The sequence below is a fragment of the Streptosporangium sp. H16 genome (assembly GCF_051918855.1).
Lineage (GTDB): Bacteria > Actinomycetota > Actinomycetes > Streptosporangiales > Streptosporangiaceae > Streptosporangium.
The window spans coordinates 1-230686 of the sequence record NZ_JBPXMD010000004.1; the positions used below are offsets into that span (position 1 = coordinate 1).

Annotated in this window: 195 protein-coding genes, 2 pseudogenes and 1 riboswitch (1 of these 198 cut by a window edge); of the genes and pseudogenes, 136 read left to right on the forward strand and 61 right to left on the reverse strand. The window is 71.1% G+C overall.

Translation table 11 applies throughout. The annotated features are described in order from the left end of the window. Positions 1 to 1063: 1063 nt before the first annotated feature. Positions 1064 to 2566: a hypothetical protein gene (locus ACTOQ2_RS08125; protein WP_440099088.1), complete on the reverse strand. Its 1503-nt coding sequence runs from the start codon at positions 2564 to 2566 to the stop codon at positions 1064 to 1066. Here ACTOQ2_RS08125 and ACTOQ2_RS08130 point away from each other — a divergent pair. Continuing rightward, on the forward strand, positions 2462 to 3655 hold the full coding sequence (locus ACTOQ2_RS08130; protein ID WP_440099089.1) for a hypothetical protein: 1194 nt from the start codon (positions 2462 to 2464) through the stop codon (positions 3653 to 3655). The two genes, ACTOQ2_RS08125 and ACTOQ2_RS08130, sit on opposite strands and share 105 nt — an antisense overlap. Positions 3656 to 3752: 97 nt before the next feature. Here ACTOQ2_RS08130 and ACTOQ2_RS08135 read toward each other — a convergent pair whose 3' ends face one another. After that, positions 3753 to 4691: an MBL fold metallo-hydrolase gene (locus tag ACTOQ2_RS08135; RefSeq protein WP_440099090.1), complete on the reverse strand. Its 939-nt coding sequence runs from the start codon at positions 4689 to 4691 to the stop codon at positions 3753 to 3755. A gap of 97 nt (positions 4692 to 4788) precedes the next feature. Here ACTOQ2_RS08135 and ACTOQ2_RS08140 point away from each other — a divergent pair, with 97 nt between their 5' ends. Then, the gene (locus ACTOQ2_RS08140) at positions 4789 to 5553 is read left to right on the forward strand and encodes a single-stranded DNA-binding protein (RefSeq protein WP_440099368.1); all 765 of its coding nucleotides are present in this window, start codon (positions 4789 to 4791) and stop codon (positions 5551 to 5553) included. 92 nt (positions 5554 to 5645) lie between these two features. Here ACTOQ2_RS08140 and ACTOQ2_RS08145 read toward each other — a convergent pair whose 3' ends face one another. Further along, positions 5646 to 7124 (reverse strand): DUF1015 family protein, encoded by a 1479-nt coding sequence (locus ACTOQ2_RS08145; protein WP_440099091.1) that lies wholly within the window; start codon positions 7122 to 7124, stop codon positions 5646 to 5648. Positions 7125 to 7241: 117 nt separating this feature from the next. Here ACTOQ2_RS08145 and ACTOQ2_RS08150 point away from each other — a divergent pair, with 117 nt between their 5' ends. Both ACTOQ2_RS08150 and ACTOQ2_RS08155 read left to right on the forward strand, forming a co-directional pair. Beyond that, complete coding sequence (locus tag ACTOQ2_RS08150; protein ID WP_440099092.1) at positions 7242 to 7673, forward strand: tetratricopeptide repeat protein; 432 nt, start codon at positions 7242 to 7244, stop codon at positions 7671 to 7673. A gap of 214 nt (positions 7674 to 7887) precedes the next feature. Continuing rightward, positions 7888 to 8907 carry an HAD-IIA family hydrolase gene (locus ACTOQ2_RS08155; RefSeq protein ID WP_440099093.1) on the forward strand — a complete coding sequence of 340 codons (1020 nt, stop codon included), beginning with the start codon at positions 7888 to 7890 and terminating at the stop codon, positions 8905 to 8907. A 310-nt stretch (positions 8908 to 9217) separates the two neighbouring features. Here the strand turns inward: ACTOQ2_RS08155 and ACTOQ2_RS08160 are convergent, their stop codons facing one another. Further along, complete coding sequence (locus tag ACTOQ2_RS08160) at positions 9218 to 9565, reverse strand: SCP2 sterol-binding domain-containing protein (RefSeq protein ID WP_440065991.1); 348 nt, start codon at positions 9563 to 9565, stop codon at positions 9218 to 9220. Between the two features lie 577 nt (positions 9566 to 10142). Between ACTOQ2_RS08160 and ACTOQ2_RS08165 the strand changes: the two genes are divergently transcribed. The 13 genes from ACTOQ2_RS08165 (at position 10143) to ACTOQ2_RS08225 (ending at position 24042) form a co-directional block, all read left to right on the forward strand. After that, positions 10143 to 10544, forward strand: coding sequence for a hypothetical protein (locus ACTOQ2_RS08165; RefSeq protein ID WP_440099094.1), 402 nt, complete (start codon positions 10143 to 10145; stop codon positions 10542 to 10544). Continuing rightward, positions 10541 to 11359 carry a TlyA family RNA methyltransferase gene (locus tag ACTOQ2_RS08170; protein ID WP_440099095.1) on the forward strand — a complete coding sequence of 273 codons (819 nt, stop codon included), beginning with the start codon at positions 10541 to 10543 and terminating at the stop codon, positions 11357 to 11359. Before ACTOQ2_RS08165 ends, ACTOQ2_RS08170 begins: the two co-directional genes overlap by 4 nt. A gap of 452 nt (positions 11360 to 11811) precedes the next feature. Next, positions 11812 to 12717 carry an NAD kinase gene (locus tag ACTOQ2_RS08175; protein ID WP_440099096.1) on the forward strand — a complete coding sequence of 302 codons (906 nt, stop codon included), beginning with the start codon at positions 11812 to 11814 and terminating at the stop codon, positions 12715 to 12717. Positions 12718 to 12807: 90 nt separating this feature from the next. Continuing rightward, positions 12808 to 14520 carry a DNA repair protein RecN gene (gene recN, locus ACTOQ2_RS08180; RefSeq protein WP_440065995.1) on the forward strand — a complete coding sequence of 571 codons (1713 nt, stop codon included), beginning with the start codon at positions 12808 to 12810 and terminating at the stop codon, positions 14518 to 14520. A gap of 185 nt (positions 14521 to 14705) precedes the next feature. Continuing rightward, positions 14706 to 15917: a putative cytokinetic ring protein SteA gene (steA, locus tag ACTOQ2_RS08185; protein WP_440065996.1), complete on the forward strand. Its 1212-nt coding sequence runs from the start codon at positions 14706 to 14708 to the stop codon at positions 15915 to 15917. Continuing rightward, entirely contained in the window at positions 15914 to 16900 is a 987-nt protein-coding gene (locus tag ACTOQ2_RS08190) for a copper transporter (protein WP_440099097.1), read from the forward strand. The genes steA and ACTOQ2_RS08190 overlap by 4 nt, the downstream gene beginning before the upstream one ends. A gap of 4 nt (positions 16901 to 16904) precedes the next feature. Continuing rightward, positions 16905 to 17783, forward strand: coding sequence for a hypothetical protein (locus ACTOQ2_RS08195; RefSeq protein ID WP_440099098.1), 879 nt, complete (start codon positions 16905 to 16907; stop codon positions 17781 to 17783). Next, positions 17780 to 19438, forward strand: coding sequence for a murein biosynthesis integral membrane protein MurJ (murJ, locus tag ACTOQ2_RS08200; RefSeq protein WP_440099099.1), 1659 nt, complete (start codon positions 17780 to 17782; stop codon positions 19436 to 19438). Before ACTOQ2_RS08195 ends, murJ begins: the two co-directional genes overlap by 4 nt. Then, positions 19431 to 20591 (forward strand): glycosyltransferase family 4 protein, encoded by a 1161-nt coding sequence (locus ACTOQ2_RS08205; protein ID WP_440099100.1) that lies wholly within the window; start codon positions 19431 to 19433, stop codon positions 20589 to 20591. The genes murJ and ACTOQ2_RS08205 overlap by 8 nt, the downstream gene beginning before the upstream one ends. Before the next feature lie 461 nt (positions 20592 to 21052). Continuing rightward, positions 21053 to 22042, forward strand: a complete 990-nt coding sequence (locus ACTOQ2_RS08210; protein ID WP_440099101.1) for a TerC family protein — start codon at positions 21053 to 21055, stop codon at positions 22040 to 22042. 127 nt (positions 22043 to 22169) lie between these two features. Further along, a complete protein-coding gene (locus ACTOQ2_RS08215; RefSeq protein ID WP_440099102.1) occupies positions 22170 to 22817 on the forward strand; it encodes a phosphatidylserine decarboxylase in 648 nt (215 codons plus the stop codon). Next, a complete protein-coding gene (gene pssA, locus ACTOQ2_RS08220) occupies positions 22804 to 23637 on the forward strand; it encodes a CDP-diacylglycerol--serine O-phosphatidyltransferase (protein ID WP_440099103.1) in 834 nt (277 codons plus the stop codon). The genes ACTOQ2_RS08215 and pssA overlap by 14 nt, the downstream gene beginning before the upstream one ends. Before the next feature lie 135 nt (positions 23638 to 23772). Beyond that, positions 23773 to 24042 carry a hypothetical protein gene (locus tag ACTOQ2_RS08225; protein ID WP_440066004.1) on the forward strand — a complete coding sequence of 90 codons (270 nt, stop codon included), beginning with the start codon at positions 23773 to 23775 and terminating at the stop codon, positions 24040 to 24042. A gap of 85 nt (positions 24043 to 24127) precedes the next feature. Here ACTOQ2_RS08225 and ACTOQ2_RS08230 read toward each other — a convergent pair whose 3' ends face one another. Next, on the reverse strand, positions 24128 to 24769 hold the full coding sequence (locus ACTOQ2_RS08230; RefSeq protein ID WP_440099104.1) for an MBL fold metallo-hydrolase: 642 nt from the start codon (positions 24767 to 24769) through the stop codon (positions 24128 to 24130). Between the two features lie 268 nt (positions 24770 to 25037). Between ACTOQ2_RS08230 and uvrA the strand changes: the two genes are divergently transcribed. The 7 genes from uvrA (at position 25038) to whiA (ending at position 34292) form a co-directional block, all read left to right on the forward strand. Further along, the gene (gene uvrA, locus ACTOQ2_RS08235; RefSeq protein WP_440099105.1) at positions 25038 to 27878 is read left to right on the forward strand and encodes an excinuclease ABC subunit UvrA; all 2841 of its coding nucleotides are present in this window, start codon (positions 25038 to 25040) and stop codon (positions 27876 to 27878) included. 90 nt (positions 27879 to 27968) lie between these two features. Continuing rightward, the gene (locus ACTOQ2_RS08240) at positions 27969 to 28394 is read left to right on the forward strand and encodes a Rieske (2Fe-2S) protein (protein ID WP_440099106.1); all 426 of its coding nucleotides are present in this window, start codon (positions 27969 to 27971) and stop codon (positions 28392 to 28394) included. A gap of 230 nt (positions 28395 to 28624) precedes the next feature. Then, positions 28625 to 29095 carry a Rieske (2Fe-2S) protein gene (locus ACTOQ2_RS08245; protein ID WP_440066008.1) on the forward strand — a complete coding sequence of 157 codons (471 nt, stop codon included), beginning with the start codon at positions 28625 to 28627 and terminating at the stop codon, positions 29093 to 29095. 363 nt (positions 29096 to 29458) lie between these two features. Next, positions 29459 to 31417, forward strand: a complete 1959-nt coding sequence (uvrC, locus tag ACTOQ2_RS08250; RefSeq protein WP_440099369.1) for an excinuclease ABC subunit UvrC — start codon at positions 29459 to 29461, stop codon at positions 31415 to 31417. After that, entirely contained in the window at positions 31414 to 32286 is an 873-nt protein-coding gene (gene rapZ, locus ACTOQ2_RS08255) for an RNase adapter RapZ (protein WP_440099107.1), read from the forward strand. Before uvrC ends, rapZ begins: the two co-directional genes overlap by 4 nt. Before the next feature lie 14 nt (positions 32287 to 32300). Then, positions 32301 to 33218, forward strand: coding sequence for a gluconeogenesis factor YvcK family protein (locus ACTOQ2_RS08260; protein WP_440085041.1), 918 nt, complete (start codon positions 32301 to 32303; stop codon positions 33216 to 33218). Between the two features lie 93 nt (positions 33219 to 33311). Further along, complete coding sequence (whiA, locus tag ACTOQ2_RS08265; protein WP_329079024.1) at positions 33312 to 34292, forward strand: DNA-binding protein WhiA; 981 nt, start codon at positions 33312 to 33314, stop codon at positions 34290 to 34292. Positions 34293 to 34329: 37 nt separating this feature from the next. Here whiA and ACTOQ2_RS08270 read toward each other — a convergent pair whose 3' ends face one another. Further along, positions 34330 to 34836 carry a hypothetical protein gene (locus ACTOQ2_RS08270; RefSeq protein WP_440099108.1) on the reverse strand — a complete coding sequence of 169 codons (507 nt, stop codon included), beginning with the start codon at positions 34834 to 34836 and terminating at the stop codon, positions 34330 to 34332. A 215-nt stretch (positions 34837 to 35051) separates the two neighbouring features. On the opposite strand from ACTOQ2_RS08270, the gene gap reads away from it, so the two are divergent. The 5 genes from gap to ACTOQ2_RS08295 all read left to right on the forward strand — a co-directional run bounded on the left by gap (position 35052) and on the right by ACTOQ2_RS08295 (position 38902). Beyond that, entirely contained in the window at positions 35052 to 36056 is a 1005-nt protein-coding gene (gap, locus tag ACTOQ2_RS08275) for a type I glyceraldehyde-3-phosphate dehydrogenase (RefSeq protein ID WP_362685673.1), read from the forward strand. Next, entirely contained in the window at positions 36056 to 37243 is a 1188-nt protein-coding gene (locus ACTOQ2_RS08280) for a phosphoglycerate kinase (protein ID WP_440099109.1), read from the forward strand. Before gap ends, ACTOQ2_RS08280 begins: the two co-directional genes overlap by 1 nt. An 81-nt stretch (positions 37244 to 37324) precedes the next feature. Beyond that, positions 37325 to 38110 (forward strand): triose-phosphate isomerase, encoded by a 786-nt coding sequence (gene tpiA / locus ACTOQ2_RS08285; protein ID WP_440099110.1) that lies wholly within the window; start codon positions 37325 to 37327, stop codon positions 38108 to 38110. Positions 38111 to 38243: 133 nt separating this feature from the next. Further along, positions 38244 to 38474 carry a preprotein translocase subunit SecG gene (gene secG, locus ACTOQ2_RS08290; RefSeq protein ID WP_030905020.1) on the forward strand — a complete coding sequence of 77 codons (231 nt, stop codon included), beginning with the start codon at positions 38244 to 38246 and terminating at the stop codon, positions 38472 to 38474. Positions 38475 to 38554: 80 nt separating this feature from the next. Further along, positions 38555 to 38902 (forward strand): RNA polymerase-binding protein RbpA, encoded by a 348-nt coding sequence (locus ACTOQ2_RS08295; protein ID WP_012892502.1) that lies wholly within the window; start codon positions 38555 to 38557, stop codon positions 38900 to 38902. A 146-nt stretch (positions 38903 to 39048) separates the two neighbouring features. Here the strand turns inward: ACTOQ2_RS08295 and ACTOQ2_RS08300 are convergent, their stop codons facing one another. Next, positions 39049 to 39555 carry an SPW repeat protein gene (locus ACTOQ2_RS08300; protein ID WP_440066013.1) on the reverse strand — a complete coding sequence of 169 codons (507 nt, stop codon included), beginning with the start codon at positions 39553 to 39555 and terminating at the stop codon, positions 39049 to 39051. A 359-nt stretch (positions 39556 to 39914) separates the two neighbouring features. Between ACTOQ2_RS08300 and ACTOQ2_RS08305 the strand changes: the two genes are divergently transcribed. Then, positions 39915 to 40157, forward strand: a complete 243-nt coding sequence (locus ACTOQ2_RS08305; protein ID WP_440066014.1) for a DUF6343 family protein — start codon at positions 39915 to 39917, stop codon at positions 40155 to 40157. A gap of 390 nt (positions 40158 to 40547) precedes the next feature. After that, entirely contained in the window at positions 40548 to 41825 is a 1278-nt protein-coding gene (locus ACTOQ2_RS08310; protein WP_440099111.1) for a serine hydrolase domain-containing protein, read from the forward strand. 112 nt (positions 41826 to 41937) lie between these two features. Here the strand turns inward: ACTOQ2_RS08310 and ACTOQ2_RS08315 are convergent, their stop codons facing one another. Continuing rightward, positions 41938 to 42753: a hypothetical protein gene (locus ACTOQ2_RS08315; RefSeq protein ID WP_440099112.1), complete on the reverse strand. Its 816-nt coding sequence runs from the start codon at positions 42751 to 42753 to the stop codon at positions 41938 to 41940. A gap of 420 nt (positions 42754 to 43173) precedes the next feature. On the opposite strand from ACTOQ2_RS08315, the gene ACTOQ2_RS08320 reads away from it, so the two are divergent. The 5 genes from ACTOQ2_RS08320 (at position 43174) to ACTOQ2_RS08340 (ending at position 53957) form a co-directional block, all read left to right on the forward strand. Next, positions 43174 to 43770 carry an EF-hand domain-containing protein gene (locus tag ACTOQ2_RS08320; protein WP_440099113.1) on the forward strand — a complete coding sequence of 199 codons (597 nt, stop codon included), beginning with the start codon at positions 43174 to 43176 and terminating at the stop codon, positions 43768 to 43770. 141 nt (positions 43771 to 43911) lie between these two features. Further along, a complete protein-coding gene (locus ACTOQ2_RS08325; RefSeq protein ID WP_440099114.1) occupies positions 43912 to 49611 on the forward strand; it encodes a type I polyketide synthase in 5700 nt (1899 codons plus the stop codon). Beyond that, positions 49608 to 51005 (forward strand): hypothetical protein, encoded by a 1398-nt coding sequence (locus ACTOQ2_RS08330; RefSeq protein WP_440099115.1) that lies wholly within the window; start codon positions 49608 to 49610, stop codon positions 51003 to 51005. The genes ACTOQ2_RS08325 and ACTOQ2_RS08330 overlap by 4 nt, the downstream gene beginning before the upstream one ends. Then, positions 51002 to 52645, forward strand: a complete 1644-nt coding sequence (locus tag ACTOQ2_RS08335; RefSeq protein ID WP_440099116.1) for an acyl-CoA reductase — start codon at positions 51002 to 51004, stop codon at positions 52643 to 52645. Before ACTOQ2_RS08330 ends, ACTOQ2_RS08335 begins: the two co-directional genes overlap by 4 nt. A 97-nt stretch (positions 52646 to 52742) precedes the next feature. Further along, complete coding sequence (locus ACTOQ2_RS08340) at positions 52743 to 53957, forward strand: cytochrome P450 (protein ID WP_440099117.1); 1215 nt, start codon at positions 52743 to 52745, stop codon at positions 53955 to 53957. A gap of 199 nt (positions 53958 to 54156) precedes the next feature. Here the strand turns inward: ACTOQ2_RS08340 and ACTOQ2_RS08345 are convergent, their stop codons facing one another. The 3 genes from ACTOQ2_RS08345 to ACTOQ2_RS08355 form a co-directional block, all read right to left on the reverse strand. Beyond that, positions 54157 to 54570, reverse strand: coding sequence for an Imm10 family immunity protein (locus tag ACTOQ2_RS08345; protein WP_440099118.1), 414 nt, complete (start codon positions 54568 to 54570; stop codon positions 54157 to 54159). A 60-nt stretch (positions 54571 to 54630) separates the two neighbouring features. Beyond that, entirely contained in the window at positions 54631 to 56244 is a 1614-nt protein-coding gene (locus ACTOQ2_RS08350) for an amidohydrolase (RefSeq protein WP_440099119.1), read from the reverse strand. A 178-nt stretch (positions 56245 to 56422) separates the two neighbouring features. Further along, positions 56423 to 57823, reverse strand: a complete 1401-nt coding sequence (locus tag ACTOQ2_RS08355; RefSeq protein WP_440099120.1) for an NAD(P)/FAD-dependent oxidoreductase — start codon at positions 57821 to 57823, stop codon at positions 56423 to 56425. A gap of 177 nt (positions 57824 to 58000) precedes the next feature. Between ACTOQ2_RS08355 and ACTOQ2_RS08360 the strand changes: the two genes are divergently transcribed. After that, positions 58001 to 59032, forward strand: a complete 1032-nt coding sequence (locus ACTOQ2_RS08360; protein ID WP_440099121.1) for a GNAT family N-acetyltransferase — start codon at positions 58001 to 58003, stop codon at positions 59030 to 59032. Positions 59033 to 59390: 358 nt separating this feature from the next. On the opposite strand, the pseudogene ACTOQ2_RS08365 reads toward ACTOQ2_RS08360, so the two are convergent. Then, positions 59391 to 59816: pseudogene (locus ACTOQ2_RS08365) on the reverse strand (Clp protease N-terminal domain-containing protein); the annotation flags it as partial. Between the two features lie 179 nt (positions 59817 to 59995). Between ACTOQ2_RS08365 and add the strand changes: the two are divergent. Continuing rightward, positions 59996 to 61030 (forward strand): adenosine deaminase, encoded by a 1035-nt coding sequence (add, locus tag ACTOQ2_RS08370; RefSeq protein WP_440099122.1) that lies wholly within the window; start codon positions 59996 to 59998, stop codon positions 61028 to 61030. A gap of 40 nt (positions 61031 to 61070) precedes the next feature. On the opposite strand, the gene ACTOQ2_RS08375 is transcribed toward add, so the two are convergent. From ACTOQ2_RS08375 to tkt, 11 genes and pseudogenes are all read right to left on the reverse strand, one after another. Next, positions 61071 to 61571, reverse strand: coding sequence for a hypothetical protein (locus ACTOQ2_RS08375; protein WP_440099123.1), 501 nt, complete (start codon positions 61569 to 61571; stop codon positions 61071 to 61073). Continuing rightward, positions 61568 to 62266 (reverse strand): SLATT domain-containing protein, encoded by a 699-nt coding sequence (locus ACTOQ2_RS08380; protein ID WP_440099124.1) that lies wholly within the window; start codon positions 62264 to 62266, stop codon positions 61568 to 61570. The genes ACTOQ2_RS08375 and ACTOQ2_RS08380 overlap by 4 nt, the downstream gene beginning before the upstream one ends. A 20-nt stretch (positions 62267 to 62286) precedes the next feature. Further along, a pseudogene (locus ACTOQ2_RS08385) lies at positions 62287 to 62505 on the reverse strand (SLATT domain-containing protein); the annotation flags it as partial. Positions 62506 to 62568: 63 nt separating this feature from the next. After that, positions 62569 to 63291 carry a metallophosphoesterase family protein gene (locus tag ACTOQ2_RS08390; protein ID WP_440099125.1) on the reverse strand — a complete coding sequence of 241 codons (723 nt, stop codon included), beginning with the start codon at positions 63289 to 63291 and terminating at the stop codon, positions 62569 to 62571. Positions 63292 to 63306: 15 nt separating this feature from the next. Continuing rightward, the gene (locus ACTOQ2_RS08395) at positions 63307 to 63804 is read right to left on the reverse strand and encodes a metallophosphoesterase (RefSeq protein WP_440099126.1); all 498 of its coding nucleotides are present in this window, start codon (positions 63802 to 63804) and stop codon (positions 63307 to 63309) included. A gap of 38 nt (positions 63805 to 63842) precedes the next feature. Then, positions 63843 to 64616: a 6-phosphogluconolactonase gene (gene pgl, locus ACTOQ2_RS08400; protein WP_440066028.1), complete on the reverse strand. Its 774-nt coding sequence runs from the start codon at positions 64614 to 64616 to the stop codon at positions 63843 to 63845. A 57-nt stretch (positions 64617 to 64673) separates the two neighbouring features. Next, positions 64674 to 65585, reverse strand: a complete 912-nt coding sequence (locus tag ACTOQ2_RS08405) for a glucose-6-phosphate dehydrogenase assembly protein OpcA (protein WP_440066029.1) — start codon at positions 65583 to 65585, stop codon at positions 64674 to 64676. Then, positions 65586 to 67292 carry a glucose-6-phosphate dehydrogenase gene (gene zwf / locus ACTOQ2_RS08410; protein ID WP_440099127.1) on the reverse strand — a complete coding sequence of 569 codons (1707 nt, stop codon included), beginning with the start codon at positions 67290 to 67292 and terminating at the stop codon, positions 65586 to 65588. 19 nt (positions 67293 to 67311) lie between these two features. Further along, positions 67312 to 68940, reverse strand: coding sequence for a glucose-6-phosphate isomerase (locus ACTOQ2_RS08415; RefSeq protein ID WP_440099128.1), 1629 nt, complete (start codon positions 68938 to 68940; stop codon positions 67312 to 67314). Between the two features lie 7 nt (positions 68941 to 68947). After that, complete coding sequence (tal, locus tag ACTOQ2_RS08420; protein WP_440099129.1) at positions 68948 to 70051, reverse strand: transaldolase; 1104 nt, start codon at positions 70049 to 70051, stop codon at positions 68948 to 68950. 2 nt (positions 70052 to 70053) lie between these two features. Further along, positions 70054 to 72087: a transketolase gene (gene tkt / locus ACTOQ2_RS08425; protein WP_440099370.1), complete on the reverse strand. Its 2034-nt coding sequence runs from the start codon at positions 72085 to 72087 to the stop codon at positions 70054 to 70056. 383 nt (positions 72088 to 72470) lie between these two features. Here tkt and ACTOQ2_RS08430 point away from each other — a divergent pair, with 383 nt between their 5' ends. Continuing rightward, positions 72471 to 73427 (forward strand): heme o synthase, encoded by a 957-nt coding sequence (locus tag ACTOQ2_RS08430; RefSeq protein ID WP_440066033.1) that lies wholly within the window; start codon positions 72471 to 72473, stop codon positions 73425 to 73427. 415 nt (positions 73428 to 73842) lie between these two features. After that, positions 73843 to 75120: a PrsW family intramembrane metalloprotease gene (locus ACTOQ2_RS08435; protein WP_440099130.1), complete on the forward strand. Its 1278-nt coding sequence runs from the start codon at positions 73843 to 73845 to the stop codon at positions 75118 to 75120. 17 nt (positions 75121 to 75137) lie between these two features. Here the strand turns inward: ACTOQ2_RS08435 and ACTOQ2_RS08440 are convergent, their stop codons facing one another. Both ACTOQ2_RS08440 and ACTOQ2_RS08445 read right to left on the reverse strand, forming a co-directional pair. Then, a complete protein-coding gene (locus ACTOQ2_RS08440; protein ID WP_440099131.1) occupies positions 75138 to 75818 on the reverse strand; it encodes a SanA/YdcF family protein in 681 nt (226 codons plus the stop codon). Positions 75819 to 75950: 132 nt separating this feature from the next. Further along, complete coding sequence (locus ACTOQ2_RS08445) at positions 75951 to 76973, reverse strand: COX15/CtaA family protein (RefSeq protein ID WP_440099132.1); 1023 nt, start codon at positions 76971 to 76973, stop codon at positions 75951 to 75953. 221 nt (positions 76974 to 77194) lie between these two features. Between ACTOQ2_RS08445 and ACTOQ2_RS08450 the strand changes: the two genes are divergently transcribed. From ACTOQ2_RS08450 to ACTOQ2_RS08500, 11 genes are all read left to right on the forward strand, one after another. After that, the gene (locus ACTOQ2_RS08450; RefSeq protein ID WP_440099133.1) at positions 77195 to 78457 is read left to right on the forward strand and encodes an NAD(P)/FAD-dependent oxidoreductase; all 1263 of its coding nucleotides are present in this window, start codon (positions 77195 to 77197) and stop codon (positions 78455 to 78457) included. 70 nt (positions 78458 to 78527) lie between these two features. Next, complete coding sequence (locus ACTOQ2_RS08455; RefSeq protein ID WP_440099134.1) at positions 78528 to 78824, forward strand: (2Fe-2S)-binding protein; 297 nt, start codon at positions 78528 to 78530, stop codon at positions 78822 to 78824. A 7-nt stretch (positions 78825 to 78831) separates the two neighbouring features. Further along, on the forward strand, positions 78832 to 80433 hold the full coding sequence (locus ACTOQ2_RS08460; protein WP_440099135.1) for an FAD-dependent oxidoreductase: 1602 nt from the start codon (positions 78832 to 78834) through the stop codon (positions 80431 to 80433). A 3-nt stretch (positions 80434 to 80436) separates the two neighbouring features. Further along, complete coding sequence (locus ACTOQ2_RS08465) at positions 80437 to 81330, forward strand: dihydrodipicolinate synthase family protein (RefSeq protein ID WP_440099136.1); 894 nt, start codon at positions 80437 to 80439, stop codon at positions 81328 to 81330. A gap of 34 nt (positions 81331 to 81364) precedes the next feature. Continuing rightward, positions 81365 to 82366 (forward strand): proline racemase family protein, encoded by a 1002-nt coding sequence (locus tag ACTOQ2_RS08470; protein ID WP_440099137.1) that lies wholly within the window; start codon positions 81365 to 81367, stop codon positions 82364 to 82366. Positions 82367 to 82638: 272 nt separating this feature from the next. Beyond that, positions 82639 to 83811 (forward strand): branched-chain amino acid ABC transporter substrate-binding protein, encoded by a 1173-nt coding sequence (locus ACTOQ2_RS08475; RefSeq protein WP_440084990.1) that lies wholly within the window; start codon positions 82639 to 82641, stop codon positions 83809 to 83811. Then, positions 83808 to 84701, forward strand: a complete 894-nt coding sequence (locus ACTOQ2_RS08480; RefSeq protein ID WP_440099138.1) for a branched-chain amino acid ABC transporter permease — start codon at positions 83808 to 83810, stop codon at positions 84699 to 84701. Before ACTOQ2_RS08475 ends, ACTOQ2_RS08480 begins: the two co-directional genes overlap by 4 nt. After that, a complete protein-coding gene (locus ACTOQ2_RS08485) occupies positions 84698 to 85711 on the forward strand; it encodes a branched-chain amino acid ABC transporter permease (RefSeq protein ID WP_440099139.1) in 1014 nt (337 codons plus the stop codon). Before ACTOQ2_RS08480 ends, ACTOQ2_RS08485 begins: the two co-directional genes overlap by 4 nt. Then, positions 85708 to 86655, forward strand: a complete 948-nt coding sequence (locus ACTOQ2_RS08490) for an ABC transporter ATP-binding protein (protein ID WP_440099140.1) — start codon at positions 85708 to 85710, stop codon at positions 86653 to 86655. Before ACTOQ2_RS08485 ends, ACTOQ2_RS08490 begins: the two co-directional genes overlap by 4 nt. Continuing rightward, complete coding sequence (locus ACTOQ2_RS08495; RefSeq protein WP_440099141.1) at positions 86648 to 87373, forward strand: ABC transporter ATP-binding protein; 726 nt, start codon at positions 86648 to 86650, stop codon at positions 87371 to 87373. The genes ACTOQ2_RS08490 and ACTOQ2_RS08495 overlap by 8 nt, the downstream gene beginning before the upstream one ends. A gap of 138 nt (positions 87374 to 87511) precedes the next feature. Further along, a complete protein-coding gene (locus ACTOQ2_RS08500) occupies positions 87512 to 88192 on the forward strand; it encodes a GntR family transcriptional regulator (RefSeq protein ID WP_362685797.1) in 681 nt (226 codons plus the stop codon). Positions 88193 to 88330: 138 nt separating this feature from the next. Here the strand turns inward: ACTOQ2_RS08500 and ACTOQ2_RS08505 are convergent, their stop codons facing one another. The 3 genes from ACTOQ2_RS08505 to ACTOQ2_RS08515 form a co-directional block, all read right to left on the reverse strand. Beyond that, positions 88331 to 89248, reverse strand: a complete 918-nt coding sequence (locus ACTOQ2_RS08505) for an EamA family transporter (protein WP_440066046.1) — start codon at positions 89246 to 89248, stop codon at positions 88331 to 88333. A gap of 167 nt (positions 89249 to 89415) precedes the next feature. Beyond that, positions 89416 to 90183, reverse strand: a complete 768-nt coding sequence (locus ACTOQ2_RS08510; protein WP_440066047.1) for an ABC transporter permease — start codon at positions 90181 to 90183, stop codon at positions 89416 to 89418. A 193-nt stretch (positions 90184 to 90376) separates the two neighbouring features. Next, complete coding sequence (locus ACTOQ2_RS08515) at positions 90377 to 91285, reverse strand: ABC transporter ATP-binding protein (protein ID WP_440099142.1); 909 nt, start codon at positions 91283 to 91285, stop codon at positions 90377 to 90379. A 243-nt stretch (positions 91286 to 91528) separates the two neighbouring features. Here ACTOQ2_RS08515 and ACTOQ2_RS08520 point away from each other — a divergent pair, with 243 nt between their 5' ends. The 11 genes from ACTOQ2_RS08520 to ACTOQ2_RS08570 all read left to right on the forward strand — a co-directional run bounded on the left by ACTOQ2_RS08520 (position 91529) and on the right by ACTOQ2_RS08570 (position 102850). Continuing rightward, a complete protein-coding gene (locus ACTOQ2_RS08520; RefSeq protein WP_440066049.1) occupies positions 91529 to 92761 on the forward strand; it encodes a multidrug effflux MFS transporter in 1233 nt (410 codons plus the stop codon). Between the two features lie 104 nt (positions 92762 to 92865). After that, positions 92866 to 93657, forward strand: coding sequence for a helix-turn-helix transcriptional regulator (locus ACTOQ2_RS08525; RefSeq protein WP_440099371.1), 792 nt, complete (start codon positions 92866 to 92868; stop codon positions 93655 to 93657). Next, positions 93654 to 95066 carry a Fe-S cluster assembly protein SufB gene (gene sufB / locus ACTOQ2_RS08530; protein WP_362836595.1) on the forward strand — a complete coding sequence of 471 codons (1413 nt, stop codon included), beginning with the start codon at positions 93654 to 93656 and terminating at the stop codon, positions 95064 to 95066. Before ACTOQ2_RS08525 ends, sufB begins: the two co-directional genes overlap by 4 nt. Then, entirely contained in the window at positions 95066 to 96187 is a 1122-nt protein-coding gene (gene sufD / locus ACTOQ2_RS08535) for a Fe-S cluster assembly protein SufD (protein ID WP_440099143.1), read from the forward strand. Before sufB ends, sufD begins: the two co-directional genes overlap by 1 nt. Further along, positions 96184 to 96501, forward strand: coding sequence for a Rieske (2Fe-2S) protein (locus tag ACTOQ2_RS08540; protein WP_362685816.1), 318 nt, complete (start codon positions 96184 to 96186; stop codon positions 96499 to 96501). Before sufD ends, ACTOQ2_RS08540 begins: the two co-directional genes overlap by 4 nt. Before the next feature lies 1 nt (position 96502). Then, the gene (gene sufC / locus ACTOQ2_RS08545) at positions 96503 to 97273 is read left to right on the forward strand and encodes a Fe-S cluster assembly ATPase SufC (RefSeq protein WP_440099144.1); all 771 of its coding nucleotides are present in this window, start codon (positions 96503 to 96505) and stop codon (positions 97271 to 97273) included. Beyond that, positions 97273 to 98532 carry a cysteine desulfurase gene (locus ACTOQ2_RS08550; RefSeq protein WP_440099145.1) on the forward strand — a complete coding sequence of 420 codons (1260 nt, stop codon included), beginning with the start codon at positions 97273 to 97275 and terminating at the stop codon, positions 98530 to 98532. The genes sufC and ACTOQ2_RS08550 overlap by 1 nt, the downstream gene beginning before the upstream one ends. A 118-nt stretch (positions 98533 to 98650) precedes the next feature. Then, positions 98651 to 99088: a Fe-S cluster assembly sulfur transfer protein SufU gene (gene sufU / locus ACTOQ2_RS08555; protein ID WP_362685821.1), complete on the forward strand. Its 438-nt coding sequence runs from the start codon at positions 98651 to 98653 to the stop codon at positions 99086 to 99088. Next, positions 99085 to 99498, forward strand: coding sequence for a metal-sulfur cluster assembly factor (locus ACTOQ2_RS08560; protein WP_440099146.1), 414 nt, complete (start codon positions 99085 to 99087; stop codon positions 99496 to 99498). The genes sufU and ACTOQ2_RS08560 overlap by 4 nt, the downstream gene beginning before the upstream one ends. Positions 99499 to 99864: 366 nt before the next feature. Beyond that, positions 99865 to 101583: a DEAD/DEAH box helicase gene (locus tag ACTOQ2_RS08565; protein ID WP_440099147.1), complete on the forward strand. Its 1719-nt coding sequence runs from the start codon at positions 99865 to 99867 to the stop codon at positions 101581 to 101583. Between the two features lie 571 nt (positions 101584 to 102154). Next, entirely contained in the window at positions 102155 to 102850 is a 696-nt protein-coding gene (locus ACTOQ2_RS08570; protein WP_440099148.1) for a hypothetical protein, read from the forward strand. Between the two features lie 25 nt (positions 102851 to 102875). On the opposite strand, the gene ACTOQ2_RS08575 is transcribed toward ACTOQ2_RS08570, so the two are convergent. Next, positions 102876 to 103910: a LacI family DNA-binding transcriptional regulator gene (locus tag ACTOQ2_RS08575; protein ID WP_440099149.1), complete on the reverse strand. Its 1035-nt coding sequence runs from the start codon at positions 103908 to 103910 to the stop codon at positions 102876 to 102878. A 181-nt stretch (positions 103911 to 104091) separates the two neighbouring features. On the opposite strand from ACTOQ2_RS08575, the gene ACTOQ2_RS08580 reads away from it, so the two are divergent. From ACTOQ2_RS08580 to hisG, 9 genes are all read left to right on the forward strand, one after another. Then, positions 104092 to 105882, forward strand: a complete 1791-nt coding sequence (locus ACTOQ2_RS08580) for an ABC transporter substrate-binding protein (protein WP_440099150.1) — start codon at positions 104092 to 104094, stop codon at positions 105880 to 105882. A 153-nt stretch (positions 105883 to 106035) separates the two neighbouring features. Further along, on the forward strand, positions 106036 to 107031 hold the full coding sequence (locus ACTOQ2_RS08585) for an ABC transporter permease (RefSeq protein ID WP_440099151.1): 996 nt from the start codon (positions 106036 to 106038) through the stop codon (positions 107029 to 107031). Continuing rightward, entirely contained in the window at positions 107028 to 107933 is a 906-nt protein-coding gene (locus ACTOQ2_RS08590; protein WP_440066060.1) for an ABC transporter permease, read from the forward strand. Before ACTOQ2_RS08585 ends, ACTOQ2_RS08590 begins: the two co-directional genes overlap by 4 nt. Further along, entirely contained in the window at positions 107934 to 108875 is a 942-nt protein-coding gene (locus tag ACTOQ2_RS08595; RefSeq protein ID WP_440099152.1) for an ABC transporter ATP-binding protein, read from the forward strand. It abuts the gene before it with no gap. Between the two features lie 18 nt (positions 108876 to 108893). After that, a complete protein-coding gene (locus ACTOQ2_RS08600; RefSeq protein WP_440066062.1) occupies positions 108894 to 109775 on the forward strand; it encodes an ABC transporter ATP-binding protein in 882 nt (293 codons plus the stop codon). Then, the gene (locus tag ACTOQ2_RS08605; protein ID WP_440099153.1) at positions 109772 to 112150 is read left to right on the forward strand and encodes a glycosyl hydrolase 2 galactose-binding domain-containing protein; all 2379 of its coding nucleotides are present in this window, start codon (positions 109772 to 109774) and stop codon (positions 112148 to 112150) included. Before ACTOQ2_RS08600 ends, ACTOQ2_RS08605 begins: the two co-directional genes overlap by 4 nt. A gap of 471 nt (positions 112151 to 112621) precedes the next feature. After that, positions 112622 to 114223, forward strand: coding sequence for an RNA-guided endonuclease IscB (iscB, locus tag ACTOQ2_RS08610; RefSeq protein ID WP_440099154.1), 1602 nt, complete (start codon positions 112622 to 112624; stop codon positions 114221 to 114223). Next, entirely contained in the window at positions 114220 to 114483 is a 264-nt protein-coding gene (locus tag ACTOQ2_RS08615) for a phosphoribosyl-ATP diphosphatase (RefSeq protein ID WP_012892448.1), read from the forward strand. Before iscB ends, ACTOQ2_RS08615 begins: the two co-directional genes overlap by 4 nt. 60 nt (positions 114484 to 114543) lie before the next feature. Further along, positions 114544 to 115389 (forward strand): ATP phosphoribosyltransferase, encoded by an 846-nt coding sequence (hisG, locus tag ACTOQ2_RS08620; RefSeq protein WP_440066064.1) that lies wholly within the window; start codon positions 114544 to 114546, stop codon positions 115387 to 115389. Between the two features lie 142 nt (positions 115390 to 115531). On the opposite strand, the gene ACTOQ2_RS08625 is transcribed toward hisG, so the two are convergent. The 3 genes from ACTOQ2_RS08625 to ACTOQ2_RS08635 all read right to left on the reverse strand — a co-directional run bounded on the left by ACTOQ2_RS08625 (position 115532) and on the right by ACTOQ2_RS08635 (position 119053). Beyond that, entirely contained in the window at positions 115532 to 116383 is an 852-nt protein-coding gene (locus ACTOQ2_RS08625; RefSeq protein WP_440099155.1) for a siderophore-interacting protein, read from the reverse strand. 49 nt (positions 116384 to 116432) lie between these two features. Beyond that, positions 116433 to 117770, reverse strand: a complete 1338-nt coding sequence (locus tag ACTOQ2_RS08630; protein WP_440099156.1) for an aminotransferase class V-fold PLP-dependent enzyme — start codon at positions 117768 to 117770, stop codon at positions 116433 to 116435. Positions 117771 to 117955: 185 nt separating this feature from the next. Beyond that, positions 117956 to 119053, reverse strand: a complete 1098-nt coding sequence (locus ACTOQ2_RS08635; RefSeq protein WP_440099157.1) for an EAL domain-containing protein — start codon at positions 119051 to 119053, stop codon at positions 117956 to 117958. Positions 119054 to 119184: 131 nt separating this feature from the next. Here ACTOQ2_RS08635 and ACTOQ2_RS08640 point away from each other — a divergent pair, with 131 nt between their 5' ends. The 6 genes from ACTOQ2_RS08640 to ACTOQ2_RS08665 all read left to right on the forward strand — a co-directional run bounded on the left by ACTOQ2_RS08640 (position 119185) and on the right by ACTOQ2_RS08665 (position 125497). Then, positions 119185 to 119841, forward strand: coding sequence for an acVLRF1 family peptidyl-tRNA hydrolase (locus tag ACTOQ2_RS08640; RefSeq protein ID WP_440099158.1), 657 nt, complete (start codon positions 119185 to 119187; stop codon positions 119839 to 119841). A gap of 337 nt (positions 119842 to 120178) precedes the next feature. After that, on the forward strand, positions 120179 to 121777 hold the full coding sequence (locus ACTOQ2_RS08645; RefSeq protein ID WP_362685863.1) for an ABC-F family ATP-binding cassette domain-containing protein: 1599 nt from the start codon (positions 120179 to 120181) through the stop codon (positions 121775 to 121777). Between the two features lie 114 nt (positions 121778 to 121891). Then, positions 121892 to 122107, forward strand: coding sequence for a helix-turn-helix domain-containing protein (locus tag ACTOQ2_RS08650; RefSeq protein WP_030904785.1), 216 nt, complete (start codon positions 121892 to 121894; stop codon positions 122105 to 122107). Between the two features lie 133 nt (positions 122108 to 122240). After that, complete coding sequence (locus tag ACTOQ2_RS08655; protein ID WP_440084964.1) at positions 122241 to 123044, forward strand: enoyl-CoA hydratase/isomerase family protein; 804 nt, start codon at positions 122241 to 122243, stop codon at positions 123042 to 123044. 161 nt (positions 123045 to 123205) lie between these two features. Next, positions 123206 to 125080, forward strand: a complete 1875-nt coding sequence (locus ACTOQ2_RS08660; RefSeq protein ID WP_440099159.1) for an ABC transporter ATP-binding protein — start codon at positions 123206 to 123208, stop codon at positions 125078 to 125080. A gap of 60 nt (positions 125081 to 125140) precedes the next feature. After that, positions 125141 to 125497, forward strand: coding sequence for a transposase (locus ACTOQ2_RS08665; RefSeq protein WP_440099160.1), 357 nt, complete (start codon positions 125141 to 125143; stop codon positions 125495 to 125497). A 67-nt stretch (positions 125498 to 125564) separates the two neighbouring features. On the opposite strand, the gene ACTOQ2_RS08670 is transcribed toward ACTOQ2_RS08665, so the two are convergent. Next, a complete protein-coding gene (locus ACTOQ2_RS08670; protein ID WP_440066072.1) occupies positions 125565 to 126455 on the reverse strand; it encodes a sulfotransferase family protein in 891 nt (296 codons plus the stop codon). Positions 126456 to 126485: 30 nt separating this feature from the next. On the opposite strand from ACTOQ2_RS08670, the gene ACTOQ2_RS08675 reads away from it, so the two are divergent. The 3 genes from ACTOQ2_RS08675 (at position 126486) to ACTOQ2_RS08685 (ending at position 131340) form a co-directional block, all read left to right on the forward strand. Beyond that, positions 126486 to 127421: a S66 peptidase family protein gene (locus ACTOQ2_RS08675; RefSeq protein WP_440099161.1), complete on the forward strand. Its 936-nt coding sequence runs from the start codon at positions 126486 to 126488 to the stop codon at positions 127419 to 127421. 39 nt (positions 127422 to 127460) lie between these two features. Further along, positions 127461 to 128390, forward strand: a complete 930-nt coding sequence (locus ACTOQ2_RS08680; protein WP_440099162.1) for a hypothetical protein — start codon at positions 127461 to 127463, stop codon at positions 128388 to 128390. A gap of 259 nt (positions 128391 to 128649) precedes the next feature. After that, positions 128650 to 131340, forward strand: a complete 2691-nt coding sequence (locus ACTOQ2_RS08685) for an Hsp70 family protein (RefSeq protein ID WP_440099163.1) — start codon at positions 128650 to 128652, stop codon at positions 131338 to 131340. A gap of 76 nt (positions 131341 to 131416) precedes the next feature. Here ACTOQ2_RS08685 and ACTOQ2_RS08690 read toward each other — a convergent pair whose 3' ends face one another. From ACTOQ2_RS08690 to yczE, 5 genes are all read right to left on the reverse strand, one after another. After that, positions 131417 to 133345: a dynamin family protein gene (locus ACTOQ2_RS08690; RefSeq protein WP_440099164.1), complete on the reverse strand. Its 1929-nt coding sequence runs from the start codon at positions 133343 to 133345 to the stop codon at positions 131417 to 131419. Between the two features lie 55 nt (positions 133346 to 133400). After that, positions 133401 to 135290 (reverse strand): dynamin family protein, encoded by a 1890-nt coding sequence (locus ACTOQ2_RS08695; protein WP_440099165.1) that lies wholly within the window; start codon positions 135288 to 135290, stop codon positions 133401 to 133403. 179 nt (positions 135291 to 135469) lie between these two features. Then, on the reverse strand, positions 135470 to 135724 hold the full coding sequence (locus ACTOQ2_RS08700; RefSeq protein ID WP_362685896.1) for a hypothetical protein: 255 nt from the start codon (positions 135722 to 135724) through the stop codon (positions 135470 to 135472). Between the two features lie 170 nt (positions 135725 to 135894). Next, positions 135895 to 137655: a glycoside hydrolase family 15 protein gene (locus ACTOQ2_RS08705; protein ID WP_440099166.1), complete on the reverse strand. Its 1761-nt coding sequence runs from the start codon at positions 137653 to 137655 to the stop codon at positions 135895 to 135897. 9 nt (positions 137656 to 137664) lie between these two features. Continuing rightward, complete coding sequence (gene yczE, locus ACTOQ2_RS08710; RefSeq protein WP_440099167.1) at positions 137665 to 138309, reverse strand: membrane protein YczE; 645 nt, start codon at positions 138307 to 138309, stop codon at positions 137665 to 137667. 75 nt (positions 138310 to 138384) lie between these two features. Here yczE and yczR point away from each other — a divergent pair, with 75 nt between their 5' ends. Continuing rightward, positions 138385 to 139821, forward strand: coding sequence for a MocR-like transcription factor YczR (yczR, locus tag ACTOQ2_RS08715; RefSeq protein WP_440099168.1), 1437 nt, complete (start codon positions 138385 to 138387; stop codon positions 139819 to 139821). A gap of 97 nt (positions 139822 to 139918) precedes the next feature. Here the strand turns inward: yczR and ACTOQ2_RS08720 are convergent, their stop codons facing one another. Both ACTOQ2_RS08720 and ACTOQ2_RS08725 read right to left on the reverse strand, forming a co-directional pair. Beyond that, positions 139919 to 140530: a trimeric intracellular cation channel family protein gene (locus tag ACTOQ2_RS08720; protein ID WP_440099169.1), complete on the reverse strand. Its 612-nt coding sequence runs from the start codon at positions 140528 to 140530 to the stop codon at positions 139919 to 139921. Positions 140531 to 140585: 55 nt separating this feature from the next. Then, on the reverse strand, positions 140586 to 142103 hold the full coding sequence (locus ACTOQ2_RS08725) for a peptide MFS transporter (protein ID WP_440099170.1): 1518 nt from the start codon (positions 142101 to 142103) through the stop codon (positions 140586 to 140588). Positions 142104 to 142283: 180 nt separating this feature from the next. Here ACTOQ2_RS08725 and ACTOQ2_RS08730 point away from each other — a divergent pair, with 180 nt between their 5' ends. The 6 genes from ACTOQ2_RS08730 (at position 142284) to ACTOQ2_RS08755 (ending at position 150755) form a co-directional block, all read left to right on the forward strand. Then, positions 142284 to 144119 (forward strand): AMP-dependent synthetase/ligase, encoded by a 1836-nt coding sequence (locus ACTOQ2_RS08730; protein WP_440099171.1) that lies wholly within the window; start codon positions 142284 to 142286, stop codon positions 144117 to 144119. A gap of 737 nt (positions 144120 to 144856) precedes the next feature. Then, on the forward strand, positions 144857 to 145849 hold the full coding sequence (locus ACTOQ2_RS08735) for an ABC transporter permease (protein ID WP_440099172.1): 993 nt from the start codon (positions 144857 to 144859) through the stop codon (positions 145847 to 145849). Continuing rightward, on the forward strand, positions 145846 to 146799 hold the full coding sequence (locus ACTOQ2_RS08740; protein ID WP_440099173.1) for a carbohydrate ABC transporter permease: 954 nt from the start codon (positions 145846 to 145848) through the stop codon (positions 146797 to 146799). The genes ACTOQ2_RS08735 and ACTOQ2_RS08740 overlap by 4 nt, the downstream gene beginning before the upstream one ends. An 86-nt stretch (positions 146800 to 146885) precedes the next feature. Then, on the forward strand, positions 146886 to 148535 hold the full coding sequence (locus tag ACTOQ2_RS08745; protein WP_440099174.1) for an ABC transporter substrate-binding protein: 1650 nt from the start codon (positions 146886 to 146888) through the stop codon (positions 148533 to 148535). 276 nt (positions 148536 to 148811) lie between these two features. Then, a complete protein-coding gene (locus ACTOQ2_RS08750; RefSeq protein ID WP_440099175.1) occupies positions 148812 to 149489 on the forward strand; it encodes a DUF624 domain-containing protein in 678 nt (225 codons plus the stop codon). Between the two features lie 405 nt (positions 149490 to 149894). After that, entirely contained in the window at positions 149895 to 150755 is an 861-nt protein-coding gene (locus ACTOQ2_RS08755) for a hypothetical protein (RefSeq protein WP_440099176.1), read from the forward strand. 110 nt (positions 150756 to 150865) lie between these two features. Here the strand turns inward: ACTOQ2_RS08755 and ACTOQ2_RS08760 are convergent, their stop codons facing one another. Genes ACTOQ2_RS08760 through ACTOQ2_RS08770 form a run of 3 tightly spaced genes read right to left on the reverse strand, consistent with a single transcriptional unit; the run spans position 150866 to position 153895 of the window. After that, entirely contained in the window at positions 150866 to 151879 is a 1014-nt protein-coding gene (locus tag ACTOQ2_RS08760; protein ID WP_440066090.1) for an NAD(P)/FAD-dependent oxidoreductase, read from the reverse strand. Next, positions 151876 to 152559 carry an isoprenylcysteine carboxyl methyltransferase family protein gene (locus tag ACTOQ2_RS08765; protein ID WP_440099177.1) on the reverse strand — a complete coding sequence of 228 codons (684 nt, stop codon included), beginning with the start codon at positions 152557 to 152559 and terminating at the stop codon, positions 151876 to 151878. The genes ACTOQ2_RS08760 and ACTOQ2_RS08765 overlap by 4 nt, the downstream gene beginning before the upstream one ends. Before the next feature lie 7 nt (positions 152560 to 152566). Continuing rightward, positions 152567 to 153895: a type III polyketide synthase gene (locus ACTOQ2_RS08770; RefSeq protein ID WP_440099178.1), complete on the reverse strand. Its 1329-nt coding sequence runs from the start codon at positions 153893 to 153895 to the stop codon at positions 152567 to 152569. A 340-nt stretch (positions 153896 to 154235) separates the two neighbouring features. Between ACTOQ2_RS08770 and ACTOQ2_RS08775 the strand changes: the two genes are divergently transcribed. Next, a complete protein-coding gene (locus ACTOQ2_RS08775; protein WP_440099179.1) occupies positions 154236 to 155015 on the forward strand; it encodes a UbiA family prenyltransferase in 780 nt (259 codons plus the stop codon). 15 nt (positions 155016 to 155030) lie between these two features. On the opposite strand, the gene ACTOQ2_RS08780 is transcribed toward ACTOQ2_RS08775, so the two are convergent. After that, positions 155031 to 156221, reverse strand: coding sequence for an FAD-dependent oxidoreductase (locus tag ACTOQ2_RS08780; RefSeq protein ID WP_440099180.1), 1191 nt, complete (start codon positions 156219 to 156221; stop codon positions 155031 to 155033). A 53-nt stretch (positions 156222 to 156274) separates the two neighbouring features. On the opposite strand from ACTOQ2_RS08780, the gene ACTOQ2_RS08785 reads away from it, so the two are divergent. The 4 genes from ACTOQ2_RS08785 (at position 156275) to ACTOQ2_RS08800 (ending at position 159124) form a co-directional block, all read left to right on the forward strand. Next, entirely contained in the window at positions 156275 to 156844 is a 570-nt protein-coding gene (locus ACTOQ2_RS08785; protein ID WP_440099181.1) for a PadR family transcriptional regulator, read from the forward strand. Positions 156845 to 157102: 258 nt separating this feature from the next. Beyond that, positions 157103 to 157834: a hypothetical protein gene (locus tag ACTOQ2_RS08790; protein ID WP_440099182.1), complete on the forward strand. Its 732-nt coding sequence runs from the start codon at positions 157103 to 157105 to the stop codon at positions 157832 to 157834. Positions 157835 to 157931: 97 nt separating this feature from the next. After that, positions 157932 to 158261 (forward strand): PadR family transcriptional regulator, encoded by a 330-nt coding sequence (locus ACTOQ2_RS08795; protein ID WP_440066097.1) that lies wholly within the window; start codon positions 157932 to 157934, stop codon positions 158259 to 158261. Further along, entirely contained in the window at positions 158261 to 159124 is an 864-nt protein-coding gene (locus ACTOQ2_RS08800; RefSeq protein WP_440099183.1) for a hypothetical protein, read from the forward strand. The genes ACTOQ2_RS08795 and ACTOQ2_RS08800 overlap by 1 nt, the downstream gene beginning before the upstream one ends. Positions 159125 to 159335: 211 nt before the next feature. On the opposite strand, the gene ACTOQ2_RS08805 is transcribed toward ACTOQ2_RS08800, so the two are convergent. Next, the gene (locus ACTOQ2_RS08805; protein WP_440099184.1) at positions 159336 to 162197 is read right to left on the reverse strand and encodes a helix-turn-helix transcriptional regulator; all 2862 of its coding nucleotides are present in this window, start codon (positions 162195 to 162197) and stop codon (positions 159336 to 159338) included. 971 nt (positions 162198 to 163168) lie between these two features. Here ACTOQ2_RS08805 and ACTOQ2_RS08810 point away from each other — a divergent pair. Next, positions 163169 to 164464, forward strand: a complete 1296-nt coding sequence (locus tag ACTOQ2_RS08810; RefSeq protein WP_440099185.1) for a sensor histidine kinase — start codon at positions 163169 to 163171, stop codon at positions 164462 to 164464. Then, a complete protein-coding gene (locus ACTOQ2_RS08815; RefSeq protein WP_440099186.1) occupies positions 164461 to 165828 on the forward strand; it encodes a sensor histidine kinase in 1368 nt (455 codons plus the stop codon). Before ACTOQ2_RS08810 ends, ACTOQ2_RS08815 begins: the two co-directional genes overlap by 4 nt. Before the next feature lie 75 nt (positions 165829 to 165903). Here ACTOQ2_RS08815 and ACTOQ2_RS08820 read toward each other — a convergent pair whose 3' ends face one another. Beyond that, on the reverse strand, positions 165904 to 167094 hold the full coding sequence (locus tag ACTOQ2_RS08820; protein WP_440099187.1) for an RtcB family protein: 1191 nt from the start codon (positions 167092 to 167094) through the stop codon (positions 165904 to 165906). A 313-nt stretch (positions 167095 to 167407) separates the two neighbouring features. Here ACTOQ2_RS08820 and moaA point away from each other — a divergent pair, with 313 nt between their 5' ends. The 3 genes from moaA to ACTOQ2_RS08835 are packed head-to-tail and all read left to right on the forward strand — an operon-like array spanning position 167408 to position 169416. Then, positions 167408 to 168397, forward strand: a complete 990-nt coding sequence (gene moaA / locus ACTOQ2_RS08825) for a GTP 3',8-cyclase MoaA (protein WP_440099188.1) — start codon at positions 167408 to 167410, stop codon at positions 168395 to 168397. A gap of 30 nt (positions 168398 to 168427) precedes the next feature. Then, positions 168428 to 169162: a molybdenum cofactor guanylyltransferase gene (gene mobA, locus ACTOQ2_RS08830; protein WP_440099189.1), complete on the forward strand. Its 735-nt coding sequence runs from the start codon at positions 168428 to 168430 to the stop codon at positions 169160 to 169162. Continuing rightward, positions 169159 to 169416: a DUF6457 domain-containing protein gene (locus tag ACTOQ2_RS08835; RefSeq protein ID WP_362685971.1), complete on the forward strand. Its 258-nt coding sequence runs from the start codon at positions 169159 to 169161 to the stop codon at positions 169414 to 169416. Before mobA ends, ACTOQ2_RS08835 begins: the two co-directional genes overlap by 4 nt. A 195-nt stretch (positions 169417 to 169611) precedes the next feature. Here the strand turns inward: ACTOQ2_RS08835 and ACTOQ2_RS08840 are convergent, their stop codons facing one another. Next, the gene (locus tag ACTOQ2_RS08840; RefSeq protein ID WP_440066105.1) at positions 169612 to 169923 is read right to left on the reverse strand and encodes a DUF3099 domain-containing protein; all 312 of its coding nucleotides are present in this window, start codon (positions 169921 to 169923) and stop codon (positions 169612 to 169614) included. 75 nt (positions 169924 to 169998) lie between these two features. Here ACTOQ2_RS08840 and ACTOQ2_RS08845 point away from each other — a divergent pair, with 75 nt between their 5' ends. Continuing rightward, entirely contained in the window at positions 169999 to 170211 is a 213-nt protein-coding gene (locus tag ACTOQ2_RS08845) for a dodecin (RefSeq protein WP_440066106.1), read from the forward strand. A gap of 38 nt (positions 170212 to 170249) precedes the next feature. Beyond that, positions 170250 to 171404: a carcinine hydrolase/isopenicillin-N N-acyltransferase family protein gene (locus tag ACTOQ2_RS08850; RefSeq protein ID WP_440099190.1), complete on the forward strand. Its 1155-nt coding sequence runs from the start codon at positions 170250 to 170252 to the stop codon at positions 171402 to 171404. A 22-nt stretch (positions 171405 to 171426) separates the two neighbouring features. Here the strand turns inward: ACTOQ2_RS08850 and ACTOQ2_RS08855 are convergent, their stop codons facing one another. Together ACTOQ2_RS08855 and ACTOQ2_RS08860 are read right to left on the reverse strand one after the other, a co-directional pair. Beyond that, complete coding sequence (locus tag ACTOQ2_RS08855) at positions 171427 to 172794, reverse strand: metallopeptidase TldD-related protein (protein WP_440099191.1); 1368 nt, start codon at positions 172792 to 172794, stop codon at positions 171427 to 171429. Positions 172795 to 172856: 62 nt separating this feature from the next. Continuing rightward, the gene (locus ACTOQ2_RS08860; protein WP_440099192.1) at positions 172857 to 174356 is read right to left on the reverse strand and encodes a TldD/PmbA family protein; all 1500 of its coding nucleotides are present in this window, start codon (positions 174354 to 174356) and stop codon (positions 172857 to 172859) included. Positions 174357 to 174432: 76 nt separating this feature from the next. On the opposite strand from ACTOQ2_RS08860, the gene ACTOQ2_RS08865 reads away from it, so the two are divergent. After that, a complete protein-coding gene (locus tag ACTOQ2_RS08865) occupies positions 174433 to 175137 on the forward strand; it encodes a beta-ketoacyl-ACP reductase (protein WP_440066110.1) in 705 nt (234 codons plus the stop codon). Between the two features lies 1 nt (position 175138). Then, positions 175139 to 175903: an enoyl-ACP reductase FabI gene (gene fabI / locus ACTOQ2_RS08870; protein ID WP_362685989.1), complete on the forward strand. Its 765-nt coding sequence runs from the start codon at positions 175139 to 175141 to the stop codon at positions 175901 to 175903. Between the two features lie 107 nt (positions 175904 to 176010). On the opposite strand, the gene ACTOQ2_RS08875 is transcribed toward fabI, so the two are convergent. Further along, positions 176011 to 177030 (reverse strand): hypothetical protein, encoded by a 1020-nt coding sequence (locus tag ACTOQ2_RS08875; protein WP_440099193.1) that lies wholly within the window; start codon positions 177028 to 177030, stop codon positions 176011 to 176013. Positions 177031 to 177296: 266 nt separating this feature from the next. After that, the gene (locus tag ACTOQ2_RS08880; RefSeq protein WP_440066112.1) at positions 177297 to 178241 is read right to left on the reverse strand and encodes an aldo/keto reductase; all 945 of its coding nucleotides are present in this window, start codon (positions 178239 to 178241) and stop codon (positions 177297 to 177299) included. A 65-nt stretch (positions 178242 to 178306) separates the two neighbouring features. Between ACTOQ2_RS08880 and ACTOQ2_RS08885 the strand changes: the two genes are divergently transcribed. The 5 genes from ACTOQ2_RS08885 (at position 178307) to mshC (ending at position 182567) form a co-directional block, all read left to right on the forward strand. Then, complete coding sequence (locus ACTOQ2_RS08885; protein ID WP_440099194.1) at positions 178307 to 179008, forward strand: histidine phosphatase family protein; 702 nt, start codon at positions 178307 to 178309, stop codon at positions 179006 to 179008. Positions 179009 to 179017: 9 nt separating this feature from the next. Continuing rightward, positions 179018 to 179593 (forward strand): DUF3090 domain-containing protein, encoded by a 576-nt coding sequence (locus ACTOQ2_RS08890; RefSeq protein ID WP_362685999.1) that lies wholly within the window; start codon positions 179018 to 179020, stop codon positions 179591 to 179593. After that, positions 179590 to 180351, forward strand: coding sequence for an SCO1664 family protein (locus tag ACTOQ2_RS08895; protein WP_440099195.1), 762 nt, complete (start codon positions 179590 to 179592; stop codon positions 180349 to 180351). The genes ACTOQ2_RS08890 and ACTOQ2_RS08895 overlap by 4 nt, the downstream gene beginning before the upstream one ends. 172 nt (positions 180352 to 180523) lie before the next feature. Beyond that, entirely contained in the window at positions 180524 to 181252 is a 729-nt protein-coding gene (locus ACTOQ2_RS08900; RefSeq protein WP_440099196.1) for an NRDE family protein, read from the forward strand. 91 nt (positions 181253 to 181343) lie between these two features. Beyond that, a complete protein-coding gene (gene mshC, locus ACTOQ2_RS08905) occupies positions 181344 to 182567 on the forward strand; it encodes a cysteine--1-D-myo-inosityl 2-amino-2-deoxy-alpha-D-glucopyranoside ligase (RefSeq protein WP_440099197.1) in 1224 nt (407 codons plus the stop codon). A 179-nt stretch (positions 182568 to 182746) separates the two neighbouring features. On the opposite strand, the gene ACTOQ2_RS08910 is transcribed toward mshC, so the two are convergent. Together ACTOQ2_RS08910 and def are read right to left on the reverse strand one after the other, a co-directional pair. After that, positions 182747 to 182950, reverse strand: a complete 204-nt coding sequence (locus ACTOQ2_RS08910; RefSeq protein ID WP_344903117.1) for a cold-shock protein — start codon at positions 182948 to 182950, stop codon at positions 182747 to 182749. 215 nt (positions 182951 to 183165) lie between these two features. After that, entirely contained in the window at positions 183166 to 183642 is a 477-nt protein-coding gene (gene def / locus ACTOQ2_RS08915) for a peptide deformylase (protein ID WP_440099198.1), read from the reverse strand. A 236-nt stretch (positions 183643 to 183878) separates the two neighbouring features. Between def and ACTOQ2_RS08920 the strand changes: the two genes are divergently transcribed. The 5 genes from ACTOQ2_RS08920 (at position 183879) to ACTOQ2_RS08940 (ending at position 190368) form a co-directional block, all read left to right on the forward strand. Continuing rightward, entirely contained in the window at positions 183879 to 185201 is a 1323-nt protein-coding gene (locus tag ACTOQ2_RS08920; protein WP_440066118.1) for an MFS transporter, read from the forward strand. A 235-nt stretch (positions 185202 to 185436) separates the two neighbouring features. Next, positions 185437 to 187884, forward strand: coding sequence for a nitrite reductase large subunit NirB (gene nirB / locus ACTOQ2_RS08925; RefSeq protein ID WP_440099199.1), 2448 nt, complete (start codon positions 185437 to 185439; stop codon positions 187882 to 187884). Between the two features lie 108 nt (positions 187885 to 187992). Continuing rightward, the gene (nirD, locus tag ACTOQ2_RS08930) at positions 187993 to 188346 is read left to right on the forward strand and encodes a nitrite reductase small subunit NirD (protein WP_440099200.1); all 354 of its coding nucleotides are present in this window, start codon (positions 187993 to 187995) and stop codon (positions 188344 to 188346) included. Between the two features lie 85 nt (positions 188347 to 188431). Further along, positions 188432 to 189601 (forward strand): uroporphyrinogen-III synthase, encoded by a 1170-nt coding sequence (locus ACTOQ2_RS08935; protein WP_440099201.1) that lies wholly within the window; start codon positions 188432 to 188434, stop codon positions 189599 to 189601. Next, positions 189598 to 190368, forward strand: a complete 771-nt coding sequence (locus ACTOQ2_RS08940; RefSeq protein WP_440099202.1) for a sirohydrochlorin chelatase — start codon at positions 189598 to 189600, stop codon at positions 190366 to 190368. The genes ACTOQ2_RS08935 and ACTOQ2_RS08940 overlap by 4 nt, the downstream gene beginning before the upstream one ends. Positions 190369 to 190381: 13 nt before the next feature. On the opposite strand, the gene ACTOQ2_RS08945 is transcribed toward ACTOQ2_RS08940, so the two are convergent. After that, positions 190382 to 191038, reverse strand: a complete 657-nt coding sequence (locus tag ACTOQ2_RS08945; RefSeq protein WP_440099203.1) for a hypothetical protein — start codon at positions 191036 to 191038, stop codon at positions 190382 to 190384. A 231-nt stretch (positions 191039 to 191269) separates the two neighbouring features. Further along, a complete protein-coding gene (locus ACTOQ2_RS08950) occupies positions 191270 to 192124 on the reverse strand; it encodes a PAC2 family protein (RefSeq protein WP_440099204.1) in 855 nt (284 codons plus the stop codon). Positions 192125 to 192598: 474 nt separating this feature from the next. Here ACTOQ2_RS08950 and metH point away from each other — a divergent pair, with 474 nt between their 5' ends. The 8 genes from metH (at position 192599) to ACTOQ2_RS08990 (ending at position 203750) form a co-directional block, all read left to right on the forward strand. Continuing rightward, a complete protein-coding gene (gene metH, locus ACTOQ2_RS08955) occupies positions 192599 to 196063 on the forward strand; it encodes a methionine synthase (RefSeq protein WP_440099205.1) in 3465 nt (1154 codons plus the stop codon). Between the two features lie 31 nt (positions 196064 to 196094). Then, positions 196095 to 196766, forward strand: coding sequence for an HAD family hydrolase (locus tag ACTOQ2_RS08960; RefSeq protein WP_440099206.1), 672 nt, complete (start codon positions 196095 to 196097; stop codon positions 196764 to 196766). Between the two features lie 120 nt (positions 196767 to 196886). Continuing rightward, positions 196887 to 197462 carry a cellulose synthase gene (locus ACTOQ2_RS08965; protein WP_440099207.1) on the forward strand — a complete coding sequence of 192 codons (576 nt, stop codon included), beginning with the start codon at positions 196887 to 196889 and terminating at the stop codon, positions 197460 to 197462. Between the two features lie 266 nt (positions 197463 to 197728). Continuing rightward, positions 197729 to 198730, forward strand: a complete 1002-nt coding sequence (locus ACTOQ2_RS08970; protein WP_440066128.1) for an ABC transporter permease — start codon at positions 197729 to 197731, stop codon at positions 198728 to 198730. Positions 198731 to 198774: 44 nt separating this feature from the next. Beyond that, entirely contained in the window at positions 198775 to 200538 is a 1764-nt protein-coding gene (locus tag ACTOQ2_RS08975; RefSeq protein ID WP_440099208.1) for an ABC transporter substrate-binding protein, read from the forward strand. A 91-nt stretch (positions 200539 to 200629) separates the two neighbouring features. Continuing rightward, positions 200630 to 201643: an ABC transporter permease gene (locus tag ACTOQ2_RS08980; protein WP_440066130.1), complete on the forward strand. Its 1014-nt coding sequence runs from the start codon at positions 200630 to 200632 to the stop codon at positions 201641 to 201643. After that, complete coding sequence (locus tag ACTOQ2_RS08985) at positions 201640 to 202677, forward strand: ABC transporter ATP-binding protein (RefSeq protein WP_440099209.1); 1038 nt, start codon at positions 201640 to 201642, stop codon at positions 202675 to 202677. The genes ACTOQ2_RS08980 and ACTOQ2_RS08985 overlap by 4 nt, the downstream gene beginning before the upstream one ends. Before the next feature lie 56 nt (positions 202678 to 202733). Next, the gene (locus ACTOQ2_RS08990; RefSeq protein WP_440099210.1) at positions 202734 to 203750 is read left to right on the forward strand and encodes an ABC transporter ATP-binding protein; all 1017 of its coding nucleotides are present in this window, start codon (positions 202734 to 202736) and stop codon (positions 203748 to 203750) included. A gap of 69 nt (positions 203751 to 203819) precedes the next feature. Here the strand turns inward: ACTOQ2_RS08990 and ACTOQ2_RS08995 are convergent, their stop codons facing one another. The 3 genes from ACTOQ2_RS08995 to ACTOQ2_RS09005 all read right to left on the reverse strand — a co-directional run bounded on the left by ACTOQ2_RS08995 (position 203820) and on the right by ACTOQ2_RS09005 (position 206842). Next, positions 203820 to 204503, reverse strand: a complete 684-nt coding sequence (locus tag ACTOQ2_RS08995) for a response regulator (RefSeq protein ID WP_440084903.1) — start codon at positions 204501 to 204503, stop codon at positions 203820 to 203822. Next, positions 204503 to 205768, reverse strand: a complete 1266-nt coding sequence (locus ACTOQ2_RS09000; protein WP_440099211.1) for a sensor histidine kinase — start codon at positions 205766 to 205768, stop codon at positions 204503 to 204505. The genes ACTOQ2_RS08995 and ACTOQ2_RS09000 overlap by 1 nt, the downstream gene beginning before the upstream one ends. A 195-nt stretch (positions 205769 to 205963) precedes the next feature. Then, the gene (locus ACTOQ2_RS09005; RefSeq protein ID WP_440099212.1) at positions 205964 to 206842 is read right to left on the reverse strand and encodes a RecB family exonuclease; all 879 of its coding nucleotides are present in this window, start codon (positions 206840 to 206842) and stop codon (positions 205964 to 205966) included. Positions 206843 to 207010: 168 nt separating this feature from the next. On the opposite strand from ACTOQ2_RS09005, the gene ACTOQ2_RS09010 reads away from it, so the two are divergent. From ACTOQ2_RS09010 to ACTOQ2_RS09025, 4 genes are all read left to right on the forward strand, one after another. After that, entirely contained in the window at positions 207011 to 208099 is a 1089-nt protein-coding gene (locus ACTOQ2_RS09010) for a site-2 protease family protein (protein WP_440099372.1), read from the forward strand. Between the two features lie 156 nt (positions 208100 to 208255). After that, positions 208256 to 209791 (forward strand): hypothetical protein, encoded by a 1536-nt coding sequence (locus tag ACTOQ2_RS09015; RefSeq protein WP_440099213.1) that lies wholly within the window; start codon positions 208256 to 208258, stop codon positions 209789 to 209791. A 12-nt stretch (positions 209792 to 209803) separates the two neighbouring features. Continuing rightward, positions 209804 to 210238 (forward strand): hypothetical protein, encoded by a 435-nt coding sequence (locus tag ACTOQ2_RS09020; protein ID WP_440066135.1) that lies wholly within the window; start codon positions 209804 to 209806, stop codon positions 210236 to 210238. Then, positions 210235 to 211686 (forward strand): FHA domain-containing protein, encoded by a 1452-nt coding sequence (locus ACTOQ2_RS09025; protein WP_440099214.1) that lies wholly within the window; start codon positions 210235 to 210237, stop codon positions 211684 to 211686. Before ACTOQ2_RS09020 ends, ACTOQ2_RS09025 begins: the two co-directional genes overlap by 4 nt. Positions 211687 to 211896: 210 nt before the next feature. Here the strand turns inward: ACTOQ2_RS09025 and ACTOQ2_RS09030 are convergent, their stop codons facing one another. Further along, positions 211897 to 213942, reverse strand: coding sequence for a cation:proton antiporter (locus ACTOQ2_RS09030; RefSeq protein ID WP_440099373.1), 2046 nt, complete (start codon positions 213940 to 213942; stop codon positions 211897 to 211899). 120 nt (positions 213943 to 214062) lie between these two features. Here ACTOQ2_RS09030 and ACTOQ2_RS09035 point away from each other — a divergent pair, with 120 nt between their 5' ends. Beyond that, positions 214063 to 214851 (forward strand): serine/threonine-protein kinase, encoded by a 789-nt coding sequence (locus tag ACTOQ2_RS09035; RefSeq protein ID WP_440099215.1) that lies wholly within the window; start codon positions 214063 to 214065, stop codon positions 214849 to 214851. 15 nt (positions 214852 to 214866) lie between these two features. Here ACTOQ2_RS09035 and ACTOQ2_RS09040 read toward each other — a convergent pair whose 3' ends face one another. Beyond that, positions 214867 to 215466: a TetR/AcrR family transcriptional regulator gene (locus ACTOQ2_RS09040; RefSeq protein ID WP_440066138.1), complete on the reverse strand. Its 600-nt coding sequence runs from the start codon at positions 215464 to 215466 to the stop codon at positions 214867 to 214869. Between the two features lie 81 nt (positions 215467 to 215547). On the opposite strand from ACTOQ2_RS09040, the gene ACTOQ2_RS09045 reads away from it, so the two are divergent. Further along, positions 215548 to 216480 carry a carbohydrate kinase family protein gene (locus tag ACTOQ2_RS09045; RefSeq protein WP_440099216.1) on the forward strand — a complete coding sequence of 311 codons (933 nt, stop codon included), beginning with the start codon at positions 215548 to 215550 and terminating at the stop codon, positions 216478 to 216480. A 100-nt stretch (positions 216481 to 216580) separates the two neighbouring features. Beyond that, positions 216581 to 217804 (forward strand): aminotransferase class III-fold pyridoxal phosphate-dependent enzyme, encoded by a 1224-nt coding sequence (locus tag ACTOQ2_RS09050; RefSeq protein WP_440099217.1) that lies wholly within the window; start codon positions 216581 to 216583, stop codon positions 217802 to 217804. A gap of 59 nt (positions 217805 to 217863) precedes the next feature. Here ACTOQ2_RS09050 and ACTOQ2_RS09055 read toward each other — a convergent pair whose 3' ends face one another. Further along, positions 217864 to 218955, reverse strand: coding sequence for a GNAT family N-acetyltransferase (locus tag ACTOQ2_RS09055; RefSeq protein ID WP_440099218.1), 1092 nt, complete (start codon positions 218953 to 218955; stop codon positions 217864 to 217866). Positions 218956 to 219209: 254 nt separating this feature from the next. On the opposite strand from ACTOQ2_RS09055, the gene ACTOQ2_RS09060 reads away from it, so the two are divergent. The 10 genes from ACTOQ2_RS09060 to ACTOQ2_RS09105 form a co-directional block, all read left to right on the forward strand. After that, on the forward strand, positions 219210 to 220088 hold the full coding sequence (locus ACTOQ2_RS09060; RefSeq protein ID WP_440099219.1) for a tRNA (adenine-N1)-methyltransferase: 879 nt from the start codon (positions 219210 to 219212) through the stop codon (positions 220086 to 220088). 205 nt (positions 220089 to 220293) lie between these two features. After that, positions 220294 to 222057, forward strand: a complete 1764-nt coding sequence (gene arc / locus ACTOQ2_RS09065; RefSeq protein ID WP_440066145.1) for a proteasome ATPase — start codon at positions 220294 to 220296, stop codon at positions 222055 to 222057. 252 nt (positions 222058 to 222309) lie between these two features. Further along, positions 222310 to 223467 carry an acyltransferase family protein gene (locus tag ACTOQ2_RS09070; RefSeq protein WP_440099220.1) on the forward strand — a complete coding sequence of 386 codons (1158 nt, stop codon included), beginning with the start codon at positions 222310 to 222312 and terminating at the stop codon, positions 223465 to 223467. Positions 223468 to 223554: 87 nt separating this feature from the next. Then, positions 223555 to 225072 carry a depupylase/deamidase Dop gene (gene dop / locus ACTOQ2_RS09075; RefSeq protein ID WP_362686098.1) on the forward strand — a complete coding sequence of 506 codons (1518 nt, stop codon included), beginning with the start codon at positions 223555 to 223557 and terminating at the stop codon, positions 225070 to 225072. Between the two features lie 153 nt (positions 225073 to 225225). After that, positions 225226 to 225359: riboswitch (adenosylcobalamin (AdoCbl) riboswitch) on the forward strand. A gap of 16 nt (positions 225360 to 225375) precedes the next feature. Beyond that, complete coding sequence (locus tag ACTOQ2_RS09080) at positions 225376 to 225570, forward strand: CbtB domain-containing protein (RefSeq protein WP_440099221.1); 195 nt, start codon at positions 225376 to 225378, stop codon at positions 225568 to 225570. Between the two features lie 7 nt (positions 225571 to 225577). Next, positions 225578 to 226318: a CbtA family protein gene (locus ACTOQ2_RS09085; protein ID WP_440099222.1), complete on the forward strand. Its 741-nt coding sequence runs from the start codon at positions 225578 to 225580 to the stop codon at positions 226316 to 226318. Next, complete coding sequence (locus ACTOQ2_RS09090) at positions 226315 to 226878, forward strand: histidine phosphatase family protein (protein ID WP_440084888.1); 564 nt, start codon at positions 226315 to 226317, stop codon at positions 226876 to 226878. The genes ACTOQ2_RS09085 and ACTOQ2_RS09090 overlap by 4 nt, the downstream gene beginning before the upstream one ends. A gap of 56 nt (positions 226879 to 226934) precedes the next feature. Then, positions 226935 to 229247: a magnesium chelatase subunit D family protein gene (locus ACTOQ2_RS09095; protein ID WP_440099223.1), complete on the forward strand. Its 2313-nt coding sequence runs from the start codon at positions 226935 to 226937 to the stop codon at positions 229245 to 229247. 152 nt (positions 229248 to 229399) lie between these two features. Then, positions 229400 to 230002 (forward strand): cob(I)yrinic acid a,c-diamide adenosyltransferase, encoded by a 603-nt coding sequence (gene cobO, locus ACTOQ2_RS09100; protein WP_440099224.1) that lies wholly within the window; start codon positions 229400 to 229402, stop codon positions 230000 to 230002. Beyond that, positions 229996 to 230686, forward strand: the 5' portion of a protein-coding gene (locus ACTOQ2_RS09105; RefSeq protein ID WP_440099225.1) for a cobyrinate a,c-diamide synthase. Its footprint extends 632 nt past the window's final position; the window shows 691 of its 1323 coding nt (coding positions 1–691); its start codon is at positions 229996 to 229998; the stop codon falls past the right edge of the window. The genes cobO and ACTOQ2_RS09105 overlap by 7 nt, the downstream gene beginning before the upstream one ends.

The window sequence follows — 230686 nt, forward strand, 5'->3', positions numbered from 1 at the left end:
GACGGTGTGGGAGAGTAGGTCACCGCCGGACAATCTTTTGAGGGCCTCCACCGTTGGTGGGGGCCCTTAGTCATGTCTCGGCCCTTTTTTCCGGGGCTGTTCCGGGACCCTGCCCGCGACCCTTCCAGAACCTTTTCCGGGACCTGCCCGACACCCGTTCCAGGACCGTTCCGGGGCCTGCTCGGGGCTCTCTTCGGGGCCTTCCAAGCAGGAAACTCCCGAGGCCTCCCGGCTTTCTCCGAGGTCCTTTGATTTCCGCAAGGCTTACTCGAGACGCTTGGTTTCTCGGGATTCCTGTGTTTTCCAGGGAGTTTCGGGAGTCCGGGCCTCCCTGGTTTCAAGGTTTCCGGTATGCGCGGGAGGGGCCTCCGCCACAGGCGGAGGCCCCTCCCGCGTTGTGAAGGCGTTCTCTGAGCGATTTTCGGCTCTGTCTCGACTCTCATGGCAGTGCGGCGACCGTCGGGTCAGACGGTTCCCTGGTTCTCTCGAAAACCGCTCACAAAGGCTCCGCTGCTGTGGCCATGATCATTTGTGGGTGTCGAGGGAAGGGCGTGTGGACTTTCAGGGGCTTGCTAGGCTGGACAGGCCGGGCCACCCCACCTGCGGGTGGCCTTCGTCGCGCCAGACCACGATAGGGCGGGGCAGCGATAGCGAACGGGGCGCACCCCGCGGCCGGAGACCGCCCGCACAGCGAATCGTCCCATCCGATCGAAGAGACGGGACGCGCTCGCAGAGTGAGCCAACGAATGGACCAGAAGTGAACAGTGACAACGGGCCTGAGGGCGCCGGCCGACGCGAAGAGGGCGAAAACCGCGGATCTGGTGGCCAGGGAGGCCACCGTAGCGATCGCGCAGGTGGTGACAGGGGACGTCCGGGCGACGGTCCCCGATATGGTGAGCGCCGAGAGGGGCGCCCGAGTGGTTCTTACGGCTCTCGTGATCGTGGCGACCGGCCGTCATACAACCGTGACGACCGTGGTTCGGGCCGCCCTGCGTTCAACCGCGACGACCGTCCGCGTCCTGCTTTCAACCGGGACGACCGTCCGAGTGGCGGGCAGAGGCCCTCAGGGCCGCGTGGCGAGGGCCAGCGTCCTTATGGTGACCGCGACCAGTCCCGCGGTGGTTCTTACGGCTCTCGTGACCGTGGGGACCGGCCGTCTTACAACCGTGACGACCGTGGTTCCGGCCGCCCCCCGTCCAACCGCGACGACAGTGGTGAGCGCAGGCCGTTCAATCGGGACGATCGTTCCAGCGGTGGGTATCGCGGTGATCGTCCTTCGTTCAACCGTGACGACCGTGGTTCGGGTCGTCCGCCGTTCAACCGTGATGACCGTCCCGGCGGGGGGCGTCCGCCGTTCAATCGCGATGATCGCGGTGGTGAGCGTCGTTCGTACGGTGACCGTGACCAGTCGCGCGGTCAGTATGGTTCGCGTCCCGACAGTGGTGAGCGCAGGCCGTTCAACCGTGACGACCGTCCTGGTGGAGGTCGTCCGCCGTTCAATCGCGATGACCGTCCCGGTGGCGGCTATCGCGGTGATCGCGGTGATCGTCCTTCGTTCAACCGTGACGACCGTGGTTCGGGTCGTCCGCCGTTCAACCGTGATGACCGTCCCGGCGGGGGGCGTCCGCCGTTCAATCGCGATGATCGCGGTGGTGAGCGTCGTTCGTACGGTGACCGTGACCAGTCGCGCGGTCAGTATGGTTCGCGTCCCGACAGTGGTGAGCGCAGGCCGTTCAACCGTGACGACCGTCCTGGTGGAGGTCGTCCGCCGTTCAATCGCGATGACCGTCCCGGTGGCGGCTATCGCGGCGACCGCGGTGATCGTCCTTCGTTCAACCGTGACGATCGCGGTGGTGACCGTCCGGCGTTCAACCGCGATGACCGTGGTGAGCGCAGGCCGTTCAACCGTGACGACCGTCCCGGCGGGGGGCGTCCGCCGTTCAATCGCGATGACCGTCCCGGTGGCGGCTATCGCGGCGACCGCGGTGATCGTCCTTCGTTCAACCGTGACAGTCGTGGTGGAGATCGTCCGCCGTTCAACCGTGACGATCGTGGTTCGGGTCGTCCGCCGTTCAATCGCGATGACCGCGGTGATCGTCCCTCGTTCAATCGTGATGATCGCGGTGGTGAGCGTCGTTCGTACGGTGACCGCGACCAGACCCGTAGTCGTTATGGTTCGCGCCCGGATGGTGAGCGCAGGCCGTTCAACCGCGATGACCGTCCCGGTGGTGGCTACCGCGGCGACCGTCCCGGCTTCAACCGTGACGATCGCGGTGGTGACCGTCCGGCGTTCAACCGCGATGACCGTGGTGAGCGCAGGCCGTTCAACCGTGACGACCGTCCCGGTGGAGGGCGTCCCTTCGGGAACCGTGACCGCGACGGTGAGGGCTCCCGCACCCGCTACGGCCGGGATGACCGGTCCGGTGGCCGCGACGAGGCTCCCAGCGGCCAGCGTGAGGAGTTGCCGGAGCTCGCCCCGGACATCACCGCGGAGGAGCTCGACAAGGAGATCCGCGAGGAACTGCGTTCCCTTCCCCTCGACCTCGCGGAGCTGATCTCCCGCCACCTGGTGGCGGCCGAGAGGGCCCTTGGCGAGGACGACGCGGAGCGGGCGTACGAGCACACGAAGGTCGCACGTCGCTTCGCGGCCAGGATCGGGGTGATCCGCGAAGCCGTCGGCATAGCGGCCTACCGCGCCGGCCACTTCTCCGAGGCGCTCAGCGATCTGCGCGCGGCTCGCCGGATGACGGGTTCCGACTCGTTCCTGCCGATCATGGCGGACTGCGAGCGTGGCCTTGGCCGTCCCGAGCGCGCCCTTGATCTGGTCCGCTCCAAGGAGGCCGAGCGGCTCGACCGCGTCGGCAAGATCGAACTCGCCATCGTGGAGTCCGGTGCCCGGAGGGATCTCGGCCAGAACGACGCCGCGGTCATCACCCTTCAGCGCCTTCCTGAGCTGCGCGACACCCGTCCTCAGCCCTGGTCGGCCCGCCTCGCCTTCGCCTACGCCGACGCGTTGTCGGTGGCCGGTCACGAAGGGCCCGCCACCGAGTGGTTCGGCCGGGCGATGGCCTTCGACGAGGACGGCGAGACCGACGCGGCCGAGCGTTACGCGGAACTGACGGGCGCTGTCATCGAGGATCTGGAAGAGGACGACGACGAGGACGGGGAAGTCATCGACGATGACACCCGCCTTCGGGGTGGTGCCGATGCCGAGATCGATGACGAGATCGACACCGATGACGGCGATGTCGACGATGACATCCATGCCGACGACGACGCCGACATCGACGACGTCGCGGCTCTGGACGCGGAGATCGAAGACGAAGACGATCTCTTTGACGACGAGTTCAGCGCGAACCGGCCCGTCGCCGGCGATGCTCCTGACAACGGCTCTTCCGACGAAGAGGGCTCACCCGAGAACGTCTCCTCCAAGACCGGCTCTTCCAGGGACGAGACGCTCGATGTCGAGCGGAAGGTTGAGGAGAAGCCCGGCAAGGTGGAGCGTGCCGTCGGCCCGGCCTTCATCGAGCCTGACTTCGGCGACATTCTCAGTGACGCCCCCGATGTCGACTCCGACGGAGACGACGACCTGGACGAGGATCGGGACGGGGACGAGCAGGGCCGGGATCGCCAGGGCAAGTCCGAGAAGAAGTAGTTTCCGGGGACCTTCATCGCATTCCGGGTGCGCGAGCTGCGCACCCGGAATGCGGAAGGCACCTCCAGGGTGATCCTGGACCTTACGGGACGCCTTCTTACGGCTGGACCCGGTCCAGCCAGTGCAGGATGCCGGCCACGTTGGACGGGGCGCCGCTCAGCAGTTCGAACTGCTCGGCGGTCGCCTCGTCCGCTTTCAGGGCCGCATAGCGGTCGCGGGTGCGCTCCCTGACCATGGCGACAGCGTGATCCAGATCCATGCCCTCCGTGCGGGCCTGACGGGTCAGATCGACCCAGACGCGAAGCTCCTCGGCGGAGCGTCCCAGGATCTCCTCCACGTCCGCGACCGGTCCGTAGTGACTGAAGAGCAGTCTCTGCGGGCCCAGCGCCCTGAACAGGGCGATCGAGTTCAGTGCGGTACGCAGGTCGAAGTCCGGCGGGGGCGTGGCGGGGCGCAGGTCACCCGTCTCAGGAAGGTAGACCCCGGCCGCGTCGCCGACGTAGAGGTCTCCGGTGCCGGAATCGATGAGTCCCACATGGTGTCTGGCGTGGCCCGGTGAGTAATGGCTGTTCAAGGTGCGTCCGTTGCCGAGGTCGATCGTGTCGGTGTCGCCGAGGGCGCGAATCCGTGAGGCTTCCGTGGGGGAGAGCTCGCCGAACAGGGTGTCCAGTTTGTCGCCCCAGACCATCCGCGCGCTGGCCATCAGCCTGGACGGATCGGCGAGATGCCGGGCACCTTTCTCGTGAACCACGATCTCCGCATCCGGGTAGAAACCAGCGATGTCGCCGACCCCGCCCGCGTGGTCCAAGTGGATGTGCGTGACAACGACCGTGGCGAGATCTCCCGGGCCGACGCCCAATGAGGTAAGGGCGTCGCGCACCACGGGAGCGGAGGTGGAGGTGCCGGTCTCCACCAGGCAGGGGCGGTCTCCGAGGATCAGGTATCCGGCCGTGATGCTGGAGTATCCGGCCATCCTCGTGTCGATCTCATAGACGTCCCCACCGAGGGCGGTGATGTTTTCCACAGGCCACCTCATAACTGGAACCGGCGTCCACAGAACAGTATTCGGCCATTTCCGTGCAGCTCAACATCGTAGAGAGTCCTTCTCGACCGGCAGGATCGAGGAGGATCGCATGGATCGTAACGAGGTCATTCTCGTGGGCCGCCTACCTGAGGCGGCCCACATCAGGTCGTTGCAGAGCGGGAGCAGGCTCTGCACCTGGCGCCTGATCGTCCGGCGGCAGCACCGCGGGCGTGGAGCCCGGGTCGACACCATTCCGTGCGCGTCGTTCGAGCTCGAGGTGATCGAGGCCGTGGCCGGTTGGCTGCCCGATGACATCGTCGAGGTGACGGGTTCGCTGCGCCGCCGCTGGTGGGGAAGCGAGGGGGCCAAATCGTCCGGGTACGAGGTCGAAGTGCGTTCGGTGAGACGTCTCGAGCGCAAGGTCACCATGATCCTGACCGGCGACGAGGGAGTTCCGGCGCCCGCTCCGCCTCGGTCGGTGCGCTCACTTGTGCACGCGGGGCATGGGGATACCGGGCAGGGCGCGGAGCCGCGGCTCACCCCGGTCAAGCCCGACCTCACCTCATCCGGGTCGAGTCTCGCTCCGACCGGACCGGATCTCATCGGGCTGGATTCGGTCCCGATCGGGCCGGGTCTCGTTCCGGTCGGGCGGGATTCGGCTCCGGCCGGTCCGGATCTCACCTCGGTTGAGCGGGATCTCGCCTCGGCCGGGCCTGACCACCTCACCTTGGTCCGACCGGACCTCGCTCCGGAAGGTGTGCCGGAACCGGAACCGGAACCGGAACCGCGAGCCGTGGAGGCGTCGATTTCGGGCCGCTCGCAGGTGCCTCACCCCGTGACGCGCGCAGGCGCGATCTTTGGAGCGGGCAAGTGAGCGATGTCCTTCTTTCCACGCGTCCAGCACCCCGGGATCCCGGAGTCTCCCAGAGACCTGGCTTCCTCTCAGGCTTCGGTCTCCTCGAACCCTCAGGAGCCGGGCTTCTCGAAGGGCGGATTGCCCATGGGCGATGTCCCCGCCGGGGTGAGCAGGCGCAGGACCAGACCGGTCCTGGGCTTCGGGCCGAAAGAGGTGGATTTGCGAGGCACCCGCTCTCCCTGAGCTGCGACCGCGAGCACATCGTCGACGGCAAGCGGGCGCAACAGCACCGCGGTCCCCCCGAAGGCCCGTGCGAGCCGTACGGCGGCCTCCGGGTCGTGGTGGACGATGCGCACCGACAACTCGTCGTCCCGCATCCCCCAGACTTTCGGCAGGAGAAACTCCGCGAGGATGGAGGTGTTCAGCGCCCGCCACCCGGCCGAGCGCTCGGCCGGCATGGCGTGTTCGAGCTGAGCGGGGTCAGGGTCGGTGAGAAGGTGGGTGAGTTCGCCGGAGGACAGCAGATAGGCCGGTCCGCTGGTCTCGTCCAACGCGGCCAGGCCTTCGGTCAGGTCCGCGTACTCCTGTACCCGCCACGAACCCTTGGCCTTGGCCAGCGCCTCTTCAAGTGGCAGTTGGGGGATGACCCGGTGGATGGCCTTCAGATCCGGCGGGTAGGCGCTGGAGTCCACCAGGAGCGCAAGACCGAAGTCCCACGGTTCGGGCTCCATGGAACTCGGCGGCGTCGCCGATTTCACGGTCTCCGCCCGCTCCCCGGTCGTCCCCGCCGCGTTGGCCCTGTCGGCAGTGTCGGCAGTGTCGGCAGTGTCGGCAGTGTCGGCAGTGTCGGCAGTGTCGGCCGTGTCGGCCGTGTCGGCCGTGATCGTCGCACCACGTGTGGTGGCGGCCCGGTGTTCCCGCTGGAGCGCGAGGTAGGTGGCGTAACGGTGGTGCCCGTCGGCGATGAGGGCCTGGTGGGGGCGGAGGTCGGCGTCGATGGAGGAGAGTTCCTCACTGTCGGTGACGGCCCACAGCCGGTGCCTGACCTCGTCTTCGGTCTTCGCCTCCGCCAGCGGGGGCCGGGTCGCGGCGACATGGTCGACGAGGCGGGTGGTGGCGCCGCCCGCGCCGTCGTAGAGCAGGAAGATGGGCTCGAGGTTGGCTTCCGTGGTGCTCATCAGTGCCAGCCGGTCGGCGACCGGTCCGGGCATCACGTCCTCGTGAGGCAGGACGATGTGCAGCTCCGGGCCGGCCAGTCCCACGTCGCCGATGATTCCGCGCTGCAGGACCCCGGGACCCGACTGCTCATAGACGTAGACCGCGGGCGTCTCGTCGGCGGCCAGCACCCCTGAGGAGAGCCATTGGTGAAGCGTCTCTCGTGCCTCGACGTATCTGTGCTGGTCGGTGCCGGGAAGGATCAAACGCACCACGTTGTTGGGATGGGTGTCGAGCAGCTTTCGCACGCCGGCCTCGTCGATGAGGTCGTAAGGCGGTGAGGTGACCCCGGCCAGATCGTCGACCGTGAACCGTACGCCGCGAAACGGGCGTAGCACCAGCCCGCCGGGTATCGGCAGTTCAGGATTCGCCATAGAGGGCATGCTGCCATAAAGGCCTGAAACGGCCGGGGGCCGCTTCGAGTCCGTGGTGCCCGGTCCGTCAGGGAATCGGCCAGATCTGTCGTCTGTCGATGAAGGAGGCCTCACATAATGGTCCAAGGACGTGGCGGTCCGTCTGATTCCCCCAACCCCGAGACGGGCGCTCCGGTCGGGGACGTCTACGAATGGTTTCAACGAGGGATGAGGCTGCTGGCCGAGGGTAGTCCGGCGGCTGCGGCCGCGCTGCTGGAACGGGCGGCCGACGCGGAGCCGGAGTCACGAAGCATCCGGGAGGCCCTCGCCAGAGCGCAGTTCAACTCCCGGCAGTACTCCGACGCCGTCGACAGCTTTCGCTGGATCATCGATGCCAATCCGGCTGAGGACTATGCGTATTTCGGGCTCGGACTCGCTCTCTGGCGCACCGGGGACATGGAAGGGGCTCAGGAGCCGCTGGCCATCGCCGTCGCGATGCGCCCCGACCTGCGGCACTACGTTTCCGCGCTGAAAAGCGTTCGCGCCACGTTGCGCGCCCGCAGGATGTGATTCATGCGAGTACATCGTCGTGATCCCGCGTGCGCAGGATGTGATTCATGCGAGTACACGGCTGTTGTGCGCTGAATGTGATCCGTGCGGACTTGCCGGTGTGGCCCGCGGATGCTCGCCAGATGTGATCTGGATGGGTTCGCCGGATGTGATCCGGACCGCTCCGTCGCATGGACCCGTGCGGGTGGTGGAACGCGGGTGATGAAATGGGCCAGTGGACACGAATACGCTGATCGACCCGTACGACACTCTTCTCCTTGACCTCGACGGGGTGGTGTATCTCGGGCGCGACGCCGTACCGGCGGCTCCCGAGGCCCTGAGCCGGGCGGCGGAACGTGGTGTGCGCCTCGCCTACGTCACCAACAACGCCTCACGGACCCCCGCCGCCATCGCCCAGCACCTGCGTGCGCTGGGTGCTCCGGCGGCCGCCGAGGATGTCGTGACCTCCGCCCAGGCCGCCGCGCGACTCGTGGCCGAGCGGGTCGAACCGGGCGCCGCGGTGCTGGTGGTCGGCGGGATGGGCCTGCGCTCCGCACTGCGCGCCCACGGACTGCGTCCGGTCAGCACCGCCCTGGACGCCCCGGCCGCGGTCGTCCAGGGCATCGCTCCCGATCTGTCCTACGGCCTGCTGGCCGAGGGAACACTCGCCGTGAGAGAGGGAGCCCTCTTCGTCGCCGCCAACGCCGACTCGACCATGCCGACCGGCAGGGGCGAGCTTCCCGGCAACGGCGCGATGATCAGGGTCATCGCCACGGCGACCGGGGTGGAGCCGATCGTCGCGGGAAAGCCCGAGCCGCCCCTGCACCGGGAGTCGATGCTCCGTACCGGATCGCGGCGGCCCCTGGTGGTCGGTGACCGGCTCGACACCGACATCGAGGGGGCGAACAACGCCGGGGTGGACAGCCTGTTGGTCCTGACCGGGGTGGCGAGCCCGCTCGACGTGCTGACCGCCGTTCCGCGGCACCGGCCCACCTACATCGCCGGTGATCTGTCCGGCCTGCACCGGCCCTACCCCGAGGTGCGGCGGGCCGGCAACGGGTGGACCTGCGAGGGGTGGACGGCACGCTGGGAGGAGGGCGCGCTCACCCTTGAAGGCGGAGGTGAGCCGCTCGACGGGCTCCGCGCCGCATCCGCAGCCACCTGGGAGGCGGCGGGCGAGGGCCGGGCGGACGAGGACGTGGTGAAGGCGGCACTCGACGTCGTGCTCTCGCAGCCCACCCCGCGCTCCGGCTGAGACGGTCGCCTCACCAACGCCCGCGCGGGCAACGTCGCACTGACCCTCGCAGCCCACCCCGCGCTCCGGCTGAGACGGCCGCCCCAGCCCTCTGACCCCTCCCGTCTGGGAGCCACGCGGATCTCGCCCGGGATCCGCGTGGATCCCAGGCGACGTCGCGACGATGACCGGAAGGCCGTAGTCGGACTGGCCGCCGTCGGCCCCGGTGGCTCTCCTCCCGCGTGATCCCGCCCGAGCCTCCCGTGTGATCCCGCCCGAGGGCGGGATCCAGTCCGAGCCTCCCGCGGGATCCCGCCCGAGGGCGGCATCCTCAAAGAAGTTTGCGCAGGCGAAGAAGGTCGCTGAAGCTGGCGTCGACCTTGACCCGCCCGCTGAAGACGGCCCGTCCCATGTCGAGCTCCCCGTTGACCAGGGAGATGAGATCGTCGCTGCCGATGGTCAGTTTCACGTCGACCTGCCTGCCGTCGTTCGCGGGCAGATCCTCGAAGGGGCCGAGGCCGCCATGGTGGATGCGACCGTAGAAGGTGACGCCGAGATCCTTGACATGGCAGCTGATGCTGCGCTCGACCACGTGCTTGGCGCGGCTTTCCTGGTCAACCTCGTCGAACTGCTCGCCGAGTTTGCGCAGTGCCACCCGGCACTCGTCGACGGTCGCCATCGCGTGGCGCTCCCTTCTCTCCCTGACCGATCCGAATCCTTTTCAGGTACGGACGGTAGCGTTCCACATGGGTACGGCATGCAATCCGGCGCGGGGGTGCCGGAGAAAGAGGCTTCTGCCATGGCGCCGAACGTCACGCGGGTATGCGTTGGCGGTCGCCGACCTTAATGGGATGACAACGAGCGAGGCCCCCGCGATAGTTCACGGTTTACCCATTTTTGGAGAACCCCTTCCCTTCTGGCCCACGCTGGACGGGGCGACGTCGGATCGCCCTGCGCGGGACCGGCCCGAGCAGGAGGGAGGCGCCGGCGTCCGGGTTCCCCGGGTGGCGCGGGAAACCCGGGGAACCCGGACACGGAGGCGGGGAGGCCGCGGGCGCGGGCAAGGTAAAGCCGGAAAAGGGGAGAGAGCCCGCCGGGGCGACGAGGGGCGCGGGTTCCGATACGGTCGGGGAATCCACGGGCGCGAGGCCGGCGAGCGTCGTGCTCGTGCGGCGGCGGCCGTGTTCGTACGGAGAAAGGGCCGCGGCGGCGGCCACCAGGGCCGAGGCGGCCAGGAGCGGTGCCGGAGGGGGCGCATGACGGACCTGCTGGAAGAGATGGGCGAGACGGGCGACGAGCGGGTGGAGGCCGCGCTGGGCGGGCTCGCCCGCCTCGGTGCCCTGCCCGTCTCGGCGCACGCGGACGTCTTCGAGGAGGTGTTCACCGGACTGGAGCAGGCGCTCGCCGCGGTGAACGACGTCTCAGGACGGGAGCTCGCCGCGGTCGGCGACATCCCGGGGCGGGTGGTCACCCCGGCGCACGGCGTCCCGGGGCGGGGGCCGATCCTGGCGGCCGCTGTTTCGGGAGTGGACACCCTTGCGGGAGTGGACGGCCTTGCGGGGGCGGAGGGCCTTTCTGGGCAGGGGCCGGCCCCTGCGCACGGTGTCTCCGGGCAGGGGACGGCCCCGGCGGACGGCACCCCGGACCGGCGCCCGTGAGCCGGCGTACCCGCCTCGACAGCGAGCTCGTCCGCCGGAAACTGGCGCGGTCCCGGGAACAGGCGGCCCAGCTCATCGAGGCCGGCCGGGTCAGCGTCGGCGGCCAGGTCGCGGCCAAGCCCGCGACCCAGGTCGACACGGCCTCGGCGATCGTGGTCGCGGAGGCGGCGGAGGGACCCGACTACGTCTCGCGGGGCGCGCACAAGCTCCTCGGCGCGCTGGAGGCCTTCGAACCCCTCGGCCTCACCGTCGAAGGACGTCGTTGCCTGGACGCGGGTGCCTCGACCGGAGGTTTCACCGACGTGCTGCTGCGCGCTGGAGCGGCCCACGTGCTGGCCGTCGACGTCGGGTACGGCCAGCTCGCCTGGTCGCTGCGGACCGACGACAGGGTCACGGTCATGGAGCGGGTCAACGTCAGGGACCTGAAACCCGACATGGTCGGCGAGGCTCCCACGCTGATCGTCGGTGATCTCTCTTTCATCTCCCTGCGTCTGGTGTTGCCTGCCCTGGCCCTGTGCGCCGCGGGGCAGGCCGATTTCGCGATGCTGGTCAAACCCCAGTTCGAGGTCGGCAGGGAGCGGGTCGGTGCGGGCGGGGTCGTCCGCGACCCGGGACTTCGCGCCGGTGCCGTACGGGATGTGGCCGAAGCCGCTCGAACCCTCGGCCTGAGCGTGCGAGGGGTCACCGCGAGCCCGCTGCCTGGTCCGTCCGGCAACGTCGAGTACGTCATCTGGCTGGGCAAGGGAGAGGGCGCCCCGCCGGTCCCCGACCTTGACGCGGAGATCGAGCGGGCGGTGGCCGAAGGCCCCCGGTAGGTCGTTCTCGGCCCTGGGCCCCCGGCTCCCGGGCTCCACGCCTCCCACGCCCCCGGGTCTCCCCGGCTCCCTGCCTTCCAGGCTTCCGGCTACCCGGGCGCCATCGGCGCCCGGGCGACCCGGGAGAGTGGAGACCTGACATCCTTCTCACCGTCCCCGAAGTCCCTCCCCGGAATTCACTCCCCGGACGGAGGGGATTCCCGCGATCATCCATGAGAGTTCCCGATTCACCGCCGGTCGCCCGCCAGGAGAAATTCCTTGAGGTCCTACTCCAGCTCCACAGGCGTCTCACCTCTTCGCAGGTCCGGCGGGGACACCGCCGGGCACACTCGTAGTGGCCCGGCCATCGCCATCGCCGGGCACGGTACCGAAACGCGCGGCGCCACGCCGCGTCTCCTCTCCCGCCTCGGTTCCCGCCTCGGGGCGAGGGTCTCCACGTTCAAGGAGAATCGATGACTGCCAAGCGCACCGTGCTGGTCACCGCGCACACCGGGCGGGCGGCGGCCGTCGACAGCGCCCGGATGGTGATCCAACGGTTCGTGGACGCCGGGTTGATCGTGCGCGTTCTCAGTGCCGAGGCCGACGAGCTCGCCTGCGCGGGGGCCGACGTGGTGCCCGCCGGTTCGGCGGCGGTCGACGCCGCCGAGATGATGATCGTGCTCGGCGGGGACGGCAGCCTCCTGAGGGCCGCCGAGCTCGCCCGGCCGGCGGGAGTGCCGCTGCTGGGGGTCAACCTCGGCCACGTGGGCTTCCTGGCCGAGGCCGAGGTGGAGGACCTGGCGGACGCGGTCGACAGCGTGGTGGACGGCCGTTACGACGTCGAGGAGCGGATGACCATCGAGGTCACCGCCCGCCTCAACGGCAAGTTGCTGGCCGACAGCTGGGCGCTGAACGAGGCCACGGTCGAGAAGAGCGAGCGGATGCTCGAGGTGGTCGCCGAGATCGACGGGCGCCCGCTGTCGCGCTGGGGGTGCGACGGGGTGATCTGCGCCACGCCGACCGGTTCGACCGCGTACGCCTTCTCCGCCGGAGGCCCGGTCGTGTGGCCCGAGGTGGAGGCTCTGCTGCTGGTGCCCATCAGCGCCCACGCCCTGTTCGCCCGCGCTCTGGTGGTCTCGCCCCGCTCCAAGCTGGCGCTGGAGATCCAGCCGGAGACGGCGGGAGCGGTGCTGTGGTGCGACGGCCGCCGCAGGTTCGACCTGCCCGCAGGGGCGAGGGTGGAGCTCAAGCGGGCCGCGCTGCCGGTACGGCTGGCGCGGCTGCACGGTCTGGAGGACACCGGGGCACCGTTCACCGACAGGCTGGTCGCCAAGTTCGATCTCCCTGTACAAGGGTGGCGTGGCCGTGTGAGGCCCTAGTTCGTCCGGGCGGGCGACGCCTCAAGCGCGTAGGATCGTGCCCGCGCACCGCACTGATGTTCGGTGAATTCGATGTGACGGGAGGGACCAGTGCGACCTAGAGTCGAGGAGGTCCGCATCCAGGGGCTCGGCGTGATCGACGAGGCCGTCCTGGTGCTGGCGCCGGGATTCACCGTGGTCACGGGCGAGACGGGCGCGGGTAAGACCATGGTGGTGACCGGTCTGGGACTGCTGTTCGGCGGCCGCGCCGACCCCGCCCGGGTCCGCCCCGGCTCCGGCAAGACCACCATCGAGGGCACGCTGATCGTCGACCCGGCGGGACGGGTCGCCCAGCAGGTGCAGGACGTGGGCGGCGTGGTCGAGGACGGCGAGCTGATCATCTCGCGGACGGTCTCGGTCGAGGGGCGCAGCCGCGCCTGGCTGGGCGGGCGCACCGTCCCCGTCGGCACCCTCACCTACCTGGCCGAGGACCTGGTGGCCGTGCACGGCCAGATGGACCAGCAGCGGCTGCTGCAGCCGGGCCGCCAGCGGGCCGCCCTCGACCGCTACGCCGGCGAGGAGCTGGTCAAGCCGTTGCGCGCCTACGAGCAGGCCTACAAGCGGCACAGGAAGATCGCGGAGCAGCTGGACGAGCTGACCACCAGGGCCAGGGAGCGCGCCCAGGAGGCCGACCAGCTCAGGTTCGGGCTCGGCGAGATCGAGAAGGCCGACCCCAAGCCCGGCGAGGAGATCGAGCTGCGCGAGGAGGAGGAGCGGCTCTCCCACGCCGACTCCCTCAGGGGCGCCGCGGAGACGGCGCACCGGGCGCTGCTCGGTGACCCGCTGTCGGGCGAGCAGGCCATGCCGGACGCCATCGCGCTGGTCGGCGAGGCCCGCGCGGCCGTCGAGGCGGTACGCGACTTCGACCCCGCGCTCGCCGGGATCGCCGACCGGCTCGCGGAGGCGGGCTATCTGATCTCCGACGTCGCCACCGAGCTGGCCGCGTACTTCGAGTCGGTCGACGCCGACCCGGGCCGGCTCGCGGTCGTGCAGGAGCGGCGGGCCGTGCTCATCCACGTCATCCGCAGGTACGGCCAGGACACCGCGGAGGTGCTCGCCTGGGCGGCGCGGGCCGCGGCCCGGGTGGCGGAGCTCGACGGCGACGACGATCGCATCGGCGAGCTCACCCGCGAGCACGAGGAGCTCACCGAGCGCCTCACCGAGCTGGCCGCCGAGCTGACCCGGATCAGGACGGCGGCCGCGGAGCGGTTCGGGCGGGCCGTGACCGAGGAGCTCACCGCGCTGGCCATGCCGCACGCCAGGGTGGTGGTCACCATCGCCGCCGCCCCCGAGTTCGGCCCGCAGGGCGTCGACGAGGTCGAACTGCGCATGGCGCCGCACCCGGCCTCGCCGCTCCTGCCGCTGAACAAGGGCGCCTCCGGCGGCGAGCTGAGCCGGGTGATGCTCGCCATCGAGGTGGTGTTCGCCGGTGCCGACCCGGTCCCGACGTTCGTCTTCGACGAGGTCGACGCGGGCGTGGGCGGCAAGGCCGCGGTGGAGATCGGCCGCAGGCTGGCGCGGCTGGCCCGCACCTCCCAGGTGATCGTCGTCACCCACCTCCCGCAGGTCGCGGCCTTCGCCGACCAGCATCTCGTCGTGGAGAAGGCCGATGACGGGAGCGTGGTGCGCAGCGGCGTGATCGCCCTCGACCAGGACGGCCGGGCGCGCGAGCTCTCCCGCATGCTCGCCGGGCTCGAGGACTCCGAGCTGGGCCGCGCGCACGCCGAGGAGCTGCTGTCGATCGCCGCCGCCGACAAGGCGTGACCGGACGGCTGAAACGGGCTGAATAGGCAAGATAGGCCGGATAAAGAAGTGATGGAGCGCGTGATGGGTTGAAGGAGTAATTCGTATGGTCCGGGGGAGTAGGTACCGGGGATTTCGGGTGAAGGATCTGACACGCTGCCGGCTGTTTGGCTCTCCCGGTCGTTCCCTCTGGCAGGATGGTCGTGATGAAGGTGCCGATTGACGGGCTGAAAAACGGGCTCACCGGGTACCTCCGCCGCAGGAAGGTCACTGACCTTCCCGGGGTGACGGCAGTGGCGAGAATCGATCGGCGGACCAAGAGGCTGACCAAGCGCCTCAGGGCCGGGGAAATCGCGATTATCGATCACGTTGACGTTGACCGGGTGAGCGCGGAGGCGCTTGTCGCGTGCGGCGCGGCAGGCGTCGTCAACGTCGCCTCCGGCATCAGCGGCCGCTACCCCAACCTGGGCCCGCAGATCATCGTCGACGCAGGGGTGCCGTTCGTCGACAACGCCACCCCCGAGCTGTTCGAGCGGATCAAGGACGGCGACCTGGTCAGGCTGCACGAGGGCGTCATCTACCTCGACGACGAGGCGGTCGGCAAGGGCGACGTGCAGACGGCCGAGTCCGTCCAGGCCGCGATGAGCGAGGCGCGGGCCGGGCTGACGGTGCAGATCGAGGCGTTCGCGGCCAACACCATGGAGTACGTCCGCCGCGAGCGCGACCTCCTCATCGACGGGATCGGCGTTCCCGACGTCCGGACCGTCATGGAGGGCAGGCACGTCCTCATCGTGGTGCGCGGCTACCACTACAAGGAGGACATCGCCGCCCTCCGCCCCTACATCCGCGAGTACCGCCCGGTCATGATCGGGGTGGACGGCGGCGCGGACGCGCTGCTGGAGGCCGGATACCTGCCCGACATCATCGTCGGAGACTTCGACTCGGTCTCCACCAAGGCGCTCACCACCGGCGCCGAGCTGGTCGTGCACGCCTACCGCGACGGCAGGGCGCCAGGGCTGGAGCGGGTCCAGCAGCTGGGCCGCACCGCGGTGCTCTTCCCGGCGATCGGCACCAGCGAGGACATCGCGATGCTGCTCGCCGACGACAAGGGCGCCGACCTCATCGTCGCCGTCGGCACCCACGCGACCCTGGTGGAGTTCCTCGACAAGGGCCGCTCCGGCATGGCCAGCACCTTCCTCACCCGTCTGCGGGTGGGCAGCAAGCTCATCGACGCGAAAGGCGTCAGCCGGCTCTACCGCAGCCGGATCTCCACACCGTCCCTGCTCCTGCTCGTCGCCACCACGCTGATCACCATGGGGGTGGCGATCGTCGTCTCCCCGGTGGGCAAGATCTGGCTGGACAGCATGCGCGACGTCTGGAGCGGCTTCATCTTCTGGCTGGTCGGACTCTTCTCGTGATCGATTTCCGCTATCACCTCGTCTCCATCGTCGCGATCTTCCTCGCGCTGTCGGTGGGCATCGTGCTGGGTACCACCCTGCTCGAAGACCCCGTCATCAAGGCGAGCGAGCTGGCCGTCAACCAGTTCCGCGAGGGCAACAACGAGCTCCGCGACCAAGTCGAGGCCCTGCAGAAGCGCGAGGCCGCCAACGACGCGTTCGTGGCCGCCGACACCCCCCGGCTGGTCCGGGACGCGCTCGCCGGCGAGAGCGTCGTGATCGTCGAGGCCCCGGGCAGCACGGCGAGCGTGCGCGAGGGGGCGCAGCAGGTGATCGAGGAGGCGGGGGCGACCGTGACCGGCCGGATCACCCTCGCCGAGCGATACACCGATCCCGCCCAGGCGGGCTTCCTCGACAAGCTGGCCGTCGGCGCCAAGGCCCCCGAGACCGTCTTCTCCGTCGAGGACACGGCGTACGACAAGGTGGCCGAGGTGCTCGCCGGCGCGATCCTGACCAGTGACTCCAGCCAGGTGGGCAAGGAGCACCCGGCCGGAGCCGGCATCCTCGACGCCTTCCAGCGCGGCGGGCTGCTCACCGTCACCGGCGAACCCGCCAAGCGCGCCGAGGTGGCCCTGGTGATCGCCCCGGCGGAGGCGTACACCGGGGAGACCGCGGGCGAGCAGGCGAGCGCGCTCGTGACGCTGGCGGTCGGCCTGGACGACGCGGGCCAGGGCACCGTGCTGGCCGGTACGCAGACCTCGGTCGCGACCGGCGGGGTCATCGCCGCGCTCCGCGAGGACGCGGCCCTCACCGAGAAGGTCTCCAGCGTCGACACCGCCGATATGCCCGCGGGACGGGTCGTGGTGGTCTACGCTCTCCGAGAGCAACTCACCGGGCTGGCCGGCCAGTACGGCATCGGCCCCGGCGTCTCCGGCATCGAGCCCAGCGCGACGCCGACCCCCACGGCCGTCCCCACGGCCGCCACGGCCACCTCCGGAGGATGACCCGATGGCTCGTCGCGCTTTTCCCCGCGCCCTCGCGGGCGCCCTCGCCGGTGCGTTCCTCGGCGCGGTCGCCGCGCGTGCCGCGTACGCCGCTTTCACCCGCAGGCCCCCGGTCGGCGACGCGGAGACCTGGGCCCGGACGAACCACCGGGGCGAGCCGATCACCCTGCTGGAGGGCCCGGCGTTCGTGGCCGGTGCCGGGGCCGCCGCGGCCGTGGTCCCCGGGCTGCCCGGCGGGGTCCGGGCGGCGGCGCTGCTGGCGGTGGCGGGCGGCGGTGGCCTCGGAGCCTACGACGACCTGTACGGCGCGACCTCGTCCAAGGGGTTCAAGGGGCATCTGAGCGCCCTGGCCAAGGGCGAGGTCACCAGCGGGGCCGTGAAGATCCTCGGCATCGGCGCGACCGGTCTGGCCGCCGCCGCCGTCACCTCCCGCGACCCCTTCGACGTCATCGTCAACGGCGGGCTGATCGCCGGGAGCGCCAACCTGGCCAACCTCTTCGACCTGCGGCCAGGCCGCGCCGTCAAGGTGGGCCTGCTCGCGGGGGCGCCCCTGCTCGCCGCGGGGCTGCTCAAGGACGGCCCGGTCCCGGCCACCCTGGTCGCGCTCCCCATGGGAGCCGCCGCCGCGCTGCTGCCCGAGGACCTCGGCGAGCGGGCGATGCTCGGCGACGCGGGGGCCAACGCGCTGGGCGCGCTCCTCGGCCTGGCCGCCGCCGTCACCCTGGGCCGGCCCGGACGGCTGGCCGTGCTCGGCACCGTGGTCGCGCTGACCGCGGCCTCGGAGAGGATCAGCTTCACCAAGGTGATCGCGGGCAACTCCCTCCTGCACCGCGTCGACATGCTCGGCCGTCGCCCTGTGGAGCAGGCACCCGCCCCCCGATGAGCACGAGGATCGCGCGGGGGGTCGCGGGAGCGGCACTTCTCATCGGAGTCGTGACCGTCCTGGCCCGGCTCGTCGGGTTCGGCCGCTATCTCGTCCAGTCGCAGAGCGTCGGCAACAGCTGCCTGGGCACCGCCTACAACACCGCCAACTACGTGCCCAACATCGTCTTCGAGCTGGTCGCGGGCGGCGTGCTGGCCGGGATGGTGGTGCCGGTGCTGGCCTCGGCGGCCGCCAGGTCCGATGACGACCCCGAGGCCAGGGCCGAGGTGAGCAGGACCACCTCGGCGCTGCTCACCTGGGCGATGCTCGTCCTGGTGCCGCTGACGCTGCTCATCGTCGCGTTCGCCGGGCCGATCGTCGCGCTGCTCATGGGCGATCCGCACGGATGCGACCCGGCCGGCGTCGTCGAGGCCGGCACCGGCATGCTCGTCGTCTTCGCCCCTCGGATGATCTTCTTCGGGCTGGCCGTGGTGCTGTACGGGGTGCTCCAGGCCCATCGGCGGTTCATGGGCCCGGCCCTGGCGCCGCTGGTCTCCAGCCTGCTCATCGTCGCCTCCAACCTGTTGTTCGAGGCGGTCAACGAGGATGCCGCCGAGAACCTGTCGAAGCTCAGCGGCGCCGGGCAGCTGTCGCTCTCCCTCGGCGCGACCGTCGCCGCCGCCGCGATGGTGCTCACCGTCGTCGGCCCGGTCTCCCGGCTCGGGCTCAGGCTGCGGCCCTCGCTGTCGTTCCCGCCCGGCGTCGCGGCCAAGGCGCGAAGGCTCGCCACCGCGGGTCTCGCCGTGCTGGTCGCGCAGCAGATCGCGCTGATCGTCGTCATCCGCCTGGCCAACGGCCTGGGCGGCGAGGGCGCGATCGCCGCCTACACCTACGCCTGGGCGCTGTACCAGCTGCCGTACGCGGTGCTCGTGATGCCCATCGCCACCAGCTCTTTCCCGGTGCTGTCCACCCGGGCGGCCGAGGGGGACACGCCGGGTTTCGACGCCCTGACCGCCTCCACCACCCGGGCCGTGCTCCTGATGACGGGGCTCGCGGCCGGGGTGATGGCGGCGGTCGCCGTACCGGTGTCGAGGGTGTTCCTTGAGGGCACCCCGGGCGGCGTCCCCGCCGAGATGGCGAGGGCCGTCGCGCTGTTCGCGCCGGGCCTGGTCGGGTACGCGCTCATGCTGCACCTGGCCCGCGTCCTGTACGCCTGCGGGCGGGGCCGGTCGGCGGCCGTCGCCTCGGTGGCCGGCTGGGCCGTCGCGCTGCTGGCCCAGATCGTGCTCGCCCACACCGCGGGGGATCGGCCCGACGTGGTCGGGCAGCTGGCACTGGGCAGCACCGTCGGCATGACCGTCGGCGGGCTGCTCCTGGCCGTCGCGGTGCTCCGTGGCAGGGGGGCGGCCGCGCTGGCGGGGACGCCGCGCACCCTGCTGGCGACCCTGGCCGGCGGCGCCGCGGCCTGGGGGGCGGGCCTGACCCTGGTCGGCGCCTTCGGCGCGGTGTCCACGTGGGCGTCCGTGGCGGTCGGGCTGGCCGCGGGCGCGGTCGGGGTGGCCGCGTTCGCGGCCGTGGCGGTGGTGATCGACAGGAAGGACGCCCGGGCGCTGCTGGCGAGGCTCCGCCGGGGGGCTGTGAGGGATGCGAGGGAGGGGAGCCGTTCCGATGGCTGACCAGGGTAGGCGCGTGGCACTCGTGCTGGGGACGAGCGCGGGAGGGGTCGGCCGACACGTGGCCATGCTGGCCGGCGGGCTGGTGCGCGGCGGCCACCGGGTGGTCGTGGCGGGCCCGCCGAGTACGGAGCGCGCCTTCGGCTTCGCCGCCCTCGGCGCGCGCTTCGCGCCCGTGCCGATCTCCGACCGGCCTCGCCCGCTCGACGACCTGCGGGCGGTCCTGGCGCTCCGGGCGCTGCGCGGGGCGCACGCGGTGCACGCCCACGGGCTGCGGGCCGGGGCCCTGGCGGCGATCGCGCTGGCCGGGACCGGGACCGGCCTGGTGGTGACCCTGCACAACGCCGCCACCGCGGGCGGTGCCGTCGGTGCCGTCTACGGTCTCCTGGAACGGATCGTGGCCCGCCGCGCAGACCGGATCCTGGTCGTCTCCCCCGACCTGGGGGAGCGGATGACCCGCCTGGGGGCCGGGCGGGTCGAGGCAGCCGTCGTTCCGGCGCCCTCGCTGCCCCCGTCGGGGCGCGAGCCCGGCGACGTGCGGCGAGAGCTCGGCACGGGTGATCGGGTGATCTTCCTGACGGTCGCGAGGCTCGCCCAGCAGAAGGGGCTGGATACCCTGCTCGACGTCGCGAGGGCCCTGCGGGAGGCTCGCGGGGACGCGGGCCCCGTCCCGGGCCGGGCATCCGCCGAACCCGCAGGCGGCCGGGGCCCGGGGGAGCGGACGCCCGAGGCGGTGTTCCTGGTGGCGGGGGAGGGGCCGCTGCGGGGGGAACTGCAGGAGCGGATCGACCGGGAGGACCTGCCGGTGCGGCTGCTCGGCGACCGGGCCGACGTGGGGGATCTGCTCGGGGTGGCGAGGGCGCTGGTGGTGCCGAGCCGCTGGGAGGGGCAGCCGCTCACCGTGCAGGAGGCCCTGCGGGCGGGCACGGCGGTCATCGCCACCGCGGTGGGGGGCATCCCGGCGATGGTGGGCGAGGCCGGGCTGCTGGTTCCGTACGGGGACATCGCCGCGATGCGCGACGCGGTCGCGAGGGTGCGCGCCGACGACGGTCTCGCCGGGGAACTGGCCGGGGCCGCGGCCAGGCGGGGCCGTGGGCTGCCGGGCGAGCCGGAGGCGCTCGCGGCGGTGCTCGCGGTCTATGCCGGGCTCTCCTGAGCGTTGGCAAACCGGGCTCCCCTGAGCGGTGGTGACCGGGTTTCCCCGAGCGGTGGTGACCGGGTTTTTCTGAGCGGGCCGTACCGGGCCCTCCCCGGGACTGTGCAGAGATTCGCGGCTTGTGTCGGATGCCTCCCTGACGTCGGAGAAGGAGCGCTCGTGGTCTTCCGGAGGCCTGGAGGGCGTTGAGGGGCCGGTGGTGGGCGGTCCCGGAGCCGGGCGGAACAAGCGGGGGCGTCGCGATGTTGGATTAGGCGCCGCCATGCCGGACACCTATACTGGCGTGGTTAGGGGGGGAGTATCCCTTCGCGACAGTCTCGTCATCACGGTGTTGCCTCGCCCCACGAGGCCCCCGGGGCTGTCGGTCCGCATTGTCGACCCGCTTCACGTCGACCTGTCTTCACGCGGGCGGGAGAGACCTCCGGCAGTCTGTCGTGCGCGCCGCCGGAGGTTTATCAGTTGTGAATGTTCCTGTCTGGGCATGGTTCGCCGTCATCGGCGGGCTCCTGGTCATCCTCGCCTTCGACCTGTGGATCGTCGATCGAGGCGAGCCTCGGGAGTTCTCCCTCAAGCAAGCCGGGTTCTGGGTCGGCTTCTACGTCACCCTCGCCGTGCTCTTCGGCATCGGGCTGTGGATCTTCGCGGGTCCTACCCCCGCGGGCCAGTTCGTCGCCGGCTATCTCACCGAGTACAGCCTGAGCATCGACAACCTCTTCGTTTTCTACATCATCATGACCCGCTTCGCGGTGCCGAAGATGCACCAGCACAAGGTGCTGCTGATCGGCATCCTGATGGCGCTGGTCATGCGCGGCATCTTCATCGCGATCGGCGCCGCGGCCCTGGCCAACTTCGGCTGGCTGTTCTACGTCTTCGGCGTGTTCCTGATCTACACGGCCGTCCAGCTCGTCCGCCAGTTCGGCCAGGAGGAGCACCTCGAGGAGAACGCGGTGCTGCGCTGGGCGCGGCGGGTGCTGCCGCACACCGACGACTACGTGGGCTCCAAGATCACCGTCAAGGTCGACGGCAAGCGACTGGTCACCCCGCTGCTGATCGTCATGATCGCCATCGGCACCACCGACCTGCTGTTCGCGCTCGACTCGATTCCGGCGATCTTCGGCCTGACCACCGACGCCTTCATCGTCTTCACCGCGAACGCGTTCGCCCTGATGGGCCTGCGCCAGCTGTACTTCCTGCTGGGCGGCCTGCTCCAGAAGCTGGTCTACCTCAGCTTCGGTCTTGCGTTCATCCTCGGTTTCATCGGGGTTAAGCTGATCCTCGAGGCTCTGCACTCCAGCGGTGTCTCCTGGGCCCCCGAGGTGCCGATCTGGGTGTCGCTGTCGGTCATCGTCGTCACGATGGTCGTCACCACCGTGGTCAGCCTGATCAAGGCCCGGCGTGACAACCGCGCGGGCAAGGAAAACACCACCCCGGCGAGTGTCGAGCAGGGCTAGCGAATCAGCGTGTGAGGCGCTTTGCTTGTCTCATTGCGCCTTATAAGGGCTGAGAGATGGGTAACATCCTGCCCCAGAGCGGGTAGACATACCGGTCTAATGCCGCAAGACATCACAAAGGTTCCCTGTGTCCCACGATTCAGCAAGCCACACGCCAGGCCCGCTGGGCCTGGCGCGTGGCGTCTCCCCGTGGTTGCTCCCGACCGTGGCCGCCGCCGCCGTAACCTCCCTGCTCAGCCGTCGTGACCGGCGCTGGGCGCTGGCGGCGGTCCCGCTGACCGCGCTTACCGGCGGGATGCTCTGGTTCTTCCGCGATCCAGATCGCACTCCGGGCACCGGGCGGATCCTGTCGCCCGCGGACGGCGTGGTGCAGAGCATCGACCCGTGGCCGGACGGCCGCACCCGGGTCGCGATCTTCATGAGCCCTCTCGACGTGCACGTCAACCGGGCGCCGCTGGCCGGCACGGTCACCTCGGTGGAACACGTGTCCGGGGGCTACCTGCCCGCGTTCAACAAGGACAGCGACACCAACGAGCGGGTCGTCTGGCACCTGGACACCGCACTCGGCGACGTCGAGCTGGTCCAGATCGCCGGCGCGGTCGCGCGCCGCATCGTGCCCTACGTGGCCGCGGGGGCGAAGGTCGCCAGGGCCGAGCGGATCGGCCTGATCAGGCTCGGCTCGCGGGTCGACGTCTACCTTCCCGAGGGGATCGCCCCGGCCGTCTCCGTGGGCCAGAAGACGGTCGCGGGGGTGACAGGTCTTGACCACGGCTGACGCGAGCTGGCCGATGGACGAGACGGACGACGAGCCACGAGGACCCGTGGGCAAGGCGTTCCGCCTGTCGGCCGCGGACTCCCTGTCCCTCGGCAACGCCCTCTGCGGCTTCCTCGCGGTCTGCGTGCTGGCCTGGTCGGCCATCAGCGCGCTGCAGCAGGACAAGCCCTTCGCGGCCGATCCTCGCTTCTTCGGCACCGCGGTGGTGCTCCTGCTGATCGGCGCCACCTGTGACCTGTTCGACGGCCTGGTGGCCCGCAAGTTCCGCGCCTCGGCCATGGGCGCCGAGCTGGACAACCTCGCCGATGTGATCAGCTTCGGCTTCGCGCCCGCCTTCATGGTGGTCATCTGGGCGGGGTTCAACCAGCAGATCCCCTTTCTGCTGGTGATGGCCGCGGCGTCGTCGGTGCTGCTGGCCGGGGTCGTCCGGCTCGCGCGCTTCGCCTGCGTGAAGACCAAGAGCGGCGACTTCATGGGGCTGCCCATCCCGATGGGTGCGATGACCGTGGTCTCGGTCGTGCTGCTGTTCCCCCCGTCGATCTGGACGATCCTGCCCGTCTTCGGGGTGGCGTACCTCATGGTGAGCCGGATCGAGTACCCCAAGCCCAAGGGCAATCTGGCCGCCGCGGTGCTCGCCTGGATGATGATCAACGTCGCCTGCCTGACCATCTGGGTCGCGGGCCTGGCCGGTGGCGACACGCTGATCAAGGTCGGGGCGGTCATGCAGATGACGATCGTGGCGGCCATCCCGCTGCGGGTCCTGATGTTCAAGCGGGAGAAGCGCAAGGAGCAGCGCAAGGCGTCCGCCGGGGTCGGCTGACCACTCGCGGCGCGCTCACGCCGTCTCACCGCGGGCATGGCGGATGGTCGCCGATACGCCATGCCCGGACCCGTTCTCGTCCCGGAATGCCCCGGCCCGCTTCCCATGTCCGGCGTGGCTGCGTTCAATTGCCTCATGGGAGCTGAGCCGCACGAGCACACCCGTACCTACTTCCTCGGCATGCTCGCCCGCGAGCTGGAGCTGAGAGGCATGAGCGTGACGCTCAAGCGGAGCCCGCCGTCGCTGCGTGTCAGTGATCCCGAGGCGGCGATGTTCAACGAGACCCTCGACTGCGTCCCGCTGGCCGAGGGCTGGTTCTACCGCTGGTCCTGGGGTGACCTGGTGGAGCGGGTGGAGGATCCGGCCAAGGCCGCGGATCGGATCCTCCGGGTCTTCGGCGGCTGACGCCCGCCCTTCCCGCCGCGCTCGGGCCCCCGGCCGGCGGGGAGTCCGGCCGTACGGGCCCGGACTCCCCGCCGGCCGGGGGGTGTCACCAGCCGCGCTCGCGCCACTCGGGCAGCGAGGGGCGCTCGGCGCCGAGCGTGGTGTCCTTGCCGTGGCCCGGGTAGACCCAGGTGTCGTCCGGCAGCCGGTCGAAGATCCGCTCCGACACGTCGGCGAAGAGCTGGGCGAACCGTTCGGGATCCTTGTTGGTGTTGCCGACGCCGCCGGGGAAGAGCGAGTCGCCGGTGAACAGGTGGCCCGGGTAGTGCAGGGCGATCGAGCCGGGGGTGTGCCCGCGCAGGTGGATCACCTCCAAGCTGACCACGCCGACGGTGATCCCGTCGCCGTTCTCCACCTCCAGGTCCACCGGCACCGGCAGCGCACCCGCGTCGAGCGGGTGGGCGATCACCGAGGCGCCGGTCGCCCTGGCGACCTCCTCCAGGGCCTGCCAGTGGTCGCCGTGCTGGTGGGTGGTGACGATCTTGCTGATCGGCCGGTCGCCGATGAGTTCGAGCAGCCGGTCGGGCTCGGCGGCCGCGTCGATGAGCGCGCCGTCGCCGGTCTGGGTGCAACGGACCAGGTAGGCGTTGTTGTCGAACGGGCCGACGGCCAGCTTGGCGATCGTCAGGGCGGGCAGCTCGCGCAGGTCGGCGGGGCCGCCGACCTGAACATCACCGGTGTACGTCACGGATTCTCCTCGCACGGGGTCGCGGGAGGGCAGGGCGGTGCGCGCCCTGCCCCCGTCACCCTCATCATTCCGCCCGGCGGGCAGGTTGGGGCATAAGGGGGGTGTTCACATCGTTGAAACCGTGGGCCACCTGCCAGGTCTGGGTGAAGGCCGTAGTCTGGAGAGGGCGGGAAAACGACTCCGGACGCCGGTCCGGAAAATTGTCGGCCCCTCTCGCTAGTCTTCCCGCGACCGCTTCCAACCCTCTATCAACGACGTCGGGACTGCTGTGGCTGACCGCCTCATCGTGCGTGGTGCACGTGAACACAACCTCAAGGACGTCTCGCTGGAGCTGCCGCGAGACTCTCTGATCGTCTTCACCGGACTGTCCGGCTCGGGCAAGTCCAGCCTGGCCTTCGACACGATCTTCGCCGAAGGCCAGCGGCGCTATGTCGAATCGCTGTCGGCGTACGCGCGGCAGTTCCTCGGGCAGATGGACAAGCCCGACGTCGACTTCATCGAGGGGCTCTCGCCCGCGGTGTCGATCGACCAGAAGTCGACGAGCCGCAACCCCCGTTCCACCGTCGGCACGATCACCGAGGTGTACGACTACCTGCGCCTGCTCTGGGCGCGGATCGGCAAGCCGCACTGCCCGCAGTGCGGGCGGGCGATCGCCAGGCAGAGCCCCGAGCAGATCGTCGACCGGGTCATGGAGCTGGAGGAGGGCACCCGCTTCCAGGTGCTCGCCCCGGTGGTCCGCGGCCGCAAGGGCGAGTACGCCGAGCTGTTCACCCAGCTCCAGGCGAAGGGCTTCGCCCGCGCCCGCGTCGACGGCACGGTGGTCCGGCTGGACGACCCGCCGACGCTGAAGAAGCAGGAGAAGCACGACATCGAGGTGATCGTCGACCGGCTGGCCGTGAAGGAGGGCGCGAGCAGCCGCCTGACCGGCTCGGTGGAGACCGCCCTGAACCTGTCGGGCGGGACGATCACCCTGGAGTTCGTCGACCTGCCGGAGGACGACCCCAACCGCGAGCGCTTCTACTCCGAGCACCTCTACTGCCCCTACGACGACCTGTCGTTCGAGGAGCTGGAGCCTCGCTCGTTCTCGTTCAACTCGCCCTTCGGCGCCTGCCCGGAGTGCACGGGCCTGGGCGTCCGGATGGAGGTCGACCCCGACCTGGTCGTACCCGACCCGGAGAGGCCGCTGGGCGAGGGCGCGCTCTCCCCGTGGGCCGGCGGCCACACCAGCGACTACTTCGTACGCCTGGTCGAGGCGCTCGGCCTGACCATGGGCTTCGGTCTCGACACCCCGTGGGAGCGGCTCCCCAAGAAGGCGCAGAAGGCCCTGCTGTACGGCCACGACGAGCAGGTCCACGTCCGCTACAGCAACCGCTACGGCCGCCAGCGCTCCTACTACACCACCTTCGAGGGGGTCATCCCCTGGGTGCAGCGCCGCCACGGCGAGTCCGACAGCGACGGCATGCGCGAGAAGTACGAAGGCTACATGCGGGAGATCCCGTGCCCGGCCTGCGAGGGGGCCAGGCTCAAGCCGGTCTCGCTCGCCGTCACGGTCGACGGCCGCTCGATCGCCGACGTCTCGTCGATGTCGATCGGCGACTGCGCGGAGTTCCTGGCGGGGCTGAAGCTTTCCGACCGCGACATGCACATCGCCGAGCGGGTGGTCAAGGAGATCAACGCCCGGATGGGCTTCCTGCTCGACGTGGGTCTCGACTACCTGACCATGGACCGGGCCTCCGGCACCCTCGCCGGTGGCGAGGCGCAGCGCATCCGGCTCGCCACCCAGATCGGCTCGGGCCTGGTCGGGGTGCTGTACGTGCTGGACGAGCCCTCCATCGGCCTGCACCAGCGGGACAACCAGCGGCTGCTGGAGACCCTGATCAGGCTGCGTGACATGGGCAACACGCTCATCGTGGTCGAGCACGACGAGGACACCATCGCCGCCGCCGACTGGGTGGTCGACATCGGCCCCGGGGCGGGTGAGCACGGCGGCCAGGTCGTCGTCTCGGGCACCGTGGCCGACCTGCTGGCCTCGGAGACCTCGATGACCGGCGCCTACCTGTCCGGCCGCAAGACGATCGCGATCCCCGCCACCCGCCGCAAGCGTGACAGGAAGCGGCAGATCACCGTGAAGGGCGCCCGCGAGCACAACCTCAAGGGCGTCGACGTGGAGTTCCCGCTGGGGCTGCTGACCGCGGTCACCGGGGTCTCGGGGTCCGGCAAGTCCACCCTGGTCAACGACATCCTCTACAACGCGCTGGCCAAGGAGCTGAACGGCGCGCGCACCGTCCCCGGCCGCCACGCGCGGGTCAACGGGATGGACCTGGTCGACAAGGTCGTGCACGTCGACCAGTCGGCGATCGGCCGCACGCCCCGGTCCAACCCGGCCACCTACACCGGTGTCTTCGACAAGGTCCGCGACCTGTTCGCGCAGACCACCGAGGCCAAGGTCCGCGGCTACCAGAAGGGCCGGTTCAGCTTCAACGTCAAGGGCGGCCGGTGCGAGGCCTGCTCGGGAGACGGCACCCTCAAGATCGAGATGAACTTCCTGCCGGACGTCTACGTGCCCTGCGAGGTCTGCCACGGGGCGCGCTACAACCGGGAGACCCTGGAGGTCCACTACAAGGGCAAGACGATCTCCGAGGTGCTCGACATGCCGATCGAGGAGGCCCTGGACTTCTTCGACTCCATCCCGGCCATCAAGCGCTACCTGAAGACGCTCAACGACGTCGGCCTGGGCTACGTCAGGCTCGGCCAGCCCGCCACGACCCTGTCCGGCGGCGAGGCCCAGCGCGTCAAGCTCGCCTCCGAGCTGCAGCGCCGCTCCACCGGCCGGACGATCTACGTGCTCGACGAGCCCACCACCGGCCTGCACTTCGAGGACATCCGCAGGCTGCTGGGCGTCCTGGGCAAGCTCGTCGACGGGGGCAACACGGTCATCGTCATCGAGCACAACCTCGACGTGATCAAGACCGCCGACTGGCTGATCGACATGGGCCCCGAGGGCGGCTCCCGGGGCGGCAGCGTGCTCGCCGTCGGCACGCCCGAGGAGGTCGCCCTGGTCGACCAGAGTCACACCGGCCGCTTCCTGCGCAAGATCCTCGGCAGCTGAAGGCCGGATTCCGGACCGGGCCACCCCGTCAATACCCTTGACGCGGAGCCCGGTTCGGAATCCGGGGACGACGTTGCGAGAAGGGCCGAGATGAGCACGCAGGAGGCCTCCGCCATGCCCGCGCGCAGGCAGGTGATCGCCGCCGCGGGGGTCGTGGCGTGCGGGGCGGCGCTGGCCGGGTGCGGCGGCGGGGAGTCCGCCGCCGCCATCGTGCCGCCAGGGATCAAGGGGAGGGTCATCGCGCGGACCACCGACATCCCGGTGGGCGGCGGCAAGGTGATCACCAAGTGGAAGATCGTGATCACCCAGCCGTCCTCGGGGGTGTTCAGGGCGTTCACGGCGAGCTGCCCGCACCGGGGGTGCGCGGTCGGCAGGGTCGGGGACGGCGTGATCCGCTGCCCCTGCCACGGCAGCGAGTTCGCCGCCGACTCCGGCAAGTGCCTCAAGGGCCCGGCGGAGGCGCCGCTGGTCCAGTACGCGCTGAAGGTCGAGGGCGACGGGATCGTCATGGTCTGATAGTTCGCGCCGTCTTCCCCTCGAGGGCGGCGCGGGTCCTGTCGGGAGCGCCGGAGCCGGATTCGCCGGGTCCGAAGCCCGCCCCGAGGGTTTCCAGGGGGATTCTCCGGATGGCCCGGAAAGAGGGCTGAGGCGGTAATTCTTCACAGTCTCCTGACAAGAGGTACGGCATGCTGAACCGTCATCGGGGTTCCAGCCGTACCTGAAGATGATGATCCTGGAGGATATTCATGACTGAGACGACACGTCGTACCGTGATATTGAGCGCCGGTGGGGCCGGGATGGCCGCGGTGCTGACCGCGTGCGCGGGATACGGAGAGCCCGCGGCGGACGGCGGGGACACATCCGCAACCGCCGCCTCGCAGGCGCCGGAGGCGGCCGAGACGAGTGCGGGTGCCGAAGGGAACTCCGGGGCGAACGCCCTGGCCAAGACCGCGGACATCCCCGAGGGTGGCGGCAAGGTCTTCAAGGACGAGAAGATCGTGATCACCCAGCCGACCGCGGGGGAGTTCAAGGCGTTCAGCTCCGTCTGCACCCATCAGGGGTGCGACGTCGACAAGATCGCGGACGGCACCATCGACTGCCCGTGCCACGGCAGCAAGTTCAAGATCACTGACGGTTCCGTGGCGAACGGCCCGGCCGACAAGCCGCTGGAGGAGAAGGCGATCAAGGTGGACGGCGACTCCATCGTCCTCGCCTGAACCCGGCCGCGGGCCCGCCGCCGGAAGGAACGTTCCGGCGGGGGCCGGGTGCCACGCGGCGGCCCCCCGTACGGCCCGGTCACCTCGCGAAGCGACGGGCTTCGCATGAGGGTGTGGCCCGCCCCGGCCGGGGCGGGGCCGCCGGGCCGTGTCCCGGCTGCCGGCCGGGCGGGAAGGCCGCCACGAAGGCCAGGCTGGGAAGGCCGGCGGGGAAAGCCGGAAGGCCGCCACGAAGGCCAGGCTGGGAAGGCTGGCGGGGAAAGCCGGAAGGCCGCCACGAAGGCCGGGGCGGGAAGGCCGGCGGGGAAAGCTGTAAGGAAACCTGTCGGTCCGGGCCGATAGTCTTTCCCTGTGGCGAGATCTGTGGGTGGTCCGGTGAGTTTCCGGCCGAAGCCGGGGTCCATCCCCGAGTCCCCGGGCGTCTACCGATTCAAGGACGCCGAGGGCCGGGTCATCTACGTCGGCAAGGCCAAGAGCCTGCGCCAGCGGCTCAACTCCTACTTCGCCGACTTCGCGGGCCTGCACCCGCGCACCCAGACCATGCTCACGACGGCCGTGGACGTCGACTGGACGGTTGTCGGCACCGAGGTCGAGGCGCTCCAGCTCGAATACTCCTGGATCAAGGAGTACGACCCCCGGTTCAACGTCAAGTACCGCGACGACAAGTCCTACCCCTACCTCGCGGTCACCATGGGGGAGGAGTTCCCCCGGGTCCAGGTGCTGCGCGGCGCCAAGCGCAAAGGCACCCGTTACTTCGGCCCCTACTCCCACGCCTGGGCGATCAGGGAGACCGTCGACCTGCTGCTGCGGGTCTTCCCGATCAGGAGCTGCTCGGGCGGGGTGTTCAAGCGGGCCGCGCAGATCGGCCGCCCCTGCCTGCTGGGCTACATCGACAAGTGCTCAGCCCCCTGCGTGGGCCGGGTCACCGCCGAGGAGCACCGGGAGCTGGCCGACGACTTCTGCGAGTTCATGGCGGGCAACACCGGCCGGTTCATCAAGCGGCTGGAGCGCGAGATGCGCGAGGCCGCCCTCGCGCAGGAGTACGAGCGGGCCGCCAGGCTGCGTGACGACATCCAGGCGCTGCAGCGGGCGATGGAGAAGCAGGCCGTGGTCCTCGGCGACAACACCGACTGCGACGTGATCGCCCTGGCGGAGGATCCGCTGGAGGCCGCCGTCCAGGTGTTCTACGTTCGCAGCGGGCGGATCAGGGGGCAGCGCGGCTGGGTGGTCGACAAGGTCGACGAGGTCGCGCCGGGCGAGCTGGTCGAGCAGTTCCTGCTGCAGATGTACGGCGACGCGGTCGCCGAGGCGCTGCCCAGGGAGGTGCTGGTGCCCGTCCTGCCCCCCGACGCCGAGGCGGTCACCGAGCTGCTCGCCGAGCACCGCGGGGCACGGGTGGAGATCAGGGTCCCCCAGCGCGGCGACAAGAGGTCGCTGATGGAGACCGTCGAGCGCAACGCCCTCGAGTCCCTGAAGCAGCACAAGCTGAGGCGTGCCAGCGACCTGACCGCGCGCAGCAGGGCGCTGCAGGAGGTCGCCGACGCCCTCGACCTCGACCAGGTGCCGCTGCGCATCGAGTGCTACGACGTCTCCCACATCCAGGGCACCAACGTGGTGGCCTCCATGGTGGTGTTCGAGGACGGCCTGGCCCGCAAGAGCGAGTACCGCAGGTTCTCCATACGCTCCACCGAGGGTGACGTCGCCTCCATCCACGAGGTGATCTCCCGCCGGTTCAAGCGCTATCTGGAGGAGCGCTCCGCCACCGGGGAGCTCGACGCGGACACCGGGGCCGATCCCGCGGAAGAGGCCGCGGAAGAGCCGGGGGAGGGGTTGCGGACACCGGGCATCGACCCGGAGACCGGCAAGCCGCGCAAGTTCGCCTACCCGCCCAACCTGGTCGTCGTCGACGGCGGTCCCGCGCAGGCCGCGGCGGCCCGCAGGGCGCTCGACGAGCTGGGCGTGGACGACGTGGCGGTGTGCGGCCTGGCCAAGCGGCTGGAGGAGGTCTGGCTGCCCGGCGAGGACCTGCCGGTGATCCTCGCCCGCTCCAGCGAGGCCCTTTACCTTCTCCAGCGGGTACGCGACGAGGCCCACCGCTTCGCCATCGCCTACCATCGATCCAAACGGTCGAAGAGCGTCAAGGAAAGCGCTCTGGACGAGGTCCCCGGTCTCGGCCCGGCCCGCAGGCAGGCGTTGATCAAGCATTTCGGATCGGTGAAACGGCTGCGGGAGGCGACCGCGGCACAGATCTGCGAGGTTCCCGGGATCGGCCCCTCGACGGCCGAGACGATCGTGTCGGCCTTGAAGGGGCAGAACCCATGAGCGAAAGAGAGCCCGCGTTCGTCCTCGTCACCGGAATGTCGGGGGCGGGGCGGAGCACCGCCGCCAAGGCCCTGGAGGACCTGGGGTGGTTCGTCATCGACAACCTGCCGCCCGGGCTGCTGTTCGCCATGGCCGAGGAGGCGGGGCGGGTCAAGCTGGCCGCCGACAAGGTGGCCGCGGTGGTCGACGTGCGCAGCCTGGCCTTCACCAGTGACCTCAACAGCGCGATCGAGGAGCTGGAGGGGCGCGGCGTCGCCGTGCGCGTGGTGTTCCTGGAGGCCAGTGACGAGGAGCTGGTCCGCAGGTTCGAGAACGTCCGCCGCCCGCATCCGCTGCAGAGCGACGGCCGCCTGGTCGACGGGATCGCCCGCGAGCGCGGCATCCTGCGCGAGGTCCGGGCCAACGCCGACCTGGTGATCGACACCTCCAACCTCAACGTCCACGAGCTCCGCGGGAAGATCGTCGCCTTCTTCGGCGGCGAGGACCGCCCCGGCCTGCGGGTCAACGTCGTCTCCTTCGGCTACAAGTACGGCCTGCCCGTCGACGCGGACCTGGTCGTCGACTGCCGGTTCCTGCCCAATCCCCACTGGGTTCCCGAACTTCGCCCCATGAACGGACTGGACGCTCCCGTACGGGAGTACGTTCTCAACCAAGCGGGTGCGAAGGAACTCCTCGACGCCTACGAGGAGGTGTTCGCCATCATCGCCTCCGGCTACACCCGCGAGGGTAAGAGCTACGCCACGCTCGCCGTCGGCTGCACCGGCGGCAAGCATCGCAGTGTCGCCATGGCCGAGCAGTTCGGCGGCCGGCTGCGCGACAGGGGTGGCATGGAGGTGCAGGTGAGCCATCGGGATGTGGGCCGGGAGTGAACGAAGGTCTCAAGATCGTCGCACTGGGTGGAGGACACGGGCTGTACGCCTCGCTGTCGGCGTTGCGGAGGGTCACCTCCCGGCTGACGGCGGTGGTCACCGTCGCCGACGACGGGGGGTCGAGCGGCCGTCTCCGTCGTGAGCTCGGCGTGCTCCCCCCGGGAGACCTGAGGATGGCCCTGGCCGCCCTGTGCGGTGACGACGAGTGGGGGCGCACCTGGAGCGAGGTCGTCCAGCACCGCTTCCGCAGCGAGGGCGACCTGCACGGCCACGCGATCGGCAACCTGCTGATCGTGGCGCTGTGGGAGCGGCTCGGCGACACGGTCTCCGGGCTCGACTGGCTCGGGCGGCTGCTCGGCGCGCACGGGCGGGTGCTGCCGATGTCCTCGGTGCCGCTCGACATCGCCGCCGAGGTCGAGCTGGACGGCGAGGTGAGCACGGTGCGCGGCCAGGTGGCCTGCGCCCTCACCCCCGGCAGGGTCCGGGCCATCTCGCTGCTCCCCGAGGATCCGCCGGCGTGCCCCGAGGCCGTCCAGGCGGTCCTCGACGCCGACTGGGTGGTGTTCGGTCCCGGGTCCTGGTTCACCAGCGTGCTGCCCCACCTGAAGGTGCCCGAGCTGGCCGAGGCGCTGCACACCACCCGCGCGCGCCGCCTGGTCGCGCTGAACCTCGCCCCGCAGCCGGGGGAGACCGACGGCTTCTCCCCCCAGAAGCACCTGGAGGTGCTGCGCCAGCACGCGCCCTCCCTGGAGATCGACGTCGTCATCGCCGACACCGGGGTGATCGAGGACCGCGACGAGCTGGAGAAGGCCGCGGCCGACCTCGGCGGGCGGCTGGTCCTCGCCTCCGTGGCGGACGAGGACGGCTCCCCGCGACACGATGCACAACGTCTTGCCTCCGTCCTGGACGAGATTTTCCGTGAGAAGCGTTGATCCTGGTCAGCGGTGCTCAGGAGTGCGAGAAACTTCTGTGAGCCCGATTTATCTCGGGCCGCATGGGGTCTGTATGGGGGAGGACGAACGCGCATGGCGATGACAGGTGTGGTCAAGGACGAGCTGAGCAGGCTGCCGGTCCTGAAGCCTTGCTGCCGTAAGGCCGAGGTGTCGACGCTGCTGCGGTTCGCGAGCGGGTTGCATCTGGTGAGCGGCCGGATCGTGATCGAGGCCGAGCTTGACACCAACGTCACCGCCCGGCGGCTGATCAAGGACATCGGTGAGGTCTTCGGGCACAAGGCGGAGGTGCTCGTCCTGGCCCCCGCCGGACTGCGCAAGGGCTCGCGTTACCTCGTGCGGGTCTACCGCGACGGGGAGGCGCTCGCCCGCCAGACCGGTCTGATCGACAACCACGGGCGCCCGGTCCGCGGCCTGCCCCGCCAGGTCGTCGCGGGGGCGACCTGCGACGCGGAGGCGGCCTGGCGGGGGGCGTTCCTGGCGCACGGTTCGCTCACCGAGCCGGGGCGCTCGATGTCGCTGGAGGTCACCTGTCCCGGGCCGGAGGCGGCGCTCGCGCTGGTCGGGTCCGCGCGGCGGTTGAAGATCCACGCCAAGGCCCGCGAGGTGCGAGGCGTCGACCGGGTGGTGGTCCGTGACGGCGACGCCATCGGCGCGCTGCTGACCAGGCTGGGCGCCCACGACAGCGTGCTGGCCTGGGAGGAGCGGCGGATGCGCCGCGAGGTGCGTGCGACGGCCAACCGGCTGGCCAACTTCGACGACGCCAACCTGCGCCGTTCGGCCCGCGCCGCGGTCGCCGCGGGGGCCAGGGTCCAGCGGGCCCTGGAGATCCTCGGGGAGGAGGCCCCCGAGCACCTGGTGATCGCCGGCCGCCTGCGGGTGGAGCACAAGCAGGCCTCTCTGGAGGAGCTCGGTCAGCTCGCGGACCCGCCCCTGACCAAGGACGCCATCGCCGGCCGCATCCGCCGCCTGCTGGCCATGGCCGACAAGCGCGCCCAGGACATCGGCATCCCCAACACCGAGGCCAATCTCACCGTCGACATGCTGGCCCCGTAGGTCCCCTTACGGATCGGGCCGCGGAGGGGCCCGCCGCTCACGGCTGCTTCTTGGGCTCGAAGTAGTTCACCCGGTCGGCCTCGTCCGGCTGCGGGACGGACGAGGCGTCGTGGGCCGCGCGGGCGGCCTTGACGCGCCTGTTCACGAAGCTGAAGCCCGCGTAGGCGGCGACCACCCAGAACAGCAGCGCCATGGGGGCGCTCCTGATCGCGTCGGGGAAGGCGTCGAGGACCCGGACGACAGCGGAGCCGTAGTCCTCGCCGGACAGCCGCACCCAGACGATGACGGCCCCGGCGATCTGGCCGAGCGCGGCGCCGGCGAGGGAGAGGAAGGCGGCCAGCGGCGGCAGTACCGGGCTGGTCGGCCTGACCGCGATCATGGCGAGGCCGACGAGGAGACCGACGCCGACGGCGGCGAATCCGATCTCGTACCCGCTGAAGGCGATGAGCGCGCCGTAGGCCGCGGCACCGGCGACGGTGGCCAGGAGGCCGGCGATAATGCCTGGTAGAAGCCCGTTCGCCAGGTGCGGATCGTTGTCTGTCATGGCAGTTCCTCTTGGGGTTGGAGGTATTTACGGTGACGAGTCGGGCACTTTACTTGAATGGTGCGATACCTGTTCGTGGGTTAACGAATAACGGAGCACCCCCTCAAGTGGTCTAGGCCAATTTGGGTCCGATAAGGTTCGTGGTTGAGGTTTCAGCCCGCCCCAAGTCGCCGATCCGAGAGACCGGCGCACCGACGTACGAGGAGATCGGCACCGTGACCATCCGCGTAGGCGTCAACGGATTTGGCCGCATCGGCCGCAACTTCTGGCGCGCGGTCGCTGCCAGCGGCAAGGACATCGAGATCGTCGCGGTCAACGACCTGACCGACAACGCCACGCTCGCCCACCTGCTGAAGTACGACAGCATCCTCGGCCGCCTGCCGTACGAGGTGAAGAGCACCGCCGACGAGATCATCGTGGACGGCAAGACGATCAAGGCGTTCGCCGAGCGCGACCCCGCCAAGCTGCCCTGGGGCGACCTGGGCGTGGACGTCGTCGTCGAGTCGACCGGCTTCTTCACCGACGCCAACAAGGCCCGCGTGCACGCCGAGAACGGCGCCAAGAAGGTCATCATCTCGGCCCCGGCCAAGAACGAGGACGTCACCGTCGTGATGGGCGTCAACCACGACAAGTACGACCCGGCCAGCCACACGGTCATCTCCAACGCCTCCTGCACCACCAACTGCCTGGCGCCGATGGCCAAGGTCCTCAACGACACCTTCGGTATCGAGAAGGGTCTGATGACCACGATCCACGCCTACACGCAGGACCAGAACCTGCAGGACGCCCCGCACAGCGACCTGCGCCGCGCCCGCGCCGCCGCGATCAACATCGTGCCGACCTCGACCGGCGCCGCCAAGGCCATCGGCCTGGTGCTGCCCGAGCTCAAGGGCAAGCTCGACGGCTTCGCGCTGCGCGTGCCGATCCCCACGGGCTCGGCCACCGACCTCACCGTCGAGGTCGGCCGCGAGACCACCGTCGAGGAGGTCAACGCCGCGCTCAAGGCCGCGGCCGAGGGCGAGCTCAAGGGCTACCTCACCTACAGCGAGGACCCGATCGTCTCCTCCGACATCGTCACCGACCCGTCGTCCTGCATCTTCGACGCGCCCCTCACCAAGGTGATCGGCAACCAGGTCAAGGTCGTCGGCTGGTACGACAACGAGTGGGGTTACTCCAACCGTCTCGTCGACCTCATCGAGCTGGTCGGCGCCGACCTCTGATGAAGGACATCTCCGAGTTCGACGTGGAGGGTCGGCGCGTCCTGGTGCGCGCCGACCTCAACGTCCCCCTGGAGGGGGACGTCATCACCGACGACGGACGCATCCGCGCCTCGGTGCCGACGATCAAGGAGCTCGCGGGCCGGGGTGCCCGCGTGGTCGTCGTCGCGCACCTGGGACGCCCCAAGGGCAAGCCGAACCCGAAATACTCCCTGGCCCCCGTCGTCAAGCGGCTGGGTGAGCTCCTGGGCGCCGACGTCGCCTTCGCGACCGACGTGGTCGGTACCTCCGCCGAGGAGGTCGTGGGGGCACTCCAGGACGGCCAGGTGGCCCTCCTGGAGAACCTGCGCTTCGAAGCGGGCGAGGAGTCCAAGGACGACGCGGAGCGGGCGGAGTTCGCCGCCAGGCTGGCCGCCTTCGCCGACATCTACGTGGGCGACGGCTTCGGCGCGGTGCACCGCAAGCACGCCAGCGTCTACGACGTGCCCGGCCTGCTGCCGCACGCCGCGGGCCGGCTGGTCCTGGCCGAGGTCGAGGTGCTCAGGAAGCTGACCGACGAGACCGAGCGGCCGTACGCCGTGGTGCTCGGCGGTGCCAAGGTCTCCGACAAGCTCGGCGTCATCGGCAACCTGCTCACCAAGGTCGACCGGCTCCTCATCGGCGGCGGCATGGCTTACACCTTCCTGAAGGCCCAGGGCTACGAGGTCGGTAAGTCGCTGCTCCAGGAGGACCAGCTCGACAAGGTGCGCGGCTTCCTCGACGAGGCGGGCAAGCGCGACGTGGAGATCGTCCTCCCGGTCGACGTCCTGGCGGCCGTCGAGTTCGCCGAGGACGCCGAGTACGAGGTGGTCGACGCCACCGCGATCCCGGCCGACCGCGAGGGACTCGACATCGGCCCGCGCACCCGCGAGCTGTTCGCGGGCAAGCTGGCCGACGCCAGGACGGTGTTCTGGAACGGCCCGATGGGCGTCTTCGAGTTCGAGGCCTTCTCCGGCGGAACTCGCGCGGTCGCCGAGGCGTTGATCGCCTCGGAGGCCTTCACCGTCGTCGGCGGTGGAGACTCGGCCGCCGCCGTGCGCAGGCTCGGCCTGGACGAGGACGGGTTCTCGCACATCTCCACCGGTGGCGGGGCCAGCCTTGAATACCTGGAGGGCAAGACCCTCCCCGGACTCGTGGCGCTGGAGCGGTAGAAGTGAACCCACGCGGTGAGCGGAGTGGCCGGTCGACGACCGACGCCGTCCGCGCAGTGAACAAGGAGTGGTGAGCGAACGATGAGCACACCTCGCAAGCCGCTCATGGCAGGCAACTGGAAGATGAACCTCAACCACCTCGAGGCCATCGCGCACACCCAGAAGCTCGCCTTCGCGCTGAACGACAAGGACTTCGACCGGGTCGAGGTGGCCGTGCTGCCGCCGTTCACCGACCTGCGCAGCGTGCAGACCCTGGTCGACGGTGACAAGCTGCGGATCGTCTACGGCGCGCAGGACCTGTCCGAGCACGACGGCGGCGCCTACACCGGTGAGATCTCCGGGGCCATGCTCGCCAAGATCGGCTGCACCTTCGTGCTCGCCGGGCACTCCGAGCGCCGCCAGTACCACCGCGAGGACGACGACGTCGTCAACGCCAAGGTGCAGGCGGCCTACCGGCACTCGCTCACCCCCATCCTGTGCGTGGGGGAGGGCCTGGAGGTGCGCAGGGCCGGTGGCCAGGTGGCCCACAGCGTCGCCCAGCTCGACGGCGGGCTCCGCAAGGTCACCGCCGAGCAGGCCGCCTCCGTCGTGCTCGCCTACGAGCCGGTGTGGGCGATCGGCACCGGCGAGGTGGCCACCCCGGACGACGCGCAGGAGGTCTGCGGGGCACTCCGGGCGCGACTCGCCGAGCTGTACGACGCCGAAGTGGCCGCCGGTGTCCGTATCCTTTACGGTGGGTCGGTCAAGTCTGACAACATCGCCGGCATCATGGCCCAGCCTGATGTCGACGGTGCCCTGATCGGTGGCGCGAGCCTCGACCCCGGGGAGTTCGTCAAGATTTGCCGTTTTGGCGAATTGTCGAGCTGACTGAGCCATTCGGTGGGTACGACTTGACAGCACGTCATACCCTCTTAGAGCAAGTTTGAATCGTCACGCCTTCGGCGTACATCACGGGTCGTGCCCGGACGCGGGTCACGCGCACATAGGGAACAGGTCAACGGTGACAATCGGAATCTCCATCGCCCTCATCCTGTCGAGCTTGCTGATGATGCTGCTCGTCCTGCTCCACAAGGGCAAGGGCGGTGGTCTCTCGGATCTGTTCGGTGGCGGTTTCTCGTCGTCGTTCGGAGGCTCCTCCGTGGTGGAGCGCAACCTTGACAGGCTCACCGTCATCACCGGTGTCGTCTGGTTCGTCTGCATCATCGCGCTGGGCCTGCTTCTGCGGCCCTGACCCGGCTGCTTCAACAGGCGTGACAGTGGTTCAGTCCCCGCATCCCCAAGCGTCGGGGCCATCGAGCAAGGAGTTCATCCGTGGGTAGTGGCAACGCGATCCGTGGCAGCCGTGTCGGTGCCGGCCCGATGGGGGAGGCGGAGCGCGGCGAGGCGGCCCCCCGTGTTCGGGTGCCTTTCTGGTGCGCGAACATGCATGAGACGCGCCCCAGTTTCGCCAGCGACGCGGCCGTTCCCGAGTTCTGGGACTGCCCCCGGTGTGGCCTCCCCGCCGGTCAGGACGAGGCCAACCCGCCCGCGCCGCCGCGCAACGAGCCTTACAAGACGCACCTCGCGTACGTGAAGGAACGCCGCAGCGACAAGGACGGTGCGCAGATCCTGGCCGAGGCCCTGGAGCGGCTGCGCTCCTCCTCGCGCCCGATCTACTAGCCGGGTCCTCGCCCGTACGGTCCGGCGGCACCGGCACGCACGCCTGAAAGGCCCCCGTGGGAGATCCTCACGGGGGTCTTTCGCGTGCCGTGGCCGCGACTCGCCGGGTGCTCCCGGGGCGGCCTCCGCCGCGCGCCGCGCCCCGACTAGGGCCTGTTGGGCAGGTCGGGCCTGTGCGGCATGTCTGACCTGTTGGACGTGTCGCCCATGTGGGACATGCCTCTTCTTTGCGACATGTTGGTCATTTTCTTGGAGGCCATCGCCGCGGCTCCCAGGCCGAGCAGCAGGATGACGATGCCGGTGATGACGTTGTTCCAGATGCTCCCCCTCGTCGCCGAGCCGGTGATCCAGGGAGCCAGGATGGTCCAGATCCCGATGACCGGCGCGACCCAGCTGATCCCGTACGTCCGGCCGTAGGCGGACGCGAAGGCGAGGGCCAGGGCGGCGACCGCGATGCCGGTGACGAGGTTGCTCACGGTGAGTCTGGACAGGCCGTTGAAGCCGACCACCCAGGGTGAGATCGCCAGATACAGGCCCGCCAGGAGGCTCAGGCCTTCGATGACCTGGGCTATCGAACTGGAGCCTGCTCGTTCGTACCTTTCCCGCATCTCGATGAGATCGGGGTGGTGTTCCAGACTTGTGGGTCTCGTCATGCCCCATTCCCCCTTACCGGTCTCCCGTAGTTTTCGATGTCCCGCCAAAGCGTATTTATGGTGATATACCCGACATAAGCCCCAAAGAGCCCAAAAGAGGGCAAGATTGTCTAATGACATCGCCGGGATACGGAATCCGGCGGTCGGCCCCGGTGGGCCCGCCACGTCGTGACCCCTTGTGGCGGAGGCGATGGAGGAGGAGAACCCGCCGTGAACCGGCGCGGTCGCCACGGGGGCGGCGCGGGGGTGGCGCGGGGGCGCCACGGGGGTGGCGCGGGACGTCCTGGGTACGAGACGGGTCACACCCCCTCGCGCGAACACGAGAGCCGAGGGGAGCGAGGTTGCCCGGAGGTGACCTTATGGACGAGAAGACGGGAACGCACGACCACCCGAAGAGCGCGCTGAATCTGCGGCTCTTCCTGGCGGTCTTCGGCCTGGTGGTGTGCACGGCTCTGGCCCTCCTGTCGGCGTGGGCCGGGATCACCGCGCTCGCCGTGGCCCTGGCCGTGCCGGCGGTCGTCGCCGTGGTGGACATCGTGGTGGTCGGGATCCGGATCGCCCGCAGACGCCGGCGCGGTGAGCGGCACACCCTTTTCGAGTAGGAGACCGCGCGCACGGGCGTGTGTTCGTGGCCGGCGGCTCGCGGAGGGGCAGGATCCTGCCGGCGCGCGCGGTGACCTCCTGGCCGACGATCGACCTCACCTCGAAGTATTTCCGGGCCCGGGTCTCGAGGTTCTCCCGGAGCTCCTCGTGGTGAGAGAGCGGGATCCCTTTCCCGGTCTCTCACCACGGAGGCCCTGCTCCGGCGCCTCGCCCGGGGGTCGCGTTCCGGTGCCTCGCCGGTCTGCGCGGCCGATCGCGCCGTCCCCGGGGCGGACGCGGCGGTCGCGGCGGTCGCGGGCCGGGGAGTCGTCCTGATCATCCGCACGAAGTATCAGGAAGATCCGTAATATATGGGGCTTCCTGATGCTTATGTGACGTGGGGGTCACCAGTGACGGCAGGCAAGAACGGGGTCACGCGACGGCGGTTCCTCCAGGCGGGCGTCGGAGCCGTGCCCGCGCTCGCCCTGGGCGCGGGGCCCGCGCGGGCGGCGGCGAGGGAGCCGCTCGTCAGCGGGGTCGTCCCCGCGGCGCTGAAGGGCTTCGACGACGTGATGAAGAAGTACATCACGGAGCGCGAGATCGGCTGCGCGCAGCTCGCGGTCGCGCGGAAGGGCAGGATCCTGCTGGCGCGCGGGTACGGGACGTACTCGGTGCGCAACGCCCAGAACGTGCCGATCCTCGCGCGCGTGCAGCCGACCTCGCTGTTCCGCGTCGCCAGCCTGAGCAAGCACATCACCTGCGCCGCGATCATGCGGCTGGTCCAGGACGGCAGGCTCAGCCTCTCGGCCCCGGTCACCACGCTGCTCGGGCTCTCGGCGGCGGCGGACCCCAGGCTGGCCAAGGTGACCGTGCTGAGGCTCATGCAGCACCTGGGCGGCTGGGACACCGCGGTCTCCAAGGACCGGCTCTGGCTGGACCACACGATCTCCGCCGCGCTCGACGTGCCGCTGCCGATCGGCCACGCCGACATCATCCGCTACTCCACGGCCCGCCCCCTCGACTTCGACCCCGGTTCCAAGATGGTCTACTGCAACTACGGCTACGCGCTGCTCGGGCGGATCATCGAGAAGGTCTCCGGCACGAGCTACGAGTCGTACGTCAAGCAGAGACTCCTCGCGCCCGCCGGGGTCACCAGGATGCGGCTCGGCCGCAGCCTGCGGGCGGAGTCGCCGACGGGCGAGGTCAACTACGTCTCGAAGTACACCAACAAATCCGTCGTGGACGGCTCCGGCACCGTCGTGCCGTACCCCTACGGCGGTTTCAACATGCCCAACCAGGACGCCAACGGCGGCTGGACCGCCTCGGCGGTCGACATGGTGAAGTTCGCGATGGTCTTCGACGCCGCCGGTCCGGTCCTGAACGCCACCTCGATCGCGAAGCTGTTCGCGAAGCCGGAGACCGGCGTCAACTCCGGCGGGTCCTGGTACGGCGGCGGCTGGTGGGTCCGGACCTCGGGCAGCGGCATCAACACCTGGCACTCGGGCTCGATGCCCGGCACGTTCACCTACCTGGCCCGGCTGAGCGGCGGGATCTCCTACTGCGCCACGTTCAACCGCCGCGAGGAGGAGGGATCGCCCGACTTCGACGTGATCGACCCGCTCCTCAGCCAGACGGCGCGCGCGGTGACCTCCTGGCCGACGGCCGACCTCACCTCGAAGTATTTCTGAGCCCGGGTCTTGAGGCCCTCCCGGAGCTCCCCGTGGTGAGAGACCCGGATCCCTTTTCCGGTCTCTCACCACGGAGGCTCTGATCCGGTGCCTCATCGGTGAGAGGCTCCTCTCACCTCGGTCGGTCGTCCAGGGCGTAGGAGAGGTAGCGGTCGGCGGAGCGGCGGACGGCCTGGGCGCCGTCGGTGTGCACGATCCGCTTCCACCAGCCGCCGTAGACGCGTTCGAAGGAGTACGGCTCCAGCAGCGACAGGGCGCGGCGGATCGTGCCGGGCCGCTCGGGGATGAGGTTGGGGTAGCTGTACATGAAACCGACCCAGCGGCGGTCCTGGACCACCTGGAGGATGTCGCCGGAGAACAGGGCGCCCCGGCCCTCCTCGCCGTCGCGCCAGTGCATGACCTGGCCGCCGTCGAAGTGGACGCCCGCGTTGATCAGCGTCAGCCCCTCGCGGATCTCGTGGGTGTCGCCCTCCCAGAACACGACGGAGTCGTCGGGGCGGCCCACCCACTCGCGGTCGGCCGCGTGGATGTGGATCGGCGCGTCGAAGGCGTGCGCCCACTCCACCATCGAGCCGTAGAAGTGCGGGTGGCTGATCGCGATGGCGTCGATCCCGCCGAGCTCGGTGACCTGCCTGACCAGCTCGTCGTCGAGGTGGGTGACCATGTCCCACAGCACGTTGCCACCGGGCGTGCGGACCAGCAGCGCCCGCTGCCCGATGGCCGTGGCGGGGTCGGTGCCAACCCCGACCACCCCGGTGCCCTCCTCGGCGACCAGTGACCGGTGCCCGGTCGCGCGCAGCTCGTTCAGGGAGGTCCAGCGCTGCCCCTCCCAGCCGACGTACTGCCGCTCGTCCTCGCAGATCGGGCAGTTCTCCCGGGGGGCGGCGTACTGGACCCCGCAGGTGGCGCAGATGGGCAGGTCGTTCACGAAGGCTCCTCAGGTCGCGGTTCGTCCCCACCATAAGATCGCCGTGCCCGCCGGGGGCGGCGAGGGCCGTACGGACGGCGGGACCGGTCGCGGGCGTGGCCGGTCGGCGCGCCCGAGGGCTGCGATGAACGTCCATTTAATTTCTATTCTTTGTAGTGATATATCGGGTGATACGCGGCCTTTCCAGTCCGCAAAAGAAATGTATCAGCCGTCTTGACGGCGCCCGTTTGACGCAATAATAATCAACCGTAGGTGCCGCTGATCAGGGGAAACTCGATGCTCACGGAAATGACGTGAACCGTGGGCGTCCCCCCTGCGCTCATTATTCATCGCTGGCAATACCGGCGGCGACAAGCCGTCGTCGAATTCAAATCGGCCGTCATTCTTCGCGGCCATCGGCGAGAAAGTGGTGTCACGGTGGTGGAACTCCTGCAACGCGACCTCATCGAGCGAAAGTACGACGTGTGCTTCGGACACGGCGACCAGAACGACGACGGCATCCTGGAGATGGCCGACTGCATCGCGCTCGGCGCGCGCGTCATCGCCTACCTCGAGGAGCCCTTCGACTCGCCCAAGGCCCTTGAGCTGCTCCGCAGCTTCGGCCAGTTCTGGCAGCATCTCACCGGCAAGCTCGACGCCGACCACGACGGCAAGATCACCCCGGAGGAGTTCAGGGAGGGCATGCGGCAGGCCTGGATCGACGATCCCAGCGGCTTCGAGACGGCGTTCCGGCCGGCCGCGCAGGCCCTGTGGAACCTCTGCGACAAGAACGACAACGGCACGGTCGGAGCGGAGGAGTTCGCCAGGTTCCACAAGGCGTTCGGCACGTCCGAGGAGAACAGCCGCATCTCCTTCGCGAGGCTCGACGTGAACGGAAACGGAAATCTCTCGGTCGACGAACTCGTCACCGCGTGGAAGGAGTTCTATACGAGCCTCGACCCCGACGCCCCGGGAAACTGGCTTTTCGGCGATATCTGGGAGAAGGACATCTGGGACGGCAACCGGGTGAAGCTCTGACCTGTTGACGGCCCTTTGAAGGCCCTTTGACGGTCCGCCCGGGTTTGGCGAACCGTTGACGTCGAAAAGGCTCCTGGCGTGATTCTCCGGCCACGCCAGGAGCCTTTCGTCTCCGTCGGAACCCCCGGAAGGGAGGCTCGCGTGCCCACCGCCCACGAACCGATAGCGGTGATCGGCCTCGGATGCCGGTTCGCCGCGGGGATCGACTCCCCGGCGGCTTTCTGGAGATTCCTGCTCGACGAGGGCGACGCGGTCGGCGAGGTTCCCGCCGGCCGGTGGGCGCGCTACGCGGACCGCGGCCCCGAGGACGCGGCGGTCCTCCGCCGGACCACGGCCCGCGGATGCTTCCTGTCCGACATATCGGGGTTCGACAGTGAATTCTTCGGCATCTCGCCGCGCGAGGCGCGGTTGATGGACCCCCAGCAGCGCATCCTTCTCGAAGTCGCCTGGGAGGCGCTGGAGCACGCCGGCATCCCGCCCGCGGACCTCGCCGGATCCGACACCGGCGTCTTCGCCGGCGTCGCCGCCGACGACTACGGGCGCCGGTTGCTGGAGGACCTGCCGCGGATCGAGGCGTGGACGGGGGTCGGCGCCTCGCACTGCGGCGTCGCGAACCGCGTGTCCCACGCGCTCGATCTCCGCGGCCCGAGCGTGGCGCTGGACACGGCCTGCTCGTCCTCCCTGGTGGCGATCCACCAGGCGTGCCAGAGCCTCCGGCTCGGCGAGATCCCGCTCGCGCTCGCCGGTGGGGTCGTGGTGCTGGCCGGCCCCGGATACAGCGTGGTCCTGGACGCCGCGGGAGCGATCTCCCCCGACGGGCGCTCGAAGGCGTTCGACGCGCGGGCCGACGGGTACGGGCGGGGTGAGGGAGCCGGGGTCGTGGTCCTCAAGCGGCTCGGCGACGCCCGGCGCGACGGAGACCGGGTCCTCGCCGTGATCATCGGTGGCGCCGTGCACCAGGACGGCCGGACCGAGGGCATCATGGCTCCCAGCCGCGAGGCACAGGAGCATCTCCTGCGCCGCGCCTACCGGAGCGCAAGCGTCCGCCCGGACACGGTCGACTACGTCGAGGCCCACGGAACGGGCACTCCGGTCGGCGATCCCGTCGAGGCGGGCGCGCTGGCCTCGGTGCTCGGCACCGGCCGCGCGACCGGAGTGCCCTGCCTGGTCGGCGCGGTGAAGCCCAACATCGGGCACCTCGAGGCCGCCGCCGGGGTCGCCGGGTTCATCAAGGCGGTGCTCGCGATCGGGCACGGTGTCATCCCGGCCACCCCGATGCTGTCCGGGCCGAACCCGGCCATTCCATGGGATGACAACGGCCTTCGGCTGGTCACCGTGACGACGCCGTGGCCCTCCACCGGCCGCCCCCGGCTCGCGGGAGTCGCCGGATACGGGTACGGCGGAACGATCGCGCACCTCGTTCTCCAAGAAGACGTTCGATGCGCCGTCCGAGGCGCAGTCCAGGACACCATCCGGGGCGCCGTCCAAGGCGCCGTCCAAGGCACTGTTCGAGGCGCCGTCCGGGACGCCGTCCCCGCAGCCCACGTCGTGTTCCCGGAGACCCGCGACCCGGCCCCCGAGCCGGTCCCGCGGTGCGCGCCGGTGCGGGTGTACCCGCTGTCGAGCGCGAATCCGGCCGCCGTGCGCCTGGCCGCCGGACGGCTCGCCGACTGGCTCGACGCCCATGACCGGGCCGACCTGGCGTCCGTGGGCGGGACGCTGGCCCGTCACCGGTCCCACCTGACGGCCCGCTCGGCCGTGGTGGCCGCGGACCGGACGGAGCTCGTCGAGCGGTTGCGCTCCCTGGCCCGCGACACCCCCGGCACGCCCCGGGGCGTCGTCTCCGCCCGGGTGCCGCCGCGCGGGAGACGCGACCCGGTGTGGGTGTTCTCCGGCCACGGTGCCCAGTGGGCGGGCATGGGCCGGGACCTGCTGGACGCGGAGCCCGCCTTCGCGGAGGTGATCGAACGGCTGGACCCGATCTACCAGGTGGAGATGGGCTTCTCCCCGGTTCTGGCGATCCGGGCGGGCGAGCTGGGCGGCACCGGGCGCGTCCAGTCGCTGCTGTACGCCGTCCAGGCGGGGCTCGCCGCGCTCTGGCGTTCCGCCGGTGTCCGGCCCGCGGCCGTGATCGGCCATTCGGTGGGGGAGATCGCCGCCGCCGTGGCCGCCGGCGTGCTCGACGTGGCGGACGGGGCCCGGCTGGTCTGCCGCCGTTCGCGGCTGCTGTCGAGGGTCACCGGACGCGGGGCGATGGCCATGGTCTCGCTGCCGTACGAGGAGGTGGCCCGCCAGGTGGCGAGTGCCGGCACGGTGTCGGCGGCCGTCGCCGCCTCACCGTACTCCACGGTGGTGGCCGGTACGCCGGAGGCGCTGGAACGGCTGGCCGCGCGCTGGGCGCGCGAGGGCGTCGAGGTCCGGCGGGTCGATTCCGACGTCGCCTTCCACAGCCCGCAGATGGACCCGCTCCGGGCCGGCCTGCGCGCGGCGATCACCGGCCTGCGCCCGGCCGGGCCCGCCGTCCCGCTCTACACGACCGCGCTGCCCGACCCCCGCGACCCGGCCGCGCGGGACGCCTCCTACTGGGAGACCAACCTGCGCGACCCGGTGCTCTTCGCGAACGCCGTCTTCGCCGCGGCCGAGGACGGCCACCGGACGTTCCTGGAGGTCTCCGCGCACCCGGTGGTGTGCCACTCGATCGTGGAGACGCTCGGGTCGGTGGGGATCCAGGACGTCGTCGTGGCGCACAGCCTCCGTCGTGGCGAGGACGGACTCCGCGCCATGGCGGGCAACGTCGCCCTGCTGCACTGCCATGGCGTACCGGTTGACTGGACCGTGCTCCAGGGGGCGGGCGAGCTCGTCGACCTGCCGGCGAACGCCTGGCTGCACGTGCCCCACTGGGCCGGGCACGAGCTTCCCGAGACGGCAGGGAGACCTCACGCCCCGGAGAGCCACACCCTGCTGGGGGCGCGGACGGCGGTGTTCGCCACCTCCCGGGTCGATGTGTGGCGGACGGCGCTGGACCGTTCCACCCGGCCGTTCCCCGGCGCCCATCCCGTGCGCGGTACGGAGATCGTGCCCGCGGCCGTGCTGCTGAACACCTTCCTCGAGGCGGCCACGGCGATCCGCGAGGCCGAGGGGGCCGGGCGGGGCGGGGCGGGCACACTGAGGGAGGTGGAGATGCGGGTGCCCGTCACCACGGCCGTGTCGCGCGAGCTCCAGGTGGTTCACCAGGACGGGACGCTCAGGCTCTCCTCCCGCCTCGGCGCCGGCCGTTGGGACCACCTTCCGGAACCCGGCGCGGACCACGGCCACCGGGATCCCGGCGAAGGGTGGCTCACCCACTGCGCCGCCCTGCTCGGCGACGGGCCCGAGGCGTCCGGCGACGTGGAGGCGGCCCGGCGGGGCGGCGGGCCGGACGCCGGACCGGGTGACGGGCCGGAGAACGGACCGGCCGGTGGATCGGTGAGCGCGCCGGGTGGCGAGCCGGACGAGGGGCCGGACAACGGGTCGGCCGGTGAACCGGCGGGCACGCCGGGCGGTGAGCCGGACAACGGGCCGGGCGGGGGGCCGGATGACGAGGTCGTCGACGCCGGCTGGGTGGTGGACACGCTCGCCGGGGCCGGTGTGGCGGCGATGGGCTTCCCCTGGCGGATCGAGGAACTGCGCCGTGGCCCGGGCACGCTGACGGCACTGGTGGCGGCGGACCCGGAAGGCACCCTGCCCCGGCCGACCTGGGCGTCGATCCTGGACGCCGCGTTCTCGGCCGGAGGCGTCGTGGCCATCGCCCCGGCGGGCCGCGCCGAGCTGCGCATGCCGGTGCGGATCGCCGAGGCGACCCTGGTCACGGACCCGCCCGCGGAGCAGAGGGTGCTGGTCGGCGTGACCACCACCGGGCCGGACACGGTCGACATCCGTGTCGCCACCCTCGGCGGACGGACGGTGGCCGTCCTGCGCGAGGTGCGCTACACCACCCCTGAGCCCGAGCCGGACCCGGCGGCGGGAACGGGGACCGGCGACCTCCTGCACGAGGTGGTCTGGAAACCGCTGGCCCTGGCACCGGACGGCGCGCCCGGAGTGGCGCCGCACCGGGTGGTGCTGGTCGGAACAGGCGCGAGCATGGCGCCGGGTGACGGGGACGGCCTCGCGCACGCTCTCGGCGGGCTTCTCACGCGGCGGGGCATCCGGTTCGACACGGTCCCCGGACGCGACGGGCTCGACGGGCTCCGCGAGCTGCTTTTCGGCCTGACGGAGGACGACGCGGTCGTCCTGCTGCCGCCCGCGCCGTCCGTGACGGACCCGATGGAGACCGGTCAGGACATCGCGGCGACCGCGACCCGGCTGGCCGCGCGCCTGGCGGAGACCGCGCGGCTGCTGGGCGAGGCGGGCCGGGCCCGGCTGTGGTGCGTCACCTCCTCGGCCAGGGAACCGGAGAGCGCGGCGGGGCTGGCGCAGACGGCGCTGTGGGGACTGGCGCGGGTGGCCGCCACGGAGTACTCCGAGGTGTGGGGCGGTCTCGTCGACCTGCCGGGGAAACCGGGCGACGACGACCTCTCTGCCCTGGTCCGGCTGCTGGGGAGCCGGTTCCGGGAGGACGTCGTCGCCGTCGAGCACGGTGCCGCGAGCGGCGCCCGCCTGGTGCCCTACCGCCCCGAGGCGCGAGAGCGTGTCACGGGACGGCGGCCCGCGCGGACGGGCCCGCTCTGTCGGGCCGGGGCCACCTACCTGGTCACCGGGGGCCTGGGCGCCCTCGGCCTGCGCGTCGCGGGATGGCTGGCCGACCGGGGGGCCCGCAGGCTGCTCCTGCTGGGCCGTACCGCCCTGCCTCCCCGAAACCGGTGGGACGCCGTCCGCGAGCCGGTGACGCGGCACGCGATCGACGCGGTCATGTCCCTGGAGGCGAGGGGCGTCACCGTGCGGACGGTCGCCGCGGACGTAGCCGACACTGCCGACACTGCCGGCCTCGCCCGGCTGGCCGACCCCGGCACGCTCGGCCTGCCACCGGTCCGCGGGGTGGTGCACGCGGCGGGCGTGGTCGACAACCGGCTGCTGCGCGCGTACGACGAGGAGGCGCTGCGGGCGGTGATGCGGCCCAAGGTGGCCGGGGCACTCGCGCTCCACGAGGCGTTCCCGCCGGGGACGCTGGACTTCCTGGTGCTCTTCTCCTCCGCCGGGCAGCTTCTGGGTCTCCCGGGGCAGGCCTCGTACGCGGCGGCGAACGCCTTCCTATCCGGCCTGGCCAGGCACCGGCGAGCCGGGGGAGACGACACGGTCCTCTCCCTCGCCTGGACGAGCTGGCGCGGCCTGGGCATGTCGGCCTCCTCGGCGGTCGTCGACGCGGAACTGCGTGCCCGGGGCACGGCGGACATCACCCCGGAGGAGGCGCTCCTGGCGTGGGAGTCGCTGGTCGCGGAAGGGCCGGCCGGCAACGCCGAGCTGGCGGTACTGCGGGTCCTGCCCGTCACCCCCGGCATCCTCCGGCCGCCGCTGCTGCGCGACCTGGCCGGCGACCCCGGCCCGTCTCCGGCCCCCGGCCCGTCTTCGGCCCCCGGCGCGGACCAGGGCCCCGACTGGCGGGACCTGTCCGGCGCCCCCCTCGTCGACCTGTTGCGGGACGAGGTGCGGCGGGCGGTCGCGGCCGCCCTGCGTACCGACCCCGAGGCGGTGGACGTGCGGCGCCCGCTCGCGGAGATCGGCGTCGACTCGCTGCTGGCGGTCATGCTGCGCCGGACGCTCTCCGAGCGGCTGAGGATAAGCCTGCCGATGAGCCTGCTGTGGAATCGCCCCACGGTCTCCGACATCACCGACTATCTGGCCGAGCAGCGAAGGAGTGACCCATGACGGCGGACACCGAGGTACGCCTGTTCGCGGAGGATCCCGTCGGTTTCTTCGGGCCCTCGCGATGGCGGATGCACACGCTCGCCCCCGACCGGCTGGCCGCGCTGCAGCTCGCCGCGCTGCGGATGCGCTACGCCGAGCTCCGCGACCGGATCCCGGTGCTGCGCACCATCGCCGACGAGCAGCGCATCGGGGAGATCGGGACGCTGGACGACGCGGCGCCCCTGCTCTTCCCGCACACGGTCTACAAGTCGTATCCCGTCTCCCTGCTCCTGGACAACCGGTTCGACCAGCTGGCGACCTGGCTCGGCAGGCTCACCACCGTCGACCTCGGCGGCGTCGACTTCTCCGGCTGCGACTCGATCGACGCGTGGCTGGACCTCCTCGACGCCCGGACCGACCTGCGGCTGGCCCACTCATCCGGTACGTCCGGCACGATGTCGTTCGTCCCGCACACCCGCCAGGAGTACGCGGCCCTGTACCGCACGGTGCGCCTGGACGCGCTTCCCGACGGCGTGCCGTGGCGGGAACCCATGGACGTGGTCTGGCCGGGATTTCGCACCGGGCGCGGCGGGATCGACCGGCACGCGGGCGCGATGGCGGAGCAGATGGCGGACACCCCCGACCGGTTCCACGCCCTGCACCCCGGCTCGCTCAGCGCCGACGTCATGTTCCTCGCCGGCCGGTTGCGCGCCGCGGCGGCCAGGGGCGAGGTCGACCGGCTGGAGATCCCGCCGGCGCTGAAGGCGCGCCGCGCGGAGTTCGAGGAGGCGCAGCGGGCCACCGGCGCCGGGATGGCGCGGTTCGTCGAGGAGCTGGCCGACACGCTCGGCGGGCGGCGCGTGGCCTCGCTCGGCCTGTGGAGCGTCCACCACGCCATGGCGACCGCCGGGCTGGTCCGGGGCATCGAGTCCGTCTTCGCGCCGGACTCGTTCGTCTTCTCCGGCGGGGGAGCGAAGGGCACGGCGCTGCCGGCCGACTGGGCGGAGCCGGTCGGGCGTTTCTTCGGGGTGCCCCGGGTGCGGCTCTGCTACGCGATGACCGAGGTGATGGCGGTCAACCTGCTCTGCGACGCGGATCGCTACCACATCGAGCCCTGGGTGATCCTCTACGTCCTCGACCCGGAGACCGGGGATCCGCTGCCGCGCAGCGGGGTGCGGACGGGACGGGCGGCCTTCCTCGACCTCATGGCCGACGTGCACTGGGGCGGGTTCGTCTCCGGCGACGAGGTCACGGTCGACTGGTCGGCGTGCCGGTGCGGGCGCACCACGCCGGGCCTGTCGACCGCCATCGGCAGGTTCGGCGGCAACGGCGGCGGCGACGACAAGATCACATGTGCCGCGACCCCCGAGGCGCTCACCGAGGCCCTGGAGTTCCTCAACGGGGCGCTGGCATGAGCGCGGGGCGGGAGGGGACCTTCGCCGGGAACGACGGGGTACGGCGGGGGACCCGGGTCGGCGGCGACGGGGCACGGCGGGAGGACCGGCTCGGAGACGGCCGCGGAGACGACCGGACGCGGGGGGAGACGCGGGCCGGGAACGAGCGGGCACGGCGGGAGGCCGCGGGGGCCGTGGGGGCCGAGCTGACGATCCCGGCCTTCATCCGGGGCGAGACGGTCGACACCGGCCTGGTCCCCTTCACCGGCCGGGGACCGGAGACGTCCTTCCTCGCCCCCGACCCGATGGGCCTGCTCGACCGGCTGCCGCTGGGCGACCCGGCGCGCATGCGGGACCTGAACGCGCTGCGCGTCGACGACGTCGTCGGCTTCCTCGCCGAGCTCGGGCCGCGCCTCGCGCTGTCGCGCAACGCGTTGCTGAGGGAGGCCCTCGAACGGTCGGCCGCGTGGTCGGACATGACCCCGCCACTGCTCGCCGCGTCGTACGAGCAGCTGCCCGGCCTGTTCCGCCCGGAGGCGGTGCGGGCCGTGGTGGAGCGGACCATCGGGGCCGGGCACCTGGACGGGTGGCACGAAGTGCCCACCGCGGACGGGGGCCGCGCGGCGGTCCGCGCCCTCGGCGCGCGGACCGTGCACGTCATCGCCGGCAACAGCCCGGTCATCGCCGCGCTCACCGTGATCCGCAACGCCGTCACCCGCGGCGACGCCATCGTCAAGACGCCGTCGAACGACCCGCTGACCGCGCTCGCGATCGCGCGGACCATGGCCGAGATGGCCCCCGACCACCCGCTCACCCGCCATCTCGCGGTCGTCTACTGGAAGGGCGGCTCCGAGGCGTTCGAGCGGCGGCTCTACCAGCCGGCCCACGTCGAGAAGATCGTGGCCTGGGGCGGGCTGGCCTCCATCCGGCACGTCACCGGCTACGTCAGGCCGGGCCTGGAGCTGATCTCCCTCGACCCGAAGCTGAGCGCCACCGTCATCGGCCCCGAGGCGTTCGCCGACGACGAGCGGATGGCCGAGACCGCCCGGCTGGCGGCGGTGGACGTCGGCGCGCTCAACCAGCTCGGCTGCTTCAACGCCCGCGTCGTCTACGCCGTCACCGACGTCGACCGGGCCGCCCGCTGGGGCAGGTTGCTGTACGAGGAGATCCTCCGGCTCCCCGAGCAGGTCAGCACGGCGGCCAGGCGGTTCGACCCGGGGCTGCGCGCCGACCTGCTCGCGATCCGGGCGAGCGCCGACTGGTACGACGTGATCGGCGGGCGCCGCGACGAGGGCGCGGTCATCGTCTCGCGGCTGCCCGAGCCGGTGGAGTTCCACCCCTCGCTGTCGGGCCGGGTGGTCAACGTGGTGCCCGTCGACTCGGCCTGGGACGCGGTGCGCGGCATGAACGCCTACACACAGACCGTGGGCGTCTATCCCGAGGCGCTCAAGCGGGAGCTGCGCGACGTCGTGCCGCTCTACGGCGCTCAGCGGCTGGTGTCCCTCGGCTACGCCACCCGGGTGCGGGCCGAGCTGCCGCAGGACGCCATCGAGCCGCTGCGCAGGATGGTCAAGTGGATCGTGGACGAGACCTACGACCCCGCCGACGTCCACCCCTTCGGCCACCTGCACCCCGGGGCGTCCTCGTGGGACGCGCGATGAGCCGTCCCCGCGTCGCCGCCGGTGTCCGGGGGCACCCCCGCGGGACTCGTGGTTCCCGTCCCCGGCATCCAACGATCTTCGAACCGAGGGAGCAGCCGTGAAGGCGGAGCGAGAAGAGGACGTCGTCGAGCAGCTGATCTCCGATTTCGACCACCACCATCCACGCTTCGACCCCGACCTGGCCTGCCTGGTCCACCGCGGCATCCGCAGCCGGTCGCGGGTCGCCTTCTCCCGCGCGTACGGCGGCGTGTGGATCCTGTCGCACTACCGCGACGTGGAGGCGGCGCTGCGCGACCACGAGACCTTCAGCTCGGCCTCGGGGGTCTTCTTCCCCCGCGCCCCGGGCACGCCGCCCTTCGCGCCGCTGGAGTACGACCCGCCCCGGCAGACCGCGTTCCGCACCCTGATGAGACCCCCCTTCACCCCGGCGCGGGCGCGGCAGCTCGAACCCGCACTCCGCCGCCTGGTCGCCGACCTGGTCGAGCCGATCGTCGCGCGGGGCTGCGGCGACCTCGTCGCCGAGCTCGCGGTGCCGCTGCCGCTCGCCGTGGTGTCGCTCGCGGTCGGCTTCACCGACGCGGCGCAGCGCCGCATCCGCGATCTGACCAGCAACACCTGGGCGCGCATGCCGAGCGACGAGAGCGCGGAGGGCTTCTGGCCGCAGTTCGCGGAGCTGTTCCAGGAGGAGATCCGCCGGGCCAGGGAACAACCGGGCGACGACTACCTGTCCACGCTGGTCCGCGAGACGATCGACGGCAGGCCCGTCACCGACGAGGAACTCCACGTCATGATGGTCGGCTTCGCCGTCGCCGGCCACGAGACCTCGATGAACGCCCTGTCGCACCTGCTGTGGCAGCTGGCCCGCGAACCCGGCCTGCAGGACCGGCTGCGCAAGCGGCCCGAGCTGATGCCCGCCGCCGTCGAGGAGACGCTGCGGCTCTGGACACCGGTCGACCACGGCACCCGGCTCACCACCCGGGACGTCGAGGTCGGCGGCGTCACCATTCCCCGGGGATCGCGGGTCATCCTGCTCGCCGGGGCCGCCAACCGCGACCCCGCCGAGTTTCCCGACCCGGAGCGGTTCCGGCTCGACCGGGGCCTCGTACGCCACCTCGGTTTCGGGACGGGCGTGCATTTCTGCATCGGCGCCCAGCTCGCGCGCACCGAGTTCCTCGTGGTCCTGCGCGAGCTGGCCCGTCACCCCGGCTACGAGCTCTTCGGCGAGCCCCGGCGCTTCTACGAGAACGGCCGCCACATCTGCTTCGACCGGCTGCCCGTGCGGTTCCGGACGTCGCTCGGCCGGCGCAGGTAGACCTGGGGCTCACGGCTCCTGAAGGAGACGGGCCGGGCGGCGGCCCCGATTCGGGGTGGGCCGAGCGAAGGGAGTCGAAGAGCTGCTCGCCGAAACCGAACGGGTGTATGCCCGAGGGGGCACCGACCGTGATCCGGCGTGGGAGGAGGGACGGTCGCCCGCGTCCTGAACACCACCGAACGGAAGCTCGGCGGCACTGTCACAGCTGAACGACTGCCGGGCGGGCGTCAACCGGGCCGTAGGCCATGATGCGTCGCAGAGCGAGCCGGAGTTGGTCGATCACCTCATCGTCGACTTCGAGGACCGCTTCGATCTCGGAGTCGTCAAGACCCAGCTCTTCCAGCGCGTGCGGAGCGATGACGACGCGAAGCACCCTGTCACGAAGAGTGATCTCGCTGACGGCCCCGTACGCGGTCGCCTGGCCGGTGACGACCAGGCAGTGGCTGTCCATCTCCGACTCCTCGACGTCTTCCTCCTCGTCCTCGGACAGGCCGCACTGGAAGATCATCTCCATACCGTCGCCGTCGTCGCTTTCGGCGACACCGGCGGACAGGCACTCCATATCGTGGTCTTCCGCCACTCCCGCGACCCGGGCCGTGAACCGAGTAGTCATGCCGCAGAGCGTAACGGGCCATGGCGACAATTCCGGCGCATTGCTCACCGCTGGGAGAGGTCAGCGGCGGTAGACCTCCTGGCCGTCGACGAAGGTCATGGCGACCTTGGTGCGCCAGATGTCGGCGGCCGGTTCGGTGAAGGGGTCGCGGTCCAGGACGACGAGGTCGGCGCGGTTGCCGGGGACGATGGTGCCCGCGTCGTCGTCGTGGTTGATCCGGGCCGAGCCCGCGGTGTAGGCCGTCAGCGCGGTGGCCAGGGTGAGGCTCTGGCCGGGCAGGAAGGGGGTCTGCGCCGTCGGGTAGCCCGCGTGCAGTGAGCCGCCGGGTTCGGTGCGGTTGACGGCCACGTGCATGCCCTGGATCGGGTCGGCGTCGGAGACCGGCCAGTCACTGCCCGCGCAGAACAGGGTGCCGTTGCGCCGCAGGTCGGCGAACGGGTACTGCCAGGCGGAGCGCTCCTCGCCCAGGAAGGGGAGGGTGAGCTCGTCCATCTGGGCGTGGTGGGTGGCCCAGAGCGGCTGCAGGTTGGCGGTCACGCCGAGCTTGGCGAAGCGCGGCACGTCGGACGGCTCGACGATCTGCAGGTGCGCGATGTGGTGCCGGTTGGCCGGGTCGGTCCCCTCGAGGCTGTCCAGCGCCTCGCGGACGGCCCGCTCGCCGATGGCGTGGAAGTGCACCTGGAAGCCGTGCCGGTCCAACTCGGCGACGTACTCCCTCAGCAGCGCCGGGTCGACGTACGACAGGCCGGTGCCGCCGCAGCGGCAGTAGGGCTCGATCACCGCGGCGGTGAAGTTCTCGGTGATGCCGTCCTGCATGATCTTCACCGAGCCGGCGCGGAACCGCTCCAGGCCTTCGGCGGAGCGGCGCCGTTCCAGCAGCTCGGGGATCTGCTCGGCGCCGCGCGCCCGGTCCCACCACAGCGCGCCCACCACGCGGGCACGCAGCGCGCCGGAGGCCGCCGCCGAGACGTACGTGGGCAGCTGGTCGTCGTAGCCCGCGTAGGAGCCGACGATGGCATCCTGCCAGCCGGTGACGCCCAGGGAGAACAGGTGGTTCTGGGCGTCTATCAGCGCGTCGTGCAGGTCCTTCGCCGTGGGGCGCGGGGTGAGCAGGCCGACCAGGTCCATCGCGCCCTCGTGCAGCACGCCGCTCGGCGTGCCGTCGGCGTCGCGCTCGATCCTGCCGTCGACGGGGTCGGGGGTGTCGCGGGTGATCCCGGCCAGCTCCAGGGCCCGGCTGTTCACCCAGGCGGCGTGGTGGTCGCGCTGGATCAGGTAGACCGGCCGGTCGACGACGTCGAGCTGGGAGCGGTGCGGCAGGCCGCCGGGGAAGGCCGACATGTCCCAGCCGCCGCCGTCGATCCACTCGTGGTCCGGGTGGGATCCGGCGTAGGCGGTGATCCGCTCCAGATACTCCGGCAGGCCGTAGACCGCGGACAGGTCGCACCTGGCCCGCTCCAGGCCCGCCTGCACCGGGTGGAGGTGCGCGTCGGTGAAGCCGGGGGTGAGCAGCCCGCCGTCCAGGTCGACGGTCTCGTGGCCGGGGGCGGCCAGGCCCGCGACGTCGGACTCCGCGCCCACGGCGGCGACACGGCCGTCCCGGACCAGTACCGCCTCGGCGAAGGCGTCGGCGGCGAGGAAGACCCGGCCGCCACGGAAGAGCAGGTCGCTCACTGTTGCACCATCCTTCTGTCGGTGGCCCGGATGCCGCTGGCGCCCCGGGGTGCCGCTTGATCACTCACATTGCACGCTCGACCGGCCGAGGTCCAGCGTGAGGTTTCTCCGGGCGTCCACCGGCGTCCGGCGTCGGACATCCGGCGTGCGGTGTCGGCCGGGCCCGTTTCCCCGGCGTTCAGCGTCCGGTGATGGAGTCGGCGACGCGGGCCAGCACCGAGGTGCGGCCGAGGCCGGCCTTCTCTCTGGCGTCGGCCCGGCGGTAGAGGTCGTACATGGTGTGCACGCCGATCCACCGCAGCGGTTCCACCTCCCAGCCCCGCACCTTGCGGTCCACCCAGGGGAGGGAGGCGAGCTCGGTGTCCTCGCGCAGGATCAGGTCGCGCAGGGTACGGCCGGCGAGGTTGGTCGTGGTCACCCCGTGGCCGGTGTAGCCGCCCGCCCAGCCGATGCCGGTGGTGTGGTCGACGTGCACGGTGGCACACCAGTCGCGGGGCACCCCGAGCACCCCGGACCAGGCGTGCGCCACCCGAGAGGCCCTGAGCGCGGGGAACATCTCGGTCAGCAGCTCCCAGAGCGCCTCGATCGTCCACTCGTGGGTGTGGCCCCGGTCGTCCACCCGGGATCCGTACAGGTAGGGCTTGCCGCGCCCGCCGAACGCGATCCTGCCGTCGGCGGTGCGCTGGGCGTACATGTAGTAGTGCGCCATGTCGCCGAGCAGCTCGTGTCCCGCCCAGCCGATCTCGTCCCACAGCGCGCCCAGCGGCTCGGTGACGATCATCGAGCTGTTCATCGGCAGCCATGTCCGGTGGTACTGCCTCAGCTCGGCGGTGAAGCCCTCGGTGGCGCGGATGACGTACTCGGCGCGGACGGTGCCGTACGGCGTGCGGGCCTCGCGCGGGGCGATCTCGGTGACCGGGGTGCGTTCGAAGATCTCCACCCCGAGGTTCCGCACGGTCTCGGCCAGGCCCCTGGCCAGCTTGGCGGGCTGGATCCTGGCGCAGTGCGGGCTCCAGATCGCGCTGACCGCGCCGTCCACCCGCAGGCGCTCCTCCCGCTCGGCGGGGTCGAGCAGCCGCACGTCCTCCTCGGTCCAGCCCCAGTGGCGCTCGTGGGCGAGCAACTGGTGCAGCCGCCGGTCCTGGGCGGTGTTGGTGGCGACCGTGGTGACGCCGCCCTTGACGATGTCGGCGTCGATCTTCTCGTCCTCGGCGACGGCGACGACCTCGTCGACGGTCTCGAACATCACCCGCTGCAGCCGCCTGGCCGCGTCCGCGCCGTGCGTCCTGGCGTAGCGCTCGGGGGTGCCGGCAAGCTCGCCGACCAGCCAGCCGCCGTTGCGCCCGGAGGCGCCGTACCCGGCGAACTCCTTCTCCAGCACGACGATCCGCAGGCCGGGGCTCGCCTTCTTCAGGTAGTAGGCGGTCCACAGGCCCGTGTAGCCGGCGCCGACGATGGCCACGTCGGCGTCGAGGTCCCCGGCGAGAGGGGCACTGGGGGAGGGGATGCCGAGGGAGCGGTACCAGAAGGAGACGTCTCCGTTGACGAAGTCCCCGGCCAGGGGAACGCGCGTGCTCATGGCCTCATATCCTGCTATATCCGTCTATCTGGGTGTGCCTGTCAACGGAAACCGTTGTAGAAACGCCGTACTGCCGCGTAACGAATGATCTCCCCAGACGTAACGATGGGCTCACTCATGTGTAGCAGTCCCGTAACAGTGTCAGGAAAGGCTATCCCTCAACAGAGGGAGCATTTGATGGGGTTTCTGAGGATTCGTACGACCGTTGACGAGCGACCGGGACGGCTCGCCTCGCTGGCCGCCGCGCTCGCCGCCAAGGGTGGCAACATCCTGGGTCTGAGCGTGCAGACCGACGTGGACGGCACGGTCGACGAGTTCGTCACGGACATCCCCGCCGGGGCCGAGGCGGTGCGCGAGGCGCTGGAGGCCGCCGGCGGGCGCCGGGTCCAGGTCGTCACCGCCACCGCCCACGAGCTGACCGACGAGCCCACCCGCGTCCTGCTCCTCGCCTCCCGGCTGCGCATGACGCCCTGGCGCCTGCCCGAGTTGCTGGGGGAGCTGCTGCGCGCCGACGACTCCCGCTGGGTCTACGGTGCTGAGATGAGCGATCTTCCGGACCCGACCCTGCTGACCGTGCCCGTGGCCCCGCGCCGCGCGATCAGGATCCGCCGGGCCGAGCTGCCGTTCACCCTGACCGAGGCCGCACGCGCGGCCTCCTTCGTCCGCCTCGCGCAGCCCCCCGTCGAGCAGTCCGGGACCGACCGCGAGATCACGCTCTCCGACGGCGTCGAGGTCAGTGTCCGCCCGCTCACCCGGCTCTACCGCGAGGCCGTACGCGACCTGCACGACCGCTGCTCGCCGGAGGCCCGCAGGTTCCGCTACTTCACCTCGATGCCGGTGCTGCCGCCGAAGGTCTTCGACCGGCTCTGCGACCGCAGCCGGGGCCACTCGATCGTCGCCGGACACGACGGCCAGGTCGTCGGTCTCGCCAACCTGATGTTCACCCCGGATCCCGGCATCGCCGAGATGGCGTTCCTGGTCGAGGACCGCTGGCAGGGCAGGGGGCTGGGCACGGCCCTGGCCGGGATGCTCGTCCGCCAGGCCCGTGACCTGGGCTTCGCCGAGGTCAGGGCGACCCTGCTGTCCGACAACGTGCGCATGCGCAGGCTCCTGGTCTCGCTCGGCGCGACCCTGAGCTACACCGAGGACCCCGGCGTGGTGGAGGCCAGGCTGGCCGTGGGCGTGATGGCGACGGCATCCCCGAGCTGACCCCATCGCGTGGCCTTCCCGTTTCGAGATCGCTCAGGGGTCCCGAAGCGGGGAGGCCGCACTCTTCCGCGTTCCCGCCTCAGGAGGCCTGTCCCTCCTGGGGCGGGGACTCCGGGGCGCGGGGCGCGCCGGAGACGTCGTCATCGTCCCGGGGCGTACCGGCGTCGCCGTCGTCTCCGCCGGCGGTGGTGCCGTCGCGGGAGGCGTCGCCGGTGTCGCGGGAGGTCTCGATGGCGTCCAGCCTGCGCTCGATCCGGTCCAGGCTCTCCTGGATGCGCTCCAGCCTGGCGGAGAACGTCGCTCCCATGACGTGAAAGCCCTCCTCCGCCGTCACCGCGCGCTCGGGGTCGCGCCGCCCGAGCAGCGAGATCACCTGGGCGCGTACGGCCTCAAGGCGCGCGCCCTGCCCCGTCAGCACCTGGGCGGCCACGCCCTCGCCCTCGCGGATCAGCCCGAGCAGGATGTGCTCGGTGCCGATGTAGGTGTGGTGCAGGCCGAGCGCCTCGCGCAGGGACAGTTCGAGCACCTTCTTGGCGCGCTGGGTGAACGGGATGTGGCCGCCGGGGCTCTTGTCGCCCCTGCCGATGATCTCCTCCACGTCGTTCCTGACGCGCTCGCCGCTGATGCCGGAGGCGCGCAGGGCGCGACCGGCGACGCCGTCCTGCTCGAGGACCAGTCCGAGCAGGATGTGCTCGGTGCCGATGTGGCCGTGGCGCAGTCGTCTGGCCTCCTCCTGTGCCAGGACCACGACACGGCGGGCACGGTCGGTGAAGCGCTCGAACACGGGAAGCCTCCGTGAGGGGTGTCGAGGTGCCTGCCCCCACTATGCGCCAGACGGCCGGTGAGCGGGAGGACATCTCCCCGGGCAATTCCCAGCCCCTTGTCGATGAAAGCTTACATTTTAGAGTTAGATTCGTGGGAAATGGCTTTCGCGTCCGGGGGTGGCGTGCGTAGGGTCCCCGCATGACGATCGACGCCTTCATCGACGCCCTGCCCAAGGTCGAGCTCCACGTCCACCTGATCGGCTCCGCCTCGGTCCCCACCGTGCTGGAGCTCGCCCGCCGCCATCCCGACGGGGGTGTCCCCACGGACGAGGAGGAGCTGCGGGCCTTCTACAGGTTCACCGACTTCCCGCACTTCGCCCGGATCTACCAGGCGGTCAACGCCCTGGTCCGCGAGCCGGAGGACGTGGCGACCCTGGTGCTCGGCCTGGCCGCCGACCTCGCCGGGCAGAACGGCCGCCACGTCGAGCTGACCGTCACGCCGTACGCCCACCACGTCGTCGGCATGCCGATGCGGGAGGTCACCGAGGCGCTCGACCTGGCCGCCCGGCGCTCCCGCGAGGAGCACGGGGTGCGGATGGCGTACGTGTTCGACATCCCCGGCGAGTACGGAGCCGAGGCGGCCCGGGTCACCCTGGACCACGCGCTGCGGGAACCTCCCCAGGCATTGGTAGGTTTCGGGCTGGCCGGAATCGAGCAGGAACGCCCGAAGTACCGCGACGTCTTCGCGGACGCCTTCCGCGCCGCCACCGCCGCCGGGCTGCGCAGCCTGCCGCACGCGGGGGAGATGACCGGCCCGGAGACCATCTGGGAGGCCCTCGACCTCCTGGGCGCCGAGCGGATCGGCCACGGCACCTCCTGCGTGGACGACCCCCGCCTCGTCGCCCACCTGCGCGAGACCCAGATCCCCCTGGAGGTCTGCCCCACCTCCAACGTCTGCACCGGCCAGGTCGCCCGCGTCGAGGAGCACCCGCTGCCCCGCATGATCGAGGAGGGCCTGTTCGTCACCCTCAACAGCGACGACCCGCCCATGTTCGCCACCACCCTGAGCCGCGAGTATCGCGTCGCAGCCGACCGGCTGGGCCTGGACCGCGAGACCCTCACCACCCTGGCCCGCAACGCCGTCGAGGCCTCGTCGATGGACCCGGCGGACAAGAAGGAGATCCACGCCGAGATCGACGCCGTCGCCGCCCGGCACTCTGGGACGGCCTCTTGACCTGCCCGGAAATCCGTCGCACGCGGGCTCTCATGAAAGGTCAGGGAGTGGCGAACGCGGTCCGCGCCGTGGCCATCTTCATCACCAACCGGTGCGGGTCGTTCTTGACCGGCGTGAACCCGTGGAAGGCGTAAAAATCGGCGGCGCGGCCGTCGATCGCGTCGACCACGATGACGCGGCCCCCTGCTGTTTCCGAGGCGGACACGATCTTTGAGATCGCGTTCACCAGCAGTTCCGCACCGAGGCCCTGGCCGTGGAGGTGGCGGTCGAGAGCGAGTCTCGCCAGGAGGTAGCCGGGCACGATGCTCACCCCGCCGGAGAGCGAACTACCGATCTCCGGCCGCCGAACCTCGGTGGGGGTAACAGAGAAATATCCGACGACACGGTGGGAGTCGGGGACAGACCACACGTAGGTGCGTGCCGTGTCCGATCGCTGGGCGCGAAGCGCCATCCTGACCAGCCATTCGTTCATGACCGGGACCGCGCAGTCGAAGGCGCTGGGATCGTGCTCCTCGTGGAGGGGCCGCGATCGCCAGGTCACGTCGATTCGTGATAGCGGCGCTGTCGTTGTGCGGCCCTGCGGAGCGCGGGTGCCTCGTCAGGCTCGTCCAGCGACGCGAGCAGCTCGTCGAACTGCTCGGCGGGCATCAGCGTGACATCGGGCCGGGCGAGCACCCGGCTGGCCTCCGCGCGAGCCGCGCGCAGGACGAACGAGGAGATCGACTCTCCAAGGGCCTGCGCGGCCTGCACGATGAGTCCCTCGGTCGCCGCGTCCGCGCGCATCTCGATGCGGTGTGTCTTGGCGGTCATCACCATCACCTCCACCTCCTTCCCATCGTACGGTGTTTGTACGGCAGGCTTCCTGCCGCGACCTACCGTAGCGGTAATGATTCGGTCGCACACCGTAATTGCGTCGGGGTTGCAGGTCACTTCTGGCCGGGGGGGCAGGTTGAGCTGGGCCAGTCCGCTCTGGAACTCGGTGACCCACTCGCCGGTCTCCCTGGTCACGATCGCTGACAGGTCGGTGATGAAGGTCCGGAGCAGTTCGAGATACTCCTCCACCGGAATCGGCCGCTGATCGAGCGCGTCCCGCGCGTTGAGCACCGCCCAGTCGAGCTGGAAGTCGTGCAACCGCGACTGGATCTCCTGCGCGCACACCATGTCCCGCATCCAGCGGGACGACAGCCCGAGGAAGTGGTCGAACGCGACGCAGACCCCGGCCGAGGCGAGCAGCACGTAGCCCCACCCCAGGCCGCCCCCGCCCCGGCCGCGCTGGCCAGCGGCTGGAGCCCGCCCGCGGCTGCCAGCACGATCGCGGCCCCCCGCAGCACCTTGGAGGAGGTCCTCTTCCTGACACGGTCGCGCATGTACCAGGTGTACGCCTCGATGGCCCGCTCCTCGGCTTCGAGATACATCCGGCGCAGGACCTCTTCGGGCGCGCGCCACTCCTCGGCCGAGACCAGCGGGAAGGACCTGACTCCGAGATCGGGCTGCCTGGACGGACGGCGCCTGCTCGGTGTGGCCTTCGAGGGTGCGGGTCAGGGTGCCGGTGGTGGGCTCCCAGAGATACACCCTGTGGCTGCCGCCGCCAAAGGCCACAATGTCTCCGCCTCCTCCTCGTCGTGGTCGTCGTCCCGGGAGACGAGGGAGGGAAAAGCGGCGCGGTAGTCGTCGAAGGACCGCCTCAACTGGCGTGTCGCCTGGTCCCTGCCGATCCCGATGCTCGTGTCGCCCTCCCAGCGAAAGCGGGACGCGTTGTAGCGCCTGGCGTACACCTTCAGGCTCCGGGGGGTGACCTTGACGAGCTGGTACTGGTTGGGCACGTCGTCCGGGCGGGCCTCCTTGCGTACCCCGGTGCTGCCCGCGCAGAGGACGGCGAGGGCGTCGGCGCCGAAGCTGTCGATGCGGCCCTCGTGGGTGTGGCCGTGCAGCAGCAGGTTCAGGTGCGGGGCGACGAGCTCGCCGAACTGGTGCCGGTCACGGAGGAAGGCGTCGTCCCCCGGGCCGACGATCACCGGGTTGTGGTGCATCGCACCGATCCTGAGCCAACCCCGCCCGGCGTACGCGCGCAGCCGGTCGGCGAACCAGCGCAGCTGCTCCTCGCCGCAGAAGCCGTAGTGGTCGGAGTCCCGGTGGCTCTCGGCCATGGTCGAGTTGAGCCCGGCGACGACCGTGTTCAGCTCCGGCATCTCGAACAGGGTCCACGGCTGGTCCTTGGGGAATCCGACGCCCGATATTTCCGTATAAAACTGGCTGAACATCGTGAAATAAGGTTGCTATTTGGGCCAGCATGGGGGCGTCGGGGTGGTTTCATCCCCTTCGCAATCGTCGAAGTAGGCCTGGCACTTCTTCCAGCTGACGTCGTGGTTTCCCGGCACCATCGCGACCCGGTCGTTCCCGAGTTCCAGACCTTTCGCCACCTCGGCGAGAAACTCGCTCACCTTTTTGAATTCGGTAGGAAGAGCCCATTCGGCCAGGTCGCCGGAGGCCACCACGAGATCGGGCCGCACACCGTGCTCGTCCTGGAGGTAGGTGATGTCGTCCAGCAGCCGCGCCGCCAGCGAGGAATGTCGACGATCCCCTGCGGTGACGCCCCTCCCCGCCGAACCGATGCTCCTTTCCGAACTGCATGTCCGAAACGTGAAGAATCGTAATGGAGCGCCGACCGGTAATGATCCCTCCGCGGATGCCGCTGTGGTCGCAATCATAAGACGGTTATTGATATGAAAAATCCTCGCAAACGATTTCTCGTTTGCGAGGATTCCTGGCGCCACCTGATCAAGGGAAGTGGCCTACGAGCTTCGCCACCGGGTCAGGGGGAGGAGATCCGGCTCAGGGAGGAGGGGATCTTGGAGGCGGCGGCCCTGTCCAGGAGGAAGAGGGTGCGCTGACGACCCCGGGCACCGGCGGCCGGGACCTGCATGGTCCCCGAGTCCGACAGCGCCAGCCGTACCGCTCCCGCCTTCTCCTCACCGGCGGCGATCACCCACACCTCGCGGGAGCCCTGGATGACCGGCAGCGTCAGCGAGACGCGGATGGGCGGAGGCTTGGGCGAGCCGTGCACCGCCACCACCGGGCGGGTGTCGTACAGGGCGGGCAGGCCGGGGAACAGCGAGGCGACGTGGCCGTCCGGGCCCATGCCCAGCATCATGAGGTCGAACGACGGGGCCGGGCCGTGGTCCTCGGGGCGCGCCGCCCGGCGCAGCTCCTCGGCGTACGCCTCGGCCGACTCCTCGGCGGTCATGCCGGAGTCGGGGCCGCGCATCACGTGGACCCGCTCGGGGTCGAGGTCGAGGTGGTCGAGCAGGGCCTTGCGGGCACCGGTCTCGTTGCGCTCGGCGTCGCCGCTCGGCAGGAAACGCTCGTCACCCCACCAGATGTCCACCTTGCGCCAGTCGACGGCGTCCCTGGCGGGGGAGGCGGCGATCTCGGCGAGGGTGGCGATGCCGACGGTCCCGCCGGTCAGGACCAGATGGGCCGAGCCCTTGGCCGACTGGGCGTCGACGGCTCGGACGATCACCCGGGCGGCGACGGCCTTGGCGAGCACGTCGGCGTCGCGGTGGGTGATCACGGTGGGAACGCTCACGGGACTTCTCTTTCGAAAGGAGGTGCCCCGCGGCCGTGGCCGCGGGGCACTCGCGGCTCAGGACTTCTTGGTCTGGGCGAGTCGCTTGATCGCGGCCGCGTAGATCTCGTCGGGGTCCAGCCGCCGCAGCTCCTCGGCGAGCAGCTCCGACGTCGGGCGCCGGGTCAGGGCGACCCTGCGGTCCGGCTGGCCGGGACGCGACAGCGTGGCCATGCGGCCGTCGCTCCGGACGACGGTGATGTCACCCTCGGCCGAGACCAGCTTGACCGCGGTCAGGCCGGGTCCGGGGGACTCGGAGACCTTCACGGAGGCGCCGAGGCGGTCGCCGAGCCAAGCCGCCAGCAGCAGGGCGCTGGCATGACCGGACACGGCCTCCACGGTGCCCCGCTTGACCTTGCCCACCGGCTGGTCGAACGCGGCGGCCAGCAGGCTCCGCCACGTCGTCAGCCGGGTCCAGGCCAGGTCGGTGTCGCCGGGCACGTAACCACGGGCCCGGCCGGTGATCGCCTGGACCGAGTCGGCCGCCGACCGCGCGTCGATGATGCGGCGCTGGGCCAGCATGCCGATCGGGTCCTTGGACGGGACCTCGGGACAGTCGCTGGGCCACCAGGCCACCACCGGGGTGTCGGTGAGCAGCAGCGGGCTGACCACCGAGTCGGCGTGCCTGGTCAGCTCCCCGTACAGGCGGAGCAGGATCACCTCGCCCGGGGTCGACTCGCCGAACCGGATCTCGGCGTCGAGCCGGTTGGGCTCCTCCGAGTCGCGGGGGATGACGACCAGTATCCGGGAGGGGTGCTCCCTGGCCGCCTCGGTCGCCGCCCTGACCGCGTCGTACTGGTCGCTCTCGCCGCAGACCACCACCAGGGTCAGCACCATGCCGACCGCCGGGGTGCCCATCTGGTGACGCAGGTGGGTGAGCTGCGAGGAGATCTTCGAGGCGTTCGTGCCGCTGAGCATGAAACTGGTCATCTACAGCCGCCTCCAGGCGCGCCCGTCACGGGCCATCATCTCGTCGGCCGAGGCCGGCCCCCACGTGCCCGCGGGATACTCCTCCGGCGGGCCCTGGGTGCTCCAGAACTCCTCGATCGGGTCGAGGATCATCCATGACAGCTCGACCTCGCGCTGGTGCGGGAAGAGCGGCGGGTCGCCGATCAGCACGTCCAGCAGCAGCCGCTCGTAGGCCTCGGGGGAGGACTCCATGAACGACTCGCCGTAGGCGAAGTCCATCGAGACGTCCCTGACCTCCATCGCGGTGCCTGGCACCTTGGAGCCGAACCGCACCGTGATGCCCTCGTCCGGCTGCACCCGGATGACCAGGGCGTTCTGCCCCAGGATCTCGGTGTCGTCCTTGCTGAACGGCAGGTGCGGCGCCCGCTGGAACACCACGGCCACCTCGGTGACCCGGCGGCCGAGCCGCTTACCGGTGCGCAGGTAGAAAGGCACCCCGGCCCAGCGCCGGTTGGCGATCTCCACCTTGATGGCGGCGTACGTCTCGGTGATCGAGTCGGGTGGGATGCCCTCCTCCTGGGTGTAGCCGATGACCGGCTCGCCGCCCTGCCAGCCGGACCCGTAGCGGCCTCGCGCGGTGGCCTGCGACAGGTCCGACGGCAGCCGCAGCGCCTTGAGGACCTTCTCCTTCTCCCTGCGCAGCGAGTCGGCCCCGAACGACGTCGGATCCTCCATGCCGACCAGGGCCAGCAGCTGCAGCAGGTGGTTCTGGATCACGTCGCGGGCCGCGCCGATGCCGTCGTAGTAACCCGCCCGGCCGCCGATGCCGATGTCCTCGGCCATCGTGATCTGCACGTGGTCGACGTAACTGCGGTTCCAGATCGGCTCGAACAGGTTGTTGGCGAACCGCAGCGCCAGGATGTTCTGGACCGTCTCCTTGCCCAGGTAGTGGTCGATGCGGAACACCGAGCTCTCCGGGAAGACCGCGCTGGTGATCGCGTTGAGCTCCTGGGCGCTCCGCAGGTCGTGCCCGAAGGGCTTCTCGATCACCACCCGGCGCCAGGATCCGGCGGGGCCGTCGGCCAGGCCGGTCCGCTTCAGCTGCTGGACCACGACCGGGAAGAACTTCGGCGGCACCGACAGGTAGAAGCCGTAGTTGCCGCCGGTGCCCCGGGTCTGGTCGATCTCCTTGAGCATCATCGACAGCGCGTCGAACGCGCCGTCGTCGGTGAACTCGCCCCGGCAGAAGAAGATGCCCTCCGACAGCTGCTTCCAGACCTCCTCGCGGAACGGCGTCCGCGCGTGCTCCTTGACGGCGTCGTGCGCCAGCTGCGCGAAGTCCTGGTCCTTCCAGTCGCGGCGGGCGAAGCCGACCAGGGAGAAGCCCGGGGGCAGCAGCCCGCGGTTCGCCAGGTCGTAGATCGCCGGCAGCAGCTTCTTGCGCGCCAGGTCGCCGGTCACGCCGAACAGCACCAGCACGCACGGCCCCGCCACGCGCGGCAGGCGCTTGTCGCGCGGGTCGCGCAGCGGGTTGGCGTCGACCAGGGCCTCGGTGATGCCGACGGTCGCGGCGGCGGTGGCCGTGGTGGCCGTGGGCGTCACCTTCTCCGGCGTGCCCGCCGTCGAGGCGTCCGTCGTGCCCGCGGAGGCGTCCGTCGTGACGTTCTCCTCGGCGTGCCCGGTCTCCCCGGCGCTCGTCGCGCTCGTCGGTGAGTTCCCCTTGCTCATGCGAACCTCCAGCGGCCCATCAGACCTCCCGCGCGGCGGCGAGCAGCCGCGCGACTCCGGCGGCGCGGTCGGTCAGGTGCAGCCGTACGGTGGGACGCCCGCGGCTGGCCAGCGCGCCCTGGTCGCCCAGTGCCTGGGCGAGCTGGAGGCGGCCCAGCGTGTAGGGCTTGCCGGGGACCTCGAGGTCGTTCTCGACGGCCCCGGTGATCTGCAGGAACACCCCGTTCTGCGGGCCGCCCTTGTGGTACTGGCCGGTGGAGTGCAGGAAGCGGGGACCCCAGCCGAAGGTGACCGGGCGTTCGGTGCGGATCGCGAGCATCCCGCGCAGCGTGGCCGGGTCGGCCCCGCTCCACACGTCCGTCATCTCCTCGAACGAGGCGCCGTCGGGGTAGGGGGCGTCGAAGGCCGCCTCACGGTCGAGGTAGGCCATCACCGCGAGGTAACCGCGGTCGGGGATCGACTCCAGCAGCCGGGTGAGCACGTCCGACAGGTCCTTGACGTCCTCGGAGCCGGGGAACTCGCCGTACACCTCCACCGGGCCGTCGACCAGGAGCGGCGTGCCGACCGGCAGCTTGGCCCGGTCCAGCAGCTTGGCGGTGTTCTCCTTGGACTCGGCCACGTTCGGCTGGTTGAACGGGTCGATGCCGAGGACGCGGCCCGCGACGGCCGTGGCGTACTCCCAGACGAGGAACTGCGCGCCCAGCGGGCCGACGACGGTCACGGTGGCGTCGGTGTCGATCCCGGCGAGCAGCTCGTCGTCGGCGTCACCCGGGTCGGCGCCCACGACGGGCAGGATGCCCTTGCCGGACTTGCCGGTGGACTCGGCGACCAGCTGCTCGATCCAGTCGGGCAGGCCGTTGATCTCCGACAGGCTGTCCTCGATCACGAGCTTGTCGCGACCGGCCGCCGCGGCGGCGCCCAGGGCGGCGCCGAGGTCGAGGCCGGGGTTGCCCTCGGTCCGCGACAGCAGCGGCGCCACCTCGGCCGCGTCGTCGAGCAGCCGCTCGACGTCGGCGCCCGCCAGCGCGCTGGGCACCAGGCCGAACGCGGTCAGGGCGCTGTAGCGGCCGCCCACGTTCGGGTCGGCCAGGATCACCTGGTAGCCCGCCTCGCGAGCGCTCAGCTCCAGGGGCGAGCCGGGGTCGGTGACGACGACGATCCTGCTCGCCGGGTCGATCCCGGCGTCGCGGAAGGCCTTCTCGTAGATCCGCCGGTGGCTGTCGGTCTCGACCGTGCCGCCGCTCTTGCTGGCGACGACCAGGATCGTGCTCTCCAGCCGGTCCTCCAGCGCGCGGCGCACCTGGCCGGGGTCGGTGGTGTCGAGCACGGTCAGGGGCACGTCGGCGGAGGCGGTGATGACCTCGGGGGCGAGGGAGGAGCCGCCCATGCCCGCCAGGACCACGTGGTCCAGGCCCTCGGCACGGGCCCGCTCCACCAGCGCGCCGATCTCGGGAAGCAGCTGCCTGCTCGTCGCCGGGAGGTTGAGCCAGCCGAGGCGGACGGCCGCCTCGGCCTGGGCCTCCTGGCCCCACAGCGTGGAGTCGCCGGAGGCCAGGGCCCGGGGGACCCCCTCGGAGGCGAGCTGCCCGGCGGTCTCCCCGGCCTGCTCGGTGAGGTCGTCGTCGCCGAACGTTACGGACACTGACATGTGTTCCTCACGCCTTCTTCAGCTCGGAGGAGACGGTCTCCAGCAGCTCTTTCCAGGAGGCCTCGAACTTGTCCAGGCCGTCCTCCTCCAGGAACCGCACGACGTCGTCGTAGTCGATGCCGGCCTCCTTGAGCGCGGCCATGGTGTTCCAGGCCTCCTCGTAGGAGGATCGGACCGTGTCGCCGGTGATGCCGCCGTGGTCGGCCGTCGCGTCGAGGGTCTTCTCCGGCATCGTGTTGACCGTGCCGGAGGTGACCAGCTGGTCGACATAGAGGGTGTCGGGGTAGTCGGGGTTCTTCGTGCCGGTGGAGGCCCACAGCGGGCGCTGCGGCCGGGCGCCGGCCGCGGCCAGCGCCTGCCAGCGCGAGGACTCGACGACCTCCTCGAAGGCGGCGAAGGCCAGGCGGGCGTTGGCGACGGCGGCCTTGCCCCTCAGCGCGAGGGCCTCGGGGGTGCCGATCTTGTCCAGGCGCTTGTCGATCTCGCCGTCCACCCGGCTGACGAAGAACGAGGCGACCGACTCGATGTTCGCCAGGTCCAGACCGTTGGCCTTCGCCTGCTCCAGGCCGGTCAGCCAGGCGTCCATCACGGCCCGGTAGCGCTCCAGGGAGAAGATCAGCGTGACGTTGACGCTGATGCCCTCGGAGATCGCCTGGGTGATCGCGGGCAGGCCCTCGACGGTGGCGGGGATCTTGATGAACAGGTTGGGCCGGTCGACCAGCCACCACAGCGCGCGCGCCTCGGCGACGGTCTTGTCGGTCTCCCTGGACAGGCGAGGGTCGACCTCGATCGACACCCGGCCGTCCACCTGGCCGGTGGCGTCGTAGACCGGCCTCAGCACGTCGGCGGCCCAGCGGATGTCGTAGGTGGTGATGGCCCGCACGGCCTCCTCGACGTCGACGCCGCGGATCTTCAGGTCGTGCAGCTGGCCGTCGTAGGCGTCGCCCTTGCTCAGCGCCGACGCGAAGATCGTCGGGTTGGAGGTGACGCCGACGACGTGCTTGTCGCGGATCAGCGACTGCAGGTTGCCCGTACGCAGGCGCTCGCGGCTGATGTCGTCCAGCCAGATGGAGACGCCCTGCTCGGAGAGCTTCTTCAGGATCTCACTCATGATCAGTTTCCCGTCGTCTCGCCCTTGTCGGCTCCGGTCTTGGCGAGGCTCGCCTTGGCGGCGGCGGCCACGCGCTCGGCGGTCAGGCCGAACTGTTCGTAGAGGGTCTTGTAGGGGGCCGAGGCACCGAAGTGCTCCAGGCCGACCACCACACCCTCGTCTCCCACGAACTCCCGCCAGCCCAGCGAGATTCCCGCCTCCACCGCCACGCGGGCGCGCACCGAGGAGGGCACCACCGTCTGCCGGTAGGCCGCGTCCTGGGCCTGGAACCACTCCACGCACGGCATCGACACGACCCGGGTGGCGATGCCCTCCGCCTCCAGGATCTCGCGGGCGCCGAGGGCGATCTCGACCTCGGAGCCGGTACCGATCAGGACCACCGAGGGCTGCCCGTCGGAGGCGTCCCGCAGGACGTAGCCGCCGCGGGCGACCTTCTCCGCGTCGCCGGTGCCCTCGAAGACCGGCAGGTTCTGGCGGGTCAGCGCCAGCGCGGCCGGGCGGTCGTTGTGCTCCAGCACGACCTGCCAGGCGGCGGCCGTCTCGTTGGCGTCGGCCGGGCGGACCACGTCGAGGCCGGGGATGGCGCGCAGCGACCACAGGTGCTCGACGGGCTGGTGCGTGGGGCCGTCCTCGCCCAGGCCGATGGAGTCGTGCGTCCACACGTAGGTGACCGGCAGCTTCATCAGCGCCGCCAGCCGCACGGCCGGGCGCATGTAGTCGCTGAACACCAGGAACGTGCCGCCGTACGGGCGGGTGCCGCCGTGCAGCGCGATGCCGTTGAGGATCGCCCCCATGCCGTGCTCGCGGATGCCGAAGTGCAGCGTGCGGCCGTAGGGGCCGCCGGGGAACTCCTTGGTCTGGAACTCCTCGGGAATGAAGGACGGCTCGCCCTTCATCGTGGTGTTGTTGGACTCCGCCAGGTCGGCCGAGCCGCCCCACAGCTCGGGCAGCACCGGCGCGAGGGCGCTGAGCACCTCGCCGGAGGCCTTGCGGGTGGCGACGGAGGAGCCGATCTCGAAGGACGGCAGCGCCTCGGCCCAGTCCGCCGGGAGCTTTCGCGCGGAGATGCGGTCGAACTCGGCGGCGCGCTCGGGGTTGGCCTCGCGCCAGCTCTCGTAGAGCTTGTCCCACTCGGCGCGCACGGCCCGGCCGCGCTTGACGACCTCGCGGGCGTGCTCCAGGACCTCGGCGGGGACGTCGAAGCTCTTCTCGACGTCGAAGCCCATGACCTTCTTGGTCGCGGCGACCTCGGCGGCGCCCAGCGCCGAGCCGTGGATCTTGCCGGTGTTCTGCTTGTTGGGGGCGGGCCAGCCGATGATCGTGCGCAGCCGGATGAACGACGGCCTGCCGGTCTCGGCGCGAGCGGCCTCCAGCGCCTGGTGCAGCGCCTCGACGTCCTCGACGTAGTCGCCCGTCTGCGTCCAGTCGACGGTCTGGGTGTGCCAGCCGTACGCCTCGTAGCGCGCGACGACGTCCTCGCTCAGCGCGATCTGGGTGTCGTCCTCGATCGAGATGTGGTTGCTGTCGAAGACGACGGTGAGGTTGCCCAGCCGCTGGTGGGCCGCGAGGGCGCTCACCTCGTGGCTGATGCCCTCCTCGATGTCGCCCTCGGAGGCGATGCACCAGATGTTGTGGTCGAACGGGCTCGCGCCCGGGGCGGCGTCCGGGTCGAACAGGCCGCGCTCGCGGCGGGCGGCCATCGCCATGCCGACCGCGTTGCCGATCCCCTGGCCGAGCGGGCCGGTGGTGGTCTCGACGCCGACGGTGTGGCCGTGCTCGGGGTGGGCCGGGGTCAGGCTCTCCCACTGGCGCAGCCCCTTGAGGTCGTCCAGGCTGAGGCCGTACCCCGACAGGAAGAGCTGGATGTAGAGGGTCAGGCTGCTGTGACCCGCGGAAAGGACGAACCGGTCACGGCCCGCCCACGAGGGATCTGACGGGTCATGCCGCATCACCTGCTGGAACAGCAGGTACGCAGCCGGCGCCAGGCTCATCGCGGTGCCGGGGTGACCCGATCCCGCCTTCTCTACCGCGTCCATGGCCAGGGCCCGTACGACGTCGACCGCGCGGCGGTCCAGGTCGCTCCATTCGAGGGCTGGCACGAGTTCACTGCTCAAGTGCTCGATCTCCGGATCTAATCGTCTGATTGGTGGCGCCGGTCTGGTATTTCCCGCCCACACCGGACCCTAACGGTTTCGACCTCGCCACCGTGGCGCAGGTCGACCCGGGGCGGGTCCGCGGGATCCGCAGGCGGCGCGCGCCTCCCGGATGGGAGCCCCCTCGCGCCGCTTCCGCACCCCGTGCCGGGACCGGCCCCCCCTGCAACTACAGTGAGTCCTCAAGGCTGGCTGGTGCCCGCATTCACGGATCCGCTCTAATCAGAGGTTACGCGTTGACCCCGCACGTGCTGGAAGCGCCTTAGATGGTGCTCACCGACAAGCAATCGACGGCCCCGCCCGAGGGGGGCACGACGGTCCCCGAGGCCGCGCCGCGCTCCTTCGGCGACGTCGTGAAGGCGTACGTCGCCCTCACGAAGCCGCGGATCATCGAGCTGCTGCTGATCACGACGCTGCCGGTGATGTTCCTGGCGGCCAAGGGCCTGCCGCCGCTGTGGATCGCCGTCAACACGCTGGTGTTCGGCACCCTGTCGGCCGGCAGCGCGAACGCGCTGAACTGCTACATCGACCGTGACATCGACGCGGCCATGCGCCGCACCCGGCGCCGCCCGCTCGCCCGCGACCTGGTGCCGCCGACGAACGCGCTGATCTTCGGGATCATCCTCGGCGTGCTGTCCACTCTTGGACTCGGTTTGACGGTGAATTGGCTCGCCGCGGGCCTGTCGCTGGGCGCGAACCTGTTCTACGTGCTCGTCTACTCGATGATCCTCAAGCGGCGGACCTCGCAGAACGTGGTGTGGGGCGGCATCGCCGGCTGCATGCCGGTGCTGATCGGCTGGGCGGGCGTCACCGGCAGCCTCGACTGGGCCCCCGTGGTGCTCTTCGGCGTGGTGTTCTTCTGGACGCCCCCGCACACCTGGACCCTCGCGATGCGCTACAAGGAGGACTACGCGGCGGCGAAGGTCCCGATGCTCCCGGTGGTGGCCACCGAGCGCCGCGTGGTGCTGGAGAGCATCGTCTACACCTGGGCCACGGTGTTCTGCTCGCTGCTGCTGTGGCCGATCGCCGGGACCACGCTCCTCTACCCCGCCGTGGCCGCCGTCCTGGGCGCGGCCTGCCTGTGGGAGGTCCACCGCCTCCTCGGCCGGGTCAACGCGGGCAAGACCGGTGTCGACCTGCGCCCGATGCGCTTCTTCCACTGGTCCAACGCCTACCTGGCGCTGCTGTTCCTGGCCGTCGCCATCGACTCGATGTTCGTCTGATGTCCGCCTGACGCTCATCTGACATCCGTCTGAGTCATCTCACACGTACGTTCTCCTCCGGTGCGCCCGTTTCCGCGCCCCGGCCACGGGGGAGACGTCTCCCGGGGGGAAGACGTTTTCTTGACCGGCCCGGGGCGGGTCTGGTCGTGGGGAGGGTGATTCGTGGTCTTCGGGAAACCCTGGGAGCCGGATTCCGGCTCCGGCCGCGGCGACGGCCCATCACTCGGTACGCTCTCGGGATTCGCGGCGGCCGGACGGTTTCGCGGGGTTCGCGGGGGCCGTAGGGCCGCCGGTGGGGCGTGGCCGTGCTCCGACGGCGGGGGGCGGTCCGGTATCAGCGCGGGGTTCGTCAACCTTCGGGCGGTAATCTCCCGGTTTGAGCCGTGGGGCGGGCACCAGCGGTTACGGTGGCCACATGGCCGGCCATGACCCCCGCTGGGTGCTCAGGGACCGTCCGTCGGTCACGCTGATCGTCGGGCTCGTCCTGGCGGGACTGTGCGCCCTGGTGTCGTTCTCCTTCGACGTGCTGAACGGCGACCCGGTCTACTTCTTCATCGCCCTGGGTCTCGCGCTGGCACCCGTCCCGGTGCTGCTGGCCGCGGTGCTGGCGCTCGACCGCATCGAGCCCGAGCCGCGCGCCAACCTGCTCTTCGCCTTCGCCTGGGGCGCGGGCGTGGCGGTCCTGGTCGCCGGGGTGATCAACTCCTTCAACCTGATCTACATCGAGAACACCGTCCAGCTGGGCTACGACTACGCGCGCAACCTCACCGCCACGTTCGGCGCCCCGGTGGTCGAGGAGACGATGAAGGGCCTGGTCCTGCTGGGCCTGCTCAGGTTCAAGCGCGCCGAGCTGGACGGGCCCACCGACGGCATCATCTACGCCAGCATGGTCGGCCTCGGCTTCGCCATGAGCGAGAACGTCAGCTACTATGTGGCCGCGCTCGACGAGCTGGGCGCGCAGGGCCTGGCGGTGACCGTCGTGCTGCGCGGGATCCTCTCGCCGTTCGCGCACCCGCTGTTCACCTCCATGATCGGTGTCGCGGTGGCCTACGCGGCGCAGCGCCGGGGACCGGGGCGGATTTTCGTCATCGCCGCCGGGTGGATCGGCGCGATGCTGCTGCACGGCATCTGGAACGGCTTCGCCTCCTACGTCGGCATCGGCGGCCTGGCCATCGCCTACCTGCTGCTGATGGCCGTGCTGTTCGCGCTGATCTGGATCATCTTCCGCGACCGCAAGCGCATCATCGGGCTCATCCAGACCTACCTGCCCGCCTATTGGGCGACGGGGCTGGTCTCCTCGGGCGACGTCGCGATGCTCTCCTCCCTGCCCAGCCGCCGCCAGGCCCGGCAGTGGGCCAGGAACCACGGGGGCAGGACGGCCCTGCGGGCGATGAGCGACTACCAGCTCGCGGCCACCGAGCTCGGCCTGCTCCACGAGCGGGCCAGGGGCCACGTGATCGACGAGCGCACGTTCAACGAGGAACAGCGGGCGCTGCTGGAGTGCATGGCCGGTGCCCGCGCCCGGTTCCCCGCGTCGTCCGCGGCCGGGAGCGCCACGGCGGGCCACACCTCCGGCGGCCCCGGCAGCGCGGGCGGTCCCCCCTATCCGCAGGGCGGCTCCGCCGGTCACCCCGGTCACCCCGGTCACCCCGGTCCCGGTCACCCGCCGCAGGGCGGGGCGTTCCGCCTGTAGGGCGTCCTGCCCGGGGTTCACCCCCGCCGGAGCGCGGTCTCCAGGGTGGTCTCGCGTGGCCCGGGGAACACGGGGGGCGAGTCGAGGAGCACTGAGTCGACGAGCCCTTTCGCCGAGGCGAGGAACTCACGGGCGGCGAGGCCGTAGGTGGACACCCACCGCTTGGACGAGTCGTCGCCCACGCCGAAGGTGTCCAGGCCCGCCGTGCGGCACAGGGTGACCGCCCTGGGCAGATGGAACACCTGGGTGACCATGGTGACCTTGGTGGCGCCGAACACGGTACGGGCCCGTACGCACGAGTCCCAGGTGTCGAAACCCGCGTAGTCCAGGACCAGCGCCCCGGCCGGTACGCCGCTCGCCAGCAGGTAGTCGCGCATCACGGTCGGCTCGTCGTACTCCCTGCGGCTGTTGTCGCCGGAGAGCAGGATCGCCTCGACCCTGCCCGCCCGGTAGAGCTGCGCGGAGATGTCCAGGCGTCTGGCCAGCATGGGGGAGGGGACGTCCCCGACGACGCCCGCCCCCAGCACCAGGGCCACCGGGGCCTCGGGAACCCCGGCCACCCAGCCGGGGGAGGAGCCGGCGACCGCCCGGTGGCCGGAGCTGGACAGCCAGGCCCAGGTGATCGGGGCGATGGCCAGGACGCTCAGCAGCACGACGCCCTGGTAGCAACGCCGCATGATCGTGCGTGACGACGACATTCGATCATTGTCCTGCCGCACCGGGACCGCGTCGAGTGCGGACGGCTTCCGGAGGCGTGCGGACGGCGTCCGGGCGGCGTGAGGGAGGCGTGCGGACTGGGGTTCAGGGCCAGGAGCTGCGAGCTCGGTCGTTCACGACCGAGAAGCTGACACGCGGACGGCGTCGCGTTCGCCGGTGACCGCCTCCGGGACGTCGCGCGGCCCGCGCGGGCCGGTCGCGAACAGCACCCGAAGCGCGCAGAGCCAGACCAGGGTCGCGCCGAGCACGTGCAGGTTGACCAGGGCCGCGGGCACGCCCAGGAAGTACTGGACGTATCCGATGACCCCCTGCGCCGCCTCCACGGCCAGCAACGTCCACGCGGCCCGCCGGGCGTACCCGGGCGCGTCGGTGATGTGCAGCGCGAACGCCAGCGCGAAGGTGAGGCCGATCACCACGTAGGCGACGTCGGCGTGGATCCTCGCCACGGTCTCGATGTCGAAGCCGAACCGGGAGGCCATCTCGTCCCCGGAGTGCGGCCCGGTGCCGGTCACCACCACGCCCACGACGAGCAGGACGAACACGGCGGCGACGAGCGCGAAGGCGAGCGTGCGGACGTGGCGGTGGACCGGTTGCCGGGACACGTCCTCGCCTTGCCACTGACCCTGCCCCTGGCCGGCACGGGCATACAGCGCGTACGCCGCGGCGATCATGCCGATGGAGACCAGGAAGTGCACGCTCACGGTCACCGGGTTGAGCGCGCTGCGCACGACCAGGCCGCCCCAGAGCCCCTGGAAGGCCACGCCGATCGGCTGCAGCCAGGCCAGTTTGACCAGGTCGGGGCGGCGGGCCGGCAGCCGCAGGGCGGCGATCAGGCAGGCCACGCCGACGGCCAGCACCAGGAAGGTCAGCATCCGGTTGCCGAACTCGATCGCCATGTTCACCGGGGAGATCTCGGCGTGGGCCACCGGGGTGAAGCTCTCCGGCGTGCACCGGGGCCAGGTGGGGCAGCCCAGGCCCGACCCGCTGACCCGTACCGCGGCGCCCGTCACCGTGATCCCGATGTTGACGACGACCGCCGCCAGCGCCCAGCGGCGCAGCGTGAGGAGGGTCGGCGGCCCCACGATCCGCGCCGACTTCGCGGCATGCCTGCGGGTCCGGTCAAGGAGGTGGTTCACGGCTCACATGCTAGGTGGCGAGGTGCGCGGTCCCGCCGCGGACCCCGGGTACCGGCCGCCGGCGCGGGCCGCCCGCCGCGGGACGGCGTGCCGTACGGGCCGGTGGGTAGGGGTGCGCGTGGGCCGCCGGCACGCCTGCGATGTCCGTTTTGGTGCATTGATCCGATAGAAGGTATGTGACATAGTACTGACGAGTCCGAGGCGCGGGAGCGAGGTGGGACATGCCGGACGTCGTGGTCATCGGCGCCGGAGTCGTCGGTGCCGCCTGCGCCTACTACGCCGCCCGCGCGGGACTGGACGTGGTGGTCGTTGACCGGGGTGCGGTGGCGGGCGGCACGACGGGTGCGGGTGAGGGCAACATCCTGGTCTCCGACAAGGAACCGGGACCCGAGCTCGACCTGGCGCTGCTCTCCAACCGGCTCTGGCGAGACCTGGCCGGGGCCGGCGGCGATGACGGTGCGAAGGGCGGAACGCAGGGCGAGCCCGCCGGTGGTCCCGGCGCCGGAGCCGGAGCGGGGCGCGCCGGAGGGCCCGCGACGGGCGGCGAGGGGGCCGAGCCGGGCGGGGGGTTCGAGTTCGAGGCCAAGGGCGGCCTGGTGGTCGCCGAGACGGACGAGATCCTGGCGGCGCTCACCGGCCTGGCGGCGAAGCAGGGCGTCGAGCACGTCGCCGTCGCCCAGAAGGAACTCGGCGACTACGAGCCCCACCTGGCGAAAGGGCTCGCCGGAGGCGTGTTCTACCCGCAGGACGCCCAGGTCCAGCCCATGCTGGCGGCGGCCAGGCTCATCCGGAGGGGCGCCGAGCGGTTCGGCCGCGGTGCCCTGATGCTGCGGACCGGCGTCACGGTGACCGGCTTCGTCCGTGCCGGCGGCCGGGTCACCGGCGTCACCACCGACCACGGCGACATCCTCGCCGGAGCCGTCGTCAACGCCGCGGGCACCTGGGGCGGCGAGATCGCCGCGCTGGCCGGTGTGCGCGTCCCGATCCTGCCCAGGCGCGGCTTCATCCTGGTCACCGAGCCTCTCGCCGGGCCGCTCATCAGGCACAAGGTCTACACCGCCGCCTACGTCACCGCGGTGGCCAGCGACTCGGAGGGACTGGAGACGTCCGCCGTCGTGGAGAGCACCCCGTCGGGGCCGGTGCTCATCGGCGCCAGCCGCGAGCGGGTCGGCTTCGACCGCACGGTCTCCGTCCCGGTGCTCGAACGTCTCGCCCGCCAGGCCGTGGAGCTGTTCCCCGCCCTGGCGGCGTACCGGGCGATCCGCGCCTACTGCGGTTTCCGCCCCTACTGCCCGGACCACCTTCCGGTGATCGGGGAGGATCCCCGGGCGCCCGGGCTCTACCACGCCTGCGGCCACGAGGGGGCGGGCATCGGCCTGGCCCCGGCCACCGGCCACCTGATCGCCCAGCTCCTGGCCGGGCTCCACCCCGGCTTGGACCTCGCTCCCTTCCGCCCGGACCGCTTCGCCGAGGAGGCGTCTTGACCTGCTCACGGAGCCGGAGCCGGAGCCGACGCCGGCGCCGAAGCCGGGGTCCTTCCGCCGGAGGTGCCCGATGAGGGATCCGTACCGCCTGGTGAGGGCGCGGCCCGAGCCGGGGTTCGAGATCAGCGTGGACGGCACCCCCGTCCCGGTGGTCCCCGGCCAGACCGTCGGCGCCGCCATGCACGGCGCGGGCGTCCGCTCCTGGCGCACCACCCGGTTCGGCGGGCGCCCGCGCGGGCTGTTCTGCGGCATCGGGGTCTGTTTCGACTGCCTGGTCACGGTGAACGGGACCCCGTCCCTGCGCGCCTGCCTGACCGAGGCCCTCCCGGGAGACCTGGTGACCACCGGCGACGAGGCGGAGGGGTGAGCGGCTGATGACGCGGATCCACGACCTCGCCGTCGTCGGCGCGGGCCCCGCGGGGGTCGCGGGTGCGCTCACCGCCGCCCTGTCCGGGCTGGACGTCGTGCTGATCGACGGGGCCGCCAGGCCGGGCGGCCAGTACTTCCGGCACCCCGCCGAGGGTTTCCGCGCCGCGCGGCCCGGCGCGCTCCACCACGGGCTCGACCGGTTCACCCGCCAGTGGGAGACGCTTGGCGAGCGCGCCGAGGTGCTCCTGCGCCACCGGGTCTGGGCGGTCGAGCGCGCGGACGGGGCGATCACCGTACGGTGCCTGGAGGGAGACCGTGAGGAGCGGCCCCGCGCGGTGACCGCGCGCGCGCTGCTGATCGCCACCGGCGCGCACGACCGGCCGCTGCCGTTCCCCGGCTGGGACCTGCCGGGGGTGCTCACCGCGGGCGGCGCGCAGGCGCTGCTCAAGGGCGACCTGGTCCTCGCGGGAAGCAGGATCGTGGTCGCCGGCACCGGCCCGTTCCTGCTCCCCGTCGCCGCGGGCCTGGCCGACGCGGGGGCCCGGGTGCTCGGCGTCCACGAGGCGAGCGGCGGGTTCGGGCTCGCCAGGCACCCGCTGCTCGCCGCGGGCCGGGCCGGGGAGGCCCTCGGGTACGGGGCGCGCCTGGCCCGCCACCGGATCCCGTACCACCGCCGCGAGGCGGTGGTCGCCGCGCACGGCGACACCGCGCTGACCCACGTCACCGTGGCGAGCCTGGACGGGGACTGGCGGCCGGTCACGACGAGGACCGTCGAGTGCGACACCCTCGCCTTCGGCTACGGATTCGTCCCCCAGCTCGACCTGCCGGTCCAGCTGGACTGCGGCACCCGCCGCGACCCCGACGGCGGCCCGGTCGTCGCGGTGGACGCGGGCATGCGCACCAGCGTGCCCGGCGTCTACGCGGCGGGGGAGTCCACCGGCGTCGGCGGGGCCGCGCTCGCCGAGGTGGAGGGCCGCATCGCGGGCCGGTCCGCCGCCGCGGACCTGGGCCGCCCCGTGCCGCCCGACCCGGCCCTGTCCCGGCGAAGGCATCGGCTCGCCGCCTTCGCCCGCGCCCTGCAGGAGGCCTACCCGGTACGGCCGGGCTGGCGGGAGTGGCTGCGCGACGACACGCTCGTCTGCCGCTGCGAGGAGGTGCCCCTGTCGGCCGTACGGGAGGCCCAGGCCATGGGGGCCGTCGACGCGCGTTCCGTCAAGCTTCTGGCCCGCCCGGGGATGGGGTGGTGCCAGGGCAGGATGTGCGGCTACGCGGTCGCGTGCCTCGCCGGGGAGGACCCCGCGCCGCCCCGGCGCCCGATCGCCCAGCCCGTCAGACTCGGCGATCTCGCCGCGCGGCCACCGTCTCCCCCGGAACGGCGGGAGGACCGCCCGGCGACGGGACGGCCAGAGACCCTCCTGGACCTGGACCTCGACATGGAGCTGGACCTGGACCTGGGTCCGGACCCGGAACCGGACCCGGAACCGGGTCGGCCGGAAATCTCCCCTGAGCCGGGCGGGCCGGAGCTCCACTCGCGCAGGGACCGTACGGGATCTCCCACGGACCCGGACCCGGACCCGGACCGGCTGGAAAACCCTTCGGAAGGATGAACCATGACGACCCCCGTGAAGCCCTGGCACGGTGTGACCGTGGCCACCGCGCTGCCCCTGGGCGCGGATCTCTCCGTCGACCTGGACGGCTACGCCGAGCACTGCCGGTGGCTGGTCGCCTCCGGGTGCGACGGCGTCGTGCCGAACGGGTCGCTGGGCGAGTACCAGACGCTGACCCCCGAGGAGCGGGCCTCGGTCGTGGAGACCGCGGTCGCCGCCGTCGGCGGTGCCCGCGTCATGCCGGGGGTCGCCGCCTACGGCGCCCTGGAGGCCCGGCGCTGGGCCGAGCAGGCCGCCGAGGCAGGGTGTCGCGCGGTGATGCTGCTCCCGCCGAACGCCTACCGAGCCGACGACAGGACCGTGGTGGAGCACTACCGGGAGGTGGCCCGGGCCGGCCTGCCGGTGGTGGCCTACAACAACCCCTTCGACACCCGGGTGGACCTCACCCCCCGGCTGCTGGCCGCCCTCCACGCAGAGGGGCTGATCGTCGGGGTCAAGGAGTTCAGCGGGGACGTCCGCCGCATCTACGAGATCGCCGAACTCGCTCCCGGGCTGGACGTGCTGGCCGGGGCCGACGACGTGCTGCTGGAGCTGGTCACCGCCGGGGCGGTCGGCTGGGTGGCCGGATTCCCCAACGCGCTGCCCGAGTCGACCGTGGCCCTGTACCGCGCGGCCGCCGCGGGGGACACGGCCACCGCGCTGCCGCTCTACCGCGCGCTGCACCCGCTGCTTCGCTGGGACTCCAGGCCGGTGTTCGTCCAGGCCATCAAGCTCTCCATGGACCTGGCCGGGCGCAACGGCGGCCCGTGCCGCCCGCCCAGGCTCGGCCTCGCCCCCGAGCAGGAGGCCGCCGTACGCGCCGCCACGGAGAAGGCCCTGGCCGAGGGCCTGCGGTAGATCCACCCCTTACCCTTCCCCGTGAGGAGAGTCGATGAGAACGAAGAGGGTCTTCCACGCGGTGGACTCCCACACCGAGGGCATGCCCACCCGGGTGATCACCGGGGGAGTGGGGGTCATCCCCGGCTCCACCATGGCCGAGCGGCGTGAGCACTTCCTGGCCGAGATGGACCACGTCCGCACCCTGCTCATGTACGAGCCGCGCGGCCACTCGGCGATGAGCGGGGCCATCCTGCAACCGCCCACCCGGCCCGACGCCGACTACGGCGTGCTCTTCATCGAGGTCTCCGGCTGCCTGCCCATGTGCGGGCACGGCACCATCGGCGTCGCCACGGTCCTCGTCGAGACCGGGATGGTCGAGGTCGCCGAGCCGGTCACCACCATCCGGCTGGACACCCCCGCGGGCCTGGTCGTCGCCGAGGTCCGGGTCGAGGACGGCGCCGCCGCGGAGGTGACCATCACCAACGTGCCCTCCTTCAGCGCCGGGCTGGACCGCGTGGTCAAGGTTCCCGGGATAGGCGAGGTCGTCTACGACCTCGCCTACGGCGGCAACCACTACGCGATCCTGCCGATCGAGTCGGTGGGCCTGCCGTTCGAGCGGTCGCACAAGCAGGCGATCCTCGACGCCGGTCTGGCGATCATGGGGGCGATCAACGAGCAGGACGAGCCCGTCCATCCGCTGGACCCCGGCATCCGGGGCTGCCACCACGTGCAGTTCACCGCGCCCGGTTCCGGCGCCAGGCACTCGCGGCACGCGATGGCGATCCATCCCGGCTGGTTCGACCGCTCGCCGTGCGGCACCGGTACCAGCGCCCGGATGGCCCAGCTGCACGCCAGGGGCGAGCTCCCGCTGGACACCGCCTTCGTGAACGAGTCGTTCATCGGTACCCGCTTCGTCGGGCGGCTCACGGAGGAGACGGAGGTGGGGGGCCTGCCCGCGGTGGTTCCGGCCATCACCGGGCGGGCGTGGGTCACCGGCACCGCCCAGTACTTCCTCGACCCCCGCGATCCGTTCCCCGGAGGTTTCCTCCTCTGACTCCCCCTGATTCCGGCCGAGCGGACGGGACCGTTTCCCGTGCGGGCCCGCGACCGCAACCCCGGCGCAGGAAAACCCTCGGGGGAGGCCGGTCCCGTCGCCGTCCGCCCCTCTCCGAGCTGCTCACACGCCGCCCTCCCCGGGGGTGACCCCCGGTGGGCCGCGGCTCATGGGGAAACGGCGTCTTAACGCTAACGGTCTTGTTTCGGCCCTTGACGTGCACCGGCGTTGCACGTGCAATATCACACATCATCGGACGTGAGGAGCCGCACATGCGTGCCATCCCCCTGAAGTGCTTCACCTCGCTGGCCGTTCTCGGTCTCATGGTCACCGGATGTGGCCAGGGACTGCTCGGTGACGGCGGCGGGGGCCAGACGGCCGCCGCGAAGGACGAGCCGATCGTCCTCGGCATGCTGATCCCGCAGTCGGGCAGCGAGGCCGCCATAGGTCCCTACATGAGCAACGCGGCGCAGCTCGCGATCGACGAGATCAACGCCAAGGGCGGCGTGCTCGGCCGCAAGCTGGAGCTGAGGACCGCCGACGACGCCTGCGACGCCCAGTCCGCGGCGGCGGGCGCCAACAAGCTGGTCACCGAGGGGGTCGACGTCTCCGTGGGAGGCTACTGCTCCGGGGCGACGCTACCCACCCTGCCGATCTTCGGTAAGGCCGGAATCCCGATGATCATCCCGGCCGCCAACTCCCAGGAACTGGTCGACCAGAAGCTCAAGCACGTCTTCCTGATCAACGGCACGGGCTCCCAGCAGGCCGCGGCCGCCGAGAAGTGGATCGCCAAGCAGGGGGCCAAGAGCGTCGCGCTGATGCACGACAACACCAGTTACTCCAAGGACATCGCGCTGCGCACCCAGGCCCTCCTGGAGGCCCCCGACGGGGCCGAGGCCGCGATCACCGAGGCGGTCACCCCGAAGGAGAGCGACTACAGCGCCAACATCACCAACGTGCTGGCCAAGAAGCCCGACTTCGTCTACTGGACCGGTTACTTCCAGGAGGGCGGCCTGATCGCGCGCCAGCTACGGCAGGCCGGATACAAGGGCTCCATCATGGTCGGCGACGGCTCGGTCTCCCCCAAGCTGATCGAGATCGCCGGGGACGAGGCCGCCGAGGGCCTCTACGCCACGATGACCCAGACCCCCGACACCCTCGAGGGCGCCGAGGGCTGGATCGAGGCGTACAAGAAGAAGTACTCCTCCGAGCCGGGCCCGTACTCCAACCAGGCCTACGACGCGGTACGGCTCGCCGCCGAGGCGGTCACCAAGGCGGGCGCCACCGACGGCGACAAGGTCATCGCGGCGCTCGAGGCGATCGACGGCTTCTCGATGTTCTCCGGGCCGCTGAAGTTCACCCCCGAGCACACCCTGGCCAACGGCGGCTTCCAGATCCTCGTCGTCAAGGGCGACAAGTTCGCCCTGCAGGACGCCCTCCAGTGACGCAGCTCGTCTGGAACGGATTGTTCGTCGGCTCGTTCTACGCCCTGGTGGCCCTGGGCTACAGCATGGTCTACGGGATCATCAAGCTGCTCAACTTCGCCCACGGCGACCTGTACATGCTGGGCGCGTTCGCCGGCTTCGCCATCCTCGGCGCGGTCGGCGGCGTGTCCTCCGCGATGGCCCTGCCGCTGCTGCTCGCGGTGCTCCTGGTGACCATGGCCGTCACCGGCCTGGCCGGGGTGGCACTGGAGCGGATCGCCTACCGCCCGCTCCGCCGTGCCCCGCGGCTGTCCCTGCTGATCACCGCGGTCGGGGCCTCCTTCGCCCTGGAGTACGGCATGCGCGCGGTGGCCGGGGCCGATCCGCGCGTCTACCCGGTGCGGCTGGGCGGCACCTCGCTGGAGATCCTCGGGGCCCGGCTCACCGTGCAGCAGGTCGTCCTGGTCGGCGTGGCGGTGCTCCTCATGGCCGGGCTCAACCTGCTGGTCACCCGCACCCGTGAGGGCCGGGCCATGCGGGCCATCGCGCTTGACCCGCGCACCAGCGCGCTGATGGGCATCGACGTCAACGCGGTGATCTCCCGCACCTTCTTCATCGGCTCTGCGCTGGCGGGGGCCGCGGGCGTGATGGCCGGGGCCTACTACGGGAAGATCGACTTCATGATGGGCTTCCTGATCGGGCTCAAGGCCTTCACGGCGGCCGTCATCGGCGGCATCGGCAACATCCCCGGCACGATGCTCGGCGGCCTGCTGCTCGGGCTGCTGGAGTCGTTCGGCACGTTCTGGCTGGGCGGCGAGTGGCGCGACGTGTTCGCCTTCGGGGTACTGATCCTGTTTTTGACGGTGCGGCCCACCGGCCTGCTCGGCGAGCGCGTCACGGAGCGCGTGTGAACGAGACCACCGAGCCCGCCGGGCCGACCGGGCCTGCCGGAGCCGCCGGCACCGGCACCAAGGTCCGCCGCCGCGGCACCGGCAGGCCCCCCAGCCGGGCGTCGAGGCTGCTGCAGAACCGCTGGGCCGGGATTGCCGGGCTGCTGATCGCGCTGCTGGCCCCCTTCGTCAACGCCACGCCGTACGCGCTGTCGGTCATGACCAGCGCGGCCATCGCCGTGATGCTCGCCGCCGGGCTGAACATCGTGGTCGGCTACTGCGGCCTGCTCGACCTGGGCTACGTCGCCTTCTTCGCGGTCGGCGCCTACACCAGCGGCGTGCTGGCCACCCGCTTCGACCTGCCGCTGCTCGCCACGGTGCCCGCCGTGCTCGTGGTCACGGTCGTCGCCGGGATCGTCATCGGCGCGCCCACCCTGCGCCTGCGCAGCGACTACCTCGCCATCGTGACCCTCGGCTTCGGGGAGATCATCCGGATCACCGCCAACAACCTGGACGTCACCGGCGGCCCCTCCGGCATCTACGGCATCCCGCACCTGGTCGAGCACCCCGCGGCCTTCTACTACGTCACCGTGGCCGTCGTCTCGCTGGCCGTCCTCGGCGCGGCGCGGCTGGGCCGTTCCCGCCTGGGCCGGGCCTGGCGCTTCGTCCGGGAGGACGAGGACGCCGCCGAGGCGATGGGCGTGCACACCTACCGGGTCAAGCTCGCCGCCTACATCGCCGGGGCGGTCTGGGGCGGCCTGGCCGGGGTGCTGTTCGCCGCGCAGCTGTCGGCAATCTCGCCGGGCAGCTTCACCTTCCTGTCGTCGGCGCTGGTGCTCATGGCCGTGGTCCTCGGCGGGATGGGCTCGGTGCCCGGCGTCGTCGTCGGCGCCATCGTGATCAGCATCCTGCCGGAGATCCTGCGCGACCTCGCCGACTACCGGTTCTTCCTGTTCGGCGTGCTGCTCATCGTCTTCATGCTCCTGCGACCGCAGGGGATCTGGCCGGCTCGTTCCAGGGAGGTTTCGTGAGCCTGCTGAGCGTGGCCGACCTGCGCCTGACCTTCGGCGGGCTGGTGGCCATCGACGGCCTGTCGTTCTCGGTGGACGAGGCGGAGATCGTCTCGGTGATCGGGCCCAACGGGGCGGGCAAGACGTCGGCCTTCAACTGCGTCACCGGCTTCTACCGGCCGACCTCCGGCCGGATCACCCTGCGCGGCAGGGACCTGCCGGGGATGCGGCCCTCGGCCATCGCGGGCCTGGGGGTCGCGCGGACCTTCCAGAACCTGCGCCTGTTCGGCGAGCTGTCGGTCCTGGACAACGTGCGCGCCGGATCGCACCTGTGGCTGCGCCAGAGCGTCCTGGACGCCCTGCTGCACACCCCGCGCTACCGGCGCTCCGAGCGCGAGTGCACCGAGCAGGCCCATCACTGGCTGGACTTCGTCGGCCTGCGCGGCGACCGGTACGGGCAGGCGCGCAACCTTCCCTACGGCGAGCAGCGCCGTACGGAGATCGCCCGTGCCCTGGCCCGCCGGCCCGACCTGCTGCTGCTGGACGAGCCCGCGGCCGGGCTCAACCACGGCGAGAAGGCCGAGATGCTCGACCTGATCCGGCGCATCCAGGCGCTGGGGGTGGCCATCGTGCTCATCGAGCACGACATGGGCCTGGTCATGGAGGTCTCCGAGCGCGTGGTCGTGCTCAACTTCGGCAGGGAGATCGCCGACGGCCGTCCCGAGGACGTCCGGCGCGACCCGGCCGTCATCGAGGCCTACCTCGGCGGCGACCCCACCGCCGCGAGGGAGGAGGCCGACGGGACCGCGACGGCGGGGAAGAGCGGCGCAGGGGAAGGCGGCTCGGGCGAGGAGGCCGCGGTGGAAGACGGCGAAAGGCAGGACGGCGGCATCGGGAAGACCGGAGAGGCCGGAAAAGGGACCACGGGGGAAGACGGCGCGGCCGGGGGAGACGCCAATGCTTGACATCGACGGGCTGGACGTCCACTACGGCGGCGTACACGCCCTGCGAGGCCTGTCCCTCGGCGTCGCCGAGGGGGAGATCGTCGCCCTGCTCGGCAACAACGGCGCGGGCAAGACCACCACGCTGTCGGCGGTCTCGGGGCTGCTGCGGCCCTCCGGCGGCAAGGTGGTCTTCGACGGGAAGACGATCACCAGGGAGAAGCCGCACCGGATCACCGCGCGCGGCCTGGTTCACGTCCCGGAGGGCCGCAGGATCTTCAGCACGCTCAGCGTGCACGAGAACCTCCAGCTGGGCGGCTACCTGGTCCGCGACCAGGCGGAGATCCGCGCGCGGATCGAACGCGTCTACGAGCTGCTGCCCCGCCTGGCGGAGAGGCGCGCCCAGCAGGGCGGCACGCTGTCGGGCGGCGAGCAGCAGATGCTCGCCATCGGCAGGGCGCTGGTCACCGGGCCCCGGCTGCTGCTGCTCGACGAGCCGTCCATGGGCCTGGCGCCCCTGGTGGTCGCCTCGGTCATGGAGCTCATCGCGGGGATCAACGCCCAGGGCACCTCGGTGCTGCTCGTCGAGCAGAACGCCGTGGCCGCCCTGGGGATCGCGCACCGCGGCTACGTGATCGAGAACGGCGAGTGCGTCCTCGACGGGCCCGCCGCCGAGCTCCGCCGGGACGCCCGGGTGGCCGAGGCCTACCTCGGCGGGGTCCGGGGGAGCGAGGGGGGATGACCGGCGGACCCGCCACCGGCGTCGTGCCCTCCGGATCGGCCCCCGGGTGTTCGGGGACGCACGCATGGCCTGGGAGGATGTGGGAGTGGCGGGTTCCGCCGATCAGGCGCGGACGCGAGCGACACGAGAGGCTCCGGTATGGCTCCTAGGGCGGACGGCCGGCTCGACCTGCCGGCCGTGAGCGAGCGGCAGAGCCTGCGTGAGCAGGTGGCCCACGCGCTCAGGGCGGCCCTGATCACCGGTGAGATGAGGCCCGGCATGGTCTACTCGGCCCCGGTCCTCGCCGCCCAGTTCGGGGTCTCGGCGACCCCGGTGCGCGAGGCCATGCTCGACCTGGCCAAGGAGGGCCTGGTCGAGGCGGTACGCAACAAGGGCTTCCGGGTCACCGAGCTGTCCGACCGGGACCTGGACGAGCTGACCGAGATCCGCAGGCTCATCGAGGTGCCCACGGTGGCGCAACTGGCCGACGCCGGGCGCGCGCCGAGCTTCGAGACGCTGCGCCCGCTGGCCCAGGCGATCGTCGACGCCGCCGAGCGCGGCGACCTGCTCGCGTACGTCGACGCCGACATCCGCTTCCACCTGGACCTGCTCGCCCTGGCGGGCAACTCCCACCTCGTGGAGGTGGTTCGCGACCTGCGCAACCGGGCCCGCCTGTACGGCCTGTCCTCCCTGCACCGGCGGGGCACCCTCGCCGACTCCGCCCGCGAGCACCTCACCCTGCTCGCGCTGCTCTCCGAGGGGGACGCGAGCGGTGCCGAGCGGCTGATGCGCGCCCACATCCGGCACGTCCGCGGCATCTGGGCCAGCCGGCCCGAGTAACGGCGGCCGAGGGCGACCGGCCGGGACGCGGCGGCTCGGAGCGCGGGCCGGCGGGTGCCCCGCGAGCGCCGGGCCGGGACGGCGGGGACGGTCCGTGGTGCCGCGGGTGCCGCGGGTGGCGCCCCGGCGGGGACGGGGTCAGCCGCTGCCGCGGGTGGCGCCCACGCTGGCGATGACCACGCAGCCGATGGCGGCCCACTCCCGCACGTGGAGCACCTCGCCCAGCACCACCAGCCCGACCAGCGCCGCCATCGCGGGCTCCACGCTCATCAGGATGCCGAAGACCCGCTTGGGCATCCGGCGCAGTGCCTCCAGCTCGATCGAGTAGGGGATGACCGACGACAGCAGGCCCACCCCGAGCCCGATCAGCAGGAGCTCGGGCTGGAGCAGGTCGGTGCCGCCCGAGGTGATCCCGACGGGGGCGACCAGCACGCAGGAGACGATCATCGCCAGGGAGAGGCCGGTCGTGCCGGGGAAGCGCCGGCCGACCGAGGCGGACAGCAGGATGTAACCGGCCCAGCAGGCCGCCGCCACCAGGGCGAAGGCGATCCCGGCCCAGCTGATCCTGGACGCCCCCGTGCCCCACGGGGCCAGCAGCACCACGCCCGACCCGGCGAGCGCGACCCAGAGCAGGTCGAGGCGGCGGCGTGAGGCGGCCACCGCGACGCCGAGCGGGCCGAGGAACTCGATCGCCACCGCGATGCCCATCGGCAGCCGGGCCAGCGCCTCGTAGAACGACAGGTTCATCACGCCCAGCGTCACGCCGAACGCCACCCCCGCCCCGACGTCCGCCCTGGACAGCCCGCGCAGCCTGGGGCGGGCGACCGCGCCCATGATCAGCGCGCCCGTCGCGATCCGCAGGAACACCACGGCGCTCGGTGGCAGCTGGGCGAACAGATCCTTGGCGAAACCCGCGCCCACCTGCACCGACAGGATGGCCAGCAGCACCAGCCCGGACGGCGGGACGGCGTCGGAGGCCGCCTTCAGCAGCGCCGCGGGTCTGGGCAGGCCCTGCTTGTACGGCTCGGCGGGCCCCTGCGCGGCTTCGGCGGTCACGGCTCTCCTCATGCCAGGTGCAAAGTGGTTTGTGACACCTTACTTATCGCGGCCCTCGTTTTCAGCGGCGTCCGCGATGCGAGACGTCCCGGGAGAGGTGACGACCCCGGCGCCGGCCCGTGCCCTCACCGGCCACCGCGCCGTCCGGCCGGCCGGATCCGGCCGGGTCACTCCCAGCGGAACGTCCGGGAGGTCAGGAAGAGCGACACCGCCGCCCACGCCGCGAGGATCGCCGCGGCGGCGAGCGGCGGTCCCGCGCCGTCGCTCAGGACCGCACGGAGCCCTCCCGTCAGCGCCGAGATCGGCAGCAGTTCCAGCACCGGCCGCACCGACTCGGGGAACCTGGCCAGCGGGAAGGCGACCCCGCCGCAGGCGAGCAGGAGCAGGTAGACGAGGTTCGCCGCGGCGAGCGTGGCCTCGGCGCGCAGCGTTCCCGCCATCAGCAGGCCGAGCCCGCTGAACGCGGCGGTGCCCAGCACGACCAGCAGCAGCGCCGCGAGCGGCGAGCCTGTGGGGCGCCAGCCCAGGGCGAGCGCCACCCCGCAGATGACCGCCACCTGGACGACCTCCACGGCGATCACCGCGAGCGTCTTGGACAGCATCAGCCCGGTCCGCGACAGCGGGGTCGCGCCCAGCCGCTTCAGCACGCCGTACCGGCGCTCGAAGCCCGTCGCGATGGCCTGCCCGGTGAAGGCGGTGGACATCACGGCCAGCGCGAGCACCCCGGGGGTCATGAAGTCGATCCGGGAACCGCCGCCCACGTCGATGATCGGGGCGGAGGAGAGGCCGACGAGCAGCAGCACCGGGATGATCATCGTGAGCAGCAGCTGCTCGCCGTTGCGGAGCATCGCCCGTATCTCCGCGCCCGTCTGGGCCGCCACCATCCGGCCCAGCGGCGCGGCTCCGGGAGCCGGCGTGAGGTCCAGGGTCGTCATGGGGCTCTCCTGCGGTCTGGCCCGCGCTCCGGCCGGGGCCGCACCCGGACGCGCGCGGAACGGTGGCGAAGGGGTTTCGAGGGTGCCGCCTGAGCGGGGGGCTCCGGGAGCGTCACCGCGGCAGAGGGTTCCGGGAGTGTCACCGCGCCAGGGGGTTCCGGGAGCATCGCCGGAGCCGGGGATCTCGAGGGCGTCACCGGAGCTCACGCCCGGTCAGTTCCAGGAAGACGTCCTCCAGGGTGCGCCGCTCGATGCTGAGGTCGTCGGCGGTCACCCCCTCGGCGGCGCACCAGGTCGTCACGGTGGCCAGGAGGCCGGGCGCGACCTGCCCCTCGATGATGTAGTGCCCCGCCGGCGACTCCTTGGCCGCGCTGCCGGCGGGCAGGGCGGCGAGCAGCTCGTCCAGGGCGAGGCCGGGCCGGGCGCGGAAGCGCAGCTGCCGCTCGGCGCCGGTGAGGGAGGAGGGCGTGCCCTCGGCGACCACCCTGCCGCGGTCGATGATCACGATCTGGTCGGAGAGCTTCTCCGCCTCGTCCATGTGGTGGGTGGTGAGCACCACCGAGACCCCGCTCGCGCGCAGGTCCCGCACCAGCTCCCAGCAGGCGTGCCTGGCCTGCGGGTCCAGACCCGCGGTCGGCTCGTCGAGGAAGACCAGCTCGGGGCGGCCGATGACCGCCCCCGCCAGCGACACGCGCTGCTGCTGGCCGCCGGAGAGCCTGCGGTACGGGGTGCGGGCGTGCTCGCTCAGCCCCAGCCGCTCCAGCAGCGCCGCCGGGTCGAGCGGGTGGGCGTGGAAGCGGGCCATCAGCCGCAGCCACTGCCCGCAGCGGGACGCGGGGGGAACGCCGCCCGCCTGGAGCATCACCCCGACCCTGGCCCGCAGTTCCGGTCGTGACGGGTCGAGCCCGAGCACCCTCACGGTGCCGCCGTCGGCCCGGCGGAATCCCTCGCAGATCTCCAGGGTGGAGGTCTTGCCGGCCCCGTTGGGGCCCAGCACCGCGGTGACCGCGCCTCGGGCGGCGTTGAAGGTCAGGCCGTCGATCGCGGTCGTCCCGCCGTATCTCTTGACCAGGTCGACGATCTCGACGGCTGGGGAGTCCATGGCCACGAGTTTAGGGACTGCGCCCGCCGGTCACGCTCCCGGACCACGCGTCCGGGACCGCCGCGGCCCCGTTTCCCGGCCGGGACCGGACCCGCCCGACTGGCGCTTAAAGGTTTTTCTGAGGAAATTTCCGAAATACAGGAATTCGGATGACCGGCTGATGGTTGAGACGCTTCGGCCCCTGTGGGCTCATCGTCGCCCGTGACCAGCGGGCGTGGCCTGCGATCAAAAGGGGACACGGGTATGACCGCGGCCGTCGTCGAGCCGGAGGTGGCGCCGATCGCACGGCGCAGGACACTGCTGCTGCTCATCCTGGGCGCGCTGTCGGCGGTGGGTCCTCTCTCGATCGACATGTACCTGCCCGCCTTCCCCTCCATCGCCGCCGACCTGGGCACCGGGCAGGCGCAGGTGCAGCTCACCCTCACCGCCTGCCTCGTCGGGTTCTCCATCGGGCAGGTCGTCGCGGGCCCGATCAGCGACACGCGCGGCCGGCGCGGCCCGCTGCTGGTCGGCATCGCCGCCTACGCCGCCGCCTCCCTGCTGTGCGCCTTCTCCCCGTCGGTGTACGGGCTGGTGGGGTTCCGCCTGCTGCAGGGCATCGCGGGCGGCGCCGCGCTGGTGATCGTCCGCGCGGTCGTCCGCGACCTGTACGAGGGGGCGGCCATCGCCCGGATCTTCGCCACTCTCATGCTCGTGACCGGCCTCGCGCCGATCCTGGCCCCGATCGCGGGCGCGCAGCTGCTCGACCACACCTCCTGGCGGGGCGTGTTCGTCGCGCTGAGCGTCGCGGGACTCCTGCTGCTGGCCGCCGCGCTGTCCGGGGTGCGCGAGACGCTGCCCGCCGACCGGCGCGAGAGCGGAGGGCTCCGGCACACCCTCGTCATCTTCTGGCACCTGCTCCGCGACCGCTCCTTCATGGCCGCCACCCTGGCCGGGGGGCTGGGCTTCGCGGCCATGTTCGCCTACATCTCCGGGTCGCCCTTCGTGCTCCAGGACGTCTACGACACCTCGGCGCAGACCTTCTCCCTGGTGTTCGGGCTGAACGCGCTCGGCCTGACCGTCACCGCGCAGATCGGCGGGCGCCTCGCCGGGCGGCTGGACCCGGCCAGGCTGATCGTCGCCGGGCTGCTCATGAGCGTGGCCGGGGCCGCGGGGGTGCTCGTCGCGGCCCTGTTCCACCTGCCCCTGCCGGTGCTGGTCGCCGCGCTGTTCGTGATGATGTGCGGGGCGGGTTTCGTCCTGCCGGGCAGCGGCGCGCTCGCCCTGGCCGGCCAGCCCCAGCAGATCGCCGGGAGCGCGGCCGCGCTGACGGGCGTGCTGCAGTTCGCGCTCGGCGCGCTCGCCGCCCCGCTGGTGGGTCTGGGCGGCGAGGGATCGGCCCTGCCGATGGCCGTCGTCCTGGCCGGTTTCACCCTCGCCGCGCTCGCCGCCTTCGTCGGGCTGCGGGGGACCTCGCGGAGCGTTTCCCCAGCTTAGGTAAGGCTTACCTGCGTGACGAACCACATTCGGTCGACCGTACATCGGGTTTGTAACTGGGGAAGCAATTACGGCACACTGATGTTGTGAAATACGTGACCGGGATGCAGGGCACCGAGGGAGCCGCCGCCGCGCGGCCCTCCGGCGTGTCCGCCGAGCGCAGCACGCGAGCGCGTGTCGCCCGGCTCATCCTGGAGCACGGACCCATCACCGCCGCCGCCCTCGGCGAGCGGCTCGGCCTCACTCCCGCCGCCGTGCGCAGGCACCTCGACGCCCTGCTGGCCGAGGGAATGGCCGAGGCCCGCACCGCCAGGCCGCGGGGCCAGCGCGGGCGGGGGCGACCGGCCAAGCTGTTCGCGATCACCGACGCGGGCCGCAGTGCCTTCGAGCACGCCTACGACGGCCTCGCCGGGAGCGCGCTGCGTTTCCTGGCCGAGCGTGTGGGCGAGGAGGCCGTGGCGGAGTTCGCCAGGTCACAGGTGGCCGGCCTGGTCGACCGCCTGCGGCCGAGGATGAGCGAGGTCCCCGCCGACCAGCGGGTCCGCGTGCTGGCCGAGGCACTGTCGGCCGACGGCTACGCCGCCTCGGCGAGCAAGGCCAGCCTCGGCGGCGAGCAGCTGTGCCAGCACCACTGCCCGGTGGCGCACGTGGCCGCGGAGTTCCCGCAGCTGTGCGAGGCCGAGACGGAGGCGTTCGGGCGCATCCTCGGCACCCCCGTGCAGCGGCTCGCGACCATCGCCCACGGCGACGGCGTGTGCACCACGCACGTGAGTCCCCGCAGAACCTCCGGGCCGGGCGCCAGGGAGCCCGCGACGGGCTTTTCGGCACCCGATCCGGCGCTACCGCCGGCAATCCACGAAACGATCGACACATCGAGCAAGGAGACCGGAAGGTGACTGTCACCGACCGCCCGGAGCTGGAAGGCCTCGGGAATTACAAGTTCGGCTGGGCCGACTCGGACGCCGCGGGAGCGACGGCCCGGCGTGGCCTGTCCGAAGAGGTCGTCCGCAACATCTCCGCGCTGAAGAGCGAGCCGGAGTGGATGCTGGACCTTCGTCTGAAGGGGCTGCGCCTTTTCGGTAAGAAGCCCATGCCCAACTGGGGTTCCGACCTCAGCGGGATCGACTTCGACAACATCAAGTACTTCGTGCGCTCGACGGAGAAGCAGGCCGCCTCCTGGGAGGACCTGCCCGACGACATCAAGAACACCTACGACAAGCTCGGCATCCCCGAGGCGGAGAAGCAGCGCCTGGTCGCCGGCGTCGCCGCCCAGTACGAGTCCGAGGTGGTCTACCACAAGATCCGTGAGGACCTCGAGGAGAAGGGTGTCATCTTCGTCGACACCGACACCGCCCTCAGGGAGCACGAGGAGATCTTCAAGGAGTACTTCGGGACCGTGATCCCCGTCGGCGACAACAAGTTCGCCGCGCTGAACACGGCCACCTGGAGCGGCGGCAGCTTCATCTACGTGCCGCCGAACGTCAACGTGGAGATCCCGCTCCAGGCCTACTTCCGGATCAACACCGAGAACATGGGCCAGTTCGAGCGGACCCTGATCGTCGTCGACGAGGGCTCCTACGTCCACTACGTCGAGGGCTGCACCGCGCCGATCTACTCCTCCGACTCGCTGCACAGCGCGGTCGTGGAGATCATCGTGAAGAAGAACGCGCGCTGCCGCTACACGACCATCCAGAACTGGTCGAACAACGTCTACAACCTGGTCACCAAGCGCGCCGTGGCGTACGAGGGCGCGACCATGGAGTGGGTCGACGGCAACATCGGTTCCAAGGTCACGATGAAGTACCCGGCCGTCTACCTCATGGGCGAGCACGCCAAGGGCGAGACCCTCAGCGTCGCCTTCGCCGGTGAGGGCCAGCACCAGGACGCCGGGGCCAAGATGGTGCACCTCGCGCCGAACACCAGCTCCTCGGTGATCTCCAAGTCCGTCGCCCGCGGCGGCGGCCGCACCTCCTACCGCGGCCTGGTCCAGATCGAGGAGGGGGCGCACGGCAGCGCCAGCACCGTCAAGTGCGACGCGCTCCTCGTCGACCAGATCAGCCGCTCCGACACCTACCCCTACGTGGACGTGCGCGAGGACGACGTCTCCATGGGGCACGAGGCCACCGTCTCCAAGGTCTCAGACGACCAGCTCTTCTACCTGATGAGCCGCGGCATGGGCGAGGACGAGGCGATGGCGATGATCGTCCGGGGCTTCGTCGAGCCGATCGCCCGCGAGCTCCCGATGGAGTACGCCCTGGAGCTGAACCGCCTGATCGAGCTGCAGATGGAAGGGGCCGTCGGCTGATGGGTCTCGACACCGGAAAACCCCTGTCGACCCTCCACGAGAAGGCCTCGTACGACGTGGCCGACTTCGCGGTACCGACCGGCCGGGAGGAGGAGTGGCGCTTCACCCCGCTCTCCCGGCTCAAGGGCCTGCACGAGGGCGTCGCGGCCTCCGCGAACGTCGTCGTGCAGGTCGAAGCCGCCCCCGAGGTCACCGTGGAGACCGTCGGCCGCGACGACCAGCGGGTCGGCAAAGCCTATGTGCCCGCCGACCGGGTCAGCGCCCAGGCCTACGCCTCCTTCGAGAAGGCCACCGTGCTCACCGTCCCGCGCGAGGCCGTCGCCTCCAAGCCGACGGTGATCACCCTCACCGGGTCCGGGCAGGGCGCCGCGTACGGCCACACGGTCGTGCGGCTGGAGCCGATGGCCGAGGCCGTGGTCGTCCTCGACCACCAGGGCAGCGCCGTCTACGCCGACAACGTCGAGTTCGTCGTGGGCGAGGGAGCCACACTCAAGGTCGTCAGCCTGCAGGACTGGGCCGACGACGCCGTGCACGTCTCCCACCACCACGCCCTGCTGGCCAAGGACGCGACCTTCCGCGGCTTCGTGGTCACCCTCGGCGGCGACCTGGTCAGGCTGTCCCCGTCGGTCTCCTACGAGGGCCCCGGCGGCGACGCCGAGCTGAACGGCCTCTACTTCGTCGACGCCGGCCAGCACCTGGAGCACCGCCTGCTCGTCGACCACTCCAAGCCCGGCTGCCGCAGCAACGTCGACTACCGCGGCGCGCTGCAGGGCCAGGACGCCCACGCGGTCTGGATCGGCGACGTCATCATCCGCGTCGAGGCCGAGGGCACCGACACCTACGAGCTCAACCGCAACCTGCTGCTCACCGACGGCGCCCGCGCCGACTCGGTGCCCAACCTGGAGATCCTCACCGGCGAGGTCGCCGGGGCGGGTCACGCCAGCGCCTCGGGCCGTCTCGACGACGAGCACATCTTCTACCTCCAGGCGCGCGGGATCCCCTTCGAGGACGCACGCCGCCTCGTCATCAGGGGCTTCTTCGCGCAGCTGCTGGAGAAGATCGAGGTTCCCGAGCTTCGCGAGCGGGTGCTCGCCCGGGTCGAGGCGGAGCTTGAGAAGTGACGTTCGAGAAGGTCTGCAAGCTCGCCGACATCCCCGACGAGGGAGTGATCGGCCTTGAGGTCGGCGACACCCCCGTCGCCCTGGTCCGCCGGGGCGAGGAGGTCTTCGCGCTGCACGACGTCTGCTCCCACGCCGAGGTGAAGCTCAGCGAGGGAGAGGTCTACGACGGCACCCTGGAGTGCTGGCTGCACGGCTCGTGCTTCGACCTGCGCTCGGGCAAGCCCACCGGGCCGCCCGCCAACAAGCCCGTCCCCGTATACCGAGTAAAGATCGATGGCGATGACGTCCTCGTCTCGCTCTCGAAGGAGTCATAAAGTGTCTGACACGAGCCGAGTTCCCTCGGGTTCCACCCTGGAGATCCGCGACCTGCACGTCACCGTCGCCGACAAGGAGATCCTGCGCGGCGTCAACCTGACCGTGCGGGCCGGCGAGACCCACGCCATCATGGGCCCCAACGGCTCGGGCAAGTCCACGCTCGCGTACGCGATCGCCGGCCACCCCAAGTACACGATCACCAGCGGCCAGGTCCTGCTCGACGGGGTCGACCTGCTGGAGCTCACGGTCGACGAGCGCGCTCGCGCCGGCCTGTTCCTCGCCATGCAGTACCCGGTCGAGGTCCCCGGCGTCAGCGTCTCCAACTTCCTGCGCACCGCCGTCACCTCCGTCCGCGGCGAGGCCCCCAAGCTCCGCGAGTTCGCCAAGGACCTCAAGTCCGGCATGGACGCGCTGTCCATCGACGCGGCCTTCGCCCAGCGCAACGTCAACGAGGGCTTCTCCGGCGGCGAGAAGAAGCGCCACGAGATCCTCCAGCTGGAGCTCCTCAAGCCGAAGATCGCCGTCCTCGACGAGACCGACTCCGGCCTCGACGTCGACGCGCTGCGCGTGGTCTCCGAGGGCATCAACCGCTTCCGCTCCGGCGAGACCGGCGTGCTGCTCATCACCCACTACACCCGCATCCTGCGCTACGTGAAGCCGGACTTCGTCCATGTCTTCTCCGCCGGGCGGATCGTGGAGCAGGGCGGCCCCGAGCTCGCCGAGAAGCTCGAGGCGGAGGGCTACGAGGCCTACACGAAGGCGTCGGCCTGATGGACACCGGCCTTGACGTGGAGAGGATCAGGAAGGACTTCCCGGTCCTGTCCCGCGAGCTTCCCGGCGGCAGGCCGCTCATCTACCTCGACTCGGGCAACTCCTCGCAGAAGCCGACCCAGGTGGTCGAGGTGATGCGCGAGCACATGGCGATGCACTACAGCAACGTCGGCCGCGCCATGCACGTGCTGGGCGCGGAGTCCACCGAGGCGTACGAGGACGCCCGCGACAAGGTCGCCGCCTTCATCGGCGCGCCCGACCGCGACGAGGTCGTCTTCACCAAGAACGCCTCCGAGGCGCTCAACCTGGTGGCGTACGCCTTCGGCAACCCCATCGGCACCGACCCCCGCTTCCGGCTCGGCCCGGGCGACGAGATCGTCATCTCCGAGATGGAGCACCACTCCAACATCGTGCCGTGGCAGATGCTCGCGCAGCGCACCGGCGCGACGCTGCGGTGGTTCTCCGTCACCGACTCCGGCCGCCTGGACCTGTCCAACCTCGGCGAGCTCGTCAACGAGCGCACGAAGATCGTCTCGATCGCGCACCAGTCGAACGTGCTGGGCACGGTCAACCCGGTCGCTCCCGTGCTCGCCAGGGTCCGCGAGGTCGGCGCGCTGATGATGCTCGACGCCTCCCAGTCGGTGCCCCACCGGAAGGTGGACGTGGCCGCGCTGGGCGTCGACTTCCTCGCCTTCACCGGCCACAAGGTCCTCGGCCCGTCGGGGATCGGCGTGCTGTGGGGCCGCGGCGAGCTGCTCGAGGCGATGCCCCCGTTCCTGGGCGGCGGCGAGATGATCGAGGCGGTCTGGATGGACCACTCGACCTACGCGCCCGCACCGCACAAGTTCGAGGCGGGCACCCCGCCCATCGTCGAGGCCATCGGTCTCGGTGCCGCGATCGACTACCTGTCCGAGATCGGGATGGACGCCGTCACGCGCCACGAGCGCGAGCTCACGGCGTACGCGCTCGACGCCCTGGGGGAGATCCCGGGGCTGCGGGTGATCGGCCCGCTGGACCTCGAAGACCGGGGCGGCACGGTCTCGTTCACCCTGGAGGGGATTCACCCGCACGACGTCGGGCAGATCCTGGATGACAACTTCGGGGTGGCCGTGCGCGTGGGGCACCACTGCGCCCGCCCGCTCCACCTGAGGTTCGGGATTCCCGCGACCACGCGGGCGTCCTTCTACCTCTACAACACACCGGCCGAGATCGACGCCCTGGTCCGCGGCCTCCACCACGTGCGGAAGGTGTTCGCCTAGCCATGCCCGAGCAGTCGAGCCGGCGAGCGGGCGGACGGCGGGCGGCGGACGCCCGCCGCACGGCGCCCGGCGACGCGCGAGCGTACGGCGCAGCGAACGAGAAGGTGAGCACGGCCCTATGATCGCCGAGTCCATGTACCAGGAGCTGATCCTGGAGCACTACAAGCACCCGCAGGGGAGGGGGCTCCGCGATCCGTACGACGCCGAGGTCCACCACGTGAACCCGACGTGCGGTGACGAGATCACCATGCGCGTGAAGCTGGGCGACGGCGGCAAGGTCGAGGACGTCTCCTACGACGGGCAGGGCTGTTCCATCAGCCAGGCCGCGGCCTCCGTGCTGCACGAGCTGGCCACCGGCTCGACCGTCGACGACACCCTCGGCGTCGTGGACGAGTTCACCCGGCTCATGCAGGGCAGGGGAAAGGTGGAGGCGGACGAGGACGTGCTGGGCGACGCCGTCGCCTTCGCCGGGGTCGCCAAGTTCCCCGCTCGGGTGAAGTGCGCGCTACTGGCGTGGATGGCCTACAAGGACGCGGTCGTGAGGAGCACCAAATGAGCAAGGCTGTAGAGACCCCCACCACGGCGTACGACGGGGACACCACCCATGACGAGGTCATGGAGGCTCTCAAGGACGTCGTGGACCCCGAGCTCGGCATCAACGTCGTCGACCTGGGCCTGATCTACGGGCTCCACCTGGACGCCGCCGAGCAGGGCACCGAGGGCGGCGAGGGCACTGCGGGCGGCGAGGGCACCCAGGGCGCCGCTCTGCCGGTCGCCACCATCGACATGACGCTGACCAGCGCGGCCTGCCCGCTGACCGACGTCATCGAGGACCAGGCGCACTCGGCCCTGGAGGGCATGGTCTCCGACGTGAAGATCAACTGGGTGTGGCTGCCGCCGTGGGGCCCGGACAAGATCACTGACGAGGGGCGCGAGCAGCTCCGGATGCTGGGTTTCAACGTCTGAGAAGTGGTTTCCGGTACGGCTCGCACCCCCGGGGTTCGGGCCGTACCCAATTGTGTGAGAGGATTTCCGAGGCCGGGAAGAAAAGCCCGGCCTGGAGTGTTGACTCCAACCGACGGACAAGCGGCCGGCCGATGCCGGACGCCCCGACCGAACTCGGCACTGCGAACGCCGGGTATGCTTGATCGTGGTTTGACTGCGTGCGGGTAAGCTAGACCCGCCCCGTGCGGTGCGCCTCGACTTGCACCGCACTACCGCCCCCATGTGGGCGTTGATCCAGCGCGGCCTCAGGCCGTGCGTTCCAGGCTCGTCCTTTCGCAGAAGTGACGTGCCCCGTTCTTCTATCGAAAGGCACGAGTCTTCGTGACCATGCTTGACGCTGTTCTGCCCGAAATCGCCGACATCACCGAGATCTCCCAGGCCCCCGCAGGCGTGTCCGAGTTCACTCTCCTCGGCCTGCCGAAGCCGCTGGTGACCGGTCTCTCCCGTTCGGGCATCGACAGTCCCTTCCCCATCCAGCGGGCCACGATCCCCGACATTCTCGCCGGTCACGACGTTCTCGGCCGCGGCCAGACCGGCTCCGGCAAGACGCTCGCCTTCGGCCTGCCCATGATGACCCGCATCGCCGGCGCCAAGGCCCGTCCCGGCCACCCGCTGGCCGTCGTCCTGGTCCCGACCCGCGAGCTCGCCATGCAGGTGACCGACGCGCTCGAGCCGCTCGGCCGCGGCCTGTCGCTGCGGATGAAGACCGTCGTGGGCGGCATGTCCATGGGCCGCCAGATCGAGGCGCTGCGCCGCGGTGTCGAGGTCGTCGTGGCCACCCCCGGCCGCCTGACCGACCTCATGCAGCAGGGTGAGTGCATGCTGGACGAGGTCCAGGTGACGATCCTCGACGAGGCCGACCACATGTGCGACCTCGGCTTCTTCCCGGTCGTCAGCGCGATCCTGCAGCAGACCCCGGCCGACAGCCAGCGCCTGCTGTTCTCCGCCACCCTCGACGGCGACGTCGACAAGCTCGTCCGCCGCTTCCTCACCAACCCGGTGACCCACTCGATGGCCCCGGCCGCCTCCTCGGTCGACACCATGGAGCACCACGTGCTGGAGGTGCACCGCGACGACAAGTTCCCGGTGACCGCCGAGATCGCCAACCGCGAGGGCCGGACCATTATCTTCGTGCGCACCCAGCACGGGGTCGACCGGCTGTGCAAGCAGCTCGCCCAGGTCGGCATCCGGGCAGGCGGCCTGCACGGCGGCAAGCGCCAGAACCAGCGCACCCGCATCCTGGCCGAGTTCAAGGAAGGCACGATCAACGTCCTGGTCTGCACGGACGTCGCGGCCCGCGGCATCCACGTCGACAACATCAGTCTCGTGCTGCACGTCGACCCGCCCCAGGACCACAAGAGCTACCTGCACCGCGGTGGCCGTACCGCCCGCGCCGGGGAGAAGGGCACCGTCATGACGCTGGTGCTCCCCAACGAGCGCCGCTCCACCGACTCGATGACCCGCCGCGCGGGCATCAAGCCGTTCCGCATCAAGGCCACCCCGGGCCACCCGCGCCTGGAGGAGGTCGCCGGAGCGCGTACGCCCAGCGGCGAGCCGATCCCGGTCTGGGAGCCCTCGGCGCCGGCCGCCAAGCAGCGTCAGGGCCGCGGCGGCTTCGGCGGCAACGGTGGCGGCGGGCGTGGCCCGCGCCGCTTCCGCTCCGACCGTCCCGCCCACGGCGCCGGTGAGGGCCAGCAGCCCCGCGAGCGTTCCTTCGGTGACGACAACCGCGGCGGCGGCGCCTCCGGTGGCGGCCAGTACCGCTCCGAGCGCCCGGCCGGCGGCGGTTACCGTTCCGAGCGCCCGGCGGGCGGTGGCTTCCGCTCCGAGCGTCCCACCGGTGGCTACCGCGGTGGCGAGCGGCGCGAGCCGTTCCGCGCCGACCGTCCGGCCCCGGCCAGCGGCGGGTACCGCTCCGAGCGTCCCGCGGGCGAGCGCGAGCCGTTCCGCGGCGAGCGCCAGGGCGGCGGCTTCCGCGGCGGGGAGTTCCGCGCCGACGGCCGCGGCTCCGCCCCGCGCGGTGGCGGCAGCCGCTACGGCCGCTGATCACGCTGATCACCTCGTAGGGCTCTAGGGTCCTACCGCGACACCCCGAAGGGCCGGTACGGCATCCGCCGTACCGGCCCTTCGGCTTTCCGGGGCTTTTCGAGGTTCTCCGGGGCTTTCCGGGGTTTTGCCCGAGGCTTCGCGCGAGCGCGCCGGCGCCGAGCCGTCGCCCGGCGCCCGCTCGCCGGCGGCGTGTCGCCCTGACCGGACCTCCCCGGTGGCCGGTGGGACAACGGTGACCGGGGTCGATGCCGGTGGCTGCCGGATCCCGTGGTTGACGATCTAGCTTCAGCCGTCATTATGGCTGTATATCCCGCTATTTCCGTTCAGCTTCGAATGCCCTGGGGGCCGGGCACTCTCCGCCGGGCTGCCCGCATGATCAATTGATGCGTCCGGGATCTCCGAGATAAGAGGATAAATGCGCCTTTTGTGGTCCAGCCTCCGTGTTCTCGCTCGCCTTCCCCTCGTCGTCCTGACGGCCACGGCCGGGGCCGTCGCCGCCGTTCCCCCCGCGTCCCACGCCACGTCCGCCGTTCCCCACGCCGCGTCCCCAGCGTCCCCAGCGTCCCTAGTGTCCTCGGCGTCCGCCGCGCAGAGTTACCGCGTCCTGCAGCTCAACCTCTGCCACAGCGGCGTCAACACCTCCTGTTTCAACGGGGCCAACGTCATCCAGGAGGCGCGCGACATCATCGGCGCCAGGCAGCCGCAGGCCGTCACGCTCAACGAGATCTGCCGCGACGACCTGGCCCAGCTGGCCCCCTCGATGGGGAACGGCCACCAGGCGTTCGCCCCGGCGCTGCGGCCCGACGGCACGCCGGTGCGCTGCGTCAACGGGGACGAGTACGGCAACGGGCTGCTCTTCCGCGCCACCGGGGCGACGAACTTCTCCGGCGTCTACGCCACCCAGGACGGCGGGAGCGAGAGGCGCGTCTACGTGTGCGCCGAGTTCCCCGACCTCACCGGTTGCACCACCCACCTGTCGACCACGGGGAGCGTCGCCATGGCGCAGTGCAAGGCCGCCATCGCCATGCTGCGCGACCGGGGCGCCGCCACCAGGCCGACCTTCCTGGCCGGTGACTTCAACATGAGGTACGCGCCGCTGTTCGGGCAGAACGTCCAGAACTGCAACTCCGCTCCCTTCTTCAGGAAGGGGGACGGGGACGTGCAGCACGTCTTCGCGGCGAGCATGGGCTTCGAGCGCACCGACGTCATCTCCATGAGGTACACCGACCACCCCGCGCTGCTCGTCACCCTGACCAAGCCATGACGGGGCCGTGACGAGGTACTGCCGGTCAGCCCCCTGGCAGGGACCCGGCCGGCGGGGGCGGGGGAGCGGTGCTGCCCCTGGGGGTGAGGCGGGCGGCCTCGTCCTGGTACGGGCCGGCCTCCTCCCCGGCGACGAGGGAGAGGAGCCTGCGAGCGGCGTGGGCGCCATAGGCGGAGATGTCGCGGCTCAGCGCGGTGAGCGGCGGGCGGACGACCCGGGAGAGCGGGGAGTCGTCCCAGGCGACGAGGGACAGGTCGCGCGGGACGTCCAGGCGCAGGTCCTGGGCGGCCGACAGCCCGGCGACGGCCATGATGTCGTTGTCGTAGACGATCGCGGTGGGCCGGGCGGGGGAGCTGAGCAGGCGCCGGGTGGCGCGGGCGCCCTCCTCGCCGGTGTGGTCGGTGTGCACGGTCACGTGCTCGGCGACGCCGTCGCAGGCCTCGGCGAAGGCGCGGTCGCGCAGCACGGTGTGCACCAGGTGCGGCGGCCCGGCGACCCTGGCGATCCTGCGGTGGCCGAGCGCGGCGAGATACTCCACCGTCTCGCGCACGGCGCCGCCGACGTCGGACCAGACGGGGACCAGCGACCCCGCCCCCGACGGATCGCCGATCACCACGGCCGGCAGGCCCAGCGCCTCGAAGGCGGGGATCCGGGGGTCGTCCACGTGCAGGTCGACCAGGATGGCGCCGTCGACGCGGCCCTCTCCCCACCAGCGGCGGTAGACCGCGACCTCCTGCCCGTGGTCGGCGACCACCTGCAGCATGAGCGCGTACGAGCGGGCCGACAGCTCGCCCTCGATGCCGCTGACGAGCTCCATGAAGAAGGGGTCCATGCCGAGGGTGCGGGCCGGGCGGCACAGGGCCAGGCCGACGGTGCGGGACCGCGCGCCGTTCAGGGCGCGGGCCGCGCTGCTGGGACGCCAGCCGATCTCCTCGGCGATCGCCAGGATCCTGGCGCGGGTGCCCTCCGAGACGCCGGGCTGCCCGTTGAGGGCGTACGAGACGGCGCCCTTCGAGACCCCGGCCCGCCTGGCGACGTCCGAGATCGTCGGTCTCCTCATGATCCTCTCTCCCCGGCCGCTCCCCTCCTGACTGCGGTGATTGTAGCTGAACCGGTCTAGCCGCCTATTGACAGTGCAGACACATTGACTTTACGGTCGCGTTACTTATCCGGTTCAGCAAGCGCATGCGGTCGCGTTTAAATCGGTTGGGAGCGCTCCCATGCTGGAGAGGAGACTGTCGATGCGGATTCGACGAAGGTTCGCGACCCTCGGGGCGGCGGCCTGCGTGGCCTGCATGGCCGCGGCGGGGTGCACCGGCGGGTCCACCACACCGTCCGCTCCGAGCGCGGCGCCGCAGGGTTCCGGCGGAGCGGCCCCGTCGGCCGGAGCGGGCGGGGCGGGTGACGCGAACGCAGCGTTCCCCCGCAACGAGACCCTGTACACCAGCGGCACCCAGTGGGGTCCCCCGGCCAACTGGAACCCGCTGCGGACCTGGGACTCGGCCGTCGGCACCAAGGGGCTCATCTACGAGACCCTGTTCCTGTACGACCCCCAGACGGACAAGTTCACCCCCTGGCTGGCCGAGAGCGGCACCTGGACGGACGACAAGACCTACGAGCTCAAGCTCCGGCAGGGGGTCACCTGGGCCGACGGCAAGCCCTTCACCGCCGACGACGTCGTCTTCACGGTCGAGCTCGGCAAGATGAAGACCGTCCCCTACGCCAACCTGTGGGACTGGCTGGAGAAGGCGGAGGCGGTCGATCCGGGCACGGTCAAGTTCACCTTCTCCAAGGCCAACTACCAGCAGTGGGCCAACTGGGTCTACGGCAACGCGATCGTCCCCAAGCACATCTGGGAAGGTCTCTCCGAGGAGGAGGTGCTGAACGGCGTCAACGAGAAGCCGGTCGGCACCGGGCCGTACGCCTACCACAGCCACGACCAGGACCGGATGGCCCTGGTCAAGCGGGACGGCTGGTGGGCCACCGCCGCGCTGGGCAAGGACGTCAAGCCCAAGTACGTCGTCGACATCGTCAACTCCAGCAACGAGGTCGCGATGGGCCTGCTGCTGCAGAAGGGCCTGGACCTCAGCAACAACTTCCTGCCCGGGGTGGCCAACCTCGTCAAGGGCAACTTCGGCGTCCAGACGTACTATCCGGAACCGCCCTACATGCTCTCGGCCAACACCGCCTTCCTGGTGCCCAACACCACGAAGAAGCCGATGAACGACCCCGCCTTCCGCAAGGCGCTCGCCAACTCCATCGACACCAAGAAGATCGTCGAAGGCGTCTACGGCAACCTGGTCAAGGCGGCGAGCCCGACCGGCCTGCTGCCGCAGTGGGACAAGTACGTCGACCAGGCCGTGGTGAGCGAGAAGGGCTTCTCCTTCGACACCAAGAAGGCGAAGAAGCTGCTGGCCGACGCCGGGTACAAGGACGGCGACGGCGACGGGTTCGTGGAGAACAAGGACGGCTCCAAGGCCTCGCTGAAGGTCATCGTGCCGGCCGGGTGGACCGACTGGATGGAGGCGAGCCGGGTCATCGCCGAGGGCGCCAAGGCGGCCGGGATCGACCTCACCCCCGAGTTCCCCGACTACAACGCGCTGGTCGACCAGCGCACGTCCGGCAAGTTCGACCTGCTGCTCAACAACGAGCGGCAGCTGTCCAACACCCCCTGGATGTACTACGACTACATGTTCCGGCTGCCGATCAACAAGCAGCAGAACACCGTCAACTTCGGCCGCTACGAGAACAAGAAGGTCTGGGACCTCGTCCAGGAGCTCGACGGCAAGAAGGCCGACGACGCCGAGGGCATGAAGCAGGTCGCCTCGGAGATCCAGAAGATCCACCTGGACGATCTGCCGGTGATCCCGCTCTGGTACAACGGCCTGTGGGCGCAGACCAGCAACGCGGTCTGGACCAACTGGCCGTCCTCGGCCGCGGGCACCCCCAAGACCCCGCCGACCATGTGGCGCAACTGGCTGGAGCTGGGCGGGGTGCTGACCCTGACCGAGCTGAAGCCCGCCGGCGGCTGACCCCGCGATCCTCATCCCTCTCCCCGCGCGCCGCCCGGACGTCCCGTCCGGACTCCCGCCCGGACCGTCCGCCCGGACTCCGGGCGGACCCGCCGGGCCCCGTTCCGGGGCCGCGCGGGGGAGGGGCCCATCTCGCCGATTCTGGAGGATCGCGTGCGACGCTACTTCGGCCGGAAGCTGCTCGTGTACGGGCTCACCTTCCTCGTGGCCGTCACGATCAACTGGATGATCCCGCGCTTCATGCCCGGCGACCCGGTCCAGAGCATGCTGGCCAGGGCCAACGTGTCACAGCCCGCCGCCGTGGAGGCGATGCGCGCCCACTACACGAACCTGTTCGGGCTCGACCTGCCGCTCTGGAAGCAGTACGCCAACTTCTGGGCCGCGCTCTTCCGGGGCGACCTGGGCACCAGCATCTGGCTGTTCCCCACCCCGGTGACCGACGTCATCGTGCGGGCGGTGCCGTACACGCTGGCGCTGCTCATCCCGTCCATCCTGCTCAGCTGGTGGGCGGGCAACAGGTTCGGCGCCTTCGCGGCCAGGCGGAAGTGGCTGGACAACACGGCCCTGCCGATCGGGTACGTGCTCACCGCCACGCCCTACATGTGGCTGGCCATCCTGATGGCCTGGGGGCTGGGCGTGGTGGCGGGGATCTTCCCCGTCTCCGGCGGCTACAGCTTCTCCATGCGGCCCAACTGGTCGTGGGAGTTCCTCGGGGACCTGGCGCTGCACTGGTTCCTGCCGTTCGTCTCGCTCTTCCTCGTCGCGTTCGGCGGCTGGGCGATCGGCATGCGCAACATGATCATCTACGAGCTGGAGGCCGACTACTCCACCTACCTGTCCTCGCTCGGGGCCTCGCAGCGGCTCATCCGGCGCTACGCGTTCAGGAACGCGGTCCTGCCGCAGATCACCGGCCTGGCCCTGCAGCTCGGCGTGCTCGTGGCCGGAGCCCTGGTCACCGAGATCGTCTTCTCCTATCCGGGGCTGGGCCACCTGATCCTCAAGGCGATCCAGAACCAGGACTTCTTCCTGCTGCAGGGGGCCTTCCTGTTCATCGTCGTGGGCGTGCTGATCGCCAACTTCATCATCGACATCGTCTACGTCCTGGTCGATCCGCGTACCAGGACCGGGATGGGAGGGGAGGCCGCGTGACCGCCGTGCCCGCGGACCCGCGCCCGGAGGGGAAGGCCGCCGTGACGGCCGTGCCCGCGAGGCGCCGCGAGGGACTGTACTTCGCGATGCGCAACGGGAAGCTGCTGGCGGGGCTGGCCGTGCTGGTCCCGCTGCTCGTCCTGGCCGTCGCCGCTCCCGTGATCGCCGGAGGCGACCCCAACGCCTACGTCGCCACCCCCGCCTCGCCGCCCTCGGCGGAGCACTGGTTCGGCACCACCATGTTCGGCCAGGACATCTTCGCCCAGTTCGTCTACGGCCTGAGTCTCACCTTCCAGGTGGGGGTGCTCGGCGGCGGGCTGGCCGCGATCATCGGCATGACGGTCGGCTTCACCGCCGGGTACCGGGGCGGGCTGGTCGACGAGGTGCTGAACATGCTCACCAACATCGTCCTGGTCCTGCCCGCGCTCGCGGTGCTGCTGATCGTCAATGCCTACCTCGGGGTCCGCAGCGTCGGCGTGCAGGCGCTCTTCATCGGGCTCACCTCCTGGCCCTGGGCGGCCAGGGCCATCAGGGCCCAGACGTTCTCGCTGCGCTCGCGCGACTTCGTGGACCTGGCCAGGCTCAGCGGGGTGCGCACCTGGAAGATCATCGCCAGGGAGATCGCGCCCAACATGAGCTCGTACCTCTTCATGACCTTCATCCTGCTGTTCGGCGGGTCGGTCCTGATCGCCGCCTCGCTCGACTTCATCGGCCTCGGCCCCAGCGAGGGCGTCTCGCTCGGCCTGATGCTCAACAACGCGGCCCGCTGGAGCGCCCTCCACCTGGGCATGTGGTGGTGGTTCGTCCCGCCGGGGGCCGGGATCACCGCCATCGTCGGCGCCCTCTACGTGATGAACGTCGGCCTCGACGAGGTGTTCAACCCGAAACTGCGGGAGCTGTGAATGACTCTGCGCGTGAACGACCTGCGGGTCCACTACCGGACCCTGCGCGGCGAGGTGCGGGCGCTCGACGGCGTCAGCTTCGACGTCGGCGACGGCGAGATCCTCGGCCTGGCGGGCGAGTCCGGCTGCGGCAAGACGACCCTCGGCAAGAGCCTCATCAGGATGGACGGCCGGATGCGGCTGGCCGGGGGCGGTGCCGAGCTGGACGGCGAGGAGCTGCCGATCGGCGACGACCGCCGGATGAACCCCTTCCGGTTCAGCCGGGTCTCCCTCATCCCGCAGTACTCCATGAGCGCGCTGAACCCCACCAGGAAGATCGGCCGGATGGTCGCCGAGCTGCTCGCCTCCCGGGGCGAGCGCCTCGACGTCACCGAGCTGGAACGTCGTCTCGACCTGGTCGAGCTGCCCCGCGACGTCCTGGACCGCTACCCGATCGAGCTGTCGGGCGGGATGAAGCAGCGGATGGTCATGGTCGTCTCCACCCTGCTCGACCCGTCCCTGCTCATCGCCGACGAGATCACCTCCGCGCTCGACGTGTCGACCCAGAAGGCCGTGGCCAGGACCCTGGTGGAGTTCAGGGACCGGGGTTTCGTGCGCAGCATGATCTTCATCACCCACGACATCTCGCTGACCTACCAGATCGCCGACACGATCATGGTCATGTACGCGGGGAGGCTGGCCGAGAAGGCTCCGGCGGGGGTGATCGTCAACGAGCCGCGCCATCCGTACACGCGGATGCTGATCTCCTCGCTGCCCGAGGTCGGCGTCCGCCACGCCGAGCGCAGGCTGTCGGGCATTCCCGGGAGGCCTCCCTCGCTGCTCGACCCGCCCTCCGGCTGCCGGTTCAGGGACCGCTGCCCGCTCGCCTTCGAAAGATGCGCGGAGGACCCTCCGCCGGTCGAGGTCGCCCCCGGCCACCACGTCGCCTGCTGGAAGGCCTGACCCGAAGGATTTCGGACGATGCTGAGACTCGAAGGGGTCACCAAGACCTACAGGGTGGGTGCCTTCGGCACCGCGACCCTCACCGCCGTCGACGACGTGAGCCTGGACCTGGCACCGGGGGAGGTGGTCTCCCTCATCGGCGAGAGCGGCAGCGGCAAGACGACCCTCGGCAAGACCGTCCTCGGGCTGATCCGCCCGACGAAGGGCGTGATCACCCTCGACGGCGCCCCCGCCAGGCCGGGCAAGGCGTACTACCGGCACGTGCAGGGCGTGTTCCAGGACCCGTTCAGCTGCTACAACCCGATCTTCAAGGCCGACCGGGTGCTGCAGATGATCAAGGACGAGTACTTCCCCGGCGTCGCCGCCTCCGAGTGGGACGGCAGGATCGACGCGTCGCTCAAGGACGTCGGCCTCGACCCCGGGCAGATCCTGGGCCGCTACCCGCACCAGCTCAGCGGCGGCCAGCTGCAGCGCCTGCTGATCGCCAGGGCGCTCCTGCTCGACCTCAGGTACCTCGTCGCCGACGAGATCACCAGCATGCTCGACGCGTCCACCAGGATCGACGTCCTCAACCTGCTCGCCGACCTGAAGTCGCGCGGCCTCGGGGTGCTGTTCGTCACCCACGACCTGTCGCTGGGCAACTACATCAGCGAGCGGGCCGTGGTCCTGTACCGGGGGCAGGTGGTCGAGTCCGGTCCCACCGGCATGGTGTTCGGCAACCCCCTCCACCCGTACACGGCCAGGCTGCTGTCGTCGGTGCCCAGGCTCACCGCCCGGTGGGACGGCGAGCCCGCCGCCCCCGCCGAAGACGTGCGGGAAGGACCCTCCACACTGGTGGAGGCCGAACCGGGTCATCTCGTCCGGCGGGGCGACACCGCATCCATGGGGAGTGTGAATTGAGGGCGCTACACGACGGCTGGACCCTTCACCAGGTGGGCGGGGACATCTCCCGCGTCCCGGCCACGGTGCCGGGGTGCGTGCACACCGACCTGCTGGCCGCCGGGCTCATCGAGGACCCGTACCTGGACGACAACGAGAACCGGCTGACCTGGATAGGCCGCTCCGGCTGGGACTACGAGACGGTCTTCGTCTGGCACGCCGACGGGCACGACCGCACCGACCTGGTCTGCGAGGGCCTCGACACGGTCGCCACGGTCGAGCTCAACGGCGTCCGGGTCGCGAGCACGGCCAACCAGCACCGCTCCTACCGCTTTCCCGTACGGGAGCTGCTTCGCGAGGGCGAGAACACGCTGCGGGTGCGCTTCGCCTCCCCGGTGGAGTACGCCGAGGCGCAGCGGGCCGAGTTGGGCGACCGGCCCGGCAGCTACGAGGCGCCCTACCAATTCATCCGCAAGATGGCCTGCAACTTCGGCTGGGACTGGGGCCCGGCGGTGGTCACCTCCGGCATCTGGCGGCCCATCGGCCTGGACGGCTGGAGCGGGGCCAGGCTGGCGTCGGTGCGGCCGCTGGTGAGCACCGACGGATCCGGCGGGCGGGTCGAGGCGCACGTCACGGTCGAGCGCGCCACCGATGAGCCCCTCACCGTGACCGCGAAGGTGGCCGGGGCGGTGGCGGAGACGGTGCTGGCCCCCGGCGAGCGCGAGGCCGTCCTGGAGGTACGGGTGCCCGAGCCCCGGCGGTGGTGGCCGCGCGGCCACGGCGCGCAGGACCGCTACGAGCTCACCGTGGACCTGTCCGGACAGGGCAGCGAGGCGCGGGGGGACACCTGGACGCGGCGGATCGGCTTCCGCGACGTGCGCCTGGACCAGACCGGCGAGGGCTTCACCGTGGTCGTCAACGACGTGCCGGTGTTCGTGCGCGGCGTCAACTGGATCCCCGACGACTGCTTCCCGGCCCGCGTCACCCGCGAACGCCTGGCCGAACGCTTCGGCCAGGCCCTGGACGCGAACGTCAACCTGCTGCGCGTCTGGGGCGGCGGCCTGTACGAGAGCGAGGACTTCTACGACCTGGCCGACGAGCTCGGCCTGCTCGTCTGGCAGGACCTCCCCTTCGCCTGCGCCGCCTACCCCGAGGAGGAACCCTTCGCCACCGAGGTCGAGGCCGAGGTCCGCGAGAACCTCGCCCGGCTGTCCTGGCGCCCCTCCCTGGCGCTGTGGTGCGGCAACAACGAGGCCCTCGAAGGCCACGCCGACTGGGGCTGGCAGGACGAGCTGGACGGGCGCACCTGGGGCGCGGGCTTCTACCACGGGCTGTTCCCGGCCCTGGTGGCCGAACTCGATCCCACCCGCCCCTACTGGCCGGGCAGCCCGTACTCCGGCCACCCCGGCCTGCCGCCCAACGCCCCCGCCCACGGCACCACCCACATCTGGGACGTGTGGAACCGCGAGGACTACACCCACTACGCCACCTACGCCCCCCGCTTCGCCGCCGAGTTCGGCTTCCAGGGCCCGCCGGCCCACGCCACGCTGCGCGACGCCGTCAGCGGCGAGCTGACCCCCGACGCGCCCCTGGTGCTGCACCACCAGAAAGCCCACGAGGGCAACGCCAAGCTCCTGCGCGGCCTGGGCGAGCACCTGCCGGCCCCGGAGACCTACGACGACTGGCACTACCTGACCCAGCTCAACCAGGCCAGGGCGGTCACCTTCGGCATCGAGCGCTTCCGCGCCCTGGCCCCCTACTGCGCCGGCACCATCGTCTGGCAGCTCAACGACTGCTGGCCGGTCACCTCCTGGTCGGCCGTCGACGGCCGCGGCCGGCGCAAGCCGCTGTGGTACGCGCTGCGCCGCGTCTACGCCGACCGCCTCCTGAGCGTCCAGGACGGCGCCGTGGCCGTGGTCAACGACGGCCCGGAACCCTGGACGGGCGAGCTGGAACTCCAGCGGCTCGCCCTGAGCGGGGAACCGCTGGCCAAGGACAGCGTCCGGGTCGACGTGGCCCCCCGCTCGGTGACGAGCGTGCCGCTCCCGGACCCGGTGGCCGTCCCGGGAGACCCGTCGTCCGAGCTGCTGTCGGTACGGCTGGACGGGCACCGCGCGCTCCACTTCTTCGCCGAGGACACCCGCGTCGCCTTCCCCGCCGCCGCCTGCGACACCGAGGTGGCCGAGGCGGAGGGCGGCGGCCTGGACGTCACCGTCACCGCCCGCACCCTCCTGCGCGACCTGGCCCTGTTCCCCGACCGCCTCGACCCGGCCTCCTCGGTCGACGACATGCTCATCACCCTGCTGCCCGGCGAGAGCGTCACCCTGCACGTCACCGGCTCGCCCGACCCCGCCGCCCTCGTCACCCGCCCGGTGCTGCGCTGCGTCAACGACTGAGCGTTTCACCGGGAAGGGCGCATGAACGACGCCGTACACCCTTCCGGGTGAACCACCGGGGCGTCCGGAGGAGATGAGCGGTGCCCCCGGCCCTTCGGACGGGGGCACCGCCGCGACCGGCGTGCGACGGCGCCTTGCCCGGGACGCCGCCCGGTCGCGCATGACCCCGCGAGCGGCCCCTGATCGCGCACCACGGCTCGCGGGAGCCGGCTTCTCTGTACCGCCGCGCTGCTCACGGTGGGCTGTCCGGCTCGGTGTAGTGGGGGCGACGACCGGACGGCTCGCGTCCCAGAGCGTGAACTTGCACGCTGTGGGGTCGGATGGGCCGTTAGGCTTGACGGGCACATCCGACGACGCCGAGAGAGATCGTCAACGACCCCCTCCTGAAGGAGGGGGCTTGAGGCGCGGCGATGCGCTTCGAAGCCCCGCGTTGACCAGCCCTAGCCGTCACGAACTGGAGGTGTGATCCAGATGGCTACGTTGAACATAAGACCGCAGACCGACCTTGGGGTGCTTCCTCAGCTCCAAGCTCTCGAATCCGTGGGAGCAGACACGCCCGAGGGTGGGCACGAAACGGCTCACGGACACCGCCTCGCGGCGGTATCTGGTGTTCACCATGGGCGAGGGGAGACCGGTCCGGCCGCACCGCCGCACCGGCGTCACCCTGAGAAAGCTTCGGCTTTCGAGGGAGCGAACCGTGAGGTTCACCCAGCCGTGTTCGTCCTTGATCGCCACGGTCATCCGCTTGACCCGTGTCACCCTGCTCGTGCCCGCCGCCTACTGGCGGCTGACCGGGCGGTGGTTCACCGCCACACACCGTTCGTCATTCGTCTCAAAGACCGCGATGCGGCGACCTCGACCATCGAGGGCGTGGGGGTAGGCATCGACCCTGGCAGCAAGCACACCGGCCTGGCGATATTCACCGACCACGGTGGAAGCCGGACAGGGAGATATGCGATTCAACTCGACCGCCGAGGCGGAGCGATCCGAGACAAGCTCAGCGCGCGGGCCGCGCTACGTGGGGGCCGCAGGTCACGCAACCTGCGTCACCGCGCCCCTCGGTTCCTCAACCGGACCAAACCCCGGGGGTGGCTCGCGCCGTCGCTACGCCACCGCGTTGACACCACCTTGTCGTGGGTGGTGCGGCTCACCCGGTGGGCGCCGGTGCGTGCTGTGTACGTCGAGCGGGTGGCGTTCGACACCCACGCCCTCAGCGCGGGCAGACCACTGGAAGGGGTGGAGTACCAGCAGGGCACCCTCGCCGGGTACGAGGTCCGCGAATACCTGCTCGCGGCATGGGGGCGGGCGTGCGCGTACTGCGGTGCGAGTGGCGTGCCGCTCAACCTCGACCACATCCACCCGCGCAGCCGGGGTGGCTCCGACCGGATCAGCAACCTCGTCCTGGCATGCATCCGGTGTAACCAGGCCAAGAACGCGACGCCGATAGAGGTGTTCCTCAAGGGCAGGTCCGCACTGCTCGCGAGGATCCTCAAGCAGGCGAAGGCTCCGCTGCGGGACGCGGCGGCGGTCAACGCCACCCGGTGGGCGCTGTGGCGGACCCTGGAAACGACTGGTCTGTCCGTTCATACCGCCTCCGGTGGTCGCACGAAGTGGAACCGGTCTCGCACCGGTGCCGCCAAGTCGCACACGTTGGACGCGCTGCACGTCGGTCCCTTGGAGAACGTCACCGTTTGGCCTTGCAGAATCCTGGGGGTCAAGACGACCGGGCGCGGCACCTACGCCCGCACCCGCGCCGACCGCTATGGCTTTCCTCGGTTACGGCTACCCCTGACCAAGCAGGTCAAGGGGTTCGCCACCGGCGACCTGGTCCGTGCCGTCGTACCGAGCGGTAAGAAGGCCGGAGTCCACCTTGGCCGCGTCGCGGTCCGCGGCACCGGTAGTTTCAATATCACTACCCGGCAAGGCCTCGTGCAGGGCATCAGCCACCGCCACGTACGCCTGCTCCAGCGAGCCGATGGCTACGGCTACACCACCCACCCAGAAACGCGGCACCGTGCCGCGTTTCCTCCCCCGCCTGAAGGCGGGGGTATTGACGCTAGAGGTATCCGATGAAGACCTTCGAAGAGCTGTACGCCGAGCTGTCCGACAAGGCGCGCACCCGGCCCGAGGGCTCGGGCACCGTGGCCGCGCTGGACGCCGGGGTCCATGCCATCGGCAAGAAGGTCGTGGAGGAGGCCGCCGAGAGCTGGATGGCGGCCGAGCACGAGTCGAACGAGCGGGCGGCCGAGGAGATCTCCCAGCTCCTCTACCACGTGCAGGTCCTCATGATCGCCAAGGGGATCGGACTGGACGAGGTCTACAAGCATCTGTGAGCCGGTGCGCCCGGCTCCGGTTCTCGTAGGCAATCCCGTCCACCTGTAAGGAAGCCCGCCATGCTCCGTCTCGCCGTACCCAACAAGGGCGCCCTCACCGAGGGTGCCCAGACGATCCTCAAGGAAGCCGGATACCGCGTCCGCAAGGACAGCAAGGAGCTCGTGGTCGCCGACCCGGAGAACTCCTGCGAGCTGTTCTTCCTGCGGCCCAAGGACATCGCCGTCTACGTCGGTGAGGGCACCCTGGACGCCGGGATCACCGGCCGCGACATGCTCCACGACTCCGGGGCGCGGGTCGAGGAGATCATCCCGCTCGGCTTCGGCCGCTCCACCTTCCGCTTCGCCGCCAACCCCGGCGACTTCGACTCCGTCGCCGACCTCAAGGGCAGGCGCGTCGCCACCGCCTACGCGGGGCTGCTGGAGACCTACCTCGCCGAGCAGGGCGTCGAGGCCCGGGTGATCAAGCTGGACGGCGCGGTCGAGACCGCCATCCGGCTGGGCGTGGCCGACGCCGTGGCCGACGTCGTGGAGACCGGCACCACGCTGCGCAACATCGGCCTGGAGGTGTTCGGCGAGCCGATCACCCGCTCCGAGGGTGTGCTGATCAAGGGGGTCGGCGCCGAGGAGACCCCGGGCCTGCGGCAGCTCATCCGCCGCCTGCAGGGCGTGCTGGTGGCGCGCGACTACGTGATGATGGACTACGACATCCGCGCCGAGCGGATCGAGGAGGCCATCGCCCTCACCCCCGGCATGGAGGGGCCGACGGTCTCCCCGCTGCACCGGGAGGGCTGGGTCGCGGTCCGGGCCATGGTCCCGCGCAAGGGGCACCAGCAGATCATGGACCAGCTCTGGGAGATGGGGGCCAAGGCCATCCTGGTGACCGCCATCTTCGCCTGCCGTCTCTGAGCCGCGCCCTCGCCCGCCGCCCCTGCCTGTAGCCCCCGGCGCCCCGGGTGCCACTGCGGGCCCGCCCCGCGTTCCCGTGGCTCCGGGGCGGCTCGCCGCCGGGGCCGAAGGAGCGGACCTTTCCGCCCGGCCGGACCCGCGGTCAGGAGGAGAGCGTCGCGGCCTCTTCGGCTTCGATCTGCTCGTTCCACTCGCGCTTGGAGGAGCGCCAGGCCTCGTCGTCGCGGCCCAGGCGCCAGTAGCCCGAGATGGAGAGTCTCGCCAGCGGGATGCCGCGCTCGGCGCGCAGGTGGCGCCTGAGGTCGCGGACGAAGCCCGCCTCGCCGTGGACGAAGGCGTGCACGTCGCCGTCGGGGAAGTCGAGCTCGCGGACCGCCCTGACCAGCAGCTCGCCGTACGGGGCGCCCCCGCGGTGCAGCCAGACGATCCGCGCGTCACCGGGGGAGTCGATCTTCTGCTCCTCCTCGGGGCCCTCGACCTCGATGAAGGCCCAGGCCGGCGCCCCGGCGGGGAGGTTCTCCAGGGCGACGGCGATGGCGGGCAGCGCGCTCTCGTCTCCCGCGAACAGGTGCCAGCCGGCCTCGGGGTCGGGCGCGTACGCGCCGCCGGGGCCGAAGAAGTGGACCTCCTCGCCCGGCCGGACCCGGTCGGCCCACGGCCCCGCCAGACCGCTGTCGCCGTGGTGGACGAAGTCGATCGTCAGCTCGCCCGCGTCGGCGTCCCAGCGGCGGACGGTGTAGGTGCGGGTGGTGGGCCACTGCTCGCGGGGCAGGTCGCGGCGGATCGCCTCCATGTCGAACGGCCGGGGGTAGCTCACCCCGGCCGGGGCGAACAGCAGCTTGACGTAGTGGTCGGTGTACTCGTCCGCGCGGAAACCGGCGAGACCCTCGCCGCCGAGCACCACCCGGATCATGTGGGGGGTGAGCCGCTCGACCCGCCGGACCAGGCCGCTCGTCACCTTCGGCGTGCGGCGCCCGGCCTTCTCGTCTGCCATGTGTCACTCCGTGGGGTCCAAGTTAGGTAAACCTAACTCGTACCATACGTCACCTGAGGGCGGCGACGGCCTTCACCGCCTGGTCCACCTGTTCGGGGGTGGTGACGATCCCGGTACCGAAGCGCAGGTAGACGTCCTGGTACGGGGTGGCGCTGGTGACGATCCGGTGGTCGCGGCGGAGCCTGCCCACCGCGGTGGGGGCGTCCATGCCGTTGACCACGCAGCAGACCAGCCCGGCCGACAGCTCGGCGGAGACCGGGGTGATCAGCCGCACGTTGGGCAGGCCCGCGAGCCCCGCCTTGAGCCGGGTGGCCTGCTCGGTGATCCTGGCCGCCACCCGCTCCTTGCCGATCGCCCGGTGGAAGGCGAACGCCTCGCTCAGCGCCCAGCGGTGCTCGAAGCTGTGGTAGCCGCCGGGGGTGTGCAGCAGCCCGCCGGGGCCGTACGGCTCGTCGCCGGTCCCCGGATCGACGGTCACGTTGGAGAAGCTCGCGATCACCGGCAGCAGCGCGCCCCAGGCCTGCCCCCTGCCCCACAGGATGCCGGTGCCCCGGGGGCCGAACAGCCACTTGTGGGTGCCGCTGGCCAGGAAGTCGCAGCCCAGCTCCTCCACCCCGTCGGCCATCGCGCCGAAACCGTGCACCCCGTCCACGCACAGCAGCGCCCGGTCCCCGGCGTCCCTGGAGCGGTTGGCCTCGGCGACCATGTCGGCGATCGCCCTGACCGGCATCCGCACCCCGGTGCCCGAGTGCACCCAGGTGATCGCCACCACCCGGGTCCTCGGCGTGAGCGCGGCCTTCAGCCGGGAGACGATCTCGTCGGCGGAGGCCTTGGCCGGGTCGTCGTACAGGCCGACCCTGCGGACCTTGGCGCCGGTCCTGGCGGCGAGCAGCCGCAGGCTCTCGTGGGTGGCGAAGAAGTCGTGCTCGGTGGTGAGCACGTCCTGGCCGGGGAGCAGCCGCATGCCGCTGTAGAGCAGGCCCAGGCCCATCGTGGTGCTGTCGGTGAGGGCGACGTCGGGGGCGTCGGCGCCCAGGTAGGCGGCGGCGGCCTCGCGCACCGTCCCCTCCCTGTCCTCGCCGTGCAGGTAGGCGTCGGTGTCGGTGTCGAGGCCGCGCCGGTGCTCCTCGATTGCCCGCCGCACCTGGGCCGGGTGGGAGGCGAGGACGTAGGCGGCGAACTGCGCGTAGGAGGGGTCGAGCGGGAACTGGGCCCGCACCGACTCCCAGCTGGCGGGGTCGAACGGCGGGGGCTGCGGGGCGGCAGGGGCGGCGGGGGCGGCGGGAGCGGCGCCGGGGGTGCATCCGGACAGCGCGGCTCCGGCCCCGGCCAGGAGCCCCGCCCCGAGCAGCCCCCGCCGCCCGACCCGAGGTCCGCGATCGTCCATTCCGTGCCCCTTGTCGCCCCTCGTCGTCTCGCCCCTGTGCCCTTCCTACCGTGATCATGCGCGTCTGCCAAGGGGCGCGGTGCCGGCGCGGCGGATATTCGAATCTACAACGTAAAGGCGATGGCGCCCGGCAGGATGAAACGGACCGTCCCGTCGAAGGGCGAAGGCGGCGGGTGAAGAAGCCCTCAGCGCTGCATGGCCGCCACCTGGCGGATCAGGTCGGCGACCCGGACGACGCCCATGCAGCGGCCGACCTCGTCGGTGACGACCAGGTCGTCGTAGACGCGCTCGGCGTCGCGGCCCGCGACCTGCATGGCCGCTATGGCGGGGGTGGTCTTGGGAACCGTGCGCGCGGGGTCGGCCAGCCGTCCGGCGGCCTTCTTGCCGTGCAGGGCGTGACCGAAGCGCCCGGCGATCGACAGCAGGAAGCGGCTGCGGTCGAGGCTGCCCCTGGGACGCTGGTACTCGTCGACGAGGATCACGCTGGTGATGGACGGCTCGCTGCCGAAGGCGTCGATCGCGGCCTCGGCGGTGGCCTCGTAGGGGAGGGTCACCGCGGGCAGCAGGAACTCGTGGACGCGGGGACCGAGCAGGAGCCGCGAGGGCTCCTGCTCGACGACCGGGAGCGGCACGTGCACACGTCCCGACGGGCCGGGGACCAGCAGCGGGCCCTGGGCCAGCCGCACTCCCCAGCCGCGGATCGTGGCGAGCTGCGCCTCGTCCCTCACCCCCGGGGCGAGCACGTGCGCCCCCGTTCCCCGCGCGAGCCGCGCCAGGCCCTCCCCGATCGCGGCGCGGCGCGGGTCGCCGGGCACCTGGTCGATCAGGTCCCGCGAGATCACTGCCAGGTACGGTGCCGCGTCGGCGAGCAGGTCCAGCGGGACGTGCCCGGTGCCCAGGTCGCCGACCGCGATGAGGTAGCCGATGGCGCGCAGGCCGTCCAGCCCGGTGAGCAGGGAGCGGCGCTCGAACTGGGCGAAGTCGCCCCGTACGGTGAGGATCACCTCGCGAGGCCGCCGGCCTGACGCGCGCAGGGCCTCGTGCAGCGGTGCGAGCGCGGCCGAGCCGCCGATCACCGCGGCCGTCGGCAGGGTGAGCACCAGGGGGAGGAGGGCCTCGCCCGCGGCGACGTCGCGCACCGTCTGGACGGTGGAGGAGATGTTCCCGCGTCCCTCGCCGTCCGCCTGGAAGGCGATGACGCCCCCGGTGTCGAGATCGACGACAGGCGTGACACCCACGCCTGCCGCGGAGGCCTGCGGGACGGCTCGCGCTCTGGTCGTCACATTCCGAGCATGGGGCATTCTCTACCGTCACAGAAGTAACGCGCTGTGATGTTCACCGATATTTCGCCATTCGTTGGGCTTGACCAGTGAGATCGTGTGTCCGGCGAGGTCAGCCGGTAGTGTCGCGTTCCATGACGTCGCGACCCGCCAAGGGGGGAGGCCGCTGGGTCTCCGTGGCGCCCGAGCGCCTGAACCGCTGGATCGACGGCTTCGTCGACCGGCACGGCCCGCCGAGCGTGACGGCCTCGGCCTCCGTCGTACGCCTGGAGGGCGCGGACGGCGCGGTCGCCGAGTGCCAGGTGCCGTTCCCGCCGCTGACCTCCTCGGGGGGCGGCCCGATGGCGCGCCTGGTCACCCACGTGCGCACCGAGCGCAGGATCGGCGTGCTGCTGGTACGGCTGGGCGGCCACGCGGCGGGGATCTTCCAGGGCGCGGAGCTGCTCTCCTCCAAGGTGGGCTCGCGGCAGGTCCACGGGCGCAGCGCGGCGGGCGGCTGGTCCCAGCGGCGCTTCGCCCGGCGCAGGGAGAAGCAGGTGGACCAGGCGCACGAGGCGGCGGCCGAGGTGGCGCTGCGCGTCCTGGGCCCGCACGTGGACGAACTGGAGGCGGTCGTGCTGGGCGGCGACCGGCGCGCGGTCGACGCGCTGCGGCCCGACCGCAGGCTCGCGCCGGTCTTCGCGCTGGAGGCCGAGCCCTTCCTGACGGTCCCCGACCCGCGGCTGGTGATTCTCAGGGACACCCCCGCCCAGTTCCGCGCGGTCCGCATCAGGGTGAGCGATCCGGGATGACCGGGTCGCCGGTGAGCGGGTCCCGTGCGCAAGGGCCTGTGTGACCGGGGTTCGCGGGGCGGGGCCCGCGTGAGCGCCTGCGCGCGCCGGGGGCCGGGCGGCCGGGGTTCGCGTGGCGGGCGCCCGCGTGCGCGGGTCCCGGGCGGGCGGGGCTCGACAAAACGTGGAGAAGCCGCCCGGTGTCGCGCCGTACACTGATCGGTATGCGCACTCCCGATTGACCGTCGTCCCGATGAAGGCGAGACGGCCGAGCCGAGAGCCGGGAGACACAGGGCGCGGCGGGTTCGGCCACAGTGAAGTGAGCCTGTGTATTTCCTGCTGGGAGTGTTCTCCAACCATGATCGTAGCTTCTGACATCGAATTGCGGGCCGGGGCCCGGCTGCTCATCGAGGGCGCGTCCTTCCGGGTGAACCCCGGTGACAAGATCGGGCTCGTCGGACGGAACGGGGCCGGGAAGACCACGCTGACCCGCGTGCTCGCCGGAGAGGGGTCGGCCGCCTCGGGCACGGTCTCCATCAGCGGCGAGGTCGGCTACCTGCCGCAGGACCCGCGCACCGGCGACCTGCACGTGCTCGCCCGTGACCGCATCCTCTCGGCCCGGGGGCTCGACCAGGTGCTGCGCGAGCTGCGCGAGGCCGAGGCCGGCATGTCCTCGGCCGACGACCGCACCAGAGACCGCGCGGTCCGCGCCTACGGGCGCCTGGAGGACCGGCTGCACGTCCTGGGCGGGTACGCCGCCGAGTCGGAGGCCGCCTCCATCGCCTCCAGCCTGGGGTTGCCCGACCGGGTGCTCGGCCAGCCGCTGGAGACCCTCTCCGGAGGGCAGCGCAGGCGGGTGGAACTGGCCAGGATCCTCTTCAGCGGGGCGGAGACTCTCCTTCTTGACGAGCCGACAAACCACCTAGATGCGGACTCAATCGGGTGGCTTCGTGATTTTTTACGATCTCACCAGGGCGGCTTGATCATTATTAGCCACGACGTCACGCTTCTTGAAGCGACGGTAAACCGCGTCCTGCACCTCGACGCCAACCGTGCGGTGATCGACACCTACAACGTCGGCTGGAAGGCCTATCTGGCCCAGCGCGAGACCGACGAGAAGCGCAGGAGGCGCGAGCGCGCCAACGCCGAGAAGCAGGCCTCGGCCCTGATGTCGCAGGCCGACAAGATGCGCGCCAAGGCCACCAAGGCCAAGGCCGCGCAGGACATGCAGCGCCGCGCCGAGCGCCTGCTGTCCGGCCTGGAGGTGGAGCGGCGCAGCGACAAGGTCGCCAAGCTGCGCTTCCCCCAGCCCGCCCCGTGCGGGCGCACCCCGATCATGGCGGAGGGGCTGTCGAAGTCGTACGGCTCCCTGGAGGTCTTCACCGACGTCGACGCCGCCGTCGACAGGGGGAGCAGGGTCGTCATCCTGGGCCTGAACGGCGCGGGGAAGACCACGCTCCTGCGCATCCTGGGTGGCATCGAGGAGCCCGACACCGGCGCGGTCAAGCCGGGACACGGGCTCAAACTGGGCTACTACGCGCAGGAGCACGAGACGATCGACCCCGAGCGGACCGTGCTGGAGAACATGCGCTCGGCCGGGGGGGAGTTGCCCGACGTGGAGCTGCGCAAGGTCCTGGGCTCGTTCCTGTTCACCGGCGACGACGTCGACAAGCCCGCGGGGGTGCTGTCGGGCGGGGAGAAGACGCGGCTGGCGCTGGCCACGCTGGTGCTGTCCGCGGCCAACGTCCTCCTCCTGGACGAGCCCACGAACAACCTCGATCCGGCCAGCAGGGAACAAGTTCTTTCGGCGCTAACGTCCTATTCTGGGGCGATTGTGCTTGTCACGCATGATGAGGGTGCTGTAGAGGCTCTACGACCCGATAGGGTGATCTTGCTGCCTGACGGAGTTGAAGACGCGTGGAGCGACGAATTTTCCGATCTTGTGGCACTTGCCTGATCTTAATTTGAGCGGGTACGGATCTTTTCCCGTGGAGTAGGTAGCCGATCTCGCTGAAATGACTGATCATGGCGTGTGTAACGCTGCGGAAGTCTGGCACTACAGGAGGTACTCGTGGCCGAGACTCTGAAGAAGGGCACCCGGGTTACCGGGGCCGATCGTGAAAAACTGGCCTCCGATCTCAAGAAGCGCTACAGCGCGGGTGAAAGCATCCGTGCCCTGGCCGCTTCGACCGGCAGGTCGTACGGGTTCATCCACCGCATCCTGAGCGAGTCCGGCGTGACTCTGCGCGGGCGCGGTGGCGCCACCCGAGGCAAGTCCAAGCGCTGACCCCGCCTCGGAACGCGCGACCGCAGCCGCTCGTCCCCCACTCTGAAGCCGTCCCCGCCCGGACCTGTAGAACCTCATTCTGGGGAATCGATAGGCTCGGGCGAGGCGGACACCGAAGGTGGGAGAACAGGCGATGGCGGAAGTGGCGTTCGGGGGGAGTGCGGAGGAGATCTCTCTCGAGGAGGTCGGTCTGCGCTATGAGGTGGACGGCGAGATCGCGACGATCACGCTGGACCGTCCGGAGAAGCGGAACGCTCAGACGTTCGCCACCTGGTCGGCTCTGGCTCATATCGGTGACGGCCTGCCGCAGCAGGTGAGGGTCGTCGTGATCAGAGGTGAGGGGCCGTCCTTCTCGGCGGGGATTGATCTGAGGATGTTCACCCCGGAGGGGGTTCCCGGGCAGGGGTCGTTCGCGTCCTCCGCGACACTCGACGAGGCTGCTTTCGCCGAGCGGGTGGCGCAGGCCCAACGGGGTTTCCTCTGGCTGAGGCGTCCCGACATCGTCTCCGTGGCAGCTGTTCAGGGCCACGCGGTCGGTGCGGGATTCCAGCTGGCGCTCGCCTGTGACCTGCGGGTCCTGGCGGACGACGCCAAACTGTGCATGAAGGAGCCGGCCCTCGGGCTGGTCCCTGACCTGACCGGCACCAAGCCGCTGGTCGACCTGGTGGGCCTGTCCAGGGCCATCGAGATCTGCCTGACCGCCCGCGTCGTGGGGGCGCAGGAGGCGGCGAGGATCGGCCTGGCCGAGCTGGTCGTCGCGCCGGAGGAGCTGACGCAGGCCGTACGCGACCTGACCGACGCGCTGCTGGCGACCGACCGCGACGCCGCGACGGCGACCAAGCGGCTGCTTCAGGGTGCTTCGGGGCGCACGCTGGAGGAGCAGTGCGCGGCCGAGGCGCGCGAGCAGGCGGGGCGCGTCAAGGCGCTTTTCGGATAGGCCGTCCCGCTCGTGGCACGTGGTTCGCGCAAGACCGTCACAGGGCCCGTCGCACGGCCCGTCGCCGGGTCCGTCCCAGCGGCCCTCCCGTGGTGTTCGCCCGAAGCTGACAGGGGAATGATCGTGCCTCTCCCGGTGCTCGCATCGGGAGAGGAGGCCGTATGGCGATGATGGGTGGGGGCCTCGGTCCCCAGGCGATGCTGTCGTTCCGGCGGGACAGGTCGGTGACCAAGCAGCGTCTCGCGCCGGGCACGGTCAGACGCATCGCCCGCTACGCACAGCCCTTCTCGCGGCACATCGCCGCCTTCCTCGCGCTGGTCGTGGTCGGCTCGGTCATCGTGATCGCCAACCCGCTGCTGATGAAGGCGATCATCGACGACGGCATCATCGCCAAGCGCAGGGAAGTGGTGATCGCCCTCGCGCTCGTCATCGCGGGCCTGGCGGTCGCCGACGGGGCGCTCACCCTGGCCCAGCGCTGGTTCTCCGCGCGGATCGGCGAGGGCCTCATCTACAACCTGCGCACCGAGGTCTTCGACCACGTCCAGCGCATGCCGGTGGCCTTCTTCACCCGCACCCAGACCGGCGCCCTGGTCTCCCGGCTCAACACCGACGTCATCGGCGCCCAGCGCGCCCTGACCAGCACCCTGTCGTCGGTTGTGTCCAACGTGGTCATGCTGGTGCTGGTGCTCGGCGCCATGCTGGTGCTCTCCTGGCAGATCACCGTCGTCGCCCTCGTGCTGCTGCCGATCTTCATCTTCCCGGCGAAGTGGGTCGGCAGGAAGATGTCCGGGCTCACCCGCGAGCAGATGGAGCTCGACGCCGAGATGAGCACCATGATGACCGAGCGGTTCAACGTCGCCGGGGCCATGGTCGCCAAGCTGTACGGCCGCCCGGCCGACGAGGCCGCCGCCTTCGGCGACAGGGCGGGGCGGGTGCGCGACGTCGGCGTCACCGTCGGCATGTACGGGACGGTCTTCCGCGTCGCGCTCGGCCTGGTCGCCGCGCTGGCCACCGCCCTGGTGTACGGCGTGGGCGGCGTGCTGGCCGTCTCCGACGTCTTCGAGCTCGGTACCCTGGTGGCGCTCGCCGCCCTCCTGATGCGCCTGTACGGCCCCCTGACGAGCCTGTCGAACGTGCACGTGGACGTGATGACCGCGCTGGTGAGCTTCGACCGGGTCTTCGAGGTCCTCGACCTGCGGCCCATGATCGCCGAGAGGCCCGGCGCCCGGCCCGTTCCCGAGGGCCCGGCCTCCGTGGAGTTCGACGACGTCCGGTTCGGATACCCGTCGGCCTCGGAGGTGTCGCTGGCCTCGCTGGAGGCGGTGGCCCGCCCCGACACCGGGCCGGGCCACGAGGTGCTGCGCGGCGTCACCTTCACCGCCCGCCCCGGCGAGATGGTCGCCCTGGTCGGCCCCTCGGGCGCGGGGAAGACCACCATCACCGGCCTGGTCTCCCGTCTCTACGACGTCGGCGAGGGCGCGGTCCGCGTCAACGGCCTGGACGTGCGCGACGCCACCCTGGCCTCCCTGCGCGAGACCGTGGGAGTCGTCATGCAGGACGCCCACCTGTTCCACGACACCATCGGGGCCAACCTCCGCTACGCCAGGCCGGAGGCCGGTGACGAGGAGATCTGGGACGCCCTGCGCGCCGCCCAGATCTCCGACCTGGTCCTGGGCCTCCCCGACGGCCTGGACACCGTGGTGGGCGACCGCGGCCACCGGCTGTCCGGTGGCGAGAAGCAGCGGCTGGCCCTGGCGAGGCTGCTGCTCAAGGCGCCCCGCGTGGTGGTCCTCGACGAGGCCACCGCGCACCTCGACTCCGAGTCCGAGGCCGCCGTCCAGCAGGCGCTGAAGGTCGCGCTGGCCGGGCGCACCTCGCTGGTCATCGCCCACCGGCTGTCCACGATCCGCGAGGCCGACCAGATCCTGGTGGTCCAGGACGGCCGGGTGGTCGAGCGGGGCCGCCACGAGGAGCTGCTGGCCAGGGGGGAGGTCTACGCCGAGCTCTACCGGACCCAGTTCAGCCAGGCCTCCTGACGCCCGGCGGCGCGCCCGCGAGTGGATCTTCCGGGGCGAATGGTGTTAGATCATGGGGACGTGGACGACCGGTTGAAACGCGATGACCTGACCGACGACGAGTGGGGACGGCTGGCGCCGTTGCTGCCCGCTCACGCCCGGCGGGGAAACCGGTGGGCCGATCACCGCACGATCATCGACGGGGTGTTCTTCCGCACCAGGACCGGCTGCCCCTGGCGCAAGCTGCCGGAGACGTACGGCAACTGGAAGACCGTCTACAACCGGCACCGCCGGTGGTCGGCGGACGGCACCTGGGAGACGATCCTGGTCACGCTGCGGGCCGGCGCCGGCGCCGGTTCCACGGCCGTCGCGGCCGGCAGGCCCGCCCCGCGGGGGGACATCCGGCCCGGCGCGACGTTCGAGATCGCGAACTGGTGACCCCGCGTCCCCCGGCGAGACCTCGTGAAGGGGCCCCGAGAGACCCGGACGGTGGCGCGGACCGGCGTCAGGACGAGGTGGCGTAGCCCAGGCGGGTGAGCTCCTCGCGGGCGACCTTGGCCACCAGCTCGGAGTCCTGGCCGCGCAGGCGGGTGCGCCAGACGCCGACCTTCGGCACGCTCGGGCCCAGCAGGGCGATCTTGGGGACCCGGGTCTCCAGGAAGCGGGAGAGCCCGTCCAGGGCCTCGGCGGGGGAGGAGACCAGGTCCTCGTAGCGCAGGGTCAGCAACTGCTCCCGGGGCAGTTCCTGGTGGAGCGAGGCCGACAGCCGCACCGCGCTGCGCCAGCGCAGCGCGCACTTGCCCGCCGTGGGCATCGCCTTCCAGCGCTCGCGGTGCTCGCCGGAGTTGACGCCGAGGAACGGGTTGGGGAACTCCGTCTCGTCGCTCAGCATGGCCGGCTTGAACCACGTCAGGGACGCGGGGTCGGCCAGCATGTCGGCGGCCACGTCGCGGCCGTCCCTGATGAGCTGGACGAAACGGGCGTCGGGGAAGGCCTGCAGAAGCACCGAGGCGCTGTAGAGGAGGTCGGGGCTGGCGTCGCCGAAGCGGGCCACGGAGCCCGAGGCCACGCAGGGCCCCGCCCCGGTCACGCCGCCCGCCTCCCGGCAGGTGGCCGGGCACTCCTGGCAGGCGCCCGGGACGATCTGCCAGGACTCGGCCATGGCGTCGCGGAGCACGCGGGTCGCGCCCATGCCCCGTCCCGCGATCGAGGGCCGCCGGGCGAAGGCGTAGACGACGTGCGCCACCGCCGCCCGCCCCATGGTGACGTGGAATCCGGGGGAGCGTTTCAGGGCGCGGGCCAGCAGATCCGCGCCGGAGTGCGGGGCGGCGAGCACGAACACCGGCCTGCGGACCTTGATGCCGTTGACCACCAGGATGTGGGGCGGAGGTCGCATATGAAAGCCCAGTGTGGCACCGTTTGCGGAGTGAACGAACCGGCTGCCGGGATACCGGTCCCGCCTCCGCCGCGTCCGGGCGACACGGTGGCGGTGGTCGCCCCGTCCGGACCTCCCGATTCCGAGCGGCTGGCGCGCGGCATCCGCGTCCTGGAGGGGCTTGGGCTGAAGGTCGTCGTCGGTGCCCACGTCCTCGACAGGGATCGCTACCTGGCGGGCTCGGACGCCGGCCGCGCCGCCGATCTGCGGGACGCCTGGTGCGATCCCGCGGTGAGCGCGGTGTTCTGCGCCCGCGGCGGCTACGGCGCCACCCGCCTCCTCGGCCAGCTCGGCCGCCTCGACTGGGACGCCATGCGGGCCGCCGGCCCCAAGGCGCTGGTCGGCTCCAGCGACGTCACCGCCCTGCACAGCGCGTTCGCCGTGGAGCTGGGCGTCGCCTCCTGGTTCGGGCCGATGCCGGCCTGCTCCACGATCAGCGACCCCGAGGGGCCCGAGCCGCGCACCTTCGAGAACTTCACGGCCGCCCTCGCCGGATCCCCGCCGGCGATCGGCGGCGACCGGGTGATCGTTCCAGGCGACGTCACGGCGCCGGTCACCGGCGGTAACCTCAGCCTGCTGGCCGCGCTCTGCGGCACGCCGTACGCGCTGTCGGCGCGGGGCCGGATCGTGCTGCTGGAGGACGTCACCGAGGCGCCGTACCGGATCGACAGGATGCTCACCCAGTTGCTGCAGGCGGGGGCGCTCGACGGGGCCGCCGGGTTCGTCCTGGGGTCCTGGGTCGGCTGCGGCGACCCCTACCCGGTGCTGGAGGAGCTGCTCGCGCCGCTCGGCGTACCGGTTATCGCGGGGCTTCCGATAGGGCATGGAAAGCCACAGTTTTCTGTATTGCTCGGGGCACTTGGTGCTATTGATGCAAAATCGTGCTCTCTGACCTACTCAACAGGGGGCGCCGACCAGGCACGCTAGGTGCGAACCTAGGAGGAAACCGGCAGAGGGGACGCACGCGTGAGATTGTTCCGGCGGCACCGTAACCGGCGAACCGAGACGCCCCCGCGTCCGGTCGAAGAGGTCGATCTCGACTCCCTGCTCGCCCTGGTCGCCGACAATCTCGGCTATTCCTGCGCCTTCGACCCCGGCGGCGCGGCCCTGACGCTCACCGGCCCGCGCCGGGTCGTGGTACGGCTCACCGGGCTGCGCGCCGAGGCGCTCCGGCGCTCCCGCGAGGACTGGCCCGTCCTCGTCTCCGAGCACCTGTCCCACACCCTGGCCACGGCGGACGAGCCGTTCGACGCCTGCGACCTGGAGCAGGTGCGCCCGATGCTGCGGACCCGCATCCAGCTCGACGACGACCTCGACCCGGCCCGCGTGGTTGGGCGCCACCTCACCGCCGACCTGGTCGAGGTGCTCACCGTCGGCGACGCCTCCGCCGGGCGCACGGTCCGCCCCGAGGAGGTCGGCTGCTGGCCGATCACCGCGGGCCAGGCGCTCGACCTGGCCCTGGACAACACCAACCGGGAGGAGCGGCTCTCGGTCACGGAGGGTGACCTCGGCGGTGTGGCGGTCCGCAGGCTGACCGGCCCCACCGAGGGCGCCGCCGCCCACCTGCGCAGGCTGGGCGACTACCTGCCGGTTCCCTCCGACGGGGTCCTCGTCGCCCTGCCCGACCCGGCGACGCTGATCGTCCACCCGGTCGAGGGCATCGGCGTGGTCCGCGCGATCGAGCGGCTGCGGCTGTTCGCCCAGCGGGAGTTCGACAGGCGCGCCGGCGCCCTCAGCCCGCAGGTCTACTGGTGGCACGGCGGCCGCCTCTCCCTGATCAGGGCCGACCTGGTCAGCCAGGACGGGCAGACCCGGCTGGTGGTCGCGCCCCCGCCGGACTTCGCCCGGGTCCTCGCCGCCCTGGCCGTCCGCCCCGACGGCGCCACCGGCGGCTGACCCGCCCCCGCGAGGACGGTCACCCGCGTCCCGGCCGGGGGCCTGTTCCCGCGCGGCTTCCCATGTGGCTTCCCCGTGCGGCGGAATCGTGAGCCGTGGAGACGGCACCGGCGCGGGCGCGAGATGATGAGGACGCTCCCGCGCCTGTCCCGGCTGCCGCCGACGCTCCGGGTCCTGGATCGGTACCGGCGCTCCGGCCCGCGCCCTGGCCGTGGTCGCCGGACGCGGGATGATGGGTCCTGATCTTCGAGGAGTGGACATGGCGCAGTGGTGCCTCGGTGTCGATCTGGGGACGAGCTTCTCCGCCGGGGTGATGGCGGCGGAAGGGCGCTTCGACGTCCTGGAGGTCGAGGGAGAGCGGCGCATCCCCTCCGCCGTCATGCTGGACGAGCGGGGGACGCTCGTGGCGGGCAGGATCGCCCAGCGGGGCATCGCGATCAGTCCCGAGCGCGTCGAGCGCAACCCCAAACGCTACGTCGGCCGGGGCCGGATGCTGCTCGGCGGCGTCCCGGTGGACGTGGCCGACGCCCTGGCGGCGCTGCTCGAACTGTTCGTCAGCGAGGGGCGGCGGCGGTTCGACGGCGCCGAACCCGACTGCATCGCGCTGACCCACCCGGTGGCCTGGGGCGCCGACCGCAAGGCGGTGCTGCTGGCGGCGGCGAGGAAGGTCGTCAGCGGCGTGCGGATCGCGCTCATCGACGAGCCGGTGGCCTCGGCCCGCTACTTCGCGTCCGCGGGGCGGGCGACCGGCGGATCGCGCCTGGCCGTCTACGACCTCGGCGGCGGCACGTTCGACGCGGCCGTGCTCACCGTGGACGGCGGCGACTTCGCGGTCGTCGGCGAGCCGGGAGGCAGTGACGAGATCGGCGGCGAGGGGTTCGACGAGCAGGTGTTCGCGTTCCTCGGCGCCCAGATCGAGCGGCTCGACGCCGACTGGTGGCAGCAGGTGACCACCAACCCCGAGCGCCGCTACGTCAGCTACGCCGCCGACCTGCTCAAGATGGCCAGGGAGGCGAAGGAGACGCTGTCGAAGTTCGACACCTCCTCCCACTACGTGGTGGGCATCAACGAGGACGTGCACATCACCAGGGCCGACCTGGAGGACCTCATCGGCGAGGAGATCGTCAGGACGGTCGACATCCTCGACGAGACGATCCGCGGCGCGGGGGTCGAGTCGGACGACCTGGCCGCGGTGTTCATGACCGGCGGGCCCAGCAGGATGCCGCTGGTCCAGAAGGCCGTCCGCGAGCGCTTCGGCGAGCGGGTCAAAACCTACGACGACCCGAAGATCGTGGTCGCCTACGGCGCCGCGCAACTGGCCTGGAAGCTCAAGGTCGAGCACCGCGAGCCCGGCCGGGGACCCGCTCCCGCCACCGGCGGCCACCCGGTGCCCACCGGCACTTCCGGCGCTCCCGGCACCGGGCGGGTCTCCGGTACGGGGCAGCGGGCCTTCACCGGCCCCGCGGCGGGCTCCCCGGTCCCCGCGGGCGGCCCCGCCGGGGGCCACCGGCCTCCCGGCGCGCCGGTCCCCGGCCCGCGGGCCTTCACCGGTCCTGCGGGCGGTGCCACCGGGGACCACCGGATGCTCACCGGTCCCGAGGACGGTGCCACCGGCGGCCACCGGGTCCCCACCGGCCCGTCAGGGGGCCCAGGGGGCGCCGGGGGCCCTGGGGGTGCTGCGGGCCCTGGGGGTGCTGCGGGTGCTGCGGGCGGGCCCACGGTCCAGGGGATCGAGAAGGTCACGGACGCCGTGCTGGAGGCGCGTGCCGAGGCGGGCCGGGTCTTCGTCCACCAGGCCTTCGACAACGGCCACCTCCTGCGCAGGCTCGACGGGATCGGCGGCCGCCACGACCGGGAGCTCCGCTTCGGCAGGCTCGTGGAGTGGGCCGCGTCCGGAGAGGGCGTCGTCGCCGTGGAACAGGTGGGGCCCGCGCAGGTGCTGGTCCGCACCCTCACCCCCGACCTGGCCGTCCGCGCCACCCACCCGCTGCGGATGTGGGGCGACCCGACCGTGATCGCCCATGGCCGTACGGCGTGGGTCTTCTTCCAGCCCCGGCAGGCCGTCCCCGTCGACACCGCGATGGGCCTGCCCTGGGGGGAGACCGGCCACCTGGCCATGATCGAGCTCGACCTGGCCGGGACCTTCGCCTTCCAGGCCCCCCAGCCGCGCGAGCTGGGCCCGTACGCCCGGTGGTTCCTCAACGAGGACAACAGGCTGCGCCGGCTGCTCGACCAGGAGGCCCCCAGCGGCACCGAGCCTTCGTCCTCGGTGGGCGCGCCGGGCTGCACCGTGGTGCTCGGGCAGTTCGGCGGCAACAAGCCGATGTTCCAGAACCGGCACCAGGACTTCAGGCCGTGGCAGGTACTGTGCCTGGTCGACCCCGGCGGCGTCGTGCGCCCGACGGTGCGCGAGCCGGGGCGGAGCTGGCTGCATCAGGTGGTCCTGCACCAGGGCAGGTGGTTCACCTCCGGCTCGGCGGGGCTGGAGGCCGACACCGCGGACGGCAGGACCAGACTGGTCATGCCGCGCCCCCGGGGCGGCGCGCTGCGCTGGTTCCCCGCCGGCCGCCAGATCTACGCGGTCGGCGTCGACCAGGTGAGCCCGGCCAGGGGCTGGTCGGTCGGGATCTTCGACCAGCGTTCCCAGACGCTGGAGTTCCTGATGGGCAAGCAGTCGGCGACGCTGGCCGGTCACCTCACCTCGCGGCACCGCTGGGAGCGCCCCAGGTTCGTCGCCGACGGCGACTCGATGTGGATGACCATGCGGGACGCGGGCCGCAGCAGGCTGCTGCACGTCACCCCCGGCGGGGCGCGGGAGGTGCACCGCACGCCGGGGACGTTCGAGCCGGCCGCCCGGGTTCCCACGGGCCTGCTCTGCCTGCACCGCCCCGCCGACGCGACCGGCGCCACCCGCGACCGGCCCGCCACCCTGGTGCACCTGCCGCTCTGACCGTTCACGGCCCCCGCCGGGGGCGGGGGGCCGTGACGGTTCCACGGACGCGTCACGCCTCCGTCCCGGTCTCCGGTCAGGTCGTCACGGCGGGCATCGGTCGTTCCGCGCCCAGTGCGGCCACCGCGGCGGCGAGTTCCGCGCGGAGCTCCTGGCCGCGCGTGGTGAGGGTGCCGATCGCGGCGATGCGGTCCTCGCCCGACTTGCGAGCCTTGAGACGGTCGGCGGCCGAGCGGGCGGAGGCGGACTTCAGCTCGGCCCGCCGGGTCTCCAGCTCCCTGCGGCGCCGTGCCAGGCTCTCGTCCGCGGTCTGCTCGACGCCCACCCGCCAGGTCGCCACCATCCGCTCCAGGTCGAGCGTCATCTCCCTGGCGATCACCGAGAACTGGTCGCGCAGCGCCCCCCTGATCGCCGCCTGGCTGCGCTGCACCTTCTCCATCGAGCGGCGTCCCATGAAGATGGCCGCCCCGATGGCCGGGGCGACCAGGATGAAGCCCACCGGGCCGAGCAGGGCCGTGGCGAAGCCGCCCAGGGACAGCCCGATCGAGGCCGAGGGCAGCACGTCCCGGATCAGGTCCACGCTGCCCGGGTCGTCTGCGGCCTGGTCGCCCCTGACCTGGATCTGCGTCAGGCTGGGCATCGCGCGACCGTCGGTGGCCAGGTCCACCGGGTCGAGGCCGAGGTCGCGGGCGAAGGCGTCCAGCGTGGTCCTGGCCAGCGTCTCCACGTCGTAGACGATCTGCGACCACGCCGCCTCCAGGGAGCGCTGCACGCTCTCCGGCAGCTCCGCCATGTACTGGTCGATCTGGGCCTGCTTCTTCAGCGTGGCGATCGTGTTCTCGTACGGCTGGCGGATCTCCGACACCCGCGCCGCCACGATGCCCGCCACCTCGCGCCCGAGGAAGGTGTTGGCCACCGCGCCCGCCCTGCGGCGCCCCGCCAGCGCGGTGAGCTCCGCCAGACCGGCGTCCACCTCGGCGAGCCGGGCGGTGACGTCGCCCTCGTCGCCGGAGCCCACGGCGACGTCGTCCTTGGCGCCGGTCGCCAGCGAGCCCAGCACCGACAGCGCGGCGGCGACCACGGTGGCGCCCCGCGCGGAGTCCCTGCCCTCGGCGAAGCCGCGCAGGTGCCGCTCCAGCACGTCCATGCCGCTGCGCGCCCGCAGGGTGTCGGCGCGTTCGGTGCGCCCCTCGCGCCGCTTGGCCTCGGCGGCCTCGGCGAGCTTGGCGCTCACCGGGATCCACGGCGCCTCCAGGAGCGGGGCCAGCGTCGCCGCCCTGCCGGGACTCGCCGCGATCGCCTCGGTGACGAAGGTCCTCAGCCGGGCCTGGTTCTCCTCCTGCAGGGCGCGCCAGTTGGCCGAGTCCTCCACCTTCGTCAGGACGAACGCGATCGCCTGGACCCGCTCGGCGGCCTCGGCGAGGAACTCCAGCTCGTGCCTGAGCACCGGCTGGTCCTGGGCGCTGAGCGTGAACAGCAGCGCGTCGGCCCGCTGCAGCATGGCCACCGTCACCTGCCGGTGGCCCACCGTCAGGCTGTCCACGCCGGGGGTGTCGAGCAGCCGCAGACCGTCGAGCAGCGGGTTGTCGAGGGTGATGTCCACGCTGACGACGTCGCGGCGCTTGCCCGCGTCGCCGCGCATCGAGGCGTAGTCGGGGATCGACTCGACGGTGATCGGCGTCTGGACCGGCCCCGCGTCGGTACTGCGGTGCACGACGGCGGCGAGCCGGGGGCCGCGCCGCAGCGACAGGAAGCAGTTGGTGGCGACGTCGGCGTCGACGGGGAGCAGGTCGGGGTGGGCCACCAGCGTGTTGAGCAGCCGGCTCTTGCCGCGCTTCTGCGCCCCGGCGACCACGATGTCGGTGCACTCGTCCTTCCAGCGGCCCGCGCACGCGGCCAGCACCTCCGCGAGGTCCTTCCTGCCGCACTGCCCGGCCAGCGCGTGGACCTCGTTGGCGTAGCGCAGCAGCCTGGCCACGGGGCCGGTCGGGTCGGGGGTCGTCATGGTCGGTCCTTTTCTCCTGTCGGGGATGGTCGGGTGTCGCGGGGGGTGTGCCGTCTCAGGAACCGTCGCCGTAGTGCGCCCAGATGGTCTCGTACGCCTCGCACAGCGTCTCGGCGGCCCGCCGCTGCCGCAGGGAGAGCGGCCGGTGGGTGAGGGTGCGGAACCGGGCGCCCAGGGCGGCGGCGTAGCCCGCGACCTCGGCGCGCGGGGTCCCGGGCGGCGCTCCGAGCTGGGTGGCCAGCTCGGACCCGGCGAGCAGGAGTTCCAGCGCCCGCCGGTCGTCGGCGGGGACCATGGGAGAGGCCCGCAGCGCCTCGATCGCGGCGGGGTCCACCCGGACCCGGGGGAGCGGTTCGCCGCCCCCGCCACCGGCGAAGGACGTTCGCCCGTCCCGCGCGGTCCCGTCCGGTGCCGCCGCCTCCGGAGCGGCCTTCTCCGGTGCCACCTCGTCCAGCGCCGCCGAGACGAGGTCCTCCAGGACCGTCAGCACGTCCCTGGCCCGCTGCCCGCCGGTCCTGCCCTCGCTCATCATGGCGAGGGTGCGCCAGCGCATCGACGCCGCCGTGGCCGCGGCGGCGATCTCCGCGGGCGCGGCCCCCGCAGGCAGGCCGAGCTGCTCGGCGGGCTCGTCGTGGCGGGCCAGGCGCAGCAGCTCCGCGGTCATCTCCTCGTTCAGCACGAGCGTGCCGCGGCCGAGCGCCTCGGCGGCGGTGAAGATCCGCAGGCCGCCCAGGGAGGTCGCGATCGGCCGGTTCTCGTCGAGCTGGGCCGCCAGCGCGTCCAGGGTGGCGCGGTCGGCCCCCAGCGCGGGCGTGCGGGCGATCGCGCGCAGCCTGGTCAGCGCGTCGAGCGCCTTCAGCTGGTCGGCGCGGCGGGCGAAGTGGGCGATGCCCGCGGCCACCGAGCCGGTCGCGGCCCGGCCCGCCGAGGAGTAGCCGGAACGCTCCAGCAGGTGGGCGGCGAGCGCCTCGGGGTCGGCGGTCCCGGCCGCGCGCACCGCCTCCACCGCGCTGGTGATGCCGTAGCGGTGCAGCCGCTCCACCAGCCGGTGCCGCACCTCGGCCGGTACGGGCAGCTCGGGCGCCGAGCGGAAGTCGTCCAGGTCCAGGAGGTAGTCCTCCAGGTCGTCCTCGTCGAGCCCGGCCAGCGCCGCCAGGGCCGCCGCCTCCTCGGTGCCCAGCGGGCGGGCCCGCGCGGTCTCGGCCAGCAGGCCGATCACCGGGACCACGTCGAAGACGGAGGTGCGCAGGTCCGCGTAGCCCTTGGCGGCGAGCCGCCTCGCGGTCGGCCACGGGTCGTCCTCGTCGCCGCGCCGGTCGACCTGGCCGAGCACGGCGAGGGTGTTGACGCAGCTCATGCCGCAGGCGTCGGTGAGCCCGCGGAACTCGGCGAGGGTGGTGTCGTCGAACTTCTGGACGTAGCGCAGCACGTAGATCATCGCCTGCGCGCGGTCGTCCTCGTCGCCCGAGCCGAACAGCATGCTCCTGGCCGCCCGCTCGTTGGCGGCCGTCACCGTGTTCATGCCGGGGGTGTCGACGATGGTGATCGTGCGCAGCGACGGCAGGTCCAGCGTGACCCGCAGGCGCCGGATCGCGGCCACGTCGACGCCGAACTCGGCGGGGAGCCGGTGTCCCGGCAGCAGCCGGGAGTGGGCCACCCCGCCGTCGGCGAGTTCGACCGTGATGTGGCCGTCGTCCTCGCCGTACTCGTACTGGGTGACCACGAAGGTGCACTCGCCCGCGTCCACCGGGGCGACGGGCAGGCCGAGCAGCGCGTTCACCAGCGTCGACTTGCCACTGCTCACCGCGCCCGCCACCGCGACCCGCAGCGGCGCGTCGAGGCCGGCGCGCACCTGCCTCACCCGCTCGCGCAGCTCCGCGCCGGAGAGCCTGGCCGCGGTGGTGTCGCACAGGCGGCGCAGCAGGTCCGCGGGCCCGGCGTTCACGCGTCACCGTCCCGGCCGCCCGGAACGTTCCCGCAGCCGGTCAGCGCCGGCCAGACCGGGAGCAGGGGAAGGAACGCGCGTCGGTCCCTCATCGCAAGCCTTCCTCGTCGGCCGCCCGTGTGACCCGGATCCGGGTCCCCCCTCGGTGAGATCACACGGGCTCGTGCCGCTTTCTCAGGTCAGACGGTCGGGAAGGGGCCCGCGGTCTCGGTGTAGTCGGCGACCCCGTCACCGTTCAGGTCGACCCGCGTCTCGTCGATGTAGCCGTCGCCGTCGTGGTCGAGGTAGACGACGTCGGTGACGCCGTCGCCGTCGGTGTCGTAGCGCTCCTCGTCGGCGAGACCGTCGCCGTCGATGTCGATCAGCTGGGCGTCGGTGCCTCCGTCGCCGTCGTAGTCGACCAGGTCAGTGCTGCTCACATCAAAATCGCTCATTGGTCCGATCCTTTCCGGTGGTGTTACATCGGATGAGAGTCACGATCGCACCGGATTGTTGCAGCCGAATCCCGGATTTCTTAGCAGATTTCCGAAAAGCAACCCCGTCCTCACGACCTATCCGGACTAAAAGGGATAAATGAGGCTGGAAGTGTTCGGACGTCGCCCGCTCAGCTGAGCGCGCGGGCGGTGTGGATCAGCGGAACGTGGCTGAACGCCTGCGGGAAGTTGCCGACCATCCGGCCGTAGCGGGGGTCGTACTCCTCGGCGAGCAGGCCGACGTCGTTGCGGAGCGACAGCAGCCGCTCGAACAGCTCGACGGCCTCGTCCTTGCGGCCGATCATCGCCAGCGCCTCGGCCAGCCAGAAGCTGCACGCCAGGAACGCGCCCTCGCCACCGGGCAGGCCGTCCACGTCGTTGTCGGGGGAGACCGGGTAGCGCAGCACGAAGCCGTCGACCATCAGCTCGCGCTGGATCGCCTCCACCGTCCCGACCACGCGGGGGTCCTCCGGCGGCAGGAAGCCGACGATCGGGATCAGCAGCAGGGCCGCGTCCAGCTCCTGCGAGCCGTACGACTGGGTGAAGGTGCCGCGCACCGGGTCGAAGCCCTTGTCGCAGATCTCGGCGTGGATGCGGTCGCGCAGGTCCTTCCAGCGCGTCAGCGGGGCGGGCTTGCCGAAGGCCTCCACCTGCCTGACGGCCCTGTCGACGGCGACCCAGCACATCACCTTGGAGTGGACGAAGTGCCGGCGCGGGCCGCGCACCTCCCACAGGCCCTCGTCCGGGTCGCCCCAGTGCTCCTCGACGTAGGAGATCAGCTCGAACTGCAGGGTCCACGCCCGGTGGTCCGCCTCGAGGCCCGAGACGCGCGACAGGTGCAGGGAGTTCATGACCTCGCCGTAGACGTCCAGCTGGAGCTGGTCGACCGCGCCGTTGCCGATCCTGACCGGCCGGGAGTTCTCGTAGCCGGGCAGCCAGTCGAGCTCCAGCTCCGTCAGCCTGCGCTCCCCGGCGACGCCGTACATGATCTGCAGGTCCTGGGCGCGGCCCGCGATGGCCCGCAGCAGCCAGGACCGCCACGCGCCCGCCTCCTCCAGGTATCCGGCGCCGATCAGGGCGTCCAGGGTCATGGTGGCGTCGCGCAGCCAGCAGTAGCGGTAGTCCCAGTTGCGGACGCCGCCGAGGTCCTCGGGCAGCGAGGTGGTCGGGGCGGCGACGATGCCGCCGGTGGGGGCGTACGTGAGCGCCTTGAGCGTGATGAGCGAGCGGACCACGGCGTCGCGCCACGGCCCCTGGTAGGTGCACTGCTCCACCCATTCGGCCCACAGCGTCTCGGTCTCGGCCAGCTGCTCGTACGGATCGATCTCGACGGGCCTCGGCTCGTGCGAGGGGTGCCAGGTGAAGACGAACGCCATGCTGTCGCCCTCGGACACCTCGAACCGCGCCCGGTGGGCGTAGTCGCTCCCCTCCAGCGCGACGGGGGAGTGCAGCCACACGGAGTCGGGTCCGCCGATGGCCTGCAGCAGGCCGTCGCTGCGGCGCACCCAGGGCACGATGCGGCCGTAGTCGAAGCGGATGCGGATCTCGGTGGCCATCTCCACCGTGCCGGACACGCCCTCCACGATCCTCACCAGGTCGGGGTTGGTGTGCCGGGTGGGCATGAAGTCGGTCACCCTCACCGTGCCGCCCGGGGTGTCCCACTCGCTCTCCAGGATGAGGCTCTCGCCCCGGTAGCGGCGCCGGGTGGCGCGCGGCCGCTCGGCGTGCGCGGGGCCGATCCACCACTGGCCGTTCTTCTTGTCCCCGAGCAGCGCCCCGAAGCAGGAGGGCGAGTCGAAGCGCGGCAGGCAGAGCCAGTCGATGGAGCCGTTCCTGCCGATCAGGGCAGCCGACTGCATGTCGCCGATGAGCGCGTAGTCCTCGATCCACATGACTCGAAGCTAACGCCTCCGCGCGGTCCACGGTGGCCTGGGGAGGAACTGGGCGCCCGGCCGCGTCCTGGGCATGAAGAACTGGCTCAGCGGCCCGATGGCGAGGGCGAAGACCAGCGTTCCCACCCCCACCGTCCCGCCCAGCAGCCAGCCCGCGGCCAGCACGGTGACCTCGATGACGGTGCGCGCCGCGCGGATGGACAGGCCGAGACGGTTCAGGCCGGTCATCAGGCCGTCGCGCGGTCCGGGGCCGAGCCCCGCGCCGATGTACAGGCCGGTCGCCGCGCCGGTGACCACGACGCCGAGCAGGAGGTACGCCCAGCGCGCGGCGAGGGCGTCCGGGGTCGGGAGCAGCCACATGGCCGCGTCGGCGAACAGGCCGAGGAAGACGACGTTGCTGAGGGTGCCCACCCCGGGCCTCTGCCGCAGCGGGATCCACAGCAGCATGACCAGGGCGCCCACGATGATGATCCAGGTGCCGATCGACAGGCCCAGGTGGATGGAGAGCCCCTGGTGGAACACGTCCCAGGGGCTGCCGCCCAGCCGCGACTCGATCAGCAGGGCGACGCCGACGCCGTAGAGGGCCAGGCCCGCGTACAGGCGGGTGAGCCGGTGGGGGAGGGAGACGAAGGCGGGCAGGGAGAGTTCGCTCATGATGGTGTTAATCGTTCAGGCCATCTGGCCGGACCAAAAGGGCCAATCGCTACAAGTGGCCTTACGATGGCCCGCATGGACCGGTATATGAGCGGCCCCCAGCTCGCCCGCCTCCTGTCGATCGACCCCACCGCCAGGCCGTACTACCGGGTCCTGGCCAGGACCGTGCGGTCACTCGTCCTCGACGGGCGGCTGCCCGTGCGGCTGCGGGTGCCCGCCGAGCGGCATCTCGCCGCGGCCCTGGGCGTGAGCCGCACCACCGTGACCGCGGCCTATGACCTGCTCCGCGAGCAGGGGTACCTGGAGAGCAGGCAGGGCGCGGGAAGCTGGACCGCGCTGCCCGACGCGGGCTCGCTGGGCGCGGACAACCCGTGGCTCGCCGCCGAGGGCGACGGGCTGCTGCCGATGCACGCCGCGGCCCCGAGCGCGATCTCGACGCTGCCCGAGGCGATCGCCGCCGCCACCGGCCGCTATCCCCGCTACACGCTCGGCATGGGCTACGACCCGGTCGGGATCGCCCCGCTGCGCCAGGCGATCGCGGCCCGCTACACCGCGCGCGGGGTGGCCACCCGCCCCGAGCAGATCCTCGTCACCACCGGCGCCCAGCAGGCCATCCACCTGGTGACCATGATGCTGCTCTCCCGGGGCGACCCGATGCTGGTGGAGTCGCCCACCTACCCGCACGTCCTCGACCTGGCCAGGATGCGCGGCGCCAGGATCGTCCCGGTCGGCGTCCCCGACGAGGGCTGGCGTGACCTGGAACTGCTGACCTGCGCGATGCGCCAGTCGGCCGCCCGCCTCGTGTACGTCATCCCCGACTTCCAGAACCCGACCGGGCACCTGATGGACGACACGGCGCGGGCGGCCCTCGCCGCCGCGGCGAGGCGGTACGGCACCACCCTGGTGGCCGACGAGAGCTGGGGCGAGCTGGCGATCGACGAGGTGCCCGGGGCCACGCCGCTGGCCGCGTTCGACACCGACGGCAGGGTGATCACCATCGGCTCGGCGTCCAAGCTGTGGTGGGGCGGGCTGCGTATCGGCTGGATCCGTACCACCGCCGCGACGGTCCGCCGCCTGGCCGTGCTCCGCGCCTCGGTGGACATCGCCAGCCCGCTCTTCGAGCAGCTGGTGGTGACCGAACTGTTCGAGGACATCGAGCGGGCCAGGGCCGAGCGGGCCCGCCTCCTCGGCGCCTCCAGGGCCGTCCTGGCGGCCGAGCTGGCGGCGCGCATGCCCGACTGGAGCTTCCTGACGCCCGCGGGCGGCGGCTCGCTCTGGGTGCGGCTGTCCGGCCCCTCGGCCGTCGCGCTGGTCGACGCGGCGGCCTGCCAGGGGGTCCGCCTGGCTCCCGGGCAGTGGTTCGGGGTGGACGGCACCCTGGAGGGGCGGCTGCGCCTCCCCTTCACCCAGCCGCCCCAGGTCCTCGTCGAGGCGGTGCGGCGCATCGCCGAGGCCAGGCGCAGGGGCGCGTACGGCACCCGCCCCGCCGACCCCCTCACCCCGGCCCTGTGAACTGGCTCCTGTGAACCGGCTCCCGTGAACCGGCTCCTGTGAACCGGCTCCCGTGAACCGGCTCCCGTGAACCGGCCGGGTGGGCAGAAGGCGTGGTTCAGTCCGAGGCGACGCCCCTGGCCAGCGGGGCCCGCAGCTTGAGCCGCACGGCCGCCATCCGCAGCCCGAAGACGAGGAGCGCGGCGGCCAGCGTGGCCGGCCAGCCGTGCAGGTCCAGGGTGTAGAGCAGTGCCATCAGCGCCGCGCCGAGCATGGCGGGCACCGCGTAGAACTGGCGGTCGTACAGCAGGGTGGGGATCTGCCCGGAGAGGACGTCGCGCAGGATGCCGCCGCCGACTCCGGTGGTGACCCCGAGCAGGGCCGCGTGCAACGGGGAGAGGCCGAAGGACATCGCCTTCCCGGTGCCGACCGCGCAGAACAGGCCGAGCCCGGCGGCGTCGAACACGTTCATCGCGGGCATCACCCGTTCGACCTGCGGATGCCAGAAGAACACGATCACCGTGGCCAGCAACGGCACGACCACGTAGCCGACGCTGGAGAAGGCCGCGGGCCGCACGTTCAGGATCAGGTCGCGCGCGATGCCGCCGCCCAGCGCGGTCATCTCGGCCAGTACGGTCATGCCCACCACGTCGAGCCGTCTGCGCACCCCGACGAGGGCGCCCGAGAGGGCGAAGACGAAGATCCCGACGAGATCGAGCACATGATTCACTGATGAATTATGCCATAAACGGACATATGTACTTTCCGTACAGTCGGCGGCACGGTCAGGGCGACGAGGGCGCGTCCGGCGTGCCCGGTGCGTCCGGCGCCCGGTGCTCGCGCATCATCGTATGCAGCCTGCCCGCGAAGGCGAGCAGCACCAGCGACGCCACGATGGAGATCGCGGCGAGGGTGAGGAAGTACGCGGGCTCCGACATGTAGTTCTTCAACCGTCCCGTCTGCCCGCCCACCGCGTCACCCACCGAGAAGGACAGGAACCACAGCCCGAGCATCTGGCTCTTGAACGCCTCGGGGGCGAGCTTGGTGGTGACCGAGAGCCCGACCGGGCTCAGCGCCAGCTCCCCGAAGACCTGGACGAGGTAGACCAGCACCAGCCACCACACCGAGATCCTCCCGGTCTGGGCCAGCATGGCGGCGAGCGCCATGATCATGAAGCTCAGGCCGTTGACGAACAGTCCCACGGAGAACTTGTGGGGGGCCGTCACCCGGTCGCCCAGCCGGACCCACAGCGCCGCGAAGACCGGCACGAAGATCATGATGAACAGCGGGTTGAACGCCTGCGTGGTCGCAGGGGTGATCCGCATGCCGAACAGCGACAGGTCCGTGTTGTTCTGGGCGAAGAACAGCAGCACGCTCGGCGCCAGATCGTAGACCATCCAGAAGATGGCGGCCGCGGCGAACAGCCAGACGTAGGCCTTCATCCGGGAGCGCTCGTCGTCGGTCAGGTTGTGGCTGCCCAGCAGGATGTAGCCGAAGTAGAGCACCGGAACGGCCACGATGAGCAGCGTCATCACCAGGGCGAAGGTGTCGAGGCTGAAGGTGCCCGAGACCACCCACACGGCCAGCGCGCCGCTCACCGCGACGACGGCCACGACGAGGGCGAGGACGAAGTGCCGGCGCTCGCGCGGGGTCATCCGGTGGCCAGGCCGCTCGCCCACGCCCATGAGGTGGCGCCTGCCCAGCACGTACTGGAGAAGGCCCAGGGCCATGCCGACCGCCGCCGCGCCGAAGCCCAGGTGCCAGCGGTCGCCCTCGGCGAGCCGGCCGACCACGATGGGGGCGATGAAGGCGCCGATGTTGATGCCGAGGTAGAAGATCGAGAAGCCCGCGTCCCTGCGCGCGTCGTCGTTCTGCGGGTAGAGCTTGCCGACCATCGTGGAGATGTTGGGCTTCAGCAGCCCGGTCCCGATGATGATGAGGAGCAGGCCGAGCGCGACGAAGGCGCCGGTCTCGACGGGGATGGCCATGCTGATGTGGCCGCACATGATGACGACGCCGCCGTACAGCACCGCCCTGCGGGCGCCGAGTATCCGGTCGGCGATCCAGCCGCCGGGCAGGGCGACGAGATAGATGAGGGCGCCGTAGATGCCGATGATCGCCTGGGCGGTCTGCTCGGTCAGCCCGAGGCCGCCCGTGGCGGGGGAGGCGGCCATGAAGGTGGCGAGGATGGCCCGCAGGCCGTACCAGCTGAAGCGCTCCCACATCTCGGTGCCGAACAGCGTGGCGAGGCCGCGCGGGTGCCCGAAGAAGGTCTTCTCGCGAGCCCGTGTTCCCGATGGCATGCGTCCCCCCGAACGTCATCGCGTGATCAGAGGCTAACTCTACGTACGCCTCCCATCGAAACGGGAAGGCCGGTTGCGCAATGTGGCGTTTCTTCTCCCTTTCAGGGTCTTGTCCAAGGGGAACGGCGTGTGGTGCGATGCATGCCACTCGTGCAAGTGAGCACTTTCTGGAGGCGCGTCATGGCCGGTGTCCTTGAGGAGCGGGCGGCGATCGAGAGGGAGATCGCGGGCCGTACGGTCTGCGGTCAGCTGAAGGAGGCGGCGGAGAGCAATCCCGACGCGCCGGCGTACTCCGACCCGGTCGAGGGGGGCTGGTCCACCCTGACCTACTCCCAGGCCAGGCAGCGGGTCCTGGAGATCGCCGCCGGTTTCGCCGCCCTCGGGCTGGAGCCCGGCGAGGCGGTCGCGCTCATGATGGTCAACCGCAGCGAGCACGTGCTGGCGGATCTGGGCGCGGTGCACGCCGGCGCCGTGTCCTGCTCGGTCTACTCGACCTTCGCCCCCGAGCAGGTGGCGTTCGTGGCCGGTGACGTCGCGGCGAGGATCGCGGTGCTCGGCGGACCGGCCGACCTGGCCAGGTGGGAGCCGGTCCTGGACGACCTTCCCGAGCTTCGCAAGGTCATCGTGCTGGAGGGCGCCCCGGCCGGCGACCGCTTCGTCTCCTGGGACGACTTCCTGGCCCTCGGCCGCGAGAGGCTCGCCGCCGACCCCGCCGCCGTCGACGTCCGCTGGCAGGCGGTGACCGCCGACGACGTCCTCACCGTCCTGTACACCTCCGGCACCACCGGCAACCCCAAGGGCGTGCCGCTGACCCACTCCAACGTGTTCTTCGAGGTCGTGGCCACCAACCGGATGGCCGACCTGCCCAGCAACGGCACCCAGATCTCCTACCTCACCTACGCGCACATCGCCGAGCGGGTGCTCAGCCTCTACCTGCCGCTCTTCAAGTTCTCCCACACCCACTTCTGCACCGACCTCGCCCAGCTCGGCGCCACCCTCGGCCAGGTCAAGCCGGTGCTGTTCTTCGGGGTGCCGCGCGTGTGGGAGAAGATGATGGCCCGCCTGCAGGCGCTGCTCGCCACCCAGCCGGAGGAGCAGCAGGAGAGCGTGCGCCAGGCGATGGCCGCCGGGCTCGCCTACATCGAGGCCAACCAGTACGGGCGCACCCCCTCGCCCGAGGTCCTGGCCGCCTACGAGCAGGCCGACGCCGCCCTGCTGTCGATCATCCGGTCGATGATCGGCTTCGACAACGCGGGCTGGCTCGCCACCGCCGCCGCGCCGATGCCGCTGGAGGTCCAGCGCTTCTTCGCCGGCCTCGGCCTGCGGGTCCTCGACGTGTACGGCATGACCGAGACGACCGGCGCGTTCACCGCCAACGCCCCCGACCGCTACAAGCTCGGCACGGTCGGCCAGGCGGGCCCCGGCGTCGAGGTCAGGATCGCCGAGGACGGCGAGATCATCACCCGCAGCCCGGCCAACACCCGCGGCTACCTCGGACGGCCCGAGGCCACCGCCGAGCTGCTCGACGAGGACGGCTGGCTGCACACCGGGGACGTGGGCTCCATCGACGAGGACGGCTTCGTCAGCATCGTCGACCGCAAGAAGGAGATCATCATCACCTCCGGGGGCGAGAACATCTCCCCGGCCAACATCGAGAGCCACCTCAAGGAGCACCCGCTCATCGGCCAGGCCCTCGCCTACGGCGACGGCAGGCCGTACCCGGTGGCGATCCTCACCCTCGACGGCGAGGTGGCCCCCGGCTGGGCGCAGGCCAACGGCGTCTCGTTCACCACCCTGGCCGACCTCGCCGAGCACCCCGACGTCCTCAAGGCCGTCGAGGGTGCGATCGCCGTCGCCAACGAGAAGCTGGCCCGCGTCCAGCAGATCAAGCGCTGGCGGCTGCTGCCGGTGGAGTGGACGGCCGAGAGCACGGAGCTCACCCCGAGCCTGAAGCTCAAGCGCCGCGTCATCCACGCCAAGTACGCCGAGATCATCGACGGCATGTACGAGGGCTGACCACAAGGCATGTACGAGGGCTGACCACACGGCGTGAACGAGAGCTGACCACGAGGAGACCGCGAGCCGCCCACGAGCCGCCCGGCGCCCGCCGTCGCCGGGCGCCGGGTTCTCCTTTCCTTGATCTGGTCGCCGTGAAAAGCACTGTGCTCCCGCCCCCGCGTCGCGCCGCGTGAAACGTTCACGGCCGGCAGGACGCTTGGAAGGCGCCGGTCGTCCGGACTACGCGCGAGCGGTGGAGCGGGATTCGACACGCCGGACCCGGCCCGGGGAAAGGGCCGCGGCGGCCCGCTGACCTCCCGGTCCGGCCCGCCGGGCCGCGAGGAGCGGGCCGCCGGACCGGCCCGGGCGAGGAACGCTGTTCCGGCACCGTGAGCCGGGACCCTTTCGCCGCGGGATGACAGGGACGCTGGTTGCTCACCGGTTCCGAAACATTTCGGATGCCTGAAGTGCGCCGAGTTCGCACGACGTTGAGCTACGAGTGAGGGCGAGGAAGGCCTTCCTCGGCATAAGGCTGTTGACACCTCCCTTGACGCACCTCCACCAGCCGCTTATATTTCCGCAATATTAATAAAGCACATTGAAAGTTTCAGCCTCACGACTCCGATTGTTTCCCGGCCGACAGCATCAGGTGACGCCGTCGCCGGTCGAAGGGATGGCATGAGCGAACAGGCGGTCCACCGGCGATGCCCGCGGCCGCCGGCACGCGTCCACCGGCCGGTACCGGAGACGCGGGGATGAGCACGACCGGGACGGTCGAGGTGTCATCGGGCACTCCCGATCCGGGTGAGGTGACGTCCGATCCTGTCCGGGGGAGGCGTGCTCCGGGTCGTAGCTGGCGTCAGGCGCTGCGCCGTGACTGGCAGCTGTACTCGCTGGCGGTTCTCCCGCTGCTGTTCTTCGCGGTGTTCCGGTACCTGCCGATGCTCGGCAACGTGATCGCCTTTCGGAAGTTCGAGCCCGGTGGCAGCGTGCTGGGTGAGGAGTGGGCGGGCCTGCGTTATGTGCGGATGTTTTTGAGCGATCCGACGTTCTGGCAGGTGTTCACCAACACGCTGTTGCTGGGCGCGCTGACCTTGCTGTTCTGCTTTCCGATGCCGATCGTGCTGGCGTTGCTGATCAACGAGGTGCGGCAGCGGCGCCTGAAGCGGTTCGTCCAGTCGGTGTCATATCTGCCGCATTTTCTGTCGATCGTGGTGGTGGCCGGTCTGGTCATCGAGTTGTTGTCGGTGGACGGGCCGGTGAACCAGATCCTGCGGGTGGCGGGCGATGACCCCATCTCGTTCCTGCAGCAGCCGGAGTGGTTTCGGACGATCTATGTCTCCTCGGAGATGTGGCAGACCGTCGGGTGGGGGACGATTCTCTATCTCGCCGCGCTGACCACCATCGACGACCAGCTGTACGAGGCGGCGCGGATCGACGGGGCGGGCCGGTGGCGGCAGACCTGGCACGTGACGCTGCCCGGCATCCGGCCGACCGCGGTCACGTTGCTGATCTTGAACATCGGAGCGTTCATGGCGGTCGGGTTCGAGAAGGTGTTGTTGCTGTACAACCCGCTGACGTACCCGACGGCGGACGTGATCTCCACGTACCTGTACCGGATGGGCGTGGTGTCGAACAACTTCAGCTATGCCACGGCGATCGGCCTGTTCGAGGCGTTGATCGGGCTGATTTTGGTGTTGTCGGCGAACCTGATCTCCCGGCGCACGGTGGGGACGAGCCTGTGGTGAGCACGGACCAGGCGGACCAGGAGGCGAGGGCGGACCGGGCGGACCGGGCGGACCGGGCGGCGAGGGTGGATCGCGTGGTGAGGGTGGACAACAGCCGGGGTTATCGGGTGTTCCAGGCGGTCAACGCCGTCGTTCTGGCCGGTGTTGTGATCGTGACCCTGTACCCCTTCGTCAACGTGGTCGCCCGCTCGTTGAGTGATGAGGCCGCGATCCGCTCGGGTCAGGTCAACCTCATCCCCCGCGGCTTCACCCTGTCGACGTACGAGTATGTGATCTCTGATCCGACGTTCTGGACGAACTACCGCAACACCGTGGTGTACACGGTCGTGGCCACGGCGATCGCGATGTTCATGACCACCTGTTATGCCTACGTGTTGTCCAAGAGGCATCTCAAGGGCCGCAGGCTCCTGATCGGGATCGCCGTGTTCACCATGTTCTTCTCCGGCGGCATCATCCCCAACTACGTGCTGATCACCAGTCTCGGGATGAAGGACAGCATCTGGGCGATCGTGCTGCCGAACGCCATCAGCGTCTTCAACCTCCTGATCATGAAGGCGTTCTTCGAGGGGCTGCCGGTCGAACTGGAGGAGGCCGCCGCGATCGACGGGATGAACACCTACGGCATCTTGCTCCGGATCGTGCTGCCGCTGTCGAAGGCGGTGATCGCCACGATGGTGCTGTTCTACGCCGTCGCGTTCTGGAACTCGTGGTTCGCCGCGTTCCTCTACATGAGCCAGTCCGACCTGTTTCCGGTGACCGTCTTCCTGCGCAACCTGATCGCCGGCGCCACCGGCGCGTCGTCGGTGGGCGCCGATGCGATGAACATGACGGTGGCCGCCAACATCAAGGCGGTGACGACGGTGCTCACCATCGTGCCCATCTTGGGGATCTACCCCTTCGTCCAGCGCTACTTCGTCACCGGGGTCACGCTCGGCGCGGTCAAGGGATAGCCGTAGGTCTGCCAGCCCGCTCGGTCGCCGGCCCGGTTCTCCTCCTCCACCTGTTTTCGAGACATCCGAGAAAAAAGGAGACGTGCATGTATCAGATGAACCGGCGTCAGGCGATGGTCGCGATGGGCACCTTCGCCGTCCTGGCCGGCTGCGGCAGTGACGACGACGCCAAGAAGCCGGCCGACAACCTGGCGGCCAATCGGGAGGGCGCGATGCCCGGTTATGGGGCCGGCGCCCAGTTCAAGGCCGCCGCGCCGCTGTCGTTCACCATGCTGTACAACAACCACCCGTTCTACCCGATCAAGAACGACTGGCTGTTCTGGTCCGAGCTCGGCAAACGGACCAACGTGACCCTCCAGCCGAGCGTGGTGCCGCTCAGCGACTACGAGAACAAGCGCAGCCTGGTGATCGGCGCGGGTGACGCCCCGCTCATCATCCCCAAGACCTACCCCGCCCAGGAGACCCCCTTCGTCGCCTCCGGCGCCATCCTGCCGGTCAGCGACTACCTCGACCTGATGCCGAACTTCACCGAGAAGGTCGCCAAGTGGAACCTTCAGGCCGACCTGGACACGATCCGGCAGGAGGACGGCCGCTTCTACCTGCTGCCCGGCCTGCACCAGGACCACTGGGTGGACTACTCCCTGGCGGTCCGCGTCGACATCCTGGACAAGCACGGGCTCGCCATCCCGCAGACGTGGGAGGAGTTACGCACCGTGCTGAAGGCGCTGAAGGCGGAGTATCCCGACTCCTACCCCTTCTCCGACCGCTGGGGAACCCTCACGCCTGGCGCCAACCTGCTGAACATCGTCGGCATCTCCTACGGCGCCCCCGGCGGCTGGGGCTACGGGGAAGGGGTGGTGTGGGAGCCCACCACCCAGAAGTTCGCCTTCACCGGCGCCACGGAGCCCTACCGGCAGATGCTGGAGTATCTGCACACGCTGGTGCAGGAGAAGCTGCTCGACCCGGAGAGCTTCACCCAGACCGACGACCTGGCGATCCAGAAGCTGGTGTCGGGTAAGTCCTTCGTGATCGGTTCGAACGCCCAGACGCTGGTCAACGAGTATCGGCCGCCGCTGGAGAAGGCCAACCCCGACGCCAGGCTCGTCAAGATCCCCCTGCCCGTCGGCCCGCTGGGGCCGATCAAGTACGGGGCGGGCAACACCCGTCTGGAGAACGGCGTCATGATCTCCAAGAAGGCCCGCGACAGCAAGAACTTCGTCGCGATGATGCAGTTCATCGACTGGTTGTGGTACTCCGACGCAGGTCAGGCGTTCGCCAAGTGGGGGGTGGAGGGGGCCACCCACACCAAGGACGCGTCCGGGAGGTACAAGCTCGCCTCCGACGTCGACTTCGTCGGGCTCAACCCCAAGGCGCCCAAGCACCTGCAAAAGGACTTCGGTTTCTCCAACGGGATCTTCGCCTACGGCGGGCCCACCGAGTTGTTGCAGTCGACCTTCTCGGAGGAGGAGATCGCGTTCCAGAAGGAGATGAACTCCCGCAAGCCGCTGCCGGTGCCGCCCCCGCACCCGCTCACCGACGAGGAGCGCGAGCAGGTGACGCTGTGGCAGACACCGCTGAAGGACCACGTCACCCAGAACACGCTCAGGTTCATCCTCGGCAAACGCGATCTCGGCGAGTGGGGCGCCTACGTCAAGGAACTCGAGGCCAACAACATGACCTCCCTGGTCAACATGATGAACGGCGCCTACGAGCGGTTCAAGCAAAAGCACGGTTGACATCCTCCCCTCCCGGAAGGAAGAGGGCTCTCACGGTCACCCGCGGGAATTCCTGCTTCACCGCCAGCCGCCCACCAGGAGAAAACTTCCCCTTTGAGGTCTTACACCGGCTTTACAGGCGTTTCACCTCTCGGCCGGCCCGGCGGCGAGGGCCTCGCATCACGCATATGGCGGCTTGGTTGTCGCCACCGCCGAAAACCTTGCCGAATCCGTACGGCACCGCGCCGCGTTTCCTTCTTATCCTGAAGGACGAGGTTTCCACGCTGGAGATATTTGATGACCGACACGACGGCCGGAATCCGGTTCGGCGAAGGACCTCTCGCGCGTGCCTGCGCGCTCGTCTACACCCTGCTGGTGGTCGAGCTGCTGTTCCTGCTCACCACCGTGCCCGGCCTGATCGGGCTCGTCCTGCTCGGCCGTGACGCCACCAACATCCCGCTGGCCGCGCTCTGCCTGATCCCGGCCGGCCCGGCGCTCTCGGCCGCGCTGTACGCGCTGCACCACCGCCGCCTGGACCTCACCGACCTCCATCCCGGGGCGGCGTTCTGGCGCGGCTACCGGGCCAACCTCCGCGGGGTCGCCAAGCTCTGGATCCCGTGGCTGCTGTGGCTGGCCGTCATCGGGTCGAACCTCGCCACCGCCGGCGTCCAGGGATGGTGGGCCGTGCTGTCGGTCCTCATCGCCGTGGCGGCGACCCTCTGGATCGCCAACGTGCTGGTGATCACCTCCCTGTTCGCGTTCCGCGCGCGGGACGTCGCCCGCCTGGCCGTGTACTTCCTCACCCGTTCCCCCCGGGCCTCACTGGGCAACGCCTGCCTGCTGGTCCTGGCGGCAGGTCTCACGCTGATCGCCTCCGAGGTGCTGCCGGTGCTGCTGGCCTCGGTGTTCGCGTCGATGCTCCTGCTCAACAGCCGCACGGTGATCGCCGAGGTGCGGGAGAGATTCACGGCCTGAGACCCCTCGAGGACGGGCGGCCACACCGCGCGCGGGGAACGCCCCGTGCCCATGGTGGCCGCCTCTCCCGCGCCTGACGGTGCCGCGTCACCGTCACCTGCTCGATCTGCCTCGTACGCGACCCATGACCGGGTGTTCCTATGCTGTGCGGGCTCGACATGATCGGCCTGCCCATGGCCCGCTCGGCCTTGACGCCTTGACGCCTTGACGCCTTGACGCCTTGACGCCTTGCGCGTTCATCGCGAGGGCGCCGAGCGACAGCAGCGGGAACGGCCGGGGAACGGCCGGGGAGCGGCCGGGCCTCGGGGGATCCGGGAGCTTTTCCCGGCGGGCGGCTCTCGCTTTGCCCAACGGGGCGTGTGTCCTCTACCTGCTTGTTACCGGCGGCCTCCTAGCGTCCTGATCATGACGATGAGAGTTCTTCTCGCATCCCTGGCGGCCGGGGCAGTGACCCTGCCGGCACCGGCCGGAGCCCCGGCCGCCGCCGCTGTCGAGGACCTGACGATCCGCTCGGTGACCCTGCGCCCCGCGACCCCCGTGGTCGGGCCCGCCGACTCCGTACGCATGGTGATAGAGGTGGTGGCCCGGGGCGTCACCGGCCCCGAGGGGGTGAGGATCAATGTCGAGCCCGGCGCGCCTCCCGCCTCGGCGGGCACGTCCTTCCCCGTCACCGCGCCCCGCCGCGGGACGCCCGCCCGGCCGGGACCCGGACGGGGGCCCGCCCTCGCGCCCGGATCGGCACCCGGCCCGGTCGTGGCCGCCCGCCTCGCTCCCGGCGCGGCCGTGGCGACGGCGGGGAAGATCGTCTCCAGGCCGGGGGAGGGCTGGGTGACCTGGAGGTTCGCCCCGGAGAAGAGCCTGAGCCGCTGGTACCCGGCAGGACCCTGGACGGTCTCCGTGACCGCCAGGGGCACGGACGGCGCCGAGGTCACCGGGCACACGGGCTTCCTGCTGAAGCGCCTGACCAGGTTCGGCGGGGTGGAGGCGGTCCGGGGGAACTCGGGTGTGCGGGTGACGGGGGTGCTGAACCGGGTCGACCCGCAGGGAGCCCTCGACTACGCGCCCTTCCCCGGCCAGCCCGTCGAGATCCTGCACCGGCCGGGGGAGAAGGCCGGATGGACGAGGGTGGCCGGCGCCACGACCGACTCCCGGGGACGTTTCGCCCGGACCGTGGGCGATCGCACGGGCGGTGAGTGGCGGATCCGCTTCCAGGGCACGAACCACTACGCCCCCAGGCTGGGCATCGTCCACAAGGTCTCGCGCTAGGCGTGTCCCCTGGCTCGGCCGGCCGGGTCGAGACGGAGGACCGGGTGGCCGGCGAGATCGGATCAGGCCAAGCCAGGGACGTGCCAGGACGTGCGAGGACACGTGCCAGGTCAGGCCAGGGCGTGCACCGCCGCGCCGAACAGGGAGGGCAGCCGCCGGGCGGCCGGGACGATCAGCCGCCCCGCCGGCCGGTACCGCCGGGTGCCCACCAGCGCCCCGGTGAGCAGCCGGTGCCGCCGGGACAGCCGCAGCCAGGCGGCCTCGTACGACCCGGGGGTACCGGCCCGCAGGCAGTCCACCAGCAACCGCGCGGACGTCAGCGCGAGCGACACCCCCTCCCCGGTGAGCGCGTCGACGTAGCCGGCCGCGTCACCGACCAGCAGCACCCGCCCGGCCACCCGGGCGCGCACCCGCTGGCGCAGCGGTCCCGCCCCGCGCACCGGGGTCGCCGCCGGTCCCTCCAGCCGCTCCAGGAGCGCGGGAAAGTCCGCCAGGTGCTCCGGGTAGCCGCGCCGCCGCGAGCTCAGCACGGCGACGCCCACCAGGTTCTCGCCCACCGGCGTCACGTACGCCTCGCCGTCCGCCGCCCAGTGGACCTCGACGAAGTCCGTCCACGGCGCGACCGGGTAGTGCCGCCGCAGCCCGTACCTGCGCGGCCCGCGCCCCGGTAGCTCCAGCCCGAGCAGGGCGCGCAGCGGGGAGTGCAGGCCGTCCGCGGCCACCAGCCAGCGGGCACGCAGCCCCGCCGCCTCGACCCCGTCGCCGTCCTGCCGCACGCCGTCCACCTTGCCGGGCACGACCTCCACGCCCAGCTCCCGCGCCCGCCGGGCCAGCGCGGCGTGCAGCGCGGTCCGCCGCACGCCCAGGCCAGGCCCGTCGCGGAACGCCGCCTCCACCGCGTACCGGCGGTCCAGGTAGCGGATGCCGCGCAGCGGCCTGCCCTCGACCCGCACCCCCAGCGACCTCAGGGCGGCGGTGCCGCTGGGCATCAGCCCCTCGCCGCACGCCTTGTCCACCGGTACGGCCCTGGGCTCGACGACGACCGCCTCCATCCCGGCCAGCGTGGCGTGGATGGCGGTGGCCAGACCCGCCGGCCCACCGCCCGCGATCAGGACGTCGATCACGCCGGCGCCCTGCCGGTGGACGGTGGCACGTCCCCCGGTGGCACGTCCCCCGGTGGCACGTCCCCCGGAGGCGCGGTGGCGAGCGGCACGTCCTGCGGCGGCGTGGCTCCCGCCGTCCCGGCGGGCGGCGCCCCGGCGGCGGGCGGCGTCGTGGCGAGCGAGGCCAGGGCGTCGTCCTCGCAGCGGATCCGCACCACCATCAGCGCGGCGTTGAGCACGGTGAAGACCAGCGCGGTGACCCACGCGGTGTGCACCAGAGGCAGCGCCGCCCCCTCGACGGCCACCGCGACGTAGTTGGGGTGGCGCAGCCACCGCAGCCGGTAGGGGCCGCGCTCCACCAGCGGCAGGCCGGGCACGACGATGACCTGGGTGTTCCACTGCGGGCCCAGCGCGGTGATGCACCACCAGCGCAGACCCTGCGCGGCGACCACCAGGACGAGCATCGGCCAGCCGAGCGCGGGCACGAAGGGCCGGTCGGCCAGGCCCGCCTCGAACAGGCACCCGGCGAGCAGGCCGGTGTGCAGGGCGACCATCCACGGGTAGTGGCCCTGCCCGGACAGCACCCCGCCGCGCGCCATGCTCCAGCGCGCGTTGCGGCGCGCGACGACCAGTTCGGCGACGCGCTCCAGGCCGACGAGCAGCACGAGCAGCAGGTACCAGGACGACAGATGCCAGGACATCGGGCTCCTACCAGCGCAGCAGTACGAGTTCGGAGCAGAAGCCCGGTCCCATCGCGAGGAGGAGTCCCGGCGTGCCCGGCGGTGGTGGCCGCAGGGCGAGCGTATCCCGCAGGACGTGCAGGACGGAGGACGAGGACAGGTTCCCGATCGCGGCGAGCGAGCGCCAGGTGAGGTCCAGCGCGCCCTCGGGAAGCCGCAACGTCTCCGCCACCGCCTCCAGGACCTTCGGGCCACCCGGATGGCAGACCCACGCCGTCACGTCCTCGACCCTCAGGCCGTGGTCACCGAGGAAGCCGTGCACGTCGTCCGCCAGATAGGTACGCACCACCTCGGGGACGCTCGCGTCGAGCACCACGCGGAAGCCGGTGTCGCCGACGTGCCAGCCCATCACGTGCTCGGAGTCCGGATACAGGTGGCTGCGCGAGGCCACCACCGCCGGCCCGGTCATCGTGACCGGCGGCTCCGGGAGCTCGTACGTTCCCGCCGGTTCGGAGGGCGGCCGGTGCGTCACGGGCGCGCCGGTCGCGGGGGAGGACCTCGCGAACCCCGCGGGCGCCGGAGACGAAGAGGACGCGGAGGCTCCGGAGAGGGGGAACCGATGGTGCGCGGCGGGCGCGCTGTTCGGCGGGGAGGAGCCCGCGGGTCCCGCGGGCCGCGTGGTCGCGGACGCGCCGTTCGCCCCGGCGGCGGCACGGGAGGTCGCGGAGGATCCGGTACGCCGTGGCCGCCACTCGTCGCCGCAGGCCACCACGGCCGTCGCCCCGTCGCCGAACAGGGCGCTCGCGACCATGTTGGCGATGGAGGCGTCACCGCGCTGCAGGGTGAGGGAGCACAGCTCGACCGAGAGCAGCACCGCGAGATGGTCCGGCCAGCCGCGCAGGTAGTCGTGGAGGCGGGCGATCCCGGCCGCCCCCGCGACACAGCCCAGGCCGAAGACCGGTACCCGCTTGACGTCCGGGCGCAGCCCGAGCCGCCCGGCCAGCCTGGCGTCCACCGAGGGCGCCGCGACACCGGTCACCGAGGTGAAGAGGATCATGTCCACGTCCTCGGGGAGGACCCCCGCGTCCCGCAGCGCACCGCCCACCGCCTCGGCGCCCAGCTCCACGGCCGTCTCCACGAAGGCGTCGTTGGCCGCGCCGAAGCCGTCCAGCTTGGCGTACCGGTCGAGCGGCAGCGTCAGGTGCCGTGACTCCACCCGCGCGGAGGCGTGCAGCCTGTCGAGCAACAGGCGGCTGGCACCCTTGGGAAGGCACGCTCGCGCGAACGCGTCGGTGATCTCTGCCTGGGAGTGGCGGTTCGTCGGGAGTGCGCCGCGGACAGCGACGATTCGCGTCATCTGGTAACTCCCGGCTCGCGAACAGCGGACAACTCCCTTTTGCCCACCTGCGCGTGTGGCATGCGTCACGAAGCCCTCCGTGCCCGTCTTCCGCGGGGTTCCGGTCCGCGGGAGAGCCGCGCTCCGGCTCCGGCTCTCGCTCCGGCTCCGGCTCTCGCTCCGGCTGCGCGAGGTGGCGGGCCGGGACGGGGGCAGGCAACGGCCCTCGAGAGTGCCCGCGCTCCGTGAGGTTCCCGCCTACGATCGATCCGTGACGAGGAGTCGGCCATCGCGTCTGGGCCCCGGGCCGTCGCTCCGGGCCGTACGGGGATTACTGCTGGCCTGTCACCCGGGACCGACCGTGGCGGTCACCGCCCTGGTGACCGCGCTGGCCGTCGCGAGCGGGCGCGACGCGGCCGGGTGCGCCCTGGTGGCCGCGGCCGTGCTGGCGGGACAGCTCTCGATCGGCTGGTGCAACGACGCGGTGGACGCCGCGCGGGACGCCGCCGCGGGCCGCACCGGCAAGCCCGTCGCCTCCGGAGCGGTGGGCGTCCGTACGGTGTGGGTCGCCGCGCTCTCGGCGCTGGCGCTGTGCGTGCCGCTCTCGCTGGCCTCCGGTCCCGCCGCCGGTGCCGTCCACCTGGCAGGCGTCGCCGCGGCGTGGGCCTACGACCTCGGGCTCAAGGCGACCGCGCTGTCCTGGCTGCCGTACGCGGTGGGGTTCGGCTCGCTGCCGGGGTTCGTGACCCTGGGCCTGCCGGGACACCCGTGGCCCGCCTGGTGGGCGGTGACGGCCGCGGCGCTGCTCGGCTGCGGGGCGCACCTGGCCAACGTGCTTCCCGACATCCCCGCGGACCTCGCGGGCGGGGTCCGCGGCTGGCCGCAGCGGCTCGGCACCGTCCGCGTCCGCCTCCTGATCCCGCTGCCCCTGCTGGCCGCGACGGCCCTGCTCGTCTTCGGGCCCCCGGAGCCGCCGGGCGCGGGAAGCTGGGCCGCCCTGGCGGCGGCGGGGGTCTTCACCGCCGGTGGGCTGGCACTGGGCCGGGGCTCGTCGCGCGTCCCCTTCGCGATGGCGATCGCCGTCGCCGCGGTCGACGTCGCCCTGCTCCTCGCCCGTGGCACCGCCATCACCGCGCCCTGACCGGCCGCCCGCGTCTCAGCGAGACGTCGCGGACGCCGCGGGTACCGGGTCGTCCCAGGAGATCCGGTGGTCGTGTATCCAGGCCAGCGCGTTCCTCCTGTCCACCTGCCGCATGATGGCGGGGAGCGTGAGGTCGCGGAGGAGGGCGCGGACGGCTCCGGGGGCCTTGCCGCTTCCGCTGCGCCTGCCGTGCGCCACGATCCGTTCCACCCGGCCCCGCCGCAGCCTCTCGAACGCGGCGAACGCGTCGAGGGTGCCGGGGACGTCACGCAGGCACTTGGCCAGCACCACCGCGTCCTCGATCGCCATGGACGCCCCCTGGCCCGACGAGGGCGAGGCCGCGTGCGCGGCGTCGCCCAGGATCACCATGCGCTCGTTGAACCACTTCGGCACGGTCGGGAGGTCGTAGGTGTTCCATCCGGCAGGGATGCGGTCGGTCGCGCGGATGATGTCGAGCATCGGCCCGGTGTCGTCCCTGAACAGCTCCGTCAGCGTGGCGCGCCACCGTTCCGGGGTGACCGCCGCGAGCTCCTCCGGAGCCGGCTCCCTAGGACTCGGCGGGTTGGCGAACCACCACACCTGGCCGTCCGGATGGACCAGGTAGCCGAAGAAGGCCCTCCTGCCGAAGATGAAGTGGTTCGTTCCCGGCTCGCCCGGCACCTCCACGCCGTCCGCGAAACCGCCCGTGTTCAGCAGCCCGACGTGCCGGGCGCGTGGCGCGCCGGGGTCGATGACCGTGCGCGTGCGCGAGCGGAGCCCGTCGGCGCCGACCAGGAGGTCGCCCTCGGCCATGCCGCCGTCGGAGAAGACCGCACGCACCCCGTCCGCGGTGATCGAGGCGTCGGTGAGGCGCTTGCCGTAGTGGATCCGCACCCCGCGCCGTACGGCCTCGTCGCGCAGCGCCAGGTGGAGGTCGGCGCGCTTCAGCGTCCGGCTGGGCTGCCGGGTGGAGGCGAGCGGCCTGCCCCGGCCGTTGAGCATCAGCATCCGCGAGGAGTCCATGCCCAGGTCGTGGACGAGATCGTGCAGGTCGAGGAGGCGCAGGGCCTCGATCCCGTTGACCGCGAGCGTGAGGAAGGCGCCCACGCCCTCCGACCCGCGGTCGTACGCCTCGAAGACCTCGCAGTCCACGCCCGCGCGCCGCAGGGCCATGGCCGTTACCGGACCCGCGATGCCCCCACCGATGATCAATGCTTTCTTGGTCATAAGATGACTATATATAAAATGACTATTACCTGGCGAGTCCTACGATGTCCGTCATGTCTACGAGGCGGTCTCCCCTGGCCATGGCGCTGCTCTCGCTGGTCGCCGAGGCGCCGATGCACGCGTACCGGATGCAGCGGCTGATCAAGGAGCGGCACAAGGACGAGGTGGTCAACGTCGCGCAGCGCAACAGCGTGTACCAGACCATCGACCGGCTGCTGCGCGACGGGCTCATCGCGGTCAGGGAGACCTCGCGCGAGGAGAACCGCCCGGAGCGGACCGTCTACGAGCCCACCGAGGCGGGCCGCGACACGCTGCGGCAGTGGATGCGGACGATGCTCTCCGCGCGGGCCCGCGAGTTCCCCGAGTTCCCGGCCGCGCTCGCCTTCATGGTCGTGCTGCCGCCCGAGGAGGTCCGTGCCGCCCTTGAGGAGCGCCTGACCTCGCTGGAGACGCGGCTGTCGGAGCTGGACACCGACCTGACCGAGGGCGGGAGATTCCTGCCCCGCGTCTTCCTGGTGGAGTCCGAGTACCAGCGGGCCGTGCTCAAGGCCGAGCTCGACTACGTCCGCGGCCTCGCCGGCGACCTGCGCGCGGGCCTGCTCGGCTGGGACTACCGCCTCTGAGGTCCACCGGCGTCCACCAGGCCGGGCCGCCGCGGGCGCCCCGGCATCGTGACACTCACCCGGACGGTCCGCCGATGCCCGGCCCGCCGCCCCCGCGGCACTCCCGGCCCCGTCAGGAAGGCGTGAGCGTGGCCGGGTGAACTCCGCCCGGATCCTCGTGGGCGCCCCTGTTCTGGCCACAAAAGGCCATCCCGTTGCCATCGGGGAAACGCGGTGGAAGTGTCATGGTTCCTCCGGAAAAGTAATTGGGAGATCACCATGAGTCAGGCCACGCACGCGACCCCGAAGCAGACACGGATGGCGGCCGTGCAGGCGGCGATCGCCAAGACGAAGATGGCCACGGCCAAGCTGTGGAACCCCTGGCCGCAGCTGCTGGACGACGACGTCGTCATCAAGAAGCTGCAAATCGCGGCCGGTGGTGGGAACGTTCCAGAAATCATTCCCGACGGGCAGCGGTTCTCCGACCTCAAGCCCGTGCGCCTGCCGGCGATCGGAAAGGAGGCGGGGCTCGGCGGGCCGGTGACCCAGTCCACGTTCGCCGAGGCCCGCGAGAAGCTCAAGAGCGGGTACGTCGCGACCGGGCGGGCCAACTACCGCGGGCTCACCGGCGCCAACTGCACGCTCTTCGCCTGTTGCGTCATCGGGATGCTCGCCGACCAGCCCAAGCTGCTCGGCTCGGGCGTCAAGGTGGAGCTGGTCAACTTCCGTGACACCACCGGGGGCGCCGGGCACGCCTACGTCGTCGTGGGACGCGCCGAGGGCGATGTGGGCGACATCAGGACCTACGGCCCCGACTGCTTCTTCGTCGACCAGTGGTACGCCCGCCACAAGAGCGGCACGCCTGGCGTCCAGGGGGTCAAGGACGCCGTTCCGGGTGAGCCTCCCAACCCCTTCTGGGACCTCGACTTCTACGCCTTCATGAGCGACGGGACCTCCCCCGTCGTGAAGCTCGCCTTCACCAGCGACGAACTGTCCAAGCTCGGGCTCTGAGCCCTCCCGGCGCGCCCCGCCGTCTCCCTCACCGGTCACCGACGGCGGGCGCGCCGGCACCCTTGCTTAGTCCAACTTACTAAGTTTTACTGAATAGATGGGACGTCGAACACAGGACCTCGGGCGCTTCACCGACGTGGCACTGCTCGTGCTCATCAGCCTCGCCGAGGGCGACAAACACGGTTACCGGATGATCCAGGACATCGAGGGGTTCTCCGGGACGGCTCTGGAGCCCGGCACCCTCTACGGGGCGCTCATGCGCCTGGAGAAGCGCGACTGGATCGAGCAGGTCGCCTCCGGCGAGCGACGCAAGCCGTACCGGCTCACGGAGAGCGGCAGGGGCGCGCTCACCGAGCAGCTCGCGACGCTGCGCCGGATCGAGCGGACGGGCGCCAGGCGCGCGGGGGTCGCCTGGGGGTCGTCATGATGCGGGCGCTGGCTGTCGGAGTGCTGCGGCTCTATCCCATGGCGTGGCGCAGGCGCTACGAGGAGGAGGTCCGCGAGCTGATCGAGGCGCGCCCGGTGCGGCTTCGCACGGTGGCCGATCTCCTCGCGGGCGCGTTCGACGCCCGGATCAACCGTGACCTGATCCCAGGAGGCTCCGCCGTGCGAACTCCGCCCGCCGCCGTGCTGATCGTCGGCGGCATCGCGCTCACCTACCTCTGGAACCCCGGCATCCGGCAGGTGGCCAGCCTGGAGGCCACGTGGTCGCACGCTCTGGAGCACGGGCCGGTCGCGGAGCCGCTGGCCGTCGTGAGCACCACGGTGTTCACGACGGCACCGATGATCGCCGTGCTCGCGATGCTCCCGCTGCTGGTGAACGCGGTGAGGGTGATCAGACGCAGCGAGCTTTCCGCCCCCTTCGAGGTGATCGCCTTCGCGCCCCTGTGCCTGGTTCCAGCGGCACTGTTCGGTTGGCTGTACGTGAGCATGGTGTTCCTGGACTCCGGGTTTCCGATGGGAGTGTTCGGCAACGCCATGACCGGCGGCTTCTTCGTGCCGATGATGCTCGCCTTCCTCCTGGCGCTGCCTTCGAAGGCGGCCGGGGATCCCATGCTCGCCCCCGGCGTCCGTGCCGCCGGCCGGTTGCTCGCCGTCGCCGCCGGAGCCACCGCCCTGGCCTGGCTGCCGATCGCCGTCCTGATGCTCATGGGTGCCGAGGGGGTCACGGCCTCCTTCGCGGCAGCGGTGGCGGCGAGCGCGGCGGTCAGCGTGGCGATGTCGGCTTTCATCGCCGGGCGGGCCCTCGGCCACGGCCGTCAGGCGGTCCGGCACCTCGCCCACGCCTGACGGGGAAGCGCGTCCGGCCGCCCCGCTGTCCCGCGTGACGCCGCGACTCGATGGTCGTCGAGTCGCGAGGTGGCCGGCGGTTCCGGCCTTGTCGATCGCGTTCGGGATGTGACCCGGAGCGATCTCCTGCCGCCACGACGTCGCTCCAGGCGACAGGTTCGCGCCGGCCGCTTGGGCCGGCCTCGCGACACCGTGATCTCAGCCATCGGGCCTAAGAGGTCCTGCGGAGGTCGGGGCGTTTCTCGGCGACGATGCGAGCCAGCTCGGCACGGGACGCGATGTCGAGTTTGCCGAACATCCGGCGAAGGTGGGTGGACACCGTGTGGGGGGAGAGGAACATCCGCTCGGCGGCCTGGCGGTTGGTCATACCTCGGGCGACCAGGTCGGCCACCGCGCGTTCAGTGTCGGTGAGGCTGTCCCATCCGAAAGACGGCCGCTGGGACCGGGCCCAGTGGCGGCGCCGTACACCCAGTGCCCGCAGCCGGGCTCGCACCCGGGCCACGTCCCAGAGCGCACCGATGCGCTCGTAGCCGTCGAGCGCCTCATCCAGGCACTCGACGGCCTTCACCGAGGCATCGGCGCCGGAATCGGTGGCCCACAGGACGCCGAGGTCTTCGGCGACCAAGGCGCGTGCCCACGGTTCGGGCTGATCGGCGGCGGCGGTCAACGCGCCGGGGTCCTGATGGAAAATGCCGCGGGCGTGGGCGAACGTGGTGGCGAAGACGGGGAAGTCCGGGTTGTTTCTGGCCAGGTACTCGGCCGTGTCAACGATGGCCTGCGCGTACGGACGGTTCGCCGCGGCCAGCGCCAGCCGGGTCATCCAGGCGGCCGTGAGAGGCGTCGTGAGGAGTGCCCAGCGCCGCTCCTCCTCGTCGGTGTAGATCGTGTGAAGGATGTCGATCGCCCGTCCGGGATCACCTTGGGCCTCGGCCACCGCCGCCATCACCCACCTTTCCCACACCGATCCGAACAACATCTCGGGCGCGGCGTGGACGGACTGGAAGCGTTCGATGTGCCCGACCGCGGCGTCGATGTCGCCCCGCCGCAGGGCAAGGACAGCGAGTATGGACAGCCCGACGCGGATGAACCCGTGTGTGCCCAGCTCTTCGGCGATCGTTTTCCCGGCTTGGGCCTCGGCGGCGGCGTCGTCAAGTCGACCGACGCCCAGATTCAGAACGGAGCGGAACAGTGCGGGTTGTGCGGCGAGCACGGTCAGCCCGAGGTCGTTGATCTCCTCCTCCGCGGCCTGGATGGCGATGTCGGCCGCATCGAACTGACGCACGGCTCTGTAGTGGAGGCTCAGTATCAGGCGCGTGTACGGGCGCTGGATGGCTTCGGCGGTGCCGCTGTCGGTGATGCGCAGGGCTTCACAAAGACGCGCGAACGAGTCGGCGATCCGCCCATCGACCATCGCGAACCGGGCGAGCAGCAGGAGAGCTCCGACCACGGCGGCATCGGTGTGCCGCTCTCGATCGGCCAGAACGGCTTCCGCCTGTTGCCGTCCTTTCTGGAAGTCGTTCAGCCAGGTAAGCCCCCAGAACATCGTCCATTCGGCGATGCCGCGAAGGTCCTCGGGCAGGTCTTTTTGGGCGAGCAGGCTTTCGGCCTCGGATACCGCATCCGCCGGTCGGCCGCTCAGCAGCAGGATGTGCGCCAGCGCGCATCGCAGGCGAGGCGCGTGGCAGGCCGGGGCCCTGCCCAGCGCGGCACGGGCAAGATCGGCCGCCTCGGACAGCCGTCCGATGACCGTCAGGGCGTCGACCGCGGTGGTGGCGCGACCGAACCAGTCGGGGTCGGTGGAGCCGCTGAGTTCCAGCGCCCGCAGGGCGAGGTCGGCGGCGGTCTGAGGTGAGGACCGCAGCACCTCCCGTGCCGCCTGGTCCAGTCCAAGGAGTGCGGACGTATCACCGCGGCCGGCGCTGTGAATGAGGTGCGCGGCGGCGGGAACGGCCGACCCGCCTCGGTTGAGCAGCATCTCTGCCGCGTCGTGGTGCAGGGCCCGGCGTACGGGGGCGGGGATGGTTCCGATCACCGCCTGCCACAGCAGATCGTGCCGGAAGGTGAGCTCGTCCCCGGCGGGTTCGACGATGCCGGCCGCCATCGCCTCCTCCAGCATCGGCAACAGGCCACTGGTCGATTCGCCGAATATCTCGGTCAGATCTCTCACCGAGAATGAACGGCCCAGGATTCCGGCGCCCTGCAGCATGTGCCTGGTCGGTGCGGACAGCTCCTCCAGGCGTTCCTGGGTGATCGCCTGAGCACACGGCAGTCGTGCCGAGATCATCCGTGCGTGACCGTCGGCGATCCGGAAGACGCACTCGCTTTTTAGTTTCTCCAGAAGATCGACGAGCAGGAAGGGATTGCCGTCCGCGATGTCGGCCAGGGCCAGCACCTCCGGTTCGGGCGCTGCCCCGAGGACGTCGGTGACGACGTCGGTCACTGCTCGCTCGTCCAGCGCCTCCAACGTGATCCGGCTCGCGCCGTCACGTTCCAGTACGTCGAACAGACAGTTGAGGCGGGGGCCATCGCCGCTGCCGCTGGTGCGGGTCAGCATCCAGACGAGCGGGTAGGAGGCGAGGTCTCTGGTCATCGACCGCAGCGCCAGCAGGGTTATCGGGTCGGCCCACTGCAGGTCGTCCAAGGTGAGGAGCAGCGGTTTTTGAGCCACCCGCTGCTCCAGGGGGCCTTGTAGTCGCTCCACCAGCAGCAGTCGCTGATCGGCCGGACCGGAGATGGTCATGTGATCGTCTGCGGGAAGCGCACAGCCGGATTGTCCGAGCGCCGATGTCAGCGGGGCCAGCGGTATCAGCTGGGTCAGCTCGTCCGCCGTGCCCTGGGCGATCTCCAACCCCGCCCTCGCCGCCGCGGTGACGGCCATGTCGAGCAGACGGCTCTTTCCGACGCCCGACCGGCCCTCGACCAGTATGATCCCGCCCCGGCCGATCTTGGCCGCCTGCAGCAACTCGACGACGAGCCGCCACTCCCGCGCGCGGCCACGCCAACCAGGCCACGACGACTGATGGAGATCGGGCTCATCAGCAGTTTCACCGTCACAGCGGGATAAATGCCCCATAGGCCCATGAACCACCCAGATGTCGGCCGTGTCAAGTACGGGGCCGGAGGGGGAGGGCCCGCGATGTTCCCCGGCCTCCGTAACGTCACTTTCGCGAAGAAAGCCGTTGCCCGCTCAAGCGCGCAAGGTCTTCGCCCGGCTTCGTCCTTCCCGCGCTTCTCGTCGTGCGACATGGCCGCGAGGGCGAACACCTGACCTTGGACGTCCGTAAAACAGGGACCAAGTCCACTCCAACCGAGCCCCAAACCGGTGGTCGCACGCGCGGAGCGCAGAGGTACAAACATGCATAAATGTGCGATACGGCGGCCTTTGGTCGCAGGCCAAGCTCATACCGTTCACTCATTCCCGGTGAAGTGGCGCGAAAGGATCCCCTCGGCTGAGGCGCGTAAGGGAGCGACGGCGGTGGCGACCCGCCGGTAGCGGCTCCCGGTCCCCTCGGAACTCCGGCATCCCCCTCGAATCTGTTTTCCAGAAGGATGGTAATGGCGGACCCGTACGACAACTGGATGATACTCATGTGGCCCCTGATCACCCTGCTCACGTGGACGGTGATCGCCACGGGCCTGGTGCGTCTGCTGACCGACAGATCATGGGAGCGGCGGGCCGATCTCCCGTCCCCGGAGACGTCGCTCTTCAGGAAGCCCACGTGCGGGGAGACCGGTGATGACGACCATTGGCGTCGCGGGGCGAAGGATCCGCCTCACCGTCTGCCGAAGCCCTGCTGTTCGCCTCGTGTGCCTTCTGCGATCGACCCCGCCGACCGGCCCCGCACCCGTTCCCCGCAGGCGGGTGACGACTCTGTTCAGGAGCGGTCGCCCGGTTCAACAGGTCGCACGAGTATTAGCGGGCGTCACCTGCGCCTGCCGCTTGTAGGCCGGAGGTGGAAGTCGGCTCGTACGAGGTCACTGACACGGGCCATCCGATGCGGGCCGGGATCGGTCCGGGGACAGATCACCCTGCTGACCACCGCCGTGGCCGTCCTCACCCTCCTCACCCTCCTCGTCGCGGGGGCGGGGATGTACTCGATGGACCACGCACGCACCGCCCAAGGGCAGGAAGCCCCTCAGCGGGCCGTGCCCGCTGCCAATGAGACCGGCTCCGGAACGGCACCCGGCCGGTTGCGATCGCGTGCCGCCGACCTCGGCCGGACCCGGACCGTGGCGCGGGGCCACCATCCGGCCGCCTCGCCGGCCGCCGCCCTGGGGCCGCTCCCCGGCCAGGCGAGCCGATGGTCCCTGCGCCACCGCGAGCCGCGGTTGCCGGCGTCCGGATCCAGCGGCTCGGCCACCTCGCCGGTTCGCGCCGCGGGGCCGCGGGCCGCGGGTTTCCCGTCGCCGGACTCCCGTCACCTGATCCTGGTGATCGAGGCCGTCGCGCTGATCTCCTTGGCCACGTACGCCACCTGGAAGGTGACCGGCCGGGTGTTACGCCCTGTGGACGTGGTGCGCTCCGAACTGGCAGTGATCGGCTTCGGCGACCTGCACACGCGCATCTCCGAACCGGCCAACGCGCGAGAGGTGGCCCGTCTGTGCCGGACGATCAACAATGCGCTGCAGCGCCTGGACGAGGGCAAGGAGGAGCTTCAGGAGTTGGAACGCTCCCATCGGCGATTCGCCTCGGACGTCTCCCACGAACTGCGTACTCCCATAGCCGGACTGCGCGCGCAGCTGGAGGAGGCGCAACAGGATCTCGGCGGGGTTCGGCTGCCTGACCTGGTCGAATCGATGCTGGGACAGGTGGAGCGGCTCCAGGAGATCACCGACGACCTGCTGTTCCTGGCCCGCGTGGGGACCGGCGCGGCCGCCGAACAACAGCACCTGGATCTCGCGGCACTCGTCCGGGCCGAGGTTTCCCGACGGTCGGATCAGCGTCCGGTACAGCTCCACCTCGCGTCCGGCAGCATCGTCAACGCGGTGCCCATCCAGATCGGCCGGCTGCTCGCCAACCTGCTGGACAACGCCCAAAGACACTGCACGCACCAGGTATGCGTCGATGTGCACGCCGTTCACGCCGTGGTCGAGCTCGCGGTCAGCGACGACGGGCCGGGAATCGCGCTCGGCGACAGGGAGCGTGTGTTTCACCGTCTCACCCGGCTGGACGACGCCCGCCGGCTCGATCACAACGGCACCGGCCTCGGCCTCGCCATCGCCCGTGACATCGCCCACGCGCATCACGGAACCCTGAACGTCGAGGAGAGCACCACCGGCGGTGCGTGCTTCGTCCTCCGGCTGCCCCGGGTCCCGTCCGTGAACGGGGGGCCGTCATGAGGCTTGAACGCCGCACGATCAGAGGCCGCCTGGCGCTGTTCACCGGCGTGGCGGTGGGTTCGCTGTGCACCGTGTTCTCCATCGTCCTGTTGTTCGTCATCAACAGGACGGCCACCGGCGAACTCACCAAGGAGGTGACCGCTGTGGGGGAGCTGGCCGCCTACTACGTCGACCATGGAAAACTCGTCGATCCACTTCCGCCCATCCCGCAGAACCTGATCCGCCCCATCCAGGTGGTCGATCCTCGAGGAAGGGTGGTCGCGGCGACCAGAGATCTGCGGAACCAGCCGGCCATGGCGCGTTTCACCCCGAAGTCCCCTCACCGGGTGGCCAGCGCCGTCATCTGCCACTCCGTCTTCGCGTCAGGCCGTTGCCACATCGTCGTCGCACAGCAGGTGTTCCGCAACGGGGACTGGACCATTTACAGTGCCGCGCCGACGCCGCCGTTCGCCGTCTATCCGGGCGTGACGGCCCTGCTGGTCGCGGGGACGGTCATCTTCACGATCGCGGTGGCCTGCGGGGCGCGGCACACCGTCACCCGCTCGCTGAAACCCGTGGACGCCATCCGGGCCCAGCTCGACCACATCCAGAGCACCGACCTCGGCCGCCGGGTCCCGGTCCCCATGGCCAAGGACGAGATCCACCGGCTGGCCCGCAGCGTCAACCAGACACTTGACCGGCTGGAGGGCGTGCTGGAGCAGCAACGACGGTTCTGTTCCGACGCCTCCCACGAGCTGCGTAGCCCGATCACCGCCATCCGCGCCCAGATGGAGGTCGCCCTCATGGCGCCGCGGGACGTCGACCCGGCCGAGTTGTGCAACGCCGTGCTCCCGAGCGTGGAACGGCTCCATTCGATCGCCGCCGACCTGCTGACGCTCACCCGCCTGGACACGGGCGTACCGTACGAGCGACGAATCGTGGATCTCGCCGAGCTCGTCACCACGGAACTGAAGGGCCACAAGCCGAGCAGGAAGATCGTCCAGCACCTGGCGGCGGGCGTGACGGTCAGCGGTGACCGGGTGCGGCTGGGCCAGTTGATCGGCAATCTGGTCCAGAACGCCCAGCGACACGCCTCCTCCACGGTCACGATCACTGTACGACGCGCGGACGGCGACCCGCGATTCCCGGAGAAGGCCGCGGAACTGGAGGTGCTCGACGACGGTGCGGGAGTCGCTGCCGACCAGCGAGAGACGGTGTTCCAGCGGTTCACCCGGCTGGACACCGCCCGGAGCAGGGACGCGGGAGGTGTCGGACTCGGTCTCCCCATCGCCCGGCAGATCGCCGAGAGCCACGGCGGCACGCTCACCATCCAGGACAGCGCCCAGGGCGCGCGCTTCGTCGTCCGCCTCCCGCTGTCCCCGTGACGCTCGTCCAGGGCCGTCGACGGCCCTGGACGGTTGCGGACGCCGAGGTGGCTTCGGGGCACGGGAGGCGCGGGCTCAGCCCTTGTAGTTGAACACCTGGCGCAGCGTGTGCTGGATCGCGACCAGGTCCTTCTGGTCCGCCATCACCTGGTCGATCGGCTTGTAGGCCTGCGGGTGCTCGTCCACCAGGGCGGCGGCGCGGTCCGCGTTCCAGGTGCGGCCGCGCATCGCCTCGGTGAGGGACGTGGCGGTGAGCTCCCGCTTCGCCCGGGTGCGCGACATCCTGCGGCCGGCTCCGTGGGAGCAGGAGTTGTACGACATCGGGTTGCCGAGCCCGCGCACGATGTACGAGCGCGTGCCCATCGAGCCCGGGATCACGCCCTCGTCGCCCGTGTCGGCCTTGATGGCTCCCTTGCGGGTGATCCACAGCTCCTTGCCGTCGTGCGTCTCCCGCTGGGTGAAGTTGTGGTGGCAGTTGATCGTCCGGAGCCGCTGCCCCTTGCCGGCGACCCGGAACAGGGCGTTGCTCAGCACCTTGTCCATCCGGGCGCGCGAGGCCATGGCATAGGCCTGCGACCACAGCATGTCCTCGATGTAGGCGGTGAACTCCGGAGTGTTCTGCACCAGATAGGCCAGGTCCGGGTCCTCCAGGCCGATCGCCTGCCTCTTCATCGTCTTCTTGGCGTCGACGATGTGCTTGGTGGCGAGCAGGTTGCCGATGCCGCGCGAGCCCGAGTGCAGCACCGTCCAGACCCGGTCACGCTCGTCGAGGCAGACCTCGACGAAGTGGTTGCCGGATCCGAGGGTGCCGAACTGCAGCGACACCTTCTTCTCCTGCTGAGGGGTCAGGCCGGTGTGCGGGCGGCCGAGGTCGCTGAGCGCGCGGTCCATGGACGGGTCGTCGTGGCCCTTGCCGACGCCGGCCGGGATCCGCCTCTCCACCAGCGGCATCAGGGCATCGAGGGTGTCCGGGAGGTCGGCGGCGGTGAGCGTGGTCTCGGTCGCGACCATGCCGCAGCCGATGTCGACGCCGACGGCGGCCGGGATGATCGCCCCTTCGGTCGGGATCACCGATCCGACCGTCGCGCCGATGCCGATGTGCGCGTCGGGCATGAGAGCGACGTGTCCGGAGACGAACGGCAGGCGGGCGGCGCGCGCGGCCTGCATGATCGTACTCTCGTCGATCTCGCTGGCCCACGACACCAGGTTCGGTGCGGGCTGGTTCGGCATCATGATCTCCTTGGTTGCGAGATCCAGTTTGCCCACGTTCCACATGAGATCCCACTTATTTTATCGGGCGTTGTAGGCCGTGACCGCTCGGCGTACCTCGCGGGTACGAGGACATCCGGCCGGTCGTGGCGACGCGGGCCGGCCCGGTCGGGACCGCCGCCCATCCGCGGCAACCGATCCGTGTCAGGGGGCGGGCCGATCGGGCCGGGGCGTACGAGGTCATCTCATCAGGAATCAACCATCTCGTGGTGATGTTGAAACGTTAAGGGCCTGCTTTAGGGCCGGGCGGGGGGCTGGCCGTAGGCTGGCCCCCTGTCCCAACAGGTGATCGACTGGGAGGTGGCGTCCCGTGTTGCAGGACTCGTTCGGTCGCGTTGCGACTGATCTGCGGGTGTCCCTCACCGATCGCTGCAATCTGCGCTGCTCCTACTGCATGCCACCCGAGGGCCTCGAATGGTTGCCGAAGCCCGAGCTGCTGACCGCCGACGAGATTGTCCGGCTGGTCACCATCGGGGTGGAGCGGCTCGGCATCACCGAGGTCCGCTACACCGGCGGCGAGCCCCTGCTCCGCCGCGAGCTCATCGACATCGTGACCCGCACCACCGCGCTCGACCCCGTCCCGCAGGTCTCGCTGACCACCAACGGGATCGGGCTGAGCCGGATGGCGGACGCCCTGGCCGCCGCCGGTCTGCACCGGGTCAACGTCTCCCTCGACACCCTCGATCGCGAGACCTTCAAGAAGCTCGCCCACCGCGACCGCCTGGCCGACGTCCTGGCCGGGCTGGAGGCGGCCGACGCCGCCGGACTGCGCCCGGTCAAGGTCAACACGGTGCTGATGCGCGGGATCAACGACCACGAGGCCGTGCCGCTGCTCCGCTACTGCCTTGAGCGGGGCTACGAGCTCCGGTTCATCGAGCAGATGCCACTGGACGCCCAGCACGGCTGGCGCCGGGAGAACATGATCACGGCTGATGAGATCCTCGCCATGCTCAAGGCCGACTTCGACCTGGTCGACGCCGACTCGGCGGAGCGCGGCAGCGCCCCGGCGGAGCTGTTCCTCGTCGATGGCGGCCCGGCCAGGGTGGGGGTCATCGGCTCGGTCACCCGGCCGTTCTGCGGCGCGTGCGACCGGGTACGGCTCACCGCCGACGGCCAGATCCGCAACTGCCTGTTCGCCACCGACGAGTCCGACCTGAGGGCCGCGATGCGCGCCGGCGCCGGTGACGACGAGATCGCAGAGCGCTGGCGATCCGCGGTCCGGATCAAGAAGGCCGGTCACGGCATCGACGACCCGACCTTCCTGCAGCCGTCCCGCCCGATGTCCGCCATCGGCGGCTGACGTCCCCGCCCGGAGACCCGGAGGTGTCCGATGACCGCCCGCCACGACGCCTGCATCCTGGCGGGCGGTCTCGCGCGAAGGCTCGGCGGGCGGGACAAGCCCGGCCTGCACGTCTCCGGCCGCCCGCTGGTCGAGTCGGTGGCCGCCGCAGTGCCCGGCGCGGCACGGCTGATCGTCGTCGGGCCGCCCCGCCCCGGGCTGCCGCGCGCGATCTTCCGGCGTGAGGACCCGCCGGGAGGCGGCCCCGTCCCGGCGCTTCGTGCGGGTCTGGCCGAGGTGACCGCGCCGTGGGTGGCGCTGCTCGCCGCCGATCTCCCGTTCCTGACCGCCGAGCACGTGAACGCGCTGCTGGACGCCGCCGGGGCGGGGGACGGGCGGGACACGGCGCCGTACGCGGGAACGGGGCCCTCTCCGGGCGGGGCCGGGACGCGCGCCGGAGAGGCTGGCGGGCCCCGGGCCGGGGCGGTGCTCCTCGACGACGGCGGGCGCGAGCAGTGGCTCGCCGGGGTGTGGCACGCGCGGAGCCTGGCGCGGGCGCTCGCCCGCTACGAGGGGCGGTCGCTGCACGGGCTGCTCGCCCCGCTCGCCCCGGTCACGCTTCATCTCACCGGGCAGCCATGGTTCGATTGCGACACCATGGACGATCTACAGCGGGCCCGGACGGTGGAGCCGGGCTCCGGCGGCGGAGGCGTGGGTTCCGGCGAGGGCCGCGAGAGCGGTGACGGCGCGGGACGGGCGCGACCGCGGACAAGGAGCGAGATGTGAACGTGCTGACGGAGTGGACCGCGCTGGTCTGCCGGGAGCTGGGCATCGATCCCGCGGTGATGGACCGCGACGAGGTGCTGGACCTGACCAAGGAGGTCGCGCACGGGGTGGCCAGGCCCGCCGCGCCGCTGACGGCCTATCTGCTCGGCCTGGCCCAGGGGGCGGGCACGGCGCCGCCGGACGTCGTGGAGCGGCTGACCACGCTGGCGCGCAACTGGGAACAGGCGACGACCGAGACGCTGGGCGACAAATAATGCCAAAGCCGAGGCGCTTTAATGTAAAAGTCTGAGAAAAGGGCGACGCCGGGTGGTTACGGGGGCAAACCACCCGGCGTCGCTTCATCGGCGTTCCGACGGGGGCCCGGAACGCCGGCAACAGTGCCCCGACGGGGGACCAGGGCACTTGGCTAAAGCGTACACCTACTACCCTTGGGGTGCGTCAAGACTTAGTCACGACCCGATCTCGCGTCGGTGGCGTGGAATCTCGCTTTGTCCGGAATCTTCCACGTCAGGGACATGCGGAACCCCGCGCGGTGGCGCGTTGGCCCCGATCACGGCAACGTATGGTAAAAAGATCGCTCCGGCGAAGAGTAGCAGCCGCACGGGCATCGGAGCGGGCACCGTGAAGGCGAGGACCAGGCAGATCAGCCGGATCCCCATCTTGATGAAGTAGCTCTTCTCGCGCTTGCCGATGTCGGCGCTCAGGGAGGGCTGGGCGTCCGTCACCTGATGAACCACCGGGCGCCTGCGCCATCCCTTCACGATTCCCAATCTAGGCCTCATATCGGCTGGGTGCGAACGGTCATGTAATCGTGGCTTTCCGGGAAGAAGCAGGGGATGACAGATCGAACGTATCGGGTGACCGAGATAGTCGGCACTTCGGGGGAGAGCGTCGAGGCCGCCGTCCGCAACGGGGTCCGACGCGCCTCCCAGACCCTGCGCCATCTCGACTGGTTCGAGGTGACCGAGATCAGAGGGCATATCGAGGAAGGGGAGATCGGCCACTTCCAGGTCGGCATGAAGATCGGATTCCGCCTGGAGGACGACTGAGCCTGTACGACGGATGTCCGGTGCCGCAGACTACGGGGATGAAGGAGACCCGGGGTCCGAGGGCGGGAAGGCCGCCCGGTGCGGCGGCGGGCGCGGTGGCACGGGCCGCGCTGGCCGCGGCGGTGATCCTCCCGGCCGGCTGCGCCACCCCGGCGGGCGGCGCGCCCACAGTGCCTGCCACAGTGCCCGCCGCAGTGCCCGCCGCCACCGGGGCCGTCTCGCGAACCACGCCCACCACCGCCCCCACGCCCACCACCCCCGACGCCGGGCCGCGGGCCGGAACGCGGGAGGAACCGCTGCTGCGCCAGAGCGCCGCCGACGTCGCGCGGACGATAGGCAGCCTCCGCAAGATCGACGACCTGCCGCTGTACGAGATGACCTACCACGGGTCGTACGACCTCGAGGCGCCCCTGGGGGAGGAGGAACTGGCGGGGCGCGCCGACGGCTGGGCCTGCTCCCTGTTCGCCCTCGGCGGCGACCGGCCGCTGTTCGGCCGCAACTTCGACTGGGATCCCAACCCGGCGCTGATCGTGCACGCCGACCCGCCCGACGGCTACGCCTCGGTCTCCGTCGTCGACCTGTTCCACCTGATCGGAGGCTCCGCGCCGCCGGACCTGTCCGCCGCGCCCGACCGCCGCAGGATGGCCCACGCGGTGCTCGCCCCCTACGACGGGGTCAACGAGAAGGGCCTGGCGATCGGCATGGCCACCTCGCCCGAGGGCGGGCTGCCCGCCCGCTCTCCCGACCGCCCCGACATCACCAGCGTGCGCGTCATCCGGATGATGCTCGACCAGGCGGCGACCGTGGACGAGGCGTTGGCGATCATGCGCCGCTACGACGTCGACTTCACGATCGGGCCGCAGATCCACTACCTCATCGCCGACGCGGCGGGCGGGTCGGCCGTCGTGGAGTACGCAGGGGGCAGGCTCAACGTCATCGACGACCGCATGCTCACCAACTTCGGCATGACCGGCACGTCCGCCGCCCAGCGCCGGGCCGACCACCGCTACCGCACGCTCGCCGAGGGGCTGCCCGCCACCCGGGACTGGCGCGACGCGATGGGCCTGCTCCGGCGGGTGGCCCAGCCGCACACCCGCTGGTCGGTCGTCTACGACCTCACCGACGCCACCGCCCGCGTGGTGGCGGGGCAGCGCTGGGAGACGGTGCACACCATCCCGCTCGTCCAGCGCTGAACGGCCCGTACCCGGCGAGGGCCTAGCTGGCCTGGCTCACCGTCGACATGTTGAAGTCGGGCACCCGGATCGGGGGCATGATCGCGCGGTTGAAGTAGTCGCTCCACTCGCGCGGCAGGGTCTGCTCGGAGGCGCCGATCTCGGTGAGGCGGCGCAGCAGGTCCACCGGGCTCTCGTTGAAGCGGAAGTTGTTCACCTCGCCCACGACCTCGCCGTTCTCCACCAGGTAGACGCCGTCGCGGGTCAGCCCGGTCAGCAGCAGCGTCTGCGGGTCGACCTCGCGGATGTACCACAGGCAGGTGAGCAGCAGGCCGCGCTCGGTGGAGGCGATCATCTCCTCCAGCGACCGCCCGCCCTCGGGCCCCCGCATGATCAGGTTGTCGACGGCCGGGGTCACCGGCAGGCCGGTCAGCTCGGCCGAGTGCCGGGTCTGCAGCAGGTTGGCCAGCCTGCCGCCGGAGATCCAGTCGGTGGGCTCAATCGGCAGCCCGTTGTCGAACACCGAGTTCTCCCGGCCGGAGGCGTGCGCCACCACGAACGGAGGGCACTCGACGCCCGGCGCCGAGGGGTCGCCGTACAGGCGGACCGGCAGCTCGGACAGGACGTCGCCGACGCGGGTGCCGCCACCGGGCCTGGAGAAGACCGTGCGTCCCTCCAGGGCGTCGCGCGCTCCGGCCGTCCAGTACAGGTACGTCATCAGGTCGGCCACGGCCGTCGGCGGCAGAAGCGTCTCGTACCGGCCCGCGGGCAGCTCGACGCGGTTCCTCGCCCACTCCAGGCGCCGGGCCAGCGAGGCGTCCAGGGCCGCCACGTCGACGTCGGAGAAGTCCCGGGTGGACACGCCGGTCCACGCCGAGCGCCTCATGTCGGGCGACTTGGCGTTCAGCTCCAGGCGGCCGGTGGGCTGGGTGTGCCGCAGCCGGGTGCCGGTCGAGGTGCCCACGAAGGTCGTCGTGACGGTGTGCTCGGCGAACCCGTACAGCCTGCGCCCGCCGGCCTCGGCCGTGGCGAAGGTCTCGCCCAGGGCGGGGGCGAAGGCGCCGAACACCCCGATCGAGGTCGTCTCCGCGAGGGCGTCCCAGTCGCCCGAGCGGGTGCCCTCCAGCAGCGGCCGGGCGTCCTCGGACGGCCGCGCGTCCTCGGCGGCGTGGTCGGCGGCGGCCACGACGTCGTCGAGCTGGTCAGGGCGGACCGCCGCCCGCGACACCACGCCCACGCCGCGGCCCACGATGGAGATCACGGTCAGCTGCGCGGAACGGGATACGCCGTTGGTGGTGAGGGTGTTGCCCGCGAAACGCAGGTTGGCGCTCGAGGTCTCGTCCACGATCACGACGTTGTCGTCGGCCGTGGAGAGGTCGAGGACCTTCTCGATCATCTCTTGGGGGGTCATCCCGTTCCTCTCCCGCCGGACCGCCTGTCCGGCGCCTTCTTCCGTCCGCTCACCCCGCGTGCTCAACTGCCACTCTCCTGGACCGTGTTGAGGATGCGCACGCCGCGGAAGAGCGCCGACGGGCAGCCATGGCTGACCGGCGCGACCTGGCCCGGCTGCCCCTTGCCGCAGTTGAACGCCCCGCCCAGCACGTACGTCTGCGGCCCGCCGACCGCCGCCATCGACCGCCAGAAGTCGGTCGTCGTGGCCTGGTAGGCGACGTCGCGCAGCTGCCCGGTGAGCCTGCCGTTCTCGATCAGATAGAACCGCTCACCGGTGAACTGGAAGTTGTACCTCTGCATGTCGATGGACCAGCTCTTGTCGCCGACCACGTAGATGCCCCGGTCGACGCCGGAGATCAGCTCCTCGGTGGTGGGGCCGTCGGGCGCCGGGCGCAGCGACACGTTGGCCATCCGCTGGATCGGGGTGTGGCCGGGGGAGTCGGCGAAGGCGCAGCCGTTGGAGGCGCCCAGGCCCTTCAGCAGCGCCATCCGCCGGTCGAGCTGGTAGCCGACCAGGACGCCGTCGGAGACGATGTCGAACTCCCTGGTCGCCACCCCCTCGTCGTCGTAGCCGATCGTGGACAGGCCGTGCTCGACGGTGCGGTCACCGGTCACGTTCATCGCCTGCGAGCCGTACACCAGCTTGCCGAGCTGGTCGAAGGTGGCGAAACTCGTCCCGGCGTACGCCGCCTCGTAGCCGAGGGCGCGGTCGAGCTCGGTGGCGTGCCCGATCGACTCGTGGATCGTCAGCCACAGGTTCGACGGGTCGACCACCAGGTCGTACAGCCCCGCCTCGACGGAGGGGGCCCGGAGCTTCTCCTCCAGCAGCTCGGGGATGCGCGCCAGCTCCTTGGGGAAGTCCCAGCCGGTGCCGGTGAGGTATTCGTACCCCCGGCCGACGGGCGGGGCGAGCGTCCGCATCGAGTCGAAGCGGCCGTCCAGCACCCTCGTCGCGTTCAGCCGGGGATGGACGCGCACCCGCTGCTGCGTGGTGGTGGTCCCGGCCGTGTCGGCGTAGAACTTCTGCTCCTTGACCTGCATCAGCGACGCCTGGACGTGGTCCACCCCGGGATCCCTCAGCAGGTCGCCCGACCAGTCGGCGAGCAGCGCCGCCTTGTCGCGCATCGGCACCTCGAACGGGTCGACCTCGTAGGAGGAGATCCAGGTGACGTCGGAGTGCACCGCCTCGGGGGCCAGCTCGACGGGCTCGCGGTTGACCGCCGCGGAGACGACCGCCACCTCCACCGCCTGCTCGGCGACCCTGACGGCCGCCTCGGGGGTGAGCTCGATGCCCGCCGCGAAACCCCAGGTGCCGTCCTTGACGACCCGTACGGCGTAACCGAGGGTGTCGGCGTCGATGGAACCTTCCAACGCGGCGTCGGAGAGACGCAGGGTCTCCCCGCGGATGCGCTCCAGCCGGAAGTCGGCGTGCTCGGCGCCCAGGTCACGGGCGCGCTGCAGGGCCGCGTCCGCCAGCCGGCGCAGAGGCAGGGCGAGGAAGTCGGAGTCGATCTGGCGCATGTCAACGATCCTAGCCCTGTGATCTTGTCCCTCCCGGACAAGGTGGTTACCCCCCGGTAGCCGATACCGTCTGACCATGGCTCGATCTGTTCTCGTAACCGGCGGCAATCGCGGCATCGGCCTCGCGATCGCCCGCGAACTCGCTCAGGCAGGCGACGACGTCGCCGTCACCTACCGTTCCGGCCAGCCCCCAGAGGGCCTGTTCGGCGTGCGCTGCGATGTGACCAGCACGGCCGACGTGGACGCCGCCTTCGCGAAGGTCGAGGCCGAGTTCGGCCCGGTCGAGGTGCTCGTCGCCAATGCCGGCATCACCAGGGACACGCTGCTGCCGATGATGAAGGAGGAGACCTTCACCGACGTCATCGACGCCAACCTGACCGGCGCCTACCGGGTCGCCAAGCGCGCCACCCGCGGCATGCTGCGGCTCAAGCGCGGTCGCATCGTGCTGATCTCCTCGGTGGTCGCCATGCTCGGCTCGGCCGGGCAGACCAACTACGCCGCCTCCAAGGCCGGCATGATCGGCTTCGCCCGGTCGGCCGCCAGGGAGCTGGGCTCGCGCAACATCACCGTCAACGTGGTCGCCCCCGGCTTCGTGGAGACCGAGATGACGGCCGAGCTGGACGAGGCGTACCAGGAGCAGATCCGGAAGAACATCCCCCTGGGCCGCTACGCCGCCCCGGAGGAGATCGCGCGCGTGGTCAGGTTCCTGGCCGGCGAGGACGCCGCCTACATCACGGGGGCCGTCATCCCCGTCGATGGCGGCCTTGGAATGGGGCACTGACGTGGGAATCCTCGAAGGCAAGCGGCTCCTCGTCACCGGGGTGCTCACCGACGCCTCCATCGCCTTCTCGGTGGCCAAACTGGCCCAGGAGGAGGGCGCGCAGATCGTGCTCACCGGATTCGGCCGGCTCAGCCTGGTCGAGCGCATCGCCAAGCGCCTGCCGGAGCCGCCCCCCGTGCTGGAGCTCGACGTGACCAACACCGAGCACCTCGACTCCCTGGCCGACCGGGTCGGCGAGCACCTCGGCGGCCTGGACGGGGTGGTGCACGCCATCGGCTTCGCGCCGCAGACCGCCCTGGGCGGCAACTTCCTGAACACCTCCTGGGAGGACGTGGCGACCGCCGTCCAGGTCTCCACGTACTCGTTCAAGTCGCTCGCGGTGGCCGCGCTCCCGCTCATGAAGGAGGGCGGCGCGATCGTCGGCCTCGACTTCGACGCCACGAAGGCCTGGCCGGTGTACGACTGGATGGGCGTGGCCAAGGCCGGCCTGGAGTCCTGCTCCCGCTACCTGGCCCGCGATCTCGGCAAGCACGGCATCCGGGTCAACCTCGTCGCCGCGGGCCCGATCAGGACCATGGCCGCCAGGAGCATCCCCGGCTTCGTCGAGTTCGAGGAGAGCTGGCCCGCCAAGGCCCCGATCGGCTGGGACATCAACGACCCGATCCCGGCGGCCAAGGCGTGTGTCGCCCTGCTGTCCGACTGGTTCCCCGCCACGACCGGCGAGATCGTCCACGTCGACGGCGGCGTCCACGCCATCGGAGCCTGAGCAGTTCCCGGCCCGGCGGGCGGTGATCGGCCGGGCCGGTGTCGTACCGGGGCGGCGAGGCCGCGGCGGCCGTGAAGCGGCCGGGCCGGAACCGCGGGCCGGGGCGGTCAGGCCACCCGGTGGTGTCCCGGCGGAGCCGGCTCGAACGGTATCGACTCCCTGACCCTCCGCCTGCTGTAGAGCAGGCGGACCGCGAGGATGGCCGAGACGAGCACCGTCGTGGTGAGCACGGTGCTCGCCGTGTCGGACGACCGGCTGGGGGTCACCGGGTGCTCGTCCGGCATCTGCCGCTGGAGCTCCTGCATCAGCGGGGCGGGCCACAGCAACTCCACCCGGGGCGCCTCGGCGTCGACCACGGGTGACGGCCTGGGGGCCACCGGCTCGCCCACCTCGGTCGTGAGCGTCCTGGCGTCCGGGAGCGGCGTCTGGGGGAACGGTGGCCGGTCGGTCGGCACCGGAACCGGGCTCTTCCTGGCCGGGGCGGCGTCCTGGTCCCGTGAGGGGCTCGCCGAGGGGGTCGCCGACGGGCTGGGGCTCGGCGACGCCCTGGGCCAAGGCGTCTCGGAGGTCCCGGGCTCCCGCGGCTCCTCGATGAGGGGGGCCACCGGCGAGTCCGCGCACTTGGCGGAGGCCGCGGTCCCGCAGGCGTCGGCGGGGGCCTGAGTCCGGGGCGCCTGCGTGCCGCCGGAGGATTTCTCCTCCTCCTTCGCGGTGGACGGCCTCTTGTCCGACGAGGGGGCCGGTGCCGGGGTCTCCGCCTCGGCGCCGGCGGGCGTCTCGGCGTTGTTCCCTCTGCCGTTCTCGGCGTTGTTCCCTCTGCCGTTCTCGGCGTTGTTCCCTCTGCCGTTCTCGGGGTTGTTCCCGGCGTTGTTCCCGGCGTTGTCGTCCCCGCCGGAGGGCGCCGGTGAGGGGGCGAGCGGGGAGATGCCCTCCGTGAGGCCGTCCACGACGCCCTCCACGGCCTGGCAGACCCGGCCCGTCACCGTGCCCAGCAGCCCTTCGTGATCGCAGTCGTCCAGCCGTGCGACGGCACTCGCCCGGGCGGCGCTCACGGGCACGACGGCGACCGCCGGGATTCCACCCCCCAGCGCCAGCGCCAGAACGCCTGCCGCCATCGCAGTTCGCACTCGTCTCCTTCGCCCCGGCCGGACGTCGGCCATGAATCTCGCCGACGTCCAGGTGTCCCCCTGCCACCTGTTTGACAGTTTTGTAGGGAGGCCCGTTTTTTCCACGGAAAGTCGTCATTCGGTATCGACTAGTGATACGTGAGACGAATTCTCGTTCGGTTTCTCGTTCGTTCTCCTGGCACGCCGGCTCTTTTCCCCGGGAGGCCGTCCTTCCTGGGAGATTCCTGGGAGGCCCGTCCGCACCGGAGCCTCTCCGGTGCCGCGCCTCAGTCCGCGGACACGTCGTCGAGCGCCTCCCTGATCTCCACGGGCAGCGCCAGGTCCTCGGCCTGGAGCACCCCGGACAGCTGCGCGTGGGTGCGGGCGCCGACGATGGCGGAGGCCACCCCCGGCTGGTCGCGTACCCACGACAGGGCCACCGACAGCGGTGAGACGCCGAGTCCCTCGGCGGCGGTCGTCACCGACTCCACGACCCGGCGGCACCGCTCGTCGAGGTAGGGGGTGACGAAGTCGGCGAAGTGCGGGGTAGCGGCCCGGGAGTCCGCGGGGATGCCCGTCCGGTACTTCCCGGTGAGGACCCCGCGCCCGAGCGGCGACCAGGCGAGCACTCCCGCGCCGACGTGCTCGGCGGCCGGGATCAGCTCGCGCTCGGCCTCCCTGGCCAGGAGCGAGTACTCGACCTGGGCCGCGACGATCGGCACCCTGCCGGGGACCGCCCGCTGCCCCACGGCCGCGGTCGCCAGCTGCCAGCCCGCGTAGTCGCACACCCCGGCGTACGCGGCCCGCCCCGAGGACACGATGGCGTCCACGGCGGCCAGGGTCTCCTCCAGCGGGACGTCGGGGTCGAAGGCGTGCAACTGCCACAGGTCGACCTCGTTGACGCCCAGGCGGGTCAGGGAGGCGTCGATCGCGGCGACCAGGTGTTTCCTGGAGGCGTCGCGGGGCCTGCGCCCGGCAGGGGTGAGCACGGCCTTGGTGGACAGCACCAGCTCCGAACGCGGCACGGAGTCGCGCAGCAGCCGCCCGAGCAGCCGTTCGGCGTCGCCGCCGGTGTAGACGTCGGCGGTGTCGATGAGCGTGCCGCCGGCCTCGGCGAACGTGCGGAGCTGCGCCGCGGCCTCCTCGGCGCCGGTGTCACGTCCCCATGTCATCGTCCCCAGTCCCAGGCGGGACACCGACAAGCCGCTCCGGCCCACATAGCGCTGCTCCATGATCCGGCCAGGTTACCGCCCGGCCACTTAAAAGTAGTGGAGCGAAGGCTGCAAGACTTGCCCGCGTGACGACCTTGTTGCTGGCCAGACACGGCCTTACCCACCTCACCGGTCCGGTCCTCGCGGGCTGGACCCCGGAGGTGCACCTCAGTGACGCGGGACGGGCCCAGGCGGAGGCGCTCGCCGCGCGGCTGACCACCCTGGAACTCGACGCGATCGTCTCCAGCCCGCTGGAACGCTGCCAGGAGACCGCGCAGGCGGTCGCCGCGGGGCGGCGGGAGGCGGAGGTGCTGACCGACGAGCGCTTCGGCGAGTGCCGCTACGGCGACTGGACGGGCCGCCCGATCGCCGAGCTCGCCAAGGACCCTCTCTGGCCGGTCGTGCAGGCCCACCCGAGCGCGGTGACGTTCCCCGGGGGAGAATCCCTGTCCGCCGTACAGCACCGCGCCGTGACGGCCGTCAGGGAGTGGAACGAGCGACTGGGCCCGAAGGCGGTCTATCTCGTCTGCAGCCACGGAGATGTGATCAAGGCCATCGTGGCCGACGCCATGGGACTCCACCTGGACCAGTTCCAGCGGATAACGGCTGATCCGGCGTCGCTCACCGCCATTCGCTACACCCCCTTGCGTCCCTTCGTGCTCAGGCTCAACGACCTGGGCGGAGATGTGGCCGGATTGCGCCCCAGGGAGGGTTCGGAGGGCGAGGACGGGGGAGAAAATCCCACCGGGAGCGATGCCGCAGTCGGCGGCGGATCCGGAACCACGTAAGGTCGGGCTATGCCGGTCTTCGACTACGATCCACCCGAGAGGTTCGTGGCCGGTGCCGTGGGGCAACCGGGATCACGAACCTTCTTCCTGCAGGCGCGGGGCCAGGGCAGGCTGACCACCGTGGCCCTGGAGAAGTTCCAGGTCGCGGCGCTGGCCGACCGCCTCGACGAGCTGCTCGACGAGGTGTTGCGACGCGGTGAGGGCAACGTTCCCGTGCCCGCCGTCGCCCCGGCCGCGCTGGCGGACAACGCCCCCCTCGACGTGCCGATCAGCGAGGACTTCCGCGTCGGCGTCATGGCCCTGGCCTGGGACCCCGAGGCCGCGCAGGTGGTCATCGAGGCCAAGGAGGCCGTCGCCGAGGACGAGGAGTTCGAGCCGTCCCCGCTCGTCGAGCCCACGGTGCTGCGCGTGCACATCAGTGCCGGCGCCGCGAGGGCCTTCACCAAGCGGGCCATGGCGCTCGTCGCGGCCGGCCGCCCGCCCTGCCCGCTCTGCGCCCAGCCTCTCGATCCCGAGGGGCATATTTGTGTGCGGCTCAACGGTTACCGGGGTAGTAGCGCTTCATCTGCTGGAGGAGGCGAATGAGTGCTGAGAGCGAGCCGACGCTGAGTGCGGCGCCGGCCGCGGGGCTGGACGACGAGACCGCGACGCGTCTGCTCCGTGACGGCCAACTGGACGTGGCGGGCCGCCTGGTCGAGGCGACCAACATGACGCTCTACTGCTCGGTACGGCTCGGCGGGCTCACGGCGGCCTGCGTGTACAAGCCGGTACGGGGCGAACGCCCCCTGTGGGACTTCCCCGACGGCACCCTGGCGGCCCGCGAGGTCGCCGCCTACGAGGTCTCCGCGGCGATCGGCTGGCGGATCGTGCCGCCCACCGTCTACCGCGACGGCCCCTTCGGCCCGGGAATGTGCCAGCTGTGGATCGACACCGACCCCGAGACCGACCTGATGGTGCTGATCCGCAGCCGCCAGCCCTCGCTGCGGCGGATGGCCGTCTTCGACGCCATCGTCAACAACGCCGACCGCAAGGGCGGTCACCTGCTGCCGCTCGCCGACGGCCACGTCTACGGCGTCGACCACGGGGTCTCCTTCTCGGCCGAGGACAAGCTCCGCACCGTGCTGTGGCAGTGGCGAGGCAAGCCGCTGTCCCGCGAGGCCATGAACGTCCTGACCCGCCTCGAGACCGACCTGGAGCAGGGCCGCCTCGGCCGCCGCCTCCGCGAGCTCCTCACCCTTCACGAGGTCGAGGCCACCTGGTCGCGGGTCCGCAGGCTGCTCGACACCGGCCTGCACCCCCTTCCCTCCAAGGACTGGCCCGCCATCCCCTGGCCGCCGATCTGAGGCCCTCGCGCGGTGGTCTCCCACCCCGGGCGTCCCGCGGGGAGCGGGACCGGCGAGCCGGGGGTGTCCTCGCCGTGGCTTCGGTGGCTTCGGTGGCTTCGGTGACCTCGGCCTTCCTGCCGACGGGGGCCCCGGTCCGCGCCCGCCTCCCGCGGGGGCGTAGCCTCCGGGCATGTGCACGGTTGTCGTCAGCATCGATCCGAGCGCCGAGATCCCCCTGATCGTGGTCGGGGTGCGCGACGAGTTCACCGACCGCCCCTGGGTCCCCCCGGCCCGGCACTGGCCGGAGAGCGGGCCCGGCCTGATCGGCGGGCGTGACCTCAGGGGAGGCGGCACCTGGCTGGCCGTCGACCCCGAGGCCAGGCGGGTCGGAGCCCTCCTCAACGGCCTCGGCGTGCTCGCCCCCGAGGAGGCCCGCCGCTCGCGGGGCGACCTGCCGCTCCTGGCGGCGGCCGGAGGCGGGCCCGTGGAGGGCGACCTCGGGCACTACGACCCCTTCCACCTGCTGCGGGCCGATCCCGCCGGGGCCCGCCTGTGGCACTGGGACGGGATCACCCTGGAGCGGGACGACCTTCCCCCGGGAACCCACATGATCGTCAACAGCGGCTGGGAGCGCGGTGCGGAGAACGAGCGGGTGGCGTTCTTCCGCCCCCTGTTCGCCAAGGCGGGCCGCCCCTCGGAGCTCGACGGCCCCTGGGAGGAATGGCGGGAGCTCGCCACCGGGGCGGGGATTCCCTCCGAGGACCCCCGCACGATGATCGTCCATCACGAGCTGCCCGACGGGCGGACCTTCGGCTCCGGCTCCGTCACCCTGCTGGCCCTGGCGCCCGGCGGCGTCCGCTACGACTTCACCGCCGACCCTCGTGATCCGGGCGCCTTCCGCGAGGTCCGCCCGGAATGATCCGGTCGGCTCCCGGAGTTGAGGTGAGTGCCCGTACATCCACCATCCCGAGCCGATCGGGGTGGTCTAACCGCTGGATAGGCTTCATTTTATGAGATCGTGGTCTGAGCCGAAGGTTCCTCGGCTTCCCGGTGCCGGTGTCCCGCTGCGGCTGTTCGACACCGCCGCGCGAGAGGTCGGCCCCACCCGGCCGGGCCGCACGGCGCGGATGTACGTCTGCGGCATCACACCCTACGACGCCACCCATCTGGGCCACGCCAACACCTACCTCGCCTTCGACCTGGTCAACCGGGCCTGGCGCGACGCCGGTCACGAGGTGCACTTCACCCAGAACGCCACGGACGTCGACGACCCCCTGCTGGAACGTGCCGGGCAGACCGGCGTCGACTGGCGCGACCTGGCCGAGCGTGAGATCGAGCTGTTCCGGACCGACATGGAGGCGCTGCGCATCCTGCCGCCGCGTGACTACGTCGCCGTGACCGAGGCGATCGACCAGGTCGCCGACCTGATCGTGTCGCTGCGCGACAAGGGTGCCACCTACGTCCTCGACGGCGACGTCTACTTCGACGTGGCCGCGGCCCCCAAGTTCGGGGCCGTCTCCGGTTACTCGGAGGAGCGCATGCTCGCCCTGTTCGGCGAGCGCGGGGGAGATCCGGACCGGCCGGGCAAGAAGCACCCGCTCGACTGGCTGCTCTGGCGCGCGGAGCGCCCGGGGGAGCCCTCCTGGCCCTCGCCGTTCGGCCGGGGCCGGCCCGGCTGGCACATCGAGTGCACCGCGATCGCCCTGGCGAACCTGTCCAGCGGTTTCGACGTCGCAGGCGGGGGCTCCGACCTGATCTTCCCCCACCACGAGTGCGGCGCCCACGAGGGCCACGTGGCGTGCGGGGAGTGGCCCTTCGCGAAGGCCTACGTGCACACGGGCATGGTCGCCCTGGACGGCGAGAAGATGTCCAAGTCGAAGGGCAACTTGGTCTTCGTCTCCCGCCTGCGCAAGGAGACCGACCCGATGGTCATCCGGCTCGCCCTGCTGGCGCACCACTACCGCTCCGACTGGGAGTGGACCTCCGAGCAGCTGGGCTCGGCGGAGGTACGGCTGGCGCGCTGGCGTTCGGCGGCGGGGCTGCAGACCGGCCCCGACGCCGGTGTCGTGCTCGAAAGGGTGCGCGCCCGGATGGCCGACGACCTGGACGCCCCCGGGGCCCTCACGGTCGTCGACGACTGGGCCGAGCGAGCCCTGTCCGAAGGGGGCAGCGACCCGGACGCGCCGGTCCTCGTCAGGGAGACCGTGGACGCGCTGCTCGGGGTCGCGCTCTAGGGTTCTGGGCTCCGGGCGGCACCGCCCCCTGGAGCGCGGCGGCGCCCGCTTCCGGGGGCGCCGCCGGAAGCGGGAAACGGCCCTGAGAGCCGGGCGCGGGAAACGGCCCTGAGAGACGACTGAGCCCGCACCGCTTGCGCGGTGCGGGCTCAGCCTGAAGCCTTTGAGGTCAAACCAGGTCAGATGACCTGAACCTGGTCGGCCTGCGGGCCCTTCTGGCCCTGCGTGGTGACGAAGCTGACACGCTGGTTCTCCTCCAGGCTGCGGTAGCCGCCGGAGTTGATAGCCGAGTAGTGCACGAAGACATCGGCGGTGCCGTCATCCGGTGCGATGAATCCGAAGCCCTTTTCGGCGTTGAACCACTTAACGGTGCCCTCAGACAAAACTACTTCTCCTCATTGGGAGCCTCACCGAACCACCAGGTCGGCGGCACGGGGCTGCGTTGCGGACCCTACCATGCACCCGCGGAAACCATCCGGAGAAACTGTGTAACGTCCGCTGTCGGCGGACTTCTCATAAGCACTTGAGATGATAAGGCTAAGCTGAGAACTACGACTGCAACCAGACGATGCTATCCGATGCCTCCGCGATGCGCAAGTCACGGGATCGACGCGAGGAATCGCTCGCGCTCCTCCTCGGGGAGGTGGTCGACGAAGAGGGTGCCGTCGAGGTGGTCGGCCTCGTGTTGCAGGACGCGGGCGAGCACGCCCAGGGCGCGGACGGTGGCGGGCTTGCCGAACATGTCGCGACCACGGGCGGTGACCATGTAGGAGCGTTCCAGCGGCCACCAGCGGCCGGGCGCGGACAGGCAGGCCTCGTCGGCCACGATCTTCCGTTCGGACAGCTCCAGACGCGGGTTGACCAGGTGACCGGACTTGCCGTCCAGCTCGTAGACGACGACCCTCAAAGGGACGCCGATCTGCGGCGCGGCCAGTCCCGCGCGGCCCCTCCCGGCCCGCATCGTGGCCTGGAGCGATTTGACCAGGGCGCGCAGCGCGCGGTCGAAGGTGGTCACCGGCTCGGACACCGTGCGAAGCACGGGATCGGTGAACGGTCGGATCGGCTGGACGGCCACGCGCACTCCCCGAAGCGAACGAATGGGCACCGGAGACGATTCCCATTGTCGCGCTGACTCAACCGTTACCTCTTCACCCCTCGTGTTTCCGGAATGTTGCCGCTGTGCGACGTGTGCATTGCGTATTTCCATGGTTAGTCACACGTAACCGGCGCACCATCACAGATAGTAAATGTGCGTAATGCCGTCCTCTTAGATTTCGGGATCGAAGCCCGCCCGAAACCGCAGGAGGAAAGATGGCCAAGCCCTGGATCAGCGACTGGCGGCCCGACGACCCCGACTTCTGGCAGGGGCACGGCAGGAAGGTGGCCCGCAGGAACCTGATCTTCTCCATCTTCGCCGAGCACCTCGGATTCACGCTGTGGACCGTGTGGAGCATCGTGGCCGTGCAGCTCGGCTCCTACGAGTTCTCCACCGACCAGCTCTTCTGGATCGTCGCCCTGCCCAACCTGATCGGCTCGGCGCTGCGCATCCCGTACACCTTCGCCCCGGCCAGATTCGGCGGCCGGAACTTCACCGTGGTCAGCGCCCTGCTCCTGCTCGTGCCCGCGGTGCTGCTGGCCATCGCGGTCGGCAACCCGGCCACCCCCTACTGGGTCTTCCTGGTCATCGCGGCCACGGCGGGCCTGGGCGGTGGCAACTTCGCCTCCAGCATGGCCAACATCACCTACTTCTACCCCCAGGACAGGCAGGGGTCGGCGCTCGGGCTCAACGCGGCCGGCGGCAACATCGGGGTCAGCTCCGTGCAGCTCGTCATGCCCCTGGTGATCGGGGCGTTCGGCCTGGCCGCCGCCGGGCTGTTCTGGATCCCGTTCATCCTGGCCGCCGCGATCGGCGCCTACTTCTTCATGGACAACCTGACCTCCGCCAAGGCCAGTCCCGCCGACCAGCTGAAGGTCGCCGGCCGGGCCCAGACCTGGATCATGTCGGTCCTGTACATCGGCACCTTCGGCTCCTTCATCGGATACTCCACCGCGTTCCCGCTGCTCATCAAGAGCCAGTTCCCCGAGCACGCCTCCCTGGTGGCGCTGGCCTTCATCGGCCCGCTGCTCGGCTCGCTGATCCGCCCGGTCGGGGGCTGGCTGTCGGACCGGCTCGGCGGGGCGCGGGTGACGCTCGTCAACTTCGCCGCGATGGCGGGCGCGGCGGCGCTGGTCTGGCAAGGCCTGTCCCAGCACGCCTTCGTGCTGTTCTTCTGCGCCTACATGCTCCTGGTCGCCACCACCGGCATCGGCAACGGCTCCACCTACCGGATGATCCCGGCGATCTTCCGGGCGAAGGCCGTGGCGGGCATCGCCCCCGGTACGGACGCCCACGAGGCCGCCGTGGCCGTCGGGAAGCGGGACGCCTCCGCCGCGATCGGGATCATCTCCGCGATCGGCGCCTTCGGCGGGTTCTTCATCAACCGCGGGTTCGGCAGCTCCATCGCCGCGACCGGGGGAGCGGGCGCCGCCCTGGCCTCCTTCGCCGCCTTCTACCTGGTGTGCGCGGCCATCACCTGGGCCTGCTACCTGCGGACCGCGGGATCCGTGCCGAGCCTGGCGGCGGCGCGCGTGTGACCCCGGCGTGCCTGGCGCCCGTTCGGCTCACATCCGGAACCGGCCCGGCCGACGGACAACTCACACCCGCCTCATCGTGAATGTGAACGCGGTTAGCGGCTTGTAGCACATCGGTAACAGGGGAGACCCCAGGGTGAAACCGCCTGAAAGCACCATCGGATCCATGCCGGTCTCACTTCCCCCCCAGACGCCTGTGAAGGCTGGGGCGGAGCGGACGAGAGGGGAAGAGCAACCCATGTCACGGCTCGTCGTGGTAGGACACGGACCGACATCGCATCGGCTGGTCGAGGCGCTGGTCGCCAAGGGCTTCGCGGGGAGGATCACGGTGCTGGGGGAGGAGCCCCGGCCGGCGTACGACCGGGTGGCGCTCACCTCCTACCTGGCGGGCAGGAGCGTCGAGGACCTCACGTATCCGACGCCGGACGGGGTCGTGCTGCGCCTGTCGTCCAGGGTCGTGGAGATCGACAGGCGGGCGCGCGAGGCCGTCACCGCCGACGGCCACCGCGAGCCGTACGACGTGCTGGTGCTGGCCACCGGCTCCAGCCCGTTCGTGCCGCCGGTGCCGGGCAGGGAGCTGGAGGGCTGCTTCGTCTACCGCACGATCGACGACCTCGACGCGATCAGGGCGGCCGCCTCGGACGCCACGAGCGGCGTCGTGATCGGCGGCGGGCTGCTGGGGCTGGAGGCCGCCGACGCGCTGCGCGGCCTGGGGCTGGCGACGCACGTCGTGGAGATGGGCGGCTGGCTCATGCCCCGGCAGGTCGACGAGGGCGGCGGCGCCGTCCTGCGCGGCCACGTGGAGGCGCTCGGCCTGAACGTGCACACCGAGGCGGGGGCCAAGGAGATCGTCGCGGGCCCGGACGGGCGGGTGGCGGGCCTGGTCAAGCCGGACGGCGAGACCGTCGAGGCACAGATCGTGGTCTTCTCCGCGGGCGTCAGGCCCCGCGACGAGCTGGCCAGGCAGGCCGGTCTCGAGGTCGGCGGGCGCGGCGGGATCGCCGTGGACGACGGGATGCGCACGAGTGACCCGGCGATCTACGCGATCGGCGAGTGCGCCCTGCACGAGGGCATGGTCTACGGGCTGGTGGGGCCGTGCTTCACGATGGCCGAGGTCGCCGCCGACCGCATCCTCGGCGGCGAGGCGGTCTTCACCCGCGCCGACCTGTCGACCAAGCTCAAGCTGCTCGGCGTGGAGGTCGCCCAGTTCGGTGCGATGGAGGGCGCGCTGGACGTGACCTTCATGGACCCGGTGGGCGGGGTCTACCAGAAGCTGTTCGTCAGCGACGACGCCCGCACCCTGCTCGGCGGGATCTGCGTCGGCGACGCCACCCCGTACAACACCCTCAAGCCCTTCGTCGGCCGCGACCTGCCGGGTTCGCCGAGCGAGCTGTTGTTCACCGGCGGGCCGGCGAGCACGGATCTCCCCGACGACGCGCAGGTCTGCTCATGCAACAACGTCACCAAGGGCCAGGTGTGCGCGGCCATCGCCGAGCACGGCCTCACCGACGTCCCCGGCATCAAGGCGTGCACCCGCGCGGGCACCACCTGCGGCAGCTGCGTCCCGACGCTCAAGCAGATCCTCGTCTCCTCGGGCGTCGAGGTCTCCAAGGCCCTGTGCGAGCACTTCGCGCAGAGCCGGGCGGAGCTTTTCGACATCGTCCGGGTGCGCGGCCTCACCACGTTCTCGCAGATCATCGCCGAGCACGGCACCGGGCGCGGCTGCGACGTGTGCAAGCCCGTCGTCGCCTCGATCCTCGCCTCGCTCGGCAACGGCCACATCCTCGACGGCGAGCAGGCCGCCCTGCAGGACACCAACGACCACTTCCTGGCCAACATCCAGCGCAACGGCACCTACTCGGTGGTGCCGCGCATCCCCGGCGGGGAGATCACCCCGGAAAAGCTCATCGTGATCGGCGAGGTGGCCCGCGACTTCGGCCTCTACACCAAGATCACCGGCGCGCAGCGGATCGACCTGTTCGGGGCCCGGGTGGAGCAGCTCCCGCTGATCTGGAAGCGGCTGGTGGACGCGGGCTTCGAGTCCGGGCAGGCGTACGGCAAGGCGCTGCGCACGGTGAAGTCCTGCGTGGGCTCGACCTGGTGCCGGTACGGGGTGCAGGACGCCGTCGGCCTGGCCATCGCGTTGGAGCTGCGCTACCGGGGCCTGCGCTCGCCGCACAAGCTGAAGTCGGCCGTCTCCGGCTGCGCCCGCGAGTGCGCCGAGGCCCGCGGCAAGGACTTCGGCGTCATCGCCACCGAGCAGGGCTGGAACCTCTACGTGGGAGGCAACGGCGGTTTCACCCCGCGCCACGCCGACCTGTTCGCCTCCGACCTGAGCACCGAGGAACTGGTCCGCGTCATCGACCGGTTCCTGATGTTCTACGTCCGTACCGCCGACCGCCTGCAGCGCACCTCCGCCTGGCTGGAGGCCCAGGGCCTGGCCTACGTCAAGGAGGTCGTGCTGGACGACTCCCTGGGGATCTGCGCCGACCTGGAGGCCCAGATGGAGCGGCACGTGGCCGGTTACAGCGACGAGTGGCGGGCCGCGATCGAGGACCCGGAGAAGCTGCGGCGCTTCGTCTCCTTCGTCAACGCCCCCGGGACCCCGGACCCGTCGATCGCCTTCGAGCCCGAGCGCGACCAGGTGAAACCGGTCCTGATCCCGCTGGAGGTGGTCCGTTCCTGATCCGGCCCGATCGTGTCCCGCGCCGGCCGTGCCGGATCGCCACCGTCGCACCCCCGAGGACCTGAGAACCCGAGGACCTGAGAACCCGAAGAGAGGAGGCCTTCACCGATGACCGCGCTGAGAGAAGACCTGGAGACGACCGCCTGGACAGCGGTCTGTTCCTACGCCGATCTGCTGCCCGAGCGCGGAGCGTGCGCGCTCGTCGACGGCAGGCAGATCGCGCTGTTCCGCGCCTTCGACGGTTCCCTGTTCGCGATCGGCAACCGCGACCCGTTCAGCGGTGCCCACGTCATGTCCCGGGGGATCGTGGGCACCAGGGCGGGCGAGCCCGTGGTGGCCTCCCCGATGCACAAGCAGGTGTTCTCCCTCGTGACGGGGGTGTGCCTGGACGATCCCGCGGTGGCCGTGCCGACCTACCCGGTCCGCCTCACGGGCGGAACGGTGGAGGTGGGCCCCGGGTGAGCACGGGTGGGCACGGGGTGGGGCCGCGGGCGGCCGGACACCCCGGATACCGAGGAAACATCGAGCGAGGAGTGGTGAACGACAGATGAGCATCGCCGTTCTGGACGGTCCCATCGGCTCTCCCGAGACCGCGCCCGACGCGCTGGCCGGGTTCACGATCGGGGTCACCGCCACCCGGCGGCGCGAGGAGTTCTGCGCGCTGCTGGAACGCAGGGGCGCCAGGGTGGTGCGCGCCCCGGCGATCCGGCTGGTGCCCCTGGCGGAGGACGCCGACCTGCTGGCCGCGACCCGCGCCAGCCTGGCCGCCCCGATCGACGATGTGGTGGTCACCACCGGCGTCGGTTTCCGCGGCTGGATGGCGGCGGCCGAGGGCTGGGGGCTCTCCGGCGACCTCGCCGAGCACCTGACCGCCGCCCGGCTGCTGACCCGCGGGCCCAAGGCGCGCGGCGCGGTCAGGGCGGCGGGCCTGATCGACCACTGGACCCCGCCCACGGAGTCGTGCGAGGAGGTCAAGCAGCACCTGCTCGCCCAGGACCTGCGCGGGCGCCGCATCGCCGTGCAGCTGCACGGAGAGCCGCTGACCGGTTTCGTGGCCGCGCTGCGCGAGGCGGGCGCGGAGGTCATCGAGGTGCCGGTCTACCGGTGGCTGCCCTACCGCGACGTGTCGCCGCTGCGGCGCCTGGTCAGCCAGGCGATCTCCGGCGGCGTGGACGCGGTCGCCTTCACCAGTGCCCCGGCCGTGCTGGCCATGCTCAACTCCGCCCGCGCGGACGGCCTGGAGGACGCGCTGGTCTCGGCCTTCGCCGGGCCGGTCGTCGCCGCCTGCGTGGGACCGGTCACCGCCGCGCCACTGGAGGCGCGCGGGGTGCCCACCGTGCAGCCCGAGCGCTCCCGCCTGGGCACGCTGGCCCGTACCCTCGCCAGGCACCTGCCCGAGCACAGCGTCACCCGCCTGGTCGCGGGCGGCCACCGGCTGGAGATCCGCGGCCATGCCGTCGCGGTGGACGGCGAGCTGAAGCCGCTGCCGCCGGCGCCGATGGCGGTCCTCAAGCGCCTGGCCGACAAGCCGGGACACGTGGTGGCCCGCTCCGACCTGCGGACCGTGCTCCCCGGCGGCCCGTCGCGCGACTCGGCCGAGCACGCGGTCGAGATGGCCATCACCCGCCTGCGCCGTGCCCTCGGTCCCGCGGGGATCGTCGAGACGGTCGTCAAGCGCGGCTACCGCCTGGCCTGCGACCGGGGCGAAGGCCTGTGACGACGCTGGTTCTGGCCGGGCACGGGACGCGCAGCGCGAGGGGCGAGGAGACCCTGGCCGGACTGCGGGACCTGGTGCGCGGGGGCCGCCGGGGGACGCGGGTGGAGCAGGCGTTCCTGGAGATCAGCTCGCCGCTGCTGGCCGACGTGCTGCCAGGCCTCCCCGGACCCGTCGTGGTGGTCCCGCTGCTGCTGGCGGGCGGCTACCACGTCCACATCGACCTGCCCTCCGTGATCGCCGAGGCCAGGCCGGACGCCGTGCTGGCGGCCCCGCTGGGACCGCACGCGCTGCTCACCGCCGTCCTTGCCAGGCGGCTTTCCGCCGCGGGGCTGAGGGGCGCCGACTCGGTGATCCTGGGAGCGGCGGGCTCGTCCGATCCGGCCGCGCTGGCCGACGTGCGGGCGGCGGCCCGGCTGCTGTCGGTCAGGCTCTCCCGCCCGGTCACCGCGGCCTTCGCCGCGACGGGCACCCCGTCGGTCGCCGAGGCCCTGGAGCGGCTGCGCTCGGGACCCGCGCCGCGGATCGCGCTGGCCTCCTATCTCCTGGCCCCCGGCTTCTTCCAGGACCGCCTGGAGGCGTCCGGCGCCGACCTGGTCGCCGCCCCCCTCGGGGTGGACGCCGACCTGGCCGCGCTGGTGTGGGCCCGGTTCGACCAGGCACGCCTGGCGTCGACGGCCACGGTCGGCGGCCAGGCCCGTCCGGGGCCGGTGGCGGCCGGACTCGACCGGGGCGTCCGGACCCCGGCGTGGCCCGCCCGGCGCCGGTGATCGCGGGGGGCGGTCAGGCCGGCCGGAGCTCCAGCCTCAGCTCCCGGACGATCTCCTCGGCGACCTCGTCCCGCGACGGCAGGAAGTCGTCGGCGCCGAGAAGCGTCTCGTAGTAGGCGTGGCGGAAGCACCCGGCGAGCAGCAGCCGGGCGCTGGCGACCGGGACGACCCCGGGGGAGACGCGCCCCGCCCGCTGCTCGGCCGCCAGGTACGCGGTGAGCGGCACGATCTCCGACATCGGCCCGATGTCGCTGTCACGCATCGCCTCGCGGAAGCGGACGGTGACCGAGGGGGAGGTGAAGGCGGGCAGCGCCGCCGCCTGGACCTCGCAGTAGTAGTCGATGCCCGCTCGCGCGATGGGCAGCAGGTTCTCGCTCACCCGGCCCTTGCCGACCAGGTACATCAGGTCGTCGAGGACGCGCCGCCAGACCGGGAGCCGGTCCTGCAGCAGGGCCAGGAACATGTCGACGGCGTGCCCGGACGCGGTGCCCCGCGAGCGCGGGTGCGCGGCGTCGTCGGCCTCCTCGCGCTTCATGAACGCGGCCAGCTCGAGGACGCGGCGCCGCGCCTCCTGCGCGTTCCGGTGCGGGTCGGCGGTCTGCTGATACGAGTCGATCTGGTACGGGTCGATATAGGGAGTCGCCATGGTCGCCCTAACGTGCGCAGTCACATGGACAGATGGTCGTAACGGTGACGCGTCGTTCACCGGCGTCCACGGGCCGTGTGCTTCCTGGGTTTTTCCTGGCCGTGGAGTCGCCGACGTCCGGTTTTCCGCTCGGCGCGCCTCCGGAGAGGCGGGCCGTGCCCGATCAGTGCCTGTCGACCCGGGCCCGACCCCAGGCTCAACCTGGGTTCAACCTAGGCGAAAAAGAGCGTCCGGTGGTAACCGTACGCCGTGAGTTCAGCCGTCGGAGTCACGGTCGCGCCGGCGTAGATAGCGCTCGAACTCGGCGGCGATGGCGTCGCCGCTCGCCTCGGGCAGCTCCGCGGCGTCCTTGCGCTCCTCGAGCTCCTTGACGTACTCGGCGACCTCGCTGTCCTGGGAGGCCAGCTCGTCGACGCCGTGCTCCCAGGCCCGGGACTCCTCGGCCAGCTCGCCCAGCGGCATCGGGATGTCGAGCAGGTCCTCCATCCGGCTGAGCAGCGCCATGGTGGCCTTCGGGTTGGGCGGCTGGGCCACGTAGTGCGGCACCGAGGCCCACAGCGACACGGCGTGCAGTCCTGCGGCGCCCAGGGAGTGCTGCAGGACGCCGACGATGCCGGTCGGCCCCTCGTAGCGGCTCAGCTCCAGGTTGATCGCCCTGGCCAGGCCCTCGTCGGTCGCCGACCCCACGATCGGCACCGGGCGGGTGTGCGGCGAGTCGTTGAGCAGCGCGCCGAGCAGGACCGCCAGCTCGACGCCCAGCTCGCGGCAGACCAGCACGATCTCCTCGCAGAACGCGCGCCAGCGCATGTTGGGCTCGATGCCGCGCAGCAGCACCACGTCGCGGTCGACGCCGGGGGGCCTGGCCACCGACAGCTTGGTGGTCGGCCAGGTGATGGACCGCGTCAGCCCCTCACCCATTTCGACGATCGGGCGGGTCACCTGGAAGTCGTAGTATTCCTCCGGGTCCAGGGAGACCAGCGGGGTCGCCTTCCACTCGCCCTCGAGGTGCGCGATCACTCCGCTCGAGGCCTCACCCGCGTCGTTCCACCCCTCGAACGCGGCGATCATCACCGGGTCGACGAGCTCGGGCAGGCCTTCGATCTCGATCACGCGCCCCCTCCTTCTCACCTCTCGTCCTATCCGGCTAAGCCTATGCGGTGAGGGGGCCTTCACGTCACCTTCCCGACATGGTGCGGGCGATCGGGACGTCGCGGCCTCCGCGCCGCCACACGCCGGGCGGCACCGCGTCTCGCGACCGCCCCGCGGGGCCGGTGGGCTCCCGGCCCGGCGGCCGCGGGAGGCCGCCCCCGCGCCCGCCGGTGGACCGGGGGATCGGGGGGGATCGGGGGTACCGGGGGTACCGGTGAGGACGGCGCGACCGGCCGCCGGCGGTGCTCTTGCGGTGCTCTTGCGGTGTTCCGGCGGTGTTCCGGCGGTGTTCCGGAGGTGCTCGGGCAGGGTTCCGGCGCGGCGGCGGGGGCGGCGACAGGGGTGATCGCCGGGTCAGGCGGGCGAAAGATCCAATCACCGCCGAGGTCGCCGTCGAACACGGGGCGCCCGGACGGCTCCCAGTACTCTTGTCCCATGACAAGCACTCCGTCTTTCCGTGAAGTCCTGGCCGAGCGCGTGATGGTCGCCGACGGGGCAATGGGGACGATGCTTCAGGCCCACGACGTCACCATGGATGACTTCCAGGACCATGAGGGCTGCAACGAAGTGCTCAACGTCACCCGTCCGGACATCGTCCGCGCTGTGCACGAGGCCTATTTCGAGGTCGGGGTCGACTGCGTCGAGACCAACACCTTCGGGGCCAACCTTTCAGCTCTCGGCGAATACGACATCCCCGAGCGCGTCTTCGAGTACTCCGAGGCCGGTGCCCGCGTCGCCCGCGAGGCCGCCGACGCCTGGTCCACCCCCGACCGCCCGCGCTTCGTGCTCGGCTCCATCGGCCCCGGCACCAAGCTCCCCACCCTCGGGCACAAGCCGTACGCCGAGCTGCGCGACGCCTACTACGACAACGCCGCAGGCCTGATCGGCGGCGGCGCCGACGCGCTGATCATCGAGACCTCCCAGGACCTGCTCCAGGTCAAGGCGGCGGTGATCGGTGCCCGCCGGGCCATCGCCGACTCCGGCCGTGACGTGCCGGTGATCGCCCAGGTGACCATCGAGACCAACGGCGCGATGCTGCTGGGCTCGGAGATCGGCGCGGCCCTGACCGCGATCGAGCCGCTCGGCGTCGACGTGATCGGCCTCAACTGCGCGACCGGCCCCGCCGAGATGAGCGAGCACCTGCGCTACCTGGCCCGCCACGCCCGGGTCCGCCTGTCGTGCATGCCCAACGCCGGGCTGCCCGTGCTGACCTCCGACGGCGCCTACTACCCGCTGAGCCCCGAGGAGCTGGCCTCGGCGCACGAGAACTTCACCCGCGACTACGGGCTCTCCCTGGTCGGCGGCTGCTGCGGCACCACCCCCGAGCACCTGCGCCAGGTCGTCGAGCGGGTGCGCGGGCGGGAGACGGCCCCGCGCCGCCCCCGCCCCGAGGCCGGCGCCTCCTCCCTCTACCAGAGCGTCCCCTTCCGCCAGGACATCTCGTACCTGGCCATCGGCGAGCGCACCAACGCCGTCGGCTCCAAGGTCTTCCGCGAGGCGATGCTCGCCCAGGACTGGGAGGAGTGCGTGGAGATCGCGCGGGGGCAGGCCCGCGACGGCGCGCACATGCTCGACCTCTGCGTCGACTACGTGGGCCGCGACGGCGTGGCCGACATGAGGGAGCTGGCGTTCCGCTTCGCCACCGCCTCCACGCTGCCGGTGGTCCTCGACTCCACCGAGCCCGCCGTCCTCGAGGCCGGGCTGCAGATGCTCGGCGGGCGCGCGGTCGTCAACTCGGTCAACTACGAGGAGGGCGACGGCCCCGAGACGCGCTTCCACCGGAACATGACCCTGGTCCGCGAGTACGGCGCCGCCGTGGTCGCCCTCACCATCGACGAGCAGGGCCAGGCCCGCACCGCCGACCTGAAGGTCCGGATCGCGGTCCGCCTCATCGAGGACCTGACGGGCAACTGGGGCATGAACATCGAGGACATCCTCATCGACATGCTCACCTTCCCCATCGCCACCGGCCAGGAGGAGACCCGGCGCGACGCGCTGGAGACGATCGAGGCGATCAAGGAGATCAAGCGGCTCCACCCCGGCGTGCAGACGGTCCTGGGTCTGTCGAACGTGTCGTTCGGCCTCAACCCGGCTGCCCGCGTCGTGCTCAACTCGGTCTTCCTCAACGAGTGCGTCAACGCCGGCCTCGACGCGGCGATCGTGCACGCCTCCAAGATCCTGCCGATGGCGCGCATCCCCGAGGAGCAGCGCGAGGTCGCCCTGGACATGATCTACGACCGGCGCAGGGAGGGCTACGACCCGCTGCAGCGGTTCATGGAGCTGTTCGAGGGCGTCGACACCGCCGCCCTCAAGGAGAGCAAGGCCGAGGAGCTCGCCGCGCTGCCGCTGTGGGAGCGGCTCAAGCGCCGCATCGTCGACGGCGAGCGCAAGGGCCTGGAGGCCGACCTCGACGAGGGCCTCGCCCGGCGCCCCGCCCTGGAGATCGTCAACGACGTGCTGCTGGACGGCATGAAGACCGTCGGCGAGCTGTTCGGCTCCGGCCAGATGCAGCTGCCGTTCGTGCTCCAGTCGGCCGAGGTGATGAAGACCTCGGTCGCCTACCTGGAGCCGCACATGGAGCGGGTCGAGGGCGAGATCAAGGGCCGTATCGTGCTCGCCACCGTCAAGGGCGACGTGCACGACATCGGCAAGAACCTGGTCGACATCATCCTCTCCAACAACGGCTACGAGGTCGTCAACCTCGGCATCAAGCAGCCGGTGTCGGTCATCCTGGAGGCCGCCGAGGAGAAGAAGGCCGACGTCATCGGCATGTCCGGGCTGCTGGTGAAGTCCACGGTCATCATGAAGGAGAACCTGGAGGAGATGAACTCCCGGGGCATCTCCGAGAAGTTCCCCGTGCTGCTCGGCGGGGCGGCGCTGACCCGCGCCTACGTCGAGCAGGACCTCGCGGAGCTCTTCCAGGGCCAGGTCCGCTACGCCCGCGACGCCTTCGAGGGACTGCGCCTGATGGACGCCTTCATGGCGGTCAAGCGCGGGGAGAAGGGCGCGAGCCTGCCGCCGCTGCGCGAGCGCCGGGTCAAGGGCGGCGCCACGCTGGTCAGAACCCCGGTGGAGGAGCTGCCCGCCCGCTCCGACGTGGCCACCGGAAACCCGGTGCCGGCGGCGCCCTTCCTCGGCGAGCGCGTCATCAAGGGCGTGCCGCTCGCCGAGTACGCCGCGTTCCTGGACGAGCGGGCGACGTTCATGGGCCAGTGGGGCCTCAAGGCCGCGCGCGGCGGCGACGGGCCCTCGTACGAGGAGCTGGTCGAGACCGAGGGCCGCCCGCGCCTGCGGATGTGGCTGGAGCGGATGCAGACCGACGGGCTGCTGGAGGCGGCGGTCGTCTACGGCTACTTCCCGTGCGTCAGCGACGGCGACTCGTTGATCATCCTGGACGAGGGCGGCAACGAGCGCACCCGCTTCACCTTCCCGCGCCAGCGGCGCGACCGGCACCTGTGCCTGTCCGACTTCTTCCGCTCCAAGGACTCCGGCGAGGTCGACGTCGTCGCCTTCCAGGTCGCGACGATGGGCAACCGGGTCTCCGAGGCCGCGGCCGAGCTGTTCGCCAAGGACGCCTACCGCGACTACCTGGAGCTGCACGGCCTGTCGGTGCAGCTGACCGAGGCCCTAGCCGAGTACTGGCACGCGCGCGTGCGCTCCGAGCTCGGCATCGGCGGCGACGAGTCCCTGGAGGACATGCTCAAGGTCAACGTCGCCGGCTGCCGCTACTCCTTCGGATACCCTGCCTGCCCCAACCTGGAGGACCAGGTGCAACTGATGGAGCTGCTCGATCCGGCCAGGATCGGCGTCGAGCTGTCGGAGGAGTTCCAGCTCCACCCCGAGCAGTCGACGTCCGCACTGATCGTCCATCACCCTGAGGCCAACTACTTCAACGTATGACCGGCGTGTGATCGGCAGGGGGTTCACGGGGATGGAAGCGGTTCTCTTCGACATGGACGGGCTTCTCGTCGACAGCGAGAAGATCTGGTTTCAGGTCGAGACCGAGGTGATGGAACGGCTCGGCGGCGAGTGGGGGGAGGCCCACCAGGAGAATCTGGTGGGCGGCTCCATGCCGGCCACCGTGGCCTACATGCTCAGGATCTCCGGCGGGGGCGCCACCCCCGCCGAGGTGGAGACCTGGATGCTGGAGGGCATGACCGCCAGGCTCGCGGGCGGGGTGGAGATGATGCCCGGCGCCGCCGAGCTGCTGGCGGAGGTACGCGGGCACGGCCTGGCCACCTCCCTGGTCACCTCGTCGGTCCGGCCGATCGCCGAGGCGTGCCTGCGGAGCATCGGCGACCACAACTTCGACCACGTGGTCACCGGTGACCACGTCACCAGGACCAAGCCCCACCCCGAGCCCTACCTGACGGCCGCCCGGCTGCTGGGGGTCGATCCGGCCCGCTGCGTCGCCCTGGAGGATTCCCCGAATGGGGTGACGTCGGCCACCGCCGCGGGCTGCCGGGTGGTGGCGGTGCCGAGCGTGCTGCCGATTCCCGCCGCGCCCGGCCGCCTCGTCGTCGACTCGCTGCTGGAGGTCGACGTGGCGATCCTGCGTTCGCTGTCCTTCGGCGAGCCCTCCGAGGTCGGGGATCGCCCCTGATCTTTCGCGCGAACCGCCCCGTATCCCCTAAGGGGTGATCCCTCCTCAGGAAGGAGGGCCCGTCCCGGTTCCACGTGCCAGGATGGAGATCGGGTAAGCCGATACGAGGGGCGGTCCGCTATGTCGTTCGAACAGATCGCGTGGTTGCCGCTCTGCGCCGGGGTCACCGGCGTGGGGCTGGTGCTGAGTTTCCTGCTGATGCGGCGCCGGGGGGCCGCGGCGGGGTTGCGTGCCGCGGCCTGGTCGCTGCTGCCCGTCGCCGCCTACCTGACCGGCGCGCTGCCGACGCTGTGGCAGATCGGCACGGCGATCGGCGGGTTCGTCACCGGCCTGGTGTTCAATCCCGTGGTGTGGGCCGGGGTGGGGGTGGCCGGGCTCTCCGCGCTGCTCTTCCTGGTCTCCGGCTTCCTGCGCGGCCGCCGCCTCAGGGCCGCAGCGTCCTCGGGGTCCTCGGGGTCCGGGGCCTCCCCGGCGCCCGTCGCGAGCGCCCCGGCCGCCTCGGGGCGGCGCGGGGCCGTGACACCGGGGGCACCGGCGGCACCGGGCGCGACGGCCGTCACGCAGCCGCTGCCCAAGCGCACACCCGCGCCCCCGCCCGTTTCCAGGGCCGCCGGGTCCAAGCCCGCGGCGAAGCCGGCGGCCGACGACGACTTCTCCGATATCGAGGACATTCTGAAGCGCCGGGGAATCGGGTGACGCTGCGTCACGGCCTCGTTTCCATGTCACGAATCCGAGACAGAAGCGGAACGGCTTCCGGACATTACCTTCAAGATCAAAACGAATGAATTTCACGTGAATCACAGTTGAGCCACATAGCGCCTCAGGGGACTGGTCAGCGCAGTTCAGCCCATAGATTCTGCGCACGGGACCACTAATAACGGCCCGTAGACTAACGGCGCGCTACCCCGACCTGGGGGACGCGTTAACGGACGACGTCGTCTGGGATCCAGGGGGCCAACTGTATGACCGCACCGCTCGACGCCCCCGGTAAGACCACCGAGGTCTCGCCGGAGGCAGTGCTCGCGGGAGCGGGCGTGAAAGCCATCCAAGGCCGATCGCTCGGGCAGATCGCGTGGATGCATCTGAAGCGCGACAAGGTCGCGCTCACCGGTGCCGGCGTGGTCGTCCTGCTGATCCTCACGGCGATCTTCGCTCCGCTGATCGTGGGCGTGTTCGGTCATCCGCCGAACGAGTTCCACCAGGAGATGATCGATCCCTCCACCATGGCGCCCCAGGGCGGCACGGGCATCAGCGGGGATTTCCTGTTCGGGGTGGAGCCGCTCAACGGCCGCGACCTTTTCAGCAGGGTGGTCTACGGAGCACGGATCTCGCTGCTGATCGCGGTCCTCGCCACCGTGCTCTCGGTGGTCATCGGCACCGTCATGGGAGTGATGGCCGGTTACTTCGGTGGCTGGGTCGACACCCTGATCAGCCGCACGATGGACGTCTTCCTCGCCTTCCCCCTCCTCGTCTTCGCCATGGCCCTGGTCGGTGTCCTCGGCCAGTTCGAGCAGAGCCTCGGGGTGCAGGGCGACACACTGCGCATCGGTCTGCTGATCTTCGTGATCGGCTTCTTCAACTGGCCCTACATCGGCAGGATCATCAGGGGCCAGACGCTGTCGCTGCGGGAACGCGAGTTCGTCGACGCCGCCCGTAGCCTGGGCGCCCGCGGACCGTACATCCTGTTCCGGGAGATCCTGCCGAACCTGATCGCGCCGATCCTCATCTACGCGACGCTGCTCATCCCCACGAATGTCCTGTTCGAAGCCGCGCTCTCGTTCCTGGGAGTCGGTATCCAGGCGCCCACGGCGACCTGGGGAGGCATGCTCTCGCAGGCGGTGAAGTACTACAACGTGCCGCATTTCATGTTCTTCCCCGGTATGGCGATCTTCATTACGGTGCTGGCTTTCAACCTCTTCGGTGACGGGCTGCGCGACGCCCTCGACCCGAAGGCGTCCCGTTGACCCTCAACCTCCCGTTCTCCCGGATTAACAAGGGGTGCAAGTAAATGAACAAGAGATCCGCGCTGGCCTTCGCGGCCGCGGGTGCCGCTCTCTCCCTGGGGCTCTCCGCCTGTGGCGGTGGCGGCGGCGAGACGAAGCCGGCCGATGGTTCGTCGGCCGCGCCGGCGGCCGCGGACGCGTTCAACGCCGGCCTCGACAAGGTGTTCAACCCTTCTGACAAGAAGGGTGGCGTCCTGAAGATGGCCATCTCCGAGGACTGGGACTCGGTGGACCCCGGTGACACCTACTACGCGCTCTCCTGGAACCTCGTTCGGATCTACGGCCGTTCGCTGGTGACCTACACCCCGGCCCCCGGCGCCGAGGGCCGCAAGCTCTCCCCCGACCTGGCCGAGAGCCTGGGCGTGCCGAGCGACGACGGCAAGACCTGGACCTACAAGCTTCGCGCCGGTGTGAAGTTCGAGGACGGTACGCCGATCACGTCCAAGGACGTCAAGTACGCGGTCCTGCGGTCCATGGACAAGGAGACCTTCGTCAACGGCCCGACGTACTTCAACGACTGGCTGGACCTGCCGAAGGACTTCAAGACCGTCTACAAGACCCCGGACGTCAACACCGACTCCGCGATCGAGACGCCGGACGACCAGACGATCGTCTTCCACCTGAAGAAGGCCTACGCGGGCTTCGACAACTTCGCGGCCCTGCCCGGCACGATCCCGGTCCCCCAGGCCAAGGACACCGGCGTCAAGTACCGCGAGCACGTGATGGCCTCCGGCCCCTACAAGTTCGACAAGGTCGAGCCCGGCAAGCTGTACACCCTGGTCCGCAACGAGAACTGGGACCCGGCGACCGACCCGATCCGCAAGGCGCTGCCCGACAGCTACGAGATCTCCCTCGGCGTCAACGCCGACGACCTGGACAACCGGGTCATCTCCGGCGACCTGCACATCGACCTCGCCGGCTCGGGCGTCCAGCCCGCCGCGCTCGGCCGCGTGCTGGGCGACCCGGCGCTGAAGGCCCGGGCGGACAACCCCACCGGCGCCCGCACCTGGTACACCTCGATCATCCCCGACGTGGCCCCGCTGGACAACGTGGAGTGCCGCAAGGCGATCATCTTCGGCGCCGACCGGGTGGGCCTGCAGAACGCCTACGGCGGCGAGTTCGCCGGCGGTGAGATCGCGACCGGCCTGATGCCGCCGTCGATCGGGGGCTGGAAGAAGCTCGACCTCTACCCGACCGGCACCGGCGACGTGGAGAAGGCCAAGGCCGCGCTGACCGCGTGTGGCAAGCCTGACGGTTTCGAAACCATCATGGCCTACCGCGCCGACCGTCCCAAGGAGAAGGCGACCGCCGAGTCGCTCCAGCAGGCGCTGGCCAAGGTCAACATCAAGCTGACCCTCAAGGGTTACCCCACTGGTGACTACTTCTCGCTCTACGCCGGCAAGCCGGACTTCGTGAAGAAGAACGGCATCGGCCTGGCCACCAACGGCTGGGGCGCCGACTGGAACGACGGCTTCGGCTTCATGTCGCAGATCGTCGACAGCCGCACCATCCGTGAGTCGGGCGGTAACTACAACCTCAGCGTCAAGGACAAGGAAATCGACGCGAAGATCGACCAGGTCTTCACCGAGGCCGACGTCGCCAAGCGTGACGCGCTCTGGGGCGAGATCGACCAGCGGGTCATGGAGCAGGCCTACGTGCTTCCCGCGGTCTGGTCCAAGGGCGTCATGGTCCGTCCCATCGGCGCGACGAACGTCTTCGTCACGGGTGCGTTCGACATGTACGACTACCTGAACATCGGTGTCCAGTAACCGTCGGAAATCCTGTTCAGTTAGTCGAGTTCGGTTAGTCGAGGCTTGAAGGGGCCGGCCCGCGAGGCCGGCCCCTGGAGCCGGGGGGACTGTGGTCACTTACATCATCCGCCGTTTGATCGGCGCACTGCTCATGCTCGTCATCGTGAGCATGGTCACGTTCTCGATCTTCTTTGTGATTCCCCGTGTCGCGGGGGCCACAGCTGAGGACTTCGCCAGCCGTTACATGGGCAGAGCGGCCAACACGGAGATGATCGCGGTCACGGCGGAGAAACTCGGGTTCAACGACCCGATTCCCGTGCAGTACGGCCGCTGGATCTCCGGTGTCTTCGTCGGCTCGACGTACGACACCGGCGCCGCCATCGAGGAGTGCCCCGCCCCCTGTTTCGGCTACTCCTTCATCAGGAGGCAGCCGGTCTGGCCCGACCTGGTGGAACGCATCCCGGTGACCCTCTCGCTCGCCCTGGGCGCGTCGGTCATCTGGCTGATCGGCGGCGTCGCGACGGGCGTGCTGTCCGCGCTGCGAAAAGGCACGTTCTTCGACCGGGCCGCGATGAGCATCGCGCTCGCCGGAGTCTCTCTGCCGATCTTCTTCACCGGCATCGTCTCCCTCGTCGTCTTCAGCTACGGGCTGGGTATCACCGCGCCGGGCGGCAGTTTCACGCCGTTCCTGGAGAATCCAGCGCAATGGGCCTACAACCTCCTCCTGCCATGGATCACCCTCGCATTCCTCTATGCCGCGTCCTACGCGCGGCTGACCAGGGCGGGAATGCTGGAGACCATGGGCGAGGACTACATCCGCACGGCCAGGGCCAAGGGCATGCACGAGTCCAGGGTGGTCGTCAAGCACGGGCTGCGCGCCGCGCTGACCCCCATCCTGACGATCTTCGGTCTGGACCTGGGCCTGCTGCTCGGTGGCGCGGTACTCACCGAGAGCACGTTCTCGTTGAAGGGCATCGGCGACTATGCCGTCCAGGCCATCGTGACGAACGACCTTCCGAAGATCATGGGTGTCACCATGGTCGCGGCGCTCTTCGTCGTGCTGGCCAGTCTGATCGTCGACCTGCTGTACGCGGTGGTCGACCCGAGGGTGAGGCTGGGATGAGCGCTCCGTCGAGCTTTCTCGAACTGAGGGATCTGCGGATCCACTTCCCGACGGACGACGGCCTGGTCAAGTCCGTCGACGGGCTCTCCTTCCAGCTGGAGCGCGGCAAGACGCTCGGTATCGTGGGAGAGTCCGGATCCGGCAAGAGCGTCACCTCGCTGGGCATCCTCGGACTGCACAAGGGTGGCCGGGCGAGGATCTCCGGTGAGATCTGGCTGGACGGCGAGGAACTCGTCGCCGCCTCGGCCGACCACGTCCGGACGTTGCGCGGCAAGAAGATGGCGATGATCTTCCAGGATCCGCTCTCGGCGATGCACCCCTTCTACACGGTGGGCGCGCAGATCGTGGAGGCGTACCGGATCCACAACCAGGTCAGTAAGAAGGTCGCGCGCAAGCACGCCATCGACATGCTGGGCCGGGTGGGCATCCCACAGCCGGACAGGCGCGTCGACAGCTACCCGCACGAGTTCTCCGGCGGTATGCGCCAGCGCGCGATGATCGCCATGGCGCTCTCCTGCGACCCGGAGCTGCTGATCGCGGACGAGCCGACCACGGCTCTCGACGTCACGGTACAGGCGCAGATCCTGGACCTGATGCGCGACCTGCAGCGTGACTTCAACGCCGCGCTGATCGTCATCACCCACGACCTGGGTGTCGTCGCGGAGCTGTCGGACGACATCCTGGTGATGTACGGCGGGAAGGGCATCGAGTACGGCACGACGGAAAGCATCTTCGACCGGCCGGAGCACCCCTACACCTGGGGCCTGCTGGGATCGATGCCACGCCTGGATCGGGAGCGGACCGAACGGCTGCTGCCGATCAAGGGCAGTCCTCCCTCCCTGATCAACGTGCCCGCCGGGTGCGCCTTCAACCCGCGCTGCGACTACGCTGACCGTACCGGCGGAAGGGCGTACACCGAGGTGCCCGAGCTGCTCGAGAGCGACGGCGGTCATATGGTCCGGTGTCACCTGCCCCGTGAGGTCAGGCGGGACATCTGGGAGAACGAGATCAAAGCGAACCTGGGGTCCTCGTGAGCGAGCGAGCCGACAAGCCCGTTGCCCCGGCCGCGCGTTCGACGAACGGAAAGTCTGTGACCGAGCCAATTCTGTCAGTGCAAGGGCTGGAGAAGCACTTCCCGGTAACCAAGGGTCTGTTCAAACGCCAGGTCGGTGCGGTCAAAGCGGTCGACGGGATCAGCTTCGACGTCCGCAAGGGTGAGACCCTTGGCCTGGTGGGCGAGTCCGGCTGTGGCAAGACCACGACGGGGCGCATGATCACCAGGCTCATCGAGCCGACCGGCGGGAAGATCGTCTTCGAGGGACACGACATCACTCACATGTCGCAGTCCAAGATCCGGCCCCTCCGGCGCGACGTGCAGATCATCTTCCAGGATCCCTACTCCTCGCTCAACCCCCGCCACACGGTCGGCGCCATCGTCGGCGCGCCGTTCCGCATCCAGGGGATCCAGACCGAGCAGGGCACCAAGAAGGCGGTCCAGGAGATCCTGGAGCTGGTCGGGCTCAACCCCGAGCACTACAACCGCTACCCGCACGAGTTCTCCGGCGGCCAGCGCCAGCGCATCGGCATCGCCCGCACGCTCGCCCTCAAGCCCAAGCTCATCATCGCCGACGAGCCGGTCTCCGCGCTGGACGTGTCGATCCAGGCCCAGGTGGTCAACCTCCTGGAGGACCTCCAGGACGAGCTCGACCTGACCTATGTGGTCATCGCGCACGACCTGTCGGTGGTCCGGCACATCAGCGACCGGGTCGCGGTCATGTATCTCGGCAAGATCGTCGAGCTGGCCGACCGCAAGGACCTGTACGAGTCGCCCATGCACCCGTACACCACCGCGCTGATGTCCGCGGTGCCCGTCCCCGACCCGGCCCGGCGCAAGGACCGCGAGCGCATCCGCCTCCAGGGCGACGTGCCCAGCCCGCTCAACCCGCCGCCCGCCTGCCGGTTCCACACCCGGTGCTGGAAGGCCCAGGAGATCTGCAAGACGGTGGAGCCGCCGCTGGCGACGCTGGCCCCAGGTCACCAGGTCGCCTGCCACTTCCCGGAGAACGCCCCCACCGAGCAGGCGTCCCCGCAGCTCGTCTCCGGCTGACCACTCGCCGCACCCCGCCCGTACGGAGTCTCCGTGCGGGCGGGTCGCGTTCGGGGGGTCACCGGGGGGTCAGGGCAGCGCGCCCGGCGTGATCAGGCCGGTCTCGTACGCGAGGACGACGGCCTGGACGCGGTCGCGCAGGCCCAGCTTGGTGAGCACGTTGCCGACGTGGGTCTTGACCGTCGTCTCGCTCACCACCAGCTGGGCGGCGATCTCCGCGTTGGACATGCCCTTGGCGATCAGCCGGAGCACCTCCAGCTCGCGCTCGGTCAGCCGGTCCAGGCGCGCGGGGGTCGACTGCTGGTGCGCCGAGGGCAGGTGCGCGCCGAACTTGTCCAGCAGCCGCCTGGTGACGCTCGGCGCGACGATGGCGTCGCCCGCCGCCACCACCCGGATGGCCTGCACCAGTTCCTCGGGCGGCACGTCCTTCAGCAGGAACCCGCTCGCCCCGGCGCGCAGCGCCTCCACGATGTACTCGTCGAGGTCGAAGGTCGTCAGCACCAGCACCCGCGGCACGTGCGCGCCCACGGTGGCCTCCCGCACGATCCTGCGGGTCGCCTCGATGCCGTCCACCCCCGGCATCCGGATGTCCATCAGCACCACGTCGGGCAGCAGCGCCCGCGACTGGTCCTGCGCGGCCTTGCCGTCCCCCGCCTCGCCGACCACCGTGAGATCGGGCTCGGCCTCCAGGATCAGGCGGAAGCCCGTGCGCAGCAGCGGCTGGTCGTCCACCAGCAGCACTCTGATCGTCATCACGTGTCCTTGAGGGGGAACCGGGCATTGACCTCGAATCCGCCCCCGTCGCGCGGGCCGATCCTCAGAAGTCCACCATAGAGGGCGACACGTTCCCGGATGCCCGCCAATCCGTGCCCGGTCACCTCCTCGTCCGCGTCGCGCGCCGCCGGGCCGAGGCCGTCGTCCTCGACCTGGACGGCCAGCTCGCCCGGCTCGTGCCGTACCGTCACCCAGGCCCGCGCCTGCGGCCCCGCGTGCCGCAGGCTGTTGGTCAGGGCCTCCTGGACCAGTCTGTACGCGGCCAGGTCGACACCGGGGGGCAGTTTTCTCCCCGTTCCCTCCGTTTCCCCCGTTCCGTCCGGCCCTGACGTTCCTGTCGCGCCTGGGGTGTCCCGCTCGTCGTCGATCCTCAGCTGCGTCCGCAACCCCGCCTCGCGCATCTGGTCGACCAGGGCCGGGATCTCGCGCACCCCCGGCTGCGGGTTGCGCTCGGCGGGTGTCCCGTCGGTCCTGAGCACGCCCACCATGCTGCGCATCTCCGACATCGCGGTCCGGCCGAGCTTCTCGATCGCCGACAGGGCCTCCCTCGCCCCGTCGGGGTTGCTGGCCAGCACCCGCCGCGCCGCCGCGGCCTGCACGGTCATCACGCTCACGTGGTGGGCGACCACGTCGTGCAGCTCACGGGCGATGCGGGAACGCTCCTCGGCCCTGGCCGCCCGGGTGTCGGCCTCCCGGGCGCGTTCCATGCGCCGTGCCCGGTCGCGCAGCTCCGCCTGGTAGGCGCGGCGCAACCGCACGCTCCGGCCGGCGATCCACAGGGAGGCGGTGAACACGGCCATCAGTAGGTGACCACTCCACCCGCCGAGCCCGGTGAACCCGCCGCCCGCCGCCGACGACAGGAGGTGACCGGTGAGGGCCAGCGCCGGGGCGCACAGGCTGAGCGCCAGGCCGCGCCCGGCGGCGATCGTGTAGACCAGCACCAGGGTGACGAGCCAGAGCAGGGAGGGGTCGCGTCCCGTGGAGGCCAGCGTGACCTCGGCCACGCAGACCAGGAAGAGCACCAGGAACGGCCGGTGGCGGCGCAGCGCCACCGACAGGCAGCCCGCCACGATCAGGCCGAGGCCCATCGCGTCGGGCGTCCTGAGGCGGTCGGGGTCGCCGAGGACGTGGGCCGCGTGGGCGAAGGGGACCGAGGCGGCGGCCAGCGCTCCACCGAAGATCGCGTCGGGAATCAGCGGGTGCCCGCGGAACCACGTCCGAAGGCTGCCGATGGTGTTGCGCACACAATCAATTTAGGCGCCCTTCCTCCGGCGCCACCCTGCCAGAGGTGGATATCGCCCTCATCCCCGCGAAGGATCCGCCCCGCGGAACGCCCTGAAGGCCGCGCCGGGGCCGGTTCGTGGAGCACCCGAAGGCCGCGCCGGGACCGGTTCGCGGAACGCTGTGAGGCCGCGCCGGAGTCCGGGCAGGAGAGCACGTCACAGCTCGTCGGTGGCCGCCCTCGAGGTCCTGGCGGGGCGCCGGTTGCTGCGGACGGTGTCGCCGGGCTGCCGCTCGGGGACGGGCGGGGGAGTGCCGCCGAACTCCGGGCACAGGTCCTGGTAGCTGCACCAGCCGCACAGCCTGCTGGGCCGAGAGCGCCACTCGCCCGTCTCCAGGGCCCGCTCGATGGCCTGCCACAGGGCCTGGACCTTGCGCTCGGTGGCCAGCAGGTCGGCCTCGTCGGGGACGTAGCGCAGGACCTCGCCGCCGCCGCCGAGATACATCAGCTGGAGCATGCGGGGCACCGAGCCGCGCAACCGCCACAGGACCAGCGCGTAGAACTTCATCTGGAACAGCGCCTTGGCCTCGAAGGCGGGCCCCGGGGCGCTGCCGGTCTTGTAGTCGACGACGCGGACCTCGCCGGTGGGCGCCACGTCCAGCCGGTCGATGTAGCCCCGCAGCATCAGGCCGCTGCCGAGCACCGCCTCCACGTAGAGCTCCCGCTCGGCGGGCTCCAGGCAGGTGGGGTCCTCAAGGGTGAAGTAACGCTCCAGCATGGCACGGGCCTGGGCCAGCCACTCGGCGCGGTCGTCGTCGCCGGTGAACATGCCGGCGTACGACGGATCCTCCTCCTGGAGCCTGCGCCACTGCGGCTCCAGCAGGTCCTGGGCCGCGGAGACCGTGCGCTGCGGGGCGGGCAGGTCGTACAGGCGCTCCAGCACCGAGTGGACCATGGTGCCGCGCACCGCGGCGGGCGACGGCGGCTCGGGAAGCCGGTCGATCACCCGGAAACGGTAGAGCAGCGGGCACGTCATGAAGTCACCCGCGCGCGACGGCGAGAGGGCTCCGACGATCGTGGGCTCGGTCAGCGACATGACCGCACTGTAGGTCACGGTGACGACAGTTTGTGCCCGAGGCGGCCTCGTGGCGTCTTCCGGGGGCCCGATGGCGCGTACCATCGAGGCCTGAGGGTGGAGGGGACGAGGAATGGTGAGCCAGCGGTGAGCAGCGACAGCCCACGCCAGGACAATCCGGGGCTGCGGATGGGCCGCCCGTTCGGCATTCCGATCTACGTCTCGCCGACCTGGTTCATCGTGGCGGCCTTCATCACCTACTCGTTCCAGAGCGTGGTGGCCTACCGGCTGCCCGACCTGAGCACCCCGCTCACGTACGTCGTCGCGTTCGTCTTCGCGGTGCTGCTGTACGTCTCGGTGCTGCTGCACGAGCTGGCGCACTGCGTGGTGGCCAGGATGTACGGCCTGCCGGTACGGCGCATCACGCTCTACCTGCTCGGCGGCGTCTCGGAGATCGAACGCGAGCCGGAGACCCCCGGCAGGGAGTTCATGGTGGCCTTCGCCGGGCCGCTGCTCTCGCTCGGGCTGGCCGCGCTCGGCTTCGCCGCCTCCTACGTCATCGACCCCGACACGATCGCCGGCGTCCTGGTCTTCCAGCTCTGGCTCGCCAACCTGCTGGTCGGGGTCTTCAACCTGCTGCCGGGACTGCCGCTCGACGGCGGGCGCATGCTGCGGGCGGGCGTCTGGAAGATCACCCGTAAGCCGGTCTCCGGCACGATCGCGGCGGCCTGGGCGGGCCGGGTGCTGGCCGTCGTCCTGGTGGTGGGCACCGTCTGGTCGGCGCTGGTGACCGGGCAGGAGCCGGGCCTGATGCTCGTCTGGTCGATGCTGCTGGCCGCCTTCATCTGGTTCGGCGCCACCCAGGCGCTGCGCGGCGCCCGCGTGCGGGCCCGCATCCCCGAGGTCAACGCCCGCGCCCTGGCCAGGCGGGCCATCGCGGTGACCGGCGACGTGCCGCTGGCCGAGGCCCTGCGCCGGGCCGCGGAGGCGCGGGCGGGGGCGATGGTGGTGGTCGACCACGAGGGCCACCCCACGGGCATCGTCAACGAGGTCGCGGTGGAGGCCACCCCGGAGAGCCGCCGCCCCTGGGTGACGGCGGGTTCGCTGGCGCGCAGCCTGGAGCCGTCGCTGGTGCTCGCCGCCGACCTGGAGGGGGAGCCGCTGATCGACGCCATGCGCGAGGCCCCGGCGGGGGAGTATCTCCTGGTGGAGCGCGGCGGCGAGATCTTCGGCGTGCTCGCGACCTCGGACGTGAACCGCGTATTCAGCGGGGTTTAAGCGAACCACATGTGGTTCACAGGCGTCTCACTGGATACTCGCCGATGACGGGGACGGCAGGAGAGGATCATGTGTTCGTCCCCTCGTTTTCGGCACATACCAGGATCAGTGTTTTGGCCGGCGAACGGGCCGGCCAAGTAGCTTAAGGGACGTCAATTGGCACCCCCCCGAACACCGGCTCCGGCCGGCGATCTGACGCCGGATCTCCTCGGCGCTCCCGAATGGACCGACCAGATGGTCGCGGCCGCGGGCATCCCCATGTACGACATCCCCTTCCTCACGGTCGGCGGCGGCATGGGGTCCTTCGTGACGCTCGACTATCTGAGGATCTACGGCGTTCCCACCTCGCAGATGCGGGTGGTGTCCAACATCGACCACCCGTGGCAGACCTACGAGTTCCTCACCAGGTGCTCGCAGATCCCCCGGGGGGAGCGGATCCGCTCCGACTCCTCCTCCCGCCCGGACAACCTGTGGGGATTCCCCTCCTACGCCCTGGAAGAGGCGTGGAAGGAGAAGAGGCCGTCGTACCTGTGGCAGATCCTCACCGAGCCGCTCCTGAACGACTACTGGACCCCGCGCGCCGGCACCGTCTTCGAGAACCTCGAACGCGAGGCCAGGCGCATCGACTACTGGGACATGCTGGTCAAGGGCCAGGTGCGGATGATCCGCCGCAGGGCGGGCGGCGGCTACTTCACCGTGGTCACCCCGCCCGACGGCGCGGCGCCGACCAAGCGCATCATCTTCCGCTCGCGCTTCGTGCACGTCGCGATCGGCTACCCGGGCCTGAAGTTCCTGCCCGACCTGCAGGAGTTCCGCACCAAGCACGGTGACTACCAGCACGTCGTCAACGCCTACGAGCCGCACGAGCAGGTGTACGAGTTCCTGAAGACCCGGCCGGGCACCGTGGTCATCCGCGGCGGCGGCATCGTCGCCTCCCGGGTGCTCCAGCGGCTGTTCGACGACCGGGAGAAGTACAACCTGCAGACCCAGATCATCCACATCTTCCGCACGTTCGTCAGCGGCTCGCACGGCCCGCACGTCTGGTCGCGCCGCAAGGGCGGGGACGGCTGGGCCTACCAGGGCTTCAACTATCCCAAGTCGGTGTGGGGCGGCCAGCTCAAGGCGCAGATGCGCAAGCTGGAGGGCCCCGAGCGGGCGAAGAAGTACAAGGAGATGGGCGGCACCAACACCCCCTTCAGGCGGCGCTGGCAGGAGCAGATGCGGGCGGGCCGCGGCGGCGGCTACTACCACGCCGTGCAGGGCACCGTCGACCGCGTGGAGCAGAGCCGCGACGGGCGGCTCGTCAGCTACGTGCGCAGCGGCGACGGCATCGTCAGGGAGCCGGTGTCCGACTACATCATCGACTGCACGGGCCTCGAGGCCGACATCGCCGAGCACCGGATCTTCGCGGACCTGCTCCGGTACGGCGGGGCGGGCCGCAACCCGGTGGGCAGGCTGGACGTGGAGCGCCACTTCGAGGTGAAGGGGACGGCCAGCGGTGACGGCGCCCTCTACGCCTCGGGGTCGGCCACGCTCGGCGGCTACTTCCCCGGCGTCGACACCTTCCTCGGCCTGCAGATCGCGGCCCAGGAGATAGCCGACGACCTGGCGAGGCGGGGATTCGTCAAGAGGATGGGGCCGCTGCGGTCGACCTCGCAGTGGTTCAAATGGGTCCGCAACTCGCCGGTGTAAGGAGCAATTCCCGTGGTTCCGACCCTGCTGGGCCGTATTCAGACGCGCCTGTTCATGCTCGCCACCGTCGGCGTGGTCATCACTCTGCTGATCGTTCCGCTGCTTCCCGGTTCCGGGTCGCTCTCCGGCCGCTACGTCAACGGCCTCCTCGTCATCGCGGCGGTAGCCGTGCTGGGGGTCGTCTGGGAGCTGATATACCACTTCCTGATGCAGTTCAGATGGGAGAAGGACTGGCCGACCCTCTTCGGCTTGCTGACGCTCGTGCCCGAAGGTCTTGTGCTGTACTTTTTGCTACGGTCCGGTGCAGTTGATTTCATCGATCCGGTCCCGCCTGCCGCCTTCTGGACGCACTTCACCGTCGTCTGGGTATGCATCTGGTTGGTGACGAACGGCCCCATGAGGGTGCCGTTCATCCGGTGGCGTTTCCGGGGAGGGAGAGTTCTGTGACCGACCAGGGCTTCGGGGTGGTGCGTCCGCTTCCGGGCAACGGGCTGGTGGCCCACGAGGGTGGCCTGCTGCTGGTGTGCGACGCGGCCGAGGCCGTCGTCGAGGATCTGCTGGGGGCGCTGCGGGAGACCGCGGCCTCCGGCGGCGACGGCCGGGCGCTGGCCCGCCGGGTCGCCCAGATCCTCGCCGTCATGATGGGCGAGCCGGTGGCGTGCGCCGTCGCCGGTCCCGTCAGCGGGGGAGTGGCCGTCCTGGTCAGCGGTCCGGCGTTCGCGTCGGTGACCGGCGCGAACGGTGAGATCCAGCTCGCCGGCCGTGACGCGCTCACCTGGTCCGACCGGTTGGTCCCCGGCCCGGTGACCCGGGTGGAGCTGCGCCTGCCCGACGCCGGGGACGCGCATCCGCTGTCCCGGCTGGACGCCGGGGTGATCGTCGCGGGCGGGGTCCGGTGTGACCCGGCCGAGGCGGGTGCCGCCCCGCGGGCCGTGCCGCGGACGGAGTCCGCCGCGCCCCAGGGGCAGCACGCCCAGCAGAACGTCCAGCACGCCGCGCCCCGGATGGAGCCCGCGGCCCCCGCGCCCACCCCGATGCCCGCGCCGCCCGAGCGGTCGGCGCCCCCGGAGGCCGCCCCGCCCGCGCCCTACCCGATGGGCCCGGCCGAGCCCTACCCCCCGGTCGCCCCGCCGGTGGAGCCGCGGCGCGAGCCGCAGCCGCAGGGGTGGCACTCCGAGCCGATGCCCGCACAGGGCCCGCTCTCCTCTCCCGGCCACCCGGGCGGCCATTCCGGCGGTCCCTCCACCGGGCCCGCCCCCGCGGTCGTCCACCACGAGGACATCGACACCGCCATGGCGAGCGGGATGGGCGGGGACCCCATCGACGTGCGCGACCAGCCGTTCGAGTACGAGCTGCTGACGCCCGGGGGGTCGCCGCCGGGGAACGAGCCCTCCGCTCCCGCGGCCGAGCCCGAGTCGCGGCCGCTGGTCTACGGGGTCGACTGCAAGAACGACCACTTCAACGACCCTCGCGTGCCCTACTGCGCGGTCTGCGGGATCGCGCTGGTCCAGCGCACCCTCGTCCCCTACAAGGGGCCGCGCCCGCCGCTGGGGGTGCTGCTCCTGGACGACGGCCTGACGCTGCGGCTCGACACCGACTACCTGGTGGGCCGCGACCCCGAGCGGGCTCCCGAGGTGGCCGACGGCTCGGTGCGCCCGGCCAAGGTCACCAGCCCCGACGGCTCGGTCTCCCGGCGTCACCTGCGGGTGGCGCTGGACGGCTGGGATGTCAACCTGGTCGACCTGGGGTCGGTCAACGGCACCCAGATCCAGCCGCCCGGCGACCCCAACTTCTATGACATCCCGCCGAACGAGCCGGTCGCGATCCTGCCCGGCACCACCGTGCGGATCGGCGTCTCGCGCACCATGCGCTACGAGTCGCACCGCAACCGCTGAGGACGCCTGCCGCTGGGACCGCCCGTCGCTGGGAGCGCCTACGGCTGGGAACGTCTCGCGCCTTCCGGGCGGCACGGCCACGGCCGTGCCGCCCGGCGTGTTCTCCGGGCTCTTCCAAGGGAGCCGCCGTTCCCGGGGCGCCGTTTCCCGGTGTTCCCGGGCCTCCCGGTCTCCTCGGGCTTTCCCGGTGTCCCCAGGGCAGGAGGGCGGTCAGGGCCGCACGACCGGTGCGACCGGTGTGACCTGTGCGCGCAGGGCGGAGACGGCCTCGGCCCAGTCGACCGGGTCGGCGTCCTGCTCGGCGCGGACCAGCAGGTGGGCGCCTTCCGGGGCGTTCGCGGTGTCGGCGGCCACGACCAGCGCGCCTTCCGGGACCGGGCCAGAGGTGGCCTCCACCCCGAGCCTGACCAGCCGCTGGGCCAGTGCCGAGGCCCGGTTTCCCCCGGTGAGGACCAGGGGACGGCCCTGCAGCGTCGCGAGGGTGAGCGCCACGTGGGCGGCCGCGTCGCCTCCCGGGCCGTGGTGCACCGCCACCGGCCCCGGCACGGAGCCGGGCCCGGCCTGCCCGAACGGGGACGGGGACGACGGGAACGACTCGGACGGTGAGCCGGTCCCTGCCACGGTCACCACGCGGCAGGTGGCGCCGTCGCGCACACCGGCGTGGCCGGGGACACCGGCGGGCAGCACCAGCAGGTCGGGAAGGGCACCGGAGGCCAGCCCCGGCAGCTCGCCCGCCACGTCCGCGCTGAACCGGCTCACCACCCTGCTGTCCGGGCCGCGCTCGCGGGCCGTGGCGGCCAGCGTCTCCAGCTCCTGAAGGGTCTCGGCCAGCTCGGCCAGTTCCGAGGAGAGGCCGCTGCCGACCTCCAGGCGGCCCGCAGGGTAGGGGCGCAGGTGGCCCAGGACCACCTCGGACGGGGTTTTCGCCAGAGCCAGGGTGGTGGCCAGGCCGACCAGCGGGGCCTGCTCGGCGGGAGGCTCCGGCACGATCACCAGCACCCGGTGGGCGGCGGTCACCCCGAGGGCGGCGCGCTCGGCGTCGGCGATGTCGCGGGCCACCCGCCGGTCGGGGTAGAGCCTGCGCACCAGCGGGCCGGTCATCGCGGTCGTGACCAGGGCCATGACCACCATCAGCGAGTACAGCTCGTCGTCGAGCACGCCCTTCTGCAGGCCGACGGTGAGGATGACGATCTCGGTGAGCCCCCGCGTGTTGAGCAGGGCGGCCAGCGTCCAGGACTGCCGGGCGGGCAGCCGCTGCGTCCGGGCGGCGGCGTAGGAGCCGAGCACCTTGCCGCCGATCGCGACGGCGAGGATCGCGGCGAGGGTGCCGAGGCTGGACAGGTCGAGCTCGCGCAGGTTGACGTTGAGGCCCGCCACCACGAAGAACATCGGCAACAGCAGCAGCACGGCGAGCTGCTCCAGCCGCTCCAGGATCTCGTGGTTGAGCCGCTCGGCCCCCTCGCGGGGCATCACCGTGCCGAACACGAACGCCCCGAAGATGAAGTGGACGTGCATCCACTCGGTGGCCCAGGCCGACCCGATCAGGCCGATGAGCACCAGCGAGAGCAGTCCGGGCGTGAGCCGCCCCGCCCTCTCGTACGCGGGCACCAGGCGGGCCAGCAGCGGCTTGACCACCAGGAACATCACCAGCGCGTACGGCAGGGCGAGCAGGACCTTCCACTGCCCCTCGGCCTCTCCCGCCCCGGCGATGCCCACCACCACCGCCAGGACGGTCCAGGCGAGCACGTCGATGACGGCGGCCGAGGCCAGGGCGAGGCCGCCGAGGGTGATGCGCTGCATCCCCCGGTCGGTGAGGATCCTGGCCAGCACCGGGAACGCGGTGGCGGCCATCGCCGCGCCCATGAACAGCACGAACGGCAGGGTCCTGTCGCCGCCCACGTGCTCGCCCGCGATGGCCAGCGCGAGCACGCACCCCAGGACGAACGGCACCACCGTCGAGCCGAGCGCCACGGTCACCGCGATCCGGCCCTTGCCCCTGACCAGCTTCTGGTCCAGCTCCAGGCCGACGACGAACATGAACAGCACGAGGCCGACGTTGGCCAGAGCCTGCAGCGGGGGCCGCATCTCGGGGCCGAACAGCTCGTCGCCGATCAGGGGGCCCAGCAGGGTGGGGCCGAGCAGGATGCCCGCCACGATCTCGCCGATGACCGGCGGCTGGCCGAGTCGCCTGGCCAGCGCTCCGAACAGCCGGGCCGCCGCGAGGACGATGACGAGGTCGAGCAGGAGCAGGTCCATATGGAGCACGTGGCGGCACGCTTTCCGTAAGCAAAGAAAAGCCCCGAGAATGTCGAGGGCGACGTTACCGTGTGGCGAATGTCGTCGCGAACGTCGCGCGGGCATGGAGGGAGACCGTTGGTGGAAGGCATCGCCGACTACGAGTTCGTCCGCTCACTGGGGGCGGGCAACCACGGCGAGTTCTACGTGGCGAAGCGGCCGGAACGGTTGCCCGTCGAGGCGGACCTGGTCGCGGTGAAGGTGGTGGGCGGCACCGGGAACGACGCGTTCCGGCGCGCCACGAGGGAGTTGAAGGCGTTCGCCGCGGTGCGCTCGCCCTATCTGGTGCGGCTCTACGACGCCGGGCAGCAGGGCGGGGTGTTCTACTACTCGATGGAGTATCTGCCGGGCGGCTCGCTGGCGCGTCCCGCGGAGCGCCCCTCGCGCGAGCGGGTGCTGCGCTCGATCGCCTGCGTCTCCCACGCGGCGCAGGCGCTGCACGAGGAGGGGATCGTCCACCGCGACATCCGTCCCGGCAACGTGCTGCTCACCGACGACGGCGGCAAGCTCTCGGACCTGGGCCTGTCGCAGGTGCTGACGCCGGGCGCGACGGTGACCGGGATGGGTGACATCGCATCGGCGGAGTTCACCGACCCCATGCTGCTGCAGGGGGAGACCCCCAGCCCCGCGGGAGACGTGTGGTCGCTGGGCGCGACGCTGCACTGGGCGGTGAGCGGCAACGGGCTCTACGGGGAACTGCCCACCCACGACCCGCTGCTGACCCTGCGCAGGCTGAACAGCACGCCGCCGTCGATCGACCCGGGCCTGGAGCCCGAGCTGTCGGACCTGGTCCAGGCCTGCCTCGGCGACGCGGCCAAGCGGCCCACCGCCAGGGGAGTGGCCGACCGGCTTTACGCGCTGCTGTCCTGAGGGTGTTGCCCGGACCTACCCGCCGGTGGGGCGCAGGCGGTCCAGCTCGGCGTCGAGCATCCGTTCCAGGCGCGCGGCGCCGAGCCTGTCCGGATAGAGCAGGTGGTGCGCGCTCAGCCCGTCGACGAGGGCGAGCAGCCGCTCGGTGACGTCGTCGAGGTCGTCGGAGGTGGCGATCTCCCCGCCGCCGGCCGCCGCGCCGAGCAGGCTGCGTACCAGATAGCGCAGTTCCTCTGCCTCGGCGCGCTGCGCCTCCAGCATCGCCGGGCTGGTCATGCTGCGGCTCCAGAAGCCGATCTCCAAGCCGCTCTCCGCGGCGCGCTCGTCGTCCAGCGGAAGGTTGTCGAGGAGGAGCTCGCGCAGCGCGGCCAGCCCGGTGAGACCGGCCAGCTTGCCGCGCAGGCGTTCCACGATGCGCCGGTGCGAGGACCGCAGCGCCGACAGCATGATGTCGTCCTTGTCGGCGAAGTAGTGGGTCAGCACACCGTTGGAGTAACCGGCCTCCCTGGCGATGGCCCTGGTCGTGGCGGCCTCGATCCCCTCGCGCAGGATGATGCGCCGCGCGGCCTCGACGACCTCCTCGCGGCGCTCGCGGTGATTGACGATCTTCGGCACCTTGTCCCTTTCGAATGGATTCGTTGACATTTTAGTCGGGCGCCCGTCTATTATCCGCTGAAGACACGAGGAGGACTCACTATGACCGTCGTCACCCTCGGCGTGCACATCGTGGACGTGCTCGCCAGACCGGTGGAGTCGATCCCCGCCGGGCAGGACACCCACCTGCTGGAGCAGATCCGTGTCACCGCCGCGGGCGCCGCCGCCGCGACCGCCGTCGATCTGGCCGCGCTCGGTGTCCCGGTGGCCTCGGTGGGGGCGATCGGCGACGACGAGCTCGGAGACCTGCTCGTCATGATGATGAAGCGGCGCGGGGTCGACGTGACCGGGATCGTCCGCAGGCCGGGGGAGCAGACCGCGGCCTCGATCCTGCCGATCCGTCCCGACGGCGGCCGCCCGTCCTTCCACGTGCCCGGCGCCAACCTGGGCCTGTCCACCGCCGACGTCGCCCGCGAGGCCGTCCTCGGCGCGCGGGTCGTGCACCTGGGCGGCATGGACGTCACCTGGGGCCTGTACGACCCCGTGTTCTACGCGCTGCTGGACGAGGCCCGGGCGGCGGGCACGATCGTGACCATGGACCTGCTGTCCAACATGCCCGACCTCATGCAAGGGGTGCGCGGCTTCCTGCCGCACGTCGACTACCTCCTGCCCAACGAGGAACAGGCGCTGCTGATGAGCGGCGCGGGCGAGGGTGGCGACGTGGAGGAGGCAGCGCTGTCCCTGCTGGCCCTGCTGCCGGAGGGCCCCTCGGCCGTCCTGGTCACGCTCGGCGCGGACGGGAGCCTGATCGCCGGCGCGGAGGGCCTCACCCGCGTACCCGCCCTCGACGTGCCGGTGGTCGACACCACCGGGTGCGGCGACGCCTACTGCGCGGGGTTCATCGCCGGTCTGGTCGACGGCCGCGACGTGGCCGGCGCCGCCCGGCTCGGTACCGCGCTGGCCGCCCGCGTCGCCAGGGGCCTCGGCTCGGACGCGGGCCTGGACGGGGCACGGGAGCTCCGAGACGAGAAGTGACCCCGCCGCCCGTGACCTCCGGGCCGGAAAAGGGCGGCGGGAGCGGTGCCGAACCGCCAGAACGCATCCAGACGTGAACCCAGACGTGAAAGGACGACGCATGTCCATCGACGCCAAACTCAGGGAGCGGGCCGCCAAGGTCGTCCCCGGCGGCATGTACGGCCATCTCAACGCGGCCCTGCACGGTCCCGCCTACCCGCAGTTCTTCGTCGGGGGCGAGGGGTGCCGCCAGCGTGACGCCGACGGGCGCGAGTACGTCGATCTCATGTGTTCCTGGGGGCCCGTGGTGCTCGGCCACCGCCATCCCGCCGTCGAGAGCGCCGTCGCGGCCCAGCTCGCCGCGGGCGACTGCCTCAACGGCCCCGGTCCCGTCTACGTGGAGCTCGCCGAGCTGCTGGTGGAGACCGTCCCACAGGCCGACTGGGTGATGTTCTCCAAGAACGGCACCGACGCCACCACCCAGGCGCTGATGGTCGCCCGCGCCGCCACCGGCAGGACCAAGGTCCTCATGGCGCACGGCGCCTACCACGGGTCCGACCCGTGGTGCACGCCCGGCACGGCGGGGACCACCCCCAACGAGCGCGCGGACCTGGTCGAGTTCACCTACAACGACCTCGCCAGCGTCGAGGCCGCCGCGGCTCAGGCGGAGGGCGACGTCGCCGCGATCATCGTGACGCCGTTCAAGCACGACTCGTTCGAGGACCAGGAGCTCGCCGCCGCGGAGTTCGCCCGGGGGGTGCGGGCCCTGGCCGACCGGATCGGCGCCGCGCTGGTGATCGACGACGTGCGGGGAGGCTGGCGGATCGACCTGGGCGGCTCCTGGGAGCCCCTGGGCGTGCGCCCCGACCTGTACGCCTTCAGCAAGGCCATGGCCAACGGCCACCCGATCGCCGCCGTCACCGGGGTGGACTCCCTGCGGGGGCCGGCCCAGACGCTCTACTCCACCGGCTCCTTCTGGTTCAACGCCGCCCCGATGGCCGCGGCCAAGGCCACGATCGAGACGCTGCGCGCCGTCGACGGCATCGCGCTGATGGAGCGCGCGGGCACCCGCCTGCGCGAGGGGCTCGCCGCCCAGGCCGCCTCCCACGGTTTCACGGTCAATCAGACGGGGCCGGTCCAGATCCCGTGGCTCTCCTTCGAGGGCGACGCGACGCTGGACAAGGGCATGTTCTGGGCCGAGGCCTGCCTGCAGGAGGGGGTCTACCTCCACCCCTGGCACAACTGGTTCCTGTCGGCCGCCCACACCGACGCCGACATCGACCGGGCACTGCAGGGCACCGACGCCGCCTACGCCAAGCTCAGGGCCCGCTTCGGCGCCGACTGAGACCCGGCCCGGCGTCCAGGGGACGCCGGGCCTGGACGGCGGCGTACGGCGGTGTACGGCTAGCGCCGGGCGTCGCTCCGCAGGCGGCACCACTGCAGGTCGTCCAGGCGCGTGCCGCCGGGGCCGGGCAGCAGCCCGCGCAGCAGGGCCTCCCGGGTGAAGCCCGCCCGCTCCAGCACGCGCTGCGAGGCGATGTTGCCGGGTGAGGTGCCCGCGATGATCCGGGCCAGGGGAGTGTGCTCGAAGGCCCAGCCGACCAGCAGGTCCACCGCCCTGGCGGCGAAGCCCCTGCCGCGGAACTCCGGCAGCACGCTGTAGCCCGTCATGGCCTGCCCCAGCGGGGGGATCACCCCGCTGAGCTGGATGTCCCCGGCGAACGCGCCGGTCGCGGCGTCCAGGATCGCGATCTCGGCCCCCGTACCGGCCAGCCAGTTCGCGCCCGCGGTGCGGCACCGCTCCTCGGCCTCCTCGAAGGTGGAGGGCTCGGGCGGGACGCTGTACCTCATGATGTCGGGCAGGTTCCGCATCGCCAGGTAGTCGGCGGTGTCGGCGAGGGTGAGCCGCCTGAGCCGGACGACCCCGTCGGTCAGCGAGCCGCCGGGGAACTCCGGCAGGAGGGGCGTCACGCGCTCGCCGGAGTCCCCGGGCAGGCGCGCGAAGGCCACCAGGTCGTGGCGGGTGCCGTCCCGCTGCTCCTCGGCCCCGCGCCGCACGCCCTCGCGCCGGAAACCGGCGGCCAGGGCGACCCGCTGGCTGGCCAGGTTCTCCACGTTGGCGAGCAGTTCGACGCGCTTCGCGCCGTGCTCGAGCCCCCAGCGGGTCAGCGCGGCGGTGGCGGCCGTGGCCACCCCGCGGCCCCGCGCCCACGGCGCGACCAGGTAGCCGATCTCGGTGGTGCCACGGGGACGGGCCATGAGGCCGATGTTGCCCAGCCACTCGTCCGTCCCCGCGTCCGCGATCGCGAACGGGGCCCCTCCGGCCTGCCACTCCTGCCGGGTCTGCTCCAGGTATTGGAGCGCGTCGTCCCGGGTGTACGGCACGGGGATGGGGGGGATGAACCGGATGATCTCCGGGTCGGCGCAGGCGCGGACGATCGCCTCGGCGTCGGAGGGGGCGAGCGGCCTCAGGACGACGGGGCCGGCCGGAATCACGTCATGGGAGAACACACCACAACAGCTACCAGGCGCCGTCCTGGGGGGCGAATCGTTTTGCAGCATTTTGCGGTGCTTCGTGGATCACCTCCGCCCCCGCCCTCGCCGCCACTCCCCCTGCCGTCCCCGTCTCACGGGATTCCGCTCCCCCTCGCTTCCCCCCTCGCTTCCCCCCTCGCTTCCCTCCGCGCGACCGGGTCCGGGGCACCCCCGGCCGTCCGAGGACACCGCCGCGCGCCGATAACCTTGCGGTCATGGGTTTTCGCAGGCATGGGCCGTTTCAGGCCGGGGATCAGGTGCAGCTCACCGACCCCAAGAACAAGCGCCACACGGTGACGCTGAAGGAAGACGGCGTGTTCCACACGCACAAGGGCGGAATCCCGCACAGTGAGCTGATCGGTCAGCCTGAGGGCTCGGTGGTGCGCTCGTCCGGCGGTACCCAGTATCTGGCGTTCAGGCACCTTCTCCAGGACTACACGCTGTCCATGCCGCGCGGCGCGGCGGTGATCTATCCCAAGGACTCGGCCCAGATCGTGGCCATGGCCGACATCTTCCCCGGCGCCCGGGTGGTGGAGGCGGGCGTCGGCTCCGGCGCGCTCACCTGCTTCCTGCTGCGCGCCATCGGCTCCGAGGGCACCCTCACCTCGTACGAGCGGCGCCAGGACTTCGCCGAGATCGCCACCAAGAACGTGGAGAAGTTCTACGGCGGCCCGATGAAGCAGTGGCGCCTGGTGGTCGGCGACTTCGTCGACGATCTCGACGAGAGCGACGTCGACCGGATCATCCTGGACATGCTCGCCCCCTGGGAATGTGTGGACGCCGCGGCCCGGGCTCTCACCCCAGGCGGGGTGATCTGCTGTTATGTCGCGACCACAACCCAGCTCTCGCGTACGGTCGAAACTCTGCGGGAGCACGGGAGTTTCACCGAGCCCCATGCGTGGGAGACCCTGGTTCGTGACTGGCATGTCGAGGGACTCGCCGTACGGCCCGACCACAGGATGGTCGGCCACACCGGGTTCCTGGTCACGGCCCGTCGCATGGCCGACGGGGTGACGCCACCACCTCGACGTAGACGTCCGGCGAAGGGGGCCAATGGGGAGGAGTCCACGACTTCCACGTCTTCCGCCACATGATGACGATTCGGCCACGACGGTCCGTGGGAGCGTGACACGGAAGCAGACCTTCGTGTTCTTATACTTCTAGGACTAAAAGCGCCAAAAAGGATTAATCATCACGCACTTAATGTAGTCATATGAACACTGCTCAGCCAGGTAAGGGACAGCCCTTAGATGGGTAGGGTTTTGAGTAGTCGGTCTCGACTGGGAAGGAGGTGACGCCGTGGCAGCTCGCGACGACGCTGAGGCTCGTGCCGCGCAGCGCGAACGGGAGGTCGCCGACCTCACAACACAGGTCTCCTTCCTGCAGGAGGAGATCACCGCGTTGCGTCGGAAGCTGACGGAGTCTCCCCGGCAGGCCAGGATTCTCGAAGAGCGTCTCCATGACGTGCAGGCGAACCTCGCGGCCGTAACCGGCCAGAACGAGCGTCTGGTGGCCACCCTCAAGGAGGCCAGGGACCAGATCGTCGCCTTGAAGGAGGAGGTAGACCGGCTGGCGCAACCGCCGTCCGGGTTCGGTGTGTTCCTCGAAACCAGGGAAGACGGCACGGTGGAGGTCTTCACCGGTGGCCGCAAACTCAGGGTGAACGTGAGTCCCGCGGTGGACGTCGAGTCGTTGAAGCGGGGCCAGGAGGTCATGCTCAACGAGGCGCTCAACGTGGTCGAGGCCCTCGGCTTCGAGGACCTGGGCGAGATCGTGATGCTCAAGGAGCTCCTCGAGGACGGCCAGCGCGCGCTGGTGATCTCGCACGCCGACGAGGAGCGGGTGGTGAAACTCGCCGAGTCGCTGATGGACCAGCCGATCCGGGCGGGCGACTCCCTGCTGCTCGAACCCCGCTCGGGCTACGTCTACGAGCGCATCCCCAAGTCCGAGGTCGAGGAGCTCGTCCTGGAGGAGGTGCCCGACATCTCCTACGAGGAGATCGGCGGGCTCATGCGGCAGATCGAGCAGATCCGGGACGCCATCGAGCTCCCGTACCTGCACGCCGACCTCTTCCGCGAGCACAAGCTCCGCCCGCCCAAGGGCGTCCTGCTCTACGGGCCGCCCGGCTGCGGCAAGACGCTCATCGCCAAGGCCGTCGCCAACTCCCTGGCCAAGCAGGTCGCGGAGAAGACCGGCCAGTCCGGCAAGAGCTTCTTCCTCAACATCAAGGGTCCCGAGCTTCTCAACAAGTACGTCGGCGAGACCGAGCGGCACATCCGCCTGGTCTTCCAGCGGGCTCGCGAGAAGGCCTCCGAGGGCACCCCGGTGATCGTGTTCTTCGACGAGATGGACTCGATCTTCCGGACCCGAGGCTCGGGCGTCTCCTCCGACGTCGAGAACACCATCGTTCCCCAGCTCCTGTCGGAGATCGACGGCGTCGAGGGCCTGGAGAACGTCATCGTGATCGGTGCCTCCAACCGCGAGGACATGATCGACCCGGCGATCCTGCGGCCCGGCCGCCTGGACGTCAAGATCAAGATCGAGCGGCCGGACGCCGAGGCGGCCAAGGACATCTTCTCCAAGTACCTCATCCCCGAGCTCCCGTTGCACGACGAGGACCTCTCCGAGCACGGCGCCAACCGCCAGGAGACCATCTCCGGCATGATTCAGCGGGTCGTCGAGCGGATGTACACCGAGAGCGAGGAGAACCGCTTCCTCGAGGTGACCTACGCCAACGGCGACAAGGAGGTCCTGTACTTCAAGGACTTCAACTCCGGCGCGATGATCCAGAACATCGTCGACCGCGGCAAGAAGATGGCGATCAAGCAGTTCCTGGAGACCGGGCAGAAGGGCCTGCGGATCCAGCACCTTCTGGCGGCCTGCGTGGACGAGTTCTCCGAGAACGAGGACCTGCCCAACACCACCAACCCCGACGACTGGGCCCGCATCTCCGGCAAGAAGGGCGAGCGGATCGTCTACATCCGTACCCTCGTGACGGGCAAGCAGGGCACCGAGGCCGGGCGCTCCATCGACACGGTGGCCAACACCGGTCAGTACCTGTAACCACGTGTGACCGGCGGCGCGGCTCCCCTCCCGGGGGCCGCGCCGCCGGCGTCTTCCCGAAACCCTCGTCGAGGGTGCGGCGTCGACAGTCGATAAACCTTGTCCGATTTTATCCATTTTCGTCCTTACGAGTCCGTATCTCCTTTCACACCCGTCCCTGAAGTGAACGGAAATAGACGGCCGTCACAGGGAACCCGAATGATCGAGACGCCGTCCAAGTGGCGTGCGTGAACATTCCGGCCCGGCCGCCCGGTGAACGGCGCGGGGTCCCGCGAGGCGCCTTGGGGAGGCGGCCGCCTCGCCGAGCTCGACCTCCTGCGCTTCGTCGCCGCCATGGCGGTGCTGGCCTTCCACTACTTCATCGCCTTCGCCTCGGTGTGGGGCGACCGCCCGGCCGAGCTGTTCCCGGCGATCTCCACCCTCTCCGGGCTCGGCATCCTCGGCGTCGAGCTGTTCTTCATGATCAGCGGCTTCGTGATCCTGATGAGCATCTGGGGGCGGGGCCTGGGGGCGTTCGCCCTCTCCCGGCTGGTGCGGCTCTTTCCCGCCTACTGGGTCAGCGTGGCCGTCACCGCCGCGGTCTACGGGCTGACCGCCGCCACGGCCCTGGACCCCAAGCTCAGCCTCGGCGAGTACGGGATCAACCTCACGATGCTCCAGCGGGCCCTCGGCGTCTACGACGCCAACGGCGTCTACTGGTCGCTGTGGGTGGAGCTCCGCTTCTACGTGCTGATCTCGATCCTGGTGATCGTCGGGGTGACGCTCAACCGCTGCCTGGCCTTCATGGGCGTCTGGCTGCTGGCGGCCGGGTTCTTCGCCGGGAGCGAGGAGGCCTGGGTCGACCTGGTGGTCATGCCCAAGTACGCGGCGTACTTCGTCGGCGGCATGGCGTTCTTCCTGATGACGAAGTTCGGCCCCAGGCTCGTCCTGTGGTGCCTCGCCGGGATCAGCGGCGGCCTGGCGGTGAACGCGGCGATCGACCGGGTGGCCGGGCGGATCGAGAACGTCGGCTACGCCGCGATGCCCGTGCCCGAGTGGGCCGTGGCCGCCACCGTGATCGGCTTCTACGTGCTCATGGCGATGGTGGCGCTCGGCTGGCTGGGGTGGCTGCGCTGGCGCGGCCTGGTCGTCCTGGGCGCGCTCACCTACCCGCTCTACCTGTTCCACACCCCGGCCGCGGTCCTGATCATCCCCGCGCTGCGGGACGTGCTGCCGCCCCCGCTGACCGCGCTGGTCACCGTGCTGGCCGCGATGGCGTTCTCCTACCTGGTGTACCGGTTGGCCGAGCGCCCGCTTCAGGAGTTCGTCAAGTCCAGGAGGCGGAGAAGGGCCGCATCCCCGTCCCCGTCACAGCTCCCCGCGCTCTCCTCGATCCCCCTCGCAACGGGCGAAAAGGCTTCGGTGCCATAACTGTCCGACCACCGGGCATAGTGAAGGGTCTAGGGTCGGGAATAGATACCACGGAGAGAATCAGTCCCTGACGAACAGAGGGTGCGCATGACGGTACGGCGGGTGATGGGCATCGAGACCGAGTACGGCATCTCCGTGCCCGGACAGCCGGGGGCCAACGCGATGGTGACCTCCTCTCAGGTCGTGAACGCCTATCTGGCGGCCTCGGCCGCGAGGGCTCGGCGCGCGCGATGGGACTTCGAGGAGGAGAACCCGCTGCGGGACGCACGGGGGTTCGACCTCGCGCGGGAGGTGGCCGACCAGAGCCAGCTGACCGACGAGGACCTCGGCCTGGCGAACGTGATCCTCACCAACGGGGCCCGGCTGTACGTCGACCACGCCCACCCCGAATACTCCACGCCCGAGTGCACCAATCCCCGGGCGGCGGTGATCTGGGACAAGGCGGGCGAGCGGGTGATGCACGACGCGGCGGTCCGCGCCTCGGCGATGCCGGCCAACGCCCCGATCCAGCTCTACAAGAACAACACCGACAACAAGGGCGCCTCCTACGGCTGCCACGAGAACTACCTCATGCGCCGGGCCACCTCGTTCGCCGACATCGTCAGGCACCTGACGCCGTTCTTCGTCTCCCGGCAGGTCGTCACCGGCGCGGGCAAGGTCGGCATCGGCCAGGACTCCCGGGGCGAGGGCTTCCAGATCAGCCAGCGGGCCGACTTCTTCGAGGTCGAGGTGGGCCTGGAGACGACGCTCAAGCGGCCGATCATCAACACCCGGGACGAGCCCCACGCCGACCCGGAGAAATACCGCCGCCTGCACGTCATCATCGGCGACGCCAACATGTCGGAGATCTCGACCTACCTGAAGCTGGGGTCGACCGCGCTCGTCCTGGCCATGATCGAGGACAACTACTTCACCCGCGACCTGGCCGTGGACAATCCCGTCCAGGCCCTGCGCGCGGTCTCGCACGACCCCACGCTCAAGTACGAGATCTCCATGCGCGACGGCCGCAAGCTGACCGCGGTGCAGTTGCAGATGGAATACCTGGAGCTCGCCCGCAAGTACGCCGAGGAGCGCAGCGCCAACGGCCTGGACGAGCCCACCAAGGACATCCTGGAGCGCTGGGAGTCGGTCCTCACCCGCCTGGCGGAGGACCCGATGCAGCTGTCCGGGGAGCTCGACTGGGTGGCCAAGCTGGAGCTCCTGGAGGGCTACCGCACCCGTGACGGCCTTCCCTGGTCGCACCCGCGCCTGCAGCTCGTCGACCTCCAGTACTCCGACATCCGCCCCGACCGGGGCCTGTACAACCGGCTGGTCGCCCGGGGCCGCATGCAGCGCCTGGTCACCGAGGAAGAGGTCCAGCGGGCCATCGAGGTGCCGCCCAACGACACCCGGGCCTACTTCCGCGGCCGCTGCCTGAGCCAGTACAGCGAGTCGGTGGCCGCGGCCTCCTGGGACTCGGTCATCTTCGACATCCCCGGCCGCGAGTCGCTGCAGCGCGTCCCCACCCTTGAGCCGCTGCGCGGCACCAAGGCCCACGTGGGCGAGCTGTTCGACCGCTGCCGTACCGCCGCGGAGCTGGTGACGGCGCTGACCGGCGAGCAGTGACTCCCGCGAGGGGGGAGGTGGCCGGCCGGGCCACCTCCCCCCTCGTCATGCCTCGTCATGCCTCGTCATGCCTCGGCATGCCCGGACCCCGTGACGGCCGGAGCCCGTCGAACCGGACACCCGGATTGACGGGGGACGGAGAACCGGGATACGTTCCGGGTGCTTTGTGGCGGTGCGAGGGAAATCCGGTGAGACTCCGGTGCGGTCGCGCCACTGTAACCGGCTCCCAGGAGCCGGAAGCCAGGTCACACTCGGCCGCCACCGACCTACGAAAAGGGACGCGTAATCCCGGAGGAGGTGGCCGTGAGCCAGATCTCGGCACCGCACACCCAGCCCATCCCATGGCCCTCGCTCACCCGCTGGCTGCTCGCCGCACCGGTGCTGCTGCTCCTCGCCTACCTGGTCACCTTCGACCAGGGAGCGATCTCACAGGCGGGGAACTACCTGCACGAACTCATGCACGACGGGCGTCACCTGCTCGGCGTGCCGTGCCACTGAGCCACAGGTGATCACCAAACTCATCGTCCGGGGCCTCGTCGTCGGACTGCTCGCAGGGCTGCTCGCGGCCGTCTTCGCCTACACCGTCGGCGAACCGCGCATCGACCGGGCCATCGCGCTGGAGGAGGCGGCCGCGGCCGCCTCCCCGGCCGGATCACACGACGACACCGGGGCCGCGGCCCACTCCCACGACGAGGAGGAGGCCCTGGTCAGCAGGGACGGGCAGCGCTTTGGGCTCTTCCTCGCCCTCGGCCTGTACGGCCTGGCGGTCGGGGGCCTGTTCTCCCTCGTCTACGCGGCCGTACGCGGCCGGGTGGGACCCCGATCGGAGCCGGTGCTCGCGGTCACCCTCGCCACCGCGGCGTTCATCGCCATCGTCCTCATCCCATTCATGAAATATCCCGCCAACCCGCCGGCCGTCGGTGACCCGGAGACCATCGGCCAGCGCACTGTGCTGTACCTGGTCGCGGTGGTCATCGGGATCCTCGCGGTCGCCGCCGGCACCGCCGCCCACCGCTACGCCTCGCGGAGCGAACCGTGGGTGCGCTGGCTGTCGGCGGGCGCCACCTTCCTGGTCCCCGTCGTCGCGGCCTGGATCCTCATGCCGGAAATCTCGGAGGTGCCCCGGGGCTTCCCCGCCGACCTCCTGTGGGACTTCCGGGTCGCCTCCATGGGAACCCAGGTGGTCTTCTGGGCCGGCGTCGGCGCGCTGTTCGCCTTCGCCGCCCGCAGGCGCGGCCCGGTGTGACGACCCCCTCGGGGGTCACCCGCCTGCTCCTGGTCTGCCACGCCTCCACCTCGGCGACGGTACGGGCCGCGTTCCCGGGTGACGAACCGCTCGACGAACGCGGCCTGCGCCGGGCCGAGGGGATGGCGCGGGACCTCGGTCCGGGTCCCGCGGCCTGCCCCGCCGAGCTGCGCTGCGTCCAGACGGCGGCGGCGCTCGGCCTGCGGGCCGAGCACGACCCGCTGCTGGCCGACTGCGACTACGGCCGCTGGAGCGGGATGACGCTCGGCGAGGTCGAGGCCGCGGAACCCGAGGCGCTCGCCTCCTGGCTCGGCGACCCCGGCGCGGCGCCGCACGGCGGGGAGCCGGTCACCGCGCTCCTGGCCAGGGTGTCCGGCTGGCTCGCCGTCCGCGCACCCGGCAGGGCCGTCGCGGTCACCCACCCGGCGGTCATCCGCGCCGCGGTCGTCCACGCCCTCGGCGCCCCTGCCCAGGCCTTCTGGCGCGTCGACGTCGCGCCGCTGGCCCGCGTGACGCTCACCGGGCGCGGCGGGCGCTGGCGGCTCAGCTACCTCCCATGACGGTTCGAGCGCCCAGCGACCCGTTGATTCGACGAGACGGACAGGAGAACCCGAAGGTGCGTGACTCCCGCTATCCCTTCACCGCGATCGTGGGGCTGGAGGACCTGAAACTCGCGCTGATCCTCAACGCGGTCTCCCCCCGCGTCGGGGGAGTGCTGGTCAGGGGGGAGAAAGGCACCGCCAAGTCCACGGTCGTGCGGGCGCTGGCCGCGCTCCTGCCGCCCGTCGAGGTGGTGACCGGCTGCCGCTTCTCCTGCGACCCCGCCGCCCCCGACCCCGGCTGCCCGGACGGGCCGCACGAGGGCCGTACCGAACCGGGCGACCGGCTCACCCCGCCCGCCACCGTTCAGCCCGGCGTCGCGCAGCCCGGCGGAACCCGGTCCGGCGGAGCCCGATCCGACACCGTGCGGTCGGGCGCCGCGCGGGACGGCACCGTGCGGTCCGGTGGAGCGCGGGGCGGCGCCGTGCGGTCCGGTGGAGCGCGGGGCGGCGCCGCGCGGCCCGCCCGCCTCGTCGAGCTGCCCGTCGGCGCCTCCGAGGACCGCCTCGTCGGCTCCCTCGACATCGAGCGAGCCCTCACCGAGGGCGTGAAATCCTTCGAACCCGGCCTCCTGGCGAGCGCCCACCGGGGCGTCCTGTACGTCGACGAGGTCAACCTCCTGCACGACCACCTGGTGGACCTGCTGCTCGACGCCGCCGCCCTCGGCACCTGCTACGTCGAGCGCGAGGGGGTGTCGGTACGGCACGCCGCCCGGTTCCTGCTGGTCGGGACGATGAACCCCGAGGAGGGGGAGCTGCGCCCGCAGCTGCTCGACCGCTTCGGGCTGACCGTGGAGGTCCGGGCCTCGCGGGAACCGTCCCAGCGGGTGGACGTGGTCCGGCGCCGCCTGGCCTTCGAGGCCGACCCCGACGCCTTCGCCGCCGCCTGGGTGGACGAGGAACGGGCACTGGCCACGCGCATCGCCGAGGCTCGCGCCAGGGTTCCCCAGGTCGTCCTGCCGGACGCGGCACTGCTCAGGATCGCCACCGTCTGCGCGGGGTTCGAGGTGGACGGGCTCCGGGCCGACCTGGTCACCGCCGGTGCGGCGATCGCGCACGCCGCCTGGCAGGGCCGCACCTCCGTCACCGCCGACGACGTACGGGAGGCGGCCAGGCTCGCGCTCCCGCACCGCCGCCGCCGCGACCCCTTCGACGCGCCGGGCCTGGACGAGTCCAAGCTCCAGGATCTCCTGGACCAGATCCCCGACGACCCCGGCGACCCCGAGGGCCCGGACGACTCCGGCGGCCCGGGGGGCACCGATCCGGACGGCGGCCCGGACGGCGGCCCGGACGGGCCCGCGCCCGACGGCGGCCCCGAGACCGGAGACGCCGCCCCCGACGAGGTGGGTGACTCGGGTGACCCGGACGTTCCCGGCGGCCGCGATGACAGGGAGGCCTCCCGGCCCGCGGCCCTGGACGTCCCGGACGTCCCGGACGGTCCCGGCCCCGGGACGCGGGAGCCCGCCGCCTCCACCGCGGATCCCGGTGAACCGCCGGAGATCGCCGGGGGAGCACCGGCCCGCGAGCGGACCTTCGACGCCGAGCCCGGGGGCAGGACCAGGTTGTTCACCGTCCCCGGTGTCGGCGCCGGAGCCCCGGGGCGCCGGTCGCGTGCCAGGACGCCCCTGGGCCGTACCACGGGGGCCCGGGTCCCCGAGGGCCCCACCGGACCCCTCCACCTGCGGGCCACCGTCGGCGCCGCCGCCCCGCACCAGGTCGCGCGGGGCAGGAGCGGGCCGGGACTGCTGCTGCGGCGCGGCGACCTCAGGGAGGCGGTCCGCGAGGGCCGCGAGGGCAACCTGGTGCTGTTCGTGGTGGACGCAAGCGGTTCCATGGCCGCCAGGCAGCGCATGCGGGCGGTCAAGACAGCGGTGCTCGGCCTGCTCCTCGACGCCTACCAGCGCCGCGACAAGGTCGGGCTCGTCACCTTCCGAGGCGCCCGCGCCGACCTGGTCCTGCCGCCGACCTCCTCCGTCGAGGCCGGCGCGGCCCGGCTGCGCGAGCTCCCCACCGGGGGGCGGACCCCGCTGGCCGCCGGCCTGCTGCGGGCCGCCGAGGTGCTGCGGGTCGAGCGTCTGCGCGACCCGTCCAGGCGCCCGCTGGTGGTCCTGGTCACCGACGGGCGGGCCACCTCGGGCACCGTCGAGGAGTCCCGCCGCGCGGCGGGACTGCTGGCCGGGGTGGCGGGGGTGGTGGTCGACTGCGAGGGCGGCCACGTGCGCCTCGGCCTCGCCGCCTCGCTGGCGGCGCGGATGGGCGCGGAGACCGTACGCCTCGACGACCTCACCGACCTGGCCGGGATGGTCCGTGAGCGGCGCGGCGCCGCGTGACCGCGAGGAGCCGGCGAGGACGGTGAGGGCACCGCGCCGCGTGAGGGTGAACGGCCGGCGAGGACGGTGAGGGCACGGCGCCGTAAGACAGTGAGCCGTAAGACAGTGAGCCGTAAGACAGCGAGCCGCATGGCGGTGAAAGGAGGGCGACGATGCCGCAGGGCAAACCCGTCAGCGTGCCCGAGGACGGCCTGACCACCAGGCAGCGCCGCACCCGGCCGCTGCTGATCGTCCACACGGGACCGGGCAAGGGCAAGTCCACCGCCGCCTTCGGCCTGGCCCTGCGCGCCTGGAACCAGGGCTGGCCGATCGGGGTCTTCCAGTTCGTGAAGTCCGCCAAGTGGCGCATCGGCGAGGAGCGGGCACTGCGGGTGCTCGGCGACTCCGGTGAGGGCGGGCCGGTCTCCTGGTACAAGATGGGTGAGGGCTGGTCCTGGATCCAGCGCCCCGGCAGCGAGGAGGACCACGCCGCCGACGCCCGCGAGGGCTGGGAGCAGATCAAGCGCGACCTCGCCGCCGAGACGTTCCGCCTGTACGTGCTCGACGAGTTCACGTACCCGATGAAGTGGGGCTGGATCGACGTCGACGAGGTGGTCGAGACCCTGCGCGGGCGCCCCGGTGGCCAGCACGTCGTCGTCACCGGCCGCGACGCCGCCCCCCGGCTGCTCGACGCCGCCGACCTGGTCACCGAGATGGGCAAGGTCAAGCACCCCATGGACGCCGGGCAGAAGGGTCAGAAGGGCATCGAATGGTAGCCCGGCTGGTCATCGCGGCCCCCGCCTCCGGGGCGGGCAAGACGACCGTGGCGACCGGCCTGATGGCCGCCCTCGCCCGCCGGGGCATGGCGGTCTCCCCGCACAAGGTCGGGCCCGACTACATCGACCCCAGCTACCACGCCATGGCCACCGGCCGCCCCGGGCGCAACCTCGACCCCTGGCTGGTGGGGGAGGAACTCGTCGCCCCGCTGTTCCTGCACGGCGCGGCCGGGGCGGACGTCGCGGTCGTGGAGGGGGTGATGGGTCTGTACGACGGCGCGGGCTCCACCGAGTTCGCCTCCACCGCGCACGTCGCCAGGCTGCTCGGCGCCCCGGTGGTCCTGGTCGTGGACGCGGCCAAGCAGAGCCGCTCCGTGGCGGCGCTGGTGCACGGGTTCGCCTCCTACGACACCCGGATCAGGCTCGGCGGGGTGATCCTCAACCGGATCGGCTCCGAACGGCACGAGGCCATCTGCCGCGAGGCGCTCGCCGAGAGCGGTGTCCCGGTGCTCGGCGCGATCCGCCGCAGCGACGCCGTCGCCACCCCCTCCAGGCACCTGGGCCTGGTACCCGCGGCCGAGCGCCGCACCCAGGCCGTACGGGCCATGGACGCCGTCGCGGACCTGGTCGCCGCCTCCTGCGACCTGGAGGAGCTCCTGCGCCTGGCCCGTACCGCACCGCCGC

Bases quoted from the DNA above. Each gene is read 5' to 3' on its own strand.
- ACTOQ2_RS08805 (WP_440099184.1), bottom strand. From the start codon at position 162,197: ATGGGGCATTTATCCCGCTGTGACGGTGAAACTGCTGATGAGCCCGAT.
- ACTOQ2_RS08860 (WP_440099192.1), bottom strand. From the start codon at position 174,356: ATGCGCCAGATCGACTCCGACTTCCTCGCCCTGCCTCTGCGCCGGCTG.
- ACTOQ2_RS08640 (WP_440099158.1), top strand. From the start codon at position 119,185: ATGACGTCGCGACCCGCCAAGGGGGGAGGCCGCTGGGTCTCCGTGGCG.
- ACTOQ2_RS08645 (WP_362685863.1), top strand. From the start codon at position 120,179: ATGATCGTAGCTTCTGACATCGAATTGCGGGCCGGGGCCCGGCTGCTC.
- ACTOQ2_RS08355 (WP_440099120.1), bottom strand. From the start codon at position 57,823: ATGAGCACGCGCGTTCCCCTGGCCGGGGACTTCGTCAACGGAGACGTC.
- ACTOQ2_RS08865 (WP_440066110.1), top strand. From the start codon at position 174,433: ATGGCTCGATCTGTTCTCGTAACCGGCGGCAATCGCGGCATCGGCCTC.
- ACTOQ2_RS08770 (WP_440099178.1), bottom strand. From the start codon at position 153,895: ATGACGCGAATCGTCGCTGTCCGCGGCGCACTCCCGACGAACCGCCAC.
- ACTOQ2_RS08330 (WP_440099115.1), top strand. From the start codon at position 49,608: ATGACGGCGGACACCGAGGTACGCCTGTTCGCGGAGGATCCCGTCGGT.
- ACTOQ2_RS08895 (WP_440099195.1), top strand. From the start codon at position 179,590: ATGAGTGCTGAGAGCGAGCCGACGCTGAGTGCGGCGCCGGCCGCGGGG.
- iscB (WP_440099154.1), top strand. From the start codon at position 112,622: ATGGCTACGTTGAACATAAGACCGCAGACCGACCTTGGGGTGCTTCCT.
- ACTOQ2_RS08970 (WP_440066128.1), top strand. From the start codon at position 197,729: ATGACCGCACCGCTCGACGCCCCCGGTAAGACCACCGAGGTCTCGCCG.
- ACTOQ2_RS08880 (WP_440066112.1), bottom strand. From the start codon at position 178,241: ATGGAGCAGCGCTATGTGGGCCGGAGCGGCTTGTCGGTGTCCCGCCTG.
- yczR (WP_440099168.1), top strand. From the start codon at position 138,385: ATGGACCGGTATATGAGCGGCCCCCAGCTCGCCCGCCTCCTGTCGATC.
- ACTOQ2_RS08785 (WP_440099181.1), top strand. From the start codon at position 156,275: ATGTCTACGAGGCGGTCTCCCCTGGCCATGGCGCTGCTCTCGCTGGTC.
- ACTOQ2_RS08150 (WP_440099092.1), top strand. From the start codon at position 7,242: ATGGTCCAAGGACGTGGCGGTCCGTCTGATTCCCCCAACCCCGAGACG.
- metH (WP_440099205.1), top strand. From the start codon at position 192,599: ATGACAAGCACTCCGTCTTTCCGTGAAGTCCTGGCCGAGCGCGTGATG.
- ACTOQ2_RS08580 (WP_440099150.1), top strand. From the start codon at position 104,092: ATGCGGATTCGACGAAGGTTCGCGACCCTCGGGGCGGCGGCCTGCGTG.
- ACTOQ2_RS09010 (WP_440099372.1), top strand. From the start codon at position 207,011: ATGGGCCGCCCGTTCGGCATTCCGATCTACGTCTCGCCGACCTGGTTC.
- hisG (WP_440066064.1), top strand. From the start codon at position 114,544: ATGCTCCGTCTCGCCGTACCCAACAAGGGCGCCCTCACCGAGGGTGCC.
- dop (WP_362686098.1), top strand. From the start codon at position 223,555: ATGACGGTACGGCGGGTGATGGGCATCGAGACCGAGTACGGCATCTCC.
- ACTOQ2_RS08450 (WP_440099133.1), top strand. From the start codon at position 77,195: ATGCCGGACGTCGTGGTCATCGGCGCCGGAGTCGTCGGTGCCGCCTGC.
- mshC (WP_440099197.1), top strand. From the start codon at position 181,344: ATGAGATCGTGGTCTGAGCCGAAGGTTCCTCGGCTTCCCGGTGCCGGT.
- ACTOQ2_RS08735 (WP_440099172.1), top strand. From the start codon at position 144,857: ATGAGCACGACCGGGACGGTCGAGGTGTCATCGGGCACTCCCGATCCG.
- ACTOQ2_RS08625 (WP_440099155.1), bottom strand. From the start codon at position 116,383: ATGGCAGACGAGAAGGCCGGGCGCCGCACGCCGAAGGTGACGAGCGGC.
- ACTOQ2_RS08165 (WP_440099094.1), top strand. From the start codon at position 10,143: ATGACGGACCTGCTGGAAGAGATGGGCGAGACGGGCGACGAGCGGGTG.
- ACTOQ2_RS08995 (WP_440084903.1), bottom strand. From the start codon at position 204,503: ATGACGATCAGAGTGCTGCTGGTGGACGACCAGCCGCTGCTGCGCACG.
- ACTOQ2_RS08595 (WP_440099152.1), top strand. From the start codon at position 107,934: ATGACTCTGCGCGTGAACGACCTGCGGGTCCACTACCGGACCCTGCGC.
- ACTOQ2_RS08630 (WP_440099156.1), bottom strand. From the start codon at position 117,770: ATGGACGATCGCGGACCTCGGGTCGGGCGGCGGGGGCTGCTCGGGGCG.
- ACTOQ2_RS08690 (WP_440099164.1), bottom strand. From the start codon at position 133,345: ATGACGACCCCCGACCCGACCGGCCCCGTGGCCAGGCTGCTGCGCTAC.
- yczE (WP_440099167.1), bottom strand. From the start codon at position 138,309: ATGAGCGAACTCTCCCTGCCCGCCTTCGTCTCCCTCCCCCACCGGCTC.
- ACTOQ2_RS08500 (WP_362685797.1), top strand. From the start codon at position 87,512: ATGGCTCCTAGGGCGGACGGCCGGCTCGACCTGCCGGCCGTGAGCGAG.
- ACTOQ2_RS08140 (WP_440099368.1), top strand. From the start codon at position 4,789: ATGGATCGTAACGAGGTCATTCTCGTGGGCCGCCTACCTGAGGCGGCC.
- ACTOQ2_RS08405 (WP_440066029.1), bottom strand. From the start codon at position 65,585: ATGACCAGTTTCATGCTCAGCGGCACGAACGCCTCGAAGATCTCCTCG.
- nirB (WP_440099199.1), top strand. From the start codon at position 185,437: ATGTCACGGCTCGTCGTGGTAGGACACGGACCGACATCGCATCGGCTG.
- ACTOQ2_RS08520 (WP_440066049.1), top strand. From the start codon at position 91,529: ATGACCGCGGCCGTCGTCGAGCCGGAGGTGGCGCCGATCGCACGGCGC.
- ACTOQ2_RS08850 (WP_440099190.1), top strand. From the start codon at position 170,250: ATGAAGGAGACCCGGGGTCCGAGGGCGGGAAGGCCGCCCGGTGCGGCG.
- ACTOQ2_RS08965 (WP_440099207.1), top strand. From the start codon at position 196,887: ATGTCGTTCGAACAGATCGCGTGGTTGCCGCTCTGCGCCGGGGTCACC.
- murJ (WP_440099099.1), top strand. From the start codon at position 17,780: ATGAGCACGAGGATCGCGCGGGGGGTCGCGGGAGCGGCACTTCTCATC.
- ACTOQ2_RS08565 (WP_440099147.1), top strand. From the start codon at position 99,865: ATGCTTGACGCTGTTCTGCCCGAAATCGCCGACATCACCGAGATCTCC.
- ACTOQ2_RS08935 (WP_440099201.1), top strand. From the start codon at position 188,432: ATGAGCATCGCCGTTCTGGACGGTCCCATCGGCTCTCCCGAGACCGCG.
- ACTOQ2_RS08745 (WP_440099174.1), top strand. From the start codon at position 146,886: ATGTATCAGATGAACCGGCGTCAGGCGATGGTCGCGATGGGCACCTTC.
- ACTOQ2_RS08845 (WP_440066106.1), top strand. From the start codon at position 169,999: ATGACAGATCGAACGTATCGGGTGACCGAGATAGTCGGCACTTCGGGG.
- ACTOQ2_RS08855 (WP_440099191.1), bottom strand. From the start codon at position 172,794: ATGACCCCCCAAGAGATGATCGAGAAGGTCCTCGACCTCTCCACGGCC.
- ACTOQ2_RS08205 (WP_440099100.1), top strand. From the start codon at position 19,431: ATGGCTGACCAGGGTAGGCGCGTGGCACTCGTGCTGGGGACGAGCGCG.
- ACTOQ2_RS08800 (WP_440099183.1), top strand. From the start codon at position 158,261: ATGCGGGCGCTGGCTGTCGGAGTGCTGCGGCTCTATCCCATGGCGTGG.
- ACTOQ2_RS08435 (WP_440099130.1), top strand. From the start codon at position 73,843: ATGGCCGGCCATGACCCCCGCTGGGTGCTCAGGGACCGTCCGTCGGTC.
- ACTOQ2_RS08700 (WP_362685896.1), bottom strand. From the start codon at position 135,724: ATGAGCGATTTTGATGTGAGCAGCACTGACCTGGTCGACTACGACGGC.
- ACTOQ2_RS08335 (WP_440099116.1), top strand. From the start codon at position 51,002: ATGAGCGCGGGGCGGGAGGGGACCTTCGCCGGGAACGACGGGGTACGG.
- tal (WP_440099129.1), bottom strand. From the start codon at position 70,051: ATGAGTGAGATCCTGAAGAAGCTCTCCGAGCAGGGCGTCTCCATCTGG.
- ACTOQ2_RS08160 (WP_440065991.1), bottom strand. From the start codon at position 9,565: ATGGCGACCGTCGACGAGTGCCGGGTGGCACTGCGCAAACTCGGCGAG.
- ACTOQ2_RS08240 (WP_440099106.1), top strand. From the start codon at position 27,969: ATGAGCACGCAGGAGGCCTCCGCCATGCCCGCGCGCAGGCAGGTGATC.
- ACTOQ2_RS08975 (WP_440099208.1), top strand. From the start codon at position 198,775: ATGAACAAGAGATCCGCGCTGGCCTTCGCGGCCGCGGGTGCCGCTCTC.
- ACTOQ2_RS08615 (WP_012892448.1), top strand. From the start codon at position 114,220: ATGAAGACCTTCGAAGAGCTGTACGCCGAGCTGTCCGACAAGGCGCGC.
- rapZ (WP_440099107.1), top strand. From the start codon at position 31,414: ATGAGCGAAAGAGAGCCCGCGTTCGTCCTCGTCACCGGAATGTCGGGG.
- ACTOQ2_RS08175 (WP_440099096.1), top strand. From the start codon at position 11,812: ATGACTGCCAAGCGCACCGTGCTGGTCACCGCGCACACCGGGCGGGCG.
- mobA (WP_440099189.1), top strand. From the start codon at position 168,428: ATGACCGCCCGCCACGACGCCTGCATCCTGGCGGGCGGTCTCGCGCGA.
- ACTOQ2_RS08960 (WP_440099206.1), top strand. From the start codon at position 196,095: ATGGAAGCGGTTCTCTTCGACATGGACGGGCTTCTCGTCGACAGCGAG.
- ACTOQ2_RS08900 (WP_440099196.1), top strand. From the start codon at position 180,524: ATGTGCACGGTTGTCGTCAGCATCGATCCGAGCGCCGAGATCCCCCTG.
- ACTOQ2_RS08730 (WP_440099171.1), top strand. From the start codon at position 142,284: ATGGCCGGTGTCCTTGAGGAGCGGGCGGCGATCGAGAGGGAGATCGCG.
- whiA (WP_329079024.1), top strand. From the start codon at position 33,312: ATGGCGATGACAGGTGTGGTCAAGGACGAGCTGAGCAGGCTGCCGGTC.
- ACTOQ2_RS08920 (WP_440066118.1), top strand. From the start codon at position 183,879: ATGGCCAAGCCCTGGATCAGCGACTGGCGGCCCGACGACCCCGACTTC.
- ACTOQ2_RS08300 (WP_440066013.1), bottom strand. From the start codon at position 39,555: ATGACGAGACCCACAAGTCTGGAACACCACCCCGATCTCATCGAGATG.
- ACTOQ2_RS08195 (WP_440099098.1), top strand. From the start codon at position 16,905: ATGGCTCGTCGCGCTTTTCCCCGCGCCCTCGCGGGCGCCCTCGCCGGT.
- ACTOQ2_RS08560 (WP_440099146.1), top strand. From the start codon at position 99,085: ATGAGCAAGGCTGTAGAGACCCCCACCACGGCGTACGACGGGGACACC.
- ACTOQ2_RS08600 (WP_440066062.1), top strand. From the start codon at position 108,894: ATGCTGAGACTCGAAGGGGTCACCAAGACCTACAGGGTGGGTGCCTTC.
- ACTOQ2_RS08550 (WP_440099145.1), top strand. From the start codon at position 97,273: ATGGACACCGGCCTTGACGTGGAGAGGATCAGGAAGGACTTCCCGGTC.
- nirD (WP_440099200.1), top strand. From the start codon at position 187,993: ATGACCGCGCTGAGAGAAGACCTGGAGACGACCGCCTGGACAGCGGTC.
- ACTOQ2_RS08475 (WP_440084990.1), top strand. From the start codon at position 82,639: ATGCGTGCCATCCCCCTGAAGTGCTTCACCTCGCTGGCCGTTCTCGGT.
- ACTOQ2_RS09060 (WP_440099219.1), top strand. From the start codon at position 219,210: ATGGGTTTTCGCAGGCATGGGCCGTTTCAGGCCGGGGATCAGGTGCAG.
- ACTOQ2_RS08495 (WP_440099141.1), top strand. From the start codon at position 86,648: ATGCTTGACATCGACGGGCTGGACGTCCACTACGGCGGCGTACACGCC.
- ACTOQ2_RS08985 (WP_440099209.1), top strand. From the start codon at position 201,640: ATGAGCGCTCCGTCGAGCTTTCTCGAACTGAGGGATCTGCGGATCCAC.
- ACTOQ2_RS08815 (WP_440099186.1), top strand. From the start codon at position 164,461: ATGAGGCTTGAACGCCGCACGATCAGAGGCCGCCTGGCGCTGTTCACC.
- ACTOQ2_RS09050 (WP_440099217.1), top strand. From the start codon at position 216,581: ATGTCCATCGACGCCAAACTCAGGGAGCGGGCCGCCAAGGTCGTCCCC.
- ACTOQ2_RS08890 (WP_362685999.1), top strand. From the start codon at position 179,018: ATGCCGGTCTTCGACTACGATCCACCCGAGAGGTTCGTGGCCGGTGCC.
- ACTOQ2_RS08750 (WP_440099175.1), top strand. From the start codon at position 148,812: ATGACCGACACGACGGCCGGAATCCGGTTCGGCGAAGGACCTCTCGCG.
- ACTOQ2_RS08270 (WP_440099108.1), bottom strand. From the start codon at position 34,836: ATGACAGACAACGATCCGCACCTGGCGAACGGGCTTCTACCAGGCATT.
- ACTOQ2_RS08225 (WP_440066004.1), top strand. From the start codon at position 23,773: ATGGGAGCTGAGCCGCACGAGCACACCCGTACCTACTTCCTCGGCATG.
- add (WP_440099122.1), top strand. From the start codon at position 59,996: ATGACGATCGACGCCTTCATCGACGCCCTGCCCAAGGTCGAGCTCCAC.
- ACTOQ2_RS08430 (WP_440066033.1), top strand. From the start codon at position 72,471: ATGGTGCTCACCGACAAGCAATCGACGGCCCCGCCCGAGGGGGGCACG.
- ACTOQ2_RS08655 (WP_440084964.1), top strand. From the start codon at position 122,241: ATGGCGGAAGTGGCGTTCGGGGGGAGTGCGGAGGAGATCTCTCTCGAG.
- ACTOQ2_RS09005 (WP_440099212.1), bottom strand. From the start codon at position 206,842: ATGTCGCTGACCGAGCCCACGATCGTCGGAGCCCTCTCGCCGTCGCGC.
- ACTOQ2_RS08345 (WP_440099118.1), bottom strand. From the start codon at position 54,570: ATGACTACTCGGTTCACGGCCCGGGTCGCGGGAGTGGCGGAAGACCAC.
- sufD (WP_440099143.1), top strand. From the start codon at position 95,066: ATGGGTCTCGACACCGGAAAACCCCTGTCGACCCTCCACGAGAAGGCC.
- ACTOQ2_RS08725 (WP_440099170.1), bottom strand. From the start codon at position 142,103: ATGCCATCGGGAACACGGGCTCGCGAGAAGACCTTCTTCGGGCACCCG.
- ACTOQ2_RS08305 (WP_440066014.1), top strand. From the start codon at position 39,915: ATGGACGAGAAGACGGGAACGCACGACCACCCGAAGAGCGCGCTGAAT.
- ACTOQ2_RS08705 (WP_440099166.1), bottom strand. From the start codon at position 137,655: ATGTGGATCGAGGACTACGCGCTCATCGGCGACATGCAGTCGGCTGCC.
- ACTOQ2_RS08245 (WP_440066008.1), top strand. From the start codon at position 28,625: ATGACTGAGACGACACGTCGTACCGTGATATTGAGCGCCGGTGGGGCC.
- ACTOQ2_RS08755 (WP_440099176.1), top strand. From the start codon at position 149,895: ATGACGATGAGAGTTCTTCTCGCATCCCTGGCGGCCGGGGCAGTGACC.
- sufU (WP_362685821.1), top strand. From the start codon at position 98,651: ATGATCGCCGAGTCCATGTACCAGGAGCTGATCCTGGAGCACTACAAG.
- ACTOQ2_RS08390 (WP_440099125.1), bottom strand. From the start codon at position 63,291: ATGTTCAGCCAGTTTTATACGGAAATATCGGGCGTCGGATTCCCCAAG.
- ACTOQ2_RS08670 (WP_440066072.1), bottom strand. From the start codon at position 126,455: ATGCGACCTCCGCCCCACATCCTGGTGGTCAACGGCATCAAGGTCCGC.
- cobO (WP_440099224.1), top strand. From the start codon at position 229,400: ATGCCGCAGGGCAAACCCGTCAGCGTGCCCGAGGACGGCCTGACCACC.
- ACTOQ2_RS08460 (WP_440099135.1), top strand. From the start codon at position 78,832: ATGACGCGGATCCACGACCTCGCCGTCGTCGGCGCGGGCCCCGCGGGG.
- ACTOQ2_RS08685 (WP_440099163.1), top strand. From the start codon at position 128,650: ATGGCGCAGTGGTGCCTCGGTGTCGATCTGGGGACGAGCTTCTCCGCC.
- ACTOQ2_RS08515 (WP_440099142.1), bottom strand. From the start codon at position 91,285: ATGGACTCCCCAGCCGTCGAGATCGTCGACCTGGTCAAGAGATACGGC.
- ACTOQ2_RS08765 (WP_440099177.1), bottom strand. From the start codon at position 152,559: ATGTCCTGGCATCTGTCGTCCTGGTACCTGCTGCTCGTGCTGCTCGTC.
- ACTOQ2_RS08465 (WP_440099136.1), top strand. From the start codon at position 80,437: ATGACGACCCCCGTGAAGCCCTGGCACGGTGTGACCGTGGCCACCGCG.
- tkt (WP_440099370.1), bottom strand. From the start codon at position 72,087: ATGGACGCGGTAGAGAAGGCGGGATCGGGTCACCCCGGCACCGCGATG.
- zwf (WP_440099127.1), bottom strand. From the start codon at position 67,292: ATGAGCAAGGGGAACTCACCGACGAGCGCGACGAGCGCCGGGGAGACC.
- ACTOQ2_RS08660 (WP_440099159.1), top strand. From the start codon at position 123,206: ATGGCGATGATGGGTGGGGGCCTCGGTCCCCAGGCGATGCTGTCGTTC.
- ACTOQ2_RS08135 (WP_440099090.1), bottom strand. From the start codon at position 4,691: ATGAGGTGGCCTGTGGAAAACATCACCGCCCTCGGTGGGGACGTCTAT.
- ACTOQ2_RS08575 (WP_440099149.1), bottom strand. From the start codon at position 103,910: ATGAGGAGACCGACGATCTCGGACGTCGCCAGGCGGGCCGGGGTCTCG.
- tpiA (WP_440099110.1), top strand. From the start codon at position 37,325: ATGAGCACACCTCGCAAGCCGCTCATGGCAGGCAACTGGAAGATGAAC.
- ACTOQ2_RS08145 (WP_440099091.1), bottom strand. From the start codon at position 7,124: ATGGCGAATCCTGAACTGCCGATACCCGGCGGGCTGGTGCTACGCCCG.
- ACTOQ2_RS08360 (WP_440099121.1), top strand. From the start codon at position 58,001: ATGGGGTTTCTGAGGATTCGTACGACCGTTGACGAGCGACCGGGACGG.
- ACTOQ2_RS08780 (WP_440099180.1), bottom strand. From the start codon at position 156,221: ATGACCAAGAAAGCATTGATCATCGGTGGGGGCATCGCGGGTCCGGTA.
- ACTOQ2_RS08525 (WP_440099371.1), top strand. From the start codon at position 92,866: ATGCAGGGCACCGAGGGAGCCGCCGCCGCGCGGCCCTCCGGCGTGTCC.
- ACTOQ2_RS08790 (WP_440099182.1), top strand. From the start codon at position 157,103: ATGAGTCAGGCCACGCACGCGACCCCGAAGCAGACACGGATGGCGGCC.
- ACTOQ2_RS09030 (WP_440099373.1), bottom strand. From the start codon at position 213,942: ATGGACCTGCTCCTGCTCGACCTCGTCATCGTCCTCGCGGCGGCCCGG.
- ACTOQ2_RS08795 (WP_440066097.1), top strand. From the start codon at position 157,932: ATGGGACGTCGAACACAGGACCTCGGGCGCTTCACCGACGTGGCACTG.
- ACTOQ2_RS08470 (WP_440099137.1), top strand. From the start codon at position 81,365: ATGAGAACGAAGAGGGTCTTCCACGCGGTGGACTCCCACACCGAGGGC.
- ACTOQ2_RS08510 (WP_440066047.1), bottom strand. From the start codon at position 90,183: ATGACGACCCTGGACCTCACGCCGGCTCCCGGAGCCGCGCCGCTGGGC.
- ACTOQ2_RS08280 (WP_440099109.1), top strand. From the start codon at position 36,056: ATGAAGGACATCTCCGAGTTCGACGTGGAGGGTCGGCGCGTCCTGGTG.
- ACTOQ2_RS08455 (WP_440099134.1), top strand. From the start codon at position 78,528: ATGAGGGATCCGTACCGCCTGGTGAGGGCGCGGCCCGAGCCGGGGTTC.
- ACTOQ2_RS09045 (WP_440099216.1), top strand. From the start codon at position 215,548: ATGACCGTCGTCACCCTCGGCGTGCACATCGTGGACGTGCTCGCCAGA.
- ACTOQ2_RS08415 (WP_440099128.1), bottom strand. From the start codon at position 68,940: ATGTCAGTGTCCGTAACGTTCGGCGACGACGACCTCACCGAGCAGGCC.
- ACTOQ2_RS08440 (WP_440099131.1), bottom strand. From the start codon at position 75,818: ATGTCGTCGTCACGCACGATCATGCGGCGTTGCTACCAGGGCGTCGTG.
- steA (WP_440065996.1), top strand. From the start codon at position 14,706: ATGAAGGTGCCGATTGACGGGCTGAAAAACGGGCTCACCGGGTACCTC.